The sequence below is a fragment of the Streptomyces sp. NPDC096152 genome (genome assembly GCF_044763235.1).
In the GTDB taxonomy this organism is placed as follows: Bacteria; Actinomycetota; Actinomycetes; order Streptomycetales; family Streptomycetaceae; genus Streptomyces.
The window spans coordinates 1-225624 of the sequence record NZ_JBIWFW010000009.1 but is presented as its reverse complement, the minus strand read 5'-3'; the positions used below and the strand labels follow the sequence as shown (position 1 = coordinate 225624).

Below are 225624 nucleotides of genomic sequence, written 5' to 3'. Positions count from 1 at the left end.
CGACGGCGACCGCCGTCGGCACGGCGGGGAGCGGCGGGTGCGGGCGGGGCACGCCCTACCAGCGCCGAGGGGCCGTACCGCGGAGAGGCCGCACCGCGCCGAGAGACCGGATCAGCCGACGTGGATCCGGCCGTCCTCGACGACGAAGCGCTGCGGCTCGGAGCAGCCGATCGACGGCGTGATCAGCAGGCTCACCCCGACGGGCGCAGGTTCGCTGCCGGAGGTGGAGAACCGGCAGACGGCGCCCTTGCCGGTGAGCGGATACCAGAACCAGCCGTCCACCGCGCCCACGGTCGCCCGGTCGGACTCCTTCCAGGCGCCGCCGCTCAGCGTGTCCACGCGCAGCCGCACGGAGGCGGCGTACTCGTCGTCGGTGGAGCGGATCGCGGTCAGGGTGATCCTGTAGTCGCGGCCGAGCACCGAGGACGCGATCTGCCGCGTCTGCGGCGGGACGGACCGGGCGCCGGACTGGGCGGCCGAGGCGCCGGCGGCGGTGAGTCCGGTCGCCAGCAGCGCCGTCAGGGCCGCGGCCGTGCCACGGCGGGGCAGGGTACGGGTCGTGCTCATGAGTGATCCCCCGTCGGTTGGAGCGGTAATACTCGAGAACGTCCGATTGATCCCGTGCACCGGATAAGACTCCAGGACCGGCCGGGAGGTTGTACGGCACGGTTGTACGGCACGGCAAAACGGCTTGTCCTCGGGCTCAACTTGTCTTGTGGTGCTCTGGTTCGGAGGCTTCCGGGCCGGTTATGGTCCTGAACGCAGCGCCCGCCCGAGACGAGGGAGATCCCTGGGTGAGACCCCCGCACGCAGCCCTCACCGAGACCCTGCGCCGGGTCGACGCGCTCCTCTTGAAGTCCGGCCGCACGCGGTCGGAGGTGCTCGACGCGGACCGGCTGTCGTGGGAGACGGGGGTCCCGGCGCCGGTCGTCGCGGCGCTGCTCGGCGGCCAGGACGTCCCGGAGGAGGGGTTCGGCGAGCGGATCCGGACCCGCATCCTGCATCTGCGGCGGACGCACCGCCGGCCGGACGGCTCCCGTTACTCCTACAGCGAGATCGGCGCGTCGTTCGGCGCGTCCGGCGCGGCGATCTCCGCGATCGTCAACGGCCGGAGCAAGTGCGGTCCGCTGGCGGCCACCCAGGCCGGCATCGAGAAGTTCTTCTTCGGCCAGGCCAACGGGTTCCTGTCTGCGGAGGCGGTACCGGCGCTCAACGCCGCCCTGCAGCCGGTCCTCGGCCGGCTGGAGCACGAGACGGACCCGCTGGCCGAGGCACTGTCCCGGTACGACGACGTCCGCGGCGTGGCCCTCCGGCAGGCGCGCGACCTGCCGGAGGAGCGGTGGAACGTGCTCAACGCGACCCTGAAGGCGCTGCTGGAGCTTGACGTGAAGGAAGGGACGCGGTGAGTTCGCCGGCTCGTGCCATGCGGCGGCTCACCGCCCGGCTGCTGGCCGCCCTCGAACTGCCCGACGGCGACGAGGATCTCTTACCGGCCGTCGGCAGGGCCGTCGAGCAGGTGCGCGGGCGTCCGGTCCGGCTGCACGCGGCGCCGTTCCCGCCGGACATCGCCAGCGGGCTGTGGATCCAGCGCCCCTCTCACGACGTGATCGCGTACGAGGCGCACACGGATCTGGAGCACCAGTTGGTGATCGTCGGCCACGAGGTCTGGCACATGTTCGAGGGGCACTGCCGCTCGCTCACCGCCCACGGACCGGCCGCCTCCCGCGCCGGTGACGGTGGCGCGGCGGACGCGGTGCGGGACGTGGTGGCGGCGGTCTGCGCGGCGGAGGGCGCCGGGGCTCCGCCGGAGCGGCCCCTGGACGTCAGTCTCCATGTCGCCCTGCGGGCCGACGCCAGCACCGTGCACCAGGAGGAGGAGGCCGAGTTCTTCGGCGTGCGGTTCGCCACCGCGGTCGGGGCCGCCCGGACGGAGGCCCGGTCCGGCGTGGACCTCAGGAACCTCGCCGGACGCATCCGGTTCTCCCTCGCGCACCGCATCCGGTCCTGACCCGGTTCGCGAGCCGCCACCCCGCGAGGGCCGCCCCGAGGAGACGCACCGCACCGTGAGCCACGGCCCCGGCAACACCTCCTTCTACCTCTGCGGGAGCCTGCTCCTGCTGGTCTGCCTGCTCAAGCTCCCGGCGCTCTTCCGCAGGCCCCACGACATGCTGTTGCGTGCCGTGTGCCTGCTGTTGTTCGCCGGGGCACTGGTCTTCTTCTTCGCCGCCCCGGACTCCATCGCCACGATCAACCGGCTCACCGGGATACCCAACTTCGCCGCCCCGATGGCGTATTCGGCGCTGATCGCGTTCTCCGGGGCCAGCCTGCTGCTGATCATCAACTGGCGCCCGGCGCCCCCGGAGCAGACCCGGCGGGCGTCCCGGGTGTGCGTCACCGCCTACGGTCTCGTGATCGTCGCGATCAACGTGCTGTTCTGGTGGGGCGACGCCCCGGTGGAGCAACTCACCCTCTTCGACGGCTACTACGCCCGCACCCCGTTCATCCGGGAGATGATCCTCACCTACCTGGTGGCCCACGGCGTGGCGACCATGGCCACGAGCGTGCTGTGCTGGCGCTGGTCGACGGAGGTCCACGGCTCCCTGCGGGCCGGGCTGCGCATCCTGGCCCCCGCCTATCTGCTGCACGTGTGCTACGACGTCGTCAAACTGGTGGCGATCGGCGCCCGTTGGACCGGGCACGACCTGGATTTCCTCATCGACCGGGTGGCTCCGCAGACCGCGGCTCCCTCCGCCCTGCTCGCCTGCACCGGGTTCGCGCTCCCCCTGGCGGGGCCGCGCATCGCCCATGTCGCCCATAACGTACGGCAGTTGCGCGAACTGCGCCCGCTGTGGAGGGAATTGCGGCAGGTGCCCACTCCGGGCGCCGTCCGCACCTCGCTGCCGTGGTGGTCCCCGCCCGCGGTGCGTCTGACCGGCCGGCGGACCGCCATCTACGACGCGCTGCTCGCCCTGGCCCCGTACTGCGACCTCGGGGTGCGCGAGCGGGCCCACACCGCCGCCCTGGACCGGGGCGAGGACGCGCGGTCCGCCGCCGCCACGGCCGACGCCGTCATGATCGTCCTCGCCGGTGCCCGCCGGCGCCGCACCGGCGCCGGGCCGTCACCGGACGCCCAGGTGCCCCCGTGGCGCCCCCGCGATCTGGTCCTCCTGTCCCAGGCGCTCGCCTCGCCCGTACTGTCGGACCTCCGCGCGCACCACCGTGCCCCCGCAGAAAGCAGCCCGTCATGAACGACGTCACGAGAGCCGTCACACGAGCCGTCGCACGAGCCGTCACGGAGGTCGTCCCCACGGCCGTCACCAGGGCCGCCGTGCGGGAAGCGGCACCTCGTGGCACGCACACGCGGGCCGTCGTCGTCGGAGGCAGCATCGCCGGGATGCTCGCCGCGGCCGCCGTTCGCGACCGGTTCGACGCCGTGGAGATCGTCGAGGCCCACGACCTGCCCCTCGGTCCCGAGCCCCGTCCGGGCGTGCCGCAGGCCGCGCACTTCCACACCCTCGTCTCCGGCGGGGCGGACGCGATCGACGCCCTGCTGCCCGGCACGGTCGACCAGCTCCTGGCGTGCGGCGCCCATCGGGTGCCGATGACGACGAACATGGTCTACTGCTCACCCGAGGGCTGGTACCGCCGCTGGCGGCGCGACACCCACTTCCTCGTCTCCGCCGGCCGGGACCTGACCGACTTCGCCGTCCGCCAGCAGGTCCTGAAGGACCCCCGGGTGAGCGTGCGCCGGCGCACCCGGGTCACCGCCCTCCTCGGGGACCGCCGCGCGGTCACCGGCGTGCGCCTGCGCGCCGCGGACGGCACCGAGACGGACCTGGCCGCCGACCTCGTCGTCGACGCCTCGGGCCGGTCCTCCCGCGCGCCGCACTGGCTCACCGAACTGGGCATCACCGGCCTCGCCGAGGACCGCGTCGACTCCGGGCTGGCCTACGCCAGCCGCGTCTACCGCGCCCCCGTGCCCACACGCGGCTGGCCGGTGATCAACGTGTCGGCCGACCCGCGCCGGCCCGGGCCGGCCACGGCGGGCGGCATCCTGCCGGTCGAGGGCGACCGCTGGCACGTCAGCCTGTGGGGCCCGCCCGGCGCGCACCCCACCCGCGATCCGGACGCCTTCGAGCCCTACGCCCGCACGCTGCGCCACCCCGTGGTGGCCGAGCTGCTGGCCCACGCCGAACCGCTGACCGACGTGACGGTCACCCGCAGCACGGCCAACAGGCGCCGCTACTACGAGCGCCTGCCCGGCTGGCCGGAGGGACTGGTCGCACTGGGCGACTCGGTCGCCGCCTTCAACCCCGTCTACGGCCACGGCATGTCGGTGGCCGCGCAGGGCGCCCTGGCGCTGCGCGCCTCGCTGGCCTCCGGTCCGCGCGCCGGACTGGCCCGCCGGGCCCAGCGCGCCGTCGCCCGCCCCGTCGAGGTGGCGTGGGCCCTCGCCACCGGGCAGGACATCCACTACCCGACCACCACGGGCCGCGACCCGAACCCGGCCGACCGGCTCCTCGACCGCTATGTGAGCCGTCTGTCCCGCACGGCGACCGGCTCCTACCGCGCCGCCACGGCCCTGACCGACGTCCTCACCCTCCAGGCCTCCCCCGCCTCCCTCCTGCGGCCCGGAGTGCTGCTGTCCGCCGCGGCCGGCCCCCTGCGCCCGCCGCTCGCCCACCCGCAGTTCACCCCGGCTGAACGCCGCCTGCTGCGCGAGGCGGGGATCACGCTGTCCTGCCTGCCCCGGTAGGCGCCCGGCCCGTCGGGCCCGGCCGTCCTCCGGCCGGGGCCGGGGGCCGCGACCTTTCCGGTTGTGTGACACTGCGGGCATGATCCGCACCGCGACTCCCGCAGACGTCCCCGTCATCCACGCCCTGGTCCGTGAGCTCGCCGAGTACGAGAAGGCGCTCGACGAGGCGCGGGCGACGCCGGAACAGCTCATGGAGGCACTGTTCGGCGAGCGCCCGGCCGCGTTCGCGCACGTGGCGCAGGAGGCCGACGGCGAGGTCGTGGGCTTCGCGCTGTGGTTCCTCAACTTCTCCACCTGGCGGGGCGTGCACGGCATCTACCTGGAGGACCTGTACGTCCGCCCGCAGTCCCGCGGCGGCGGTCACGGCAAGGCCCTGCTCACGGAGCTGGCCCGCGTCTGCGTGGAGCGCGGCTACGAGCGCCTGGAGTGGTCGGTCCTGAACTGGAACAGCCCGGCGATCGACTTCTACCAGGCCATGGGCGCCCGCCCGCAGGACGAGTGGACGGTGTACCGGTTGACGGACGGGGCGCTGAAGGACCTGGCCGTCCGGGCGTGACCGCGCGATGCCGGCGTCGCCGGCGCCGGCCTCTCCCGTAACGGACGGGAGGGGGGAAACGCGGGTGCGACGGCCTCGGGCCCGGAGCTACCCTCGGTGCCATGGCCAAGCCCCTCGTCGCGATACTCAGCGGAGCCGGCATCAGCACGGACTCCGGGATTCCGGACTATCGCGGACCCAACGGGCTGTGGCGGCGGGATCCGGAGGCCGAGAAGCTCGTGACGTACGAGTACTACATGGGCGATCCCGAGATCCGGCGCCGCTCCTGGCAGATGCGGCGCCGGAACCGCACCCTGCGGGCCGAGCCGAACGCCGCGCACCACGCGGTGGCCGATCTGGAGCGGTCCGGGGTGCCGGTCCGGGTCATCACGCAGAACGTGGACGGGCTGCACCAGCTCGCCGGGCTGCCCGCGCGCAAGGTGCTCGAACTGCACGGCACCGCGCGGAGCGTGGTGTGCACCCGGTGCCACGCCCGCGGACCGATGGAGGACGCCCTGGCGCGGGTGGAGGCGGGCGAGGTGGACCCGCCGTGCCGCGCGTGCGGCGGGATCATGAAGTCCGCGACGGTCATGTTCGGCGAGCGGCTCGACCCGGTGGTGCTGGGCGAGGCCGTGGCCATCACCAAGGCGTGCCAGGTGTTCATCGCCGTGGGCACCAGCCTCCAGGTGCAGCCCGCCGCCGGGCTCGCGGGCCTCGCCGCCGACCACGGCGCCCGCCTCGTCATCGTCAACGCCGAGCCGACACCGTACGACGAACAGGCCGACGAGGTCGTGCGGGAGCCGATCGGGACCGCTCTGCCGCGGCTGCTGCACCGTCTCGCGGACGGCGCGGCCGCCTGACCGGGCGGTCTCACGACCGGGGCGGAATGCCGTCGTCCGCCGGCTTCCCTGTACCGCGAGTAACATGATCAACTCTCGTGACTGGGTGCTCCCCACAGCCAAGTTGAGCGCTCCGTGTGCCTTCCAACACTCCCAGTGCGAGGTTTCCGATGCCGTCTCAAGGCGAGGCCCTGCAGCAAGCGCGTGCCGACTACGAGGAGCACATGCGCACCTGCCGTCAGTGCAACGCGGACACCGTTCCGTGCGCGGTGGCCAAGCACTTGCTCCGCCTCTACAACAACGCCCGGAGATCGGTGATGCGTTGAGACACGCGACGGCGACGGAACCCGTCCCACGGGCCCCGCCGCCGTCGCGATGTCACATGCCGGTGCGCCTGATCCGGCGCAGCAGCACGAAGCCCGCGATCACGAGCAGGGCCCCGGCCGCGGCCGGCCACAGCTGGGCGCCGGTCTCGGCGAGGCTTCCGCCGGCCGTCTGCGGTACGGTCTGCGCTCCGGGGGGCGGCGCCTGCGTGGCGCTGCCGCCGTCGCTGCCCGAGCCGGCCTGCGCGCCGGCACCCTCGGCCGTCCGGGACGCCGACGGTGTCGTGTAGGCCTTGGGCCGGACCGTGGCGGGCGGGGAGGACGCATCGCCGCCCGCGGGCTCCGCGGCCGGCGGCTGCGCGGTCTGCCCGTCCCCGGTGCCGCCGCCGTTGCCGCCCTTGTCCCCGGTGTCGCCCTTGCCGCCGCCGTCACCGCCGCCGGCCGTATCTCCGTTGCCCCCACCGGCCGTTGCGCCCGGAGCCGGCGTCGGCTGGTCCGGCGGGTTCTGCGACTGCTGCGGGTCCTGGGGCTGCTGCGACTGCTGCGGGTCCTCGCTGGGTGACGGCGAGCCCTGGCCGGCCCCGGCGCCGCACTTCCGGCCGCCGTTGATGCAGTCGACCATCTCCCGCATGAGGCTCTCGTCGAAGACGTTGATGAAGTCGCCGTGGTCCGTGACCGGCTTGTGCAGCTGCTCGGGGAAGGAGTCCACGGCGAACAGCGGGGTCGTCCGGCCGCCGTCCTGGAGGCTCGGGGCGTCGACGGCGTAGACGATGCGCTGCACCAGCTGCGGGATCGCCTGGAATCCGGCCGGGCAAGCGCCCTCGGCGTCGGCGAACGCCACGTGGGTGCGGTGGTTGGCGCTGTCGATGTTCCGGCCGTCCCAGCAGCTCTGGAACTTGAAGGTGCGCACGACGTCGCTGCCCTGGGGGCAGAGCGGGTACTTGTCCTTCAACTGCCGGTCCTCGAACCCGGTGCAGCTCCAGGACGCGTTGGCGTTGGTGGGGCCGTTGACGAAGGCCTTGGCGTCGCCGGTGATGATGCGCAGCAGCCGCGGCATGGCCGTGACCTTGCCGCGCGGGCTGCCCACGAAGGTGAGCGTCACCTGCTTGGGGGTGACGATCCGCCCCGCGTTGCCCTCGGTGCCGCCGCCCGGCGCGTCGGCGTCCCGCTCCCGCGTTCCGTTCTGCAGTCGAAGTACGGGCCAGTAGTAGGTGGACCGGTCGCCCTTGTCCTCGCAGGTCGTGTCGCCCTTGGCGAGGTCGTCGTCGCTCGCGAAGGCGTTGTTGGCCTGGTTGCCGACGTAGTCGTGGAAGTGGTGGGCGCCGTTGGTGACGCCGGGGGCGACGATGACGTTGTCCGAGTTGAACAGGCCGTTCGCGTTCACCCCGCAGGCGGAGGAGAAGGTGCCGGTGGAGGCGTCCGCCTGGTCGCGGGGGCTGGGCACGTTGGGCTGCACGGTGGTGATGTCCGCGTAGTCCGCGGCGACGGGGCCGTTGCCGGCCTGTCCGCCGTTCCCTCCCTGCTGCTGCCCGCCTCCCTGGTTCTGCCCCGGGCTCTGGCTGGGATCCTGGCTCTGCCCCTGGTTCGGGTCCTGTCCCTGGTTCTGGCCGTCGCCGCTCTGGTCCTGGCCGGGCGTCGCGCCGTCGCCCTGGCCGGAGGACGTGCGCAGGGTGCAGGCCGCGAGGCCCTCCAGCCCCTCGGGCCGGTCCCCTGAACCGGCGATGGCGTCCACGATGCGCGCGATGGTCGCCGCGCGCTCCTCCTTCAGCGGGGCCATGATCGCGCTCTGCACGGCGCTCTCGTCCTGCTGCCCGGCCTGGGCGGAGGCCTGCACCTGCTGGTAGGCCTTGGCGATCTGCCCGTCCAGCGCCGCGAGTTGCTCGTCGACCGTCTCCCGCGCGCCCTCGGGCACGTCGGTGAGGCGGGTGCCGACGTCCGGGCAGTCGATGGTGGCGCCCCCCGAGGCCCAGCTCTGCCCGGCTTGGTCGGTCCGGACCGTGGACTGTCCCGGCCAGGCGCCCTCGCTGGCCGAGGCGTAGACGTTGGCCGCGACCAGCCCACCCCCGCCCAGCATGAGCGCGACCGCCGCGAAGGTGGCACGTCTTGGGCCTGTGGGTCGTCTGCGCGTGTTGCGTCTCAAGGCACTACTCCTACGCGGTCATGGCCGGCCGGGCATGGGTTCCCCTCGGTCCCATACGGAGCGGGGCCCCGCTGTGTTCAACCGCCTCACGAATTCATGGCAATCTCATGGGTGCTGACGCCCCGGCAGGGCGGGAGCCGCTTGAGTCGCGCATGTCACTACCGGAGCGGCCGGGGCGGGCGGAACCGCCTGAGCCGGGCGTCCGTCGCGAGCGAGGGGCCCGGTCCGGCTCCCGGAGGTCGCGCGCCCGTCCAGTTTCAGGAACACGCAAAATTGCGGACCCACATCATCGGACGCGCCGCCTCAGATCTAGGACATTACGTCCCACAACGTGTGTTATTCCGTCATGCACACTTATTCGCGGCGTACCTTGCTCAGTGCCTCGCTCATGGCCGCCGGCTCGGGAGCCCTGGCCGCCTGCACCGGGACCGAGACCGAAGCGGACTCCGCTCCGCGCCCGGGCCCCCCCGCGCGTCCGAGCACCTCTGCGCGTCCGAGCACCTCTGCGCGCCCGAGGTCCTCCGCGCGCCCGACAGCCGCCCCGGCGCCCGGGAGCACCGGCCACAGCGACCGCCGCTTCGTGCCCGAGGGTCCGGGGGGATACGTGAACCCGTCGGATCCCGAGGTGCTGGCCGTGGAGAGGGAGCGCGAGGGCGGTGCGGTGCGCCGGTTCCGGCTCACCGCCACCCAGACGCTGCTCGACCTGGGCGGACGGACCGTCAGGTCATGGGCGTACGGAGACTCGGTGCCCGGTCCGGAGGTCCGCGTGACCGCGGGCGACATCCTCGACCTCACGCTCGCCAACCACCTGCCCGTGGGGACGACCCTGCACTCGCACGGGGTGCGCCTGCGCTGCGACATGGACGGCGTGCCGGACCTCACCCAGGCGGCCATCCGGCCCGGTGAGGACTTCCGCTACCGCTTCACCGTCTCCCACCCGGGCACGTACTGGCTGCACTCGCACCTCGGGATGCAGCTCGACCGCGGACTGTACGCCCCGCTGATCGTGGACGACCCCAGGGAGCGCCTGTCCTACGACAAGGAGTGGGTCGTCATCCTCGACGACTGGGTGGACGGTGTGGACGGCTCCACCCCGGACGCCGTGCTCAGGTCGCTGGGCGGCGGCATGCCGGGGATGGACATGGGCCGGACGAATGACTCGGGCGAGGACGGCGGGCGCGGCGGGGCCGGCCGGCACGGGCACGCGTCGTTCGACGGCGCCGACGGGCCCTCGCGCATCCTGCGGTACTCCCACAGCCGCCTGCTGGGCGGACCGGGCGGCCATGTGGACTTCCCCTACTACCTGATCAACGGCCGGCTGCCGCACGCTCCCTCGGTGTTCCGGGCCCGCCCCGGCGACCGCATCCGGCTGCGGATCATCAACGCCGGGGCCGAGACGGCGTTCCGCGTGGCGCTGGGCGGCCACCGGATGACGGTGACGCACACCGACGGCTACCCCGTCGAGCACCAGTCGACGGACGCGCTGCTGATCGGCATGGCCGAGCGCTACGACGTGCTGGTCACCGCCGGGGACGGGGTCTTCCCCCTCGTCGCGCTCGCCGAGGGCAAGGAGGCCAGGGCACTGGCCCTGCTGCGCACCGGCAAGGGGGGCGATGCCCCCCCGGCGTCCGTGTATCCCGGGGAGCTTGACGGGCGGCTGGTGCCCGCCCAGCGTCTCGTTCCGCACGAGTCCGTGGCCTTCAGCGTCCGCAAACCCGACCGCGAGATCCGGATCATGCTGCACGGGAGCATGAAGAGGTTCGACTGGAACTTCGACCACCGGCCCTACTCCGTGGAGCAGCGCCATCCCATCCGGGAGGACGAACGGGTGCGGCTCACCCTGATCAACGCCACGAACATGTGGCACCCCCTCCATCTGCACGGCCACACCTTCGCGATGACCGGCATCGACGCCGCCGGCGCCCGCAAGGACACGGCCGCGGTGCTGCCGCACCGCAAACTGGTGGTCGACTTCTACGCCGACAACCCCGGCCTGTGGATGCTCCACTGCCACAACCAGTACCACTCCGAGTCCGGGATGATGACCATCCTCGGCTACCGGAAGTGACGGCTCCCCCTGGATGTCCAGGACGCCGCCCCCGGACCGCGGTCGCCGGCGCGTCGTGACGCTCACGGCGCGGCGGCCTCCCCGACCGGTCACCCCTTCGGCGTGCCCCGGCGCGCGGGAGGGCGGTGGGGGCTCCGATGCTGGCGTGGGGGAGGTGACCGCCGTCCGAGGGTGCCGCGAGCGGGTGGGGGCCCACGGGCCTGGCCGCCGGAAGAGCGGAGCGTTGATGAGGCTTGTCGTCGATCTCAACAAGTGCCAGGGATACGCGCAGTGCGCGTTCCTCGCGCCGGACGTCTTCACCCTGCACGGCGAGGAGTCGCTCGTCTACAGCCCCCGGGCCGAGGCGGCACAGCGGGAGGGCGTGGCGCGCGCCGTCGCGGCCTGCCCGGTCCAGGCGATCACCGTCGAGGGGCTGGACGGCGCGGGCGGCTCGCCCGCCGAGGCCGCCCGGGGTGTGTCCGATGGCCGCTGAGGAGTTCCACGAGTGGCTCCGGCGGGAGGGCCGGATCGTGATCGTGGGCGCCTCGCTGGCGGGTCTGCGGGCCGCGGAGACGCTGCGCGACGAGGGGTTCACCGGTGCGCTCACCATGATCGGCGACGAGCCGTACGAGCCGTACGACCGGCCGCCGCTGTCCAAGGCGGTGCTGCTGGGCAGGGCGTCCCCGGACCACACCGAGCTGCCGCGGCGCCGGGACGTCGGGGCGACTTGGCGTCTGGGGGTGGCGGCGACCGGGCTGGACATGGCGGCCAAGCGGGTGCGGCTGGCCGACGGGGACGAGGTGCCATACGACCGGCTGCTGATCGCGACCGGAGTGCGTGCCCGTCCCTGGCCGAAGGAGTCGGAGGCCCAGCTGGACGGGGTCCTCGTGCTGCGCACCCGCGACGACGCGGTCCGGCTGCACCGGCGGATGAGGGCCGGGCCGCGCCGGGTGTTCGTCATCGGCGCCGGCTTCACCGGCTCGGAGATCGCCTCGGCCTGCCGGGACCGGGGCATCGCGGTCACCGTGGCGGAGCGGGCGGGCGCGCCGCTGGTGGGCGCCCTGGGCGGAGTGATCGGGGCGGTGGCCGCGGACCTGCACCGGGACAACGGGGTGGACCTGCGCACGGGGGTGATGGTGACCGGCCTGGAGGGCGACTCTGCGGGCCGGGTGCGGGCCGCCCACCTCTCCGACGGCAGTGTCGTCGAGACGGATGTCGTGGTGGTCTCGCTCGGCGCGACCCGCAACACCGACTGGCTGGCGGGCTCCGGGCTCGGGGCCGGTCCGCGCGGCATCGCCTGTGACGCCGGCTGCCGGGCCTTCGACATCCGGGGCATCGTCACCGACGACGTCTACGCCGCCGGTGACGTCGCCCGCTCCCCGAACCCGCTGTTCGGCTACCAGTTCCTGTCCCTGGAGCACTGGGGCAACGCCGTGGCACAAGCCGAGGTCGCCGCCCACAACATGATCAGCACCAGCGCGGAGCGGCGCCCGCACATGTGGGTGCCGGCCTTCTGGTCCTCGCAGTTCGGGGTGAACATCAAGTCCGTGGGCGTCCCCTCCATGGGCGACCAGGTCATGATCACGCAGGGGTCGCTCGCCGAGCGCCGGTTCATCGGGGTGTACGGCTACCAGGGCCGCGTCATCGCCGCGGTGAGCTTCGACAACACGCGGTGGCTGGACTTCTACCAGCGGCTCATCGAGACGGGTGCGCCGTTCCCGCTGGAGTTCCCGACCGTGGACCGCCGGCCGGAGGGCCGGCAGCCGGTCCCGGCCGACTTCCCCGATCCGTCGCTGCCGACCCACGGCCCGACCGTCACCCTCAGCGGTTACTCGCCGGCCGACCGCCACCTGGTGTTCACCCCGGGCCGCCACTGACCGGCGCCGACCGCGCCCCCGCCCCCCAACTTCCGCCCGCCCACCGCCACGGGCCTTCACGCCCCAAGGACCCCCGATGACGCAAGCCTCGCTCCTGGGCCGGATCACCGACTTCGCGAACCGCGCCGACCCCTACCCGCTGTACGCGGAGCTCCGCAGGACGCCGGTGCTGCACGAGGAGGAGGGCGGCCCGTACGTCGTCAGCTCGTACTACGACATCCTGGGCCTGCTCCACGATCCGCGGATCAGCTCCGACGCGACCAATCTGATCGCCGCCGGGGACGACGAGCTGTCGGGGCCGGAGGCGACGGGACTGCCGCCGAGCTTCATCCGGCTCGACCCGCCCGAGCACGACCGGCTGCGGCGGATCGCCAACAGCTCCTTCGGGCCGCCGCACTGCCCGCGACGGATCGACGCCATGCGCGGGGAGCTCGCCCGGATTGTCGCGGAGTTGATCGACGGCTTCGGCGAGGACCGGCAGATCGACCTCGTCGACCGGTTCGCCTACCCGTTCCCGGTGACCGTGATCTGCCGGCTGCTCGGGGTGCCGCGCGAGGACGAGCCGCGCTTCCGGGCCTGGGTCGACCCGCTGGTGGCGAGCCTCGACCCGGACACCCGCAGGAACGCCGACATCGATTTCCGGCACACCGCGCAGGAGGCGCGGATGCAGCTGGGCATGTACCTGGCGGGGCTGGTGGAGCAGCGCACCAGGGAGCCGCAGGACGACATGCTGTCCGACCTCGCGACCGGTCACGGCGCGGACGGCACGCTGTCGATGATGGAGGTGCTCAGCACCTCCGTGCTGCTGCTGATCGCCGGCCACGAGACGACGGTCAACCTCATCACCAACGGGATGCTCACCCTGCTGCGCCACCCGGAGGTCCTGGACCGGCTGCGCGAGGATCCCGGGCTGTCCGTCCGGGTGGTGGAGGAGCTGCTGCGCTACGAGCCGCCGGTGCAGCTCGTACCGCAGCGCACCTGCGTCGCGGACGTCGAACTGCGCGGGGTCACCATCCCGAAGGGCTCGCGGATCTGGCTCGTCCTCGGGGCGGGCAACCGGGACCCCGAGCGCTTCCAGGACCCCGACCGGTTCGACCCGGACCGCCCGGACATCCAGCACCTCGGCTTCGGCAGCGGTATCCACAGCTGCTTCGGCGCTCCCCTGGCCCGTCTGGAGGCACAGATCGCCCTGGCCGAGCTGGCCCGCCGGCTGGACGGCGCCCGCCTGGTGGAGGACCCCCCGCCCTACCGCCGGAACGCGGTGCTACGGGGCCCGCGCCACCTGCGGATCGCGGTCGACGGAGTGCGTTCCTAGCCGATTTCGGAAGCGCTGCGGAGAGTGCGCCTTCACAAAGAAGGACAACCCTCTGGACATATGCGAAAAAACCGACAAAATGGTGTGTATCCCCACCGCGACTTCAAGGAGCCGCTCCCGCATGGCGTACGGAGCCCACCACAGCCCCACCCCGCCTCCTCACCCCGAACTGAGCCTGGCCCGCGACTGCCAGCGCTGCCTGGGCTGGGGAACCGTCATCACCCGCGACGGTCACCACGAACTGTGCTGCACCTGCCAGCCGGACACCGACGAGGAGGACCCTCCGCTCGATCCGCACGCGCCACTGCACGGGCGGGACGCCCTCAGCGAGCCCCGCCCCGGCTGAGACGGCACGGCCCGCCCTCGTACGAGTGGAAGGCTCCGTACGAGTGGAAGGTCGGCCGCAACGGTCGTAGCGTCGTTACTGAGCGAGCCGTCGGCGACCGGGAGCTTTCATGCGCAGACACACAGTCAGGACGGCGATCACCCTCTGTGCCGCCACCGCTCTCGCGGCCGGCCTGGGAACGGCCTCGGCCGCCCCGAAGGCCCCGCCCGGGGGCGCACAGGAAGTGCGCCGGCCGACGCGGCCCGTGCTCGTCGACTGTCTCTGGCATCCGAAGACGCGTCCGAACGCGTTCGTCCTCGCCTGCGGCGACGGCAACAGCCGCCTGTACTCGCTGCGCTGGTCGCAGTGGGGGTCCAGGGCAGCGACGGCCCGGGGCCTCAACGCCGTCAACGACTGCAAGCCGTACTGCGCGGCCGGCCGCTTCCACTCGTACCGCGTGCTCGTGCGCCTCGACCACCCCCAGCCGTGGAAGAAGCATCCGCAGCGGCAGCACTACACCCGGATGACCCTCGTCTTCCCGGACGGCCGCCCGGACGGGTACGACCGGGTGGTGAGCTACCCCCTGTGGGACTGACACGGCTGTGGAACTGACACTGCTGTGGAACTGACGCAGCCCACCGGGCCGGTCGCGTCCACCGGCCCGGTCGGGTCCCGTGTCTACTGGCCCGGTTTCGTCCAGTCGGGATCGGTCCAGCGGCCGGGCTCCCCCGGCCCCGGCAGGTCCGGACGGTATCCGGGATCGCGCTCCCGCCTCAGCCGCACGCTCGCATGCAGCGTCGCGTCCTCGGGGACGGGACGGGAGCGGCGGCCCGCCAGCATCCACAGCCGGTCGTTGGCGTGGACGGGGGCGTAGGCGAACTCCTCGGTCACCGCGCAGGTCTCGGCGTAGGCGTCCGGGCGGAAGTCCAGCTCCCGCAGCACACCGTCGACGATCCACTTCAGGGGGATCGAGGAGAGCAGCGGAGCGTTCTCGGCGTGCGCGAAGGTGCCGCCGACATCGGAGTGCACGCCGCAGAACCAGACCTCCTGCGCCGTCTCCTTCAGGTGGCCGGGCCGGGGCGTCACCAGGAACTCGCGGTAGGGGCGGCGGGTCTCGTCGAGGGAGACGGCGTGCCGGATGCGGGCGGCGTTGGGCAGTTGGTGGGTGTAGGGCCAGCGCAGATTCCCCAGGCGCAGGATGCCCGCCGCCTTGACGGTGTCCCAGATGCCGAGGTAGGCGACCGGCAGGGCGTGGTGCGAGACCTGGCGCGGGTTGTTCTGCTTCACCGTGGCCCACAGCGGCTCGTTCTCGGTGCGCCGGCAGAAGGCGTGGGAGAACCGGGCGACTTCCCGCTCGCTCGTGTCGATGTCGTGGTTGAAGGCGTACTTGGCCACGGCGTACGGCACGAGGTTCTCCGAACCCGGCCGCATGAGCCCGGGCTTGTTCAGCATGCCGACGAGGGCGCGCGCGGTGTAGGCGCCGCGGCTGAATCCGAAGACGTGGACCGCGTCCCCCGGCTGCCAGTTCCGCATCAGGTACGTGTACGCCTCGGCGAGGTTGGCCTTCAGCCCGGTGCCGAGGGCGAGACCCGACAGCCGGGAGAGCCGGCGTCCGAGGGGTCCGCGGGCGGTGGCCGACGACATGGTCCCGACCCCGGGGTCGTAGTAGACGAGTTGCCGTGCGGGGTCGTCCGCCTCCAGCATCTCCATCAGCCTGACCACGTTGGTGGGATGGTCGGCGCCCACCTGGTTGCCTGTTCCGTCCAGGCAGATGACGATCCTGCGCGGCATGGTCGCCCCCTCACCGGGCCGGGTTCCGGCGGCCGTGCCCCCTCGCGCCGTCCGGCCGCGCGGCGCGTCCGGCGAGCGGGCCGGAGGCGGTGCGCCGGCCGGATTCTATCTGCTGGCTGAACGCCTGGAGCGCCACTGGGCTGTTGGGCGGGAGGACCGCCATCTTCCCGGTCTCCTGTGCCTCGGCCAGCGTGTCCGCGGCCGTGCTGCCCTCCGCGACGTGCAGCAGGCGTACGTGTCCGTCGCCGGAGCCCCGCCGGTCCACGGGGGCGACGGCGCCGTGGGTTCCGTCCGGCAGGTCCACCCACAGGTGGAAGTCCTCGTACCGGAAGAAGTCCGCGCCCTTGATGGGCCACGGGTAGTGGTGCTCACCGGGCACCTTCGGCAGGATTCCCTGGTGGTTGCCGTGGCTCATGGGGACGCAGGCGTTGAAGAGCGAGTCGGTCCACCGCTCCACGCCGTCGGCGTCCGTGACCGGGGTGCGCAGCAACTCCTCGGCCTCCTCGTAGCCCAGCGCCGTCAGGGCGGGCAGGGTGAGCGGGAAGGCCTCGACGAGTTCGGCCGCGTCCCGGCGCAGGCGGTCCACCTTCCCGGGCTCGGCGCAGAACTGCATGCTCCACTCGATGCCGACCCGGGCCCGGAACATCCGCCATCCACCACGCCCCTTGACCCACAGACTTCCGCCGTGGTGCATCTCCCACCGTTCGGCGCCGACGGGGCGGGGCCCGTAGGGCAGGTCGGCGTCGTCCGCCTCGGCGAGGATCTTCTTCGCCGCGGCCTTGGCCGCCCGGAAGTACGGCGACTCGTAGCGCTTGGGGTGGTCGACGAGACGGATCCGCCAGGGATGGCTCTCGGATTCCGTCCCGCCGGGCTGGGGCGCGGTCGCCGTCCGGGACGCTTTTGTGGAACCGGCAACGGTCATGGCTGGCCTCCTCGCCGACCGTGCGGGCCGGTGCCCCGCCCGCAGCCGAGCCCCCTGTCTCCATCGTGCGCCCCGGAACGGGCCGTGGCGAATCGGCGGCGGGCGGCGGCGCGGGCCTTCCGGACGGTGACGGGCGGGACGTCGATCGTGCCTGGACCGCACGGTCCTGATACCTCGTCAACCCACTTGCGCGCGGGGCGGGTTGTGGAGGCCGTGCGGCAGTGGCGCTCGGGATGCGTCCGGCCTCAGACGAGGAGTCTGCGCACCCGGATCGTCTCGACGCGCCGCCACTCGGTCCTGGACACCCGCAGCCACTCGGCCGTCGTGTCCTGGCCGCGCTTCCCGCGCCGGCCGCGCTCGGGCGGCGCGGAGCCGCCGGGCGCCGGCCGGTGCGACGGCAGGCGGGCGCCGCACGAGGCCGCCCGTCCGGCCCGGTCGCCGGTGCCCGCGGGTGGAGTCACCGTTCCCGTCCTCCCGGTCGTCCAGGGGGTGGTTCTCAGCGGTACGTCTCAGTGGTACTGGGGACCGTGGCCCCGCCGCCCGCCCGTACGGCCTCCACTATCTCTTGGTGCAAGGTGCGGCTCTCCTGTTCGGTGGGGCAGGAGACCGGGCTGCCGGTAAGGGTGAACCACTGGGAGGTGCCGCTGTACTGGACCGTCACGTCGGCCTCCCTGCCGTCCCAGGTGGTGTGCACGGTCAGATCACCGGTCAGGATGCCGGCCTCCTCCGTACGGACGCCTCCGCGTCCCGCGAAAACCCCCGTGGTGGTCCACGATGCCCAGGTCATCGCCATCAGCCGTCCTTTCGGGCGATCGAGCGGGGCACGCAGGCGTCGAGGTGCGCCTCGTCCCCGGCTCCCCGGAGTCCTGCTCCGATGGTCCCTCGGCGCGGCCCCGCGGGCCTGGGCCCAGCGGGCCCGAGGCCCAGGGCCCGTTGGTCCCGGGTCCGTTTGTCCCGGGTCATGACGGCCCGGATCACGACGTCCCGGCGGACAGGGGCACGGTCCAGCGCAGGACCGTGCCGGAGGGCTCGCGCGGGCCGATCTCCATCCCCCCGCCGAGCTCCTCCGCACGGCTGCGCAGGTTGGCCAGGCCGCTGCGGCGGGTGCCGGCCGGGTCGATGCCCCGCCCGTTGTCGGCCACGGTCAGCCGGAGCGTCCCGCCCGTCGCCTCCGCGGTGACCTCCACCGCGGAGGCGTGGGCGTGGCGGGCGGCGTTGGAGAGCGCCTCGCGCAGCACGGCCAGCAGGTGCTCGGCGTGCCCGGCGGGCACGTCGGTGTCCAGCAGGCCCGTCATGCGCAGCGAAGGGCCGAAGCCCAGGATCGTGGTGGCCTCGTCGGTGAGGGTGAGCAGCCGGGCGCGCAGCCCGGAGCCCCGGCCGGGGCGATCGCGGTGCTGGAGGCCGAAGATGGTGGTGCGGATGACCTTGATCGTGTCGTCGAGGTCGTCCACGACACGCTGGATCCGGTCCGCGACCTGGGGCTGGTCACCGACGCGGCCGAGCACGGCCTGCAGGGTCAGCCCGTCGGCGAACAGGCGCTGGATGACCAGGTCGTGCAGGTCGCGGGCGATACGGTCGCGGTCGCCGAGCAGGGTCAGCTGTTCGGCGTCCCGGCGGTGCTCGGCGACCTCCAGTGCCAGGGCGGTCTGGTCGGCGAAGGCGCGCACCATGTCCAGCACCGCGTCGGTGAACGGCGGGGCACCGGGGCCGTTGGCCACCTGGAGCACACCGCGGGTCCGCTCCCGGCCGCCGACCGGAACGAAGAACGCGGGCCCCAGGGAGACGACGGAGGCGCTGCCGCCCGAGGAACGGGGATCGCTGCTGATCGACTCGCTGCTGATGCACTCCCCCGTCGCGAACACCTTCCCGGCGAGGGTGGTGGCGGGCAGCGCCAAGCCGCGGACCCGGTCGCCGGCCATCCCTGCGGCCGCCTCCACGACCAGGTTGTCGCCGTCGTCCACGGGCAGGGCCAGGGTCACCAGATCCGCGTCGGTCATCTCCCGCACGGTGTCGGCCAGCGAGCGCAGGATCTCCGTCGGGGGCTCCCCGGACAGCAGGGCCCGGGTCAGGTCGGCGCCTGCCTCCAGCCGCCGTTCGCGGTGGCAGCTCTCGGCGTACAGCCGGGCGTTGTCGATGGCCACGCCGGCCGCGGCGGCGAGGCTGCGCAGGACCGTCTCGTCGTCCTCGTCGAACTGCTGTCCGCCCCGCTTGTCGGTCAGGTAGAGGTTGCCGAAGATCTGGTCCCGTACCTGCACCGGAGTGCCGAGGAAGCTGCGCATGGGCGGATGCCCGGCGGGAAAGCCCACCGCCTCCGGGTGGGCCCGGAGATCGTCCAGGCGCAGCGAGTGCGGCTCGCGGATCAGCAGGCCCAGGATGCCGAGGCCTTCCGGATAGTGCCCGATCCGCCGGATGGTCCGCTCGTCCATGCCGACGGTGACGAACTGCTTGATCCGGCCTTCCTCCCCGACCACCCCCAGCGCCCCGTACTCGGCGTCGACCAGTTCGACCGCGGACTGCACGAGGCGGTGCAGCAGGTCCTCCAGGTCCAGGTCCCCGCCCACGGCCATGACCGCGTCCAGCAGCGTCTGCATCCGGTCCCGGCTGCCGCGCACCCGCCGCACGTGCTCCTGCAACTCGCTGAGCAGCGCGTCCATCCTCAGGTGCGGCACAGAGCCCTCACCGTCCGTGCCCGGTCGGTCGTTCACCGCAGCCACCTTCTTCGTGGTCGCCGTGTCACAGGCCGTCGGCACTCTCGAACGGCCCCTCATCACTAGACAACACCACTGGAAGGCCACTGCGGCAACCTGTCGCCCGCCGCCCCGGCCCGGACCCCCGCTCGGAACCTGCTCGGATCCGGCCGGCGCAGGGACAGGACGGTCAGCGCGTGCGGTCGACGAGGAACCGCACCGCGTCGGCGAGGGTGGTGAGTTGGGGGTAGTCGTCCTCGTCGATGGGCAGTCCCGTCCGCTGCGACAGGAGCTCCACCAGGCTGAGGAAGTCCAGCGAATCGAGCTCCAGCACGTCGCGCAGCTTGTCGTGCGGTCCGACCCGGGTGAAGTCGGCGTCCGGGACGATCCGGGTGATCGACTCCTGCACCAGGGTCAGTGCTTCCGCGCTGTCCAGTGACTTCATACGGTTCACAACTCCTCCGGTCGCTGCAGCAGTCGGTCGACCGCCGTGAGGTAGCGGGCGCCGGCGGCACCGTCGGTGGCCCGGTGGTCGGCGGACAGGGTCGCGGTCACCACGGGACGTACGCCGAGCAGACCGCCCGTGGCCCAGGGGCGTTCGACGACCGTGCCGAAGCCGACCAGGGCCACCTGCGGCGGGTGGATGACGCCGAACACGGCCTCCACGCCCTGGTCGCCGAGGCTGGTGACGGTGAGCGTGGCGCCGGACATCTCGCTGCCGCGCAGGCGCCCGAGCCGGGCCCGCTGGACGAGGTCCCTGAGGGTGGTCATCAGGTCGGCGGGCGGCAGGGTGTCGGCGTCGTGGATCACCGGCGCGAGCAGGCCCCCGTCCCGGAGCGACACCGCGACGCCCAGGTGGACTCCGGCGCCGGGGACGAAGCCGCCGTCCCGCCAGAAGCCGTTCAGGCGGGGGACGTCGTGTGCCGCGAGCGCCGCCGCCTTCAGCAGCAGGGCCGCGGAGACGAGCCGGTCGGACGGGGGACGGCCGCGGTTGCGGCGGCGCAGCCACTCCTCGGCCGCGGCCATGTCGACGGTGGTGGACAGGTAGTAGTGGGGGATCTCCCGCTTGGAGCGGCTCATCAGGTCGCCGATGGCCCGGCGCATCGTCTCGGCGCGCTTGTCCGCGCGTTCCTCCGGGGGCGCGGCGAGCGGCTCCCGCGCGGGCCGGCGCTCCGTGGCCGCCCGCGCGGCCCGGCCCGGCGCCGGTCCGCGCCGGGCGGCCACGGCCTGGTGCACGTCCGCCGCGCGTACGGCCCCGGCGTCGCCCGTGCCGTGCAGCCCCGCCAGATCCACGCCGAGGTCGCGCGCGAGCCGCCGGGCGTACGGTGTGGCCCGCACCCGCGTCAGGCCCCCCGGCACGGCGTGCTCGACGTCGGCCCGCGTGATCCGCCCGCCCCGCCCGGTCCCGTGCACGGACGTGAGATCGACGCCGCGGTCCTCGGCCAGATGCCGTACCAGCGGCCCGGGCCCCACGACGGTCTCTTCCGGCTCCGGTTCCCGGAGGGGTGGGACGGCCTCCGACGGGAGGGGGGCGGCCTCCGGCGGGAGGGGCGCTGCCTCCGCCGGGGACGGAACCGGCTCCGGCTCGAGCGGCTCGGCCTCCGGCGCGGAAGGGGTGCCCCCCAGCGGGACCGGGATCGCTTCCGGACGGAGCGGCGCGGCCTCCGCCTCCGCCTCCGAAAGAAGCGGCGCGGCCTCCGGTGGCGGCGGGGCAGACTCCAGCGGGCCTGGAGCCTCGCGGGATGGCTTGTGGGCGGTCGGCGGTGGCGCGGCGGGGCGGCGCGCGGCCGGCCGGGCGGCGGCCGGCCGGCGGGCGGCCGGCCCGGCTGTGGGTTCAGCGGCCGGCTGGTACGCGGCCGCGGCAGGGGCCGGCTTCCCGAGCGGCGCCGGAGCGGGCTCACGGGCGGGCTCGGCCGCGGCGGGCCGCTTGGGCTTCTTGCCCGCGGCGGGCGCGGATGCGGCCCGCCGCGGCCGCTTGCGGTGGGGCGCCGCCGTGGCGGGTTCGGCCTCCGCCACGGCCGGTTCGGGCCGGACGGCAGCCGGTTCGGACGGGGCCGCCGTCGGGACCTCGGGCACGATCAGGGCGAGCGGGGTGCCCACCGGTACGCGGGTGCCGGGCTCGACGAGGAGCCGACCCACGGTGCCCGAGGCGAAGCACTCGACCTCGATGGCCGCCTTGTCGGTCTCCACGACCGCCACCACGTCGCCCTTGGTCACCCGGTCCCCCGGACCGACGAGCCATTCCTGCAGCACCCCCTCCTCCATGTCGGCGCCGAGCGAGGGCATGGCGAACTCGGCCATGTCAGTCGACCCTCCCGGTGCCCGGCCACCCCGCCCCGTCGGCACCGGCCGCCGCCGGGCCGAGCACCCGGAGCGCGGCCGCGACGATTCCGGCGGGCTGCGGCAGCGCCGCCTGCTCCAGGCGGTGCGCGTACGGCATGGGCACCTCGGCGCTGCACACCCGCTCGACGGGCGCGTCGAGGTCGTAGAAGTGCTGCTCGGTCAGGCGCGCGGAGATCTCGGCGGCGAGGCTCCCGGTGCGCCAGCCCTCGTCGACGATCACGGCCCGGTGGGTGCGCGCCACCGAGCCGCCGATGGTGGCGTCGTCCAGGGGCCGCAGCGTGCGCAGGTCGACGACCTCCGCGCTGACGCCGCCGCTCGCCAGTTCGTCGGCGGCGGCCAGCGCCTTGGGCAGCGAACCGCCGTAGGTGATCAGGGTGACGTCCGTCCCGGGCCGCCGGATCGCGGCGTGGTCCAGGTCGACCGGGCCGGCGTCGGCCGGCAGATCGTCGGAGGTGTTGTACAGCACGCCGTGCTCGAAGATGATCACCGGGTCGGGGTCGGCGAGCGCGGGGGCCAGCATGTGGCGGGCGTCGGCGATGGTCGCCGGGGCCAGCACCCGCAGGCCGGGGATGTGCGCGTACCAGCCCTCCAGGCTGTGCGAGTGCTGGGCGGCGAGCTGCCGTCCGGCCCCCGTGGTCATCCGGATGACGACGGGCACCGGCAGCTGTCCGCCCGACATGTGCAGCAGGGTCGCCGCGTTGTTCAGGATCTGGTCCAGGGCCAGCAGGCTGAAGTTGACCGTCATGATCTCGACCACGGGCCGCATCCCGGCCAGGGCCGCGCCGATGCCCGCACCGACGAACGCGGACTCCGACAGCGGGGCGTCGCGGATCCGCTCGGGCCCGAACTCCTCCAGCAGGCCGAGGCTGACGCCGAAGCAGCCGCCGTACCGGCCCACGTCCTCCCCCATCAGGAACACGCGCTCGTCGGTGCGCAGCGCCTCGCGCAGGGCCTCGCGCATCGCCTCCCGGTAGGTGGTCTTCCGCTCGGCGGGACGCGCGGGGGGACGCTCGGCGGGACCGGCGCCCGATGCCGTGCCGGAGGTCGTGCCCGGGGCCGTGCCCGCGTGCTTGCCCGGGGTGGTGGTGCCGGGGGTCCGGGTCGTGGTCATGGACGGCTCGCCTCCACGGGGCTGGTGACGTACTTCAGCAGGTCCTCGACCGGCTCCTCGGGCGCCTGTTCCGCGGCCTCGACGGCGTCCTGGATCCCGGCCGACACCCGGTGCTCCAGGTCCGCGAGCGCCCTGTCGGTCAGCTCCTCGTCCTCCCGCATCCGCCGTACGAGGGCGTCCACCGGGTCGCGTTCCTTCCAGCGCTCGATCTCGGCCTTGTCGCGGTAGCGGTCGGAGTCGTACATCGAGTGGGCGCGGAAGCGGTAGGTGCGCATCTCCAGGAAGTGCGGTCCGGTGCCGGCGCGGATGCCCTCGGCCGCCCGCCGGGCCGCCTCCTCGACGGCGAGGACGTCCATGCCGTCGACGGCCCAGGAGACCATGCCGTAGGCGGCGGCCCGCATCGCCAGGTCGGTCTGGGCCTGGTGGCGGGCCAGCGCGGTGCCCATCGCGTACAGGTTGTTCTCGCAGACGAAGAGGACCGGCAGCCGCCACAGCGCGGCGAGGTTGGCGGTCTCGTGGAACTCGCCCTCGGCGAAGGCGCCGTCGCCGAAGAAGCAGCAGGTGACCCGGGTGCGACCGGTCATGCGGTCGGCGAGGGCGAGCCCGGCGGCCGGCGGCAGCCCGCCGGCGACGATGGCGTTGCCGCCGTAGAAGCGGCGGCCGGCGTCGAAGAGGTGCATGGAGCCGCCGCGGCCCCGGCTGCAGCCGGTCACCTTCCCGAACATCTCCGCCATGATCGCGTCGGCGGGGACACCGCGGGCGAGCGCGTGCCCGTGCTCGCGGTACGTCGACACGACCGCGTCCTCGTCGGTGAGCGCCTCGTTCACGCCGACGGCGACGGCCTCCTCGCCGATGTAGAGGTGCATGAACCCCCGGATGCGGGCGGCGCTGTAGAGCTCCACGCAGCGTTCCTCGAACCGGCGGACCCGGAGCATCGACTCCAGCAGCGCCAGCCGGTGGGCCGCCCGCTCGGTCGGCCGGGACGCGGACCGGGGCCCGCGCGGGGCTCGGGTGGTGCTCATGCGGACTCCTCCGTCCTCTCCAGGGTGGAGATGTCGCCTTCCGGCAGGCCGAGTTCGCGTGCCCGCAGCAGGCGGCGCATGACCTTGCCGCTGCGGGTGTGCGGCAGGTGCTGGTCGAAGGCGATCTCGCGGGGCGCGACGGCCGGGCCGAGCCGGCGCCGGGCGAAGGCCAGCAGCTCCTGCCGGGTCTCGGGGGTCGCCTCGTGGCCGGGCCGCAGGGTGACGAAGGCCTTGACGATGTTCCCGGCGACGGGATCGGGGCGCCCGATCACTCCGGCCTCGGCGACCCCTGGATGCTCCATCAGGGCGCTCTCCACCTCGAACGGGCCGATGAGGTGGCCGGCGGACTTGATGACGTCGTCGGCGCGGCCGACGAACCAGTACCAGCCGTCCGCGTCGCGGCGCACGAGGTCGCCGGTGAGGTACCAGCCGCCCGCGAACGCCGCCGCGGTGCGCCGCTCGTCGTGCAGATAGCCGCGGAACATGGACGGCCAGCCCGGCCGCAGCGCCAGCTCGCCCTCCACGCCGGGTTCCGTCACCACGGTGACACGTCCGCCGCCGGTCTCGGCGCGGCCGTCCTCGCCGCGCCGCAGCACCGCCGCCTCCACCCCGGGCAGCGGGCGGCCCATGGAGCCGGGTCGGATGTCGCAGGCCGCGAAGTTGGCGATCATGATGGAGCCGGTCTCGGTCTGCCACCAGTTGTCGTGCACGGGCAGTCCCAGGACGTCCCGCCCCCACAGCACGGCCTCCGGGTTGAGCGGCTCGCCCACCGACGCGATGAAGCGCAGCGCGCTCAGGTCGTAGGAGGCGGGCAGGTCGTAGGGCCCGGTGCGCGGTGTGGTCCGCATCAGCATGCGCAGCGCGGTCGGCGCGGTGTACCAGACGCTCACCCGCCGGTCGGCGAGGATCCGGTACCAGCGCCGGGCGTCGTAGTCGCCCTCGTCCACCACGACCGTGACGCCGTGCATCAGGGGCGCGACGATCCCGTACGACATGCCGGTGACCCAGCCCGGGTCGGCCGTGCACCAGAACACGTCGCCCTCGTGGAGGTCGAGCGCGTACCGCGCGGTCGCGTAGTGGGCCACGGCCGCCTCGTGGACGTGGACGGCGCCCTTGGGGGTGCCCGTGGTGCCGCTGGTGAAGTGCAGCAGGGCCATGTCGTCGGGGGACGTCGGCGGGATGGTGAACTCCTCGTCCGCGTCGGCCATGAGCGCGTCGTAGGGGAGCGTGTCCGGCAGGTCGTCCGAGCCCGCGCCGACGATCAGCACATGGCGCAGCCCGGGGAGCCCGTCGCGCCTCCCGGCGACCTTCCTGCGGTACAGCTCCGCCGTGGTGACCAGCACCTGGGCGTCGCTCAGCCGCATCCGCTGCGCCACGGGGTCGGGGCCGAAGGCGGAGAACAGCGGGCAGAGCACGCTGGTGTTCTTCAGCGTGCCGAGGACCACGGTGTACAGCTCCGGGCACCGGCCGAGCAGCGTCACGACCCGGTCGCCGCGGCCGACGCCGAGCGTGCGCAGCACGTTTGCGAACCGGGCCGTGGAGCGGGCCAGTTCGGCGTACGTGACGGTGGTGACGGAGTCGTCGCGGCCCACGCAGCTCAGCGCGACGTCGGTGGCGCGGCTCGAGGCGGCGTGCCGGTCCACGGCCTCGTGGGCGATGTTCAGCCCCCGGTCGCCGGGCAGTCCCTGGAGCCTGTCGCGCGCGGCGGACCAGGAGAAGGTCGCGCACTCCTTGTCGTAGTCGTCCAGGTTGGGCGGCACCCGGGGCGGGGTGTCCTTGCGGATCGTCTCGAAGGGCATGGCGGCCCCCTTCGTACGGCTCTCTTCGACCATCCGCCGGAGCCCGGCGGCCCGCACTGGGCCGAACGTCCCCGGGCCCGTGCCGGTCGGCTCCGTCGGCCGCGCCCGGCACGACCGCGCCCGGCGTCGGTTCCTTGGGGTCCACCAGCGTCGGTTCAGGGACGTACGGCCCTATGGCGGGCGCGAGCCCGCGTCGAGCGTGGAAGGAGCGGGAGACAGACAAAACGGAAGGATGCGGCCATGCCTGCTTTGCCCACTCGTCGTCACCGTCCCCTGCCGGACATCTTCGACTGGATCGACGAATCGTGGATCCCCACCTGGCTGACCGGGCGTGTCGGGACCGGACCCCATGCCATCCGTATCGAGGAGTTCGAGCAGAGCGGCGAGCACCTGGTGCGTGCCGAACTGCCGGGGATGGATCCCGAGCAGGACATCGAGGTCTCCGTGTCGGAGGGCGTCCTGACCATTCGCGCGGAACACAGTGAGAAGATCGAGGAAAAGCAGCGCTCGGAGTTCCGTTACGGGTCCTTCGCGCGCTCGCTGGCCCTGCCCAAGGGAACCTCGGAGGACGACATCCGCGCCGCCTACAAGGACGGCATCCTCACCGTCGCCTTTCCCCTGCCGAAGGAGACGGAGGCGGTCGAGCACAAGGTTCCGATCGGGCGCGGCGAGGACTGAGCGCGCCCGGCCGACGCCGGACGGGCGGACCGCCTCCCGGGGCCCGTGCCAGGGCACCACGGCGGCGGTGCGCCCGCCCCGGCCCGCTCGTGATCGCCGCGATCACGGCCCCCTGACCGGCCGTGGCCGGGAGGTCCCGGACACCCACCCCATCCGGGGAGGCGGACATGCACCACGCGACGCTGCGAAAGCTGATGGGCCTCGGTGACGCCCCGGCTCCGCTGCGCGACTCGACACTGCTCATGATCGAGTGCCAGAACACCTACCGCACCGGGACGCTGGAGCTGCCCGGTGCGGAACCGGCACTCTCCCACGCGGCACGCCTGCTCAGCTGGGCCCGGGAGACGGCCGTGCCCGTCGTGCACCTCCTCCAGGACGGGGGCCCGGGGAGCCTGTACGACGTGCGGACGGAGACCGGCCGGATCAGCAAGGAGGTCGCGCCCATCGAGGGCGAGGACGTCGTCGTCAAGAGCCTGGCGAGCGCCTTCTCCGGAACCGGTCTGGACGACCTGCTCCGCCGGGGCTCCTGCCGCGACCTGATCATGGTCGGGTTCATGACCCACCTGGCGGTGAGCTCGACGGCCCGTGACGCCTTCCGGCTCGGCTACCGGTCCACCGTCGTGGCGGACGCGACCGCCACCCGTGACCTGACCGGGCCCGACGGGACGGTGATACCGGCCCGGACGGTGCACGACGCGAGCCTGGCGGCGCTCGGGGATCTCTTCTCGATCGTCGTCCTCGCCCCGGACGACATCCCCGTCTGATCATCCGATCACGGCCCCGCCCACGCTCCCCCGTCGTCCCCGAACTCCCGTCCCAGGAGGCAGTCATGGGCGAACCGCCGCACCAAGTCCTCGTCGGCCGGCTGTCCGTGGGAGAGCTGATGCAGCCCGCGCCGTACTCGGTGGGCGAGGCCGAGTCCGTGCTGCTGGCCTGGGAGGTCCTGGAGCGGTCCGGGCAGCGGCATCTCCCGGTGGTCCGCGCCGACGGGTGCTGCGCCGGGCTGCTGGACCGCGCCGAACTGGCCGTGGCCTGCGCGGCTCCGGCGTCGGCGCTGTCCCGCCGGACCGTGGGCGAGCTGACCCGCGGCCGCCGGACGGTGACCGTCCACGGCGAGGAGCCGGTGCGCCGGGCCGCGGCCGCGATGTGGGAGGGCGGCACCGACGCCCTGCCGGTCACCGACGCGCACGGGCACCTGGTCGGCCTGCTCACGGCCCGGGACGTCGCCGCCGCCGTCGCGGGCCTGCCGCGCCGCGAGGAGTCGGCGGCGCCCCGGTCCGTCCGCCTCCCCGGCCTCCCCCCGCGGCCGGGCCGGCCGGATCGCGGCATCACGATTCCCTGAGACGCCCGGGCGCCGCCCCGCCGTCCCGCCGTGCCGCTGTCGTCGTCACGTCGCCGTCCCGCCGTCGTCGTCCCGTCGTCGTCCCGTCGTCTTACGGAGGTGTGACGGGCCGGGCGCGTACGGACGTTGCGGCGGTGCCGCGGGCCTAGCGTGGCCGTATGCGTGTACTGGTCACCGGCGGTGCCGGATTCATCGGGTCCCATGTCGTCGAGGTGCTGGCGGAGCGCGGGCACGAGCCCCTGGTGTTCGACGTGCGCGCGGACGCGGGGGCGGACGTGCGGGACCGGGAGGCGGTGGCCCGCGCGCTGCGCGGCGTGGACGCGGTGTGCCACCAGGCGGCGATGGTCGGTCTGGGCGACGGGGTCGCCGACGCGGCGGAGTACGTCTCCCGCAACGACCTCGGCACCGCCGTCCTGCTCTCGGCGATGGCGGACGCCGACGTGCGGCACCTCGTCCTGGCCGGCTCGATGGTCGTCTACGGGGAGGGACGCTACGAGTGCCCGGCGCACGCGGTGGTCCGTCCCGGGCCCCGGGCCGTCCACGACCTGGAGGCTGGCCGGTTCGAGCCGCGGTGCCCGGAGTGCGGCCGCCCGCTGGAGCCCGGACTGGTCGGCGAGGACGCCCCTGCCGACCCCCGCAACGTGTACGCCGCCACCAAGCTCGCCCAGGAGCACCTGGCGGCCGCGTGGGCCCGCTCGACGGGAGGGTCGGCGGTGTCGCTGCGCTACCACAACGTGTACGGGCCGCGGATGCCCCGCGACACCCCGTACGCCGGGGTGGCCTCCTTCTTCCGTTCCGCGCTCGCCCGCGGCGAGGCCCCGCGCGTCTTCGAGGACGGCCGGCAGCGGCGCGACTTCGTGCATGTGCGGGACGTGGCCGCGGCCGATGTGGTGGCCCTGGAGGCCGACGCGCGCGGGGGCGTGCTGACGGCGTACAACACCGGCAGCGGCGAGCCGCGCACGGTGGGCGAGATGGCCCGGGCGCTGGCCGCCGCGTACGGCGGTCCTGAGCCCGTCGTCACCGGCGAGTACCGGCTGGGGGACGTACGCCACATCACCGCCGACTCCGGACGGCTGCGGGCCGAGCTGGGCTGGCGGCCACGGGTCGGTTTCGCGGACGGGATACGCGAGTTCGCCCGGGCGGGGCTGCGCGAGCCAGAGGCGGCGGCGAAGGCGACGGAGCCGAGCGGGCGCTGACCCGGCGGCTCCTCGGGCCCCCTGCCCCGGCGGCCGGCCCGGCGGGCAGCCTGGGCGGTCAGCCCTCGGCCGCGGGCAGCGTCACCTCGAAGCGGCAGCCGCCGGGGATGTTGCGTACGGCGGCACGCCCGTGGTGGGCCTCCACGATGCCGCGCACGATGGCGAGGCCCAGGCCCGCGCCCGCCGGGGGCGTGCGGGCGTGCGTGCCGCGCCAGCCGGTGTCGAAGACCCGGGGGAGGTCCTCCTCGGGGATGCCGCCGCAGCCGTCGCTGACGGACAGGACGACGCCTTCGGCCGCGCGTTCGGCGGTGACGGCGACCGTCCCGTCGGCGGGAGTGCGGCGGATCGCGTTGACCAGCAGATTGCCGAGCACCCGGCTCATCTCCTTGCCGTCCACCTCGACCGGTAGCGACTCGACGCGGTCGCCGACGAGACGCACGCCGAGCTCCCGGGCCAGGGGGTCCGCGCCGGCGAGGGCGTCGCCGACGAGGTCGTACAGGGAGATCCGGGAGCGGGTGAGGGCGAGGGCACCGGCGTGGATGCGGGAGAGCTCGAACAGATCGCCGACCATGTCGTTCAGCCGCTCGACCTCGGTGCGGATCTGCCTCAGGTACCGGGCCGGGTCGGCGGCCACGCCGTCCTCCAGCGCCTCGGACATCGCGCGCAGTCCGGCGAGCGGGGTGCGCAGGTCGTGGGAGATCCAGGCGACCAGTTCGCGGCGGGAGGACTCCAGGGCGCGCTCGCGTTCCCGGGAGGCGGCGAGCCTGGCGCTGGTGGCGGCCAGCTCCCGGCTCAGCGACTCCAGTTCGGCGGTGGCCGGGCCCTCGGGGGCGGCGAAGTCGCCGCCGTCCCCGAACGAGCGGGCGGCGCGGGCGAGTTCGCGGCTGCGGGCGACGACCCAGCGGCCCAGCAGCAGCGCGGTGGCCAGGGACACCACGGCCGCCATCGCCACGACCGTCGTGACGACCGACAGGTCGTGCGCGGACAGGAACATCGCCTCCGCCACGGCCAGGGTTCCGGCGAGCATCGCGAGCACGGCCACGGCGGCCACCACGGCCAGGGACGCGGTGAGCGAGCGGCGCCGGATCAGCCGCAGCACACCCGCCCCGGCCAGGCCGGTCGCGGCGGCGCCGAGAAAGGCGTACAGGGCGATCAGGAGGGCGTCGCGCACGGCCGGCTCCCCTCGGAGCGGGCGGGGTCGAAGCGGTACCCGACGCCCCAGACGGTCTGGATCAGGCGGGGCCGGGCGGGGTCGTCCTCGACCTTGCCGCGCAGCCGCCGCACGTGCACGGTGACGGTCGACAGGTCACCGAAGTCCCAGCCCCAGACCTCCCGCATCAGGTCCTCGCGGCTGAACGCGCGTCCCGGGTGCCGGAGGAAGAAGGCGAGCAGGTCGAACTCGCGCAGGGTGAGCGCGAGTTCGGTGCCGTTCTTGGTGGCGCGGCGGGCGGCCGGGTCGACGGTGAGACCGGCCGCGTCCAGCGGGGCCGCCATACCCGGCGGGTGGGCCGTGCCCGGCGGGTGGGCCGCGGTCGCGGGGCGTGTCCGGCGCAGCACCGACTCCACGCGCAGGACGAGTTCGCGCGGGCTGAACGGCTTGGTGACGTAGTCGTCGGCGCCGACCTCCAGGCCGAGGATGCGGTCGTCCTCGTCGCCGCGGGCGGTGAGCATGATGACGGCGACCGGCCCGCGGGCGCGCATCCGGCGGCAGACCTCCAGGCCGTCCATGCCCGGCAGCATCAGGTCGAGCACCACCAGGTCGGGCCGGCGCGCGGCGGCCCGGGCGAGCGCCGTCGGCCCGTCCCCGGCGCGGTCCACGACGTGGCCGGCGCGGTCCAGGTAGCCGGACACGACCTCGGCGACGGTGGGATCGTCCTCCACGACCAGGACCCGGGCGGCCCCGGCCGCGGTCCGGGGCATCAGGGGGGCGGCGTGCACGGGGGCGGCCTGCGCGACCTCGGTCTGCGTGTGGGCGTCCCGCACGGCGTCGGCCGGAGTGGGGTCGGTCCTCACGGCGTCGGCCCCGGGGGGCTCGTACGGCTGCTGCATGCGTCCAGCCTCGCACCGCGCGCCGCGCCCGTGCCGCCGAAGGGGCTCTCCGTCCCGCGACGTCCGCGTTTCGTAAGGAGCGAGGGCCCGATATGCCCGGTTCGCGTTCGTAGGGTGAACACCGTGACGACCTCTCCCCCGTCCCCGGACGTCGACGTGGTGCTCCCCTGTCTGGACGAGGCCGAGGCCCTTCCCTGGGTCCTGGCCCGCATCCCCCGCGGCTGGCGCGCCCTCGTCGTGGACAACGGATCCTCCGACGGCTCGGCCGAGTTGGCGCGCGCCCTCGGCGCGACCGTCGTGCCCGAGCCGCGCCGCGGGTTCGGCGCCGCCTGCCACGCCGGGCTGACCGCGGCCACCGCGGACGTCGTGTGCTTCTGCGACTGCGACGCCTCCCTCGATCCGGCGCTGCTGGTCCCCTTCGTCCACGAGGTGCGTGCCGGGAAGGCCGACCTGGTGCTCGGGCGGCGCCGCCCGCAGGGCCGGGGCGCGTGGCCCGCGCACGCCCGCGCCGGAAACCTCGCACTGACGCGGATGCTGCGCCGCCGCACGGGACTGCGCCTGCACGACCTCGGCCCGCTGCGCGCCGCACGCCGTGAGGCGCTGCTCGCCCTCGGCCTGACCGACCGCCGCAGCGGCTACCCGTTGCAGATGGTGGTCCGCGCCGCCGACGCCGGGTGGCGGGTCGCCGAGCACGACGTGCCGTACCTGCCCCGCACCGGCGCCTCCAAGGTCACCGGCACCTGGCGCGGGACCTGGCAGGCGGTGCGGGACATGAGCCGCGTACTGGCCGAACCGGCCCCGTCCGGCGCCGCGGGGGTGCCCCGGTGACCACCCTCCTCGTCATCGCCAAGGAACCCCGGCCGGGGAGGGTGAAGACCCGGCTGACGCCTCCGTTCACCCCGCGGGAGGCGGCGGAACTCGCCGAGGCGGCCCTCGCCGACACGCTGCACGCCGTCGCCGCCGCGCCCGCCGGCCGGCGGGTCCTGGTGCTCGACGGCACGCCCGGCCCCTGGCTTCCGCCCGGCTTCGACGTCGTACCGCAGTGCGGGGGCGGCCTGGACGAACGACTCGCGGCTGCCTTCGCGGGCTGCGCCGGTCCGGCGCTGCTCATCGGGATGGACACGCCGCAGGTGACGCCGGCGCTGCTGACCGTGGACTTCGCCGACTGCGACGCCTGCCTGGGGCCGGCCGAGGACGGCGGTTTCTGGGCGCTGGGGATGTCCGTTCCCGACCCCGCGCTGCTGCGTGGCGTGCCCATGTCGACGGCGAGCACGGGCGCCGTGCAGCGGGAGCGGCTCGTCGCCGCGGGGCTGCGCGTGCGTGACCTGCCGCGCCTGCGCGACGTCGACACGGCCGCCGACGCACGGGCCGTCGCCGCCCGCGCCCCGCACGGCCGGTTCGCCGCGCGGCTCGCCCGGCTCACGGCGGTCGGTGGCCGATGAGCACCGCACACGACCTCGCGCCGTCGGACGCCTCCGGGCGGCGCGCGCGTCCGGCGGCGCCCGCGTGGGCCGCGGACGAGCCCTACTCCGTCGCCCTGCGCACCGGCCACGGCCCGCTCTTCCTGCGCCGGACCGACGGCTGGCTGCTGCCGCTGGAGGTGGAGCGGTGGTGCGCCGACCCGGACCCGGCGGACCTGGCGGTCCTGGCCCGCTGCGAGGGCACCGTGCTCGACGTGGGCTGCGGACCGGGCCGTCTGGTCGCGGCCCTCGCGGCCGCGGGACGCCACGTGCTGGGCATCGACGTCAGCGAGGCGGCGGTCGCCCACACGCGACGGCGGGTGGGCCGTCCGCTGCGCGGGCCGGGCATGGAACGCCGGGACGCACCGGCAGCCCTCGCGCGGAAGGCAGAGGGCGGCAGCCGATCGGCGGCGGGCGAGCCGGGGGGAGACACCGGGGAGGGGTACGCGTTGCGCGCTCCGGGGCCAGGAGCCGGGGGCGAGTCCGCGCCGCACGCCCCGGCGGCGGAAACCGGGGGCGGATCGACGCCGCACGCCCCAGCGGCGGAAAGCCGGGGCGGATCGACGCCGCACGCCCCGGCGGCGGAAACCGGCGGCGGATCGGCGCCGCACGGCCGACCGGCTGCGGCCGAGGGCCGGTCCGCGCCGCCCGCCCCGGGGACACGGGCCGGCGACCGGGCGGAGCCGCATCCCCTGAAGACCGGGGACGGTGCCGCCCCGCACACCTCGGGGAGGGCAACCGGCGAACGGCCCGCGTCCCACGCGCCACGGGCCGGAGGCCGGTCCGCGCGGCACGCGCCGGGGACGAAGGCCAAGGACGGGTCCGCAGGGCACGCCCCGGCGACGGAAGCCGGGAACGCGTCAGCGCCGCCCGCCCCGGACACGGAGGCTGACGGCGCGGCCCAGCCGTACGCCACGGGAGACGAGGCGTCCCAGCCGTACCCCCCGGGAGAGGGCGTCTCCCAGCCGTACCCCCGGGGAACGGAGACCGGGGACGGGTTCGTGTTGCGTCGTTCGGTCTTCGAGGCGGTTCCCGGGGCGGGGCGCTGGGGCACCGCGCTGCTCATGGACGGCAACGTCGGCATCGGCGGTGATCCGGGCGCCCTGCTGCGCCGTCTGGCCCGCCTGGTGCGCGCGGGCGGACTGCTGATCGCCGAGACCTCGCCGATGGACGTCGACGAACGCGTCCACGTGCAGGTCGTGGGCGTCGCCGGCGCCCGCAGCGTCACGGGCGCCCCGTTCCCCTGGGCGCGGCTCGGCGCCGCGGCCATGCTCCGCCACGCGGACCGGGCCGGCTGGCGGCCCGTCGATCAGTGGACGGCCGGCGGACGGTGCTTCGTCGCCCTGCGCAGCCGCAGGACGAACAGCAGCGCCGAGCCGCCGAAGAGCACGGCCGTGATCAGCAGCCAGCGAGCGAGGAACCCCTCCACCGGCAGCCCGGCGGCCGACTGGTAGCGCCCGGCCACCTGACCGCTGATCAGCGGGAACCACACCAGGAGCAGCAGCCCGGACAGGGCCGCCGGGACCCGGACGTACAGCACCCGCTCCCGGCGGCCCACCGCGCCCGCCGCACGGACGAGGGCGCGGTCGGCCGCCGTGTACAGCGGCAGCAGCACCAGGTCGTGCAGCAGCGCGGCGCCCACGAACCACACCGCCACCGCGAACCAGTCGCCGGCGAGGAGCCGTACCCCCGCGTACGCGGCGAGCGCGAACGAGCAGGCCAGGAGCAGCAGTTGCAGTGGGCTGCCCACCACCGGGCGGCGTGGCATCACAGGTCTCCGAAGGTCATCCGGGCCACCCACTTGGTGTTGAGCACACCGGGCGCCGCGGGCACGATGACACGGGCCGGGTAGCCGTGGTCGGGGGTCAGGTCCTCGCCGTTGACGTACAGGGCGAGCAGGGATCGCGGGTCGGCGACCTGGTTGGCGCGCAGGGCGGCGTGGCGGAAGGCGCCGTGCCGCTGGAGCGACTCCACGAGTACGTCGGGCGGATCGTCGTGTCCGACGAGGGCGGCCAGGTCGCGCAACCGCACCCCGCGCCACCACTGGTCCGAGGTGGACCATCCCTCCACGCAGGCGATGGGCAGCGCCGAGCTGTGCAGCGGGAGCCGCTCCAGGTCGGCCCGGGAGAGCCGGACGGTGCCGGTGCGGCCGGCCACGGTCAGCCGCCACGCCTGAGCGCTCGTGTCCGCGGCGCGGATCCCCGCGTAGGCGGCGGTCTTGTTGATCTGGAAGCCGCCCGGACCGCTGCCCGGCTCGGCCCAGCCGTGCGGCGCGAGCAGGGCGGTCCGCCGCAGCGGCCCGTCGAAGCTGCGGCCCGCGGTCGTGCCGAACAGCAGCAGCGAGCCGCCGCCGACCAGCCAGAGCGCCCCGCGCCGCGAGACGGTGGGCGGGTCGGGCCGCGGCGCCACCAGACTCTCTTCCGGCGCCACCGGACCGTCCTCCGGCGCCGTCGCCCCGTCGTCGCGCGTCTGGCCCGTACCCCGCGCTCGGCCCACCTCCGGCTCCTGGCCGGCGCCCCGCGCACGGCCCGTCTCCCGCCCCCGAGCCGCCCCCCGCTCATGACCCGCGTCCCGCTCGCGGCCCGCGTCCCGTGCACGGCGTACGTTCCGCAGGGCCGCGGGCAGCTTCAGGACCGCGTGGGCGACGAAAGCGGCGAAGAACACCCAGGCGCCGTAGAAGTGCAGCGGGTAGAACGAGCCGGGGAAGACGTAGTCGAGCTGGACGTTGAGCACCCCGGTGGTGAACTCGAACAGGCCGCCGCCGACCAGGAGCAGGAGCGAGAGCCGCTCCAGTGCGTGGGCGAGCGACCGGGCGGGCGGCACGGCGAACAGCCGGGGCACCACCGACCACAGCTTGGCCAGCAGGACGGGGATCAGGGTGATGCCGAGGGTGACGTGGACGCCCTGGGTCACCCGGTACAGCCAGTACGGGTGGGTCGGCCAGGCGAACAGGTAGAAACCGAGGATCCCCTTGCCCGGGGTCTGGTCGTTCACCGGCGACAGGTCCGGGTTGTAGGCGGCGTAGGAGAGCAGACCGGTCACGAACAGCACGGTGATGCCGGCGAGCAGGACGAGGCCGAGCACCGAGGTGAACCAGGGGCCGCGCAGCGGACTGCGCCAGAAGCCGGGCGAGGAGGGGAGCCGTGGATCGCTCATGAGCCGACGGTAGGCCGGGAACACCCCCGAAACGGCCCGCGACCCATGACGAAACGCTGACGTCCGGCCCGCGCGCCGTCCCCGGGCCCGTCCCGCGCCCTAGCGTGCCGGTGTGACCCGCCCTCTCCCGCGCGACCTGTGCGCCGCCGTGGCCGCCACCCTGCTGGTGGTGGCGGCCGTCCTGGTCGGCCGCCACATCCAGTCCACCCGCCACACGCTGTTCCTCCACTGGCCTCCGCTGTTCGCCGACTGGGACCCCCACGTCGGGCCGGGCACACCGGCCGCCGTGCTGGTGGCGGTCGCCGTGGTGGCGTACGGGCCCGCGCTCGCGGCACGGCTGCCATGGCGGGCCCTTCTCGCCGCCACCTGGGCCACCGCCATGGCCTGGACCTGGTCGCTCGCCCTGGTCGACGGCTGGCACCGGGGCGTGGCCGTGCGGCTGACCACACCCAACGAGTACCTGCGGGTCGTCGGCCGCTTCCAGGACATCCCGGCCACGCTGCGGGACTTCACCCACCACATCGTGGCCGGGTCGCCGTCCCCCTGGCCCGCCCACATCGCCGGCCATCCGCCGGGGGCGACGCTCACCTTCGTCCTGCTCGACCGGATCGGCCTGCGCGGCGGCGGCTGGGCCGGTGCCTGGTGCATCACCGTCGGGGCTACGGCGAGCGTGGCCGTGCTGGTGGCGGTGCGGGCCCTGGCGGGGGACGGACTGGCGCGCCGGGCGGCGCCGTTCCTGGCGCTCGCGCCGGCCGCGGTGTGGGTGGGCGCCTCCGCGGACGGCTACTTCGCCGCCGTGGCCGCGTGGTCCGTGGCGCTGCTGGCCCTGGCGGTGACGGGCGGACCGGCGCCCGGTCGGCGGGCCGCCGCCTTCGGCGCGGGGCTGCTGTTCGGTCTGACCTGCTACCTCTCCTACGGCCTCACCCTGTTCGCGCTGATCGCCGCGGGTGTGCTGCTGCTCGGCGGCCGCCGTCCCGGCGCCCGGACCGGCGCTCTTCCGTTCCTGCTCGCCGGCCTCGCCGTGGTGCCCGCGCTGTTCACCGTCGCCGGGTTCGACTGGTGGGAGGCGTACCGGCTGCTGGTCACGCGCTACTACCAGGGGGTGGGCGGGACGCGGCCCTACGGCTACTGGGTGTGGGCCAATCTCGCGTGCACCGTCTTCGTCGTCGGCCTCGCCACCGTGGCCGGACTGGGCCGGGCCGGTACCGCGCTGTTCCGCCGGCGGGCCGGGGGGCGGGTTCCTCCGGCGCCGGAGGAACCGGAGAAAGGGGACGGCGGGGCCGGGGCGGCCGAGGCGCGCCTGGCCCTGCTCGTCCTCTGCGCGCTGCTCGCCCTCCTGGTTGCGGACCTGTCCGGCATGAGCAAGGCGGAGACGGAGCGCATCTGGCTGCCGTTCGCGATGTGGCTGCTTCCGGCCTGCGCGCTGCTGCCCCGCCCCCGCGTCTGGCTCGCCGTCCAGGCGCTGGTCGCCCTGCTCGTCAACCATCTGCTGCTGACGGGCTGGTGACGGGGCGGGGCGCTCACGCGGAGCGCCGTCCGGCCGGGTGGGCGTGCGGGCCCTCGTGGAGGGCGACCCTGGCCGAGATGCGCTTGCCGGAGCTTCCGCGCCGCACGGCGAATCCCTCGCTGACTGCGCGTACGATCTCCAGCCCGTGCCGGCCGATCCGCTCCGGATCCGCGGCACAGGCCACCGGCAGCCGCGGGTCACTGTCCGCGACCACCACCTCGACGTCGTCCCCCGCGATCCGCAACTCCAGCATGACGGGACCGGCCGCGTACTTGCGGGCATTGGTGACCAGCTCGCTGACCACCAGCTGGGTGACCTCCTCGGCCCGCGTCGAGACCGGCAGACCGTGACCCGCGCGTACGCCGCTCAGGAACTCCGCCGCGAGGTGACGTGCTTCGGCGATGCACGCCCCGCCGCCCCCGAGGGCCGCCGAAGTCCGCAGGCCCTCGGGGTCCGGCGGCGTGCAGCCGTCCGACGAAAAGGGTTCCATACGCACCGCCTTCACTGCCGCGAACACAGACTTCGCAGGTACCCGCAGCCACGGCGGGTACGCACTTCCGTCCGCCGATCGGCCATCCGGCCGATCGGCCGGGACGGGTCGCCGGGGCCGGATACACGGGGGCGAAGGCCGGTCGCCCCTTCCGGCCGTCACCTGGAAAATATCCGCGGGGAGGCCGGACGACACCCGTGGGAAGGCCGAAAGGCACCCGACGGGAAAGTCGGCGGGGATCTGCCGGGAAGTCGGAGGAGAATGGAATCCCCGTTCGCGGGACACTCCTAGGAGGCCCAGTAGTGTCGCACAGACGTGCGGAACGCGGGGTTCCGGCACCAACGGCGGCCAGGGAGCCTCCATCCAGGACGAGGAGGCGCGAAGTGACGGGTGCGAAGGCCACCGGGGCCGTCGACCAGCCCCACCCGGCCTCGACCGGGGCCGCGGCCGAGCCTGCCGGTCTCACGGGGCCGCTGAACGCGATCGGCGCCGGGGCGTACGTGGTCGACGAGCAGGGGTGCGTCGTCGCCGTGAACGCCCGGGCCCAGGAGCTGCTGGGGCGCCCGGCCGCCGGGCTCCTCGGCCAGGACGCGCACGACCTGCTGCACCGCAGCCGGTTCGGGGAGCAACTGCCGCGGTCCCGATGCGCGATGCGCCCGGCGTTTCTGGCCGGCCGCACCGCGCAGGCCAGGCAGGACTGGTTCGAGCGGGGCGACGGGTCGCTGCTGACGATCTCCTGGCTGATCACTCCGTACCAGTTCGGGGACGGGCGTCAGGGCACGCTGGTGATCTTCCATCCGGTGCTGGAGGAGGACCTGTTCGGGGCGGTCCCGGAGATCGGGCCGGCCACGGAGACGCTCTCGGAGCTGGAGCGGCTGGCCCTGCTCGCGGAGACCACCACGCAGCTCACCTCGACCCTGGACGTGGACGAGGCCCTGCACCGGCTGGTGCGCCTGGTGGTGCCCCGGCTGGCGGACTGGGCGATCATCGACCTGCTCGCCGAGAGCGACGAGGTCTGGCGATCCCTGGTGGTCCAGGCGGACGACGGCTCCCTGGTGACCAGGGAGGACCTCCAGGGGCCGATGCCGCCGCTGCCCGAGCAGTCGTCGATGCCGCTGTCGCGGGCGCTGCGCGGGGCGGCGTCCACGGTGGTGGGCCCGGAGACCTACGAGGGCGAAGCGGACTCCGGCATCGCGGTCGAACAGCGCCGGCTGTTCGACACCACCGGTATGCACTCGGCGGTCATCGCGCCGATCAGCAGCCTGCGCGAGGTCCTGGGCGCGCTGACGCTGGGCCGGTCGCGGCGGCCCGAGCCGTTCACCGTCGCGGATCTGCCCCTGCTGGAGGACATCACGCGCCGGGCCGGTCTCGCCCTGGAGAACGCCCGCCTCTACCAGCGTCAGCGCAAGGTCGCCGAGACGATGCAGCGCCACCTGCTGCCCCAGCTGCCGCCCGTGGAACATCTGGAGATGACCGCCCGGTACCTGCCCGCCCCGGACGCCTCGCAGGTCGGCGGGGACTGGTACGACGCGTTCGTCCTGAGCGACGGGGCCACGGCCCTGGCCATCGGCGACGTCGTCGGACACGATCTGGACGCGGCGGCCGGCATGGCCCAGCTGCGCAACATGCTGCGCGCCTACGCCTGGTCGGAGCAGCGGCTGCCGAGCATGATCGTGGAGTGGCTGGACCACGCGACCCAGCACCTCAGCGAGGTCAGCATGGCCACCATGATCTTCGCGCGGATCAGCCCGCTCACCGGCGGGCAGTGGGAGCTGTCCTGGACGAACGCCGGGCACCCGCCGCCCCTGCTGATCACTCAGGACGGCCAGAGCCGCTATCTCACCCAAGGTCACGGACTGCTCCTCGGCACCCGGGTGAACCGGCCCCGCGTGGACGCGTCGGCGGTCCTGCCGCCCGGCTCCACCCTGGTGCTCTACACGGACGGTCTGGTCGAGGCGCCGCGCCGGCTCATCGACGACGGACTCGACCGGCTGCGCCGGCACGCCGCCTCCCTCAGCCACCATCCTCTGGAGTTCTTCACCGACCAGTTGCTCGTGCGGGTGCGCCCAGTGGACAACGACGACGACGTCGCGATACTCGCGCTGCGGACCCCCGCTCAGGTGTGACCGCCCCCCTCCCCGGCGGGGCCGCTTCCGTTTCCCGCGGGCCCCGGGGGAAACCCGGAGGTCCGTAGGGCACCAGCACGCCGGCGTGCCGGCCCGGTGCACTCGACTCGATCACGGAGCGTGCCGATGAGCGAGGAACCGTCCCCGACCAGCGACCGGCCCCCGGTGGGCGGGCAGCCGCCCCCGGGAAGCGGGCAGCCGCCCCCGGCCGGTGGTGACCAGCCCTCCCCGACGACCGAGCCCCTCCCAGCGACCGGGCCCTCCGCGGCCGGGCGGCCGCCCCCTCCCTCCGACCGCCCGGTGGTCGGCTCCTATCCGACCTACGAGGGAGCCCAGCGGGCGGTGGACTTCCTGTCGGACAACGGCTTCCCGGTGGAACACACCGCGATCATCGGCTCCGACCTGCGGATGGTCGAGACCGTGCTCGGCCGCCTCACCCGGGGCCGCGCCGCCCTGGCCGGAGCGGGGTCCGGAGCCTGGTTCGGGCTGCTGATCGGCCTGCTGCTCTCCCTGTTCGCGGCGGGCACCCACAACGCCGTCGTGCTGCTGCTCAGCGGCCTCGCCTACGGTGCCGTCTTCGGCGCGGTCTTCGGCTTCATCGGCCACGCGTTCACCGGAGGCCGGCGCGACTTCACCTCCCGCAGCCAGATCGTGGCCTCCCGCTACGACGTCGTGGCCGATCCCGAGGTGGCCGCAGACGCCAGGAACCTGCTCGTCAAACTCGCCTGGCGCCAGTCCTGAGGGTGCCGCGCAGGCCGGTCCCGGGCCCGGCGACGCCGCCCGGTCGGCGTCGCTCATCTGATGCCGGTGAGTCGCCAGATGTGAGCCCGAGGCTTGTGATCGTGGCAGAAGGGCACTCGGACACTCCGGGCGCCGCGCACGTGGCCTCACCGGTCCGCGTACGCGGCCGGGCCGCTTCGCGCGCGGCGTCCGGACAGATCAAAAGGGCTAGGGGAGATCGTGACGTTGCGCATCGGGGCAGAGGAAGAGTTCCACGTACTGGATGTGGAGAGCGGCCGACTGGTCCCACGGGCACCGGCCGTACTCGACCGCCTGAACGGGCAGGGATTCACCACCGAGTTGCAGCAGTCGGTCGTGGAGAGCAACAGCGGGGTGCACGGCACGCTGGACGACCTGTACGCGGACCTGGCCGGGGCACGGCGGCGGCTCGACGCGGCGGCCTCCTCGCTGGGCCTGGCGGTGGTGGCGGCGGGCACCGTCCCGCTGGCCCGGGTGACCTCCCGGGAGATCACCGCCGATCCGCGCTACCGGCACATGGTCGAGGAGTACCGCCGGGTCGCCGACGAACAGCTCATCTGCAGCGCGCAGGTGCACGTCGACGTGCCCGACCGGGACACCGCCGTACGGGCCATGTGCCTGGTCTCGCCGTGGCTGCCGCCGCTGCTGGCGCTGTCGGCCAGTTCGCCGTTCTGGCTCGGCTCCGACACCGGGTACGCGAGCTGGCGGACCATGCTGTGGCAGCGCTGGCCCACCGCGGGCCCGGCCGGCTGCCACGCCGACGCGGACAGCTACGACGCGGCGCTGGAGGAACTGATCCGCTCGGGCGTGATCAGCGACGCCGGGATGGTCTACCACGACGTGCGCCCCTCGGCGCATCAGCACACGCTGGAGCTGCGGATCTGCGACGCCTGCCCCCGGGTGGAGACAGTCGTGCTGGTCGCCGGGCTGTTCCGCGCCCTGGTGCGCGACGCCTGCGAGCGGCTGGCCCGCACGGACGGCCCGGAGTGCGACGGGCGCCACGACTGGCTGCGCGCCGCCTCCTGGCGCGCCGCGCGCTCCGGCCTGGAGGGGCCCCTCGTGGACCCGGCCACGCGCCGCGCCGTACCGGCCCGGGTCGCCCTGCTCGGGATGCTGGCCCGGCTGCGGCCCGCGCTGGAGGCATCCGGCGACTGGGAGACCGTGCACGAGCTGCTGGACCGCGCTCTGGCCGAGGGCAGCGCGGCGCACCGGCTGCGGCGCGCCGCCGAGGCAGACGACCTGCTCGCCAGCGTGGACCTGATGGTCGCCGAGACGCGCGGCGCGCCCGGTCGCGGCGCGGCCGCGCCGCGAGCGGGCGCGCCGACGCGGAGGCCTGGTCCCGCACCGGCACGCATCCGGGCACAGGCCCAGGCGAAGCCGCAAGGACAGACACAGGCACGGACACGCCCGGTCGGCTGGGGCACGGGCGCCTGACCCTTCGCCGCCTCGCACGGGGTGCCCAGGGCACCCGACGCAGATCCAAGGAGAGTCGTCGACACCATGTCCTACCTCACCGCTCCCGCAGCCTCCGCCACTCCCGCCTCGTCCACCGCATCCGCCGATTCCGCCTCCGAGGCCTCCCCCGGGCCCGCGCCCTCGGCCGACGCACGGGCCGCCGTCCCCGGTCGCAGACGCGCCTCCCGGGGCGGAACCGTGCCGCCGACGGCGTTCGAGGAGTTCTCGGAAGGGAGGTCCGCCTGATGTGCGGGCTCAGCGGCGAGGTCCGCTTCGACGGCGACACGCCCGACCTGGCAGCGGTCGAGCGGATGACCGACCGGCTCGCTCCCCGCGGGCCCGACGGGCGCGGGCTGTGGTCACAGGGCCCGGTCGCGCTCGGCCACCGCCGACTGAAGATCATCGATCTCTCGGACAGCGGCGCGCAGCCCATGGCCGACCCGCGGGCGCGGATCGCCGGCGTCTTCAACGGCTGCGTGTACAACTACCGCGAGCTGCGCAACGAACTGACCGCCCTCGGCCACCGGTTCTTCTCCGGCTCGGACACCGAGGTGGTCCTCAAGGCGTACCAGGAGTGGGGCACGTCCTTCGTCGAGCGCTTCTACGGCATGTTCGCCATCGCGATCTTCGAGCAGGACAGCGGGCGGGTGGTCCTGGCCCGGGACCGGCTCGGCATCAAGCCGCTCTACCTGGCCGAGACGCCGGAACGGCTGCGGTTCGCCTCGTCGCTGCCCGCGCTGCTGGCCGGCGGCGGCGTGGACACCTCGCTCGACCCGGTCGCGCTGCACCAGTACCTCAGCTGGCACGCCACCGTGGCGGCCCCGCACACCATCCTCAACGGCGTGCGCAAACTGCCGCCGGCCACCGTCCGCGTCATCGAGCCGGACGGCTCCCGCACCGACCACTGCTACTGGCAGCCGGAGTACACCCGGCGCGCGGAGTACGCCGGGCTCGGCGCGGAGGACTGGACGGACGCGGTGCTGGACTCCCTACGCACGGCCGTCCGCCGCCGGATGGTCGCCGACGTGCCGGTGGGGGTGCTGCTCTCGGGCGGCCTGGACTCCAGCCTGATCGTGGCGCTGCTGGCCGACGAGGGGCAGACCGACCTGGCCACCTTCAGCGTGGGCTTCGAGTCCGAAGGGGGCGAGGAGGGCGACGAGTTCCACTACTCGGACCTGGTGGCGCGGCACTTCGGCACCGACCACCACCAGCTGATGGTCCCCTCCGACCGGGTCTCCCGGGCGCTGGACGGGGCGGTCCTCGCGATGAGCGAACCCATGATCAGCCACGACGTGGTGGCCTTCCACCTGCTGTCCGAGCAGGTGGCCAAGGAGGTCAAGGTCGTGCAGAGCGGTCAGGGCGCCGACGAGGTCTTCGCGGGCTACCACTGGTATCCGGCCATGGCGGGGGTGTCCCGGCAGCGGGCGGCCGAGGCGTACGTCGACACCTACTTCGACCGGCCGCACGCCGACCTCGCCCACATACTCGAACCCGCCGTGCTGCCCGGCCAGGACGTCTCCGGCGACTTCGTCCGCGCGCACATGGCGGCGCCGGGGGCGGAGACCGCCCTGGACGCGGATCTGCGGCTGGACACGCATGTGATGATGGTCGACGACCCGGTCAAGCGGGTCGACAACATGACGATGGACTGGGGCCTGGAGGCCCGGGTGCCGTTCCTCGACCACGAGCTCGTCGAGCTGGCCGCGGCCTGCCCGCCCGAGCTCAAGCTCGCCGACGGCGGCAAGGGCGTACTGAAGGCCGCGGGCCGCAAGGTCCTGCCGCGGGAGGTCGTCGACCGGCCCAAGGGTTACTTCCCGGTCCCGGCGATCAAGCACATGGCCGGGCCGGTGCTGCACCGGGTCCGCGAGGCGCTCACCGCCCCGGAGGCCACGGCACGGGGCGTCTTCCGCCAGGACTACGTCGCCGAACTCCTCGCCGCCCCCAACGCACACCGCACCAAGCGCGGGGCGAACACCCTGTGGCAGGTAGCTTTGCTGGAGATATGGCTTCAGACGCACGGAATCCGCTGACCGGCGCGCCGGCGCCGCACCCGTCCCCGCCCGGCCCGGAACCGGCCGACACGGGAGGCCCCCCGATCGATCCCAGGATCACCGAGCAGGGCGGCGCGACGGGCGCGGGCGCCCGCGCCGCCGACACCGACACCGACACCGACACCGACGGCAACGGCAACGGCAACGGCGACAACCACGACCACGGCCTGGACCGCGACGCGAAGGCCGCCGCGCCGGGTGCGTCACGGGAGGCCGAGGGCGCGGACCCGCCCGGGTCGGCGCCGGTCGCCGCCGTCGAGGACACGCCGGGAACGACGCACGCCCGCACCGGCTCGCCGGCCGGTGCCGCTCGGAGCGCGGACACGCCGGGAGCGGCGCGGACGGGCCCGGACGCCGACACGCTGGGGCCGACGCGGGACATGTGGGCCACGGAGCTGTCCGGTGGTGCGGCGGCGGGTGTCGCGCGGGCCGCGCCGGTGGCCGTACCGCTGCCGGACACGGCGGCGCCGCACGAGGTGCCCACGGTCCTCACGGCGCACGGCTGCTGGTATCCCTCGGTGGACCCCGGCGGCCGGCACGTCGCGTTCATCTGCGACCGGGGCGGTGTGCCGCAGCTGTGGTCCGGGCCCGTCGACGGTGACGAGGTGCACCTGCTGGACGCCAACCCGGACCCGGTGACCGAGGTCTCCTGGTCCCCCGACGGCCGGTGGATCGCCTACACCACGGCGCCGGGCGGCGGAGAGCTCACCCGGGTGCTGTGCGTACGCCCCGACGGCACCGGCCGGCGCCTCCTGGGCGGCGGTGAGCCGGGAAGCTCGGCGCATCTGGGCTGCTGGCAGCACGACGGCTCGGCCGTCGCCGTGACCGTCGCCGAGTCCCACGTTCCCGGCGAGCCGGCGGGCGAGCGGGACACCTCCGGCACGGCCCACCACGGCGCCACCGGCCCCGGCGTCCCGCACCCCGGCATCGCGCATCCCGGCGCCGGTCACCCCGGCACCACCCCTCACCCCACGCACCCCGGCATCGCGCACCCCGGCGGCACCCACCCCGGGATCGCCCACCCTCGCACCGCCCATCTCGCCGCGGACACCCCGGCCCCCACCCACCGGGGCGATCCGCAGGCCCCCGCGTACAACGAGGCGCCGACCCCGGGGCTGCTCGTCGGCGCCCTCGCCACGCCGCGCGGCCCGGCCGTCGACGGTCTCGTCTCCCCGGGGGGCGAGCGGATCGTCTCCCCCGAGACGGCGCCGCCCAAGACGCTGTCGGCCTACCTGATCGACCCGGAGGGCCTGTCCGCCCCGGTGCTGCTGGCCAGCGAACGCGGCGCCGCCACCCTGCGCGTGTGCGACCTGAGCCGGGACGGCCGGCTCGCGTTGGTGCGCCGGGGTCCGCGAGGCAACCGCGAGGCGCTCGTGGTCCGGGTCCGCGACCTGCGGGTGACCTGCACGCAGCGGGTCGCCGACGGCGATCCCTGGATCGGCGGCTTCTCGCCGGACGGCCGTACCCTCTGGCTGCGCAGCGACCACCGCCGGGAGTACGCGGCCCTCTACGCGGTCCGGCTCGACGCGCAGGGGCGGCGGGTGGACCTGGCCGTGGTGGCGCAACGCGACCACTGCGATCTGGAGTTGCTCGAGCTGGACCGCAACGGCCGGGGCGCCGTGCTGTGCTGGAACGTACGGGGCGTCAGCGAACTGGAGGTCACCGCGCTGCGCTCCCCCGGCGCTCAGGACGGGCGTAACGGGGCCCCCGAGGACACGGCGGTGGAAGCGCCCCCCTCACCGCCGCGTCCCGGCGGGAGCGCGGTGCCCGGCGCGACGGTGGGCCCGTCGCGCGCCGTGAAGCTGCCGCACGAGGTGGTCACCCGGGTGGCCGCCCTGGCCGACCCGGCCGCCCCGGTCGTGGCCCTCTCCGGTTCGCAGCGCCGTCCCGGCGTGTGGTGGCTGCCCCAGGGCGCCGCGCTGCGCACCCCGTGGTCGGCCGCCGACCGGGACACGGTCCCCGGGCACCGGCCGCCGGTGCGGCCGGTGCCGGTGCATCCGCTCGCCCGGGACGGGCTGACGCTCGGCGGCTGGTACTACCGGGCGCCGGGCCGCTCGCCCGGCGAGCCGGCGCCGTGCGTGGTGCATCTGCACGGCGGCCCCGAGGAGCAGGAGCGCCCGGAGTTCCACCCGCTCTACCACGAGTTGCTGGGCCGGGGGCTGGACATCTTCGCCCCGGACGTGCGCGGCTCCTCGGGGCACGGCCGCTCCTTCGTCGACGCGGACCTGGGCACGGGGCGGTTCGCCGCCCTCGACGACGTGGCCGACTGCGCGGCCCACGTGGTCCTGGCGGGCCTCGCCGATCCGCGCCGGCTGGCCGTGATGGGACGCTCGTACGGGGGCTACCTCACGATGGCGTCGCTGGTGTGGCATCCGGACCTGTTCCGCACCGGTGTCGCGGTCTGCGGGATCTCGGACTTCGCGACCTTCTTCGCGGGCACCGAGCCGTGGATCGCCGAGTCGGCCGCCCACAAGTACGGGCATCCGGACCGCGACCGCGACCTGCTGCGCGCCCTGTCGCCGATGAGCCGGGTGGACGCGCTGCGCGTCCCGGTGCTCGCCGTGCACGGCGAGCACGACACCAACGTGCCGCCGGGCGAGTCCGAACAGTTCGTCCGGGCGGCCTGGGAGCGCGGCCTGGAGGCGGAGATCCTGGTCCTGCGCGAGGAGGGCCACGACTTCCGGCGCGCCGACAACCGCCGTCTGTTCCGCAGGACCGCCGCCGACTGGATGGAGCGGCACATCGGCTAGCGCCGCCTCAGGCGGCGGCGTCCGAGCGGCCGGTGGCATCCGGGCGGACGGCGGGAGGGGACCGCGAGGGGAGGCCTGCCTTCTGCTCCGTCCGGGTGGCGCACGGGGCTCCGGGCCGGTCCCACGGCCGGGGTTCGCACTCCGTGCGATGACGCCGTCGGCGCCGCGGACACGCTGCGAGTCGGACCCACCACTCCCGGTCACCGACCTCGCCCGATCGTCGAACTGCCCTGAGCCCGCCCGGAAATTGGCCTCAGGGGGCAATTCCGGCCGGACGATTCCGGCCGGGGGCGCGGGTGTTGTCCGGATCGTCCGCTCGAGATGCCGACTCGTCGACGGGCGGTTAGCGTCTGTAAGTGAGAGCCGCAACGGGGGCACGCCCCGTCCGGCAGGTCCTCCAACGGGGGCCGTGGTCGCAGCGTCAGCCCACGGATCCGTCCGTGGCCGGCACGGCGGCGTCGGAAGCCGAGACGTGCTTCTTCACAACAGACATGCGGCGACGCCTACGACCGCGCCGCACTTTTCCCAGAGGGCGGTGGCGGCCATCCACCTCGCGCCCGCACTTCGCGCGAGTCGATGGACAGAAAGGTATTCCCATGCGAGCACAGCGCGTGAAGCGTCTCTTCGCGGTCTCGGCGGCCGGCGTTCTGATGGCCGGTGGCGCCGCGATCGGCACGGCCGGAACCGCTTCGGCCACCCCCCAGAGCCACAGCATCCACCACTCCAGCTACTCCAACCACTACAACCGCTACTGCGGTTACTGGAACAACTGGTGGTGGGACGACGACGACTGCTACTACTACCGCCACCACCACCACCACTACTACTACTGGTACGACTACGACCACGACTACGGGTACTACCACCACGGCGGGTACAACCACGGTGGGTACGGCCACGGCGGGTACGGCCACGGCGGGTACGGCCACGGAGGCCACGGAGGCCACTGACCCCCTCCCCCACTGAAGTCACGGTGTGCGGCTCCTCCACCGGAGCCGCACACCGCGGCACGTCAGGGCTCGACAGCTCCCGCGGCACATGGTGACAAGGTGTCAAAATCTGCCAGGCCTACAGAATCCGCCACACTCGCGGGCGTACACCTTCCGCCACCAACCGGAGCGCCCAGGTCCGGAGGGATGCCATGGAACGGCAGGCCACGACTGAGGCGGCGTCACAGAGGACCGTCGGCACGAGCAGCGTCTTCTACTCGTTCGCCCCCTGGATCATCTTCGGCGTCGTCGCCAGTCCCAGCACCTGGGAGTACGCGGCCCTGGCCGCGCTGGTCGCCGCGATCGGCCTGTCCGGCCGGGATTTCGCCAGTGGCCGCTTCTACCTCCTCGACATGACGGGCATCGCCTTCTTCGCCGTGCTGGCGGTGCTCGCGCTCGCCCTCGACCGGCAACAGCTCTACGGGCTGGAGGAGTACGCGCAGGTCATCTCCAACGGCGTGGTGGCCCTGGTCGCCCTCGCCTCGCTGTTCTTCGACCCGTTCACCGCGCAGTACGCCCGGCAGAGCACACCGCCTCACCTGTGGCAGTCCCCCATCTTCCGGCACATCAACATCGTCCTCACCGCGACCTGGGGAGCGGTGTTCGCCGCCATGGCCCTCCTGAGCTGGCTGGCCCTGCGTGTCCCGTCCGCGGACGACTGGCTCAACTGGGTCCTCCCCGTGGTCCTGCTGGTCTGGGCGATCAAGTTCACCCGGCGCTACCCGGGCGCCTACCGCACCCGGGCCCTCGCGAACCAGTCCGTCACCCCGTCCTGAGCCGGCCCCCGCGCGCCGCGGCCGCCGGGGCGGCGAAGGCTCACGGCGGCACGGAGCGCAGGGCGCGCAGCACGGCCCAGACGACCGAGACGAACGGGACGGCGACGACGGCGCCGATGACGCCCGCGACGATACTGCCCGCGATGACGGCGACGGCGACGACGAGCGGATGGAGCCGGACCGCCCAGCTCATCACCAGCGGATGCAGCACGTGCCCTTCCAGCTGGCCGATGACCACGATGAGCACGAGCACGGCCGCGGCCGTGAGCGGGCCGCGCCCGGCGAGGGCGACCACCGTGGCCACCCCGAGCGCCACCGGGGAGCCGACCAGCGGGATGAACGTGGCGAAGAACTCCAGCAGTGTCAGCGGCAGTGCGAGCGGCACCCGCAGCACGAACAGCGCGACGCCGACGAGTACGGCGTTGGTGGCGGCCACGATGATGATGCCGCGCGTGTACCCGGCGAACGTCCCCCAGGCCGCGCGCCCGGCCCGGTCCCAGGCCTGGCGGGCGGGGGCGGGCAGCAGCTGGTCGCGCCCCCAGGCCCACAGGCCCTCGCCGGAGTGGATGAAGAAGACGGAGGCGAAGAGGGCGAGCGCGCCGCCGGTGATCACTTCGACGACCCGGCCGAATCCGCTGACGGCGCTGCTGAGCAGTCTGCCCCGGTGGGTGGAGAGGTAGGACAGGAGCTGGCGCTGGAGCTCGGAGAGCGTGCCGGGGCCGAGCCGGAACGGCGGGCGCTGGAGCCACCGTTCGATCTGGCGCACGCCGCCGCGGAACTCTCCGGTCAGCCGGGCCGACTCGCCCGCCACCGCGTTGCCGACCAGGGCGAGCACGGCGAACAGGACCAGCATGCTGCCGACGAGGGCGACGGCGACGCTCAGCGATCTCGGCAGCCGGCGGTTCAGCAGGTCGGCCAGGGGGCGCAGGACCGAGGTGATGACGAGGGCGAGGAACAGGGCCACGGCGACGAGCTGGAAGCGGCCGAGGACGGTGAAGACGCCGTAGACGACGACACCGACGAGAAGGAGGCGCCAGGCGTAGGCGGCGGCGATCCGCAGCCAGGGCACCGTGAACTCTGCCGCCGAGGTGACCGGGCGGGTGCGCGGTCCGATCCGCACGGCGTGCGCGGGCCGGCTGCCCAGCACCGCTCCGCCGGGGCGGCGCGTCCGGCCCCGCCCGGCCGCCGGGCCGCCCGCATCCGTCACCACGCCTCCCGTTGCCGGCCGACAGCCACCTCACGTCACGTCACTTCTAGAGCACGGTAAGCACAAGCCGGGTGGGTGGCGCGACGCGACGCGTCCGGGTGGGCGAGCGCCGGACGGTCATCGGTAGGCGCGGGTGCCCGTGTACCGCAGGTGGGCGTCGACCAGGGCGAAGGTGGCGTCGGGCCGCTCGATCTGCGGCAGGTGCCCGGCCTCCGGGACGACCTCCAGCCGGCCGTCTCCGAAGGCGCGGGCGTACGCCGCTCCGTACGCGGGGGTCACGACGCGGTCGCTCTCCCCCCACAGCAGCAGGGCGGGCCGGTCGACCCGGCCGAGCCGGCGCAGCAGCTTGGGGTCGTGCATGTAGGGGTCGCCGGCGAGGGTGCGCAGGGTGGCCATGTTGGCCTGCCGGACGGCGACTTGACCGGCCGGGATACCGGCGGGGTCGACGTGGTACCGGTCGGGGTCGTGCCAGGAGTGCTCGGCGAGGGCGCGGGGATCGAGGGCGAAGACGTCGGTGATCGGTTCGGACGGGACGTGCACGCCGACGGCGTCGACGAGGACCAGGCCTGTGATGAGGCCCGCCGTGTCGCGCACGGCCATTTCGGCGGCGATCCAGCCGCCGAAAGAGGAGCCGACGACCAGGACGTCGGCCAGGCGGCGGTCGTGCAGCAGGTGCAGATAGGCGAGGGCGAGGTCGTCGGCGCCGGTGAGCCAGTCGGGGCGCGGGGTGCCGTCCCAGCCGGGGTGGACGGGGGTGAGGGTGTGGGCGGTCCGGGAGAGGCGGGCGGCGAGGCCGGCGACGGTGGCGCGGCCCCCGCCGCCGTGCAGGACGAGCACGGGCCGTCCCGCGCCGGCTTCGGACAGGGTGAGGGACAGGTCGGCGCAGACGTCCGCCGTGTGGTCTGTGGGCATGACGCCACCCTAACTAAACATGCTTATATAAGCTAGCTTGGTCATGACGTAGACTCCGCACATGCATGGTGACCTGCAAGCACTCGGAAGAGCGGTCAAGCTGGCCCAGTACCGGCAGCACCGGGCGCTCGACGGCGCCCTGTCGGCCGCCGGGACGACGCTCGCCCAGTGGGACGCGCTGCGGGCGATCGGCGGCAGTCCGGGGGCCTCCGCCCGCGAGCTGGCCGGGGCGACCTTCCAGAGCGAGCAGGCCTTCGGGACCCTGGCCGGCCGGCTGACGGCCCAGGGACTGGTGGAGCGCAGTCCGGGTCGCGGCCGCCGCATCGAGCACCACCTCACGCCCCAGGGCGAGAACGTCCTGGCCGCGGGTCACCGGATCGCCGACGAGGTGCTCGCCTCGTGCTTCGCCGCCCTGTCCGGACGGGAGCGCGCCGACCTGCTCGGTCTGCTGCGGCGCCTCACGGCCGACGTGGAGGGATGAGCGCCGCCACGGCGCCCGCTCCGGTGGGATGAGCGGCGCCACGGCGTCCGCTCCGGTGGGATGAGCGGCGCCACGGCGTCCGCCGCGGGGGATCGAGCGGCGCTACGGGGTCTGCTCCGCCACGAGTTCCGGGCCGTTGTTGCGCACGTTGTTGACGGCCGTGGAGACGGGCCGGGCGTCCAGGTGCCCGCCCGCCGGCGGGCCGAGCAGCTCGCGCAGCCCGGCGACGTCCTCGTGCCGCGGGTCGAGCCAGGCGTCGTAGTGGTCCGGGCTGAGGGCGAGCGGCATCCGGGGATGGACGCGGCCGGCCGCGTCGGTGGCCTCGGTGGTGATGATGGTGCAGGTCACCAACCAGGCGGCGGGGTCGTCGTCCCGCGCGACCGCCGGGTCGCGCCAGTACTCGTACAGCCCGGCGAACGCCATGAGCCCCCCGTCCTCGGGGTGGATGTAGTACGGCTGCTTGCGCACCCTGCCGGTGTCCGGAGCCTCGATCCGCTCCCACTCGTAGAAGCCGTCGGCGGGCAGCAGACAGCGGTGCCGGCGGAAGGCGCGGCGGAAGGCGGGCTTCTCGTGCACGGTCTCCACCCGCGCGTTGATCATCCGCGCGCCGGTCTTCACGTCCTTCGCCCAGGAGGGCACCAGCCCCCAGCGCAGCGGGCGCAGCTCCCGGCGGGCCCGCCCGTCGCCGTCCTCGCGCGGGGCGCGCTCCAGGACGGCCCAGACCTCGTCCGTCGGGGCCACGTTCCAGCTCGGCGCGAGCGTCTCCTCGGGGCGCCACTCGGTGACCCCGAAGTGCTGGACCAGGTCCTCGGGACGGCGGGTGGAAGCGTAGCGGCCGCACATGCCGCCAGGGTGCCACGGGAGCGCCCCCGCCGTACGGGACGCCCCGCCGGGCGGGCGTACCGGTCAGTGGGCGGCCACGCCCCGCTCGTGGAACCGACGCCGGACCCGCTCGGTCATCGCCGGGTCCGGGACCGGGTTGTCGCGCAGCGGGAAGGGGATGCCGAGGGCCTCGTACTTGGCCGCCCCGAGCTTGTGGAAGGGCAGTACGTCGACCCGTTCGACGCTGTCCAGGCCGGCCACGAAACGGGCGAGGCCGTCGACCGCCTCCGGGTCGTCCGTCCAGCCGGGGACCAGGACGTAGCGGATCCAGGTGCGGACGCCGAGCCGGTCCAGGCGGGTGGCGAAGTTCAGGGTCGGGGACAGCGCGCCGCCGGTGAGTCTGCGGTAGGTGGCCACGTCGAAGGACTTGACGTCCAGCAGCACCAGATCGGTGTCGGCGAGCATCCCGTCCGTGGCCCGCGCCCCGAGGAGTCCGGAGGTGTCGAGGGCCGTGTGCAGTCCCTCCTCCTTGCAGCGGCGCAGGACCGCCCCGGTGAAGGCCGGCTGGAGCAGCGGTTCCCCGCCGGTGAGGGTGACCCCTCCGCCCGCGGTGGTGACGAAGTCGCGGTACCCGCCGATCTCGGCCATCACCTCGTCGACCGTGGCCCGGCGCCCGTCCCGCATGTGCCAGGTGTCGGGATTGGCGCAGTACAGGCAGCGCAGCGGGCAGCCGCTGACGAAGAGCACGAACCGGGTCCCGGGACCGTCCACGCCGGTGGACAGGTCCCAGGAGTGGATCCGGCCGGTGAGCGCGCCGGGCACGGCGGTCACAGCGATCCGTGGAAGGTGCGGCTGATCACGTCGAGCTGCTGCTCCCGGGTCAGGCGGACGAAGTTGACGGCGTAGCCGGAGACCCGGATGGTCAGCTCGGGGTACCGCTCCGGGTGCTCCATCGCGTCCTCCAGGGTGGCCCGGTCCAGCACGTTGACGTTCATGTGGAAGCCGCCCGCCGACATGTAGGCGTCGAGGATGCCGGCCAGATGGCCCGCGCGCTCGGCGGGCACGTGCCCCAGTCCCTCGGGGGTGATCGTCGTGGTCAGCGAGATCCCGTCCCGGGCCTGCTCGTACGGCAGCTTCGCCACCGACAGCGCCGAGGCGGCGACCCCGTGCCGGTCGCGGCCGTTCATCGGGTTGGCGCCGGGGGCGAAGGGCTGCCCGGCGCGGCGGCCGTCGGGGGTGTTGCCGGTGTGCCTGCCGTAGACCACGTTGGAGGTGATGGTCAGCACGGACTGGGTGTGCTCGGCGTCCCGGTAGGTGGGGTGCCGGCGCACCTTCGCCATGAACGACTCGACCAGGCCGACGGCGAGCCGGTCGGCGCGGTCGTCGTTGTTGCCGTACGCCGGGTACTCCCCCTCGACGGCGTAGTCGACGGCGAGCCCGGTCTCGTCCCGGATCACCCTGACCCGGGCGTGCCGGACGGCGGACAGGCTGTCCGCGGCTACCGACAGGCCGGCGATGCCGCAGGCCATGAAGCGGTGCACCGGGTGGTCGTGCAGGGCCATCTCGATGCGCTCGTAGGCGTACTTGTCGTGCATGTAGTGGATGACGTTGAGCGCGTCGACGTAGGTCTCGGCCAGCCAGTCCAGCACGCGGTCGTACGCCGCCGAGAGTTCCTCGTAGTCCAGGTACTCCCCCGTCAACGGCGGCATGGCGGGCGCGACCTGATCCCCCGTCATCTCATCGCGGCCGCCGTTGACCGCGTAGAGCAGGGCCTTGGCGAGGTTGACCCGGGCGCCGAAGAACTGCATCTGCCGGCCGACCGCCATGGCCGAGACACAGCAGGCGATCGCGGTGTCGTCGCCGGTCCGCGGGCGCGTCAGGTCGTCCGACTCGTACTGGACGGCGCTGGTGTCGATGGAGACCCGCGCGCAGAACTCCTTGAACCCGGCGGGCAGTCGGGGCGACCACAGCACGGTCAGGTTGGGCTCGGGGGCCGGTCCCAGGTTGTACAGGGTCTGCAGGAAGCGGAAGGAGGTGCGGGTGACCAGGGTGCGGCCGTCGGCGCCGATGCAGCCGATGGACTCCGTCACCCAGGTGGGGTCGCCGGAGAACAGGGCGTCGTACTCGGGCGTGCGCAGGAACCGCACGATGCGCAGCTTGATGACGAAGTCGTCGATCAGTTCCTGGGCGCGGCTCTCGTCGAGGACGCCCTCCGCCAGGTCGCGCCGGAGGTAGACGTCGAGGAACGTCGAGGTACGGCCCAGCGACATCGCGGCGCCGTTCTGCTCCTTCACGGCGGCGAGATAGCCGAGGTACAGCCACTGCACCGCCTCGCGCGCGGTGGCGGCGGGGCGGGTGACGTCGCAGCCGTAGGAGGCCGCCATCTGCGCGAGCTCGCCCAACGCCCTTATCTGCTCGGCGAGTTCCTCGCGGTCGCGGATGACGTGCTCGGTGGAGGGGCGGGCGTCCAGCAGGGCACGTTCGGCGCGCTTGGCCTCGATCAGCCGGTCGGTGCCGTACAGCGCGACGCGCCGGTAGTCGCCGATGATCCGGCCGCGGCCGTAGGCGTCCGGCAGGCCGGTGATGATCCCCGCCTTGCGGGCGGCCCGCATCGCCGGGGTGTAGGCGTCGAAGACGCCGTCGTTGTGCGTCTTGCGGTACATGCCGAACACCTCGGTGACGAAGGGGGCGGGCTCGTACCCGTACGCCTTCAGGCTGTTCTCCACCATGCGCAGGCCGCCGTTGGGCATGATCGCCCGCTTCAGCGGGGCGTCGGTCTGCAGGCCGACGATCAGCTCCCGGTCCCGGTCGATCCAGCCGGGGGCGTGCGAGGTGATGGTCGACGGGGTGGCGGCGTCGACGTCGAGGACACCCTTGCGGCGCTCCTCGGGGAACAGCGCGCTGACCTTCCCCCAGACGGCCAGGGTGCGCTCGGTGGGGCCGGCCAGGAACTCCGGACCGCCCTCGTACGGCGTGTAGTTGGCCTGGACGAAGTCGCGGACGTCGACGCGTGCGCGCCACTCGGTCCCGGCGAAGTGCCGCCAGGCCTCGGCGGTACGGGGGCCGGCTGTCACCGTCGCGGTCATCACGGGGTCCTCTCCCTGAGCGCTTGTCTCACCGTCGATCCTCGTCGTCCGCGCCGATCACCGGGAGTGCCCAACAGCGCCGCGTGCCGCCCCCAACGGCCCCTGCCGCGGGGGACCTTCGGCCCGTACGGGGGCCCGCCCGCCGGTCAGCCGACGGCCAGGTCGGGGCGGACCAGCGTGCCCGACCTGCCGTGCACGATCTCGTAGGCGGCGTCGAGGGCGCCGATCGCGGCGAGGGCTCCGGTGGCCGCCACGAAGCGGGCCGCCGCCTCGGCCTTGGGCCCCATCGTGTCGTCGGCGTAGTGGCCGGCCCGCAACTGCCCGGGCGTGGCGTCGAGGACGGGCCGCTGGCCGGGCGTGCCGAAGTCCGCGTAGACGTTCGGCACGTCGGTGAGGATCAGCAGGAAGTCGGCCTTGAGGTCCTGGGCGAGCCGCGCGGCGGCCAGATCCTTGTCGACGACGGCGTCGGTGCCGCCCAGGACGCCCCGGTCGCCGGTCACGCAGACGCCTCCGCCGCCCGAGCAGACGACCAGGGTGCCGCTGCCGAGCAGCTCCTGGACCGTCTCCGTCTCCAGGATCCGCTCGGGGGACGGTGAGGGGACGACCCGGTGCCAGCCGCCGTGGCCGTCCTCGGCGATGTGCCAGCCGCGGAACCGGGCGAAGGCATGGGCCAGTTCGCGCGGGTAGGACGGGCCGATGGGCATGCTCGGCCGGGCGAACGCCCGGTCGTCGCCGCGCACCACGGTGTGCGTGACGAGCGCGGCGACCCGGTGTCCGGGCAGCGCGTCGTGCAGGGCACGGGCCAGCAGGGAGCCGATCATGCCCTGGGTCTGGGCGGTGAGCAGATCCAGCGGATACGGGGCGGACAGCTCGGGGTCGACCGTGCTCTCCTCGGCGAGCAGGCCGATCTGCGGCCCGTTGCCGTGGGTGACCACGAGGTCGTGCTCGTGGGCCAGGGGGGCGATCGCGGTGGCCACCCGGATGACGTTCGCCCGCTGGACGTCCCCGTCCGGACGGTCGCCGCTCAGCAGCAGGGCGTTGCCGCCGAGGGCGATGACGATGCGCATGGATCTCGGTCCTTCTGGTGCTTGGGGGGGCGGGTGGCTCAGACGTGCGGGACCACGGCCACCGGGGCGGCCACGTGGTGCAGTACCGCGTGCGCGACGGCCCCGGTGTGGGCGCCGAGGCGGCCGCCGCCGTCGCGGCGCCCCACCACCACCAGACCGGCGCCGGCGGCGGCGCGCACCAGCTCCGCTCCGGCCCGTCCTTCGACGACGGTCCGGGTCACCGGGACGCCGGGGAACTTCTCGCACCAGGGACGCAGCACCGCGGTGACGGCACGCTCCTCGGCCGCGAGCACCTCGTGCCCGGCCGCCGGGGCCTGCGCGGCGCCGGGGCCCGGGCCGGGACCGGCGGGCGGAGGCGCCCTGAAGACGTGCACGACGCGCAGGCCGGTGTCGCGCCGCCGGGCGGCGTCGAAGGCGAACTCGAGCAGTTCGTCGCAGGGGTGGGCGATGTCCAGGCCGAGGACGACCGCGCGGAACGGCGTCTGCGGGATCTCCTCCGGGGCGACCCCGTCGACGGCCGGCAGGTGCTCGGCGGCGGCGCTCTGCCCGGCCCGCACCAGCACCACCGGACAGGGGGCGCGTCCCACCACGCGATGGGAGACCGAGCCGGTCACGAAGCCCACCACGCTGCCGAGCCCGAGCGAGCCGAGCACCAGCAGCTCCGCCTCACCGGCCGCCTCGAGCAGCGCGGAGACCGGGGTGTCGCGCACCAGGCGCCGGGTGATCTCCAGCCCGGGATGCGCGGCGTGCACGCTGTGCACGGCCTCCTTCAGCACCACCTCGGCCCATCCGCGTTCGCTGGTGCCCAGGGGCACGTACGGCGCCGGGCGGGGGTGCGGGAACCAGGCGTGCACGAGGTTGAGCCCGGCGCCCCGGCGCAGGGCCTCCTGGGCCGCCCAGTGCGCGGCCGCCAGACTTTCGGGGGATCCGTCGATCCCCGCCGTGACGTTCCGAAGCATGACGCCCCTCCCGGGTCCGGGCCCGTGGGCCCTCCTGTGTACCGAGCCTGCGGCGCGAGGCGGCTCGCGCCCAAGGGCCGCACAGTCCTCCCCTGGGTCCTTTGGTCCCGGCCGGCGGGCAGCCCGCGCCCCCGGCCGGGGCCGACCGGCCCCCCGCCCGGGACACCCGGCACCTCCCCGGTCCCGGCGGCCCGGCAGACGCTGGAACGGACAGGGCCCGCAGAGCTGAGGAGCGCAGCGTCATGGTCCGTTACGTGTACGACTTCACGGAGGGCGGCCGTGACCAGGCCGGCCTGCTCGGCGGCAAGGGCTCGAACCTGGCCGAGATGACGCGGCTGGGGCTGCCCGTCCCCCCGGGTTTCACCCTCACCACCGACGCGTGCCGGGTCTTCCTCGCCACCGGGGCCGAACCCGAGGGCATGGCGCGCGAGGTCTCCGAACACCTGGCGGCCGTGGAGAGCGCGGCCGGGCGGCGGCTCGGGCAGCCGGACGACCCGCTGCTGCTGTCGGTGCGCTCCGGAGCACGGTTCTCCATGCCGGGCATGATGGAGACCATCCTCGACATCGGCCTCAACGACGACTCGGTGCTGGGCCTGGCGAAGGTCTCCGGGAACGAGCGCTTCGCCTGGGACTCCTACCGCCGTCTCGTGCAGATGTTCGGCAGCACGGTCATGGGGGTGGACGGCGCCCTGTTCGAGCAGGCCCTCGCCCTGCTGAAGGACCTGCGCGGCGCTCCCGACGACGTGCACCTCGACGCCGTCGACCTGGCCCAGCTGGTGGAGACGTACAAGAACCTGATCCACCTGGAGACGGGCGAGTACTTCCCGCAGTCCCCCGCCGAGCAGCTGCGCCGGGCGATCCTCGCCGTCTTCCGGTCCTGGAACGCCGAGCGGGCCCGGCTGTACCGGCGGCGCGAGCACATCCCCGACGACCTCGGCACCGCGGTCAACGTGCAGCGCATGGTCTTCGGCAACCTCGGCCCCGACTCCGGCAGCGGCGTCGCCTTCACCCGCGACCCGGCCACCGGACGCCCCGGCCTCTACGGCGACTACCTGCAGAACGCCCAGGGCGAGGACGTCGTCTCGGGCATCCGCAACACCGTCTCCCTGGCCGATCTGGAACGCCTGGACCCGCGGTCGTACGCACAACTGCGCGACCACATGGAGACGCTGGAGCGGCACTACCGGGACCTGTGCGACATCGAGTTCACCATCGAACGCGGCACCCTGTGGATGCTGCAGACCCGGGTGGGCAAGCGCACCGCCGAGGCCGCCTTCGCCATCGCCGCCGAGCTGACCGACGAGGGGCTCGTCAGCGCCGACGAGGCCCTGGCACGGGTGAGCGGCGAGGAACTGGCCCGGCTGATGTTCCCGCGCTTCGACTCCACCGCGACCGGTGAGCCGCTCGCCCACGGCATCGCGGCCTCGCCCGGCGCGGCGGTCGGCGCGGCCGTCTTCGACTCCGCCGAGGCGGTACGGCGGGCCGCGGCCGGTGACAGGGTGGTCCTGGTGCGGCAGGAGACCACCCCGGACGACCTGCCCGGCATGGTCGCCGCGCAGGCGGTGCTCACCAGCCGGGGCGGCAAGACCAGTCACGCGGCGGTCGTCGCCCGCGGCATGGGCAAGGTGTGCGTGTGCGGCGCGGAGGAACTCGCCGTCGACACCGGGGCCCGGCGTCTGACCACCCGGGACGGCACCGTCGTCGAGGAGGGCACGGTGCTCTCGGTGGACGGCTCCGCCGGCGCGGTGTACCTGGGCACGGTGCCCCTGGTCGACTCCGCGGTCATCCGTTACCTGGAGGACGGTGCCGTGGACGAGGCCTCGGCGCCGGTGGTCGACGCGGTCGCCCGCGCCCTGGACCGCGCCGACACCGTCAGCCGGCTGGAGGTGCGGGCCAACGCCGACACACCCGAGGACGCCGCCCGGGCGCGGCGGTTCGGGGCCCGCGGCATCGGCCTGTGCCGCACCGAGCACATGTTCCTGGGCGAGCGCCGCAAGCTGGTCGAGGAGATGATCCTGGCCGCCTCGGACGCCGAGCGGGACCGCGCGCTTCAGGCTCTGCTGCCGCTCCAGCGGCAGGACTTCGCCGGGATCCTGGAGGCGATGGACGGCCTGCCGGTCACCATCCGGCTGCTGGACCCGCCGCTGCACGAGTTCCTGCCCGACCGCACCGAGCTGGCCACCCGTATCGCGGCGGCCGAGGCGCGCGGCGACCGGCCCGACCCGCACGACGCCGAACTGCTCGACGCGGTGAACCGGATGCACGAGGAGAACCCGATGCTGGGCCTGCGGGGCGTGCGCCTGGGCCTGGTGGTGCCCGGACTGGTCGCCATGCAGGTGCGCGCCGTCGCCGAGGCCGTGGTGGCCCGCACCCGGGCCGGCGGCGACCCCCGGGCGGAGATCATGGTCCCGCTGGTCGGGGATGTCACGGAGCTGCGGCTGGTGCGCGAGGACGTGACGCGGGTGCTGGCCGAGGTCTCCGAGGAGTCCGGTGTGGCGGTCGGCTTCCCGGTCGGCACCATGATCGAACTGCCCCGGGCGGCACTCACGGCGGGCCGGATCGCCGAGGAGGCGGAGTTCTTCTCCTTCGGCACCAACGACCTGACCCAGACCACCTGGGGCTTCTCCCGCGACGACGTGGAGGCCGCGTTCTTCTCGGCCTACCTCGACAAGGGCGTCTTCCCCGCCTCGCCGTTCGAGACGATCGACCGCGACGGCGTGGGCCGCCTGGTCCGGATAGCCGTCGAGGAGGGCCGCGCCACCCGGCCGGACCTGAAGATCGGCGTCTGCGGCGAGCACGGCGGCGACCCCGAGTCCGTGCACTTCTTCCACGCCGCCGGTCTGGACTACGTCTCCTGCTCGCCGTTCCGGGTGCCGGTGGCGCGTCTGGAGGCCGGCCGGGCCGCTCTGGAGGGAACCGAGGTGAGCGACACCAGGTGAGCGGGACTCCCGGCCCCGGCCCCCGGGTCGGCCGGCCCTGGGGCCGGGGCGGGGACACGCAGCAGTCTTGAGCCGCTGCCCGAACGAGCAGAAGGAGTGGAGAACATGACTGCCAGGGACTTCGGCACCGGCGACGACACCGGCGCCGTGCGGGTGCGGGCCGAGGGCGACGTCGACGAGCAGGCACTCGCGTACCTCCGGGAGAAGGTCGGCGCCGCCCTCGACCGTCCCGGACTGCCGCCCGTCAGCGGCGAGGTGCGGATCGCGCGGGCGGCCGCGCCCCACACCGAGCAGCCCTGGTCGGCCGGGGCCGAGATCCGGGTGGGAAGCGACCTGGTGGTCGTCCGCGCCCGCGAGGCGAGCGCCCGGGAGCTGGCCGACCGGCTGCAGGACCGGCTGCGCAGCCGGACGGACCGGGCCGCCCACCGCTCGGACACCGCCCGCAGGACGGCCACGCCGCCGCCCTGGCGCGGCGGTCCGGAACGCTAGGTCGTGACCGCGACTCGGCAGGGCGGGGAGGGGCGGGTGCCCCTCCCTCTCTGCCTTCCGCTCGAGGAGAACCTGCCGTGACTTCCCAGACCGTCGGCGAAGTGATGACCAGTGAGGTGGTCCACGCCGACCGCAGAACGCCGTTCAAGGAAGTGGTCCGGCTGCTGGACGACAACCGCATCAGCGGGCTGCCCGTGGTCGACCACGACGACAAGGTGCTCGGCGTCATCTCCGGTACCGACCTCATGCGCGAGGCGGCCCGGACCGGCCGGGCGCCGGGCGCGGTCACGGCGCAGGACCTGATGTCGACGCCCGCGATCACCGTGCACCCCGAGCAGCCGGTCCCGGACGCCGCCCGGGTGATGGAGCGGCACGGCATCGAGCGGCTGCCCGTGGTGGACGAGGAGGACCGCCTCATCGGCATCGCCACCCGGCGCGACCTGCTGAGGGTATTCGTGCGGACGGACGACGACATCCGCCGGCAGGTCACCGACGACGTGGTGGCCGGGGAGCTGGGGCTGGCGTCGGAGGCGGTCGCGGTCTCCGTCCGGGACGGCGTCGTCACCCTCGACGGGCGGGTGGAGCTGCGCAGCGACATCGCGCTGGCCCTGCACCTGTCGTGGCGGGTGGACGGCGTCATCGGAGTCGTCAACGACCTGTCGTACCGGGTCGACGACTGCTGACCGGCCGGCCCGTACGCCCGTCTCCGGGGCACCGTCACGCGGGCGCCCGCCCTCCACAGGCCCAGTCCGAACGCCCGTGTCCCGGACCGCCGTGCGGGCGTACGCCCCTCTCCGGGCCCGGCCCGCGCGCACGCCTCCGGGGCCGGGCCGGACGGTCCCCCGGGACCGGGACGGACGGGCTCGGGACGGGACCTTCGGTGTCTGGGGCCGCAATGCCCCCGGCGGGACAGTGGAGTCAGGGAGTGGTACCGATCCCCCGCGGTGCCGCTCCCGTCCGTATGCCGCCGCGGATCCACGGCGACCCCCAGAGTGGAGGCACACCCCCATGACCCGACACGACGCCGGGACCGACACCGCGATCGCCGCCGAGGAGCGCTCCGACAACGCTGTCGCCACCGAGGTGCCCTCCGACACCGCGGTAGCCGTCGACCGGCTGGTCACGGCCGGTCTCAAGGCGCTCGCCGACTACGACGCCCTCACCCAGGAGCAGGTCGACCACATCGTCAGGAAGGCCTCGGTCGCCGCGCTCGACCGGCACACCGCGCTGGCGCGCCTCGCGGTGGAGGAGACCGGCCGCGGGGTGTTCGAGGACAAGGCCGCGAAGAACATGTTCGCCTGCGAGCACGTCACGCACAGCATGGGCCCCATGAGGACCGTCGGGGTCATAGCGCGGGACGACATCGAGGACATGGTCGAGATCGCGGAACCGGTCGGCGTGGTCTGCGCGGTCACACCGGTCACCAACCCGACCTCCACCACGATCTTCAAGGCGCTGCTGGCGCTGAAGACCCGCAACCCGATCGTCTTCGCCTTCCACCCCTCCGCGCAGCGGTGCAGCGCCGAGGCGGCGAGGACCGTGCGCGACGCCGCCGTCGCCGCGGGCGCTCCCGAGCACTGCGTGCAGTGGATCGAGTCCCCGTCCGTGGAGGCCACGCGCGTCCTCATGCACCACCCGGGGGTCTCGCTGATCCTGGCCACCGGCGGCAACGCGATGGTCAGGGCCGCCTACTCCGCGGGCAAGCCGGCCCTCGGCGTCGGCGCCGGGAACGTGCCGGCGTACGTCCACCGCGACGCCAGGCTCCGCCGGGCCGTCAACGACCTGGTGCTGTCCAAGTCCTTCGACAACGGCATGATCTGCGCCTCCGAACAGGCCGTCATCCTCGACTCCGGCATCTACGACGCGGCACTGGCCGAGTTCCGGGCCCTGCACGCCCATCTGGCCACCGCCGAGGAGAAGGCGAAGCTGGAAAGCTTCCTCTTCCCCGCCGCCGGTCCCGCCGGCGGCGGCTGCGAGCCACGGGTCAACTCGGCCGCCGTGGGCCGCAGTCCGGCCTGGATCGCCGAACAGGCCGGATTCTCCGTGCCGGAGGACACCTCGGTCATCCTGGTGGAGGCCGAACGGGTCGGCCCGGACGAGCCGTTGACCCGGGAGAAGCTCTGCCCCGTGCTGGCGGTGCTGCGGGCCGAGGACGAGCGGCGGGGCTTCGACCTGGCCGCCGACATGGTCGCCTTCCACGGCCAGGGCCACAGCGCCGTCATCCACACCGAGGACCCGGAGCTGGCGGAGGCGTACGGCCGGCGCATGAAGACGGTGCGGGTCATCGTCAACGCGCCGTCCTCGCAGGGCGCGATCGGCGGCATCTACAACAGCCTGCTGCCGTCGCTGACCCTGGGCTGCGGCTCCTGGGGCAGCACCTCGGTGTCCAACAACGTCTCGGCCGCCCAGCTGCTGAACGTCAAGCGGGTCGGCACCCGCCGCAACAACCTCCAGTGGTTCAAGGTGCCGCCGAAGATCTACTTCGAGCCGCAGTCCCTCCGCTACCTGGCCTCCATGCCCGACGTGCACCGCGTCACGATCGTCACCGACGCGACGATGACCCGCCTCGGCTTCGTCGACCGCGTCAACCGCGTGCTGCAACGACGGCACGAGCCGGTCACCGTCCAGGTGATCGACAACGTGGAGCCGGAGCCCAGCATCGACTCCGTACGGCGGGGCGCGCGGCTGATGGGCGACTTCCGGCCGGACACGATCATCGCGCTGGGCGGCGGCTCGCCCATGGACGCGGCGAAGGTGATGTGGCTGCTGTACGAGCAGCAGGCCGCGGGCCACGACATCGACTTCGCGGACATGCGGCACAAGTTCTCCGACATCCGCAAGCGCGCCTTCCGCTTCCCCACGCCGGGTGCGCTGGCCCGGCTGGTGTGCGTGCCCACCACCTCCGGCACCGGCGCGGAGGTCACCCCGTTCGCCGTCATCTCCGACCCCGCGAGCGGCAAGAAGTACCCGCTGGCCGACTACGCGCTCACCCCGAGCGTGGCGATCGTCGACCCGCTGCTCACCACCGCGCTGCCCCCGGCGCTGGCCGCGGACAGCGGCTTCGACGCGCTCACGCACGCCGTCGAGGCGTACGTCTCCGTCTACGCCAACGACTTCACCGACGGGCTCGCCCTGCACGCGATCCGCCTGATCTTCGGCAACATCGAGGCCGCGGTGACCGACCGGGCCGGCCGGCCCGAGGCCCGGGAGAAGATGCACAACGCGGGCACCATCGCGGGCATGGCCTTCGGCAACGCCTTCCTCGGCATCGTCCACGCCATGTCGCACACCCTCGGCGCCACCTTCCACGTCGCGCACGGCCGCACCAACGCGATCCTGCTGCCGCACGTCATCCGCTACAACGGCACGGTCCCGACGAAGCTGACGGGCTGGCCCAAGTACGAGGACTACCGTGCCCCGCAACGCTTCCAGGAGATCGCCGGAGCCCTGGGCCTGCCCGCCGCGACCCCGGAGGAGGGCGTGGAGTCCCTGGCCCGCGCGGTGGAGGAACTGCGGGACGCCGTCGGGATCGAGCCGGCGTTCCGGGACCTCGGCATCGACGAGCGGTCCTTCCTTGCGGCACTCCCCCAGCAGGCGCTCAACGCCTACGAGGACCAGTGCGCGCCCGCCAACCCGCGGATGCCGATGCTCGCCGACATGGAGGGGCTGATGCGCGCGGCCTACTACGGCTGAGGGGCGGCCGGGCGGCAGCGCCGTCCCGCTGTGGCGCCGCGATCTTCCGGATGTCCTCCCGGAGGTCTCTCGAAGCGGCGTCCTCCCCGAAGCGAAGAAGCCGGGCCAGGTCCTTCCGGCCCTGGCCCGGCTTCTTCGTGGTCTGCGTGTTCTGCGTGTTCTTCGTGCGGCGCGGCGCGGGACGGACGTCCCGGAGGACCGCCGCCTGCTGTCCGTGGCCGCGGCGGCGGCCGTCGGGGTCAGTCGTGCGGGACGACCGCGACCGGCGCCGCGGCGTGGTGGAGGACCGCGTCGGTGACGGGCCCGATGTGCGCGCCGAGCGCGGCCTGGCGCCCGGCCCGCCCGACGACGAGCAGGGCGGCGTGCCGGGAGGCGTCCACCAGGTGCGAGCCCGCCCGGCCGACCACGGCCTGCGCGGTCACCGGCACGCCGGGGAACTTCCGCTGCCAGGGGCGCAGCACGTCGGCCGGCGCCCCTTCCAGGGGTGCGGGGGCGGCGGCGAGGTCGTCCGCCCGCGGGAAGCCCTCGGCGGAGTGCTCCGCCGCCGGGGTCCGTCCGTGGATCACCCGCAGACCGGTGCCGCGCCGCGCGGCGGCGTCGAAGGCGAACGCGAGGACGGTGTCGTCGGGCCGGTCCGGATCCACCCCGACCACCACGTCGCCGTCCGGCACCGGTTCGCCGGTTACGGCGAGGGAGTCGTCCTCGGCCGGCTCGGCGGAGCCGTCGGACCGGACCAGGACGACCGGGTGCTCGGTCCGGGCGACCACGGCGCGGCTGACGGAGCCGAGCAGGAGGCCGGCGGTCCTGGTCCGGCCGCGCGATCCGAGCACGAGCAGTTCGGCCTCGGAGGCGGCGGCCACCAGCGCCGTCGCGGGGTCCCCGGAGACGCGGGCGGTGTCGATCCGCAGCTCCGGGTGACGGCGCGCGAGGGACGCCCGGGCCTCGGCCAGCAGCCGCTCGGACCAGTCCGGGTCCGGCGGCACGGCCACCCCGGCCAGGGTGGCGTACGGAGTGGGAATGTGGTCCCAGGCGTGCACGAGACGCAGGGGGACACCGCGCAGCAGGGCTTCGCGGGCGGCCCAGTCGGCCGCCGCGGAGCCGGCCCGGCTGCCGTCCAGGCCGGCGACGACGGGCAGGGCAGAGGTGGGGGACATGGAAGCTGACCTCCTTCAGGGTCTGGCTCCACTGTGGTGATCGACGGCCTGTGACAGCAGGGACCAGAGGTCCTTCCCGGGGCGCCGACCGGCCGTCGAAAGAGTGTTCGCCGTCACCGGATACGCTCCAGGGGTACCCTCGGTGCTCGGCACCGGCCCGGGACGTTCCCGGTCACCGCGGCCCCGCGACGAGTCGGAGATGGTCGACGCGGACCCGAAAGGGGACGTACAGTACCCCTCGGGGTATTTTGCGAGGAGTGGACGTGGACCTGGAACTCGAGGGCGCCGACCTGAAGGCCGTACTGAATCGGCTGCGTCGCGCGCAGGGCCAGATCTCCGGGGTGATCCGGATGATCGAGGAGGGCCGGGACTGCGAAGAGGTCGTGACGCAACTCGCCGCCGCCTCGCGGGCGCTGGACCGCGCCGGTTTCGCGATCATCGCGACCGGCCTGCAGAAGTGTGTGGCGGACATCGAGGCCGGGCGGACGAACGGCGCCGACGCCACCCAGATGCGCGCCCGGATGGAGAAGCTCTTCCTGTCGCTGGCCTGAGCCCGGACGGAGAGGCTCTTCCTGACGCCGCCCTGAGCCCGGGCGGCGCGCGCAGTGCCGCGTCGGCCGCCCGTGGCACGGGTCACGCGATCGTGCCGTCCTCGCCGCGCTGGTCCACCACGGGCAGTCCGGCCCGCACCCAGTCCCGCATCCCGCCGACGACGTCGACGGCGGCGGCGCCGCGGGCGGTCAGCAGCGCGGCGGCCTTCCGGGAGCGCTGACCGGAGCGGCAGATGACCACCAGCGGGCGGCCGCCCGTCCCGGGCGGCAGGGGCGCGCCCGCGGCGAGCGCGGACAGCGGCAGGTGCGTCGCTCCGGGGGCGTGGCCGGAGCGCCACTCGTGCCCTTCCCGCACGTCCAGGAGCACGGACCCGCCCGGCGCCGCGGGCGCGCCGCCGCGGCCGGCCGGTGTGTGACCGGTGCGCTCGGCGGCCTCGCGCGCGGTGACCCTGCCGGGGCCCCGACGGAACAGGCGCATCGGCACGTGCCTTCCCCCTTCTCCCGGTGCCTTCCGGCTCGGCACTGTACCCCCAGGGGTATTCTGGTGCAGCGGGCCGCCCCCTGGGAAGGCCGCCCCGCGAGACATTTCGGCCGTCCCGCGGAGGCCGCGACGTCACCTCTCGCCGGAGCGGACCACGGCGACGGGACGGTGGGCGTGGTGCAGGACGGCCTGGCTGACCGATCCCAGCAGCAGGCCCGCGAAGCCGCCCCGGCCGCGGGCACCGACCACGACGAGCCGGGCATCGGCGCTCGCGTCGACCAGGGTGGCGCGGATCCGGCCCCGGACCAGCCGGCGGTGCACGGTGACCTCCGGGTACCGCTCCTGGTGGCCGGAGACCGCCTCGGCCAGGACGCGCTCCTCCTCCGCGCGCAGGCGTTCCTCGTCGTACGTCATGAAGCGCCGGGACCGTCGTAGGCCCGCTCGGTCCAGGTGTTCCAGACGTGCAGGGCCACCAGGTCGGCACCGTGCAGGGAGGCCTCGGCGAAGGCGAACTCCGCGGCGCCCTCGGCCGCCGGGGAGCCGTCGACCGCCAGCAGGACGGGACCCGTGGCGTCCGGCAGGCCCCGCACCACGAGGACCGGGCAGTGGCCGTGGGCGGCCAGGTGCACGGCGGTGGAGCCGAGCAGCAGGCTGCCGAAGGCGTTCAGGCCGCGGCTGCCGACCACTGCGAGCGAGGCCGTGCGCGACTCCAGTTCCAGGACCATCAGCGGCTCGCCGACGGTCACCTCCCGCGTCAGCTCCACCCCCGGCGCCGCCCGGCGGGCCCGCTCCTCGGCGGCGCCGAGCGTGCCGTCCACCAGGTCGCGCACCCCCGCCGCGGCCGGGTTCCAGGGCGTGCCGCCCGGCGGCACATGGAGCGACGGCCAGCCGAAGGCGTGCACCACGCGCAGCCCCACACCACGCAGCGCGGCCTCCCGCACCGCCACCTCCACCGCGTCCAGGCTCGACGGCGAACCGTCCACCCCGACCACCACCGGGTCCGCCATGACGGCACCTCCTTCCCGCCCAGCGTCCGTCACAGCGCCAGGGCCCGCACGGGGAGCCGGGCGCTCTCCGCCGCGGTCACGGGGGTGCGGCCCGGGACGCCCCTCACAGGGGCCGGACGGGGACACGGCGCGTGCCATCCGGCCCTGGATCCGGCACGCGGGCCGCCGGGACCCTGGAGGAGAGACCGCCGCGAGGCCGCCCCGGACGCTCCGCACCGGAAGCCGCGTCGGACCGTCCGGCCGGTCCCCACCGCTGCCCACAGGAGGTGCGCGCCATGACCGGACCCGTCGCCGCCGCAGCCGACGGCGTTGCCGCGCGGGTGACGGCCGTCCTCCGTGCCCGGGCCGGGCGGCGGCTGCGATGAGGACCGCCGTGCGCCGCACCGAGCCGGAGCAGCAGGTCCCCCGCCCCGCCTCGGTGCTGACCCCGTCCTCCTGGCTCGAACCGGTCCTCCTGGCCGTCACGACCGCGGCCCTGGCGGCCGGCGGCGTCTTCTGGCTGCTCGGCCAGAGCAGCCGGGCCGACCTGTGCTGGGCGCTCGGCACGATCGCCGCCGTCGGACCCGCCGTGGGGTGGGTGCTGGGAGCGCTGCGGCAGGGCCGCGCCGGGGTGGATCTCATCGCGGTGCTGGCGCTCGGCGGCACGCTCGCGGTCGGCGAGTACCTGGCCGGCGCTCTGATCGCCCTGATGCTCGCCACCGGCCGCGCCCTGGAGGCCGCGGCCCAGCAGCGGGCGTCCCACGACCTGCGGGCCCTGCTGGAGCACGCCCCGCGCACCGCCCGGCGGCGCGCCGACGGCGAGGTCCGCACGGTGCCACTCGCCGAGGTCGCCGTCGGCGACCTGCTCGTCGTCGGGCCCGGAGAGGTCGTCCCGGTCGACGGCCTGGTGGTGGGCGCCACGGCGGTGCTCGACGAGTCGGTGCTCACCGGGGAGTCCGCGCCCGTGGAGCGGGTGCACGGCCAGACGGTGCGCAGCGGCGTGGTCAACGCGGGCAGCGCCTTCGAGCTGCGCGCGACGGCGACCGAGCAGGACAGCACGTACGCCGAGATCGTACGGCTGGCCCAGCAGGCGGGCGCCGAGTCGGCGCCCGTGGTGCGGCTGGCCGACCGCTACGCGGCCTGGTTCCTGCCGCTGTCCGTGGCGACCGCCGGCCTGGCCTGGCTGCTCAGCGGCTCCGCGGTGCGGGCGGTCGCGGTGCTGGTGGTCGCCACGCCGTGCCCGCTGCTGCTCGCCGCGCCGGTGGCCATCGTCTCCGGCCTGTCCCGGGCGTCCCGCCTCGGCGTGGTGGTCCGCGACGGCGGCGCCCTGGAGAACCTCGGGCGGGCCCGGACCCTGCTGCTCGACAAGACCGGCACGCTCACCGGTGGCCGCCCGCGCGTGCTCGACGTGTCCGCGGCGCCCGGCTGGAAGCCCGCCGACGTGCTGCGCCTGGCGGCGACGGTCGACCAGTACTCGCCGCACGTCCTGGCGCACGCCATCGTCGACGCGGCCCGGGAGCGCGGGCTGGAGCCGGCCGAGGTGACGGACGTGGCGGAGGAGGCGGGCCGGGGGGCCCGCGGAGTCGTCGAGGGCCGGCCGACCACCGTGGGCCGTCTGGAACCCGGCGTCCAGCCTCCGGCGTGGGCCCGGACCGTCGAGAACCGGGCCCTGCTGGACGGCGCCGCCGTCGCCTGGCTCACCGTGGACGGCGTGCCCATGGGCGCCGTCCTCCTGCGCGACCCGATCCGCCACGACGCGCCCCGGACGCTGCGCCGTCTGCGGTCCGCGGGCATGGAGCGGATCGTGATGCTCACCGGCGACCGGCCCGAGCCCGCCCGCGAGGTCGCCGCCGTCCTCGGTCTGGACGACGTACGCGCCGAACTCGCCCCGGCCGACAAGGTGGCCGCCGTCCGCGCCGAGCGGGAGCGCGCGGTCACGGTGATGGTGGGCGACGGCGTCAACGACGCGCCCGCCCTGGCCGCGGCGACCGTGGGGGTGGCGATGGGAGCACGCGGTTCCACCGCCTCCTCCGAGGCCGCCGACATCGTCCTGACCACGGACCGGGTGGACCCGCTGGCCGACGCCGTCGCCATCGCCGTCCGCGCCCGGCGCATCGCCGTGCAGAGCGCTCTCGGCGGCATGGTGATGTCCCTGGCGGCGATGGCCGCGGCGGCCGTGGGACTCCTGCCGCCCGCCGTGGGAGCCCTGCTTCAGGAGGGCATCGACGTGGCCGTCATCCTCAACGCGCTGCGGGCCCTGCGGGTCGACCAGGCGGCCCGGCCCACCCTGGAACCCGCCACGGAGGCCCTGATCCGGCGCTTCGCCGCCGAACACGACGACCTCCAGGACGTCCTGGAGGCCGTACGCGGCGCCGCGGCGCAGCTCGCCGACGGCGGCGGCGCGCAGGCGCTCGCCTCGGTCCGCGAGGTGCACCGGCTGCTCACCGAGCGGCTGCTGCCCCACGAGTACGCCGAGGAGCACCAGTTGTACCCGGCGCTGATGCCCACCCTCGGCGGGCCCGAGGCGACGGCCACCATGAGCCGCGCCCACGCGGAGATCGAACGGCTGGCCCGGCGCATCGCCACCCATCTCACGCTCGCGGACGCGGACGGCGGGCTCGCACCGGAGCAGCTGGAGGACCTGCGGGCCTGCCTGTACGGCCTGCACACCGTGCTCCGGCTGCACTTCACCCAGGAGGAGGAGAACTACTTCTCCCTCGCTCCCTGAGGGGTGACGCCCGGCCGGTCCGGCGGGATGACGCCCGGTCAACTCCCGGCGTGGTAAGGCCTGTCCGATCTGCCACAGGTGCCTCGCGCGGTGGGCCGGTCGGTCGGCGTGGCCCGCCGGACGGCCCGGCGGCAGTGCCGACCGGTCCCTGGAGGGCGGCCTCGCCCGGCGCTTCGCTGGAGGTGTGGGAGGAGGATGCCATGAACAGTGTGACTTCGGCTCCGCGCGCTCGCGGGCGGCGTCCATGGGTGTGCACCGCGGCGCTGACACTGCCGCTCCTCGTCGTCGGCGCGTGCGGTACGGGCACGGGTCCCGGCGGGCAGGACGGCGGCCGGTCGGCCGGCTCGGCCACCGGGACGCCGGGAGGGACCTCCGGGGGGACCTCGACAGATCCGTCGGCGAGCGCTTCCGGAGCGCCCGCACCGTCCGTCGGCGGCCACCCCGGAGGCACGGGACCCGGAACAGGGACATTCACCGGACCGGCCCGGCCCCCGGCCGGCGGTGGGGCGGCGGGCGGGGCGCGCGGTGTCCGCACCGGCGTGTACTTCCTGCACGGCGAGCAGGTCTCGCCCGCCCCGCGCACCGTGACCGCCCCGGCCACCGCCGCCGATGCCGTCCGGGCCCTGCTGGCCGGGCCCGGCCGCTACGAACGGGCGCACGGCCGCACCACGGCCATCCCGTCCGGGACCGCGCTGCGCTCCGTCGTGATCCGCGACCGCGTCGCCACCGTCGACCTGTCCGGCCGGTACGACGACGGCGGCGGCGGCAGCCTGTCCTTGCGGGCGCGGCTCGCGCAGGTCGTGTTCACGGTCACCCGCTTCCCCGGCGTGCGGAAGGTGCGGTTCGCGCTCGACGGCACGCCGGTGCGGCACTTCGGCGGGGAGGGCGTCGTGCTCAACGGGCCCGTGGGGCGGGCCGACTTCGAGGATCTCGCCCCGGCAGTCCTGATGGAGTCGCCGATGACCGGCGACTCCGTCGGCAGTCCGCTCCGGGTGCGGGGCAGCGCCGACACCTTCGAGGCCGTCTTCCGGCTGAGGGTCACCGACACCACCGGCCGCACCGCCGCCGACGTCATGGTGCGCGCCACGTCGGGCACCGGCACCCGCGGCACCTTCGACGTGACGTTCCCCTGCAAGGCCGTCCGCACCGGCCCCGGCCTGCTGAAGGCGTACTTCCTCTCGCCCGCGGACGGCAGGCCGGTGACCGTCGACACCGTGCCGCTGACCGTGCGGCGCTGACCGCCGGACCCGTGGCGGCGCCTCCCGGGCGGTGCCGCCGCCGTGCGCCGGCGCCTCGCCCGTGCCGTGGAGGTCACAGCACTAGCGCAGCGCCTCCGTGAGCGGGCGCCGGGGCAGCGGCCGGGCGCCGGGCGCGTAGCCGAGGCGGAGGATCATCTGCGGGAACTCGCCCGCGCTGAGCGTCTGCCGCACCTGCTCGCGCAGCCAGGGAAGTTCGAGGGGCTGGGTGTGGAAGGCCGCCATGACGTCCCGGGCGGCCGCGAACAGCATGATCCGTTCGAGGGCCTGACCGGCTCTCAGCCAGGCCGACCGGTCGTCCCGGTCCGTGCCCAGGACGGCGACCAGCCCGGTGCGGGCGGGCCACCGGCGGGGCGGGGTGGGGAACATGCGGGTGAGGCCCGCGTAGTCCCGTCCCGCGGGTCCGCCGCTGCCGGGGGCTTCGGCGCCGCTGTCACCGCCGGTGGGCCGGCCGCCGCTGCCGCCCTCGGGGGGCCGGCCGCCGGCACCGCTGTCGGGGGGCCCGCCGGCCGCGCCGGCCGGGATCCCCTCGCGCCGCGGGTGCCCCAGGCGCCAGGTCCACAGCGCCTGTTCGGGGTGGTGCGCGGGGTCGGTGCGGTGCACGTCCTGGCCGGCCCGTACCAGCTCGGCCAGGTGCCGGCGGCTCGTGCTGTCGTCGACGAGGTGCAGCCCGGCGCTCTCTCCGTGGGCCTGCACGCTCAGCGCGTCGACCAGGTGGGAGGGCAGCGGGTCGGTGAGGAACGGCCCGCGCACGGTGTGGCGCCGGCGCAGGGCGGCGTACATGCCCTGCTCCTCGGAGGTGGCCTCGGCGTAGGCCCCCCAGGTGACCCGGGCGAGGAAGGCCGGGTCCCGGGGGTCGGGGAAGGGCTGGACGACAGGCTTGAAGCCCAGGTGCCGCATGGCGAGCCGGACGTTGAACAGGGCCGCGCCACAGCTGATCACCATCTCCCGGCCGAAGGGGTCGGTGAGCAGCAGCCGCCGGTCGACGTCGGCGTGCAGCTCGATGGCCCGGTCCCCGTTCGCGACGAAGAGCCAGGGCTGGGTGTCGTGGACCGAGGGTGCGGTGACGGCCGCGCGGACGAGGTAGGTGCTGGCGTGGCTGGGGCGTGCGCTGGCGACGGACATGAGCGAAGCCGCCCTTCTGGTGCGTCCTCCTTTCATGGTCGGCCCGCGCCGGGCCCGGTGGCATGGGCCGCTCGACCCCCTCCCGGGCCGAGGGGCCTTTCGGCCCGGGAGCCCCGGCGCGGTCCGGAGGGGCCGTTCGGCTCTGGTGCCGCCGGGTGCGGGGGCGCAGGGTGAGGAAAGGGAGCGACGCTCGTACGGGAGTGATCATCATGGAAGCCAAGCAGTGGACCGTGCAGATCTTCATCACCGAGGACGGCGACGACACACACGCGCGAGCCGTGCTCACCACCCGCGACACCGCGACCGTCACCGGACGCGGGGCGGCCCGGCGCAACCCGATCGACCGGCCGATCCCCGAGATCGGCGACGAACTGGCGGTCAGCAGGGCTCTGGAGGACCTCTCCGTCCGGCTGCACGACGTGGCGGCCGACGACATCGTGGAGCTGGCCGGACCCGTGGACGCGGGCTCCGTGCAGGCATGACGGTCCCCGCCGGTCCGGGCGGGAGTCCCGTGCAGGCATGACGGAGCCCGCCGGTCCGGGCGGGAGGCGCACTCGCGTACGCGGGCACAGGACGGCGCGTCACCTCACCGGGTGACGCGCCGTCCTGTGCCGCGCTCCGCCGCGCCCCGGGGCCGTCAGTCGTGCGGCACCAGCGCGACCGGGCGGGTGACGTGATGGATCAGGGCGTGGGCGACCGGGCCGGTGTGCGAGCCGACCGCGGCGTGCCTCCTGCGCCGGCCCACCACCAGCAGCCCCGCCCCGGCCGCGGCCCGTACGAGCTCGTGGGCCGGCCGTCCCTCGTGGAGGGTCTCCTCGACGAACACGGACGGGAACTTCGGCCGCCACGGCTCGACCAGGGCCGTGAGCTCCCGCTCCGCCTCCTGCCGGATCCGGGCCCGGTGCCCGGCGTCCGGGAGGCCCTCGGTGAACGGGACGTGCCAGGCGTGGACGACGCGCAGCGGTGCCCGGCGCAGCTCGGCGGCGCGGAAGGCGAACTCCAGGACGTCGTCGCACGGTCCGCCGACGTCGACGGCGACCGCGACGTCCCGCAGGGGCGTGCGCACCGACGGATTCCCGGTGCCGTCCGGCAGGTGTTCGGACTCCGCGGTCTCCTCGGCGCGGACCAGGACGACCGGCCGGTCGGCGTGCGCCACGGTGGACATCGCGACCGACCCCGCGACGAACCCGCCGACCGAGCCGAGTCCCTGGCTGCCGAGAACCAGCAGCTCGGCGTGCTCCGCCTCGTCGAGGAGGGCGGGACCGGGCTGCCTGCGCACCTGCTCGGCCGCGATGGAGAGCTGCGGGTACAGCTCGCTCAACTGGTCGGCGGCGGCGCGCAGCACCCGGCGTGCCTGGAACTGCGGCACCCGCACCTCGGGCAGGCCCGCGGCGGCGTCCCGGTCGGGCAGCCCCTCCCAGGCGTGCACCAGCCGGAGCGGCAGTCCCCGGCGCAGGGCCTCTCTCGCCGCCCAGTGGGCCGCGGCGAGGCTCTCGCGGGAACCGTCCAGACCGGCCACGACCGGCTTCGGCATGACCGTCACCTCCCATGGTCCCTGTGGCGGCACGGGGGCCGGCGGGCTCCCGCCGGCTTTCGCCGCGGCCCGTGCGGATGCGGCTCAGAAGTGCGGTACGACGGCGACGGGGCAGCCGACGTGGTGGATCGCGGCGTGGGTGACCGGGCCGGTGCGCGGGCCCACGGGCCGCTCGACGAGGCGGTGGCCGACGACCAGGAGCCCGGCTCCGGTGGCCGCCCGCATGAGGGCGCCGGCCGGCCGGTCCTCCACCACCGTCTGCCGGACCTCCACCTCCGGGTACTTCTCCCGCCACACCTGCAGGAGGGCGGTGAGGAACCCCAGCCACTCCTCGGCCTGCTGCGGGTCGCTCATCAGGCCGACGTCGCCGGGCCCGAGGGCGATGGGGCTGGGCGCCTGCCAGGCGTACAGGGCCCTCAGCGGCGCGCGGCGCAGCCGGGCCTGCTCGAAGGCGAACTCCACGACCTCGTCGCAGGGGTCGCCGACGTCGACGCCGAGCACCACGTCCCGGTATCCGGTGCTGACGGAGGCGCTGCCGTCGTCCGCCGGAAGGTGCTCGTCCGCCGCCTCCTCCCCGGCCCGTACGAGGACGACGGGGCGCACCGACCTGGCCACCACGCCGAGGGCCACCGAGCCCACGACGAACCCGGTGAAGCCGCTCAGCCCGCGGGAGCCGAGCACCAGCAGCTCGGCCTGCTCGGCCGCCTTCAGCAGGGCCGCGGTGGCCGGGCCCTCGGCCTGCTCGGTGTACACGTGCGGCGGGCCGGGGCAGGCCCGGCGGACCTGCCGTTCGGCCTCGCGCAGGACGCGGGCCGCCAGATGCCGCTGGGCCGCGTCGGCGGTCGCCCCCTCCCCCTCGCGGGGGTGCCAGCTGCGGGCGTGGAACAGCAGCAGCGGCCGGTCGCGCCGCACGGCCTCGCGGGCCGCCCACTCCGCGGCGGACAGGCTCTCCGCGGAACCGTCGACTCCTGCGACAACGGGCGGAAGCATGACGCCCACCTCCTGAGCTCAGGTCAACTCCCGCTGTCAGCGTCCCGCCGATCCCGCCGGGCGGGCAGGGGCTGTCAGGTCCCCGCCGGGGCCCGACCGGCCCCTCCTCCTCGCGGTCGCCGCTCTCATTCCGGAAGCACCAGGTGGGAGGTCTCCCCCGGCTGGACGCAGACGTCGCGGTCGGCCAGCCGGACCTCGATCGGCGAGCGGTCCGACGGGGGCACGGCGATCTCCATGCCGCCGTGCCCCATCCGCAGCCGTACGCCCCAGTGGCCCTGGTAGCGGATGGCGAAACCGTAGGAGGACAGCTCGGGCAGCGGCACCGGGTCGAGCCACAGGGCGCCCTCGCGGGTCTCCAGGCCGGTCAGCCCGCGCTGGACGAGGTCGAGCGTGCCGGCCATGGCGCCGAGGTGGATTCCCTCGCCGGTGGTGCCGCCCTGCACGTCGGCAATGTCGGCGCGCAGCGCCTCCTGGCAGTAGGTCCACGCGCCGGAGCGCCGGACCCGGCTGAGGATCCAGCCGTGCACCAGGCCGCTGAGGGTGGAGCCGTGGCTGGTGCGGGCGAGGTAGTAGTCGACGGTGCGCAGCCAGACGTCGTCGTCGATGCGGTAGCCCAGCCGGTCGAGGACGGAACGGAGTTCGCAGGGGGAGAACAGGTAGCCGAGCATGAGCACGTCGGCCTGTTTGGAGGCCTTGTAGCGGTTGACGCTGTCGCCCTCCGCCTCCAGGATCCGGTCCAGGCGGCGGATGTCGTCGTACCGCTTGCGGTAGTCGTCCCAGTCGAGTTCGGCGAGGTCGCCGTAGCCCTCGAACTGGCTGACGACGCCGTCGTGGAAGGGGACGTACAGGGTGCGGGAGACGTCCTCCCACTGCTCCAGCTCGCCGCCGTCCAGGCCGATGCGCTCGACGAGCTCGCGCCGGCGCGGTTCGGGCAGGATCCGCATCGTCTCCAGCGCGCGGGTGAGCACCCAGGCGGCGGTGACGTTGGTGTAGGCGTTGTCGTCGAGGCCGGGCCGGACGGCGCCCGGGTAGGTGTCGTGGTACTCGTCGGGGCCCATCACGCCCAGGATCCGGTGCCGGCGCAGGCTGTCGTCCCAGGTGGCCGAGTCCGCCCAGAAGCGGGCGATCTGCAGCAGCATCTCGGCGCCCTTGGTGTGCAGGAACTCCGCGTCCCCGCTGGCCTCGCAGTACTGCCACACGTTGTACGCCACCGCCGAGCCGACGTGGTGCTGGAGCCGCGAGTTGTCCGGCAGCCAGCGCCCGGAGCGGGGGTTGAGGTGCAGCCGCTGCGTCTCCTCCCGTCCGTCGCTGCCGCTCTGCCACGGGTACATCGCGCCGCGCCGGCCGAGCGCGCGCGCCGCCGAGCGGGCCGCCTCCAGGCGCCGGTGGCGGTAGCGCAGCAACGCACGGGAGACCTCGGGGAAGTGCAGGTTCAGGTACGGCAGCACGAACAGCTCGTCCCAGAACACATGGCCGCGGTAGGCCTCCCCGTGCAGGCCCCGGGCGGGCACGCCCACGTCGAGGTCGGCGGTGTGCGGGGAGAGGGTCTGCAGGACGTGGAAGAGGTGCAGGCGCAGGATGCGGCCGGGTTCCCCGGGGACGTCGAGGTCGGCGCGGCGCCACATCAGGTCCCAGGCGGTGAGGTGGGCCTCCAGCAGCTCCTCGAAGCCGGCGGCCGCGGCCACCCGGTCGATCGCGGCGCGCAGCGGGTCGCTGATGGCGGGGTCGCGCGAGGTGTGCACGGCGACGGTCTTGTCGACGGTGACGGTGCGTCCGGGCGTCAGGCGCAGCGTCACGTCCTGCAGGGCCCGCGGGGGCTCGTGCCGGGTCGCGACGGGCGCGTCGGCGGTGAGGCGGGTGGCCATGGCGATGCGGATGTCGGAGGTGCGGGTCCGGCACCGCAGCCACACGGTGCCGGGGGCGGACGTGCCGGTGTGCACATGGGTCAGGTGGCGGCCCTCCAGGTCCCGGTAGCGCCGCACGCCGGCGTTGACGACGCCGCCGTCGAGGGCCGCCTCGACGTCGAGGCCGACGTCCTCGGTGCCGCCCTCGACCGTGAACTCGGTGCGCAGGGCCGCCAGATGGGCGTCGGCCAGGCACACCAGGCGCTGCTGGCGCACGGACAGCGCGCGGCCCCCGTCGAGCGCGAACCGGGTCCGCCGCTCCAGCAGACCCGACTCCAGGTGCAGCACCTGCCGGTGCTCCAGCACCGGCGCCGTGTCCGGGGTGAGCCAGGCGCCGCCGTCGGTCCGGAAGCGCAGCGGCAGCCAGTTGGGCAGGTTGACCAGGTCCTCGTTCTCGACGCGGCGGCCCGCGACGCGCGAGGTGAGGCGGTTGTAGCAGCCGGCCACGTAGGTACCCGGATAGTGCACGTCGTCCGCGGCGCACTCGGGGAGCGCGCCGCGGGTGGCGAAGTAGCCGTTGCCCAGCGCGCACAGCGACTCCCTGAGCCGCTCGTCCGCGGGGCGGTAGCCGTCGTACTCCCAGGTCCGGCCCGTCACTGCGGTGGTCCCCCTTCGGGCGGGGCGGGTGCGCGGGTCACACCCGTTGCGGCACGACCGCCACGGGGCACAGCGCGTGGTGCAGCAGCGTGTGGCTCACCCGGCCGAGCTGGAGGCCGAAGTGGCCCACCCGGCGCCGGGCTCCGACGATCACGAGGTCGGCGGCGGCCGAGCGGTCCACCAGGACGCGGCGGGCCGGGCCCTCGACCGTGGCGCGGCGCACCCGGACCGCCGGGTGGTCGGCCATCGGCTCGCGCAGCAGTTCGTCGAGCAGGGCCAGGGCCCGCTCCTCGTGGACGCGCGCCGGTTCCTCGGCCGCCCGGTCGGACGCCTCCTGCGCGGGGCAGCGCCAGGCGCGGACGACGTCGAGGACGCCGCCGCGGGCCTCGGCCTCGCGGAAGGCGAACCGCACGGCCTCGGTGCCCGTGTCGGGGTCTCCCAGGCCGAGCAGGATCCGCTCGTGGGTGCCGGCCAGGCCGGCCGGGTCGCCGCGGACCACGATCACCGGGCAGTGCGCCCGGCCCGCGACGGCCAGGCTCACCGAGCCGAGGAGCAGCCCCTTCAGCTCGCCGCGGCCGCGGGAGCCGGTCACCAGGGCGGAGGCGTTGTTGGCCTCGCGCAGCAGGGCGGAGACGGCTTCCTCGGGGACGATCTCGGTGGACACCTTCACGTCCGCGTCGCGCCGCTGGGCCCGCTCCGCCGCGGAGGCGACGATGTGCTCGGCCATGACCTGCTCGGAGGGCCGGTCCCGGCTGCCCGTCGGGTAGGTGCCTTCGTAGCGTTCCCAGAGGGAGGCGTACACCAGCCGCAGCGGCAGACCGTGCCGGGCGGCCTCGTCCACCGCCCAGTCGATCGCCGTCAGACTCGGATCCGATCCGTCGACGCCGACGACCAAGGGCAGATCCATCGTGCCCACCGCCTTTCGCCGGGCTGCCACGCCGTGCGGCAAAGATCCCACTGTCGACCGTCGCACCCGGTGCCGTCGGCCACGAGGGGCGGTTCGGCCCCTTCCCGGGACGTTCGGCCCATGCCGTCGCACACCGCGGCGGGACCACGCTGGTCGCGTGGCCCGTGGTGAGGGATCGCGCGGCCCGGAACGAGGGAGCGGCAGGATGCCCGTGACGCCCCGGATCGTGGTCGTCGGGGTCGGAAACTCCTTCCGCCACGACGACGGTGTCGGCTGGGCCGTGGTCGACCGCCTGGCGGAGCGTGCCGCCGGCCGTCCGCTGCCGCCGGGGACCGCCCTGGAGACCTGTGACGGCGAGCCGGCGCGGCTGCTCGGACTGTGGGAGAACGCCGGGCTCGCCGTCGTCCTCGACGCCGCGCACGCGCACCCGCCGCGTCCGGGCCGGGTCCACCGGCTGGTGCTGGACGCGGCGCGGCTGCCGCGGACCGGATCGACCAGTTCGCACGGCCTGGGCCTGGGCGAGGCGGTCGAACTGTCCCGGGCCCTGGACCGGCTGCCCGACCGCCTGGTGGTGTACGCCGTCGAGGGCGCCGACCAGTCGCTGGGGACCGGTCTGTCGGCCCCGGTCGCGGCACGGGTGGACGAGCTGGCGCGCAGCGTGGAGGAGGAGATCCTCCGGTACCGCGCCCGGGAAGCCCGCGACGACCGCGGGGACGACGGCGGCGAGGACGTGCCGGGCGCGGAGGACGGGCCGTGACCGGGCGGATCATCCGGCGCGTCGAGGTGTTCGGGCGGGTCCAGGGAGTCGGCTTCCGGCCCTACGTCCACCGGTCGGCGACCGCGCTCGGCCTGGACGGCTGGGTGCGCAACGTGGACGGCCACGTCGAGCTGGTCGCCGCCGGCGGACCCGCGGCGGTGCGCGCGCTGGTGGCGGGCATCCGGGCGCATCCGCCGCCGCTGTCCGCGGTCCGCCGCGTGGAGGTCGGGGAGAGTCCCGGCGGCGAGGCTCCGGCCCGCGGCAGCGGGTTCGCCGTGCGGGCGAGCCGGACGGACCCGGCCGCGGCGCCGCGCGAGGTGCCGCCGGACGCCGCCGTCTGCGCGGCCTGTCTGCGGGAGATGTCCGACCCGGCGGACCGGCGCTACCGCCATCCCTTCGTCAACTGCGCCGACTGCGGCCCCCGCGCCACCGTGATCGAGGACCTGCCGTACGACCGCGCGCGCACCGCCATGCGCCGCTTCGGGCTGTGTCCGGCGTGCGCGGCCGAGTACGCGGACCCCGCGGACCGGCGTTTCCACGCCGAGCCTCTGGCGTGTCCCCGCTGCGGTCCGCGGCTCGCCTGGCAGGACGCGCGGGGGGAGGACGCGCTGCGGGCGGCGGTCGGGGCGGTGGCCGACGGCCGGATCGTCGCCGTGAAGGGGCTCGGCGGCTATCAGCTGGTGTGCGACGCCGGCGACCCGGCCGCGGTGGCCGAGCTGCGGCGCCGCAAGCGGCGGCCGGCCAAGCCGTTCGCGGTCATGGTGCGCGACCTCGCGGCCGTACGGCGGCTGGCGCGGGTGGGCCGCGCGGAGGAGGAGGTGCTGACCTCGCCGCAGCGGCCCGTGGTGCTGCTCGCCGCCCGCTCCCCGCGCCGGGCCGGTCCGGGCCGCGGCCTCGCCCCGCAGGTGCACCCGGGCACGGGCCGGGTCGGTCTCTTCCTGCCCACCACCGGGCTGCACCATCTGCTGCTGCGTGAGCTGGACCGGCCGCTGGTCGTCACCAGCGGCAACCTGTCCGACGAGCCCATCGCCACGGACGAGCGGGCGGCACGGCGGGCGCTGGCGGGGGTGGCGGACGGCTTCCTCACGCACGACCGCCCGATCCGCGCCCGCTACGACGACTCGGTCGTCCACGTGGTGCGCGGCCGCACGCTGGTGCTGCGGCGGGCTCGCGGCTACGCGCCCGCGCCCCTGCCTCTCCCGATTCCGGCCGCGCCGCCCCTGGTGGCCGCCGGCGCCCAGCTCAAGCACACACTCACCCTGGCCGAGCACGGACGGGCGCACCTCGGGCCGCACACCGGGGACCTGGCGGACGCGGCGACGTTCGAGGCGTTCGAGACGTCGTACGCCGATCTCGCGCGGCTCACCCGGATCACTCCCGCCGTCGTCGCGCACGACCCGCACCCGGGCTATCTGTCCACCCGGTGGGCCCGTGAGCTGCCCGTGGAGCGCCGCGTGGCCGTGCAGCACCATCACGCGCACGTGGCGGCGGTGGCCGCAGAGCACGGGCTGACCGGGCCCTTCGTCGGGGTGGCCTACGACGGGCTCGGCCTCGGCGACGACGGCACCCTGTGGGGCGGCGAGGTCCTGGTCGCGGACCTGACCGGCTACCGCCGGGTGGGACGCTTCGCGCGGGCGCCGCTGCCCGGTGGCGAGGCCGCGGTCCGCCATCCGGCCCGGATGGCGCTCGGTTACCTGCACGGGTCGGAGCCGCTCGGCGTGCCCAGGCCGGGGCACGCGCTGGTCCGGCCGTTCACGGACCGTCTCGACCCACGGACGGTGCGCGCGGTCCGGGCCATGGTGGAGCGGGACGTGCGCTGCCCCCGGGCCTCCAGCGCCGGCCGGCTGTTCGACGCCGTGGCGAGCCTGCTCGGCCTCGGGGACACGGTGTCCTACGAGGGGCAGGCGGCCGTGGCGCTGGAGAGCGCCGCGGGTGGCCTGCGCGCCGGCGCGCTGCCGTGGCGGCTGGTGCGGGCGGACCCGCTGTGGGTGTACGACCCCTCCCCCACGCTGACCGCCCTCCTCGAAGGGCGGTCGGCCGGCGTTCCCGTGGCGCGTCTGGCCGCCGCCTTCCACGGCACCGTCGCGGCGGTCACCGACGCGCTCGTCGGGCACGCCGTCGCCGCGGGCGGCCCGCGCACGGTGTGCCTGGGCGGCGGCTGCTTCCAGAACCGGCGGCTGCTGGCCGAGGTGGGCCGGCTGCTGCGCGCCCGGGGCCTGCGGGTCCTGACCGGCCACGCCGTCCCGGTCAACGACGGCGGCATCAGCTACGGGCAGGCGGCGGTGGCGTCCGCCCTGCTCGCGCGGGAGGAGTGAACGCGATGTGCCTGGGCATCCCCGGCCGGATCACCGACGTCCGCGAGGAGGCGGGCGTACGCATGGGCACGGCCGACTTCGGCGGGGTGCGCCGAGAGGTGTGCCTCGCCTACACCCCGGAGGCGGGCGTGGGCGCGTACGTCGTCGTGCACGTCGGCTTCGCCATCACCCGGATCGACGAGGCCGAGGCCGAACGCACCCTCGAGGTGCTGCGCGCGATGGCCGACGCCGTGGAGAACGAACTGGGAGAGCCCCTGCCGGCCCGGACGCCGGAACCGCCGGGCCCCAATCACCCGGGCCCGCCCGGGTGATTCCGGTGGGCCGGTCGGCCCGGTCTCGTGCCCGGTCAGCCCCTGGGGGGCCGGGCACGCCCGCACGAGGCTGAAGCAGACGGCCCCGGAGGGAGAGTGCGATGACCGACACCCAGGAACCACCCGTCCACGCCCTGTTGACCGACGGCACCACCGTCCGGATCCGGCGGGCGGTCCCGGGCGACCACGACCAACTGCTGCGCCTGTACGAGGAGATGTCCGACACGAACCTGCGGCTGCGGTTCTTCTCCCTCAGCCGCGCCTCCGCCCGGCAGGCCGCCGACCGTGCCGCCGCGCCGCGACGCCCCGGCCACGAGGCCCTGGTGGCCGAGCACGCGGGCCGTCTGGTGGGCCTCGCCGAGTACGAGGCCGACCCGGAGGGCACCGCCGCCGAGGTCGCGCTCGCCGTCGCCGACGACTGGCACCACCGCGGTGTGGCCACCCTGCTGCTCGAACACCTCGCGGACGCCGCCCGCACCGCGGGCATCCCCGCCTTCACCGCCGACGCCCTGGCGGAGAACCACGCCATGCTGAAGGTGTTCCACGACCTCGGACTGCGCGTCACCCGCCGCTTCGACGGGCCCGAGGTGCACTGCCTGGTCGAACTGACCGAGGACGAGAGCTACTTGACGGCGGTGGACACCCGCGGGCGGGCCGCCGACCTCGTCAGCCTGCGGCCCCTGCTGCGGCCCCGGTCCGTCGCGGTGATCGGCGCGGGCCGCCGCCCCGGCTCGGTCGGCCGGGCGATCCTGCGCAACATCCGCACGGGGTCCTACACCGGCCGGTTGTTCGCCGTGCACCCCGAGGCCGGGTCCGTCGCCGGGGTGCACGCGTACCCCTCTGTCGCCGTGCTGCCGCAGGTGCCCGAACTCGCCGTCGTGGCCGTCCCCGCGGCGGCCGTGCCGCAGGTCGCCGAGGAGTGCGGCACGGCCGGCGTGGCCGCGCTGCTCGTCGTCACGGCCGGCCTCGACGTCCACCAGTCGGGCGCCCTGCTGGGGTCCTGCCGCCGGTACGGGATGCGGCTGGTGGGCCCCAACTGCCTGGGCCTGGCCGACACCGAGCAGGACGTCCGCCTGGACGCCACCTTCGCCGCCCGCCATCCCGGACCGGGCACCGCCGGGGTCGCCGTGCAGTCCGGCGGGGTCGGCATCGCCCTGCTCGCCGGGCTGGCCCGGCTCGGCATCGGCGTGTCAACCTTCGTCTCGCTCGGCGACAAGTACGACGTCAGCGGCAACGACATGCTCCAGTGGTGGGAGGCCGACGGGCACACCGATCTGGCGCTGCTGCACCTGGAGTCCTTCGGCAACCCGCGTGCCTTCTCCCGTACCGCCCGCCGGGTGGCCCGCACCATGCCGGTGCTGACCGTGGACGCCGGACGCTCGGCGGCGGGGCGCCGGGCCGCGGCGTCGCACACGGCGGCGGCCGCCACCCGCACCATGACCCGCCGGGCGCTGTTCACCCAGGCCGGGGTCACGGCCACCCGGTCGATCGGTGAACTCCTCGACGCCGCCGCCCTGTTGCACTCCCAGCCGCTGCCGGCCGGCACCCGGGTCGCCGTGGTCAGCAACGCGGGCGGGGCGGGCGTGCTCGCCGCCGACGCGTGCGCGGACGCGGGGCTCGTCGTACCGCCGCTCGCCACGGGGCTGGTGGACGAGCTCCTCGCGCTGCTGCCCGAGGGCGCCACCGCCACCAACCCCGTCGACGCCACCGCGACCGTCGGCGAGGAGCAGCTCCGCGCCTGCGTGGCCCGCCTGGCCCGGCACGGGGCCGTGGACGCCGTGCTGGTGGCCCTGGTCCCCACGGCGCTCGCCGCGGCCACCGGGGAGGACCTGGTGCGGTCCCTCACCCACCGCCCCGGCCCGCTGCCCCGTCCGGTGCTCGCGGTGCTGCCCGCGCAGGCGGCCCGGGTCGAGCTCCTCCCGGCGCACGACGACGGGACGGTGCCCGCGTACAGCGACGCCGAGGACGCCGCGCGCGCCCTGGCCCACGCGGCCGCCCGGGCCCGATGGCTCGACCAGCTCCCCGGATCCGTACCGGAACTGACGGATGTGGAGAGCGACCGGGCGCGCGAGCTCGTCGCCGCGTTCCTGGACGAGCACCCCGAGGGCGACTGGCTGGACCCGCCGGCCACCGCCGCCCTCCTGGGCTGCTACGGCATCCGGCAGATCCCATGGGCCTGGGCCCGGGACGAGGACGAGGCGGTCGACGCCGCGGAGCGGCTGGCCGGACCCGACGGGCGCGTCGTGATGAAGGCCCACTGGCCGGGGCTGCTGCACAAGAGCGAGCAGCACGCCCTCCATCTGGACCTGCGCAACGCCCCGCAGGTCAGGGCCGCCCACCGGGACCTGGTCACCCGGTTCGGCGACCGGCTCACCGGTGTGGTGGTCCAGCCCCTCGCCGAGCGCGGCACGGAGCTGTTCGCCGGGGTCGTGCAGGACGAGGTGTTCGGACCGCTGGTGGTCTTCGGCCTCGGCGGCACCGCCACCGAACTGCTCGCCGACCACGCGGGGCGGCTCGCCCCGCTCACCGACCGGGACGTGCGCGAACTGATCACGTCCCCGCGCTGCTCCCCGCTGCTCTTCGGCTACGCCGGCAGCCCGGCCGCCGACCTCGAGGGGCTGGAGCAGCTGCTGCACCGCCTGTCCCGGATGGCCTGCGACCTGCCGCAGCTCGCCGAGGCCGACCTCAACCCGGTGCTGGCCGGACCGCACGGCGTCACGGCGCTCGACGTCCGTGTGCGGCTCGTGCCGCGGCACCCGCACGACCCCTATCTGCGCCGCCTGCGCTGACCGGGTACCGACCCACTGTTCGAGGAGGAGCAGCGACGAAGGCCACGAAGATGGTGGACGTCGTCGACCGGCTGTCGTACCGGCTGGACGACACGCGTCTGCGCCCGGTGGAACAGGCCCTGCACGGCGTGGCCGACGACTGGCTGCGCAGACTGTGAGCCACGGCGCACCGGTCCCCGCGGGCCGGTGCGCCACGGACCGCCGCGGTGGCGGGATCCCGCCCGGCGGGCCGCGGGGACAGGGCCCGCCACGGCGGAGTCCAGGGACCCTCGGACGCCGGGAGGAGCCTGTCGGCCCACGCGCCCGGGGTCCGGTTCGGGGCACGGTGGAAGCTGGACGTCCTGAAGGGAGGCCGACCATGACCGCATTCGCCACCGGCAGGGACATCGTCGTGGGCGTCGACGGTTCCGAGGCGTCCGCGGCCGCCCTGCGCTGGGCCGCCGAACAGGCCCGCGCCGTGCACGCGGAGGTCGTCGCCGTACACGCCTGGGAGCCCACGGGGCCGCACATCGCTCCGTACGCCCCGGTGTCGGCCCGCCCGACGGCCGAGGCCGAACGCGACGAGGCCGCGCGGTTGCTCGCCGACACCGTGCGCTCCGCCCTCGGCCCGCGGACGGGCCCGGGCGTACGCGCCGAACTGCTCGAGGGGCCCGCCGCGCGCGTCCTCCTGGACCGGGCGCGCGGCGCGCTGCTGCTCGCCCTGGGGCGCACCCTGCACGGGCCGGGCGACCAGGGCGCCATCGGCGCGGTCGGTCGTGAGTGCCTGCGGCACGCCACGGTCCCGGTGGTCGAGGTGCCCGCCACCGGCCGGCCCACCGGACCGGCCCGGGGCAGCCGGGCCCGCCAGGTGGCCCGCACCGCCGTCTGAGGCACGTGGAGGCGTCATGGACGTCCTGGTCGGTTACGCATCCGCGCACGGCTCCACCCGCGAGATCGCCGAACGGGCCGCCGACGTGCTGCGCCGTGCAGGGCTGATGACGGAGGCCCGGCCCCTGGCGGAGGTCGACGACGCCGACGCCTACCGGGCGTTCGTCCTCGGCAGCGCCGTCCACAACCAGAGCTGGCTCGCCCCGGCCCGGGACTTCGTCCGCGACCATCACGACCTGCTCGGCTCCCGGCCCCTGTGGATCTTCAGCGTCGGGATGCCGGCCGCGCTGCGCGGGCCGATGAGGCGCTGGGTGGCGAAGGAGGTCCCGGCGATCGAGGCGGGCCTGCCCGCGGTGCCGGCGTTCCGGAGCCACCGGCTGTTCTCGGGTGTCGTCACGCCGGACCAGCTGCCGCGCTCGGGACGCGTCCTGTTCCGGCTGTTCGGCGGCCAGTACGGCGACCACCGCGACTGGGACGCCGTCGAACGGTGGGCCGCGGGCATCGCCGACGAGCTGGCACACGAACGCCGGCCCGGCTCCTGACCGGCCGCGGCGGCGTCCCGAAGTCCGCCGTCCCGCCGCTCCGGCGTCTGCCGCTGTCCGTCGGCCCGCAGGCCGACGGACGCCACCGCCTCCCGCACGCCCGTCGCCCCGGTCACCGCCGCCTCCCGCCCGGCGCCCTTGTCCCCTTGTCCCTTTGTCCCTTTGTCCCCCGAGCGGCGTATCCGCGCCGACGCCGTCCTCGTAGCCCGGCCCGGGTGCGGAGGTCGCCGTGCGAGTGGGGACGGGTCCCGCAGGTGGCGCCGGGCTGGCTGGTCGCCCCAGGGGCGGTACGTCGTGCCCGTCCCCGCCCCCGGGACGCCGGCGCGGCTGACGGACGACACCGCGGCGGCGGACGTGAAGCCCGGCGAGGCCGGCCTCGCGGACCCCCACGCCCCGCCACCGCCGAAGGGCGGCCGCCACCGACCCGCCGCCCCGCCCCCGTGGACCGGCCGCGGCTCGCACCGCTCATCCCGGCGCGCGACTCAGCGCACCAGGACGTGCTCCCCGGAGCGGGGGACGACGGCGGTCCAGCCCAGGGTCCGGTCGATGCGGTCGCGCAGTGCCTGGGACGCGTCGGGCTCGCCGTGCACCAGGTAGGTGGTGTGCGGGGCAGGCGCCCCGCGCAGCCAGTCGACGATCTGTGCGGCGTCGGCGTGGGCCGAGAAGTGCGGTACGTCGGCGACCTCGGCCCGTACGGGGACGTACTCGCCGAACATCTTGAGCACCCGGGCGCCGTCGACGAGGTCCCTGGCGCGGGTGCCCTCGGCGGCGAACCCGACCACGACGACCGCGTTGCGCGAGTCGGGCAGCAGGCGCCGCAGATGGTGCAGGACCCGGCCGCCGGTGGCCATGCCGGCCGACGAGACGATGACGGCGGGGCCGCCCGCCCGGCCGATCTCCACGGACTCCGGGACGGAGCGTACGGCGGTGAACGGCTCGGGGCTCAGCACGGCCGTCCCCGCGGCGACCACCTCCGGACGCAGTTCCGGTGCCCCGGCGAGGATGGCGTCCCGGTAGACGTCGAGGGCGGCCAGGGCCATGGGGCTGTCGACGTACACCGGGACCGCGGCGGGCAGCCGTCCCGTGCGGCGCAGTTCGGCCAGCTCGTGCAGGACGACCTCGGTGCGGTCGAGGGCGAAGGACGGGACGACCACGGTGCCGCCGCGCGCCAGGGTGCGGTGCAGTACGTCGGTGAAGTGGGCGCGCCCGGCCTCCTCCTCGTGCCGGCGGCTGCCGTACGTCGACTCCATCAGCAGCACGTCCGCCCCGCTGAACGGCTCCGGCGGGAGCAGCAGAGGATGGCCCGGGCGCCCCAGGTCGCCGCTGACGGCCATGGTGTGGCCGTCCTCCAGGGTGAGCCGGGCCCAGGCCGAGCCGAGGATGTGGCCGGCCGGGTGCAGGGTCAGCCGGGTGCCGGCCGCAACGTCGCTCGTCGTGCCGGTCGGTACCGGGCGCAGCAGCCGGACCGTGCGGTCCACGTCCGCGTCGTCGTAGAGCGGCTGTGCGGGCCGGTGCCGGGACCAGCCGTGCTCGTTGGCGTGCCGGGCGGCCTCGGTCTGCAGCCGGGCGCTGTCCCGCAGCACGATCTCGATGAGCCGGGCGCTGAACTCGGTGGTCACGACGGGGCCCCGGAATCCCTGCCGCACCAGCCGGGGGAGGTAGCCGCAGTGGTCCAGATGGGCGTGGGTGACGACCACGGCCTCGATGTCCTCGGCGTCGCAGGGCAGCCGGCGCCAGTTGCGCCGCCTCAGGTCGGCTAGGCCCTGGAAGAGGCCGCAGTCGACCAGGACGCGGGCGTGGTCGCTCTCGACGAGGAACTTGCTGCCGGTGACCGTGCCCACGCCGCCCAGGAAGGTCAGCAGGGCCGGCCGCGAACGGGCGGCCGGCGCCCGGCCGGCCCCCGCGACGGCGGTCTCCACGGCGGCGGACTCCGCGACTGTGGACTCCGCGGCAGTGGTCTCCACGGCGGAGGAATCCTCGGTGGCGGCCTCCACGGCGGAGGAATCCTCGGGTGCGAGCGGCTCCCCTGCGACGGTCATTTCGTGCTCCTCGGCGATCGGGGGCCGAACGGCCCTGGCGTACGGGCGCCGGAAGTGGTGTCCTGTAGGTGACGGGAAGGACCTGAGAGAGACGCGGAGAAGCGGCCGGCGAAACCGCGCACCGCGCAATCAGGATCCGCGAGAAGCGGGTGGTCCTTCCCGTCGACACGTGCCGTCAACGGGACTGGTTCTGGCGGGCCGCCGCCACCCGGTGCCGGACGATCTCCTCCTCCACCCGCTCGGCGAGGAGACCGACCGCCGACGCGACGGGCGCGGACAGCCCCTCGCCGGCCGAGGTGTCGGCCGCAGCGACGGCGTACGCCACCAGGTGGCCGGGCAGACGGTCCAGCGCCCGGCCCAGTTCGACGGCCTCGCCCAGACCGTGGCCGCCCATCGTGCCCGGCCGGCGCAGCTCGGCGCCGGGCAGGTCGAGCCGGTAGATACGCCCCGGGTCGCCGTCACGGGCGGGGGCGGACTCCAGCACGACGGCGAGTCCCGCCTGGTCCCACAGCCTGACGAGCCGCCCCGGGTCCGGGTCGGCGCACTCCGCCAGAACCGTGCCCGGCGGCAGCGGCCGGCCGGCGGCCCGCTCCCGCAACCGCGCCAGCACCGACCGGCCGAGACCCTCGTCGTGCCGCGCGGGGTCCCCGACGGCGACGACCGCGATACGTGTGGGGACGGTCATGGTTCCTCTCCCTCCACCCCCTCCACCTGCCGCTCCCCCGGCGCGCGGACGCCCGGCCGGTCCCTCCAGCGTGCGGGGCCGCGGGCGCCCTGCCATGGGCCGAAGGGCCCCGGCGGACGGCTGCGCGGCCCTCGCCCGAAGGGGTCCCCGCCCGGCACCGGCCCTCGCCCGAAGGGGCCCCGGGCACCGGCCCCTGGCCCGGTGCGGCGCGTGCCCGCGCCCACTCCTTGGGCCGAAGGACCCACGTTCGGGCCCGGGTGGCCCGTGGTGCGCCGTGGCGCGCGGGCAGACGCTGAACTCAGCAGGCCCACGGCAGCCCGGAGGGCGACGATGACCGACAGCCGCACGACCGCCGTCCTGGACAGGAACGGTCTGGACGCTCTGGTGCGCACCCTGCGCGCGCGGGGCCGGACGGTCGTCGGGCCGACCGTCCGGGACGGCGCCGTCGTGCTCGCCGAGCTGACGTCGGCGGACGAGCTGCCCTTCGGCTGGGGGACCGAGGTCGAGGCGGGCCACTACCGTCTGGTGCCCCGCGCCGACGGAGCCGCGTTCGCGCACACCACCGGTCCGCACTCCTGGAAGGCGTTCCTGCATCCGGAGCGGGAGAAGCTGTGGAGCGTGGACCGCGCGCCCGACGGCGGCCTGACCGTCACCGAGGAGCGTCCCGCACGGCCGTCGTACGCCTTCCTCGGCGTGCGCGCCTGCGACCTGCGGGCCATCGCGATCCAGGACCGGGTGCTGACCGGCGGCCGCTACGAGGATCCCGGCTACCGGGACCGGCGGACCGGGGCGTTCCTGGTCGCCGCCGAGTGCACCGAACCGGGCGGCACCTGCTTCTGCGCCTCCATGGGCAGCGGCCCGGCGGCCGACGCGGGCTTCGACCTGGCGCTGACCGAGCTCGTCGACGGCGGCGGGCACCGCTTCGTCGTCCGGGTCGGCAGCGAGGCCGGTGACGAGGTCCTCTCCGCCCTTCCGCACCGCCCGGCCGATCCCGACGCGGACACCGCGGCGGCCCGCACGGCGGTGGACGGCGCCCGGGAGCGCATGGGCCGGTCGATGCCGCCGGTGGACCTGCGCGCGCTGATGGCCGAGAGCCTGGAGGCCGACCGCTGGGACGATGTGGCCGCCCGCTGTCTGACCTGCGGCAACTGCACCATGGTCTGCCCCACGTGCTTCTGCACCACCACCGAGGAGGTCACCGACCTCACCGGTGACCACGCCGAGCGCTGGCAGCGCTGGGACTCCTGCTTCGACCTGGACTTCTCCCGCCTGCACGGCGGCCCGGTCCGGGCCTCGCCGCGCGCCCGCTACCGCCAGTGGCTCACCCACAAGCTCTCCACCTGGTACGAGCAGTTCGGCAGCTCCGGCTGCGTGGGCTGCGGACGCTGCATCACGTGGTGCCCGGTCGCCATCGACATCACCGAGGAAGCGACGGCACTGCACGACGAACTCGCCGACCGGCTGCGGCGGCAGGAACGAGAGGAGCGGGAGCGATGACCTCCACCACCACCCTGGCAGCGGCCCTGCCGGCCGAGCACCGCGAGCGGCTGATGCGGGTCGCCCACGAGGTCTCCTTCGACATGGGCGCCAGGCTGTTCGAGGAGGGCCGGCACGCCGACCATTTCTGGATCATCAAGACCGGCACCGTCGCCCTCGACCTGCACGTCCCCGGCCGGCGCGCCGCCGTGATCGAGTCCCTGGGACACGGCGAACTGGTCGGCTGGTCCTGGCACTTCCCGCCCTACGTCTGGCAACTGGGCGCCGAGGCCATGAGCCCGGTGCGGGCCTGGGAGTTCGACGCCGCCACGGTGCGCAGGATGTGCGAGGAGGACCCGGAGTTCGGCCGGGCCGTCGCGGTCTGGGTCGGCCGGGTGGTCGCCCACCGGCTGCACTCGTCCCGGATCCGGCTGCTCGACCTCTACGCCCCCTACGGCAGCGGGAGCAGGTGATGACCGAGGTCCCGGTGCCGTACCGGGTGACGCGGACGCGCCGGGAGACGGCCGACACGGTCAGTCTCGTGCTGGCGCCGGCCGGCCCGGCGGTGCTGCGTCCCTTCGCGCCCGGGCAGTTCTCCATGGTGTACGCCTTCGGGGTCGGGGAGATCCCGGTCTCGGTGTCGCGCATCGACGGCCGGGAACTGGGGCACACCATCCGCGCGGTGGGGGCCGTGTCCGCGGCACTGACGGCCGTCGAGCCCGGCACCCAGGTCGGGCTGCGCGGCCCCTTCGGCGCCGGCTGGGACCTCGAACAGGCGGCCGGGCAGGACCTGCTGGTCGTGGCGGGCGGCATCGGCCTCGCCCCGCTGCGCCCGGTGGTCCAGGCCGTCCGGGCCGCCCCGCGGGCCTACGGGCGGCTGAATCTCCTCGTGGGCGCGCGGACCCCCGCGGACCTGATCTACGCCCACCGGCTGCGCGCCTGGACGACGTCCCCGGGGCCGCCGCACTGCCAGGTCACCGTCGACCGCCCCCTGCCCGGCTGGCGGGGCCACGTCGGTGTGGTCACCACCCTGCTCAACGGCGCCCGGTTCGACCCCCGCAACACCACGGCCTTCGTGTGCGGTCCCGAGGTGATGATCCGCGCCACCGCCCGCGACCTGCTGCACCGCGGCCTTCCCCCGCAGCGGATCCGAGTCTCGCTGGAGCGCAACATGCGGTGCGCCACCGGGCACTGCGGCCACTGCCAGCTCGGCGGGGTGCTGCTGTGCCGCGACGGCCCGGTGATCGGCTGGGACCGGGCCGCGTCCCTCCTCTCGGTGCGGGAGTTGTGACATGACCGACGGAAGCGGCGGCACGACGTCCGGCGGCGGTGGCACGACCGCTCCCCCGACGCCGCGCCCGCCCACGCTCGCGGTGTTCAAGCTGGCCTCCTGCGACGGCTGCCAGCTCACGCTCCTGGACTGCGAGGACGAACTCCTCGCGCTCACCGGCCGGGTGCGCATCGCGCACTTCCTCGAGGCGTCCAGCGCCGTGGAGCCGGGGCCGTACGACCTGGCGCTCGTCGAGGGGTCGGTCACCACGCCCGCCGACGCGGCCCGGGTCCGGGAGATCCGCGCCCAGTCCCGCTTCCTGGTCACCATCGGCGCGTGCGCCACCGCCGGCGGCATTCAGGCGCTGCGCGACTTCGCCGACGTGGAGGAGTTCACCCGGGCCGTCTACGCCCGCCCCGACTACATCGACACCCTCGCCACCTCCACGCCGGTCGCGGCCCATGTGTACGTCGACTTCGAGTTGCGCGGCTGCCCCATCGACCGGGGCCAGCTGATCGAGGTGATCACCGCGTTCCTGGCCGGCCGCGGACCCGACGTGCCGAACCACAGCGTGTGCTTCGAGTGCAAGCGCCGCGGCACGGTCTGCGTCACGGTGGCCCACGGCACCCCCTGCCTGGGCCCGGTCACGCACGCCGGGTGCGGCGCGCTGTGCCCGGCGTACGGCCGTGGCTGCTACGGCTGCTTCGGCCCGTCGGGGTCGCCGAACCTGCGCGCGATGATCCCGCTGCTGCACCGCGACGGTCTGGACGACCGGGCCGTCGAACGGCTGCTGCGCACCTTCAACGCGACCGCCTTCGCCGAGGTGCTGCCCGGCACCCCGCCCGGCGCCGAGGAGGAGACGTGACCCACCGAGGCTCCCGCGTCCTGCGGGTCGGCGCGCTCGCCCGGGTGGAGGGCGAGGGCGCGCTGCACCTGCGTCTGGCCGGCGACCGGGTGGAGGAGGCGCGGCTGCGGATCTACGAACCGCCCCGGTTCTTCGAGGCGTTCCTGCGCGGCCGGGCGTACACCGAGCCGCCCGACATCACCGCCCGGGTGTGCGGGATCTGCCCGGTGGCCTACCAGACCAGCGCCTGCCGGGCCGTCGAGGACGCCTGTGGCATCACCGTCGAAGGGCCGATCGGCGCCCTGCGCCGACTGCTGTACTGCGGCGAGTGGATCGAGAGCCACGCCCTGCACATCCATCTGCTGCACGCGCCCGACTTCCTCGGCTGCGCCGACGCCGTCGAGCTCGCCCGCACCCAGCGTGCCGCCGTGGAGCGGGGGCTGCGCCTGAAGCAGGCGGGCAACGCGCTCATGGAACTCCTCGGGGGCCGCGCCATCCACCCGGTCAACGTCCGTATCGGCGGCTTTTACCGGGCACCCACGCGGGCCGAACTGCGCCCGCTGGCCGAGCGGTTGCGGCGGGCCGCCGACGACGCCTGGGAGACGACGCGCTGGGCGGCGTCCTTCGACTTCCCCGACGCCGCCGTCGACGCCGACCTGCTGGCCCTGGCGCTGCCGGGCACCTACGCCATCGACGCGGGCACCCCCACCGCGCTGCGCACCGACGGCACCCTGACCGCCTTCTCCGTACGGGAGTTCCCCGACCACGTCCGCGAGGAGCAGGTGCCGCACTCCACCGCGCTGCACTCGCGGCTGGACGGGCGGCGCCATCTGACCGGCCCGCTCGCGCGGTTCGCGGTCGGCGGGGCCGGGCTGTCCGCCACCGCGCGGCAGGCCGCGGTCGAGGCGGGTCTGGGGGATCCCGGCGAGGGGGCGGTGTGCCGCAACCCCTACCGCTCGATCCTGGTACGGGCCGTCGAGGTGGTGTACGCGGTCGACGAGGCCCTGCGCCTGATCGACGCCTACGAACCGCCGGACCGCCCGTACGTCGACGTACCCCCCGCGGCCGGCACCGGGCACGGCGCCTCGGAGGCGCCGCGCGGCCTGCTCTACCACCGCTACCGGCTGGACGCGGAGGGCACCGTCACCGACGCCCGCATCGTGCCGCCCACCGCGCAGAACCAGGGCGCCATCGAGGACGACCTGGTGCGGGCCGCGCAGGCGGCCCTCGCCGGGCGCGAGGTGGACGACGAGGAGCTGACGCACCTGTGCGAGCGGACCATCCGCAACCACGACCCGTGCATCTCCTGCTCCACCCACTTCCTCGACCTCACCGTCGACCGCACCTGACATCCCGAGGAGAAGACCATGCACGGCAGCCCGCACATCGTCAGCGACGTCATGACGCACACCGTCGTGGCCGTGGGCCGTGACGCCCCGTTCAAGGACGTCGTCCAGCTCATGGGGCAGTGGAAGGTCAGCGCCCTTCCCGTGCTGGAGGGCGAGGGCCGCGTGGTCGGCGTCGTCTCCGAGGCCGACCTGCTGCCCAAGGAGGAGTTCCGCGACAGCGATCCCGACCGGTTCACGCAGCTGCGCCGCCTGTCCGACCTCGCCAAGGCGGGGGCGCTGACCGCCGGTGAGCTGATGAGCGCCCCGGCGGTGACCGTCCATCCCGACGCCACCCTCGCCGAGGCCGCCCGCATCATGGCCCAGCGCAAGGTCAAGCGGCTGCCCGTCGTCAACGACGAGGGGATGCTCGAAGGCGTGGTCAGCCGGGGGGACCTGCTGAAGGTCTTCCTGCGCACCGACGACGACATCGCCGAGGAGATCCGGCGGGAGGTCGTCTCCGTCCTCTTCCCCGCCCCCGTCGAGCCGATCGACGTGCGGGTGTCCGACGGCGTGGTCACCCTCAGCGGCCGCATCCGGGACACCTCGCTGGTGCCCGTCGCCGCGCGCCTGGTGCGCGCCGTGGAGGGCGTCGTCGACGTCGAGTGCCACCTCACGAGCGGGTCGGCGCTGACCGAACCAAGGTGACCCGACGGTGAAGTACCTCGACGAGTACCGCGATCCGGCCCTGGCCCGGCAGCTCCTCGACGAGCTGGGCCGCATCGCGACACGGCCCTGGCGGATCATGGAGGTCTGCGGCGGGCAGACCCACACCCTGGTCCGGCAGGGCATCGACGCGCTGCTGCCCGCCGGGATGCGCATGATCCACGGCCCCGGCTGCCCGGTGTGCGTCACCCCGCTGGAGACCCTGGACCGGGCGATGGCCGTCGCCGCCCGGCCCGAGGTGGTCTTCACCAGCTTCGGCGACATGCTGCGGGTGCCCGGCACGGACACGGACCTGCTGTCGCTGCGGGCCCGCGGCGCGGACGTACGGGTCGTCTACACGCCGATGGACGCGGTCCGCATCGCCCGGGACCGCCCCGACCGTGAGGTGGTCTTCCTCGCGGTCGGGTTCGAGACGACCGCGCCGGCCAACGCGATGGCCGTGCTGCACGCCGCCCGGCTCGGACTGACGAACTTCTCCCTGCTGGTCAGCCATGTGCTGGTGCCGCCCGCGATGACCGCGCTGCTCGACGACCCGCACTGCGAGGTGCAGGCCTTCCTCGCCGCCGGGCACGTCTGCGCGGTCATGGGCTGGCGCGAGTACGAGCCGATCGCCGCCCGCCACCGCGTGCCCGTCGTCGTCACCGGCTTCGAGCCGCTCGACCTGCTGGAGGGCATCCTCATGGCGGTGCGCCAGCTGGAGGAGGGCCGGTACGGCGTGGAGAACCAGTACGTGCGGGCCGTACGCCGCTCGGGCAACACCGAGGCGCAGGACGCCGTCCGCACGGTGTTCCGGGTCACCGACCGGTCCTGGCGCGGCATCGGCACACTGCCCGGCAGCGGACTCGAACTGCGGCCCGCCTACGCCCGGTTCGACGCCGCCCGCCGCTTCGCGGTCGCCGGGCTGCGCCCCGCCGAGGACCCCGAGTGCATCGCGGGCGCCGTCCTGACCGGGGCCCGGCTGCCCACCGACTGCCCCGCCTACGGCACCCGGTGCACCCCCCGCCGTCCGCTCGGCGCGCCGATGGTCTCCGCCGAGGGGACCTGCGCCGCCTTCCACGCCGCCGGCCGTACGAAGGAAGTGCCCCTGCCATGACCGCCGCGTGCCCCACTCCCCACCACGAGGACGACGTCGTCCTGCTCGGACACGGCGCCGGCGGCCGGCTGTCCGCCGAGCTGCTCGACGCTCTGGTGCTGCCCGCGCTCGACGGCCCGGGCGGGCCGCTGGAGGACGCCGCGCTGCTGCCCGGCCACCCGGGCCTGGTGGTGAGCACGGACAGTTTCGTGGTCAGCCCGCTGTTCTTCCCCGGTGGCGACATCGGCTCCCTCGCGGTGCACGGCACGGTCAACGACCTGGCGATGCGGGGCGCGTGGCCGCTCGCCCTGTCCGTCGCCCTGATCGTGGAGGAGGGGCTGCCGCTGGCCGAGCTGCGTCAGGTGGTCCAGTCACTCGGCAAGGCGGCACGGGACGCCGAGGTCCCGGTCGTCACCGGCGACACCAAGGTCGTGGGCCGGGGCGCGGTGGACAAGGTCTTCGTCACCACCACCGGGGTCGGGCGGCGGCATCCGGCGCTGCGCCCGTCGGCCGGGCTCGCCCGTCCCGGCGACGCGGTGCTGCTGTCCGCCCCGATCGGGCTGCACGGCACCACGGTGCTGTCGACCCGCGAGGGCCTGGGCTTCGAGAGCGACATCGCCTCGGACAGCCGGCCCCTGCACCGCCTGGTCCGCGCCCTGGCACCGCTCGGCGCGCAGGTGCACACCCTGCGGGACCCGACCCGCGGCGGGCTCGCCGCCGCCCTCAACGAGATCGCCCGCGACTCGCTGGTGGCCGTCGAGATCGAGGAGGCCGCCGTGCCGGTGCCGGAGGCGGTCGCCGCCGCCTGCGACCTGCTCGGCCTCGACCCGCTCGTGGTCGCGAACGAGGGCTGCCTGGTCGCGTTCGTGGCGGCGGCCGCGGCCGACGAGGCGCTGGCGGCCCTCCGTTCGCTCCCGGAGGGCCGGGCCGCGGTCCGCGTCGGCGAGGTGCTCGCGGACGGTCCGGCCGGCCGGGTGACGCTGCGCACGCTGGTGGGCGCCCGGCGCGTGCTGGACCTGCCGCTCGGAGAGCTGCTGCCGCGCATCTGCTGAGCACCGCGCGCACGGGTGCGCAGGCGGGCACGGGCGGACGCGGACACACGTGTGCGCGGCCGGTGGGGTCCACCGGCCGCGCACAGCGGGTGCGGCGCACGGCGCCCTCGCGCGCTCAGCCGTGCCGCACCGGGATGGTCCTGGTGCCCGGCTTCTCCTCCGGGACCGGGACCGCGATGGTCAGCACACCGTCCTTGTACTCGGCGGTCGCCTCGTCGCCCCGGGCGCCGGCCGGGAGCCGGACGGAGCGGGCGAACGTGCCGTAGCGGAACTCGGTGCGGTGCCTCTCCTCGGTCTTCTCGCTGCGCTGGGCGCGCAGCGTCAGGACGTCCTCGGTGACGGTGATCTCGACGTCCTTCGCGGGGTCGATGCCCGGGAGCTCCGCCCGCAGCACGTACGTCCCGTCGGCCATGTGCTCCTCGATCCGGATGCCGTGCGGTCCCGCCCCGTACGTGCCCGGGAACCCCGCCTCGGCCCAGCCGAACAGGTCGGGCAGTGTCGGCCTGCCCGACGGCCACTCGATCACGCCGCTCATGTCGCCCTCCTTCTCTCCTGTCCGCGCCGGGCGCCCCGTGTGGACGCCCGGGGGACGCGCGTGGGCCGGCCGGTCCGGCCCTGGGCCGCTCGGGCCCCGGTGTGCCCGCGGCCGGCGTCAGGCGGTCGCGGCGCCCGGCGGCCGCGGGGGCGTCCGGTCACCGGCCAGGTCCGGTTCGAGGACGGGCCGCCGGCGCGGGCCCGCGAGCGCGTTGTGCACGTCCACCACGCCCTCCACCGAGCGCACCAGGCGTACGGCGAGCGGGACCAGGGACGTGTCGGGAACGCGGCCGGTGAGCGTGACCACTCCGTCGCGCACCTCCACCCGGACCGCGTCGAGCGGGACCGGGAAGCGTCCGGCGACGATCTCCCGGCGGATCTCCTCGGCGATGTCCTCGTCGCTCCGCAGGAAGATCTTGAGCAGGTCCACGCGGCTGACGATGCCCTTGAGCACGCCGTCGTCCGCGACGACCGGCAGCCGCTTCACCTGGCGGCGGGCCATGACGCGGGCGGCCTGGGTGAGGGTGGTGTCGCGGCGCACGGTCACGGCCGGGGTGCTCATCAGCTCCTCGGCGGTCACCGCCTCCGCCTTCGCCAGCTCGGACAGGCGGCGCAGTTCCGCGCGCCCCTCCGGGTCGCTGTCGCGGAACTCCTCCTTGCGCAGCAGGTCGGCCTCGGAGACGACGCCGATCACCCGGCCGTCGCCGTCCAGCACGGGCATCGCGCTGACGCCCCACTCCTCCATGGTCCGGACGATCTCCTTGAACATCGCCCCGCCGGCGAGGGCGACGACGGTGCGCGTCATCACGTCGTTCACGGTGTACCGGGCGCCCTGCATGGCGGCCTCCCGCGTGCTCGATTACCTCAGCCGACACCTTCAGAGTGGTCCACGCGGCGCCCCGGGACATGGGCCGAAGGGCCCCGGGCGGGGCGCCGGCGGGCTCTCACTCCCGCCGACCGGCGGACTCTCGCCCTCGTCGGCCGGTGGCTCTCGCCCGCGTCGACCAGCGGGCTCTGACTCGCGCCGACCGACGGGTTCGCGTCGGCCGGTGGCCGCCACCGCTCGCGGAAACCGTGGCCGGCACCGGCAACGGTCTCCGGCGGCGGTCACCGGGCCGGGATCACCGCCACGGGGCAGTGGGAGCGGTGCAGGAGGGTGTGGGCGAGCGAGTGGGGGTGCGGGCGGAACCGGCCGTCGCGGCGCTGGGCGGCGACCACGACGACGGCGGCCTCCCGGGTGGCCTCCAGCAGCGCCCGGGCCGGTGCGGTGCGGGCCCCGGCCTCCCCGTCGACAGGCCGGAGGCGGCGCTCGCGCGGACCGGCGGGGCCGGGGCGCGGCACGGCCTTCGCGGCCCGCTCCCGTCGCGCGGCCCGCCCCCGGCCGGGAGCGGACGCCGGGACCGGCGCGGGCGGTTCGGGCATGCCGTGCCGGTGGGCCGCGGCGTGCAGCACCCGCAGCCGGGCGCCCCGCCGCTCCGCCTCCTGGAAGGCGAACCCGGCGGCGTCCGTACCCGCGTCGTCCGCGTCGTCCGCGAGGCCCAGCAGGACGTCTCCGGGGCGGTCGCACGGCCGGTCCCCGCGGACGACGACCAGCGGGCCGTGCGCGTGCGCGGCCAGCCGCAGGCTCACCGAGCCCAGCAGCCGGCCGGCGATCCCGCCGAGCCCCCGGGTGCCCACGACCGTCAGGGCCGCGGCCCTGCTCGCGCCCGCCAGTGCCCGTACGGCGTCGCCCTCGGCGGCGACGGTCAGCAGGGGCAGCCGGGGCCGGCGTGCGCGCACCCGTGCCGCGGCGGAGGCCAGGACCGGCCCGGCCTCGTCCCGGTCGGGCACGGCGTACACCACGTGCAGGGCGACGCCGCGGCGGGCCGCCTCGTCCGCGGCCCAGTCCAGCGCCCGCACCGAGACCACCGAGCCGTCCACGCCGACGACCACATGACGGTGAGTCATGTCCCCTTCCCCTTCCCGGCGCCGCCCGCCCGTCCCGGGGCACCGCGGCGGCTCCCCGGACGATGCTCGTCCCGCCACGGCGTCCCGGGCAGGGGCCGCGGGAACCCGGCGGCACGCCGAACGGCCCCTTGCGGCAGCGCCGTTCGGCTCCCTCCTGGGCAGAGGGCACAGGGGGTGGCCGTCACGTGTGCGTGCGGTGTCCCGGAGGGCGGCGGGCGGGGTCTCAGAAGGTCGGGTCCAGGCCGTACAGGGTGCGGCCGCCGACGAGCGCGCGGCCGGTGACCAGTTCGGGCTCGATGCGGACGAAGACCTCCTGGGGCGAGGGCACCCAGGAGCGCGGGCCGCTGCGGGCGAGCCGCTCGTGCTCGGCCGCGTCCCTGATCACGGAGGCGGAGCCGGTGACGACGACGCTCCACCCCGCGTGGGTGGCGGCGTCCACCTCGTCGGCCTCGAAGGCGACGATCGCGCCGTCGATCGCGCGGACCAGCTCGGAGGCCGCCGACGTGCGCAGCAGGACAGCGCCGTCGCTGTCGAGGCAGAAGTTGACCGGAAGCACCGCGGGCAGGGCGTGACGCGTGTGGACGATGCGCCCCACGGGCACCGTCCCCAGCAGCTGCAGGCACTCCTGGCGCTGCAGTTCGCGGAATCCGTCGTTGAAGTACATCAGCGGGATCGTCTTTCGCCTGGTCATGCGGTACTGAGTGACTCCATGCTCGGTCGGGGCGGGGGCCGGGGAGGAGGGCCGTCGGTCCCGGCCCGGCCGGAGAAGGACCCGGTTTCGGCCGGTCCGGCCGGAGAAGGACCCCCTCCGGCGGGACCGGGCCGGAAACCGGCCCGGTGTGGTGCACAAGGAAACCGGCCCGGCTCGGACGGAGGGCGCGGCCCGCTCCGGACGGAGACCGGCCCGGCTCAGACGGTGATGCGGCGGCCGGTGACGACGAGCGGGTCGATGCGCACCCACACGTCGCGCCGCCCGCCCGCCCAGGGCTCGCTGTGCGCGCTCTCGGTGAGCCGGCGGACGTCGTCGGGATCGGCCACGACGCGGGCGTGCCCGCGCACCAGGACGCTCCAGCCCTGGCTGAAGACGTCGTCGATGCGGTCCACCTCGAAGGCCACCTGGCAGCCCGCGGCCTCGAACAGGGCCGTGCCGGGGGCGGTGCGGAACACGACGGCGCCCTCGACGACGCTGTAGTTGACGGGCACGATGACCGGCCCCGACAGGGTCGGCACGGCCACCCGGCCCACCCCGTGACTCGCGAGCAGGTCCCGGCACTCCCGCGCGCTCAGCCTGCTGAACACGGGGGCCCGGCCGGCCCGGCCCGGACCGGGCGGCAGATCGGCGCTGCCCCCGGACAGATCGGCCACCGTGGTCTCCAGGGCCGCCGCCAGTCTGCTGAGGATGCCGGGGCCCGGGGCGGCGCCCGGGTGCTCCTCCAGGTACTGGAAGTAGCTGGGCGCCATGCCCGCCCGGACGGCCGCCTCCTTGCGGGTCAGGCCGACCTCGGCGCGCCGCCGCGCGAGACGGCGCCCGAGGTCGCCCAGGGGCGGGCCCTCGACCGGGTGGGGCTTCGGCACTGCCTGTTCGGCCATGACCCGTCACTTCCTCCGTCAGGCCGCGTGCACGGCGACGACCTCGCGCTGCGGCCCGCCCAGGACGACCTTGAGGGCGCCGGTGTCGGATGCGTTGCCGAAGACCTCGTACGCCTCCTCCATGCGGTCGAGCGGGAAGGTGTGGGTGACCAACTGGGAGGTGGGCAGGCGCCCGGCGGCCGCCATCCTGAGCAGCGTGGGCGTGGAGCGGGTGTCGACCAGTCCCGTGGTGATGGTCACGTTCTTGATCCACAGGTCTTCCAGGTGCAGCGTGGCGGGCGCGCCGTGCACCCCGACGTTGGCCACGTGCCCTCCGGGCCGCACCATGCGGGTGCACAGCTCGAAGGTCTCCGGCAGGCCCACCGCCTCGATCACCACGTCCGCGCCGAGTCCCGCGGTGAGGTCGGCGATCAGCTGCTCGGGAGCCTCGCGGGCGTCCGCCACGGCCTCGGCGCCGAGCTTGCGGGCGGCCTCCAGGCGGGCGGCGGCCACGTCCACGGCGACCACGCGCTCGGGCGCGAACAGCCGGGCGGTGGCGATCGCCGCGAGCCCGATGGGCCCGGCCCCGACCACGACGACGGTGTCCCCGGGCCGCACCCGCCCGTTCAGCACGCCCACTTCGTAGGCGGTCGGGAAGATGTCGGCCAGCAGGACGGCGTCCGCGTTGGTCACGGACGCCGGCAGCGGGTGCACCGAGAGGTCGGCGTGGGGCACCCGGACGTACTCGGCCTGGGTGCCGTCGATCCGGTGGCCGAGGATCCAGCCCCCGCCGCCGAGGCACTGCCCGTACATGGCCTCGCGGCAGTAGCGGCAGCGCCCGCACGCGGTGATGCAGGAGACCAGGACCCGGTCCCCCGGCCGCACGCTGCGCACGTCGCCGCCGATCTCGACGATCTCGCCGACGGCCTCGTGCCCCAGCACCGTGCCGGGACGCACCTCGGGCACGTCGCCCTTGAGGATGTGCAGGTCCGTACCGCAGATGGTGACGGCGTCGACGCGCACGATCGCGTCGGTGGGCTCCTTGAGGTCGGGGTCGGGGACCTCTTCCCAGGCGGACTGTCCGGGGCCGTGGAAGACGTAGCCTTTCATGCCGCTCCTCACCCTCTTGCTCTCCGGCTCTCGCGCACCGGCTGTCGCTCTCCGGCTTGCTCTGCGCTGTCGCTCTCACGCTGTCGTTCTCCGGCGGGACCCGGTCCCGCGGGCCGCCGTCGGCGGACGCGCGGCCGGACACCGGCCGATGCCGGGATTGCCCCGCAGGTCCAGCTTGTCCGGCGGCCCGGGGATCCGCATGGGCCGGTCGGCCCCATGGCCCGGCCGACCGGGGCGGCTCCCCCGCGCACGGCGCGTGCGCCCCCTCGGGGCGCCGGGCAGCGGGCCGGATGGGGCCGACCGGCCCTTCCACCCGTCCGGCCGCCACCGCTTGGCTCGTGACCATGCCCGACAGTTCCCTCCACTCCCCCGCGCCGCACACGCGACGCACGGCCGGCGGTACGACCGTCGTGACCCTGAGCGGGGAGATGGACCTCGCCACGACGGTGTGCCTGCGCACGCACCTCGACGCGCTCACCGCCGCGCCCCGGCCGGACCTCGTACTGGACCTGCGTCCCGTGCCCTTCGTCGACTGCGCCGGGCTGGGCCTGCTGTGCCGGGTGCGGAGCCGGGTCGCGGCCCGCGGCGGACGGCTGCGGCTGGTCACCGGCAGCGCCGCGTTCCGGCGGCTGCTGCGGCACGCCGGGCTGTCCGGCGTCTTCGAGGTGCTGCCGGACCCGGCGGCCGTACGGATCGCCGCACCGGTGCCCCCGCAGCGTCCCATGGTCCCCACCGGGCAGGGCTGACCGGCCCGTTCGCGCGGACCAGGTGGGTCCGGTCGGACACCGCACGTCACCTGGTCGGCCCATGTCGCCGCCCGCGCCCCGCTGCCACCTTCGAAGCATGAGGACGAGGAGGTGGCGACCGATGATCGGCACGAGGGGCACACGGCGAACCGGCAGGCGGCTGTGGCGGTGGCGGCGCAATCCGCTGCGACGCCACGACGACGTGGTGGAGGCCTGGGTCCTGCTGGTGATGTGGGTCGTCATCGTGGTGGGCGGCGCGATCGCCGGCACGGTGACGGCGATGGCCGCCGACCAGGAGTTCGCCCGGCAGCGCGCCGACCGGCAGGCCGTGCGGGCGGTCCTGCTCACCGACGTCCCGCTGGGCACGTCCTCGGCGGGCAGCGAGAGTTACCGCGCTCCGGGGCAGGTCCGCTGGACCGCCCCCGACGGCACCACCCGCACGGGGCGGACCCTGGTGAGCACCGGGCTGCGGTCCGGGTCCACGGTCACGGTCTGGCAGGACCGGCACGGCGTCCTCGCCACCGAGCCGCCCGGTGCGACCGAGGCGGCCATCGAGGCCGGCCTCTTCGGCACGGCGGCCGCGCTGGGCTTCGCCGGCCTGGCGTTCGGCACCGGCGCGCTCGCGCGGTGGCGCCTGGACCGGCACCGCTACGCGCAGTGGGATGCCGAGTGGGACCTCGTGGGCCCGCGGTGGGACCAGAAGACCGGTTGAGGCGCCACGCCTCCCGGTGACCTCGCCGCCCTCCGCGCACAGGCCGAACGGCCCCTTTCCAGGGTCGGTCGCCCCTGCCCCGGCCGCTGCCGGCGCGCTGCAATGGCATGAGGTGGCCTGCCACCCCGCGCCGCCGGAGCACCACGAGGAGGTGGCGCATGCGTTTCGAGAACCGCGCGGACGCCGGGCGCCGCCTGGCCCGGCGTCTGGAGTTTCTGCGCGGCACCAGGGCGGTGGTGCTCGGGGTGCCCCGGGGCGGGGTCCCGGTGGCGTTCGAGGTCGCCCGGTGTCTCGGCGCGCCGCTGGACGTCGTCGTCGTGCGCAAGCTGCGGGTGCCGTGGCAGCCGGAGCTGGGGTTCGGGGCGATCGGCGAGCACGGGGTGCGTGCCCTCGACGCGGACGTGCTGCGCGAGAGCGGACTGAGCCGGGCCGAGCGGGAGACCGTGGAGCAGGCCGAGCGGGCCGAGCTGGAGCGGCGTACCGTCCGCTGCCGCGCCGGTCTCGCCCCGGCCTCCCTGGAGCGGAGCACCGCGGTGGTCGTTGACGACGGGCTGGCGACGGGGGCCGCCGTCGAGGCCGCCTGCCGGGTGGCCCGGACCCGCGGCGCCGTCCGGGTCGTGCTGGCCGTACCGGTCGCCCCCGAGCGGGCGCTGCCGCATCTGCGCACGGTGGCCGACCAGATCGTCTGTCTGCAGGCGCTGCGCCACGTCGGTTCGCTCGGCGCCTGGTACCGGGACTTCCCCCGGGTCACGGACGAGGACGTGGCCGCGCTGCTGAGCGAGGCCGACCGGTCCGCTCCGGCCACCCGGGGGCCGGCCGCCCCGGAGCGGCCCTCGCCCGAGCGGGAGGTGGAGGTGCCGGCCGGCCGGGCGCGGCTCGCGGCACGGCTCACGCTGCCCACCTCGGCCCGCGCGGTGGTGACCTTCGCGCAGGGCAGCGGCAGCAGCCGGCACAGCCCGGGAAACCAGTACGTCGCCGACGCCCTCCAGCGGGCGGGCCTCGGCACGCTGCTGCTCGACCTGCTCACCGAGGACGAGGAACGCAACCGGCACAACGTCTTCGACATCCTTCTGCTGGCCCGCCGACTGGACGCCGCGGCCCGCTGGCTCCGGCGCGAGACCGCCCTGCCGGTGAGCTACCTCGGCGTGAGCACGGGCGCCGGCGCGGCCCTGGAGGCCGCCGCGTCGGACGACGACATCCGCGCCGTGGTCTCCCGCGGCGGCAGGCCCGACCTGGCCAGTCCGGCGGCCCTGGCCCGGGTGCGCGCGCCGACCCTGTTCGTCGTCGGCGGTCTCGACACCCGGGTGCTGAGCCTGAACCGGCTCGCGGCGGACTGGATGCACTGCGACCACCGCGTCGCCGTCGTCCCGGACGCCACGCACCACTTCACCGAGCCCGGGGCCCTGGAGGCGGTGGCGGAGCTGGCCCGGGACTGGTTCACCGCCCATCTCGTACGGCCGTACGCGCAGGCCCCGCCGTTGAAGCCCGCGTGACGGACGCGGCGGGAGAGCACAGGACACAAGTCCGGGAGTGAGGGGTGCGGTGAACGAGACACTGTCTTTGGGGCGGATCGCCGGTGTCCGCGTGGGACTGCACTGGAGCGTGCTGGTCATCGTCGTCCTGGTGGCCCTGATGCTGGCGCGCGGCCGCTTCCCCTACGCGCATCCCGGCCACTCCGCCCTGGCGTACTGGGCGCTCGCCGTGCTGACCTCCGTGGTGTTCATGGCGTCGCTGCTCGCGCACGAACTCGCGCACGCGGTGGTCGCCCGCCGCAACGGGGTCCAGGTCGACGGCATCACGCTGTGGATGCTCGGCGGTGCCGCCCGGCTGCGCACCGAGGCCCCGACCCCCGGAGCCGAGCTGCGCATCGCCGGCGTCGGCCCGCTGACCAGCGTGGTGGCCGGCGGGGTGTTCGCGGGCCTGGCCGTATGGCTTCAGGCGCTGCACGTGTCGGGCCTGGTGGTGGAGGCGGTCGCCTGGCTCGCCGCGATCAACATCCTGCTGGCCGTGTTCAACGCGCTGCCGGCCGCCCCGCTGGACGGCGGCCGGCTGCTGCGGGCGTTCCTGTGGCACCGTACGGGAGACCGCCTGCGCGCGACCCGCGGGGCCACGGCGGCGGGGCGCGCCCTGGGCTGGTTCATGGTGGTCACCGGTTTCGCCGCGGTGCTGTTCGCGAGCAGTCTGTCCGGGCTGTGGGCCGCGCTGATCGGCTGGTTCCTGATCGCCACCGCGACCGCGGAGGCCCGCCAGGCCGAGCTGCACACGATGCTGGACGACGTCCCGGTCCGCCGGGTCATGACGCGCGACCCGGTGACCGTGCCCGCGGCGGCGACCGTGGAGCAGTTCCTCTCGGCGGGCCCCTTCGGCGCCTACCGTCACTCCACCTTCCCTGTGCTGGCCGAGGACGGCACGGTGGTGGGGCTGATCACCGTGCACCTGGTCAACCGGGCGCCGGCGCAGGACCGTGCCACGACGACGATCGCGCAGCTGATGCGTCCGCTGCCCGAGGTCCCGACGGCTGGCCCGGACGAGCCGGTCCTCGACCTGTTGCAGCGCCTGGAGTCGAGCCGGGACCGCCGGGCGCTCGTGCTGGAAGAGGACCGTCTCGTCGGGATCGTCTCGCTCGCCGACATCAGCCGGGCCCTGACCTGGCTGACCACGGCCACCGGGAGCCGTTCCTGACGGTCCCGTCACACCCGTCCGGAAGTGACACCCGTCCGGAAGCGGCACATGTCCGGAAGCGGCACACGTATGGATAACGCCCTGGTGGGTGGACGGGCCGTCCACCCACCAGGGCCCCGCCCGCGGCGGCCGCGGTCCGCTACCGCCGCCCGGCCGCCGTCAGCTCCTGGCCGACCCGGTCCGCCCAGGCCTCGATGGCGGTGAAGTCGCGGAAGTCGCCGCCCTTGCCGGAGCGGACGATCATCCGTGCCATGCGGCCCTTCGCCCCCTCCTCCAGCCGGCCCCCGAAGGTCGCGTGCCCGATGACGTCCAGCTCCGTCATCGCGCGGCGCACACCCGGCACGGGCGGGATGTCCCGCTCCGACGCCGAGGCGTCGAGCGGCCCGCTGCTGAAGAACCACAGCGGCCGGCCCGCCAGGGACCGCCGGTGGCGCCGCACGAAGCGGCGGGCGTCCTTGTGCCAGCGTCCGGCGTACAGTCCGCCGCCGACCAGCACGGCGTCGTACGGTTCCACCGCGGTCACCGACCGGGCGGGCAGCGCCTCGGCGTCGAGCCCGTCCTTGCGCAGGACCTCGGCGACCGCTTCGGCGATCTGCGCCGTCGACCCGTTCTTCGTCCCGTAGGCGACCAGCACCCTGTCCGGCATCACGCTCGCCCTCCTTCCACCGTCCGTGCCGTGCCTCCGCCGCGTCCGCCGGCGCTCACCGGCCGCGCAGCCAGTCGTCGGCCACGCCGTGCAGGGCCTGGTCCTCCGGCTGGATCCGCGAGTCGTCGAAGCGGTAGGTCAGCTTGTCGACGACGTCGACCACACCGTCGATCTGCCGGGTCATCGACACGGCGATCTCGACCTCGCTGCGGCGCTCCAGATGGCCCATCAGCGTGACGACGCCGTCCGCCACCGATACCGCGACGCTGCGCGGCGCCAGCCACAGGGCCCGCACCAGCACCTCGTCCACGACCTCGGCGCGGATCTCCGCGTCGGGCCGCAGGAAGACCTGCAGCAGGTCGCGGCGGGTGACGATGCCGACCAGCCGGTCCTCCTCGTCGAGCACCGGCAGCCGCTCGACGTGCCGCTGGGCCATGGTCCGGGCGGCCTCGGCGATGCTGTCGTCGGCGTGCACGGTGACGGGCGGCTCGGTCATCAGCCGGCCGGCCGTGCGGGCCCCGGACTTCGCCGCCCGCCGCCGGCCCGCGGCCGTCAGCGCGCCGATCCGGAGGCGCCGGTGCGGGCCGGGGGCCCCGGTCTGCCGCATCATCAGGTCCGTCTCGGAGATGACGCCGAGGACCCGGTCGTCCTCGTCCACCACCGGCAGTCCGCTGATCCGGTGATCGGCGAGCAGCCGCGCGACCTCCTTGAACGGAGTGGCGTACTCGGCCCGCACGACCTCGTCGGTCATCACGGACCCGACCTTGTTCTGCTTCATGTCCGTTCCTTCCTCGGCGGAGCCGGCGGGGCCGGAAGCCCTCCGTCCCGCGGGACCGCCGCCGGACGGACACCTCCGTCGATACGAGCATCCGGCGGCCGGGGCCCGTAACCCATGGGCTGACCGGGGGCGATCCGGGGGCCGGTCGGCCCCGGGCCCGGGCCGGTCGCCGCGACGCGGGTGCGCGGCACGCCGCCGGAAAGTACGGTGGCGTCCTGGTGTGCGACCTTGGGCAGGGGTGGCTCCGTCCGCGTCGGCGGGGCGCCGGGTGGAGGCGGCATGGCCGAGAGGAACGCGGCGGCGCTGCCGCGCAAGAAGTACGAGAAGGAACTGCTGCGCCTGCAGATCGAGTTGGCGAAGCTGCAGGAGTGGGTGCGGGCGGCCGGCGTCCGCCTGGTCGTCGTCTTCGAGGGGCGGGACGCGGCCGGGAAGGGCGGCACCATCAAGCGGGTGACCGAGAACCTCAATCCGCGCATCGCGCGGATCGTGGCGCTGCCCAAGCCGACGGAGCGCGAACGCACCCAGTGGTACTTCCAGCGGTATGTCGAGCAGTTGCCGGCCGCCGGGGAGATCGTGCTGTTCGACCGGTCCTGGTACAACCGCGCCGGCGTCGAGCACGTGATGGGCTTCTGCACCAAGGAGGAGCACCGGCGCTTCCTGCACCAGTGCCCGATCTTCGAGCGGATGCTGGTGGAGGACGGCATCCTGCTGCGCAAGTACTGGTTCTCGGTGAGCGACGCCGTGCAGCAGGAGCGCTTCCGGCGCCGTCTGGAGGATCCGCTGCGGCGCTGGAAGCTGTCCCCGATGGACCTGGAGTCCATCACCCGCTGGGAGGCGTACTCGCGGGCGAAGGACGAGATGCTGGTGCACACCGACATCCCCGAGGCGCCGTGGTACGTCGTCGAGAGCGACGACAAGCGCCGCGCCCGGCTGAACATGATCGCCCATCTGCTGGACTCCGTCCCCTACCAGGAGGTTACGCCGCCGGTCCTGGAGCTGCCGCGGCGGCCGCGGCGGACCGGGTACGAGCGCCCGCCGCGCGATCTGCAGACCTACGTCCCCGATCACGCGGCGCGCCTGTGACCCGGGGCCCCGCTCAGGCCCGTTCGGGTACCACGGCGACCGGGCAGGCCGAGTGGTGCAGCACGGTGTGAGCGACCCGCCCGAGCTGGAACCCGAGGTGACCCGGGCGGCGCCGGGCGCCGACGACCAGCAGGTCGGCCTCGTGCGAGGCGGCCAGCAGCACCTTGCGGGCCGGCCCCTCCACGGTGCGGCGCTGCACCTTCGCCTGCGGCGGGACCTCCCGCAGCGCCCCCTCCAGCGCCTCGGCCGCCCGCTCCTCGTACACCCGCTCCGGCTCCCCGGCGATCAGCGGGTGGTCGACGGTCTCGTGCGCGGGGCAGCGCCAGGCCCGTACGGCCTCCAGCGGGACTCCGCGCCGCTCGGCCTCCTGCACGGCGAAGCGCACCGCCGCCGAGGGCGTGTCGCCGACACCGACGACGATCCGGCCGTGCACCCCCGCCCTGGCCTGGTTGTCGTTGTTGCCGCGCAGCACGATCACCGGGCAGTCCGCGTGGGCGGCCACGAACAGGCTGACCGAGCCGAGCAGCAGATCGGCGATGCCGCTGCGGCCCCGGGTGCCGAGGACGAGGGCGGAGGCGTTGTGGCCCTCCTTCACCAGCGCGTACTCCGGTTCCTCGGGCAGCGCCGCGGTGGTGACCGCCAGCTCGGGGCGGCGGCCGCGGGCGCGCCGGGCCGCGGCCTCGACGATGTCCTGGGCGCGCACCTCCTCGGACGGCTTGCCGAGGTCCCGGGCCAGCGCGGCGCCCTCGTACCGCTCCCAGAGGGATGCGTAGACCAGGCGCAGCGCGACACCGCGCAGGGCGGCCTCGTCGGCCGCCCAGTCGACGGCCCGCAGGCTCGGCTCGGAGCCGTCGACACCGACGACCAGCGGAAGTTCCATCGTGCTCAGCCTCCCAAGCCGAGGTCGAAGACGATCCGGGCCTTGACCTCGCCGCGCAGCACCTCGTCCATGGCCTCGTTGACGGCGGTGAGCGGACGGGTCTCGTGGATGACCCTGGTGCGGCCCGCGGCGTGCAGCCGGAAGACCTCGGCGAGGTCCTGCCGGGTGCCGACGACGGACCCGATCACCGAGGTGCCGTTGAGGACGGTGTCGAAGATCGGGACCCGGATCGTGCCGTGGGCCGGCAGAGCCACCATGACCAGCTTGCCGCCGCGCCGCAACCCGGAGTTGACCGCCGTGAAGGCCGTCTCGTCCACCGCGAGCGCGATCGCGGCGTGGGCGCCGCCGTGCCGCTTCAGCTCCTGGGCGACGTCCTGGGTGCGGGCGTCGATCACGAGGTCGGCGCCGAGTTCCGCCGCGAGTTCCAGCTTGTCGTCGGTGACGTCGATCGCGGCGACCCGGGCTCCGGCGATCTTCGCGTACTGCACCGCCAGGTGGCCGAGCCCGCCCACGCCCGAGATCGCCACCAGCCGGGCCGGCGCGGCGCCCGCGACCTTCAGGGCCTTGTACGTGGTGACGCCGGCGCAGGTCAGCGGGGCGGCGTCGAGGGCCGAGACGCCTTCGGGGACCGGCTGGGCGAAGTCGGCCCAGGCCAGCATCCTCTCCGCGTAGCCCCCGTCGCAGCCGTAGCCGGTGTTGACCTGCTCCTCGCACAGCGTCTCCCAGCCGGCCAGGCAGTGCTCGCAGCGTCCGCAGGCGCGGCCGAGCCAGGGCACGGCCACGCGCCGCCCGACCGACAGATGGGTGACGCCCTCGCCGAGCTTCTCCACGAGGCCGACGCCCTCGTGGCCGGGCACGAAGGGCGGGTTCGGCTTCACCGGCCAGTCGCCGCGGGCGGCGTGGATGTCGGTGTGGCACAGCCCGCAGGCCTCCACGCGGACGCGGACCTGGCCGGGTCCGGGCTCGGGGTCCGGCCGTTCCTCGACGACCAGGGGGGCACCGAAGGTCCGTACGACCGCTGCCTTCATGGTTGCGCTCCTCGGGGGTCAGTGGTGTGCGACGACCGCGACGGGCGCGACGGCGTGGTGCAGGACGGCGTGGGTGATGTGGCCGATGTGGGTGCCGATCGGGCTACGGCGGACGCGCCGGCCCACGACGACCAGCGAGGCGTCCCGGGAGGCGCCGATCAGCTGCTCCACGGCGCTGCCGAGGTGGGACTCCTCGGTGACCTCGACGTCCGGGAACTTCGTGCGCCAGGGGGCGACCAGCTCGGTCAGGGCGGCGGCCTCGGTCCGCTCCAGGGTCCGCACGTCGGGCTCGGGGGCCAGGCTGACGCCGTAGTACGGGGGCAGGCTCCAGCCGTGCACGATCCGCAGGGACGTGCCGCGGCGCGCGGCCGCGTCGAAGGCGAAGGCGAGCAGCGCCTCGCTGGTGTTCGCGGGGTCCAGGCCGAGCACGACGGGCCGGAAGGGGGCCGCCGCGGACGGTATCCCGGCGGGGTCCGGCCGGTGCTCGTCCGCCGCCTGCTCCCCGGCGCGGACCAGGACCACGGGACGCTCGACGTGCGCCACGACGGCCAGGCCGACGGAGCCGACCATGAAGCCGCCGAAGCCGCTCAGGCCGCGCGAGCCGAGGACGAGCAGTTCGGCGTCGCCGGCCGCCGCGCACAGCGCCTCGGCGGGACGGCCGGTCATCTGCTCGGTGAGCACCTCGACTCCGGGGTGCCGCAGCCGCAGTCCTTCGGCGGCCTCGCGGGGGACCCGCTCGCTCCAGTGCTGGAGCGTCTCCGCGCCGGGCAGCGGCGCCTGAGCCATGGGGTCGGGGACCGGTTCCCAGACGTGGACGAGCTTCACGGGCAGTCCCCGCAGCTTCGCCTCGCGGGCCGCCCATTCGGCGGCGGCCCGGCTCTCGGCGGAGCCGTCGAGACCTACGGTGACGGTGGACGGCATGGTCTGCACCTCCTGGCAGCGAGTGATCCACCAAGAGCATCGTGGGCGGCGGTCGCGGCGGGCAGGGGCCGCTGGTCCCGCCTCCGGGCCGACCGACCCCATCGCCGGGCCGCGCGGCGGGGCCGTGGGACCCTCGGGCGGACGGCCGCTCCCCGCCGGGCCGCGGGGCGGTGGCCATGGGGGCCGAACAGCCCCTGCGGCAGGGCCCGTTCGGGGGGTGCGCGGACCGCGGCGGACGGGTCAAGGTGCGGCTCTCGCGGTCCGTCGGGCCCGGGAGGATCCTGGGACCGGAGGGTGGAGGCGGCGCATGACGGAGCACGCGGGCGGGCGCGGGGCGTGGTGGGGCCGGCCACTGCCCGGCCTCCGCACCCTGCTGGGCTACCGGCGTTCCTGGCTGCGGGGCGATCTGCTGGCGGGGGTCACGGTGGCCGCGTACCTGGTGCCGCAGGTGATGGCGTACGCGGGCGTGGCGGGCCTGCCGCCGGTCGCCGGGCTGTGGGCGATCCTGCCCGCCCTGGGGCTGTACGCGCTGCTGGGTTCCTCGCGTCTGCTGTCGGTGGGCCCCGAGTCGACGACCGCGCTGATGACGGCGACCGTCGTCGCCCCGCTCGCCGCCGGCGACCCCGCGCGGTACGCCGCGCTGGCGGCGGCGCTCGCGGCCACCGTCGGGCTGCTGTGCGTGGTGGCGCGGCTGGTACGGCTGGGCTTCCTGGCGGACCTGCTGTCGCGTCCGGTGCTGATCGGCTATCTGGCGGGCGTGGCGCTGATCATGGCCGTGGACCAGCTGCCCAGGCTGACCGGGGTGCCGGTGACGGGGGCGGACTTCTTCACGCAGCTGTGGTCGTTCCTGCGGCACCTCGGGCAGGCGCAGGGGCCCACGGTGCTCCTCGCCGCCGCGGCGCTGGCGTTCCTCTTCGCGGCGGCGCGGTACGGGCGTGCCGTGCCCGGACCGCTGCTCGCCGTGGTCCTCGGCACGGCGGCCGTGGCCGCCTTCGACCTGGACGGCCGGTACGGCGTCGCGGTGATCGGCGAGGTGCCGGCCGGGCTGCCGGGCCTCGCCCTGCCGCGGCCGGGCGACCTCGCGCACCTGGTGCTGCCCGCGCTCGGCGTGCTCATCGTGGCGTACACCGACTTCGTGCTCACCGCGCGGGCGTTCGCGGGGCGCGACGACCGGCCCGGCCTCGACGCCGACCGGGAGTTCCTCGCCCTGGGCGCGGCCAACCTGGGCGCAGGCGTCCTGCACGGGTTTCCGGTGAGCAGCAGTGCCAGCCGCACCGCCCTGGCCGCCACGACGGGCGCCCGGTCCCAGGCCTACGCCCTGTTCGCCGGGGCGGCGGTGCTGGCCGTGCTGCTCTTCCTCAGCCCGCTGCTGGCCCGCACGCCCTCCGCCGTGCTCGGCGCGCTGGTCGTCTACGCCGCCACCCGCATGGTCGACCTGGCGGGCTTCCGCCGGCTGGCGTCCTTCCGGCGCCGGGAGCTGCTGCTGGCCCTCGGCTGCCTGGCCGGCGTCCTCGCCCTGGACATCCTCTACGGCGTGCTGGTGGCCGTCGGCCTGTCGGTGGCGGAGCTGCTGACCAGGGTGGCCCGTCCGCACGACGCGGTGGAAGGGCTGGTGCCCGGCCTGGCGGGGATGCACGACGTCGACGACTACCCCGAGGCCCGCGCGGTCCCGGGCCTGCTCGTCTACCGCTACGACTCGCCGCTGTTCTTCGCCAACGCCGAGGACTTCCACCGCCGTGCCCTGGCGGCCGTCGACACGCAGCCCACGCCGGTGCGCTGGTTCCTGCTCAACACCGAGGCCAATGTCGAGGTCGACATCACCGCGCTCGACGCGGTCGACGCGCTGCGCCGCGAACTCGCCGAGCGCGGCATCGTCTTCGCCCTGGCCCGGGTCAAGCAGGACCTGCTCGACGACCTGTCGGCCTACGGGCTGACCGCCTCGGTCGGCACGGACCTGATCTTCCCGACCCTGCCCACCGCCGTCGCCGCATACCAGCGCTGGGCCGCCGGCCGGCCGGACCGGCCGGAGTGAGCCGGGCCCGTCGGCACCGCGACGGCAGGACGGGGCGGGACGGGTGGGGACCGGTTGGGGCCGCACGGCCCCTCGTGGGCCGGTCCCGGGCGCTGCCAGGCTGGCACGGTCACCGACCGGCCGCGCGGACGGCAGGTCCGAGGCGGGAGGAGATCCCGATGAGCACCGCCATTCTCGACGTGCCCACCCTGGAGCGGCTGATCGCCGCCGCCGTGGCCGCGCCCTCCGTCCACAACACCCAGCCCTGGCGCTTCCGGCTCGATCCGGACACCGGCACGCTGGAGATCCGCGCCGCCGCGGAGCGGGGGCTGCGCCACATCGACCCGACCGGGCGGGCGCTGCACCTGTCCGTGGGCTGCGCCGTCCTCAACCTGCGGGTGGCGGTCGCCCACTTCGGCTGGGAGCCGGTCACCCGGCTGCTGCCGCGCCCCGACCGGCCCGACCTCCTCGCCACCGTACGACTGGCCGGCTCCGCCCCGACGGCCGCCGTGCCGGGCCTGTACGAGGCGCTGTGGCGCCGGCACAGCAGCCGGTTCCCCTTCTCCGGCCGGCCGCTGCCCCCGGCCCTGCGCGCCGAGCTGGCGGAGGCCGCCCTGGCGGAGGGGGCGGTCCTGGACCTGCTCGAGCCGGACGACACCGAGCGGGTGCTGCGGGTCACCCGGGAGGCGGAGCAGCGCAACACCGCCGACGCCGACCGGGCGGCCGAGAGCCGCCACTGGGTGCGCGAGCCGCGGCCCGCGGCCCTCGGTGTGCCGCCGGCGGCCCTGGGCCCGCAGGACTTCCGCGACCGGGTCCCGATGCGGGACTTCGGCGCCCACCGGCATCCGGCCGTGCTGGCGGCCCGCCCGTACGAGACCCGGCCGCTGATCGCCCTGCTGTCCACCGCGCACGACCGGCGCACCGACTGGCTGCGGGCCGGTCAGGCGCTGGAGCGCGTCCTGCTGGTGGCCACCGCCCACGGCGTACGGACCTCGCTGCTGCACCAGGCGCTGGAATGGCCCGACCTGCGCGAGCGGCTGGAGTGGTCCCGCACGGGCGGCGGGCGCGGCCACGCGCAGATGGTGCTCCGGCTGGGCTACGGCCCCGACGGCCCCCCGTCGCCGCGCCGCACGGCCCGGGAGGTGCTCGCGGAGGAGGAGTGAGCCGCCCCCGCCACGTCCCCCGCTCCCCCTCCGCCACCGTCCTCCCGCCCACGTGACGCGCCATCGGTGCCGGGTCCGCCGAGTGATCGCAGCGGTCCGCGGCCGGTCGCGCCCGGTGCCGGTTGCATAAGGCAACTGCCACCGCGCGGACAGTAGGGGACATGTCGGTGCGGGCCTCCCAGGGGTGCGTTGAGATGGCCGGAATTCACCTCAAGAGGCAGGCGGGACGGACTTGAGCACATCTGTTGACGGGACGACACGGCCGGCGCACTCCGCGGCCGTCGACGGATGCCCCTGCGGCACGCGACTCCCGGACGTCGGACCGTCGGCCGCCGAGAAAAGGTTCCGCGGGCTGCTGGAGGCAGCGCCGGACGCGATGGTCATCGTCGACGACACCGGCACCATCAGACTGGTCAACGCCCAGACCGAGGCCCTGTTCGGCTACCGCCGCGAGGAACTGCTCGGCCGCCCGGTCGAGTTGCTCGTGCCCCACCGCTTCCGCGCCCAGCACACCCGCCACCGCGACGGATACGCCGCCAACCGGCAGGTGCGCCCCATGGGAGCCGGCCTGGAACTGCACGGGCTGCGCAAGAACGGCACCGAGTTCCCCGTCGAGATCAGTCTCAGCCCCATGGAGACCACCGACGGACTGCTGGTGTCCGCGGCGGTCCGGGACGTCAGCGACCGCAAGGCGGCCGAGGCCCGCATCAACGAACTCGCCGCGCTGGTCGAGTCGTCGCAGGACGCCATTCTCGCCAAGACGCTCGACGGGTTCATCACCTACTGGAACGCCGCCGCCGCGCGACTGTACGGATACACCGCCGAGGAGGCGATCGGCCGGCACGTGTCGCTGCTCGCACCGACCGAACTGCAGGACGAGGTCAACGCGTTGCTGCAACGGCTGCGGCACGGCGAGAAGGTGGAGCACTTCGAGACCCTGCGGGTGTGCAAGAACGGCTCCTTCCTGGACGTCGACGTCACCCTGTGGCCGACCCGGGACGCCCGCGGCCGGGTCGTCGGCGCGTGCGCCATCGTCCGGGACATCAGCGACCGCAAGCGCGCGGAGGCCGAGCTCACGGCCCTGCTGGAGCAGCAGCGCCACATCGCACTCACCCTGCAGCGCAGCCTGATGGGGACACCGCCCGCGCTGCCCGGCCTGGCCACCGCCAGCCGCTACCGGCCCGCCACCCAGGGCGCGGGCGTCGGCGGCGACTGGTTCGACCTGATCCCGCTGGGCGCCGGACGGGTCGGCGTCCTCATAGGAGACGTCATGGGCCGCGGCCTGGAGGCGGCCGCCGTCATGGGCCAGTTGCGCTCGGCCGCGCACGCGCTCGCCAAGACCGGGATGCAGCCCCGTCAGCTGATGCAGGCGCTGGACACGGTGGTCGCCGACCTGGACGTGCCGGACCAGCTCGTCACGTGCTGCTACCTGGTCATCGCCCCGGACGCCGGGAACGTGACCGTCTGCTCGGCCGGCCACCTGCCGACCCTGGTCGTCGGCCCGCACCTGGGCGTCGGCACGCTGCCCGCGCCGGTCAACGCCCCGCTCGGGGTGGGCAACGTCCTCTACGAGCAGTCCTGCACCGACATCGTGCCCGGTGCCACGCTCGTGCTCTACACCGACGGCCTGATCGAGACCCCGGGCAGCGACATCGAGGTCCGGCTCGCCGAACTCACCGCCGTCCTGGAGAAGTTCTTCACCGATTCCACCGAGCTGGAGGCCGCGGCCGACCACGTCCTCAGTACCCTGCTGCCGGACAGCGAGAGCCACAACGACGACGTGACCCTCCTGCTGGCCCAGCTCCCGGCCGCTCCGCTGGCCGCCCTCACCGCGGACCTGACCGCCACCCCGGCCTCCGTGCGCGAGGGACGGGCCTTCCTCGACCGGGCGCTCACCTCCTGGGACTGCGGCGCCACCGCCGACGACGCCCGGCTGCTGCTCTCGGAGACGCTCACCAACGCCGTCCAGCACGCCGAGGGGCCCATCGGCCTGCGCCTGTGCCGGACCACGACGGACCTGACGGTCGAGGTCAGCGACCACAGCCCGCACCTGCCCCAGCCCCGCCTCGCCGCCCAGGACGAGGAGTCCGGCCGCGGGCTGCTCCTGGTGCGCACCCTGGCCGAGAGCTGGGGCGTGCGGCCGACCGACGAGGGCAAGACCACGTGGTTCACGCTGAAGCTGTGAGCGCGGCTCGGGAGCGCCCGCGGGGCCCGTGAACGGACCCGTCATGTCGCCGTGTCGACGAATCGTCACGCCGCACGGACTCCCGCTCGCGGCGGCGGGCGCCGCCGGCGCCCGTCCACGCGCCGGGCCCGCGCGGCCGGCCCCCTGCGACGCCCGCCGCGTCGCCACCGGCCGTACGCGGGCCCGGCACCGGGGCGGGCACGACCGCACTCCGCCCCTTCCCGAGGAGCCGCCGTGGCGGCGGGCGCCGGCCCCCACACCGGCACCCGCCCGTGGGACGCGCCCCGCCGCCTCCGGGCCCGGGCGGCAGCGGGGACGGCGGCACGGCGCGACCGCCCGCAGGCGGACCGCGCCGCCCGGCGTCTCACGGGCTCGGCTCCCATGCTCGTGCCGCACACCGACGAGAAGCAGGGGCCGAACGGCTCCCCGCCCGGACCGACCGTCCCGCACCCCGGCCACATCCCCCGCGGGCCGGCGCACACCACGCGTGCCTCCCCCCACCACCGCCGTGGACCGATCGGCCCTTCCCCCGCGCGAGCGGGACCGTGAGGCTGGGAGGGATCCGGGAGCACGGTGCGCCCCTCCGGACGGGCACGGGCAGGTGAGCGGCATGTCGGACGTGACGACCACGGACCTGTACGAGGTGACGATGGCCCTGTCCTACCTGCGCGAGGGCATGGACCGGCCCGCCACGTTCAGCCTCTTCGCCCGTGCCCTCCCGCCCGAGCGGGGCTTCCTGGTGAGCGCGGGCCTGGAACCGGCCCTGGACTACCTGTCGGCCTTCCGCGTCACCGACGACGACGTCCGCGACTTCGCGACCGCCCTGCACCGCCCGGAAAGCGACCTCGCCGCCCTGCGCGACCTGCGGTTCTCCGGGCAGGTGCGCGCCGTGCCCGAGGGCCGGGCGGTGTTCGCGGGCGAGCCGCTGATGGAGGTCACGGCCCCCATCGCCGAGGCGCAACTGGTGGAGACCTTCCTGCTCAACCAGGTCAGCCACCAGACGAGCATCGCCTCCAAGGCCGTGCGCTGCGTCCGGGCCGCCGCCGGACACCCCGTCATCGACTTCTCCCTGCGCCGCACCCACGGCACCTCCGCCGGAATGCAGGCCGCCCGGGTCGGCGCCCTGACCGGGTTCGCCGGCACCAGCAACGTCGCCGCCGCGGTCCGCTGGGGCCTGCGCGCCTCCGGCACGATGGCCCACTCCTACGTAGAGGCGTTCCCGGACGAGGAGAGCGCCTTCCGCGCGTTCGCCCGCGCCCATCCGGGCCCCGTCACCTTCCTGGTCGACACCTACGACACGGTGCACGGCGTCCGGACGGCGGCGCGGGTGCTGCGGGACCTCGCCAGGGGGCCCGGCTGTGCCATCCGCCTGGACAGCGGCGACCTCGGGGACCTCGCCCGGCGCTCCCGGCGGGTGCTGGACGACGCGGGACTGCCGGAGGTACGCGTCATCGCCAGCGGCGGCCTGGACGAGTACGCCGTGGACGACCTGGTGCGCTCCGGGGCACCCATCGACGTGTACGCGGTCGGCACCCGCGTCGGCACCTCGGCGGACGCGCCCTACCTGGACTCCGCGTACAAACTCGTGGAGTACGACGGGCACCCGGTGATGAAGCTGTCCTCGGCCAAGGTCACCGCGCCCGGCCGCAAGCAGATCCACCGCCGCCCCGGGCGGCCCGATGTGATCGCCCTGCTGGACGAGCCGGCTCCCGACGGTGCGGAGGCCCTGCTGCGCACGGTCATGCGGGACGGACGCCGCACCGGCCCGCCCGACACCCTCGACGCGGCACACGGGCGGCTGGCGGCCGACCTGGCCGCGCTGCCCGAGGACGCGCTGAAGGTCCGCGCCCCGCGCGCTCCCCGGCCGGAGGCCTCCGCCCGGCTGGCCCGCACCACCGCGGAACTCCGCGCGCGCCTGGCGGCCGGGCACGGCGTCTCCCCTCCGCTGGCCGGATCCGCCCGCTGACCGGGCGGCGGCAGGACGTCCCGGCTGGCACAGTCCGGCGCGGCCGGGCAGCGTGGACGTAGCGACGCGGACGTGGAGACGTGGACGTAGCGACAGGGACTGCTGAGTGAGGTGGCCATGGAACCCTCTGAACCGCGACTGCGGGTGATCGTGGGTGTGGACGGCTCGCCGTCGTCGTACGCGGCACTGCGCTGGGCGGCCCGGTACGCGGGCATGGTCGGCGGTCTCGTCGAGGCGATCCATGTCTGGGACACACCCTCCTCGGTCGGCTGGAGCGGACCGGCGATCGACCCCGACTTCGACCTGGAGCAGGCGCGGGAGCGCTTCACGGAGGAGATCCGCAGCGTCTTCCCCGACGAGCACCCGGCCGGGTTGAAGGAGCACCTCGTCGAGGGCGACCCGTCGGAGGTGCTGGTCCGGGCCTCGGAGGGGGCGGAACTCCTGGTGGTGGGCAACCGCGGGCACGGGCGCTTCCACCGCGCGATGCTGGGCTCGGTCAGCCAGCGCTGCGCGCAGCACGCGGCCTGCCCGGTCGTCGTGGTCCACCGGGAGCACGAGGAGAAGCGCTGATCCGGCGGTCACCCGGACGGCGGATCACTGGAAGGCCGCGTGGATCTCGTGCTCGTCGGCGCTGTGCGAGACGAGCAGGAGCTCGTCGCCCGGCTCCAGCCGCATCGACGGGCTGGGCGCGGTCGGGTTGCCGCCGCGCACGACGGTCGCCACGAGTGTGCCCTCCGGCAGGGCGATGTCGCCCAGGGTGCGGCCGGCCGCCTTCGACCGGGTGGTGATCGCGGTCTCGATGATCCCGACGCCCGCGGTGCTCAGCCGCAGCAGGGCGACGGTGTCCGCGGCACCCGTCGCCTCCTCGATCAGGGAGACGAGCGGCGTGGCCGCCGGGACGGCGATGTCCACACCCCAGCGGTGGTCGAACAGCCAGGCGTTCTCGTCGTCGTTGACCCGCGCGACCACCCGCGGCGCGGCGAACCGCCGCTTGGCGAGCAGGCTGATGACGAGGTTGTCCTCGTCGCGTCCGGTGGCGACGACCACCAGGTCGGCGCGCGCCACGCCGGCCCGCTCCTGGACGGCCGCCTCCCCTGCGTCCCCGACGAGGAGGTGGGCGTCGCACTGCCCGCGCAGCGCCTCGACGCGGTCCTCGTCGGCGTCGACCAGAGTCACGTGGTTGCCCGCCGCCGAGAGGACCTGGGCGACCCGGGTGCCCAGCCGGCCGGCGCCGGCGATGAGTACGTTCAAGTGCCCAGCTCCTTGTCCAGGAAGCCGCGCAGCCGGCGCAGGGCCCGCGCGGCGACGGCGAAGGTGACCACGTCCTGGGGGGCGGCGGTGGTGACCAGGTGGGGGATGTGGGACCGCCCGTCGCGGGTCACCTCCACCACCCGGATCTCCCCGTCGACCTCGAACTCCGTGAGCTTCCGCCCGGCGAGGTAGCCGGGGAGGGTGGAGCGGACGAGGAGGGTCTCGCCGTTGCCGAAGGTGATGTCGGGGACGAGGTGGCGGTGGAGCAGCATCTGGTGGATGCGGTTGACCGACCAGGTGACGTCGCAGACGGTCGGGATGCCGAAGCCGTCGTAGAGACCGGCGTGTCGGGGCTCGTGCACCCGGGCGAGGACGATGGGGACGCGGAAGGTCTCCTTGGCGGTCCGGGCGACGACCAGGTTGCTGTAGTCGCCGGAGGTGACGGCCACGAGCGCGTCGCTGTGGCCGATGCCCGCCTCCTCCAGCACGCTGCGGCTGAAGCCGTTGCCGACGTGGAACCGGCCCGGGAAGCCGGGCGGGAGACGGCGGCCGGCGGTCCGGTCGCGGTCGATCACTCGGATGTCGTGGTTCTCCCTGACCAGCTGGGCGGCCAGGACGGATCCCACGCGTCCGCATCCGGCGACGACGATTCTCATCGCGGGTCTCCTTCCGGTTTCATCGCGCGTCCGTGCCCCGCCTCGTCGCGCACGTCGCCTTCCGGCCTCATCGCGATTCTCCTTCCGGTCGCGGCGCGCGCCTGCGCAGCCGCGCCTTGCGCACCTCGTCGGCGAGCAGGGGCAGGACACCGACGGCGGCGAGGAGGGCCCAGTCGCCGGCCGTCAGCGCGGCGGTGTGGAACACGGCCTGCAGCAGGGGCAGATAGCTGATCGCGGCCATGATCCCGAGCCCGAGGAGGCCGGCGGCGATCAGCCACGGGTTGCCGAGCAGGCCCGCGCGGAAGACGCTCTCGCGCTCGGTGCGGACGGCCAGCGCGTTGAAGAACTGGCTGACGACGATGCCCGCCTGGACCATGGTGATCGCCTCACGGTAGACGGGGTTGTCGGCGGTGAAGTCGGCGTAGGGGATGCCGGAGTCGTGGATGTGCCAGAAGAACACCGCGCAGACGCCGAGCGCCTGGATGCCGCCGAGGAACAGGATGCGGCGCACGACGGCCCGGGAGAACAGCGGTTCGGTCCGCGGCCGCGGCGGCTGGTCCATCACGTCGGACTCGGGCGGTTCGGCGCCGAGGGCGAGGGCGGGCATCACGTCCGAGCCCAGGTCGATCGCGAGGACCTGCACCGCGGTGATCGGCACCAGCGGGAAGCCGGCGAAGGTGGCGGCGAGGATGGGCGCCAGCTCGCCGATGTTGTGGCTGAAGAGGTAGACGAGGAACTTCCGGATGTTCTGGTAGACGGAGCGGCCCAGGCGCACGGCGACGGCGATGGAGCCGAAGGAGTCGTCCAGGAGCACCATCTCCGCGGCCTCGCGGGCGACGTCGGTGCCGGAGGCGCCCATCGCCACGCCGATGTCGGCGTGCTTGAGGGCCGGGGCGTCGTTGGCACCGTCGCCGGTGACGGCGACGACCTCGCCGCGCCGCTGGAAGGCGGTGACCACCCGCATCTTGTGCTCGGGGCTCACCCGGCACAGCAGCAGTTCGCCGGCGCCCGCCAGCAGCCGGTCCAGCGCCGTGTCGTCCAGGGCGTCCAGTTCCGCGCCGGTGGCCACGGTGGGCGCGGCGGACCGGACGATGCCGACGCGGCGGGCCACCGCCTCGGCCGTCAGGGGGTGGTCGCCGGTGACCATCACGATCCGGATGCCCGCCCGGTGGCAGGCGTCGACGGCCTCGTACACCTCCGGCCGGGGCGGGTCCTGCATTCCGGCCAGCCCGAGCAGGGTGAGGTCCGACTCGTCCTCGTCGCGTGTCCCGGGCGGGCCGGTGACCTCGCGTGCGGCGACGGCGAGGACCCGCAGGCCCTGCGCGGCCAGTGCGTCGGCCTCGGCCGTGACGCGCCGGCGCTCGGGGTCCGTGAGGGTCACGGCCGTACCGGTGCGGTCCAGCCGGGTGCAGCGGGCGAGGACCTCGGACGGGGCGCCCTTGACCCGCACCCGCCGGGTGCCGTCCTCGTCGTGCACGGTGCTCATCAGCTTGCGCACGGAGTCGAAGGGGTGTTCGGCGATGCGCGGTGCCTTCGCCTCCTCGGCCGCCGGGTCCAGTCCGGCCTTGGCGGCGGCCACCAGCAGCGCGCCCTCGGTGGTGTCGCCGAGGACCCGCCAGTGGCCCGCGCCGGTGGGCGCCACGAGGCGGGCGTCGCAGCACAGGGCGGCCGAACGGAGCAGTTCCCGCACCCCGTCGGGGTCGTCGACCCGCCCGTTCGGCTCGTAGCCCACCCCGGTGACGGTGTGCTCGCCGTCCGCGGCCCAGATCCGTACGACGGTCATCTCCGCCTGGGTGAGCGTGCCGGTCTTGTCGGTGCACACCACGGTGGTCGAGCCCAGCGCCTCCACGGCGAGCAGTTTCTTGACCAGGGCGTGGTGGCGGGCCATGCGCCGCACGCCGAGGGCCAGGGAGACCGAGAGGGTCGCGGGCAGGCCCTCCGGCACCAGCGCGACCATCACACCGAGCGCGAAGACGAACGAGGGAACCAGGCCCTGGCCGGTGGGCAGCCGGATCGCGAACAGGGCCGCGCCGATCGCAAGGGCGGTGCCCGCGACCCGGCGGGCCATGACCGCCACCTGCCGCTGCAGCGGTGTCTTCTGGCGGGGTGCCGCCGCGGTGAGCCGGAAGATCCGGCCGAACTCGGTGGCCTGGCCGGTGGCGAAGACGACCGCGCGGGCGGTGCCGGTGATGACGTCGGTGCCCATGAACACGCAGTCGCGGGCCCGCAGGACCTCCTCGGCCGTGTCGGGTCCCGCCGTGCGGCGTACGGGGTCGCTCTCGCCGGTGATGGCCGCGTTGCTGACCGTGAGGTCGTGGGCCTCGACCACCCGGCAATCGGCCGCCACGGTGTCCCCCGCCTCCAGCGCCACCAGATCGCCCGGTACGAGGTCGCGGACCGGCACCTCCTGCAGGGCGCCGTCCCGCAGCACCCGGCACCGGTGCGGCACCATCGCCTGAAGCGTCTGGGCGGTGCGCTCCGCGGAGTACTCCTGGGCGAACCCGATCGCGGCGTTGAGCACCACCACGCACAGGATCGCCACGGCGAGCTGCAGGGTGCCCGGCGCGCGCGGGTCCTGCAGGGCGTAGGCGAGGAAGGTGATCCCGGAGGCGACGATCAGCACGACCGCGAACAGATCGGTGAACTGGGCCGCCAGCTGCCGCCAGACGGCGGGGCCGTGGGCGGCGGGCAGCTCGTTGGGTCCCTGGTCCAGCAGCCGTTGCCGCGCCGTCGCCGAGGCCAGTCCGCGGGGCGAGGCGTCCAGCGCGGCGAAGACGTCGGCGACGGCGAGGGTGTGGACGGGCCGCCGGGGGGACGGCGGCGGTGCGGCGGGAGCCAGGGCCCCGCCGGCCGGACCGCCCTCCCCGGTGGGTGCCGACCGGTCCGCTCGGGCGCGCAGCGCCTTCACGGGGTCTCGCCGGGTTCGGCACCGCCCTGGTCGAGCCGGAACGGCGGGTAGGCGTCGGTCATCAGGCCGGCGTAGACGGCGACGCGCAGCACCCACCGGTTCATGCCGACGACGAGGTCGAACAGGCCGCGCGGGTAGATTCCTGCGAACAGCAGGCAGAAGCCCGCGAAGACGGCGAGCAGGGCGATCAGCCCGCCGTCCCACCAGCCCAGGCGCAGGCCGCCCAGGAAGAAGGCGACGACCACGTAGTGGGGCAGCGCCAGCAGCCACCACTTCACCAGCACCAGGCCGCGCGAGAGCCGTTCCGGGTACGCGATGGTCAGGCGGGCCGGGTAGGAGGGCTCCTCGCCGAGGCTGAACGGCGGATAGCGGTCGGTGGCCAGGGCGCCGTAGGAGTAGTACGTCACCCGCCAAGACCAGCGCAGCACACCGGCGTTGAAGTCGAACAGCGGCCGGGGAAAGCGCTCGGTGAACAGGATCGCGAGGCCTGCGACGACGCTGACGAGGACGAAGGCGATCCACAGGAAGGCCAGCACGATGTAGTGCGGGAGGGCCAGCAGCCACTTCACCAGCCACAGCCGGCGCGACAGCGGCGCGTCGAGTTCCGCGTGCACGCGGACCGGGCGACCCGCCGGGAAAGCCGCCGGGTGGCCGCTCACGCCCGGCTCCGCTCCGGGGCCGGAGCCGGGGCCGTCGCCGTCTCGTCCGCGCCGCGCGCGATCTCCAGGCTGGTCTCCGGGACCTGCGCGAGCGTGTTGCTCACCGTGCAGTGGGAGACCACCGCGCGGAACGCGGGCAACCGGTCCTCGGGCAGGGCCGGAGCGTGCACGGTCAGCGTGAGGCCGGCGACGCGGGCCGGCCGGTCGTCGGCCATGCGGAAGCGGGCGTCCACGCGCAGCCCCTCACGGCTGATGCCGTGCCGGTCCAGGAAGCGTCCGGCGTAGTGGGCGACGCAGGAGGCGACGGACGCCACGAACAGTTCGACGGGGGTGGGCGCGGTGTCCTTGCCGCCGTCCGGCTGCGGCTGGTCGACCGTGAGGACGTGGCCGCGGACGCCGATCTCGTACGCGTCGCCCGCCACGGGCCGCACCTCGACCTGCCCGGGCGGGCCGCCGGGCGCGGGCTCCACGGCGGCGGCCTGGTAGAGCAGCATGCCCGCCAGGCGCCTGGCCTCCTCCGGCGTCAGCGACGCCCACAGCTCGCCCTTGTCCTGCGGGGTGCAGGAGGTCTCCAGGACGACCCGGTCCATGGAGGCGGGCAGTCCGGGCGGGACGAAGCGGGTCACGTCGATGGTGCGGCCGCAGCGCGTTCGGATGGTCATCTCGGCTCCCTGCCGGTCGAGCCGGCCGTCGTGGCCGGCTGGTGCCGCCGGGCGCCCCGGTCGGGGGCGGCCCGTGCGGTACGGGTACGGGGTGGCTCGACGTCGAGGTCGGCGCCGCCGTAGGCGAAGGTGAGGGCCGGGTGGACCGCCACCACTCCGGGGACCGACCGGCACAGGCGTACGACGACGGGCAGGTCGGTGGCGGCGTCGAGCCGGCCGGTCAGGGTGACGACGCCCTCGTCGACCCGGACCCGGACGCGTCCGGGGTCGAGGCGCAGGGTGTGCTCCAGGACGTCGTGGCGGATCTCGTCGGCGAGGGCGGCGTCGCCGCGCAGGTAGGGCCGCAGCAGGTCGCGGCCGCTGACGAGGCCGGCGAGCCGCCCGTCGGGCCCGACGACGGGCAGCCGTCGCACCCCGTGGCGCTCCATCGTCCGGGCCGCCTCGGCAATGCTCCACCCGGGGCGTGCCGTGACGGCGGGCGAGGTCATGAGGGCGGCGGCGGTCTCGGCGCCCACCCGCTCCGGGTCGGGCACGACGAGACCGCGGCCCGCCTCGTGGCGCAGCAGGTCCGACGCGGAGACCACGCCGAGGGGGCGCCCCTCGGGGTCGACGACGGGCAGCGCCGTCACCCGGTGGCGGTCCAGGGTCCGCGCGACCTCCTTGAAGGTGCAGCCTGGCCGCACGCCGACCACCTCGCGGGTCATGACGTCGCCGACCGTGGAGTACCGCATGAAGTCCTCGGTTTCGCCGGTGGCAGGACCGGACGCCCCACCACCCCCAGTCGACCGCCGGCCGCCGGGCGCCGTCTGGGGCCGAACAGTCCACCCGCCCCCGCGAAGGTCCCTCGGGCCCGGCCCGGGGCGCCGGTGGCGTTCACCGCCGCTGCGGGGACTCCGTGGCGGCCCAGCGGCGGCGGACCGACTCCTCGTGCTCGGCCTGCTCCAGCGCCTGGTCGGCGGCGGCCAGTTCGGCGGTGAGCCGGGGAATCCAGTGGCGGCGCAGGGCGCGCACCCGCTGCCGGGTCCGGGTGGCCTCCTCGGTCAGCAGCGCGGCGGCGGTTCGGGCCACGGCGTACTCCGCTCCGGCGCCGACGGCGTCACGGTAGGCGGCCTCGGCGTGCACCAGTGCGGTGGTGCGCGCCAGGGCCTCGCCGGGATCCCTGGCCGGGGGCGTCCAGTGGCTGCCGTCGGGGTGGCGGACGCCCATCAGGGCCGCCCACCGGACGTCGAGCGTCCCCGGTGCGGCCGGCGCCGCCTCGGCCACGGCACCCTCGCCGGCGATCACCACTCCCTTCAGCAGCCACTCCTCCGCCTCGGCGGTCAGCGCGCGCCACCGTTCCTCGGCGGCCCGCGCCGTGTCCTCCAGCGCGCGCAGGCGGTCCAGGAGCAGGCGCAGCTTCCGCTCCAGCAGGTCCGCGCCGCGCTGAGCGGCGTCCAGCCGCCTGCGCAGCCTCAGCCGCCCGGCCCGCCCGGGAGGCTGCCGCGACCGGGCGCTCACGCCCCGGCCTCCGCACCGCCCGAACGGTCTTCTCCTGAGCCGGTCCCGGGGCCGTCCGAACGACCCGCCTGCCGCCCGGCATTCGCACCGCCCCAACGGTCCTCGCGCGGCCCGGCCTGCGCCCCGGCCTCCGCCCCGCCCGAACGGCCCGCCCGCCGCTCGGCGTCCGCACCGCCCGAACGGCCCGCTCGCGAGCCGGTCTCAGGGCCGTCCGAACGGCCCGCCCGCGACCGGGCATCCATGCCCTCCGCGCCCTCCGCGCCGTCCGCCCCCGGTCCCGCCGAGCCCGTCGCCGTGCCGCCCGCGACCGCGCCCCCGGGCGGGTTCGCGGGCGCGGCCGGGTCCGTCGCGTCGGGTCGCGGAGCCGTCCCCGCCGGGTGCTGGGCCGTACCGGCCGGTGGCGGGGCCGTGCCGTGCAGGCGCTGGTGGAGCAGGTCCGCGGGGAGCATGGCGAGCTGGCCCGGGGGGAGGCGGAGCAGGACCTGCCAGGCGCGTTCGAGTGCTTCGGTGAACGGGCGGTTCTCGTCGGAGCGCTGGGCGACGAAGTCCCGCAGGAAGGCGTCCTCCATGTCGAGGTGGCGGCGGTCCGTCGCGCTGAGCGCGGACTGCCCGATCAGGTCGGCCAGTTCGCGGACCTGCCGGGCGCGCGCCAGCGCGGCGATCAGCTGGGCGGCGACCGCCGGGTGGTCCGCCCGGGTGCGGCCCGCCCCGGCGCCCGAGCGCAGCAGCCGGGACAGCGACGACAGGGGGTCCACGGGCGGGAAGACCCCCTGGGCGTGGACGGCGGGCGACAGCACGATCTGGCCCTCCGTGATGTAGCCGGTGAGGTCGGGCACCGGGTGGGTGATGTCCCCGGCCGGCATGGTCAGCACCGGCAGCACGGTCACGGATCCGGGGCGGCCGCGGATCCTGCCGCAGCGCTCGTAGAGGGAGGCGAAGTCGCTGTAGAGGTAGCCCGGGTAGGCCCGCCGGGCGGGGATCTCGCCGCGGGAGGCGGAGACCTCGCGCAGCGCCTCCGCGTAGGCGGTCATGTCGCCCATCACCACCAGGACGTGACGGCCCTCGCCGAAGGCCAGGTACTCGGCCACCGTCAGCGCGATCCGGGGGGTCAGCAGCCGCTCGATCACCGGGTCGTCCGCGGTGTTGAGGAACAGCGCCAGCTCACCCGCTGCGGCACGCTCGCCGAGCCCCTCGCGCACCGCCAGGGCCTCGGCGTGGGTGAGCCCCATGCCGGCGAAGACGACGCTGAACGGCTCGCCCGCGCACGAGGCCTGCGCGGCGATCTGCACGGCCAGGTCCAGATGCGGCAGACCCGCCGACGAGAACACCGGGAGCTTCTGGCCGCGCACCAGCGTGGTGAGTACGTCGATGGCGCCGATCCCGGTCAGCACGGGCTCGGCGGGCGGCTCGCGCCGTACCGGGTTGATCGGCGCGCCCGCGACCTCGGCGGTGCGTGGGCCGAAGACGGGCGGCCCGCCGTCGACCGGCTCCCCGCGCCCGTTGCACGTCCGCCCGAGCCAGCCGGGCCCGACGGGGACGCGCAGCGGCGCGCCGGTGAACGCCACCCGGGTGCGGCGGGGGTCCATCCCGGCGGTGCCCTCCAGTGCCTGTACGACGGCCAGGTCCCGGTCGACCTCCAGCACGAGCCCGTGGCGCAGCTCGCCGTCCGCCAGGCGGATCAGGGCGAACTCGTCCCAGCCGACGCCCGCCACGCCGTCGACCAGGACCAGCGGCCCGCGCAGCTCGCGTACGGCGGTGTACTCGACCTCTGTCACGGCACCTCCTCCAGCCGGGCCAGCACGGTGTCCCGGGCGGCGCCGATGCCCGCGGTGTCTCTCGGGCCGGCCTCCTCGCGCACCCGCAGCAGCGGTGTGAAGTCGACCTCCTCCACGGCGCCGGCGCGGGCCGCGGTGTCCGCCGTCCGCGCGCAGCTCTCGGCCACCGCCAGTACCGCGTCGGCGAGGGCGGCCGTCCGGGCGGGCGAGCAGTAGGCGTCCGCCGGGGACAGCGCGCTCTGCTGGAGCAGCCCCTCGCGCACCAGGCGCCCGGCGAGCACGCTCATCCGTTCGGCCGGGGGCAGGGCCGTGATGCCGACGAGTTCGACGAGGTCGGCGAGCCGGTCCGCCTCCGCCAGCAGGCGGGCCACGCGTTTTCGGCGCTCGGCCCAGTCGGGGTCGGCCTCCCCGGCGGGGCCGCGGGCGAGGGTGGCCGTGTCCCGGGAGAAGGAGTCCGCCCAGGAGACCGCCGGGTAGTGCCGGGCGTAGGCGAGGTCGCGGTCCAGGGCCCACAGGCAGCGCACGAAGCGTTCGGTGTGGGCGGTGACGGGCTCGGTGAAGTCCCCGCCGGGCGGCGAGACGGCGCCGAGCAGGGTGACCGACCCGGTGGTGCCGCCGAGGGTCCGCACCGCCGCGGCCCGCTCGTAGAAGGCCGCCAGCCGGGAGGCGAGGCCGGCCGGGTAGCCCTCCTCGGCCGGGAGCTCCCCCATGCGGGCGGCGAACTCGCGCAGCGCCTCGGCCCAGCGGGAGGTGGAGTCGGCGATCACCACCACGTCGAGTCCCATGTCGCGGAAGTACTCGGCGACGGTGGCGGCGGTGTGCACGCCGGCCTCGCGGGCCATCATCGGCATGTCGGAGGTGTTGGCGAGGATGACGGTGCGGTCGGCCAGCCGGCCGCCGGTGCGCGGGTCCTCCAGCCGGGACAGCTCGGCGATCACCTCGGCCATCTCGTTGCCGCGTTCGCCGCATCCGACGTAGACGATCACGTCCGCGTCGCACCACTTGGCGATCTGCTGGAGCAGCATCGTCTTGCCGGTGCCGAAGCCGCCGGGGACGGCGACGGTGCTGCCGCGCGCCACGGGGAAGAGCAGGTCGATGACGCGCTGGCCGGTGATCAGCGCGGTGGTCGCCGCGAGGCGCTCCCGCACGGGCCGCGGCGCGCGCACGCCGCAGGGTTCGGCGAGCCGTACGGGGGTGCCGCCGACGACGGCCAGCACGTCCTCCTCGCCGTACCGCCCGGCGGGCGCGAGGTCCGCGACGGTGCCGGAGCAGCCCGCGGGGACCAGGATCCGCAGGCCGCGGCCGGGACCGCCCGGCACGTCGCCGAGGACGTCGCCGGGAGCCACCCGCCGTCCTTCGGCCGCGCGGGGGGTGAAGGGCCAGGTGCGGCCGGCGTCGGCGGTCCGGGCGGCCGGAGCGGCGAGCAGCCGGTCGCCGGCGGCGGAGAGCGGGCGCAACAGGCCGTCGAAGACGCCGCCGAGCAGGCCGGGCCCGAGCCGTACGGTGAGCGGGCGGCCCTGCGGCCGGGCGGGGTGACCGGGGGCCAGTCCGCCGGTGTAGGCGTAGGCCTGGGCGGTGGCGAGGTCTTCCTTGATGGCGACGACCTCGGCGGGCAGCCGGGCCTCGCCCAGGAGGACCAGGTCGTGCATGGCGATCCCGGGGACGTAGCCGAACTGGACCAGCGGTCCGGCCACCCGGACCACCGAGGACGCTGGAGCGGGTCCCTCCGTCACGGCGTCCACAGCTCCTGGACCCGGGAGCCGAAGCGGTCGAGCGCGCGTCCGGCGAGGGCGGCCGGGGTCAGGTCGAGCCGGCGTCCGGGCACCTCGGCGACGATCCCGCCGTCCGCGCCGGGGCGGACGACTGCGTCGGCGCCGAGCGTGTCGCGGGCCCGCCGGGTGAGCGCGTCGAGCAGGTCGTCGCGGTCCCCCGCCGCCGTCCGTACGCCGTCGGCGACCTGCCGCCGGAACTCCTCGTACGCCTCGCGGCGGGCGGCCAGTCGGGCCCGCGCGGCGTCGTGGCGGGCGTGGACGAGTTCCCGGGCCGCGGCGGCGACGCCGTCCCGGCGGCCGTCCGCGCGGGCCCGGGTCAGGATGGCGTCGGCCCGCGCGCGGGCGGCCTCCAGGGTGGCCTGCGCCTCGGTCCGAGCGCGGGCCAGCGCGACCTCGCGGGCCTCGCGGGCCTCGGCGAGCAGGGCCTCGCGGACCGGTTCCAGGCCGTCGTCGGCGCGGGCGCGCGGCGCGGTCATACCGGCAGCACCACCGTCAGCGGGGTCTGCGTGTCGATCCGGGCGCCCAGCGCCTCGGCCGCCCGGGGGGTGAGGACGACCAGGGCGACCTCCGGGGACAGTCCCTGCCAGGCCTCTCTCGCCGCCTCGGGCCCCTCGGCCGCGTGCACGGCCACTCCGGCGAGGGCCAGCCCGCAGACGCGGTCCCGCTCTCCGATGGCGGCCACCGTCGACATCGTTCAGGCCTTTCCGATGAGCAGGATCGCGACGACCAGGCCGTAGACGGCGATCCCCTCGGCCAGGCCGACGATCACCATGGCCCGGCCGAACAGCTCGGGCCGCTCGCTGAGGGCCGCGAGGGCCGCGGCCCCGGTGTAGGCGACGGCGGCGGCCGCCCCGATCGACGCTCCTCCCACCGCGATGGCGGCCGCGATCAGGGCGGTGCCGTTGGAGCCGTCCGCGCCCGCGGTGCCGGCGGCCTGGGCGGCCGAGGACAGCGTGGTCAGCACCAGCAGGAGGGCGCCGCCGAGGAGCACGGCGTCGGCGGCGAGGATCCACCTCAGGGCCTGCCGGGGCCGCCGTCGCGCGAGGGTGCGCACGGCGGCGAGGACCGCGCCGACGAGGGGCAGGACGATCATCCAGGTGAGCATGCGGCCACCTCCGGATCGGTGCCGGCCGGCACCGGGCCGGCCGGCTGGACGTACCAGGGACGGAACGGCCGGCCCTGGAAGTCGAAGAGCCGGGAGAAGAGTTCGTAGTACTCCAGCCTCAGCGCCTGCACGCCGGCCACCAGGGCCTCCAGTGCGAAGGTGACGGCGGTTCCCACCACGAGGACGGCGGCGGCGCCGGCGAGCGCGGCGCCGCCGTGCCGGGCCAGTCCGGCGGTGCCCCGCCAGACGACGTCGGCCAGGGCGGCGTGCGTGAGCCCGAAGGCGGCCAGCCGGGCGAAGGAGAGCGTGTTGGTGCCGACACGGACGACCACGTCGAGCAGGCGTACGGCCGTCTCGGTGCCGCCTTCCAGGCCGCCCGCCGTGGTGCGGAAGATGCCGACCGCGGTGAGTCCGAGCCCCAGCACGGCGACCGACGCGCCCGCGGTGGCGGGCGCCGTGCGGTGCGTGGCGAGCGCCAGTACGGCGAGCGCGAGCCCGAGGTGGACGGCGAGCCCGGCGCAGCCCGTCGACGCGTACACGGCCCGGCCCGGCCCCTGTTCGCGCCACCGGTTGACGGCGCCCGCCCCGTGGGCCAGTGCCAGCAGCAGGGCGCCGAACCCCACGGCGGCGATCAGCAGCCGCTCCGGGTCCTCCAGCGGGTTCAGCCACAGCACCGGCAGGAGGTGGGTGGGGCCGAAGAACTCCCCGTAGGCGAAGCCCGCCAGGATGCCGCACACCCCGGCGCCCACGAGGAACGGCCAGGCCGCGCGGACACCGGCCAGGCGCCGGGGCGCCCGGCGCCACAGCAGCAGGCCCGTCAGCACCAGGAGGGCCCCGTGGCCGACGTCGCCGAACATGATCCCGAACATCACCACGTACGCGATCCCGGCCGGCCAGGACGGGTCGAGGTCGGCGTACGGGACGGTGCCGTACGCCGACACCAGCGGGGTGAAGGACGCGCTGCGGGGCGTTCGCGCGCCGCGCAGCAGGGTGGGCGGCTCCACACCCCGGGGGCGGCGCAGGCGTACGAGGGCGGCGCCGGTGCCCCGCAGCCGGTCGGCCGTCCCTGCCACGGCGCCGGACGGGCACCAGCCGGGCAGCGCCGTGACCTCGCCCTGCCGGACGGCGCTGCGGGCACGTTCCTCCAGTTCGGCCTCGCCCTTGAGCAGGGCCGGGGCGGTCACCGATACGGGCTCGTCCGGGCCGGGAGGTTCCGGGGCCAGCAGCGGCGGGCCGGGATGGCCGCCGGCCGCCTGGAGGCGGCGCGCGGCCGGCCCGGGTTCCAGCCCCTCCGCCACGTCCAGTTCCACGCAGCCCGCCTCGGCCACCCGCAGCAGGGCGTCGCGCAGCCCGGCGCGCGGGACCACGACGGCCACGCGGCGCATCCGGACCGGCAGCAGGGTCTCAGACCAGGGCATCGAGCACCTCCGGCCGTGCGCCGCCGCGCGCCGCCAGCGCGAGCGCGGCCCGTACCGCCCAGGCGTCCGCGGAGAGCACGGCGATCGCGCCGACGACGGCCGTGGCGTCGTGCCGCACCGTGTGCGCCATGCTCCGGCCGTCCGCCTCCAGCGTGTGCCACCAGCGCAGTTCGGCCCGCCAGAGGTCCGCCGGGGTGTCGACGCCGGCCACGACCCAGGCGGCCGCGGGCGGCAGGGCGTGGCGGAAGTCGGCCCAGGTGGCCGCGTTCACGGCCCGTGCGCCCAGGACGGCCGTGGCGCCGCGGCGGGCGCCGGCGCCCGGTGCACGCCCGTGCACGAAGCGTTCCCGGGCGGTGAGCAGGGCGGCCCGGCCGGCCGCCCAGCGGCGGGCGCCGGGGACGGCCGCGGCGGTGTGCAGCGCGGCCGTCAGCCGCATCGAGGTCAGGATCGCGGCGGGTGTCTCGTCCCCGGGGTCGCCCCAGGAGGAGGCCGTGAGCGCGGCCCGCAGCGCGCCCGGCGTGCCCGCCTGCGACAGACCGCGCCACGCGGTGGCCAGGGCGCCCAGGTCGTAGGGCGGCGCGACGGGGGTCACCGCGTACGCCGGCCGGGTGGTGCCCGGCTCCTGGGGCGCGGTGCCCGCACCATCGGCCGGTTCCGCGTACGGGGGTTCCACGGAGGCCGGTTCGCCACTCGCCGGTTCGCCGCTCGCCGGTTCGCCGCTCGCCGGTTCGCCGCTCGCCGGACGGCCGGTCGCCGGACGGCGGGCCGCCGGTTCGCCGTCGGTCGCTTTTCCGCGTGCCGGACCCGCGCGCGGCGCTTTCGCGTGCGGTGGCTCGGTGGGGGGTGGCGTGGTGGGCGCCGGAGCGGGGGCCGCCGGAGGTGGGCGCAGGCGGGCCGCGACGTTGGCGATCTCGAAGCCCGCGGCGAGCGGACGCAGCATCGTCACCCCGCCACGGGGCAGCCACCCGGCGAGCACCCGCAGATGCCACAGCAGGGTGGCCGCCACGGCCCGCTGGGCCGCGGGCAGCGAGGTGGCGGCCCGCACTCGGGAGTGGTAGGGAGTGCCCGCCAGCAGCCGCAGCGCCTCGTCGAGGCCGGACGTGCCGGCGAGCTCCCGGGCGCCGTCCAGGCCGGCGCAGCGGGAGGCGAGGGCTCGGGCCCTGATCGCTGCCGCCACCCACCCGGCGCTCATCCGGGTCCCCCGCCGTCGGCCGGTACGCGCAGGGCGTCGCGGACGACCCGCGCCACCAGCGCGGGCGTCCTGTCCTCGGCCCGGCGCCGCAGCGCGTCCGCCGCCGCGGCGCCGTCCCGGCGGATGCGGTCCGCCTCCTCGGTGACGGCGCCGCGTCCGGCGGCGAACCCGGCCGCGCGGGCCCCGGCCCGTCCGTCGAGGGCACCGGTCACGATCTCCTCGGCCCGCTCCCGGGCCTGACGGCGCACCGCGTCGGCGTCCCGCCGTCCCGCGCGGCGGATCTCGTCCGCCTCCTCCTGCGCGGCGGCGAGCAGCGCGAACAGCGGCCGCACCTCCGTCGCACGTTCCGCGGCGCGGTCGGCGGGCACACCGACGGCCGCCGCTCCGGCCGTGCCGACGCGACGGAAGCGTGTGAGGAAGTCGAGGAAGTCACGGAATCGCAGCACCATGTTCTCCGGGCCTCTCCGGACCCTCTCCGGATCCTCTCCGGGCCTCTCCGGACCCTCTCCGGCTTCTCCGGATCCTCTCCGGGGGGCTTCATGCTTCAGTCTCAGCCTCCACCCGCCCCCTGTCCTGCGTTGAGGGCTGGCGTGCCTCCATCGGTGGACCGTCCGGCCCTAGGCGGCCGGCACCCGGCGGCCCGACTTTGGTGAGGGGGACACGACGAGTGCGGGGGGACGGAGAAGACTGCGGGAGGCTGGAGTGAACGAGCACGAGGCGTACTCCACCGGAGCCGAGGCGCGTCACGGTGTGCCCGGCAGGCCGCCCGGGCCGGCGGAGGCCGTCCACGAGGAGATGCTGCTGCGCTACCTGGGCGCGATGGCGGCCGTGTCGTCGAAGCAGGCCGCCCACCACGGTCCCCCGGGATACGGAGGGGCGGAGCGACCCGAGCCCCCCGCCGCGGCTCCCGCCCGGGAGGCGGCCGGAGCCGGGACCGACGCACCGTCACCGGTCACGGCCGGGGCCGGACCGACGCGCGCCGCGACGACCGCGCCGTTGCAGGTGCGCGACGTGATGCAGGTGCCCGCCCCGTCCGTGCCCTGGGACCTGCCGTTCTCGGACGTCGCGCGGATCCTCGCGCGCGAGGGCGTCGGTTCCGTGGCCGTCGTGGACGCGCACGACCGGGTCGTCGGGGTGGTGTCCGAGTCCGATCTGCTGGCGAAGGTCGCCGTCGAGGCGCAGGGGCACCGTCCCGGGCCGCTGCGCCGCATCAGGGAGCGCAGGCTCCTGGAGAAGGCGCGCGGCGACACCGCCGAGGTGCTGATGACGAGCCCGGCGATCACCGTCCTGCCGGGTGCGTCCGTCGCGGAGGCGGCGTGGCTGGCGGCGCTGTCGCGGCTGAAGCGGGTGCCCGTCACCGACCACGAAGGACGCCTGGTGGGGACGGTCCACCGCAACGCCCTGCTGCACGCCCTCATTCGGGACGACGCGGGCATCCAGAAGGACGTCCGGCATCTGGTGACCGTGGTGGCCGGGCCGGGCGCGGCCGACGCCGTGCAGGTGGGCGTCCGCGGCGGTGTGGTCGATCTCCAGGGACGGATGCCCGAGTCCGCCGCGGAGCGGCTGGTCGCGGAGGTCGAGGACATGGACGACGTGGTGGAGGTCCGCAACCATCTCGCCCCGGCCTGAGTCTCACGGGACTTGACGGGACTTGACGGACGGGGCCTGGTGGGTGGGGTCGGAACGAAACCGTTCCGACCCCACCCACCAGGCCCCGTGGCGCTCAAGCCCCGTGGCGCCCGGGCCCCTTGGACTCAGGGCCCTCGGGCTCAGGCCTCTCGAGCACCGGCGCCGGTGCTCACCGGTCGGCCGGCGTGATCCGTCGTCCCGTCAGCCGCGTGGGGCGGATCTCCACCCACAGGGTGCGCCCGCCGCCGGCCCAGGGGTCGGAGTGGGCCCGCTGCTCCAGCCGTCGTACCGCCTCGGGGTCCGTGACGGCCTGGGCCGGACCGACGGCCAGCACGCTCCAGCCCTGGCTCATGGTGTCGTCGACGTGGTCGACCTCGAAGGCGACCTCCGCGCCGACCACCGAGGCGGGGGCCGTGCCGGGGGCGGTGCGGAACACCACACCGTCGTCGACCACGTCGTAGTTGACCGGGACCACGACGGGTCCCTCCAGGGTGGTGAACGCGACGCGGCCGACCCCGTGCGACGACAGCAGGGCCCGGCACTCCCCCTCGTCGAGATCGCGCAGGCTGGGGTGGAGCAAGGCGTGTCCCTGGCCCGGTGGCCGTTCCTGGTCCCCGCCCTGGAGTTCGATCAGTGTGGTGCCCAGGGCGTCGGCCAGGCGGATGAGGGTCGCCACGTTCGGGTCCGACGGATGTGCCTCCAGGTACGCCAGGTACTGGGGCGACATCCGGGCCCGGCGGGCGGTCTCGTCCAGACTGAGCCCCTGTCGCCGGCGGGCCGCCGCCACCCGGCGGCCCACGTCCCCCGGTTGCAGGGCGTGGCCCGCGGGCTGCTCGGCGGGCGCGGCGCCCGTGTCCGGGCGGGCCGCCCCGCTCGGTGCCGGCTGTGGCTCCGGCGCCGGCGCCTCGTGTCCGAGGTGCTGGACGCGGGCGTCCGGGCCGGGGAACACCAGCGTGACCTCCCCGGTGTCCGACCAGCGCACGTCGTACGGCGGTGTCCCGTCGTCGTGGTGGAGGCCGACGATCTCGCCGTCGCGCCGGGCGGAGCCGGTGACCGCGCTTTCGACGACGAGCCGGTCGCCTAGCTGAGCATGCATGACCGGGCCTTTCTCGAGGGATCCGCTCCCCAGGATCGCGCCTGGCCGCCTCCCGCACCAACGGGGCTCGAGGTCCCGCGCGGCGGGGACGAACGGCCCCGTCCCGGGTGCCCAGGTCCCCAGGCGGCGGGGGTCCGGGGCTGCCACGCTGGAGTGAGGCGGGCCGCGGTCGAACCGCCGCCTCGGCACGCCGTTCCGGTCCGAGGACCGGAGGACCGGAGGGAGAGGCTCGATGCAACACCGCATGGTCGAGGATCTGATGACCCGCGGCGTGGTCCGGGTGGGCCGGGACACGCCGTTCAAGAAGATCGCCCAGCTTCTGTCCGACAACGGTGTGGCCGCCGTGCCGGTGGTGGACGACCTGGGGCGCCCCGTCGGCATCGTCTCGGAGGCCGACCTGCTGAGCAAGGTGGCCGCGCAGCCCGACCCGGCCGGTCTGCTTCCGCTGCCCGAACTCACGGGCCGGGGGCCGGCCAGGGCCGACGCCGCCACCGCCGAGGAGCTGATGACCGCTCCCCCGGTGACCGCGCGTCCGGAGTGGACCGTCGTCGAGGCCGCGCGTCTGATGGACGCCCACCGGATCAAGCGCCTGCCCGTGGTCGACGAGGCGGGTGTCCTCGTGGGCATCGTCAGCCGCAGCGACCTGCTGCGGATCTTCCTGCGCCGGGACGAGGCGATCCACGAGGAGGTAGCCGGCGAGGTGCTGAACCGGACCCTCGGCCTGACCCCGGCCGACGTGACGGCCACGGTGACCGACGGCCGGGTCGTGCTCAAGGGGTCCGTCGCGGCCAGGAGCCTGATCCCGGTCGTCGAGCGCCTGTGCCGCGGCGTCGACGGCGTCGTCTCCGTGGAGACGGACCTCATCTACCGCTCGGACGACACCAGCGGTGCTCCCGGCACCCGGTGAGGTCGCGGCGCGAAGACCGCCGCGGCGGCGGCACTGGGGCCGGATGGCCTTCCGCCCATGTGCAGCAATGACCCGGAAGGCCCTGCCCCGCGGCCGGCTGCGGCGTGAGGCTGGAGGGGACAGCCGGAGGTGAGCACGATGGCGGCGAACACACACGACCGGCGGTCGCTGTGGCGCTGGCGGCGCAACCCGCTGCGCCGCCGCGAAGACCTGGTCGAAGCCTGGATCCTCCTGGCCGCCTGGACCGCCGTCGCGGTGGGCGGGCCGCTCGCCGGGGTGATGAGCGCGCAGGCGACATCGGACACCCTCGCGCGGCAGCGCGCGGAGCGGCATCCGGCCACCGCCACCCTCGTCACCGACGCGGAGCGCGGCGGCGGCCGCTTCAACACGTCGGGCGACCGCGTCCTCGCCACGGTCCGCTGGACGGACCCGGGCGGTACCCGGCACTCCGACAGGACGCTGGTCGACAGCGGGCTGAAGGCGGGCGACCGGATCGTCGTCTGGACCGACGACCACAACCGCGTCACGATCCAGCCCACCACGCCGGCGCAGGCCACCACCCAGGCGGCGGCCACGGGCGTGACGGCGGCGCTCGCCGTCAGCGGGGCCGCGGCCGGCACCTACTACGCGATCCACGCCGCCCTGGACCGGCGCCGCGGCCGCGCCTGGGACGCCGAGTGGGAGAAGTTCGGCCCGCAGTGGGGCCGTACGGCGCCCTGACCCGAGCGGGCGTGCTCCCCGGCCGACGGGCCAGGGGCCGGCGGCGGGCGCAGTCCGCGCCCGTGGCGAGAACCCTGGGACGGCCCGCGGCGGGAACACCGAACGCCGGGACGGCCCGCGGAGACGCCGAACGCCGGACAGCCCGCGGAAACGCCGAACGCCGGACAGCCTGTGGGAGGAGGAGTCATGAGCGACGTCGTGGTCGTCGGGGTGGACGGTTCCGACTCGGCTCTGGACGCCGTGGTGTGGGCGGCGCTCGAAGCCGAGTCGCGCAAGGCCTCCCTGCGGGTGGTGCACGCCTTCTCCTGGCCGGTGGCGCACGCGTCCCTGGACAAGCTGCTCTCCCAGCCGATGCGGGCCCGGCTGCGGGACGCGGCTGACCGGCTGGTGGACGAGGGCATGGAGCGGGCGCGCGCGGCCGCGCCGGATGTGGACGTCTCCGGTTCGGTCCTGCCGGGTGATCCGTCGGCGGTGCTGGAGGCACGGTCGCGGGAGGCGGCTCTGGTGGTGGTGGGCAGCCGGGGGCTGGGCGGCTTCGGCGGGCTGCTGCTCGGCTCCACCGCCGCATCCCTCGCCGCCCACGGGCGGTGCCCCGTCCTGGTGGTACGGCAGCTCGCCGATCCCACGGGTCCGGTCCTGGTCGGCGTGGACGGCTCCCCGGCGGGCGCCGAGGCCCTCCGCTTCGCCCTGGCGGAGGCCGCCCGGCGCCGCGTCCCGGTCGTGGCGCTTCACGCCTGGACCACCTGGAACGCGCCGATGCCGCCTCCCCCCGACGCCGCCCAGCCCTACGCGAACGAGCCCGGCGTGCTGGCCGCCGCCGAGGAACGGCTGCTGGCCGAGGCGATCGCGGGGCACCGCGAGCGGTACCCGGACGTGAAGGTGGAGCCACGACTGGTGCACGGCCCCACCCGTCAGACGCTGATCGAGGCGAGCCGCACCGCCCAGCTCACCGTCCTCGGCTCGCGCGGACGCGGCGGGTTCTCGGGGCTGCTGCTGGGCTCGGTCAGCCAGGCCCTGCTGCACCACGCCCACGGCCCGGTGGCGGTCGTACGGGCCTGAAAGGGCCGAACGACCCATGCGCCGCCTCCGGCACGCCGCCACCATGGAAGACGGACGCCGGGAAGGCGCCGCACGTTCCGCCGCACGGGCCGGGACCGGGCCCGCAGCGCGCCCCGCCGCGTGGTTCCGTACGCCGGTGACCGCGTGCTCGACTTCGGGAGGCGTGGATGACGCACACCGATGGCCGCAGGCCGATCGTGGTCGGTGTCGACCCGGATCCTCAGAAGCGCATGGCGCTCGCCTGGGCCGCCGACGAGGCGGACCGGCACGGGCTGCCGCTGCTGCTGGTGCACGCGCAGGGCGTGCCGACCCCCGGCTACCGGCCGCAGGGCGGGCACCCGTCCTGGGAGAGCTGGAAGGACGAACTGCACGCGGCCGGCGACGCCACGCTCAAGGAGGCGGTGGCCTTCGTCGAGGCCCGGCACCCGCGGCTGGAGGCGTCGGCGCTGCTGGCGGAGGGGCAGCCGGCCTACGTGCTCGCCGAGCAGGCCCGCGGGGCCGCGCAGGTCGTGGTGGGTTCCTGGCATCTGAGCGCGACCCAGGAGCGGTTCGGCTCGGCCGCGGTCGCCCTGCCGCTCGTCGCCCACGCCGGCTGCCCGGTCGTGGTGGTGCCCGAGCCCGAGCACACCACCCAGGAGCCGCCCTACTTCGTGGTGGGCGTGGACGGCAGCCCGCACTCCGCGGCGGCCGTGGACTTCGCCTTCGAGGAGGCCTCCCTGCGCGGCGCGGTGGTGCGGGCCCTGTACGTCTGGCGTCCTCCGTTGCTGGGCGCCTACGACGAGTACGCGGCCCTCCAGGAGTGCCGCCGGATGCTGTCGGAGATTGTCGCGGGGCGCGGCGCCGCCCGTCCCGAGGTCGAACTGCACCACGAGGTCGTCAAGGGGCACCCGGTCCAGGTGCTCACCGAGGCCGCCGAGCACGCCCTGGGCCTGGTGGTGGGTACCCGGGGACTGGGCGGCTTCAGCGGGATGGTGCTGGGGTCGGTCAGTCAGGGCGTGCTGATCCACGCGCGGTGCCCGGTCGTCGCGATACCGCACCGGCACGCCGAATGACCACCCCGGGGGCGCCCGCGGTACGGCCTTCCACGCGGACGCGCCGACGCCGGGGCGACCTTCCGGGGCGGCAGTGGCGATGCGGTCGCCCGGGCGGCCGCATCGCTCAAGTCGCCTTCTGCTCCTGGGGACCGCCGACCGGCGCGTGCCACATCAGGCGGGTGCCGCCGCCGTCCGGGCTGCCGAGTTCCATGTCCCCGCCGAGCTTGCGGGCCCGCTCCGCCATGTTGCCGAGGCCGCTGCGGCGGCCCCCGGCCGGTATGCCGACGCCGTTGTCGGTGACGGTGAGCCGGACCTCCCGGCCGTCGGTCTCCAGCACCACCTCGGCCCGGTCGGCGCGCGCGTGCCGGGCGATGTTGGTGAGGGACTCGGAGAGCACGGCCACCACGTGGTCGGCGATCTCCTTCGGCACGTGCGTGTCGAGCAGACCCTCCATGCGCACGCCGGGCGCGAAGCCGAGGACGGGCGCCGCCTCGCCGACCACGCGGACCGCGCGGGTGCGCAGCCCGGGGGCGACGTCGTCGTTGCGGGTGCGCAGGCCGAAGATGGTCGACCGGATGATCTTGATGGTCTCGTCGAGGTCGTCCACGGCGCGCAGGACGCGTTCCTTCGCCTCGGTGTGCTCGATGAAGCGGCCGGCGCTCTGCAGCGTCATCCCGGTCGCGAACAGCCGCTGGATGGCGAGGTCGTGCAGGTCCCGGGCGATCCGGTCGCGGTCCTCCAGCAGGATGATCTGCTCGGCGTCCTGACGGCGTTCGGCGAGCTCCATGGCGACGGCGGCCTGCGCGGCGAAGACCTGCAACTGGTCCATCTCCGGCTCGGAGAACTCGTTCGCGCCCGTCTCGCGGACCAGCAGCACGACACCGCGCACCCGGTCCCCGGACCCGATGGGCACGGCCCCGGCCGGTCCCAGGCCGGTGAAGCGCTGGAGGCCGCCCGAGACGCGTTCGTCCTGCGCGACGTCCGGGGTGGTCACCGCCACACCACCGTCGTAGGCCTGCCCGAGCAGCGTGCCGGTCACCGGCATCACCAGTCCGCGCAGCACCTCGGCCTCCTGGCCGATGGCCAGTTCGACGGTGAGGGCGTCGGTGTCGGACATGGGCACCGCCACCACGGCGAGGGCGGCGCCGGTGATGTCCCGGGCGCGCTCGGCGATCAGTCCGAGGACCCCGCCCTGCGCGGTGCCGGACATGAGGCTGTGGGTGATCTCCGCGTTCGCCTGCAGCCAGCGTTCACGCAGCCGCGACTCCTCGTAGAGGCGGGCGTTGTCGATCGCCACGCCGGCCGCCACGGCCAGGGTGGACAGGACCGACTCGTCGTCCTCGTCGAACTGGAGGCCGCCGCGCTTCTCGGTCAGGTACAGATTGCCGAAGACCTGGTCCCGGACCCGGATGGGGACGCCGAGGAAGGTGTTCATCGGCGGGTGGTGCTCCGGGAACCCGTACGACGCCTCGTGTTCGGAGAGCTTGGCCAGCCGCAGCGGGGCGGGGTGGCGGATCAGCTCGCCCAGAATGCCGTGGCCCTCCGGGTAGGGGCCGATGCGGGCGATCTGCTCCCCGGAGACCCCGATCGTGTGGAAGGCCGACAGCCGCCTGCCGTCGGGGCCGATCACGCCGAGTGCGGCGTACTCGGCGTCGACCAGCGTCGCCGCGGCCTCCACGATGCTGAAAAGGGCCTGCTCCAGATCGAGTTCCCGCCCGACCGAGAGCACCGCCTCCAGCAGGCTGTGCACCCGGTCCCGGGTGCCGCGTGCCGCGTCGAGGCGGGCCTGCAGCTCCTCCAGCAGCTCGTCGAGCCTGAGCTGGGGCAGCCGTACGCGGGCCTCCTGAGCGTCCCCGGAGCTTCCCACGCTGTTCCTCCAAGCCCCACAAAGTACCGAACGCCGTTCCGCTCCCGTCACACATTAGCGGCTCCGGCACGGCGACGATACGTGATCACCCAGGGGCGGGCGGCAAGCGGGGCGCCGCCGCGGCCAGTTGCGCGGCAGCCGGGCGGCGGGAGGTGCGACCGGGCGCGGGGCGGGGCCGGCGGCCGGTGTCAGCGCCCTTCGCCGCGCAGCCGGTCCTGCGCCTGGGTGGCGATGACGGCGGCCTGGATGCGCCGCTCCACGCCGAGCTTGGCGAGCAGCCGGGAGATGTGGTTCTTCACCGTCTTCTCGGCGAGGTACAGCCGCTGGCCGATCTGACGGTTGGTCAGGCCCTCTCCGATCAGGGCCAGGATCTCCCGCTCCCGCTCGGTGAGTCCGGGCAGCGCGTCCGGTTCGGGCTCCTGCTGCTGGCCGCCCCGCAGCCGGGCCATCAGCTTGGTGGTGGCGCTGGGGTCGAGCAGCGACTGGCCGCGGGCCACGGTGCGCACGGCAGAGACCAGGTCCGAGCCCTGGATCTGCTTCAGGACGTACCCGGAGGCACCGGCCATGATGGAGTCGAGGAGCGCCTCCTCGTCGTCGAACGAGGTCAGCATCAGGCAGGCCAGGTCGGGCAGGCGGGAACGCAGTTCGCGGCAGACGGTCACGCCGTCGCCGTCGGGCAGGCGGACGTCGAGGACCGCCACGTCCGGACGCAGGGCGGGGACGCGGACCAGGGCCTGTTCCACGGTGGCCGCCTCACCGACCACGGTGATGTCCGGTTCGTCGTCCAGCAGGTCGTGCACCCCACGCCGTACCACCTCGTGGTCGTCCAGGAGAAAGACCCGGATCGGGGTGCCGGGGCCGGCCTGGTCACGCTCCGCCATCGGTTGCTCCTCGCGATGTGTTCGTTTTCCAATGGGAACCATCCCCCAACCCGGGACCAAAGGCCAGGGCCGGTCGGCCCTCTTTCCCGGGCCGCGGGCTCAGCCTTTCACGCGTCCGGACGTGCCGCGCCGGACCCCGCGGGCGTGGGCACGTCTCGGCGGCGCCGCACGGAATGCGGGATACCGGGACACCGGACACGCGGGGCCGTCGTGGACGCGCCGGCAGGTCGTGCCGGGCGAGCGTGCCGGGCGGCCGTGCCGCGCGGCCGCGTTCAGGACGGTTCCGCCTCCAGGCGGTAGCCGCTGACGAGTTCCGGCACGATGCGGACCACGTGCGCCATTTCCGTACCGACCCAGGGGTGCAGCAGGCCCTGGTAGCGGGCCAGGTCGTCGGGGTCGGTGACCCGGGTGGCCAGTCCGGTCACCACGACGCTCCATCCGGTGTGCGTGTCCGGGTCGATCTCGTCCGCCTCGTACGCCACCACCTCGGCGGTCAGCGAGTGTCTGAGCAGGGCGGATCCCGTGTGGGTGCGGATCACGACGTCCCCGTCGTGCACGAGGTGGTTGACCGGCCGGATCGCGGGCAGCGCCTGCTGGGTGAAACCGACCCGGCCCAGGGGCACGCTCGCCAGCAGCCGCAGCGCCTCCTCGCGGCCCAGTTCGACCATGCGCCGGGTGGCGACCCCGGCGGCCGGGGCCGGGTCGGCCGTCATGCCGCCTCCTCGCACGGCACCGCGCACATCGGCGCGGTGAGGCCGGGACACCTCACGACAGCGTTCACCTTCGGCCGTCCTCTCTCCCTCGCGCGGTCCGTGTGCAGGGTTCTGCGGACGGCCCGTACGAGGGAGGGGCACGGGTCGCCCGCGAACTGTTCCGACAAGAGATCGTCTCTCCCCGGATGCGCCGGGCCCCAGGGCCGTTGGCCCCCGGCACAGGGCCGAACGGCCCTTCTCGCACAGGGCCGGGGCACCACCGCTGCGCTGCGGCGGTGCCCCGGCCCCGCGGTGCGGTCCGGCCTGCCCGGACCCGGTCCGGCTACTGGAGCCAGCGGTTGCGGCCGACGAACGGCAGCCTGGCCCAGAGGCGGCCGAGGCCCCAGGTGGCGCCGGCGCCCGTGGCCGCGAGGGCGATCAGGGCGAGGGCGTACACCAGGTGGTAGTCGGCGAACGGGTTCGTCGACATGCTCGGCGAACCGTCGGAGAGGTGCTGGGCCGGCGGCCACTCCGCCATCCACATCAGCGCCATCATCACGGTGCCGGCCACCGCGGCCAGCCGCAGCCCGATCCCCGCGATCAGCGCGACACCGATGCCGAGCAGACCGAGCATGAACAGCCAGTCGGCCCAGGCGGCGCCGGCCCAGTCGTGGAAGGTGGACTCCATCGGACCGGCGGCCACCGAGCCGAGGAAGCCCTTCGTCGGCGATCCGCCGTCGATCCAGCCCTTGCCGGAGGGGGTCGCGTAGCCGAAGCCGAACGTCTTGTCCAGGAACGCCCACAGGAAGACGAACCCGAGCAGCACCCGCAGCCCCGCCAGAGCGTACGCGCCGGTCGCGGTGGCCGCGGACGTCGCGGTGTCGGACCCGGTGGCCCCCGCGTTCCTGCGCCGGAGCGACAGGTGAAGGCCCATGTGCCGGTGGCCGTGGTCGTGCACTGCCATGATGTCCATCCCCCTTCAGGGAGTGCCGCGGGATATCGGTCGTTCGCTTTGTTGCGCTCTCAATGTCCCGCCGCCGCAGCCGGGTTCGCAGGGGCTGCGCGGCCCGGTCACCCGGGCCGAACGTCCTTGTCCTGCGGGCCCGTTCAGCCGTCCCAGGCCCAGTCGGCGACCTCGGGAAGGTCGGTGCCGTGCTCCCGGATCCAGGTGTGGTGCCGCAGCCGGGCGTCCTCCATGCGCTGGCGCACGGCCGCGCCGCGCACCGACAGCCCGGGGACGCGGTCGACGACGTCCATGACCAGCCGGTAGCGGTCCATGTCGTTGCTGACCACCATGTCGAACGGCGTGGTGGTGGTGCCGATCTCCTTGTAGCCGCGCACGTGCAGGTGCGGGTGGCCGGTGCGCCGGTAGGCGAGGCGGTGGATCAGCCACGGGTAGCCGTGGTAGGCGAAGATGACCGGCCGGTCCGTGGTGAACAGCCCGTCGTACTCGAAGTCGCTCATGCCGTGCGGGTGTTCCTCGCTGGGCAGCAGCCGGGCGATGTCCACGACGTTCACCACCCGCACGGCCAGCTCGGGCAGGTGCCGGCGCAGCAACTGGGCGGCGGCCAGCACCTCCTGGGTGGGCACGTCGCCCGCGCAGGCGAGCACGACGTCCGGGTCGCGCGTGCCGTCCTCGGTGCCGGCCCAGTCCCAGATGCCCGCACCGCGGGCGCAGTGGACCTTCGCCTGCTCCATGGAGAGCCAGTCGAAGCAGGGCTGCTTCCCGGCGACGACCACGTTCACGTAGTCACGGCTGCGCAGCACGTGGTCGGCGACCGACAGCAGGGTGTTGGCGTCCGGCGGCAGGTAGACGCGCACCACCTCCGGGCTCTTGTTGAGGATGTGGTCGACGAAGCCGGGGTCCTGGTGGGAGAAGCCGTTGTGGTCCTGCCGCCACACGTGCGAGGTCAGCAGGTAGTTGAGGGAGGCGATGGGGGCGCGCCAGGGCAGCCGCCGGGTGGTGCGCAGCCACTTGATGTGCTGGTTGACCATCGAGTCGACGATGTGCACGAAGGCCTCGTAGCAGGAGAACAGCCCGTGCCGGCCGGTGAGGAGGTAGCCCTCCAGCCAGCCCTGGCAGGTGTGTTCGGACAGGATCTCCATCACCCGGCCGTGCCGGTCGAGGTGTTCGTCCACGTCGAGGGTCTCGGCCTGCCATGCCTTGCCGCTGGCCGCGTAGACGGCCTGGAGGCGGTTGGAGGCGGTCTCGTCCGGTCCCACGAGGCGGAAGTCGCGCCGGGAGGCGGTGGCGCGCATGACGTCCTGGAGCAGGTCGCCGAGGACGCGGGTGGGTTCGTGCAGGGTGGCGCCGGGCTTGTCCACGGCGACCGCGTGGCGCTCCAGCGGTGGCAGGGGCAGTGCGCGCAGCAGGAGCCCGCCGTTGGCGTGCGGGGTGGCGCCGAGCCTGCGGGGGCCGTGCGGGACGCACTCCAGCACGTCCGCGCGGGGCGCGCCGTGCTCGTCGAACAGCTCCTCGGGCCGGTACGAGCGCAGCCACCGCTCCAGCTGCCGCAGATGCTCGGGGTTGTCCCGTACGGCGGACAGCGGGACCTGGTGGGAGCGCCAGGTGCCTTCCACGGGCAGGCCGTCGACCTCGGCCGGGCCGGTCCAGCCCTTGGGGGTGCGCAGCACGATCACGGGCCAGCGCGGCCGGTCGGTGACGCCCTCCGCGCGGGCGGCGCGCTGGATCGCGGCGATGCGGTCCAGGGCGGTGTCCATGGCCCCGGCCATGGCCCGGTGGACGGCCGCCGGGTCGTCGCCGGTGACGTGGATCGGGTCGTGGCCGTACCCCTTCAGGAGGTCGTCGAGTTCGTCCTCGGGAAGCCGGGCGAGCACCGTCGGGTTGGCGATCTTGTAGCCGTTGACGTGCAGGATCGGCAGCACGGCGCCGTCCTCGACCGGGTCGAGGAACTTGTTGGAGTGCCAGGAGGCGGCCAGCGGGCCGGTCTCCGCCTCGCCGTCGCCGATCACGCAGGCGACCAGCATCCCCGGGTTGTCGAGGGCGGCGCCGTAGGCGTGCGACAGGGAGTAGCCGAGCTCACCGCCCTCGTGGATCGAGCCGGGCGTCTCCGGGGCGACATGGCTCGGTACGCCGCCGGGGAAGGAGAACTGCCGGAACAGCCGGGCCATGCCGGCCGCGTCCCGGGTGACGTCCGGATAGGTCTCGCTGTAGGTGCCTTCCAGCCAGGAGTTGGCCAGCACCGCGGGCCCGCCGTGGCCGGGGCCCCAGATGCACAGCGCGTCCAGACCGCGGGCGGAGACGACGCGGTTGAGGTGGGTGTGGACCAGGTTGAGGCCGGGTGAGGTGCCCCAGTGGCCGAGCAGGCGGGGCTTGACGTGCTCGGGGCGCAGCGGTTCGGTCAGCAGGGGGTTGGCCATCAGGTAGATCTGGCCCACGGAGAGGTAGTTCGCGGCGCGCCAGTGGGCGTCCAGCCCGGCGAGCTCCTCCTCCGTGAGCCCGGCGGGCGCCTGCTGCGGATCGACGGACATGGGGGGCCTTTCCGGTTCGGTGCGGCGGTCGGGCGGTGCCGCGTGCCGGGCACACGTCCTCACCCTCCGGCGCGGCGCCGGGTACCCGACAGGGCCGTTCGGGCCACCTCCGCCGCGCGCGCCGTTCCGGCCACGCCGACGGGGGCGGAGTCCGGCCACCGCGCCTCGGGTCCACTCCGCCATCCTGGTGCCGGCGGGGCCCGCGCGCCCGCCGGCACGGCCGGGCGGGGATCTCCCGGGCTCTCAGGTCACGACAAGGTATCGGACATTTCGCACTTCAATCTTCACACGAGGCACACGCGTTCGCTAAGTTGACGCCCGGGCCGCATGACCACCTCCGGCGAACCCCGCCGGATCGTACGGCCTCCGCCCGGCCCGGGAGACTGACCGGCACGGGGTGAATCGGCCCGACCGCCCGTCAGGGCAGGGCCGTGGGGCACGCCTTCCGGACCTCCGCCCGACCCCGGCAGCCGCCCCGGTGGGCGGCCTGCGGAAGGAGCGCGTCTTCCTTGGCGCCGGAACGACCCTCGCGCGCGGAAGGCCCCGGCCTCCCCGACCTGCGCGACTCCGCCCCGGAGGCGGCCATGAGCGACTACGCACCCAGCCGCGCCGAGGTCCGGCGGCGGGTCAGCAGCCTCTACGACCGGGCCGAGACGGTCACCGGCAACTACAACGCCACGCGGGCGATGAGCAAGGGCGGACGCACCCGCGCCGGCTCCTCGCCCGGCAGGTCCGGCGCGGCCGCCGACCCGAGCCTCGAAAGCATCACCAGGCAGTGGTTCGACGCGGCCCGCGCGCAGGTGGGCCCCACGGTCCCCGCCGTCCTGCCCGCCGACCGGCTGCCGAACCCGGCCGACTCCCGCCGCACGACGCCGTCGAGGCGGCCCGCGGACGGCCCCGGCGGCCTGGCGCGTGAACTGACCGCGCGCTCCTTGCCGGAACTTCCCCCCGGCCCGTCCGCCACGACCACAGCCGTCCCGGAACTGCCCGCGGGCCCCACCGCCAGGCTGCCCGCCACTGGTCCGGTGGCGGAACTGCCCGCCGGGCCCTCGGGCGGGCTGACCGCCGCGGCTGCAAGCCAGTTGACCGCTGGGGTCGGAGGCGGGCCGACCGCCGGGACCGTGAGCGAGTTGACTGTCGGCACTGGGGGGCGGCCGCCTTCCGGGCTCATGGGCGACTCGACCGCCGGGGCCACGAGCGGGCTGACCGCAGGGCCTGTCGGCGGGCTGAGGGCCGCAGCCACCGGGCCCTTGAGCCGGCTTGAGGCGGGACCTGTGGGCGGGTGGACCGCCGGCCCCGTGGACGACTTGAACACCGCCCCCACGGGCGGACTCGGCACAGGACCGCTGGGCGGGCCGACCGCCGGACCCAACGGCGGTCAACGGGCCGGATACGTAGGCAACTTGATCACCGCGCCAATGGAGGGACCCGACGCAAGGCCGCCGGGCGGCCTCGGCGCCGGACCTGCGGGCGGGCTCAGCGCCGGGCCGCTGAGCGGGCTGACCGCCGGACCCATGGGCAGCCCAAATGCCCGACCGGTGGGCGACTTGACCACCACCCCCACGGGCGGACTCGGCACAGGACCGCTGGGCGGCCCGACCGCCGGACCCATGGGCGGCCCAAGTGCCGGACTCGTAGGCGACTTGACCACGGCACCCACGGACGGATTCGGCGCCGGACCCGTGGGCGGGCCGACCGCCGGACCCATGGACGGATTCGGCGCCGGACCCGTGGGCGGGCCCGCCGCCGGGACCGGGGACGGAGTCGCCGGGGGGCTCGGCGGGGTGCCGGACGGCGTACCGTTCGGTTGGCCGGTCACCGGGCCCCTGAGCGGGACGGCCGTGCGGCCGTCGGGGGCGTTCGCCGGGGACCTGACCGCCGTACCGGCGGCAGGGTCGCCCGCCGCGCCCGCGCCCGTGCCCTTCACCGCGTCGCCGGCCGCGGCGCCGCACACGTTGTCCGGGGCAGCGGGCGCCATGGACACCATGGGTGCCCTCGGCCCCTCCCCCGCGTCGGTCGCGCGGCCCGGCCAGCGGGCGATGCGGTCCTCCAAGGACCGGCTCCGCCGCCAACTCGCGCAGGCACAGGAGATGTTGGCCCGCCGGTCCGCGCCGGGCGGCGCATTGCCCCCGGCCGGGGTGGAGACCCCCGGCACACCTCCGGCCGACGCGCCGGGCCCGGCGTCCGACCGGCGTGCCGACCGAGCGCTCGCCTTCGCCCGTGCGCAGATCGGCAAGCCGTGCGTCTGGGGCGCCACCGGACCGGACTCCTACGACGGCGCGGGCCTCACCCAGGCCGCCTGGCGGGTCGCCGGAGTCGCCCTGCCGCGGACCGCGTCCGAGCAGTCCGGGTCCGGCACGCCGATCCCCCTCGCCGACCTCCAGCCCGGTGACCTGGTCTTCTTCTACGCCGAGGTCAGCCACGTGGGCCTCTACGCGGGCAACGGCACGATGGTGCACGCCCCGACCCCGGGAGCGCCCCTGCGGGAGGAGTCGGTCTTCTTCGCCGGCGCGCAGGCCATCCACAGCGCGGTGCGCCCGGCCTGACCGGCCGGCCGGGCACCGCAGGCACGTCCGGCGAGGGGCCGCGGGCCGCGCTACGCGGCCTTGCGGCCCACCCCGGCGTACACCCAGTACCGCTCCGGGTCCTCCGGGATCTCCTCCGCGGACTCCGGACGCCACAGCGGCACGTGCACCAGTCCGGGCTCCACCAACTCGTAGCCCTCGAAGAGGGAGTTGATCTCCTGGTACGAGCGAGGGGTGACCGGCGAGGTGGCCCGGGACCGGTACAGCCGGCCCACGGCGGCGGCGGTGTCCGGGCGGTCCTCGTCCGTGGCGTGGGTCAGCGCCAGCCAGCTCCCGGCAGGCACCGCGTCCCGGAAGGCGGCCACGATCCCGGCCGGGTCCTCCTCCGGCGTCACGAAGTGCAGGATCGTGATCATGAGGACGGCGACGGGCTGCTCGAAGTCGATGAGCCCGGCGACCTGCGGTGAGGACAGCACCACCTCCGGGTCCCGGATGTCCCCGGCCACGATCGTGGCATTCGGGTTGCCGGCGAGGAGGGCTTCGCTGTGCGCCACCGCCACCGGATCGTTGTCGACGTACACCACACGGGCATCCGGGCTGGCGGCCTGGGCGACCTCGTGGACGTTGCCCTGGGTGGGAATGCCGGAGCCGAGGTCGATGAACTGGCGCACCCCGGCGTCCACCAGGAACCGCACCGCACGGCCCAGGAAGGCCCGGTTGGCGCGGGCCAGCGTACGCACCTGGGGATCGATGGCCGTGAAGGCGGCCACCGCCTCCCGGTCTATGGCGAAATTGTGCTCGCCGCCCAGCATGACGTCGTACATCCGCGCCACGCTCGCCTTGTCCGGGTCCACGCCCTCCGGCAGACCGCTCTCGTCCGGCATGACCAACTCCCCTGCTGCCTAACCGCCTTGACTGTGCATCATATAGTTGCCTCTGGCATTAGCCGACGGTCCGCCCGACCACCCGCGCCGCTACCGGCCCCACCCGGAAGGCCACGACCCTGCGGAACACAGAACGCAGTGATCCCGACGACGCTCCCCCTTCCGCGCCGCTCCGCGGTCGTGCCCGCTTCTCCCCCGCGGCCGACGCCATCGGGTCCGAACTAGACCTCCACGTGACCGGCCGCCATGTGGTCCACGCCCTCGCCCCCGGCTTCTGCGACGCGGCCTCGGTCTACCTGCTCCAGCGCTGGCTCCTCGAGGAGCAGGGCCGGGTCATGGCCGATCCACCGCAGATCGAGGCCCGCCGGCTGGCCCTGCGCATAGGCGCGGACACCGCGGAGGACTGGGAGCACCTGCTGCCGGTGGGCGAGGTCCTGGTCTTCCCGCGCGAGACCCCGTACGCGCGGGCCGTCGCCACCGGGCAGACCCAGCTGCTCGACGGCGTCGACCGGCACACCGCCGACCGGCTCCGCAGGGCCGGCCCGGGCGACGCCGGTGTGGACGCCCTGCTGCGCTCCGCCTCCTTCCTCATCGTCCCGCTCCGGCTGCGCGGCCGGGCGGTCGGCTTCGTCGCATGCACTCGCGGACCGGACAGGGAGCCGTTCACCCGCGGCGAGGCGGTGGCCGTGGAGTCGCTGGGCGGGCGGGCCTGCGTCGCGCTCGACAACGCCCGGCGCTACGAACGGGAGCGCCGCACCGCGCTGGCGATCCGCCGCAGCCTGCTCCCGGACACCGGGCAGGCCTTCCCCAGCTGCCGGGTCGCGCACGGCTACCGGCCCGCCGGGCAGGACAACGTCATCGGCGGGGACTGGTACGACGTGCTGCCGCGGGCGGGCCGCCGGCTGGCCATGGTCGTCGGTGACGCGATGGGGCACGGCCCGGAGTCCGCAGTCGCGATGATCCAGCTGCGCACCGCCGTCCGCACTCTGGCCGCGCTCGACATCGACCCGGCCGAGCTCATGGGCCGGCTCGACACCGTCGCCAGCGACACTCCCGGCGCCTCCTTCGCCACCTGCATGTACGTGGAGTGGGACGCGAACCTCCACACCTGCACCTTCGTCGGGGCCGGGCACCCGCCGCCCCTGATCCGGGGGCCGGGCGGTCCGGCGGTGCGGGTCGCCCTCGCCTCCGCCGGTCTGCCCCTCGGGCTGGGCTCGGGCCGCTACGAGCCGACCGTACTGCGGCTGTCCGAGCCGACACTGCTGCTGCTCTACAGCGACGGGCTGGTCGAGTCGCGCACCGCCGACATCGACCAGGGCATCAGCCGCCTCGCCCACGCGCTCGACGCCGGGTCCGCGGCGGCGGACACCGACCGTCCGGACGCCCTGCCGTCGGTGTGCCGGCAACTGCTCGACGGCTCCCCGTCCGGCCGGGCGACCACGGAGGCCGACGACGACCGGACCCTGCTGCTGGCCGAGCTGACCCCGGGCAAGAACTGAGCGGGGACCGGGACCGCCCCACCCTCCGGGCCGCTTGTCGCATGAGCTGACACGCCCGTTCGAGGGAGCGGCTCACCTGATGCGGTGAGCGGACGGGGCCGACGCGTACGGACGGCGCGGGAACGCCGTTGCTCCGGCATGGACAGCACTTCTCGGGCCGTGCCACGCCCACCGGGCCACCGGCCCGCGGACCGGCCCTACGCGGAACTGACCAGCGGGACCTGGAGCCGGCCGGCGGTTCACGAGCCCCAGCCGGCGGTTCACGAACCCCAGCCGGCGGTTCACGAACCCCGGCCGGATGTTCACGAACCCCCGCAGCCCGTTCACGCGCTCAGGCCGCCGACGTACGAACTCCGGCCGTCCGCGCGCGGACCGTGGACCCGGGAGCGGCAGGCCCCCGCCGGACGGGGCGTGCCCGAACCGTCCTCCGTCCAGTGGGCGTCGTTCGCCGACATCGGCTCGCCCGGGCCCCCGGTCTCCGCACAGCGGACGCCCGCGCCCGCGACCCCGCCGGCCGTCCTGCCACGGAGCCTCGGGACGGACGGGGGCGTACGGGGGTTGTGCGGTCTCGATGTACGGGACGTCCGAGAAGAGCGGGACGAGCGGAACACCCTGGACGTAGGAGAGGTGTTCAGGGTGCCCGCGGTGCCCGTGCCGCGTGGGATCCCGGGCCTGTGATCCGCGCCGACGAAGCGGCCGGCCCCTTCCGCGTGGGCCACGGGGGCCGGCTCGAGTGGTGGGTCCGGTCGTGGGCACTGCACGCTCATGACCTGGTGACGGGGGCGTCACGATGGCTGGCGGAGGCGTTGCCCCACCCCGGACGTGTCGTTGAGCGCGACATGGACACGTGGGAGGACGGCGACTGCCCCTGGTGCCGGTCGCTGCTCGGCACCGGCCGGGCGGCCGCCGGGCCGGACCCCGGCCACCGGGACGACGCCCCCCGGGCTCCCTGGGTGGCGCGGGCCCGCCTGGTCATGGTCCCCGTGGCCGCTCTCACCGTGGTGGCAGCCCTCGTGGTGGCGCTGGCCTGAGCCGGCGGGCGGCGCGGGCCACGCCTGCGGCCGGGACGCCGGATCGCGGTCGCCCCGTATGAGGCGCAGGGTCGGGGTAGGAGTGACATATGCCCCACACGGCACGGTCACCGCGCCCGTGCCCCGTCTGACGGGCCGCCCGCCCGTCGTGACGCCGGAGCGGAGGATGCCATGTCCGGGACGACCCCACCGCCGGCCCCCGTCGGACCACCGGACCCCGTCGGCTCGCCGGGCCGCATCGGGTCGCTGGAGGACGATCTGTGCGCGGCCCTGGCGGAGACCGTGCGCGGCACCGGCGCCTCGATCGGCGGTCTGTTCCTGATCGACCGGGCGCAACCGCTGCTGAGGTTGTTCGCCGAGTGCGGTATGCCGATCGAGTTCACCGCCCCGTGGCGACGGCTGCCGTTGAGCGCGCCGGTCCCGCTGACCGACGCGATCGCCGAGGACCGGCTCGTCTGGGTCGGCGGCCAGGCCGAGATGGCCTGCCGCTACCCCCGGGTGGCCGCCGTCCTGCCCTACCGGGTCGCGCTGGCCGCCGTCCCGCTCAGCGGGGTGCGGCGCTGCTGGGGCGGGCTCGTCCTGATGTGGCCCGCCGACCGGCTCCGGGAGGCATCGGCCCGCGAGCGCGTCCATATGACTTCCAGCGCCCGGCGGCTGGCCCGTCTGCTGGAGGAGGCCCCCCGGCCGCCCGAACTCTCCGACGAGCCCCGGGTCGTGCCGGTCGAGACCCCGCGGGTCGCCGCGCGGACCGGGCCGGCCGCCGCAGACTGGGCCGAGCGCCTGCCCGAGGGCGCGGTGGGGCTCGACCTCGAAGGCCGGATCACCTTCCTGAGCTCCACGGCCGCCCGTCTGCTCGGCCGCGACGCCGAGCGCCTGCTGGGCACCCGCCCCTGGCATTCGCTGAGCTGGCTGGACGATCCGGTCTACGAGGACCACTACCGTACGGCGGTGGTCGGCCGCGCCCCCGTGTCCTTCACCGCGCTGCGCCCGCCCGACCACTGGCTGACCTTCGAGCTCCATCCCGACGCCAGCGGCATCAGCGTCCGCGTCCTGCCCCGACCTGAGCAGCACACCGGGGGCCCGGCGCGCCCGGCGGGACGGCGTCCCGCGGTCGCGCCGACCGGCCGTCTCTACCAGCTGGTGCATCTGGCGACCGCGCTCACCGAGGCGGTGGGCGTGACCGATCTGGTGGGCCTGATCGCCGACCAGATCCTGCCCGCGTTCGGCGCCCAGGGCCTGATGCTGTACGCCGCAGACGCGGGCCGTCTGAAGATAATCGGCCACCACGGTTATCCGGCCGACGTGATCGAGCGTCTCGACGGGCTGCCGCTGGACACCGAGCGCACCCCGGCCGGCCAGGTGCTCGCCGGCGGCACCCCGTCCTTCTTCGGCGACCCCGCCGAGCTGGCCCGAAGCCACCCGGACGTCCCCCGGATCAGCGGCAAACAGGCCTGGGCCTACCTCCCCCTGGTCGTCAGCGGCCGCCCGGTGGGCTGCTGCATCCTGTCCTACGAAGATCCGCACGCCTTCACGGCCGACGAGCGGGCCGTCCTGACCTCGCTTGCCGGCCTGATCGCCCAGGCCCTGGACCGGGCCCGGCTCTACGACAGCAAGCACGACCTGGCCCACCAGCTCCAGCAGGCACTGCTGCCGCCCACCCTGCCGACCCTGACCGGCCTGGACGTCGTCGCCCGCTACCGTCCCGCCAGCCACGGCCTCCAGGTCGGCGGGGACTTCTACGACCTGCTGCGGCTCGACGACACCACCGCGGCCGCGGTCATCGGCGACGTCGAGGGCCACAGCATCGCCGCGGCCGCTCTGATGGGCCAGGTGCGCACCGCCATCCACGCGCACGCGGCCGCGGGGGCCTCCCCCGACAAGGTGCTGGCCTGCACCAACCGGCTGCTGAGCGATCTGAACACCGACCTGCTCGTCTCCTGCCTGTACGTCCAGCTCGACCTCGCGCGCCACCGCCTCGCCCTCGCCAGCGCCGGTCATGTGCCGCCGCTGCTGCGCGGCGGCCCCGGCCGCGCCCACGTGCTGGGCCTGGAACCCGGTCCGCTGCTCGGCGTCGACACCGGTGCCCGCTACCCCGTCACCAGCGCCGACCTGAACCCGGGCGCGACACTGGCCCTGTACACCGACGGCCTCGTGGAGGTGCCCGGCACCGATGTCGGGGTGACCATCGCCGCCCTCGCCCGGCATCTGGCCGACGCCGGCGAACAGGATCTGGAGAAGCAGATCGACGGCCTCGTCCACCGCGTCTGGCCCGCGGGCCGGCACACCGACGACATCGCCGTCCTGCTGCTGCGCGCGAGCGGCACGCCCGCCTGACCCGACCGAGCGCGCGCCGGCGGGGCCGGCCGCCCCTCGGTCCCGGACGCCCCTCGATCCCGGCGGCTCGGGAGGTCCGGGGGTGCCGCTCCGGGCGGGCGCCCCCGTGTGAGGCGGGCCACGCGGCGGTGGACGGGCTTGTTATGACAGCCGTCATGGAACATGCTGCTGCTCGACCGCCGCCACGGCCGTAGTCACCGCCCCGGGACGGGGACGGACGAGGCCGGGCGGGCGGACTCGGGCGATCGGCTGGGGAGGTTCCGACGTGGGTGACGGCCTTGCACGGGCGCTGTGGGAGCGGTACGAACCGGTCCACGACCTGGTCTACTTCGCGCCCGAGGCGCGACGGGCGGCGGACGGGCTCGGGATGCGCGGCTTCTGGATGGGCTACTTCGCGCTGCGCGCGGCCCCACTGGGCCCGGTGCCCGCGCCGGTGGTCACCAGTTGCTTCTACGTCTTCCATCCGGACCGGGTGGCCCGGGCCCTGCCGGACGCCTGGGCGTACGCCGACCCGGCGGATGTCCTCGCGGCCCGTGCGGAGGCGATGGACGCCGCGCTGACCCGCGTGCTCGGCCCGGACGCCGTCAGGGGTGGCCTGATGGCCGAAGCGGCGGACCTGGCCTGGGAGGCGGCGGCCGCCGCCGACACCGCGGGCCGCGTGCTCGGCGCCGCCAACCAGGCCCTGGCCCGCCCCCGGCAGGCGCATGTGCGGCTCTGGCAGGCGCTGACCACGCTGCGCGAGCACCGGGGCGACGGGCATGTGGCGGTCCTCGTCGCGCACGGTCTGGGACCGGTGGCCGCGATGGTGCTGAAGTCCGCCGCCGGGGAGTCGGACGCCACGCTGCTGCGGGAGACCCGCAAGTGGGACGAGACGGCGTGGCGGGCGGCCGAGGACCGGCTGCGCACCCGTGGCTGGCTGGAGGAGGACGGCACCCTCACCGCCACCGGAGCGGCCGGGCACGCGGAGGTGGAGGCGCTGACCGACGCGGCCGCCGAGCAGCCGTGGGCCGCTCTCGGCGCCGACCGTTCCGCGCGCCTGGCCGATCTGCTGGACCCGCTGGTCGCCGCCGTCGTGGGCACCGGGCTGCTGCCGTCCGGCAATCCCGTGGGACTGACCGGCACCCGGCGGTCCTCCTCTCCCGCGGGCACGGCGGGCGGCCCGGGCACGGGCCGGGAGTGAGCGGAGCCACCGCGACCGAGCACCCGCCCACCCCGGGGGTGAGCAGAACCACCGCTACTGGCGGAGCCCGGTGCCGGGGCGGCGGTCGTCCAGGAGCGCGATCCTGGCGGTGACGCGTTTGCCGGCCGGTTCGGGATGCACGTCGAAGCTCCGGGCCACGGCCATGACGATCTCCAGGCCGTGCTGGCCCACCCTGCCGGGGTCGGCGCGGCGCGCCACCGGCAGCAGGGGCCCGCCGTCCCGGACCGTGACCGCCACGGCGTCGTCGTCGACCCCCAGGTCCAGCCGGACCGGGCCGGGCGCGTACTTCAGGGAGTTGGTGACCAGTTCGCTGACCACGAGCTGGGTGAGGTCCAGCGCGCGGGCGGAGACGGGCAGGCCCCGCTCGGCCCGCAGCCGCTCCAGGAACAGGACCGCGGCGTGACGGGCCGTGGCGATGGAGCCCGGCTCCGCGACCAGGGTCACACTGGTGTGCGGTACGGCGGCATCGAGCCCCGACCGCTCTTCCCCCTCGGGAGCACCTTCCATCCGGTCCGCCTTCACTGCCTGCTCACACGCCTGCGTCTACCCGTGTATACGCCCATGAAGCTCTCCGCACTCGACAAGCGGCCACTCTCGGCTTCACCAAGCCCTAACATCATGGCCAACAAACCACTGGCCATGGCCAGACATTCACGAGAAGTGAGGGAAGTGTGGCAGAGACCGAGGGAGCGGCGGTGCCCGACCGGCTGCTGATCACCCGTACCACGGCCGGCGACGGCGCGTGTGTCGTCACCCTCGCGGGAGAGGTCGACCTCGACGGGAGCGCGCACCTGCGCGAGACGCTGCTGTCCTGCCTCCACACCGCGCGGGTCACGGTCGTCGACTTCGGCGGCGTGACCTTCATGGACTCCAGCGGCATCAACGCCCTCATCACCGCTCACCAGACCGCGGAGGAACGCGGCTGCCGGCTGAGTGTCGCCGCCCCCCAGGAGCCGGTCCTCAGGGTGCTGGAACTGGTGGGCGTCGACACGCTCATCCCCTGCTACCCCACCCTGGAGCAGGCCCTGACCGGCTGACGGCCGGCGGCCTCACCCCGCGCCGTACAGTTCGTCCGCGTTGGGGCGGGGCGCCGGCCGGTGCCGGGCCGCGGGGCCCTCGGCGAAGGCGCGCAGCAGGTTCTCCGTGGTCCGGGTCACGAAGGCGCGGGTGCGGACGTCCATGCCGTGGTCGCGCCCCCGCTCCCCGGTCCCGGCCGTCAGGGCCTCGACCCAGCGCAGGGTGCCCGTGGCGTAGACGCCCGCCCCGCCGGCCACCGTGTAGTACGCCGAGTCGGCGTGGCTGCGGTGGCCGGCGCGGACCAGCGGTGAGTGCGCGGTGATCTCCAGCGGTTCGGGGACCGGCGCGCCCGGGGTGACCCGGTCGTACTCCACTCCGACCAGGTGGGCGAATCCCTCGCCGGGACGGACTCCGGTCCCTCGGTGGAGCCAGTGGTCCGCCGCGTGCACGACGTACGGCGCGTCCACCGGATAGCCCTCGTAGAGCACTCCGGTGAGCGACGACTCCGGGTCGGCGGCCGGGCCGCGGCGGAAGTCGGTGGTCACCAGCGCCGGGCGGGACGGGTAGCAGGGGTCGCTCCGGTAGGCGGACTTGTAGCAGACCACCGTGCGGTCCGGGCCCGTGGCACCCGGCTCCAGGCGGATCCGGCGGAAGCAGGTGTTGGCGCCGAGGAAGGCCACGTTGGCGCCGGCGTCGCGGGCGTCGGTGACGTGGTGCCGCTGCTCCGGCGTCCAGTACTCGTCGTGTCCCAGGCACACGACGGCGGCGGCGCCGCGCAGCACCGCGGGGTCGCGGTGCACGTCGACGCCGGTGCTGTACGCCAGGGGCAGGCCCAGGCGCTCCGCCAGGACGACGGCCGCCCACTCGTACACCAGGAACTTCCCGGCACCGTTGCCGTCGTAGGGCCGGTCGAAGCTGACGGCGAGGGAGCGGTCGGCGTACGCGCCGAGGGCACCGCCGTAGAGGCTGTGGCCGCCCCACCGGTTGTACGCCTGCCAGGTGGCCGGGGCGTGCACGAGGACGGTGCGGCCCGTGCCCTCGGCCGAGCGCACGACGAGCGGGACGTAGTGCCGGTGGCCGCTGTCGGCGTCGAGGCGCAGGAGGTAGGCCCCCTCCGGCCAGCCGTCCGTGGCGAGGGTGAGGCTGCGGGGCCAGTCGGCGCGGACGGTGCGGGTCGCGGGCAGCAGGCGCGGGGCCGGACGGACGCGCCCAGGCACCGGCCCGGACCGCCAGACCAGCCGGGCGTGCGCCCCGCCGTACCAGCCGACCCGGAAGACCGAGACGCGGAACGACGCGGCGGTGGTCGACACGTGCAGACCGCACTCCTCGCCCGGCGTCACGCTCACCCGGTCGGCGTAGCCGGTCACCGCGTCCGGCGGTCCGGCGGAGCCGATCCGCCAGTCCGAGGTTCCCGGCCGGTCCCGTTCCGTCTCGGCCCGGTGGAGCTCCGGCGCCACGGGCGGGCGGCCGGGGAGCGGGGGCGCGGACGCGGCCGCCGCCGCGCCCAGACCGGCCCCGGCGCACAGCCCGAGGAACCGCCGGCGCGCGATGACGTGCCGGTCACCGCGTCCGGCCCGCGGCTCGTTCCCCGGCGCCGGCGGCACGCTCTCAGTCGGTCCTGCCGCGGCCCGTCAGCACGTCCCGGACCCGGTCGACCAGTCCGGCGCCGGGTGCCAGGAGCTTGTTGGCGGGCGGCGTCTGCGGAGCGGAGGGGTGGGGCCGGGTCGGCGCCGTCTTCTTCGCGGAGCGCACCTTCTCCCCGAGCTTTGCCAGGTCCTCGGGGGCGGCGGCCTCCCGGAACCGCGGGAAGAGGTTCTGCTCCTCGTCCGTCACGTGCTCGCGGATCTCCCGCATCAGCCGGCCGATGAACTCGTCGAACCGCGGGTCGTCGGCCGAGCAGCCCTCCAGTTCCTTCATCGTGCGTTCGGCCTCCGCGTGGTCCTGGATCTCCCGGTCGGCGATCTCGTCGCCGTCCGGCAGGAACCGCCGCACCGCCGGGTACAGGTGCATCTCCTCGGCCACGGAGTGACGGACCAGTTCGATGACGGCCTGGTCGGCCAGGTCCTTGCGCCGCTTGTCCCCCATCGGAAGGGCCTCGATCTGCGCGAAGATCTCGTCCACCTCGCGGTGGTCGGTGGTCAGTTCCTGGATGACGTCTCCGCCGTGTCCCATGGCAGGGCTCCTTGTTTCTCGTCCGTCGCGGCTGGTCGTACGGTTCGACCCGCCCGCCGGGTTCCCGCGGCGGCCCGAGGCACACCGCGGACCCGAATGCATTCGTCCTGGCCGGGAACCCGGCGACAGCCGGAGTCACCCATACCCCTGGAGAGGACCATGAGTCTGCTGCGCGTGGTCGGCCGTCCCCTGCTGGCCTCGATGTTCGTCGTCGGAGGCTGGAACTCCGTCCGCAACCCCAAGGCCGTGGCCCCGGCCGCCGAGCCCGTCGTACGGCCGATCACGGAGCGCGTGGCGGCCCTGCCCGACGGGACCGAGCAGCTCGTACGCCTGAGCGGCGGCGTCCAGATGGCGGCGGGCGTCCTCCTGGCGACGGGCCGGCTGCCCCGGCTCTCCGCCCTGGCCCTCGCCGCCACCCTCGTGCCGACCACGGTGGCCGGCCACCGCTTCTGGGAGGCGGAGGACCCCTCCGACCGCGCCCAGCAGCGCATCCAGTTCCTCAAGAACCTCTCCATGCTGGGCGGCCTGCTGATCACGGCCGACGACACCGCCGGCGCGCCGTCGGTGCTCTGGCGGAGCCGTCACGCCGCCCGAGAACTGCGCCGCGAGGGACGCCTGGTGCGCCGCTCGGTCCGCGCCACGGCGCGTCCGGCCGCCGCGGTCGGCGGCGTCAGGGCCAGGCTGCACGCCTGAACCACGCACCCGGCCCGGCTCCTCCTCCCCCCTTCCACCCCGGACGACGAAGGACCTGCGATGAACCACCACGCACGCTCCGGACCCTTCCTGCCGGGGTTCACCGGACAGAGCGGTCACGATCTGCTGGGCATCTACCTGAACGACCATCTGGCGGGCGCGACCGCGGGGACCGAGCGCGCCCACCACCTCGCCGTGGCCTGCCGGGGTTCCGAGATCGGCGACACGATGGGCCCGATCGCCGCCGAGATCGGCGAGGACCGCAGGACCCTGCTGGAGATCATGCGCAAGCTGGAGGTGCCGATCCGGCGGTACAAGGTGTACGCGGGGCGGCTGGGCGAGCGGGCCGGGCGGCTGAAGAGCAACGGCAGCCTGGTACGGCGCTCTCCCCTGAGCACCCTGCTGGAGCTGGAACTCCTGCACATCGGGGTGGAGGGCAAGATCTGCGGCTGGCACGCGCTGCGGCAGCTCGCCGACCGCGACGACCGCCTGGACCCGGAGCAGCTCGACCGGCTGCTGGAGCGGGCCGCGAGTCAGCTCCGCACGATCGAGGACCTGCGCCGTCGCCAGGTCCTGGACACCTTCCCCGAGACCTGAGGCCGGGGCGTGGACCGGCGCTCTTCGCGCGACCCGGCCGGTCGTGATCTGTGACATGGCCGGTCGCTACCCGCGCCCCGGCCTGTCCTGACCCGCGACCCGGCGGTCGCTACCTGCGACCCGGCCTGTCCTGACCCGCGACTCGCCCTGTCCCGACCCGTGAGGCCCGTCCGTCCGTCCGGCGGCATCCGTATCCGCATCCGGGCCTCCCCGCGCCGTCCGGCACCTGGCCGGCCGACGCTTTCGCATCCGGGCCGCCCGGCGTCACCTCACCCGGGCCACGGCCGGCCGCCGGCACCCGGGGCCGGGCCCGGCGGCGTCAGCCGTGAACGGCCCGGCGGCCTCAGCCGTGGCCGGCGTGGGTGCGGCGCCGGCACGAGTCCGGCGGGCGCCGCCCGCTCCCGCCCTCCCGGTCGCGGCGCCAGTCGAGGACCGCCACCGCCAGAGCGCCCAGCAGGGCCACGATCGCGGAGCCGACGGAGACCGCCACCGCCGTGCGGAAGTCGTGCCGGGTCGCACCGAGCACCAGGTAGAACAGCCCCGGCAGCGCCGCCGTACCCACGGCACCGCCCAGCCGCTGCCCGGTCTGCAGGGCGCCCCCGGCGGCTCCCGCCATCCGCACCGGCACCTCCCGCAGCGTCATGGTGACGTTCGGGGAGATCACGCAGCCGCTGCCCACTCCCCCGAGCAACAGCGCCGGCGCCGCGAACCAGGCCGCGCCGCCCGGCGGACCGAATTTGAGCACAAGCGCCGCGGCTCCCAGCCCGGCGATCACCGCCAGCAGCCCCCACACGGTCAGCCGCCGTCCCAGCCGCTCGACCAGCCGCCCCGCCACCACCGCGGCGGCGGCCGACCCGATCGCGAACGGCGTCACCGCCAGCCCGGACCGCAACGGCGTGTACCCGAGGCCGTTCTGGAAGAACAGGGCGAACACCAGCCACACCCCGCTGAACCCCACGAAGTACAGGGTGGCCAGGGCCGCGCCGGGGGCGTAGCCGCGCGTGCTCGTCACCAGGCGCGGATCCAGCAGCGGCTGCCCCTCGCGCGCCACGACGCGCCGCTCCCAGCGGACGAAGCCGGCCAGCAGCGCGAGGCCGACGAGGAACAGCCACCACAGCCGGCCCAGCCCTCCCGACTCGGCGAACACCAGGGGCAGCATCAGGGACAGCACCCCGGCCCCCAGCAGCGCCACGCCCGGAAGGTCGAGCCGCTCCCGCCGGCCGGGGGCGACACGGGGCAGCAGCCGCAGCCCGAGCAGGAGCGCCAGGGCGCCGACCGGCACATTGACGTAGAAGATCCAGCGCCAGCCCTGCGCACCGTGCGCCATGGCGAGGATCACGCCGCCGGTGACGGGCCCAACGGCGCTGGAGACGCCGACCGTGGCGCCGAACAGACCGAAGGCGCGGCCGCGCTCGGCGCCCCGGAACATCTGCTGGATGAGGGCGGAGTTCTGCGGGGCGAGGCATCCGGCGCAGACGCCCTGCGCGAGCCGGGCCACGACGAGCCAGGCGACCGTGGGCGCGGCGCCCGCTCCGGCGCTGCAGGCCACGAAGCCGCCCAGCGCCCACAGGAAGATCCGGCGCCTGCCCAGGGCGTCGCCCAGCCGGCCGGCCGGCACCAGGGCGAGCGCGAACGCCAGGGCGTATCCCGACACGACCCACTGCACGGAGGCCGCGGAGGCGCCCAGGCCGCGCTGCATGGAGGGCAGGGCGACTGCCACGATGGTGACGTCGAGCAGGCTCATGAAGCCGGTCACCAGCGTGACCCACAGGGCCTTCCAGCGCCGGGGGTCGGGTCCGGCCGCCGCGCGCGCCGGGTCGCCGCCGCGCGCGCCCGCCGGCGTGTCCAGTTCCACGCAGGCTCCCTCCGGTCGCCGCCGGCTCACGGCGGGCGTAGCTCACACGGCCTCTCCCGTCCCATCTGCTTCAGCGCGCGGACAGCGGGTAGCCGTGCTCACGGCAAAGAGCACACAAAGTCACCACCGAGCAGCGACGGTACTTCTCATGGTCATTCCGCTTAGGAAGCAGGCGGTACGTGAGCAGGAACCGGACCAGCGCGCCGCAGCGCTGCGCTACGGGGCCACCTATGACACCGGTGCGGCCCGTATCGCCGACGCGCGCCGCGCGGTCCGTGTCCTGCTCACCCGGGCGTCCCGAACCGCCGACACACCGGTGCCCACGCGCGCCGAAGGGGACGCACAGCTCGTCGTGAGCGAGCTGGTCACCAACGCCCTACGACACGCGCCGGGCCCGTGCGGCCTGGTGCTGGAGCTGTCCGCCGGTCACGAACGGCTGGCCATCACGGTCTGGGACACCTCCTCCACACTGCCGCGAATCCACGAACGTGACCAGTCACGGGTGGGCGGCCACGGCCTGTACCTGGTCCGCGCGTGCAGCAGCGCGCTGACCGTGACCACCCTGCCCGGCGGCAAGCGCGTCACCGCCGAGATCGATCTGCGGGAGGGGTGATCCGCGGCCGGTACCCGGGCCGGCCGGAAGGCCGGTGGGAACACCGGTCGGACAACCCGAAAGGAAGCCGGTCGGGAAACAGTCGAAAATGATGGGTGTGTAAGGCGCGGACGGGGGTACACGCGGTGGAAGCCGCTCATGATCAGCAGAGCGGTGGCCGCACGATCGAGCAACACCGCAGAGAGGGAGGGACGCGCCATGGCGCCGACCACGGAGATCCAGGCAGCAGTTCCGACACGGACGGAGCTGCCCGTGGTGACCGACCCCTCACAGGTGGCGCCGGCGGACGCGCGCGCCCTGTCGAAGCTGTTCTTCGACCGGCTCGCGACCCTGGAGGAGGGCACGCCCGAGCACCAGTACGCGCGGAACACCCTGATCGAGATGAACATGTCCCTGGTGCGCTACGCGGCCGGCCGCTTCCGCAGCCGGGGGCCCCAGGAGATGGAGGACATCGTCCAGGTCGGCATGATCGGGCTGATCAAGGCGATCGACCGGTTCGAGCTGGCCCGCGAGGTGGAGTTCACCTCCTTCGCCGTGCCGTACATCGTCGGCGAGATCAAGCGGTTCTTCCGCGACACCTCCTGGGCGGTGCACGTGCCGCGGCGCCTGCAGGAGGCCCGGGTGGAGCTGGCCAAGGCGACCGAGGAGCTGAGCAGCCGCCTGGGGCGCAAGCCCACCACCAAGGAGCTGGCGGAGCTGATGAACCTCCCCGAGCAGGAGGTCGTCAACGCGATGGTGGCCTCCAACGGCTACACCTCCTCCTCTCTGGACGCCGCGGTGGGCGGCAGCGAGGACGGGGAGAGCGTGCTCGCCGACTTCATCGGCGCCGAGGACACCGACCTGGAGCTGGTGGAGGACCTGCACAGCCTGGCGCCCCTGCTCGCCGGGCTCGAGGAGCGGGACCGCCGCATCATCCATCTGCGGTTCGTGGAGGAGCTCACCCAGGCCCAGATCGGAGAGCAGCTCGGGATCTCCCAGATGCATGTCTCCCGGCTGCTGCAGCGGGTGCTGACCCGGCTGCGTCAGGGCATGCTCACCGCACACTGAGCGATGCGTGGCCGGCCGCGGGAATGATCGCGTCCGCGGCGGGCACACGAACGCTTGCATGACACGGAAGGGCCGGACGCCGTCGTCCTGGGGAGGTGGACGGCGTCCGGCCCTTCCGTCGTGCCCCGGCCCGGCGGCGCGCGGGGCGTGCCGGTCCCGGAGGCCCGTCGAATTCGCCCGCCCCGGCGGAACGCCGTATTCCACGCCAGGAGGATCCGTCATTCCACGCCAGGAGGATCTGTCGAACACTTGGCCGGTCGGGCGGCGGAGCGGGCGCGGGTACCGTTGCAGCCAGGGCGCTTGCATTGACCGGCCGGGTGCGAGACGGTTGTCATCAGACAACCTTTTCCCCAGCAGAGAGGTGGTGGGGTACGCGGCTCGCGTTCCCCCTCTCGTGGCTCCTTCCTCCAGTTCTCCCGTCAGCCCACGCAGCGCAGGCTCCAGCGTCGGCGCCGTGTGGGGCGACGCGCCGTATCCCGTCCTGGTCGTCGACCGGGACGGCGGCGTCGTCGACCTCAATGGCATCGCGAGGACACTCCTGCCCGATCTCGCGTGCGGCGACTGGCTGCACGCCGCGGCGCCGGCCTGGCTGGCCGAGGCACACCGCCTCATGATCCTCGCTCCCGGCGAGTCCGCTGCCGCGCTGCGGTCGGGCAGCATCGGGGGGCGCCTCTTCGACGCCCACCCCACGCCGAGCGGCGACGGCGACGTGGTGTGGTGGCTGGTCGACGACACCGACCGCCGGCTGGCCCAGGAGGCGCTGCGCAGCGAGCAGGAGCGCACCGGCATCCTGGCCGAGGTGTCCAGCACGCTGCTGTCCTCGCTCAACGTGTCCCGGTGCATGGAGCTGACCGCGCGCATGGCGGCCGACCACCTGGCGGACGCCGCCGTGGTCATCGCGCCCGCCCAGGGGCGCCGCCACCCGCTCACCCACGCCCGGGCCGGTGGGCCCGTCACACAGACCACGCAGGTGATCGACCCGGCGATCGTGCCCGGTCTCGCCGAGGCGCTGCGGGGCTTTCCGCCGGTGCCGACGCGCTGGATCAACCCCGACGAAATTCCGCAGTGGGCGATTCCGGACGGCTTCGACGGCCCGCTGGGGTCGGTCATCGTCACTCCCCTGCCGGGCCACGGCGTGCCGGCGGGCGCCCTGATGCTGCTGCGCTCCACCACCGAAAGCGCCTTCAGCGAGGGCGAGGAGGTCTTCGCGCGGCTGTTCGCCGCCCGTGCGGGCGCGGCACTGTCGGCGGCCCGCATGTACGCCGAGCAGTCGGACATCACGGCGACGCTGATGCGGGAGCTGCTCCCGCCGACCCTGACGCAGGTGCACGGCATCGAGTACGCGGGCAGCTACCGGCCCGCCAAGGACTCCGAGCGTGTCGGCGGCGACTTCTACGACGTCCACCCGGGCACGGACTCCACGCACGAGTCCCTGGTGGTGCTCGGGGACGTGGCCGGCAAGGGCCTGGAGGCGGCCGTCCTCACCGGCAAGATCCGCAACACCCTGCACGCGCTGCTGCCGCTGGCCGGCGACCACCAGCAGATGCTGAACCTGCTGAACAGCGCCCTGCTGACGTCGCACCACACCCGCTTCGCCACACTCGTACTGGCCTCCGCCCGGCGTCGCGCCGGACGGGTGAGTCTCCGCATGACCAGCGCCGGGCATCCGCCGCCCCTGGTCATCCGCAGGAACGGTACGGTCGAGGTGGCGGCCACACACGGGACGCTGGTCGGAGCGATGCCGACGGTGGTGGCCGAGAGCGCCGAGACGGTCCTGGCCCCGGGCGAGACCTGTCTGCTCTACACGGACGGCATCACCGAGGCGCGCGGAGGGCCGCTCGGCGGCGAACTCTTCGGTGAGCGGCGGCTCAGGCAGGTCCTGTCGGAGTGCGGAGGCCTGCCGGCCGAAGCGATCGTGGAGCGGGTGCAGATGGTGGCCGCCCAGTGGCTCGGCTCGGGCCGGCACGACGACATGGCGGTCGTCGCCGTCGGTGCCCCGAAGTCGGGACCACTGCACGTCGTCAACGGCCATGTTCCCGTGGACGGGACGGAGACACGGCACAGGAGGAAGGGATGACCGCAGCCCCACCGGCACCGCGGATCCAGCCGGAGGACGGGCAGCAGCTCACTTCCGTGCGGGAGCGACTGTGGGCGGCAGTGATCGACGGTGACGAGTACGCGGCCGTGGAGGTGATCCGGACCGGCCTCGACAGCGGACTCGACGAGGAGACCGTGCTGCTCGACGTGATCGGCGGCGTGCAGCGGCGCGTCGGCGTGGAGTGGGCCGCCGACCGGATCTCCGTCGCCCAGGAGCACGCCGCCACCGCGATCAACGAACGAGCCGTCGCCGCCTTGATCGGCCACGACCGCCCGCGCGCCTCCCGGCCCGTGGGGCGGGTGACCGTCACCTGCGTCGACGGCGAATGGCACGCGCTGCCCGCACGGCTCGTCGCCGAGGTTCTGCGGCTGCGCGGCTGGCAGGTCGACTATCTCGGCGCCCAGACGCCGACCCCGCACCTGATCGCGCACCTGCACCGCACCAACCCGGCGGCGGTGCTGCTGTCGTCCTCGCTGCCCACCCGCCTGCCGACCGCGCACGCGGCCATCACCGCCTGCCAGGCCGTCGGCGTCCCCGTCATGGTCGGCGGGGCGGCCTTCGGCCCCGGCGGCCGCTACGCCCGCCTGCTCGGCGCGGACAGCTGGGCACCCGACGCCCGCGCCGCCGCGGCCGATCTGGAGGCCGGCGCGTCCCACCCGCAGCCCTCGGTCGCGCGGCAGGCCGTCGACGACCTGCCGCACCTGGCCGACCAGGAGTACACGATGGTCGTCCGATCCCGCCCCCAACTGGTCAAGCAGACCCTGGTGGACCTGGAGGAGCGGTTCCCCGCGATGGCGTCGTACGACGACGCCCGGCGGGAGCGCACGGCGGAGGATCTCGCCCACATCGTCGACTTCCTGGCCACGGCCCTGTACGTCGACGACGCGGCTCTGTTCGCGGACTTCCTCACCTGGACCGCGGACATACTCACCGCGCGGAAGGTCCCGGCGCACTCCCTCACCCTGGGGCTGGACGTCCTGGGCCGGCAACTGCGCGACTTCCCGCGGTCCTCGTCCCTGCTGGAGCAGGGCGCCGCCGCACTCGCCGGTCACCGCCCCACCGCCCCCGCCCCGGCGCCCGGGAGCGACGCATGACCGCTCTGCAGCCCGGACCGTTCGACATCGCGGTCGTGGCGGCCGCACCCGCCGTCCTGACCGTACGGGTGGTGGGCGACCTGGACTACGACACCGGCGACGAACTGGTCGACACCGTCACCGAGGAACTGGCGCGGTCCGGCCCGGGGGACGCCCCCTGGCAGGATCTGCGGCTCGACTTCGCGCAGCTGACCTGGGTGGACTCCATGGGTCTGGCCGCGCTGCTGATGATCCGCAGACGCACCGGGGCCGCCGGCGTGACCCTCCACCTGGACAACCGGCCCGAGTTCCTGGACCGGATGCTCGACGTCACGAACACCTACGACCACCTCACCGAGGAAGTCCAGGAGCAGGACGAGGACGTCTCCGAGGCGGGCGCCAACTAGGACCGGCCGGCGCCTGGACTCCCCGGGCCGCGACGGACCCCTCGTGCGGAGAACGTGTGCGCAGGTCGTGGGCGTGTGACGCGACCACGGGGGAAGCAGTATGGGCGACCCGTCGACGCGCTGAGGGGAGTCCATGGCGTTCTTCCTGATATCCAAACGCCGGCCGCTGCGCCTGCTGTCCGCCACCGACCTGGCCGTCGAGCACGACCGGCTGCGGGAGGAGAACCAGCAGCTGCACCGCGCCGTGACCTCGCACGCGGTGATCGACCAGGCCATCGGTGCCGTGGTGGCCCTGGGCCGGGTCACGCCCGAGGAGGCGTGGCTGGCCCTGCGGGACGTCTCCCAGCACCTCAACATCAAGCTGCGGACCGTCGCCGAGCGCGTCCTGGCGTTCGCCCAGGGCGAGGAGTTGCCGGAGGGGCAGCTGAACGAGCTGAAGCGGGCCCTCGACCGCCACCGCCAGTGCTCCGGCGGGCGGCCGGCCGGCAGCCCGCCGACGGCCTGACGCCCGGGGGCCGCGTCGCCCGCTCCCCCGTCACCACCGCGCCCCCGCTTCCCCTCACGACCGCGCTCCCGCTCCCCCGTCACCACCGCGCCGCCCCGCGCAGCGGGGCGCGTCCGCGGTCGGGCACGGTCCACAGGGTCTGGCCGCGCACCCCCCACCGTTCCAGCAGGGCGTTGGCCGCCAGGAAGCCGCTGGTGGCGGCCCGTTCCATCAGCGCCACCGGCAGCTCCGTGCGCACCAGGTCACCGGCCACGACGAGCCCCGGGTCGTCGGTGCGCACGGTGGGCCGGTCGGCGTAGCCGCCCACCGGGAAGAGGGGGCAGTCGGCCCGCCACTCGTGGCGCGCGTCGACGATCCGCGCCCGACGGGTCTCGGGATACACGCGGTGCAGCTGCTCGATCAGTCGCTTCTGCTCCACGTCCCGGACCGCGTCGTCGGCACACGCGTACGCGTGCAGCTCCACCACCGAGCCACCGGTGCGCGCGGCCCAGCGGGCCGCTTCGCCCTCCCAGCGCTCGAGCACGCTGACGTTGTCGAGGGAGCCGTATCCGCTGGTGCCGAGGAATCCGGGGCGGTCGGGGGCCACGGGACGGTCCAGCCACAGGCGGGAGACCAGGAACGGCGGTGCCGTGCGCAGCCGCTGGATCCGCTCGCGCCAGCGGCTGCCGCCCAGCCAGGGGGAGCGCTGGGCCAGCGACCGCAGTCCGGCGGTGTCCAGCGCGAGGACGACCGTGTCGTGCTGTCGCTCGCCGTCGGCGACGGCCACCGTGAAGCCGCCGTCGCGGGTCGGTGTGACGCTCTCGACCGGTGTCGACGTGCGCAGCCGGACGCCGTGCCCGCGCAGGTAGGCGGCCAGCGGCTCCCACAGCGCCGCGGGGGACGGCTCGTCGGGCACGTCGAACAGCAGTCCCTCGGCGGAGCCCAGGAAGTAGATGTGGAACATCAGGACCATCTCGGCGGCCGACAGCCGCCGGGGGTCGGCGAAGAAGCTGCGGGAGAAGACCTCGAAGGCCAGATGGCGGGCGGCCTCGGGGAAACGGATCGAGTCCAGGAAGTCGTGGGCGCTGACGTGGTCCAGGCGTGTGTAGACCTCGGGGACCCGCACGTCCAGCAAGGGCAGCGCGGCGGCCGGGCGCATCCGGGCCAGGTCGCGGATCCCGAAGGACGGGCTGAGGGCCACGAAGCCGAGCGCGCTCCACGGCGGCGTCCGGGGGACGTGCCGGAAGCCGTCGCGCAGGCCGCTGCCGTGCCACAGCGGGTAGTCGGGCAGGCCGGTGAGGCGCTTCAGGCCCGGATCGGTACGGCGGAGCAGCCCGCGCAGGTTGTAGTACTGGCGGAAGAATGCGTGGAAGCCCCGGCTCATCGTCACGGAGGTGCCGTCGCTCAGGGTGGTGGGCCACCCGGCCAGGCGCCCGCCGAGGGACGGCTCCCGCTCGTACAGGGTGACCCGTACGCCGCGTTCGGCGAGGGCGGTCGCCGCGGCCAGCCCCGCGATGCCGCCCCCGACGACGGCGGTGCTCGGCCGGTCGGTCCCGCGCAGCCGCGGGGCTCCGGGGGCCGGGAGCAGGACCCGGGCGCGCCGGTCGCGGCCGCGGCGGGCCGCGCCCGTCCGCCGGTGCCCGCTCATAGCGCGTCCTCCGTACGGCCGTCCGCGGGAGTGTCCGTGCCGCCGCGCGCGGCGCCGTCCGCGCGGGCCGCGACGACGGTGTGCGTGATGCCCGTCTGCCAGCCCGGCAGCGGCAGCACCCGGACCCGGGCGAAACCCGCCGCGCGGAGCCGGGCCGCGAACCGGTCGGCGGTGTCGAACTCGACCACGCTGCGGTACAGGTGGCGGTAGAGGGGACCGTCGCCGAGGACGGTAGCCGCGGGGAGCACGATGCCGCGGCAGACCGCCGCCCACACCGCGTGGTCCACCCGCCGGCCGCTGAGGGTGTACTCGTGCACCGCCAGCCGGCCGCCCGGCCGCAGCAGGTCGCGCACGGCGGCGAGCACCCGGTCGGGGTCGGCCGCGTTGCGCAGGAGGTAGGCGGCGAAGACCGCGTCGTACGGGCCGCGCACCCCGGCCTCCGTCAGACGTTCCGCCGGCGCGTGCACGAACTCGACGCCCTTCGGCCAGGGCTTCGCCGCGGCTCGGCGCAGCATGCCCGCGGAGGCGTCCACGGCGGTGATCTCGGCGTGGGGCAGCACGGCGGCCAGCGCGGCCGTCGAGGCGCCCGTGCCGCAGCCGAGGTCCAGCACGCGCAGTCCGGCGCCGCCGTGCGGGAGCCCGAGGCGGCGGGCCGAGCGCCGCAGATGGGCGTGGTAGCCGGGGTTGGCCGCCACGAGTGTGTCGTAGCTGCGGGCGGCGTGGTCGAAGGCGACGGCCAGGTCCTGGTCGCGCAGCAGGGTCATACGGTCTCCTCGTGCGGATGCCGGGCGGTGCCGGTGGCGGCGGTCGGGCCTCGGGAAGGGCGGCGGTCGCGCCGGGGGGAAGGGACGGCGGTCATGCCTCGAAGGGGCGGCGGGGCAGGCGGGGCAGTTCGAGGGCGGTGCGCAGCATGGGCAGCACCGGGGTGCGCAGGCCGATGGACAGCTCCTCGTGCAGGCGGGTCCGTCCGTCGAGGAAGCGCAGCAGCCGCCGGGCCGGGACCCGGGCGAAGAGCCGGGTGAAGAAGGCGGCCCCGTCGACCCGGCCGCTGGCGAGGGCGCGCAGCAGCACGGCGTCCATGGCGAGGGAGCGGGCCGGGTGGGCGGGCGGCGGCAGCGGGCGGTGGCCCGCCCGCAGCGCGGCGGCGACGGCCCGCGTCTGACGCTGGACGGCGGCGAAGGTGTAGCCCGTCGACGGCCGGGTGGCACCCGAGGCGGCGCCGATACGGAAGACCGACGGCCCGGTCTGCCGGGCGAAGGGGGCGTCGGTCATCGGGATCACTCCCGTCTCGGTGGCGGTGACCTCGAAGTCGCCCAGGCCGAGCACGTCCCCGGTGTAGTGCCGCAGCGCGGCCTCGTAGCGCTGCCGCGACAGGGGCCGGGCCGAGAACTCGGTGTACTCGACCAGGGCCTGCCGGCGCCCGGTCGGCAGCACGTATCCGAAGGACAGCCCGTGCGCCGGCTGGGGGGTGCGGAAGTCCATGAGCTCCACGGTGCCGGTGTCGAAGACGGGCCGGTCGTGGCGGACGAACCAGCCGTGGAAGTGCTGCAGCAGGGTGGTGCGCGCGGCGGGCAGGCCGGCCAGGGGCAGGGGCCGGGAGTCGAACACCCAGCGCGCCCGCACCCGGACGGGGCGCCCGTCGGCGGCGCGGCCGCGTACCTCGGCGCCGTCCGCCAGGCCCTCGACCGTGTCGACGGAGGCTTCCAGCCGTGTCGTCTCGGGGCTGCGGGACATGACGCCGTCGACGAGCGACTCGAAGTCGTCGGACCGCAGCATCTTGTAGCGCAGCGGGCTGATGTCGTCCTCCATGCGGGCGCCGTGCGGCGCGTGGACGCGCAGCCGGCGCCAGGACGCGGTGAGGGCCGCGTCGTACGGGCCGGGGCCGGCCTCCCAGTAGCACCAGGTGCGGTCCGGCGGGCGCAGCGGGCCCGCCGGGGCCGTCACGAGGACCACCGAAAGCGGGCGGGCGCCGGGCGGGCGCAGGGCCAGCCGGTGGGCCAGGGAGAGGCCGGCGGCCCCCGCCCCGACGATGGCCACGTCGGCCTCGATCACGATCTGCCGCCTCCCTCCGCGCCGCCGGTACCGCGCCGCGGGTACCGCCCCGGACCTCACCCGAAGCATTCCGGGTACCTGGCCCGTCCGGATGCAGCCCGCCGGGGCGTGTCGGCCGCCGTACGCCCGTCGGTGCGTCAGGAACCGCTCGCGGGGGCCGAATCGGCTCCGTCTGTCGCACGTTCGGCGCATCCGTGACCTCGACGGGCGCGGAATGACTGGAGATGACGATGTCGCGAGCACGCGGGAGGAACCGGATATGCGCTCCATTCGGGCGGACGATCACCTGACGGGCGAACCGTCCCCGGCGCACCGCGTCGTCCGGCTGCTGCCGGCCGCGTCCTCGCCCCGGGAGGGCCGGGCGGGGGACTTGACGGAGGACCCTGCCGGGGAACGGCGGCGTCCCGGCGCCGAGGGGGCGACACCGCCGTACGACGACGCACCCGGTGCCGGAGGGCCGCACGCCGACGCGCCGTACACCGACGCGCCGCACGCGGGCGCGGGCGGTCGGCGTGCCGTGGACGACGACGTCGCGGGCGCCGTCGGCCGCCTGCTCGGCACGCTGACCGCCGAGCGGGTGGCGCAGGCGGCCGGCCTCGATCCGGCGTTCGGCGAGGATCTGGCCGGGCGGGTGGCCCGGTTCACGCTCGGGGGCGGCCGGCGCATCCGTCCCCGGTTCCTCTGGTGGGCCCTGCGCGGCTGCGGCGCCGGTGACGGCGCGGAGGTGGAGGCGGCGCTCCGGCTCGGGGCCGCCCTCGAACTCGTGCAGACCTGCGCGCTGGTGCACGACGACGTGATGGACGGCGCCCGGGTGCGCCGGGGCCGGCCGGCGCTGCACGTCGACGTCGCCACCGATCTCCTCGCCGCGGATCCCGTTCCGATCGGGCGCCCCGGCACCGGCCGGGTGAGCGCAGAACGGCGGGAGCGGGCCCACGACTTCGGCACCGCCGTCGCGATCCTCGCCGGTGACCTGGCGCTGGCCTGGGCGGACGACCTGGTCGCCGACACGACGCTCCCGCCGGCCGTCGCCGGCCGGGTGCGCGGCATCTGGCGGGCCATGCGGACGGAGATGGTCGCCGGTCAGTACCTGGAGCTGCGCGGCCAGGCCGACGTCTCGCGGTCGCCGGACCGGGCGATCCGCGCGGCCTGCCTGAAGAGCGCCCTGTACTCGGTGGAGCGCCCGCTCGCGCTCGGCGCGGCGCTGGCCGGCGCGGACGAGGCCACGACCCGGGCACTGTGCTCGGCCGGCCGCTGCGTCGGCATGGCCTTCCAGCTCCGCGACGACCTCGACGACCTGTTCGCCGATCCGGACCGCACCGGCAAGCCGCTCGGCGGCGACATCCGCGAGGGCAAGCCCACCTACCTGGTCGCCGTCGCGCACGCGAGGGCGGAGGCGGCCGGTGACCACCACGCCCTGGACGTCCTCGACACGTGCGTCGGCCGCGCCGATCTGTCCGGCGCGGACCTCGCCCGGGTGCGGAAGGCCATGGTCGCCACCGGCGCCAAGGACGCCGTCGAGGCGAAGATCGACCAGTTGACGGCGCAGGGGCTGCGCCATCTGGACTCGGCCGCGCTGGAGCCGTACGCGGCGGGGCGCCTGCGTGAGCTCATGTGCGTGGTGACCAGGACGCGTTCGGAAACCGGAACCGCGGCCGGAACCGGCCCGGCGCGCGCCGACGGCAACGGCTCCGCCCGCGCCGACGGCGCCGGCCCGGCCCGTGCCCTGCGGCTCGCCGACGGCTGCGGGGTGACGGGCCGATGACGCGCACCCTCCCCGGGCGCACCGACCACGTGGTGGTCGTCGGCGCCGGACTCGCCGGTCTGTCGGCCGCGCTCCATCTGCTCGGCGCGGGCCGCCGGGTCACCGTCGTGGAACGGGACCCGCTGCCCGGGGGCCGCGCGGGCCGGCTGGTCCGCGGCGGCTACCGCATCGACACCGGGCCGACCGTGCTGACCATGCCCGACATCGCCGACGAGGCCTTCGCGGCGGTCGGCGAACGCCTCGCGGACCGGGTGGAACTGATCCCGCTGCATCCCGCGTACCGCGCCCGGTTCGCCGACGGCTCCGCACTGGACGTGCACACCGGGGCCGAGGCGATGGAGGCCGAGGTCCGCCGTTTCGCCGGGCCCGCGGAAGCGGCCGGCTACCGGCGGCTGCGGACCTGGCTGGAACAGCTCTACCGGGCGCAGATGCGGCGCTTCGTCGACGCCAATTTCGACTCGCCGCTGGCCCTGCTCCATCCGGATCTGGCCCGGCTGGCCGCACTGGGCGGCTTCGGGCGCCTGGACGCGCGCATCGGCCGGTTCCTGAAGGACGAGCGGCTGCGCCGGGTGTTCTCCTTCCAGGCCCTGTACGCCGGGGTCCCGCCGGAGCGGGCGCTGGCGGCCTACGCGGTGATCGCCTACATGGACACCGTCGCCGGCGTCTACTTCCCGCGCGGCGGCATGCACGCGCTGCCGCAGGCCATGGCGGACGCCGCCGCGAAGGCGGGCGCCGAGCTGCGGTTCGGGCAGAGCGTCACCCGGCTGGAGCGGACGGGCGAGCGCGTCACCGCGGTCGTGACCGAGGACGACCGTGTCCCGTGCGACGCCGTCGTCCTCACGCCCGACCTGCCCGTCGCCTACCGCCTGCTGGGCCGCGCACCGCGCCGCCCGGTACGGCTCACCCACGCGCCGTCCGCGGTGATCCTGCACGCGGGCTGCGACCGCACCTGGCCCGAACTCGGCCACCACACCCTGTCCTTCGGGCGGGCGTGGCAGCGCACCTTCCACGAACTCACCCGGACCGGCGAGCTGATGAGCGACCCCTCCCTGCTGATCACCAGGCCCACGGCCACCGACCCCGGCCTGGCTCCCCCGGGCCGCCATCTGCACTACATCCTGGCCCCCTGCCCCAACACCGACATCGGGCCGAGCGCCGCCGACTGGGGCGACCTGGCACCGCGCTACCGGGACTCCCTGCTGCGGGAGCTGGAGCGGAGGGGCCTGGCCGGCATCGGCTCCGGCATCGAACAGCAGTGCCTGGTCACGCCCGCCGACTGGCAGGCCCTCGGACACGCGGCGGGCACCCCGTTCTCCGCCGCGCACACCTTCCCGCAGACCGGCCCCTTCCGGCCGCGCAACCTGGTGCGGGGCACCGCGAACGCGGTCCTGGCCGGCTGCGGCACCACCCCCGGGGTGGGCGTGCCGACCGTGCTGCTGTCGGGGAAGCTGGCGGCGGCCCGGATCACCGGCGGCGCGGACCGCCCCGGCCCGCGCCGCCGGTCGCCGGGCCGGACGACGGAAGGGGCGGCGTCGTGACCGCCCGCGAACTGGACGCCGCGGGCGTCACCGATCCGTCGCTGCGCGAGGCGTACACGCGGTGCCGCGGGCTGAACGCCCGGCACGGCAAGACGTATTTCCTCGCCACCCGGCTGCTGACCGTGGAGCGCCGCCCCGCCGTGCACGCCCTGTACGGCTTCGCCCGCTGGGCCGACGACATCGTCGACTCGCTCGACTCCTCGGTGACCCCCGACCTGCGGGCGCGGGCGCTCGACCGGCTCCAGGAGGAGCTCGCCACCGGGCTGCGCGAGGGCCGCAGCGGCGAGCCGACGGTGCGGGCCCTCGCCGACACCGCGCGCCGCTACGCGATCGACCACCGCCACTTCCACGACTTCATGGCCTCCATGCGCAGCGACCTGGAGGTCACCGGCTACGCCACCTACGCCGACCTCGACGCGTACATGCACGGGTCGGCCGCGGTGATCGGCCTGCAGATGCTGCCCGTGCTCGGGACGGTCGTACCGCGCGAGGAGGCCGCCCCGCACGCCGCCGCCCTGGGAGTGGCCTTCCAGCTCACCAACTTCCTGCGGGACGTGGGCGAGGACCTGGACCGGGGCCGCGTCTACCTGCCCGCCGACCTGCTCGCGGCGCACGGCGTCGACCGGGAGCTGCTGCGCTGGAGCCGGGACACCGGCCGCCCCGACCCGCGCATCACGCGGGCGCTGCGCGCCTTCGAGGACCTGACCCGGGACGTCTACCGCCGGGCGGCCCCCGGCATCGCGATGCTCGACCCGGTGTCCCGCCCCTGCATCCGCACCGCCTTCGTGCTGTACGGCGGCATCCTCGACGCCGTCGCCGACTCCGGGTACGCCGTGGTGCGCAGGCGGGCCGTGGTGCCGCGCAGGCGCCGCGCCGCCGTCGCCCTGGACGGGCTGGTCCGGGTGACCGCGGCCCGCCTGGCCGCCGACCGCGGCCCCGGGCGGCCCGCGACGCCCGGGGCGGCGGTCCGCCCGGCCGCGAAGACGGCGGTTCCCACGTCCGCCCCGGTCGGCCAGGAGGTCGCGTGAAGCCCGAACCGTCCGCCCGGCGGGGGCGCTACCCGCTGCGGCTGCGCAGGCGCCCGGTGCCCTGGGACCGCCAGCGGCCCAGCTGGCGCGAGGCGCGGCCCGCCGTCATCACCGCGGCCCTTAAGCGGGCCCAGGCCCGGCCGTCGGGCAACTGGTACGTCGTCGGCGCCACCCGTGACGTCGGCGGCGGCCGGCCCCTGTCCCGGACCGTGGCCGGCCGGGAGGTCGTGGTCTGGCGGAACGCCGAGGGAGGGCTGGTCGCCGGGCCCGGCGTCTGCCCGCACCTGGGGGCACCGCTCGCGGACAGCCCGGTGCGGTGCGGCACGCTGGTCTGCCACTGGCACGGACTCGCCCTGGACGGCGCGCCGTTCGTCGGGTGGGAGCCGCTGCCGGTGCACGACGACGGGGTGCTCGTCTGGGTGCGTCTGGACGACGTCGGCGGCGAGGAGCCCACGCCCGCTCCGCTGGTCCCCGTCCGGCCGGCCGTGTCCGACGCGGTGTCGGCCGTGTACGTCGGCGTCGGTGTCTGCGAACCCGAGGACGTGGTCGCCAACCGGCTCGACCCGTGGCACGGCGCCTGGTTCCACCCGTACTCGTTCGTGGACCTGACGGTGGTCGGGGCGCCGGGGCGGGCCGACGCGGACGGTGACGGGCGCGCCTCGGGGCCGGGCGGGGACGTGCGCGCCTCGGGGCCGGGCGGGGACGACGGCGCGTCGGACGACGGCTTCGCCGTGGACGTCTCCTTCAAGGTCGCGGGGCGTCTGGTGGTGCCGGTGCGGGCCGTGTTCACCGCGCCCGAACCGCGCACGGTGGTCATGCACATCACCAAGGGGGAAGGGCGGGGCTCCGTCGTCGAGACCCATGCCACACCCCTCGGCCCGGACGAGCTGGGCCGGCCGCGGACGGCGGTCGTCGAGGCGGTCGTGGCCGCGTCCGACCGTCCGGGCTTCGCCGTGGCCCGCCGGGCGGCGCCGCTGCTCCGGCCGCTGATGCGCGCCGCGGCGGGCAGGCTCTGGCGAGACGATCTGGCCTACGCCGAACGGCGCTGGGCGTTGCGTTCGACGGGGCGCTTCCCGGGCTGAGACTGTCCGAGCGCCGAGGTCCGGCGACGGGCCTCAGCGCTCGGGCCGGGCCGCCTCGGGCTTCACGCCCGTCCACAGCTGCCAGGCCGACCACAGCCACATCAGCGCGAAGGCGGCGAGCAGGGCGAGCAGGACGAGGATTTGCCGGACGTCGGCGTCGTGGCCGAGGAGGGCCACGAACAGGGAGAGGATCCACAGGGCCGTGCCCACCGCATAGATGCCGCGCATCAGCCGAAGCTGCCGCACACCGGGCGAGTGGGACGCGGGGGAAACCGCCTCAGGAGTCATGGCCATGCGGTACCCCGCGACGCCGAGGGTATGACCCCGGATCCGGCCCTTTCCCGTACGGCCGGTTCCGGCTCAAAGCCTGGCGCGCCGGGGTCCGTTCGGCTTTCGGGGCCTTTCGGCCAACCGGTGCGTCGCCGATGGCCGGGAGCCCGCAGGCGGGCCGGCCCGCGAAACGGGCGGCCAACAGGGGCACGGGTCCCGCCATACCCACCGGGCCCGTTCCCACCCTCCCGATCCCTCTCCCAGTCATAAGGTGCGCTTATGACCTCATAGACCGGACCCGGATACCAACTTAGGTTTGCCTCAGTTTAGGGTTGCCGTCGAGTCGCCTGTCCTCGCTCGAAGGGAACCTCGCACATGTCCCGCCCCCTGCGGGTAGCCATCGTCGGAGCCGGCCCCGCCGGGATCTACGCCGCCGACGCCCTGCTCAAGTCCGACGTCGCCGCCGAGCCGGGCGTGTCCATCGACCTCTTCGAGCGGATGCCGGCCCCGTTCGGGCTGATCCGGTACGGCGTGGCGCCCGACCACCCCCGGATCAAGGGCATCATCACGGCGCTGCACCAGGTGCTCGACAAGCCGCAGATCCGCCTCTTCGGCAACGTCGACTACCCGACCGACGTCAGCCTGGACGACCTGCGCGCCTTCTACGACGCGGTGATCTTCTCCACCGGTGCCACGGCCGACCGCGCGCTGCCGATACCCGGCATCGGCCTCGACGGCTCCTACGGCGCCGCGGACTTCGTCTCCTGGTACGACGGGCACCCGGACGTGCCCCGCACCTGGCCGCTGACGGCCGAGAAGGTCGCGGTCCTCGGCGTCGGCAACGTCGCCCTCGACGTGGCGCGCGTCCTGGCCAAGACCGCGGACGAGCTGCTGCCGACCGAGATCCCGCCGAACGTGTACGACGGCCTCAAGGCGAACAAGGCGCTGGAGATCCACGTCTTCGGCCGCCGAGGCCCGGCGCAGGCGAAGTTCAGCCCGATGGAGCTGCGGGAGCTGGACCACTCCCCCAGCATCGAGGTCGTCGTCGACCCCGAGGACATCGACTATGACGCGGGCTCCGTCGAGACCCGGCGCGGCAACAAGCAGGCCGACATGGTCGCCAAGACCCTGGAGAAGTGGGCCATCCGCGACGTCGGCGACCGGCCCCACAAGCTGTTCCTGCACTTCTTCGAGTCGCCCACCGAGATCCTGGGCGAGGACGGGAAGGTGGTCGGGCTGCGCACCGAGCGCACCGCGCTCGACGGCACCGGCAACGTCAAGGGCACGGGCACCTTCAAGGACTGGGACGTCTCCGCGGTGTACCGCGCGGTGGGCTACCTGTCCGACGAGCTGCCCAAGCTGCCCTGGGACGCCGAGTCGGGCACGGTCCCGGACCGTGGCGGCCGGGTCGTCGAGGAGAGCGGGGAGCACCTGCGGTCGACGTACGTGACCGGCTGGATCCGGCGCGGTCCGGTGGGGCTGATCGGCCACACCAAGGGCGACGCCAACGAGACGGTCGCCAACCTCCTGGACGACTTCGCGGGCGGGCGCCTCCACACGCCCGCGTCGCCCGCGCCCGAGGCGGTCGAGGCCTTTCTCACCGAGCGCGGCGTCCGCTTCACCACCTGGGAGGGCTGGTACCGCCTCGACGGCGCAGAGAAGGCGCTGGGCGAGCCGCAGGGCCGGGAGCGCGTGAAGATCGTCGAGCGCGAGGACATGCTCCGCGCGAGCGGCGCGTAGCGGCGAGCCCGCGCACAGGGGTGCGCCCGGCGTGGAGAGCGGCGCCCGGCGCGCATGCTCCGCGCGATCGGCGCCCGGCCGGGCCGGCGCGGTGGCGCTGGTGAACGGGGCGCGCCCCCGTGCGGATGGTGGGCGGCCCCGTTCGGCGACCATTGTGGAAGCTGCGGCCGGAGCGCGACACGTGTGTGCGGGCCCGGGCTCGGGCACCGGCCGCACACCCCGTGTGCGCGCCGCGCGCGGCGTACGAGCGCGCCGGCGGGCACCCGGGGCGAAACCCGTGCCCGCCCGCCACGCGTGTTCGCGTGCTGCCGGGACACCCGCACTCCATGGGACTGCACCTTCCCGGACACCGGGACCACCTCAAAGGCAAGGACACCGCGCCCCGGGGCGAGGCCGACGGGCGAGAGCGCGACGAGGAGCGGGAGACGGAGCCCGCCGGGTTCGGGCCGGACGTCTCCGCGGAGCGCGACGCCCCCGACTCGCCGGTCGAGCTGCCCGGCCGCTCCTGGCTGGCGGTGCTGCGCCGGGTCGTGCGTGAGTTCCAGGACGACGAGCTGAGCGACCGTGCCGCGGCCCTGACCTACTACGGGGTGCTGTCCCTGTTCCCGGCCCTGCTCGTGCTGGTCTCCCTGCTCGGCGTCGCCGGCAAGTCGGCCACCCATCAGGTGCTCGACAACCTGCAGAAGCTCGCGCCGGGCTCGGCACGGGACATCATCGCGCGCGCGGTGGAGCAGTTGCAGAGCAACGCCGGCGTCGGCTCCGTGCTGGCGGTGGTGGGTCTGCTGGGCGCGGTGTGGTCGGCCTCCGGGTACGTCGCGGCCTTCATCCGCGCCGCGAACGTGGTCTACGACGTCCCGGAGGGGCGGCCGGTGTGGAAGGTGCTGCCGCTGCGGGTGGCCCTGACGGTGACCCTGATGGTGCTCGCCGTGGCCAGTTCCCTGATCGTCGTCTTCACGGGCACCCTCGCCCGGCAGGTCGGCTCCGCGCTCGGCATGGGGGACGCGGCGCTGACCGCGTGGTCCATCGCGAAGTGGCCGGTCCTGGTCGTCCTGGTCACGGTCATGATCGGGATCCTGTACTGGGCCACGCCCAACGCCAAGGTCCGCGGCCTGAAGTGGATCACGCCGGGCAGCCTGCTCGCCCTGCTGATCTGGCTGGTCGCGTCGGCGGGCTTCGCCTTCTACGTGGCGAACTTCAGCTCGTACAACAAGACGTACGGCACCCTGGCCGGTGTCATCGTCTTCCTCGTGTGGCTGTGGGTCACCAACCTCGCCGTCCTGCTCGGCCTGGAGTTCGACGCGGAGATGGCGCGTCAGCGCGTGATCGACGGAGGCCATCCGGCGGACAGCGAGCCCTACGTGGAGCCGCGCGACACCCGCGCCTGGGACGAGCAGGACCAGCGGCGCATGGACGGGGGCTGCTGAGCCCGCCCGGACCGCCCGGGGGCCCGTCGCCGGACGGGGCGCGGTCCCCGCGGGGTGCGCCGACCCGGGTACGCGAACGAGCCGCGCCTCCTCCGAACGGAGGGTGCACGGCTCGTTCCTGTGCACGGCGGTCCGGTGCCAGGCGCGCACCGGACCGCCGCGGTCGGGCCTCAGCCGTTCGTGCAGGCGTTGCCCACGGCGGGGTTGAGCAGGCCGATCACGTCGATGGTGTTGCCGCACAGGTTCAGGCCGAGGTCGATGGGGACCTGGATGACGTTGCCGGAGAGGAACCCGGGGCTGTTGGTGGCGGTCCCCGTCGCGTCGGCGTCCGCCGCCGCGGTGCCCGCGCAGGTCATCAGGGCCGCACCCGCCAGAACCGCGGCGGCCGTCATTCTGATCCTCATGGAGAACTCCTGTCGTTCGAAGGAACACGTGGTTTCACCCTGTGGGCGTCCGGCGCGCTGCGACATCGCTCAGGGCCGAACGGAGTAGCGCCGTCAGCCGCGCCTGGCGCGACCCACACCGTTCGGGAATCCAGATGGGGTCAAATGCGAACAAACCAACCCGTTTCGAGAACCGCACCGTATCGCGAGCGCCGGTCGGTACGGCCCGCGCCACGCGGGCCGCGTCACCGGGTCGGCCGAGCGGCCGCGGCCGCGCGCCGCGGGGAGGCCGTCCGGGCCGGACCGGCGGGAGCGGCCGGACCGGCCACGAACGTGTGACCCGCCCGGCCCCGCCCGACCCGCACCGACGTGTCTTCGCAATACTGGACACCGCACTCCGCCCCCTCCGCAGATTGACTCATGCCGAACTCTCCCTCCCCCCGTCCCGCCGCCCCCTCCACGGTCTGGCTGGCCCGCGGCCGTCATGCCGGACCGGCCGCGGAGGACGCCGTAGGACGGCGTCTGGAGAAGCTGAAGGCCGACGGCGTCCTCCAGGACCGCCTCGTTCCGGATGACTCCGGGGCCTCCGGCGAGCTGGTCTTCGAGGCCCGTTGGCAGGCGCCCCCGCGGGTGACCGTGCGGGCCCGGCTCACCCTCGCGCCCCCCGCCCTCTCGGGCGGGGACCGGGAGTGGGTGCTCGTCGCGGAGGCCGAGCGTTCCTGGGACCCGCGCTGGCCGTCCCCCGCGGCCATGTTCTGGCCGCAGGGCGGCGACGCGGCCTGGGACCACGAGGCCGTCGTCACGGGACTGCGGCTCGGGACCGTCAATCCCCTCCCGGACGACGACAAGGAACTGCGGCGCCTCCTGCGGCACGCCGTGCGGGACACCTGGAGCATCCACGTCGTCGTCCACGAGGCCATGACCCCCGACGAGCGCGGGCGTCTTTCCCTGGTGCGGCTGCTGCCCGAGGGCCTGCGCCACCGCGTCGTGGAGCACCGCGCCGCCCCGCACCGGCTCAGGGCGGTCAACTGGGCGCTGGAGGAGTTCGGGGCCGAGGTGCCGCGAGGCGGTGCCGTCGTCCTGCCCGGCAGCCCGGCGGCCTCCGGCTACGACCCGGGGGAGTTCTCCGTGCGCAGCGTCTTCCTGGACGGCACGGAGCCGGCGGACCTGCTCGACGCGGTGACGCGGTTCGCCGCGCTGCCGCGGCCGCTGCCGGACGGCGGGGAGGCGGCGCTCACCGCGCTGCGGGAGCAGTGGCGCCTGACGACCGTCGAGGAGGAGCTCGCCCGGGCGCGCGAGCTCGTGGCCATGTACGAGGAGGCCCTGGACGCCATGACGCGGTCCCGGGACCTGTACCGGGAGGCCGCCGAGCGGGCCAACGAGGCGCTCGCCATATACCGCGAGGCCGAGTCCGCGGGCGTCCTGTCACCGGCGCGGAAGCAGGCCCGCCCGCCCGCGGCCTCGCCCTTCCAGCAGCTGGCGCGCGGCTTCGAACGCCTCAAGGACACCGCCCTGTCCCTGCGCCCGCCCGGCACCACACCGACTCCGGACACGGAACCGGGCGGAGCCGGTCCGGCCGGGGACGACTCCCCCGAGGCCTCCTCCGACGTGCCCGGCTTCCCCGCCCCTTCCGCGCCGGAGGGCTCCGGCTCCCCCGAGGCAGCCTCCTCTTCCGGCTCCCCCGAGGCAGCCTCCTCGGCGGGCGCCACCGCCCGGCGCGCGGCGGACTGAGCCGGGCGGTCCGCGCTCAGGGCGCGCTCTCAGTCGGCCGGCCCGCGGGACGGCTCCTTGGCCCTCCCGCGGGGCGGCTTCTTGACCCGCTGGCGGGGCGGCTCCGCCGCCGGACGGGCCGGCGGGGTCAGTCTGTGGGCCGTGGCGTGGGATGTCGCTCCGCCAGCTGCACCATCAGCAGCAGGGAGAGGGCGGCCAGGGAGGCGAGACAGGCGCACACCGCGGTGAGGCCCGCGCTCCAGGGCGGCGCCACCGTGATCGCCAGGGCCCGGCTCAACTCCGCCGAAGCGAACCGGCCTTCGAAGTACCCGGCCCCCGCCAGCACCGCCGGGACCACCGCCCCCGCCACCAGCGCGGCCACCCCGGCGCGCAGCGCCAGCAGCACCGCCAGACACCCGCACAGGCCCGACGCGGCGAGGGTGACGCCGTAGACGAGGAAGGGCGCGCCCTCTCGGTGCAGCGGGAAGTAGGCGGCCCCGCAGACCACCAGGGCCGCCGCGGCCAGCCAACTGGGCCAGAAGACCAGCCGCCCGGCCCGCCCACCGGGCGGCCCGTCCTCCGCGCTCCCGACACCGCCCACGGAGCGGGCGTCGTCAGCGGGGACCCGCACGGCACCTGACCCCGGCATCACCGGGACGCCGGGATCCGGGCGCCCGGGGACGGAGGGCGGCGACTCCGGCATCGCGGGGATGGCGACGTACGAGGGCGTGCACGTCCGCGTGGCGCCGGTGACCGGCATCATTCGGACTTCGAGCTCCGGGCGCTCCGGGACGGGGGGCGGCGTCTGCGGCATCGCGGGGATGCCGGCATACGACGTCCACGTCCGCAGGGTGCCGGGATCCGGCATCACCGGGACGTGGGGATCCGGGCTCCCCGGAACGAGGGGGCTCGGCGTCTCCGGCGCGTAGGGGGCCGACGTCTCCGGTGCCGCGGCGCTGCCGGGATCCGGCGTCCCCGGGGCTTCGGCGCGCCACGTGTACTCGTGCCGGTCCCGGGTCAGCCGGCCGATGAGGTCGACCAGTTCTTCGACGGGCCGGCCGGTGGCGGCCGCCCGGACCGCCTCCCGGCCGCAGTGCGGCCGCAGGGGTGCCCGGTGCAGCAGGGCCATCAGCCGTGTCACGTCCTCGACGCCCCGCCCCGCGACCGCCGCGCGGATCGCGTCGTCCGCGCTGTCGGCCGAGCGCGGCGGCCGGGTCAGCTCGGCGACCAGCCGGGCGACGTCCTCCACCGGCCGGTCCACCGCGGCCGCACGCAGGACGTGTACGGCCGCGTCCGCGTACTCGGGGGACTCCTCCAGCAGAGTGACGAGCCGGACGACCTCCTCGACGGGCCGGTCGCCGACGGCGGCCCGCACCAGACCGAGGACCGGGTCGCCGGCGGCGGCCTCCGTCCCGGCCTCGCCGCAGCCGACGCTGCCGGAGGGCGACGGTGCCGGGTGGATCTCGTCGGTGAAGGCGATGACGGAAGGGTTCGCCTGGGGTGGGGAAGAACGGGTGGTCATCCTGGTCTCCATGGCAGGGGTGCGGCCGCCCCTGCGCCCCCGAAGGCGACACGCGTTCTACCCTGACCATTACTAAGGCCCCTGCGGACACCGCGCCACCCGGGTGTGGCGCGGGAGTGATCGCCCGGCCGGCGCACGGGTCGCACAGCTGTTCCCCCGTCAGGCGGTCATGGAGACGCGGCGAGCGGGAATCAGGAGAAGGGCAGGGATCGTCCCACCGCACGGAAGGAGAGGGAGCGAACTGTGGACTCCACCACGAAGGTGCTCCTCGTCGCAGCGGTCCTCGCCGCGGCCGTGCTCGCCGTTGCCGTGATCCTCTTCGTCCGGCTGGTCCGCGCCCGGCGCGACCTGCGGCGTGCCGGGCTTCCCACGGGACCGCGCTGGGTGTTCTGGGGCGCCGTCCTCTACTTCCTGCTGCCGACCGACCTGTTGCCCGACCCGGTCTACCTGGACGACATCGGCGTCCTGCTGCTCGCCCTGCGCACGCTGCGCGGCCCGGCCGGCGGGGGGATGCCCGTACCGGTGCCGCAGCCGTGGCGCCGGACGGAGCATCGCGCGGGGCGCCGACCGGGGCTTTCGGACCGTCAGAAGGACCCGGACGCCACCGATTACGCTCCGTAAGGAAACCAATCACCCGTTCGATTCGTATAAGTCTGGGAAAACCGAATCGAAGTCAGCGGGCCAAGCGACGCCGCAAGGGTGACCACCGCTTGATCGCGGCTGCACCGACCAGGGAGAGACGATGCAACCGTTCGCGCTCAACTACGCACGTCCGGCAGTGGAATCGGAGACGAGCACTGCGTACGTCTACGACTCCGGACTGCAGTTGAACGTGCTTGCCGACGGTCGGATCGCCGCGTCCGACCACGCCCTCCTGAGGGAACTGGGCACCACGACGTCCACGGCGGGCTCCAAGACGCACTTCGACGACTGAACACGGCCGGCGACCATGACCGTACTGATCCTCACCGGCGAGGAGGACGTGACGGCCGACATGGTGGTGGTGCACCTGAACGCCGCCTCGGTCCCGGTGGTCCGGCTCGATCCGGCCGATCTGACCGCGGGCGTCGCCCTCTCGGGCGAGTTCGTGCACGGCTCCTTCCGCGGCCATCTGTCGTCCGGGGGACGGCTGGTGAGCGTGAACGGCCTGCGCTCCGTCTGGATCCGCAGACCCGGAACGCCCGCCGCGCGGGCGGCCCAGCCCTCCGCCTGGCTCACCGAGGAGTCCGCACAGGCCCTCTACGGCCTGCTCCGCGGCTGCGGCGCGCGCTGGATGAACCATCCCGACGCCGCCCAGCGGGCCCGCCACAAGCCGTGGCAGCTGCGGCACGCCCAGCACAGCGGCCTGCCCGTGCCCGCGACCCTCATCACGACCTTCCCGCAGGCAGCGCGGGCCTTCGCGGAGCGCTTCCCGGACCTGGTGGTCAAGCCGGTCTCCGGCGCCCATCCGCAGGAGCCGCCCCGGGCGGTGCCGACCAGCCGCGTCGCGCCGGACACGGACTTCGGCGCCGTGGCCTACGGCCCCACCCTGCTGCAACGGCGGATCGCCAAGCGCGCCGACATCCGTTTGACCGTCGTCGGCGACACGCTGCTGGCCGCCCGGAAGGCCATGCCGGCGGACGCGGACCCCGACGAGGTGGACGTCCGTTTCGCCTCGTCCGCCGCGCCGTGGAAGCCGGCCGAGGTCCCGCCCCGGCTGGCCCCGGCCGTGCACGCCTATGTGCGTGGGGCCGAACTGGCGTACGGCGCCTTCGACTTCGCCGAGGACGCGGACGGGACCTGGTGGTTCCTGGAGTGCAACCAGTCCGGCCAGTTCGGCTTCGTCGAGGTGGAGACGGGCCAGCCGATCGCCCGCACCATCGCCGAGTGGCTGGCCCGCCCCGCTCCCCAGGAGCCCGAACACGTCAACGACAGGCGGACCGTGGCTCCTTGACGTGACCGACTGCGCCTCCTGGACGTGCCCGACCGCGACGGGGGCCCGTGGCCGGTTCGTGACCGGCGCTCGTCGGCCGGGTCGGCACGCCGTGCCACGGAGAAGCCCTGTCTGTCTCCCTCAAGGGGTCACACGGCCAGCGAAAGGCCGTCCCCCTCCGCGTCCGTCACGACGTCCGCGATGTCCCGCGGGGCGAGCAGCAGGGCGTCCGCCCTGTCGATGGCCTCGTCGATGCCGGTGGTGCCCATCATGACGCACAGGGTGTAACTGACGTCCTCCAGCTCCCGGGCCGTCTCGGCCCGCTCCCTCTCCGCCTGCGCGATCTTCAGCGATGCGTACCGAGTCAGCAACGTCCTGACGACCTTAGGGTCCGGAACCAGCACGGAGCGCCCCTCTCTCGATTTTTGCTCCGTATGCCCCAGGCACGCCGTGCCATGCACGGCGGCGGCCTCGCGGCACACGATTGACCAAATTCAGTCGTTTTCCGGTCGATCAGCCACCGATCGACCCCAGGGGCCCGTCGGTTCTCACCGACCGCGGTCCTCGGCCCTCCGCCGCGCCACCGCGCGGCGCTCCCCCGCGGTCATGCCGCCCCAGACACCGTCGTACTCGCTGTTGCGCAGGGCCCACGCCCTGCACTCGCGCAGCACCGGGCATCGGTGGCACACCGCGCGGGCCCGTTCTATCTGCCGCAGCGACAAACCGTTTTCCCCTAGCGGGAAGAACAGTTCGGGGTCCTCGAAGCGGCAGGCTCCGCGGTCCCGCCAGTTCATGGCCGGATCCCGGTCATGCCGGGGCCGGCGGTCAGCCGGATCCCGGTCATGGGGGGTCTGGCGGTCACCGCACGACGGGGCCACCCGCCGTGCTCGCTCCATCGGGTCACACTCACCGGGTCCTCCGCAGAAAATTCGGCCCGTGTCCGGGCAGCTCCCGTCGGCGGCGGCAGACCGCCGCACGACCCGGCAGAGGTATCCGCAATATAGGTGGTTTTCGGGCGATGAGCCAAGATTGGGGTGAGCGGCACGCAAGACGAGCACGGGAGGACAGAGCACGCATGAGACTCATCCCGACCGAAGACCTCACGCTGCGGTAGCGGCTCGGCAAGAAGATCTTCGCCCGGGTGGCGGGGCCGGAGGGCCCTGCCCGGCGGTCCCGCATCCACGGCAGCCCCGGCCCTCGCTGATTCGGGCCCGATCGGCCCGTGCGGAGGGTGCACGGCGACGGCTCGATGTTCATCCGAGGTTTGTCGGCGCTGCTGCTCCAGTCCCTGCACCCGCCGGCCATGGCGGCCGTGGCCGCGCACTCGGGCTACCGGGGCGACCCCTGGGGCCGGCTGCAGCGCACCAGCGCCTTCCTGGCGGAAAACCACCTACGGCCCCGCCGACCGCGCCCGGGAGGCCTGCGCGCGGGTCCGCGCCGTCCACGACCCGTGCGGGGGACGACCGCGGAGGGACGGCCGTATCACGCCGCCGACCCCCACCTGCTGTGCCGGGTGCACATCGCGGAGGCCGACAGCTTCCTGCGGGCCCACCAGCGCTACGGGGCCCGTCCACTGGACGACGCGGGCTGCGACGCGTACGTGGCGGACATGGCGCACATCGCCGCCGCGCTCGGCGTGCCCGACCCTCCGACGGACCGCGCGGAGCCGGCCGGGCGGATGGCCGCCTACCGGGGCGAGCTGCGGGCGACCGGCGAGGCCCGCGGCGCGGCAGGCTTCCTGCTGCTGAACCCGCCCGTGCCGCTCCTGGCCCGCGTGCCGTACGGGTTGATCGCCGCCAACGCCGTCTCGCTCCTGCCCGTCCGGGCCTCGCGCGCGCTGTGGCTGCCCCGGGTGCCTCCTGCCGAGAGCCTGTGCGTCAGGCCGCTCGGCACCGCCGTGACCCGCGGCATCCGCTGGGCCCTGACGCCTCCGGCCCCGACCTCGTAGTCCCGGGGCCGTGGAGCACGCCGGGCGGGCCGCCCGGCGTGCTCCACGGCCGGCGTGCGCGGTGGTGGGCGCCCCGCCCGGAGCGATCGCCGCGGGCCGGGCCCGGGGTTCACTCCGCGAGGGCGTCGGCCAGCTCCGTCGTGGCCCGGGCGATCTCCGCGTCCTCCTCGGCCCGTAGGGAAGCCAGCGCACCGCTGCGGGCCCGTACGGCCTGGCGCGCCCGCCGCTCCCACACCACGGGGTTCTCCGAGTGGTTGAGCAACTTGGGGTAGACGGCGGCGACGCTCTCCCACTGCCGGGCACCGGCGATGCTCCGGAGCAGGCGGATGATCTGCGCCCGGCAGGTCACGCGGGGCAGCTGGGCCAGCTCCCAAAGGAACGGCACCGTGGCGGCGGTGGCCTGTTCCACGACGAAGCCGTACTGGCAGATGCGTTTTTTCAGATCGTCCAGCGCGGCCCGGGCGGTCTCCGCGTCGCCCCAGGCCACGCTGGTGAGCAGCAGGGGTACGGCGGCTGCCGAGCCGGTGGAGTCCTTGATGTCGCGCCAGGGCACCTGGCCCAGCGCCGCGAGGGGGGCCGTCCTGGCCACCCCGCCGGACGGCGTGGCGTGGTCGGTGCGCTGTGTACTCGGCTGCTCCGTCGGTGCGGTGCGCATGGCGTAGGGCCTTTCCGCGGCGGTCATGAGGGGGCGGGGAAGGTGGGCAGCTTCGCCCAGACGGTCTTGCCGGTCGGAGGGTGCGGGGCCCAGCCCCATTCCTCCGCCAGGGCGTCGACTATGCACAGTCCTCGCCCGTGTTCCTCGAGGTCGGAGCCGGAGACGGGCGCGGCGACGGGACGGCTGTCGCAGGGGTCGTGGACGCTGAGCACCAGATGAGCGTCTTCGAGCGCGAGACGGAGCCACACGTCCGCCTCGCCCGCCGGGGTCCAGGGCACCGCGTGGGTCGCGGCGTTGGCGGCGAGTTCGGTCACGACGAGGGTGGCGTCGTCCGCGCGGTGCTCGAGCGACCAGCTCCGCAGCGTGGCGCGGGTGAACTCCCGAACCCGGGCGAACCCCTCCCGGCCGCACTCGATCCGCAGCGTGGCGGACTCGAGTGCGGCCTCGACGCCGCTCGACTCCCCCGAGGACGTCGCGCTCAGGGTGGCGGCCGCCCCGCCTCGGGCGCGGCGGTCGGGCACGGCCGGCTCGCCGGTCCACGACGCGACTGCGCTCCACGTTCCGAGCTCCTGGCTCGCAGGTGAGGGCACGGCATCTCCCTGATGCGACGTCACCGAACGGCGCCAGCACGGGGGTTGACGCCACGGCTATTATCCACGCTGACAGCGCTCGCGTGCAATTGCACGAGAAATTTCTCGCGAAAGTGCGCGGGAGGAGAGGGCCCGCCGAGCGGCGGCCGCGCCCCTTCCGACGCGGCGAGCACGTCGCACGAACGAACGGGAACAGCAAGGAGACTGCGGTGGTGCCACCAGTGCGGAACGGAGTGCGGGCCAGTTCGCTGGACGCCCGCTGGATCAAGAGCCGGCACAGCAACGCCGAGGGCAACTGCGTGGAGGTGGCCACTCTGGTCGACGGAGGCATAGCCGTGCGCAATTCCCGTGACCCGGACGGCCCCGCACTGGTCTACACCCCGGCGGAGGTGCGCGCCTTCCTGGCGGGCGCCAAGGAGGGCGAGTTCGACCATCTGCTGTGAAGCGGAGGGGAGATGCCGACTTGCGAGCGGATGCGGTCCGTGGCGGACCGGTGCGATAGTGTAACCCTCAAGTCTGCCGGTCTACTGGGAGTCAGGATGTCCGCCGAGTCGCATCGCCTCTCCCGTCTCGAACCTTATCTGGACCGGTCCGAGCCGGCTCCGACTCTGCTGAAGCTGCTGGTCGGAGTCCAGCTGGCGGGCTTTCGCGAGGATGCCGCCCTGTCCCAGGACCAGGCGGCGCGCGCCCTGGGGTTCAGCGCGGCCAAGCTCTCGCGCATCGAATCGGGCAAGGGCCGCCGCCCGCCGGCGGAGACCGACGTCCGCGCGCTGCTGGAGCTGTACGGCACGGACGAGTACGAGTCCTCGGTCCTCCTCAAGCTGCTGCAGCGGGCCGGCGAGCCGGGCTGGTGGCAGCGCTACGACAAGCGGCTGATGCCCGAGTGGTTCGACCGTCTGGTCGGCCTGCAGGAAGCGGCCGCGGCGATCCGCACCTTCGAGATCCAGTACGTTCCCGGCCTGCTGCAGACCGCCGACTACACCCGGGCGGTGGTGGAGCGCGGCCTGCCGACGGCGTCCGCCGGCGAGGTGCAGCGCCGGGTCGAACTGCGCATGCGCCGGGCGCAGTTGCTGATGCGCTCCGACGCCCCGCAACTGTGGGCGGTCATCGACGAGTCCGTCCTGCTGCGGGTCCTGGGCAGTCGTGACGTGATGCGGGGGCAGCTCGCGCACCTCGTCGAGATGGCGCAGCGGCCCAACGTGACCGTGCAGATCATCCCCTTGGACGTGACCAACGCCTCCGCGCCCGCCATCCCGATCACGTATCTCCGCTTCGGCGGTCTCGACCTCCCGGACGTCGTCTATCTGGAGCACATCAGGAGCGCCAACTTCCTGGAGGACCGCGACGAGACGGAGGAGTACCGGATCGCGCTGGACCGGCTGGCCGACGAGGCGCTGACGCCGCAGGAGTCGGTGGCGTTGCTCCGCAGGACGATCGAGGAGCGCTACCCCGCTTCGTGAGTACGGGGACGTCCCTCGGCTCGAAGACGCCCCTCGCGGGAGCACCGTCGGTGCTCAGGAGGGGCGTCTCACTGTCGCCGTACCGCTGTCCGGTCCGCTAGCGAACCAGGCCGATGCCGCCGAACTCGACCCATTCATGGGTGAGCTGACGGGGCGCCACCTCGGTGTCGGGACGCCAGGTGGACACCTCCACCAGCCCCGGCTCGAGGACTTCCAGGCCGTCGAACCACTCGGCGACGTCCTTCTCCTGCCGCACCCGGCCCCAGTGGCCCTGGGTGGCCTGGTCCATGAAGTTGGTGACGAACTCGCGCACCTCGGGGTCCTCGCTGACCAGTTGGCACATCAGCATCACACTGCCGGGCACGAGTCGTTCGCGGACACGCTCGACGACCGCGAGGGGCCCGTCGGTGTCACTGTCCGGGATGCAGTGGAAGACCGAGTTGAACAGCACGGCCACCGGCTGGTCGAAGTCGATCAGGCGCTCGGTGTCCGGGTGCGAGAGGATCTCGTCGGTCTGCCGCAGGTCGGCGTGGATGACGGTGGTGCGCTCGTCCTGCTGAAGCAGGGCGCGGCCGTGCACCAGGACCATCGGGTCGTTGTCCACGTAGACCACATGGGTCGTGGGGTCGATGCGCTGCGCGACCTGGTGGACGTTGTCCTGGGTGGGCAGCCCCGACCCGTGGTCGAGGAACTGCCGGATCCCGTACTCCTGCGACAGGGTGCGCACGGCCCGCTGCAGGAAGCGCCGGTTGTTCAGGGCGAGCCGGCGGGTGCTGGGAACGACCTGGTCGAGCTGCTCGCACGCCGCGCGGTCGGCGGCGTAGTTGTCCTTCCCGCCCAGGTAGTGGTCGTACATACGCGCAGCCGTCGGCACGTTCTCGTCGATCTTCGTGGACAGCCGGTTCTCCGTGTGCATCGATCCCCCAGAATCGCCGATTCGAGCGCGCCAACTGGGCTGGCATGACTGAGAGTACATCCTAGGGAGCCCTCATTCGGCCGAACCAGTCCACGGACGAAGGACACTTCGACGAGGGATGCCGGCCCCCTCACGACAGCCGGAACAGAACCACAACCCTCACGCCGGCACCCCTGTCATCACAGTTTCTTCACGTCCGGGGACCCATCAACGGCCCCGTACGGAGCACCCGATTCGTGTTCCGGCCGAGGGGTTGTCGTGCTCGTCTGCATCGCTTGTCTGCTGCTTCCGTTCCTGTCCGTTCTGCTGCTGGTCATGGACCGCATCGAGGAGCGCGTGTTCGCTTCCGCTCCGGTGCGTCGCCGTCATGCCGCCCACCGCAGGCATCTGCGTCTGATCCCGGGCGGACGCGGGAGCGACGGGGGCGACGAGGCCCCCGCCGCGACCGGGACGGACGACGCCTCCGCGGCGCGGGAGCCCCGCGCCGCCTGAGCCCGGGCGCCGGCCGTCGCCTTCGGCGGCGGCCCTGCCCGTCGCCTCCCGGGTGTGCCACGCTCGGTCACGACCGGCCCTCATGGGGCGGTCGTGACCTTGTTCGGCACAGCGGAGAGGCAGCGGCATGCGCATCGGACTGCTCGGTACCGGCCCCTGGGCACGGATGGTCCACGCCCCGGCCCTGAGCGGGCACGGCGAAGTGGAGTTCGCCGGTGTATGGGGGCGCCGCACGGCCGCCGCCAAGGAACTCGCCGGACAGCACGGCACTCGGGCCTACGACGATGTCGACGCGCTGCTGGCCGAGGTGGACGCCGTCGCCGTCGCGCTCCCGCCGGACGTGCAGGCCGGCCTGGCGGTGCGGGCCGCCCGGGCCGGACGCCATCTGCTGCTCGACAAGCCCCTGGCCGCGACCGTGCCGAGGGCGCGCGCCGTCGTCGAGGCCGTCCGGGAGGCCGGGGTCGCGTCGGTGGTCTTCTTCACCGCCCGTTTTCAGCCCGGGCCGGAGGCCTGGATCGCCGAACAGGCGGACCGCGACGGCTGGTTCACGGCGCGGGCGCAGTGGCTCGGCGCGGTGTTCACCGGGGACAGCCCGTTCGCGGACTCGCCGTGGCGGCGGGAGAAGGGCGCCCTGTGGGACGTGGGTCCGCACGCCCTGTCGGTGCTGCTGCCGGTGCTGGGCGACGTGCGGCGCGTGACGGCAGCCGCCTACGGCCCCGGGGACACGGTGCATGTGGTGCTCGACCACGTCGGCGACGCGTCGAGCACCCTGACCCTGAGCCTCACCGCTCCCCCGGCGGCGGCCGGCGCCACCGTGGAACTGCGGGGCGAGGCCGGGGTGGCACTCCTGCCCGAGAGCTCCACGGGCGCGCTCCCCGCCTTCCGGCGGGCGACGGACGCCCTGCTGGCCGCCGCCCGTACCGGGCGTCCCCACCCGTGCGACGCGGCGTTCGGCCTGCGGGTCACCGAGATACTCGCGGCGGCCGAGGCCCTGCTGGCGGACCGCACCGACTGAGGACGTCCGCCGCCCCACGGGCCGGCGGCGGTCCCGCGGACGGCCGGGGCGGAGGGCGGACACGCGTGTGGCCGGGCTGACGAGTGCAGCCCGGCCACAGGAGCCCGGTCGCCCGGTGCCCGATGCGGGCGGCGGGCGCGGTCACGCACCTCAGGCGTGCCGGTGGGAGCTTCGGTTGCCGGTGAGCATCCGGTACAGCACGAGGAGGATCAGCGAGCCGACGATCGCGGCGATCCAGGTCGACAGGTCGAAGAAGCCGTCGATCGAGTCGACGCCGAAGATGACCTTGCCGAGCCAACCGCCGAGCAGGCCGCCCGCGATGCCGATCAGCATGGTGATGATGATGCCGCCCGGGTCCTTGCCCGGAAGGAGCAGCTTGGCGATGGCACCGGCCAGCAGGCCGATCAGTATCCAGGCGATGATGCCCACTTCTCCTCCATGGTTCGTCGAAAGTGCGTGCGCTTTCGTTGCGCGCCTTTATCGGATGCACACAACGGACGAAGACAAACCTGCGAGACGGATTTACGTCGACCGACGCCCATGCCGAGCCGGTGGCCCGGGGCCACGGCCGCCCGGGCCCGGGACGGGAGGCCGAGCGGGGCTCGGCGTGCGGAAGGCGTTCCGGCGTAGCAGCGTGGTGGTGTGCGAAAGGCTTCCGGGGTGCTGCCCCGCCGGGCCCCCGATCCGGCCCGGCGGGGCTGGCTGCGGGGCGCGCCGCCGCCGCGCTGGGTCCGGGCGCTGCCCGTCGCGCTGGTCGTGGCGGTGTGCGCGGCCACGCTCGTCAGTCCCGATCCGCTCGACATCGGCTTCCTGCTGGGCGCGATCCCGCCCCTGGCGGTGCTGTCGTACGGGCCGCTGGGTACCGCGTTGCTGGGCGGCCTGGTGATCGTCGTGTTCAACGTGCCGCCGCTGCACCTGAACCACCCCGGCAACACCGACCTGGAGACCATCGGTTTCGTCGCCGTCCTGAGCATCTTCGTGTCGTACGTCCGCAGTCGCAGGGACGCACAGCTGGACCTGGAGCGCACGGTGGCCGAGGCGGCGCAGCGCGCCGTGGTCCCGCCGGTGCCGGAGCGGGTCGGACCGGTGCGCTGCGCGGGGCTGTACCGGGCCGCGCAGCGCGGGACGCTGGTGGGCGGCGACTTCTTCGACGTGCGGCGCGGTTCCCGGGGCGTGCGGGCGGTCATGGGCGACGTGCAGGGGCACGGCCTGGCGGCGGTGTCCACCGTCGCCTCGCTGCTGGGGGCCTTCCGGGAGGCGGTCCTCGACCGGCCGGACCTCTCGGCGGTCGCGGCCGCCCTGGACCGCCGGCTGGTGGCGGACGTGGAGGAGGACCGGCACCCGGAGCTGTTCGCGACCGCCGTACTGCTGGAGTTCTCCGGCGACGGGCAGGCGGTGCGGGTGGTGAGCTGCGGGCATCCGCCGCCCGTACTGCTGCGCGACGGGAAGGCCACCGAGATCCAGGTCGCGCCGTGGACCCCGCTCGGTCTCGGCCTGTCCGACGGCGTCCCGCGGCAGGACGGCCACACCGTGCTGCTGCGTCCGGGGGACGTCCTGTTCCTGTCGTCGGACGGGGTCACCGAGGCGCGGGACGCGCGGGGCACGTTCTATCCCCTGCTCGACCGGCTGCCCCGGCTGGCGGACGCCGACCCGGCGGTGCTGGCCGACCGTGTGCTGGCCGACGTTCTCGCGCACTGCGGCACGGTCCGCGACGACGTGACGATGCTCGTCCTCGCACCCCGGCCGCCGGACGGCGGAGGGCCGGGGGTGTGACGGCCTGCGGCCCGCCCGGGGCCGCCCCCCTGAGGACGGCGGCGGGTCAGCCGACGTCCCAGAGGAACCGGTGGGTGTGGATGCCGAAGTAGGGGAACGACTGGACCTGCCGGACGCCCTCGATGGGGCGCACCACGTCGTTGAGGAAGTCCAGCAGGTCCCGCGGTCCCGGGGTGACCACCTCGACGAACAGGTCGAAGCCGCCGGAGGTCAGGACCGAGTAGACGACCTCGGCGCGCCGGGCGAGTTCGTCGGCGACCTCGCGCGGGTCGCCGTCCACGGCGATGCCGAGCAGCGCCATCGCCTGCCCGCCCATGGCCATGGGGTCCGTCACCCCGACCACCTGCACGGTCCGGCTGTCGAGCAGGCGCTGGAGCCGCTGGCGGGCCGCGGACGCGGACAGGCCGACCCTGGGTCCGAGGTCCGCGTACGCGATGCGCCCGTCGGTCTGCAGTTCGCGCAGGATGGCCCGGTCGATCTCGTCCACGTGTGTCGTTCTCCCTCTGCGGCGGCTGCCCGTCAGCCTAGGTCCTGTCGTCGGACTCCCGTCGTCCGCCCGCACGGCGGGCGGGAGTTCGGCGACAGGACCTGACGGCGCCGCTCAGCCGTTCAGTTCGGCCAGGGCGGCGGCGAAGAGCCCGGTGTGCGCGTCGACGTCCTGCTCGGTGGTGTCGGGGCACATCAGGGCCATGTTGTGGAACGGGGTGAGCAGGATGCCCCGGTTGGCCAGGTAGAGGTGGAGGAAGTCCTCCAGCGCGGCGTCCGCGGCGGCCTCCGACTCGGTGCCGGTGCGCGGCGCCGGGTCGGCGAAGCGGTACTCGGTCCGGGCGCCGAGCCGGCTCACCGACCACGGCAGCGCTTGGGCGTCGACGCCCGCCCGCACTCCGGCCTCGAACCGCTCGGACAGTTTCGCCATGCGGGCGAACGCCTCGTCGGTGAGCACGTGCTCCAGCGTGGCCCGCATCGCGGCCACCGAGAGCGCGTTGCCCGCCAGGGTGCCGCCGACACCGCCCATGTCGACCAGGTCCAGGTCGGCGCGGCCGAGGAGGCGGTCCGCGAGGTCGGCGGACAGGCCGTAGGCGCCCGCCGGGATGCCGCCGCCGATCGCCTTGCCGATGGTCAGCAGGTCGGGCTCCAGGTCCCAGGCCGCGGTGCAGCCGCCCGGTCCGGCGGAGAAGGTGTGCGTCTCGTCGTTGACGAGGAGGGTCCCGTACCGCCGCGTCAGCTCGCGCACGCCGGCCAGGTAGCCCGGCTCGGGCAGCACGATGCCGATGTTGGTCAGCGCCGGTTCCATCAGTACGGCGGCGACGTCCCCGTGGGCGAGTTCGCGCTCCAGCTGCTCCAGGTCGTTGAACTCCGCGACCCGGCTGGTCAGGGTGACGTCGCAGGGTGCGCCGACGTTGCCGGGACGGGCGGTGCCGTGACCGTCCGGGCCGACGACGATGAGCGACTCGTCGACGCTGCCGTGGTAGCAGTAGCTGTTGACCAGGATCTTCGGGCGGCCGGTGACCGCGCGCGCGAGGCGGATCGCCCAGCGGTTGGCGTCCGTCGCCGTGAGCGAGAAGCTCCAGCGCGCGAGCCCGAACCGCCTGGTCAGTTCGGCGCCGACCCACTCGGCGTCCTCGGTGGGCAGCATCGCGGTCGCTCCCCCGGCCTCGGCGTACCGGTGCCGTACGGCGTCGGCCACGGCCGCGGGCGAGTGGCCCGCCATGGCGCCGGTGTCCCCGAGGCAGAAGTCGATGTACTCGTGCCCGTCGATGTCGGTGATCCGGGCCCCCCGGGCGCTGTCCAGGTAGCGCGGGAAGGCGCCGGCGGTCTTGTTCATCCAGGTCATGGGCACCCGGCCGAAGAGGTGCTCGGCCCGGTCATATGCGGCCTTCGACCGCGGGTTGCGCCGCTCGGCCTCGGCGGCCTCGCGGGCGAGCAGCTGGTGCAGGCGGGTGCGGTCCATGGGGTGTCCCGGAAGGGTCGACAGCAGGGGGATGCCCTCGATCGTACGATCGAAATCGTCGACTGAGCAAGGCTCAGCTTCAGATTCGATCGCCGCGACAATCGATTCACGTGTCACTGCTCGGGGGGACGGTCGCGCCCCTCCCTCTCGGCTGTCGAACGCGGTGCCGGATCTCGAACAACCTGGACGGAAGCGCCAGGCCGCGCCACCCCTTCCGGCGCATAGAAATATCTACCAACATGCATATGCCGGGTCGGTGTGCGGCCGAGAGGCGCACGCCCGCCCGGTCCATTCCCGCCCTCACCGAACGCCGGACCGACGAACCGCCGAACCGACCGACGGACCGACGAACCGACGAACCGACCGACGGACCGACGGACCGACGGACCGACGGACCGACGAACCGACGAACCGACCGACGGACCGACGGACTGGCGGACTGGCGGACTGGCGGACGGACATCGGACGGCCCGGCGGAACCGACGGACCACATAGGAGCGGACATGACCCGTGCGGGCTGGAAGGACGGCGTGGAGTGGCTGGCGGCGGCCGCACTGGATCCCCGGGCGTGCAAACGGGCGTGGGACCAGGGAGACGGCATCGCGCTGCTGGAGGCCGGCCGCTTCTGGGACGTGCTGAGCGTGCCGGACCGGCTGGGGCTGCTGACCCTGGACCTACTCTGGCGCTTCGCCCTGCCCGCCCCCGGGCCGACGCTGGTGGACACGGCCGCCCACCGGGTCGGCTTCCTGCTGCCTCCGGACCCGGCGGACCGGTGGATCGGATCCGGGGTGCGCCATGCGACCAGGGGCTCCTGGGTCGCCATGCCCCCGCCCTACCGGCCCGCCCGCTCCCTGGAGTGGCTGATCCCGCCCGACGGCAGCGGCTCCCTGCATCAGCCCCTGGCCCTGGAGATGGCGCTGCGCCAGGCGAGCGAAACCCTCTCCACCCTGACGCCCCTGTGCGGCGAGTGACGCGACGGCGGCCCGTGGGGCGGGTCGGCGGCCCGGACGGCCTTTCTGTCGTGACATCAACTCTGCCTGTCAGTACGGCAATTCAGACAGTCGGCACAGAAGGAAAGATCAACCAGCGCTTCACACAAGGAAGTTCGCATCGGCCGCGCGATACGGGCCAACGGCTGCGTGTACTGTGCTGCGAGCGCCTCACCCGAAGAGCCGCGGACTCAGCCCCGACCGATGCCTTGTGGGACCTATTCCATGATCCAATTACCGGACCTGGTGGCCGGTGGTCTCGCCGCCGGAACGCTGTCCGCGCTCGCGCTCGGCGCCGCCCTGCTGAGCTCCCGCCGCCGGCAGGCGTCCCACCGGGAGCGGGCCGGCGTACTGCGCGCCCGACTCGACGACGTCGAGGGGGCGTTGACCGCCGAGGTCGCGCACCTCGCGGCCCAGCGGATCCCGGCCGCCGCCCGGCAGTCGGCGCATCCGCACGTCACCGTGCCCGGTCCGCTGCGGCCGCAGCTCGCCGGAACGCCGTTCGGCACCGCGCTGGCCGACGCGCTGGACGCGCTGGACGCCGAGCTGGCCGCCCAGCGCCTCCGGATCGACGCCGCCGCACAGGCCGGGATGCGGGGTGCGACCCGGGAGATCCAGGCCGCCCTGTACCGGCTGCAGGACGCCCTGCGCGGGCTGCAGCAGCGCTACGACGAACCGGAGTTGGCACAGACCCTGTTCGCGCTGGACCACGAGAACGAGCAGTCGCTGCGCCGGGCGCAGGTCGCTGCGGTGGTGTGCGGGGCGTGGGTCGGCCTGGCCCGTGAGGAGTCGCACCTGGTGGACGCGGTGACCGGTGGCCAGGCACGGCTGGCCGGTTACCACCGGGTGCGGGTCAACAACCACCTCGCGGCGGGCACCGCTCTCGTCTCCCACGCCGTCGAGCCCGTCGCCATCATCGTCGCCGAACTCCTGGACAACGCCCTGCGGCACTCGTCGCCCGACACCGACGTCGTCGTCGATCTCGAACACGTCCACCACGGCGTCTGCGTCACGGTCGACGACGCCGGGCTCGGCATGACGCAGGAGGAACGGGCCCGTGCCCAGCGGCTGGTGGCCGGAACCGACCCGATCCTGCTGACCGAGCTGGGCGATCCGCCGCGCATGGGGTTCGCCGCGATCGGTCAGCTGACCCGGCAGTTCGACCTCGGCGTCGACGTCTCCTCGCCCTCTCCCTACGGGGGCGTGCGGGCGGTCCTGCGGATCGACAGCCATCTGCTCAGCCGTATCGACCCCGGCCGGCGGCCGCCGGCGGCGAGCGCGCCGCGTTCCACCCGCCGGACCGGGGCACCGGACGGCACCACCGACGCGGGCGCCGCCCGTGCCGTGCACTCCCGCGGCACGGAGCAGGAGGACGAGGCGCGGTCCGGCACGCCGGAACAGCACACACCGCCCGAGGCCGCGGGCGGCCTGCCGCAACGGCGCCGCCGGACCCGGGCCGCCTCCCCGGCGGCCGGGACCGCCCGGCCCGCGGGCCCGGCGACCGCCTCCGCCGCTCCGCGGCCCGCGGCCCGCCGACCGGAGGTGGCCGCGGCCGCGCTCGGCGCCCTGCAGTCGGGTACCGCCGCCGCGCGCTCCGGCGCCGCCGTCGCCGAACCCGGGCCCCGCACCGGGCCGCGGCCCGGCCCCGTACCGGAGCGGGGACAGGACGGCGAAGCGGCGCCCGCCACCGGTCCGGCCGGCCGGAGCCCTCACACCGAGCGGCCCGGCCGTACCGATCGCACAGAAGACACCGAAGACACCGAACACGCCGATCAGACGATCGGGCACACGACCGACCACGAAGGGGGAGCGGCTCGATGACCAGCCGCGAGGCAGGCGACACGGCATGGGTGCTGGACCCGATCCTGCAGGTGCCGCATGTCGTGGCCGCCGTCCTGCTCACCCGGGACGGACTCGCCACCGGGTACACCGACGCGCTCTCGCAGCCCTCGGCCGAGCGGGTGGCCGCGATCACCAGCACCGTGCAGGGCGCGTGCCGTACGGCCGCGGCCGCGTTCGCCGACCGGGACCGGGCCGAGGTGCGGCAGGTGGTGATCGAGTCGGACCACGGCTACGTCCTGATCGTCCCGACCGACCACGGCACCTGTGTCGCCGCTTACGGGGACCCGGAGGTGCGCCTGGACCTGCTGGCGCACCGCGTCCACTCCCAGGTGGCGCGGCTGGGCGAGAAGGCGATGGCGGCCGCGCCCCGAGAGGCCGACGGCGGCGCGCCGGCATGACCGGCCGCCGCGGCGGCCGGCCTCTCGTCCCCGCGTACCTGTCCACCGGGGGTGTGGCCCGGCCCAGCCGGCCGCACCTGGAACGGCTGTCGGTGCTCACCCGGGCCGGCGGGCCCCCGCCCGCCGGTCTGCCGGCCGCCCAGCTCGCCCTGCTCGACGTCCTGGACGGCGGCTCGCTCACGGTGGTGGAGGCGGCGGCCCTGCTCGAGTTGCCGGTCTGTGCCGTCCGTGTCCTGGCCGGCGACCTGATCGACCGTGATCTGGTGCTGGCCCGCGAGCCGGTCCCGCCCGCCGAACGGTTCGCCCCCGACCTGCTGAAGAGAGTCGCCGATGGCCTCCGCGCCCTCAAGCACTAGCGGCATCCACCTGCCCGACACCGCCCGCGACCTGGTGAAGATCCTTGTCACGGGTCCCTTCGGGGTGGGCAAGACGACGCTCATCGACTCCGTCTCCGAGATCCGCCCGCTGCACACCGAGGAGCAGCTCTCCGAGGCGTCCGCCGGGGTGGACGACCTCGCCGGGGTGCGGGAGAAGTCGACGACGACGGTGGCGATCGACTTCGGGCGGATAAGCCTGCCGGGCGGGATCGTCCTCTATCTGTTCGGCACGCCCGGGCAGGAGCGGTTCCGCTCCCTGTGGGACGACATCGCCTACGGGGCGCTCGGCGCCCTCGTCCTGGTCGACGGCCGGCGCGTGGACGCGTCGTTCGACGTGCTCGGCCTGGTGGAGGAGAGCGGTCTGCCGTACGCGGTGGCCTTCAACGCCTTCCCCGACGCGCCGCGCCACCACACCGAGGAGCAGTTGCGGGCGGCCCTGGACCTGGAGCCGGGCACCCCCCTGGTGACCTGTGACGCCCGGGACACCAACTCCTCGATCGAGGCGCTGCTCGCCCTCGTCCAGCACCTGATCGAACGCCACCCCGCGGAGCGCCGGTGACCACCTCCTCCCCCGCCGAGCGGGCCTTCTCCCTCTCCGCGCCGGTGCGGCTGTGGGAGGACGGCTTCGCGCTGGACCCGTACCGCTACTACGCGGCGCTGCGCGCCCAGGGCCCCGTCGGCTGGGGCGAGTTGGCGCCGGGCGTGCCCGCGTACGTGGTCACCGACCGGCGGGCCGCGCTGGACCTGCTGCACGACACGGAGACGTTCTCGCACGATTCCCGGACGTGGGAGGCCACGGTCGCGGACGACTCCCCGATCCTCGGCATGATGCGCTGGCGGCCCAACACCCTGTGGGCGGACGGGGCCGCCCACGTCCGCTACCGCACCTCGCTGATCGACACCTTCGACCGGGTCGAGCCGCACGACCTGCGGGCCCGGGTGCACCGGGCGGTGCACCTGCTGGTGGGGCGGATCGGTCCGCGGGGCGAGGCCGATCTGGTGACCGACTTCGCCCGGCCGCTGATGGCGCTGGTGTTCAACAGCCTGTTCGGGCTGCCGGACAGCCAGAGCGACCGGCTGAACGCGGCGCTGGGCAAGATGATGGAGGGCGGCGCCCAGGCGGCCGAGGGCGAGGAGGAGTTCGGCGGGTACGTGCTGGGGCTGATCGCCGCCAAGGCGGAGCGGCGCGGCGACGACCTGCCGAGCTGGCTGCTGGACCACCCGGCGCGGCTCAGCCCCGAGGAGGTGACCTGGCAGGTGTTCCTCACGCTCGGCGCGGGCCACGAGCCCACCGCCAACCTGGTGTCCAACGCGCTGTCCCGCGTCCTCGGCAACCCGGAGTACTACTCCACCCTCACCAGCGGCGCCCGTCCGGTGATGGACGCCGTGGTGGAGGTGCTGCACCACGAGACGCCGCTGGCGAACTACGGCGTCCACTTCGCGCGCCGGGCGCTGACCTTCCACGGCGTGTGGATCAGGGCCGCGGTCCCGATGGTCGTCTCCTACGGGGCCCTCGGCCACTTCGCCGAGGAGGAGGTCACCGGGGGCCGCCACCCGAACGACGCCTCGCACCTGTCGTGGTCGGCGGGCCCGCACGCCTGCCCGGTCAAGCAGCACACGCTGCTCATCGCCACGGAGGCCGTCGAGCGGCTCACCCAGTGGCTGCCCGACCTGGAGCCGGTGCTGCCCCGCGAGCGGCTGACCTGGCGGCCGGGCCCCTTCCACCGCTCCCTGACGTCCCTGCCCGTCCGGTTCAGCCCCCGCTCCCCCGACCAGCCAGGAGAGTCGCCGTGACCGTGACCGACCGAATCGCCCTCGACCCGTTCGGCGCCGACATCCCCGCCGAGTGCGCCCGGCTGCGCGCCCTCGGCCCGGTGGTGCCCGTGGAGCTGCCCGGCGGCATCCCGGCCTGGGCGCCCACCGACTACGCCACCCTCAAGGACCTGATCCTCGACCCGCGGGTCAGCAGGGACCCGCGGCGGCACTGGAAGCTGTGGCCGGAGGTGGGCGCGCACCCGTCGTGGGGCTGGATCCTCGGCTGGGTGGGCGTGGTGAACATGCTCTCCACCTACGGATCCGACCACGCGCGGCTGCGCAAGCTGGTCGCGCCGAGCTTCACCCACCGGCGCACCGAGGCGATGCGGCCCCGGGTGGAGGCGATCACGGCGGAGCTGCTGGACTCCGTGGCGGCCGCCGGGGCCGGCGGGCAGGTGGTGGACCTGCGGGCCCGTTTCGCGCATCCGCTGCCGATGCGGATGATCTGCGAGCTGTTCGGGGTGCCGGACGCGCTGCGGGAGGACACCGCGCGGCTGGTCGCCGCCATCATGGACACCTCCGACCCGACCCCGGAGCACGCCGCGTTCGTGCAGCGGCAGATCGGCACCGTGCTGGGGGCGCTGATCGCCCACAAGCGGGAGCACCCCGGTGACGACATGACGACCGAGCTGATCCGGGTGCGGGACGAGGACGGCGACCGGCTCGGCGACGAGGAGCTGCTGTACACGCTGCTGCTGGTGATCGGCGCCGGCTTCGAGACCACGGTCAACCTCATCGGCAACGCGGTCGTCGCCCTGCTGCGCGACCCGGAGCAGCTGGCGAGGGTGCGCGGCGGGGAGACCGGCTGGGACGCCGTCGTGGAGGAGACGCTGCGCGTGCACCCCTCGCTCGCCTCCCTGCCGCTGCGGTTCGCGGTGAGCGACCTGACCGTCGGGGACGTGACGATCCCGGCGGGCGACGCCATCATCACGACGTACGCGGCGGCGGGCCTCGATCCCGCGCACTACGGACCGGACGCCGACGTGTTCGACGCCGGGCGGGGGGCCGACGACCATCTCGCGTTCGGGATCGGCGTGCACCGGTGCATCGGCTCTCCGCTCGCCCGGATGGAGGCCCTGACCGCGCTGCCCGCCCTCTTCGACCGCTTCCCGGACCTCCGGCTGGCCGCCGGGGCGGACGGGTTGCGGCAGGTGCCGTCCTTCATCGCCTTCGGCTGGCAGGAGGTGCCGGTGCGGCCGGGGGGCTGAGCACCGCGCGGACCACGGGCGCCGGGCGCGGTGCCGCGCGGCCCGGTGGGCCGTCGGACGCGGGCGGCGGCTCGGGGGGTGTCCGGCGCTCCGGCGGAGGCCGGACCGGTCCCCCGTTCCGGTCCTGCCTCCGCTCGCGCGGGCCGGCCGCGCTGGGCGCGGCGGCGCGTCGAACCTACGGGGCTCCTTCGGCCGTTGGGTACCGCGCCGGTGCCCTTTCGGACGCGCGGAGGGCTCACCCGTGCACAAGTGAGTCCGGATTGCCCTTATTCGGGCCGGTCGAGGGCGGGTGGATCCAGGTCACCCACCGTCAGATGGGCCAGGACGACCTCGTACAGGTCGCTGCCGGCGGCGAGGAGCTGGCGTTCGAGGACGGGTTCGGCGCCTCGCACGTGCTCGCGGACGGTCTGGGCGTGGACGCCGAGGAGCTGTGCGGCGCGCTCGGCGTTGCCTCCGGCGGCGATCCAGGCGCGCAGCGTGCCGCGCAGGTCGCGGGCGTCCGCCGTCAGACGGCCGAGGAGGTCGTCCGCCCAGGAGCGCAGCGCCGTCCCGGCCAGCAGGTCCCCGAAACGGACCGCGCCCGGCCGCGGCGCCGGATCGCCGGCGCGGTGGTGCCCGAGGGCGGCCTGGGTGTTCAGGGCGAGGTGCACGGCGGCCCGCGCGGTGAGGTGGGAGAAGTCCGTGCCGAGCAGCCCCTCCACCCGCTCCATCCGGGCCCGGACGGTGTTGCGGCTCACGCCGAGCACCTTGGCCGTGTTGACGGCGGTGAACTCAAGGCCCAGGCGGGTGGTGGCGAGCAGTTCGGCGCGGGTGTGGTGGGGCAGGGCGTCCAGCGGACGCAGCAGCCGTACCGACCAGGCGTGCAGCGCGCCCGGGTCCATCAGGCGCTCGGGGTGGGTGCGCTCGGCGTAGACGGCCGCGCCGTCCGGGCGGAACCGGGCGACCGCGAGCGCGCTCACGGCCTGACCGTACGCCGTGGCGGTCCGGGCGAGGCTGTGCCGGGCGCTGCCGCCGAGGTACGTGCGCGGGCGTTCGCCGGCCAGGCAGCGCAGCTCCCCTCCGACGGTCTCGACCGGCGCGACCACGATCACGTGCTCGTCGACCGCCGGGCAGAGCACGACCAGGGCCCGGCCGTCCGTCGCGTCCAGGCAGTCGGCGGCGAGCCGGTCGCGTTCGCCGCGGTGGGTCTCCATGACGTAGACGCAGGCTGTGTCCGTGTCGAGGAGGCCGGGCCACAGGCCCGCGGCGACCCGGCGGGCGGAGACGGTGTCCTCCACCATGAGCAGTTGCAGGATCGCCAGCCGCAGGGCGGCCGTCGCCTGTGCGAGCCGGCGCCCGGCCACGGCCGTCTCGTGTGCCCGCAGCAGCAGTTCGACCACAGCGGCCGTGTGGGTGACCATCTCGGCGCTCCGGCGGTCGAACGGGACCGGACGCGAGACGGCCAGCACACTCGCCGCGGACGGCTGCGGGGGCCCGGTCCGCACCAGGCGCACATGACGGCCGCCGTCCTCCAGTGCGGCGGAGGCGATGCGGCCGGCGACGACGTCCGCGACCAGGCTCTCGTCCAGGCCGTGATCCAGGGGCACCGGCTGTCCGGCGAGGAGGGCGCCCGTGCCGTCCAGCAGGCAGGCGGTCCCGTGCACGGCCCCGGCGAGCCAGGCCACGACCTTGCGCACGTCGCGCCCGGTCGGCCGCAGCTGGTCGAGAAGCTCCTGCGCCCATGGCGTGTCGTGGCTCTCCCGACCGGATGCCCCGACGGCTCCGTCCCCTCCGCCGGCCATGTCGGCCCTCTCCTCGTCCGTCGCGTCGACCTCGGCTGATCCGGTCGGGGACGTTACCAGGGGGCCTCGCGGGGCGCCGGTCTTGGGCGCGCCGGGCACGCGGGCACGGAGGGTGGGTACGGCGGCTTCGCCGGCGGGTCACGGGGGGAGGTGACGGCCGGCGAAGCCGCACGCCCGGGGATCGGGGGGCGAGTACCCGGGCGGTACAGAGGTCTGATGCCCCGAAGTCCGCCGCATACGCACCTGTGGGTGAAGATCATGTGCGTCGACCTGATCGAAGGCCGTTCCGGGCCGGGTGCGCCCCGCGGAACCGGCGCCGCGCGGCGGGCGCGGTGGCCGCTCGGCACCCTCCTGCGTGGCAACCGCCGCCGTACGGCATAAGCTCGGTGAATGGCGAAGTACTTCGACGTGCACCCCGACAATCCCCAGCCCCGGGCCATCGGCCAAGTGGCCGACAGTGTGCGGGAGGGCGCGCTGATCGCGTACCCGACCGACTCCTGCTACGCCCTGGGCTGCCGCCTGGGCAGCCGGGACGGCATCGAGCGGATCCGCGCGATCCGCCACCTGGACGACCGTCACCACTTCACTCTGGTGTGCCAGGACTTCGCGCAGCTCGGCCAGTTCGTACGGATCGACAACGACGTCTTCCGCGCCATCAAGGCGTGCACGCCCGGCAGTTACACCTTCATCCTGCCGGCGACCCGGGAGGTGCCGCGCAAGATGCTGCACCCGAAGAAGAAGACGGTCGGGGTGCGCATCCCCGACCACGTCGTCACCCAGGCCCTGCTCGCCGAACTCGGGGAGCCGCTGCTGTCGAGCACGCTGCTGCTGCCGGACGAGGACGAGCCGATGACCCAGGGCTGGGAGATCAAGGACCGGCTCGACCATGTGCTGGACGCGGTGGTCGACTGCGGCGAGTGCGGCACCGAGCCGACCACGGTCATCGACTTCTCCGGCGGCGAGGCCGAGATCGTACGGCGGGGCGCGGGCGACACCTCGCTGTTCGAGTAAGGGCCCGCCGGCGCAACGGACTTGAGCGGACGGGGTCCGCTCGCGCACCGCCGCGCCCTCCATTGACATGTGCGCGTCCTGCCGGGACGCTGAGAGCGCTCTCACTTCAGGTACGGACCAACTCCGTATCCCAACCCCCACGGAGGTGGAGCGTGCTCAACGGACTCAAGGCTCTGGCGGCGACCGGGGCGGCCGTGCTGCTCGGCGCCCTGGCGGGACTCGCGGCACCGGCCCCGGCGGACGCCGCGGTGCCCGCCACCATCCCCCTGACGATCACCAACGGCTCCGGCCGCGGCGACCCGCTCTTCCTCTACGACCTGGGCACGTCCCTGACGACGGGTCAGCAGGGCTGGGCGGACGAGGGCGGCGTGTTCCACGCGTGGCCGGCCGGCGGAAACCCGCCGACCCCCGCTCCCGACGCGTCGATCCCGGGGCCTGCCACCGGGCAGTCCAGGACCATCCGGATCCCCAGATTCTCCGGCCGGATCTACTTCTCCTACGGGCAGAAGCTCGTGTTCGGACTGACGACCGGCGGTCTGGTGCAGCCGGCCGTGCAGAACCCGGGCGACCCCAACCGCGACATCCTCTTCAACTGGTCCGAGTACACGCTCGACGACTCCGGGCTGTGGCTCAACAGCACCCAGGTCGACATGTTCTCCGCGCCCTACGCGGTGGGCGTCCGGCGTGCCGACGGAACCACCGTCAGCACCGGCCACCTGAAGGCGGGCGGCTACCACGCCGTGTTCGACTCCCTGCGCGCGCAGGGCGGCGGCTGGGGCGGCCTGATCCAGACGCGGTCCGACGGCACGGTGCTGCGCGCGCTCTCCCCGGGGCACGGCCTGGAGTCCGGGTCCCTGCCGGCCGGTGTGATGGACGACTACGTCAACCGCGTCTGGCAGAAGTACGCCGGTACCACGCTCACCGTCACCCCCTTCGCCGACCGGCCGGGAACGCGCTACTTCGGGCGGGTCTCGGGCGACGTCATGAACTTCACCGACGGCTCCGGCGCCGTCGTCACCAGCTTCCACAAGCCGGACGCCGACAGCGTCTTCGGCTGCCACAAGCTGCTGGACGCGCCCAACGACGCGGTGCGGGGGCCCATTTCGCGCACCCTGTGCGCGGGCTTCAACCGCTCCACGCTCCTGGTGAACCCGAATCAGCCGGACGGCTCGGCCGCGAACTTCTACCAGGACGCGGTGACCAACCACTACGCCCGCCTCATCCACGGGCAGATGGCCGACGGGAAGGCCTATGCCTTCGCCTTCGACGACGTCGGCAACCAGGAGTCGCTGGTCCACGACGGCGCCCCGCAGCAGGCGTACCTGACCCTGGATCCGCTGAGCTGACATGCGGAGGTCCCGCACCCGAACGGCTTCCGGGTGCGGGACCTCGATGCGTCGATCAGCTGGTCGTCAGGGCGGTGTCGTCCACGACGAAGCTGGTCTGCAGGGAGGAGTCCTCGACTCCGTTGAACTTCAGCGTGACCGTCGAGCCCGCCAGCGAGGACAGGTCGAAGGACTTCTGGACGTAGCCGGAGGCCGCGTTCAGGTTCGAGTAGGTGGCGAGGGTCGTCGAACCGGCGGTCACCGTCAGCTTGTCGTACTGGCTGCTGGTGGTGGTCTCCGCGGTGTCGATGTGCAGGTAGAAGGTGAACGTCGCCTTGCAGCCCGCGGGGATCGTCACCGACTGGGACACGGTGTCGGTGTGCGAGGAGCCGTAGCCGTCGAGCCAGGCCTTGTAGGAGCCGCTGTGGGCGGCCTCACCGGTGTCGGTGGTGATGACACCGCTGGTCGACGTCCAGCCGGTGGCGCCGGACTCGAAGCCCGGGTTGCTGAGCAGCTGGGTGCTGGTGCAGGTGCCGCCTCCGCCGCCCGGCGGGGTGATGTGGCTGCCGACGTTGATGCCGGCGAAGGCGTTGCCCACGCCCGCGTACTGGGTGGAGCTGGTGCCGTAGAGCGCGGCGGCCGCGTTGAGCGCCGCGGTGCGGGCACCGGCGTAGTTGGTGCTCGACGTCATGTACGTCGTCAGCGCCTTGTACCAGATCTGCAGCGCGGCTGCGCGGCCGATGCCGGCGACGGCGACGCCGTCCGACGTCGGGCTGTTGTAGGTGACGCCGTTGATGGTCTTGGTGCCGCTGCCCTCGGAGAGCAGGTAGAACATGTGGTTCGCCGGACCCGAGGAGTTGTGCACGTCCAGGTTGCCGACACCGGAGTACCAGCTGTCGGCCGAGGAGCCGTCCTTGCTGGGCTTGTCCATGTAGCGCAACGGGGTGCCGTTGCCGTTGATGTCGATCTTCTCGCCGATGAGGTAGTCGCCGACGTCGGAGCTGTTGTTGGCGTAGAACTCCACGCCGGTGCCGAAGATGTCGGAGGTGGCCTCGTTCAGGCCGCCGGACTCACCGGAGTAGGTCAGGCCCGCGGTGTTGGAGGTGACACCGTGGCTCATCTCGTGGCCGGCCACGTCCAGCGAGGTCAGCGGGTCGGCGTTGTTCGAGCCGTCGCCGTAGGTCATGCAGAAGCAGGTGTCGTCCCAGAACGCGTTGACGTACGCGTTGCCGTAGTGCGTCCGCGAGTAGGCGGCCACGCCGTCGTTGCGGATGCCGCTGCGGCCGAAGGTGTTCTTGTAGAAGTCCCAGGTGACCGCCGCGCCGTAGTGCGCGTCCGCGCCCGCGGTAGCCGCGTTCGACGTGGTGCCGTCGCCCCAGGTGTCGGAGGACTGCGAGAACAGCGTGCCCGTGCCCGAGGTGCCGTGGTTCAGGTTGTACGTCTTGTGGCCGCCGCGCGCGCCGTCGTTCAGCGTGTACGTCGAACCGGACAGCGTCGTCGTCAGGTTCACCTGGCCGCTGTACCGGGTGTTGCCGATACCGGTGTTGACCGCCTGGTACCGGTACAGCTCCTTGCCCGTGGTGGCATCGGTGACGACGTGCAGCTCGCTGGGCGTGCCGTCGTCCTGGAGACCGCCGACCACCGTCTCCCAGGCGAGCTTCGGGGTGCCGTTGCCGGCCCAGATCACCTTGCGCGCGCCGTCCGTGGCGGGCTTCTTCGCGTCGAGGGCCTTCGCGGCCTTCAGCGCCTTGGACTCCGCGGCGGACTTGGCGAAGACGGCCGTGGTGGAGGCGACCTTGATGGCGTGCTTGTTGTTGAAGGTCGTGCTCACCGCGCCCTTGGCGACGGAGGCGGGCGGGGTGTGCACGACGAGGTCACCGCCGAGCACGGGCAGGCCCGCGTAGGTGCGCTCGTAACGGGTGTGCAGGGTGCCGTCGTTGTCCTTGACGACGTCCCTGACGACCAGCTTCTCCTTGGCGCCGAGCCCGAGGGTGCGGGCGGTGGCGGCGGTCTTGCCCTTGGCGCTCTCCATGAGCGCGGAGTGCTCGGCGGGGCTGAGCTTGGCCTCCAGACCCCCGGTGCGGAGCGGGCTGGGGTGCGCGCCGGAGGCCTGGGCGGCCTGGGCGGCCGCGGGGACCGACTGGATTCCGACGGCAAGAAGGGCCGCGGTGGAAGCCAGCGCGGCTCCGACCATGCCCCGTCTGTGGGGAAGACGTCTCACTCGTACTCCTACTGCTGCGGCCGCGGGGAGAGCGGCCGGTGACAGACCGGACAGACGGATGTGCCGTCCGGGAAGAGCTCAGCGGTGCGGGTGCGGTGCGTGACCACGTGGCGCCCCTCGGGGACCGCGTGCGGACGGAGGATTTCAGCCTTGACCAGCGCATGTCAGCCAGCGCACGGGCATTCGAGGGTTTTCCCTATGCCCCCGGCCCACGGGCGGGGTGCCCTCGCCGTGAGGCGTGACCTGGTTCGACGGCCCGTCAACTCGCCTGTGAGGCGGTGCTTGTGACCCGGACGCCCGCCCCGCCGGCAGGCCGGCGAGGGGCTCGTTGTTACGGTGCTCCGCGTGGCTGAATCCTCGCGCGACACCGTCGAAGGCGCCGGCTGGGGAACCGCCGAGCGCGGTACCTACCGGCAACTGATGCCCCCGAAGACGCAGAAGCTCTCGTGGCTCGATCCGCGGACGCTGTGGGCCGCGCGCAACGGGGTGCTCGCGTCCTGGTTCGGGGACCCCACCGGCCCCACCCGCGGCCGCTGGGTGGCGCAGCGGGAGGCGGCCGGGGCGCCCGCGGACAAGGTGATCCGGCGGGACGATCCGGACCGCTTCTCCTTCATGGTGCTCGGGGACACCGGCGAGGGCGACGACCCCCAGTACGCCGTGGTGCCGGGGTTCCTCGAGACGGCGCGGGGCACCGCGTTCTCCGTCATCGCCAGCGACGTGATCTACCCGGTCGGCAGCACGGACGACTACGGCACGAAGTTCTTCCGCCCGTACCGGGACTACCCGGCGCCGATCTACGCGGTCCCCGGCAACCACGACTGGTACGAGGGTCTCGGCGGCTTCATGCGCGTGTTCTGCGGCGACGCCCCGCCCCTGCCGCCGGAGCCGGCGCCCCGCCCGCTGAGCCGCGCCTGGTGGCGGGCGCTGCTGTGGCACCGGCCGCGCCCGGCGGACGGGCAACACCTGCGAGCAGCGGAGGAGTTGCGCGCCGCTCCGTCCCAGCAGGCCGTCCAGCCGGGGCCGTACTGGGCGATCGACGCCGGGCCGGTGCGGATCATCGGCATCGACACGGGCCTGCTCGGCACCCTGGACGCCGAGCAGGGCGCCTGGCTGCGCGAGGCGGCGCGCGGGCCGCGCCCGAAGATCCTCGTCACCGGCTCGCCCCTGTACGTGGACGGCGAGCACCACCCGTGCGCCATCGAGGGCGGCGGCACCGTCGACGACATCGTGCGCGACCCGGCCCACCGCTTCGTGGCGGCGATAGGCGGGGACATCCACAACTACCAGCGCTACCCGGTGGACGTGGGCGGCCGGACCATCCAGTACGTCGTCTCCGGCGGCGGCGGTGCGTTCATGCACGCCACCCACACCATCCCGCGCGTGACGATCGCGAACGTCACCGAGCGGGACTTCCGCTGCTACCCGCTGCGCGGCGACTCCCTCGCCTTCTACAGCAGGCTCTACGGCCGCCGGTTGCGGCTGCCCCGCTTCTTCGCGCTCACCGAGGCCGAGGCGACGGCCGTCGTCGCCGAGCGGCTCGGCGTGCCGCCCGTGCGCGCCCAGGGCCCGACGCCCCGGATCACCAGGCGGATCCGCCTGGTCGCCAGCCTCCTGGGCGCCGGGCGCCGCCCGGACCGCGCCGCCCGGCTGCGCCTGCCGGTGCGCAAGATCTACACGCAGCTGTTCTCCCCCGGTTCGGCCACCTACAGCCCGCCGTTCTTCAAGTCGTTCCTGCGCCTGGACGTGACCCCCGAGGCGGTCCGGCTGCGCTGTTTCGCGGCGACCGGCAACCGCGCCCAGGAGGCCGATCCGCCGGTCGAGGACGAGGTGACGATTCCCCTGGGCTGACCGCCGGCGGGGCGGCGGCCGCGGGCGGGGTACCCGTACCGGCCGAACCGGCCTTACCGGCAGGCAGGTCTCCGGACCGCGGGTCCCCGGACCGCGGGTCCCCGGACCGCGTGGGTCGCGGTGGCCCGGGTACCCGGGCGGCCCGGTCGGGTGCCGCGGACGCGTGCGGCCCGTGGGAAGGAGACTCGTGTGGGTGGTGACGAGCGGCTGCGGGAGTACCGCGGCAAGCGTGACTTCGCCCGGACCCGGGAGCCGTCGGGACACGCGGCGGCCGGCGGCCCGGAGCCCCGGTTCGTGGTGCAGATCCACGACGCGCGCCGGATGCACTTCGACTTCCGGTTGCAGGTCGACGACGTGCTGAAGTCCTGGTCGGTACCCAAGGGCCCCTCCGACGACCCACACGACAAGCGGCTCGCCGTGCCCACGGAGGATCACCCGCTGGAGTACGAGGACTTCGAGGGCGTGATCGCGAAGGGCGAGTACGGCGGCGGCACCGTGATCGTCTGGGACCGCGGCACGTACGAGCCGCTGAGCCACGACCGGAAGGGACGTCCCGTGGACTTCGCGGCGTCGCTGGAGCACGGGCACGCCACGTTCCGGCTGCACGGCTCCAAGCTCCGGGGCGAGTACGCCCTCACCCGCTTCCGCGGGGGCCGGGACGGCGGCGAGGAGGAGGCCTGGCTGCTGGTGCGGAAGAGCGGCGGGCGGTCGAAGGGACACGGCACCCCCGATCCGCGCCGGGCCCGTTCGGTCCGCACCGGCCGCACCCTCGCCCAGGTGGCCGCGGAGGACGGCTAGGGCCTTTCTCTCGGATCTGGCCGGCTCCGGGCGACGGTGCCTTCCGAGGCGCGGCCCACGGCAAGATCGAAAGAGGCCCCGGGCTCGACGCTCCCGCCCTTCGGGTGCTCGTCAGGGCAGCGGCTGCTCCGCCCAGATCGTCTTGCCGGTTCCGGTCGGCCGGCTGCCCCAGCGCCGGGTGAGCTGGGCGACGAGCAGCAGTCCGCGGCCGCCCTCGTCGAAGGCGTGGGCCCGGCGCAGGTGCGGCGAGGTGGAACTGGCGTCGGACACCTCGCAGATGAGCGCCCGGTCGCGGATCAGCCGTAGCTGGATGGGGGGTTCGCCGTACCGGATGGCGTTGGTGACCAGTTCGCTGACGACCAGTTCGGTGACGAACGCGATCTCCTGCAGGCCCCACGCGGCCAGTTGCTCGGTGGCGGCCTGCCGGGCCACGCCCACCTGCGCGGGATCGGCGACGACGTCCCAGGTGGCGACGCGGTCCGCGCCCAGCGCGCGGGTGCGGGCCAGCAGCAGCGCCACGTCGTCGTCGGCCTGTTCGGGCAGCACGGACTTCAGCACGGTGTCGCAGACGGCCTCCAGAGAGGCCTCGGGCGAACTCAGGGCCCGGCACAGCGCGGCGGTGCCCCGGTCGGCGTCCTGTTCCTGGCCCTCCAGCAGCCCGTCGGTGTAGAGGGCGATCAGGGAGCCCGGCGGCAACGGGAACTCGGTCGCCTCGAAGGGGAACCCGCCGACCCCGAGGGGCGGCCCCACGGTCATGTCGACCAGCCGGGCCGGACCGCCGGGGGGCACGACGGCCGGCGGCAGATGGCCGGCGGCGGCCAAGCTGAGGCAGCACGAGACGGGGTCGTAGACGGCGTACAGGCAGGTCGCGCCCAACTCCGGCACGTCCTCGCCACCGTGACTTGGCGTCAGGTGGGTGACCAGGTCGTCGAGGTGGGTGAGGAGTTCGTCCGGCGGCAGGTCCACGTCGGCCAGGGTGCGCACCGCCGTGCGCAGCCGCCCCATGGTGGCCGAGGACCGGATGCCGTGTCCGACGACGTCCCCGACGACCAGGGCGATCCGGCTGCCGGCGAGCGGGATCACGTCGAACCAGTCCCCGCCGACGCCCGCCAGCGATCCGGACGGCAGATAGCGATGGGCCACCTCGACGGCCGCCTGGCCGCGCGGCCGGCGCGGCAGCAGGCTGCGCTGCAGGGCCATCGCGGTCTCGCGCTCCCGGGCGAAGCGGCGGGCGTTGTCCACGCACACGGCGGACCGGCTGGCCAGCTCCTCGGCGAGGACCGCGTCGTCGCCGGCGTACGGGGCGGGATGGGCGGCGCGGACGAAGACCGCGACACCCAGCGTGGTGCCGCGGGCGCGCATCGGCACCGCGAGCATGGAATGCGCGCCCCGGCGGTGGAAGCCTCCCGCCGGGGCCTTCACGTTGCGGTCCTCGGCCCACCGCTCGAAGTCCGGTTCGCCCGCCCGGCTGAGCACGGCCCGGCCCAGGCCGAGGGCGCGGGCGGGCGGCGAGAAGGAGGGGTAGACGTCCCGCGCACCCAGCGCGACGGAGGCTTCCGGTGTGTGCTCGAAGACCGAGCCGTGCGCCACCCTGCGCAGTACGACGTCGCCCGCCGGCCCCGGGGGCGGTTCCTCCGTGCCCAGGACCCAGTCGAGGAGGTCCACGGCCACGAAGTCGGCGAACCGGGGTACCGCGAGTTCCACCAGCTCCTCGGCGGTGCGGGTGACGTCCAGGGTGGTGCCGATGGCGGTCGCGGCCTCGTTCAGCAGGGCGAGGCGCCGGCGGGCCCAGTGCTCCTGGCTGCTGTCGAACGCCGCCATGGCCACCGCGATCACCTCGCGGCGGTGGTCGCGCACCGGCCACATCTCGATGGTCCAGGCGTGCTCGCGGCCCTCGGAGGGTGCCCGGCCGTACGTCTCGTAGCGCACGGGGTTCCCGGTGTCCGCCACCTGGCGCAGCTTCTCGGCGAAGCCCCGGACGGGCTCGTCGTCCGGCAGGGTGTCCAGGACCCGCCGGCCGACCAGATCGCCCGCCCTGGCGCCGAGCACCTCGCAGGCCACGTCGTTCGCGTGCAGATAGCGTAGGCGGGTGTCGAACGTGCACATCACGACCGGCGCTTGCTCGAACACACGTCCGGAGAGCGTGGGCTCCGACTCCGCGGGCCGCCCGGCCGTGAGGACGTAGGCGTCGGGGTCGCCGTCCGGGCCCAGGACGGGCGCGGCCGTGAGGCCGAGGGGGACGAGGTGCCCGTCGCGGTGGCGCACCACGACGGTGCCGGTCAGCGCCCGCGGCACGGCGGCCGGCAGCTCCCCGGCGAGCAGGTCGACCGCCGCACGGCCCACGGTCTCCTCGGCCGGGTATCCGGTCAGGCGCCGGGCACCCTCCGTCCAGGCCGTGACGATGCCGCGGGCGTCGACGATCGCCGCGGCGGCGACATGCTCCATACGCCCCAGGATGATCCCTGGACGGCACCCCCTCAACCGCGCCGCGGTGAAGAGGGCGCTCAGCCGCGGTGCGCGCGCAGGGCCGCCAGGGCCCGGTCGGCGTGGGTGTTCATGCGCAGCTCGCTCCGGACGACCTCGAGAACCGTGCGGTCCCGCGCGATCACGAAGGTGACCCGCCGGGTGGGCGCGAGCGAGAAGCCGCGCTGCACGCCGAACCGCTCGCGGACGGTGCCGTCGGCGTCGGACAGCAGCGGCATCCCGAGCCCGTGCCGTCCGGCGAACTCCTGCTGCCGGTCGACCGAGTCGCCGCTGATCCCGACGGGCCGTGCCCCGACGGCGGCGAACTCGGCGGCCAGGTCGCGGAAATGGCACGCCTCGGCGGTGCAGCCGGGGGTGAGGGCGGCGGGGTAGAAGAAGAGCACGACGGGCCCCTGAGCGAGCAGCTCCGACAGGGTCCGGACGGTGCCGGTCACGTCGGGCAGCTCGAAGTCCTCGACCTTGTCGCCGGCCTGCGGGCGCCCCGTCACGACCGGCCCTCCGCGTTCCTCGCGACGCCGCGCGCCCACAGCACCAGGGGCACCTGCAGGGGCAGCCGCCCGAGGGCCGCCGCCTTCTGCGGGGTGGGGCGGTGCCGCCAGTCCACGGCCATCTTCACATTGGCGGGGAAGACGCCCACGAAGAAGGCCGCCGCGGCCAGCGCGGCGGTCCGCCGGGTCCGGGGCAGCGCGAGACCGGCGGCCAGCGCCAGCTCGGCGACGCCGCTGGCCCGGGTCCACGTGCGGGGCGAGCCCGGCAGGGAGCGCGGCACCAGGGCGTCGAACTGCCGCGGAGAGACGAAGTGGGCGACGCCCGCCGTGGCCAGCAGGCCGGCGAGCAGCAGGGGTGAGCGTTCGGACCGTGACACGGTTCCTCCTCTGATGACCTGCCGCGCGATATTACTCGACGGTAGGGACCACGGAGCGCGAACCCCCGCCTCGCCGGAACGCGAACCCCGGCCCCGGCCCCGGCCCCGGCCGAGCCCGACCGCCGCCACGGCGCGCGCCCGATCAGCGGGAGCCCGACGAGGCGGGGGCCCGATCAGGGGAAACCGCGCCCGCGGGCGCGTGGCGGCCCGCCGGCCCGTCGAGAACTGAGCCGTGACCCTGCCGCTGATCCCGCCCATGCTCGCCACGCCCGGCACCCTGCCGCCCGCCGCCCAGGACGCGCGCTGGGCGTACGAGACGAAGCAGGACGGCCAGCGCGCGGTGGCCTACCTGCCCGGTGACGGCAGCCTGGTCCTGCGGGCCCGCTCCGGCGAGGACATCACCGCCGCCTATCCCGAGCTGAGCGCGCTCGGCGGCGTCCTCGGCGGCACACCCGTGGTCCTGGACGGGGAGATCCTGGCGCTGGACGCTCAGGGGCGGGCGGACTTCCAGCTCCTGCAGGGCCGCATGGGCCTGGCCCACGCCCCGGCACGCGCGGCCCGCAGGGCCGCGCGGGTCCCCGTCCATCTGGTGCTGTTCGACGTGATGCACCTGGGCGGGCGCTCCCTGGTGCCGCTCGCGTACATGCGGCGGCGGGCACGGCTGGAGGAACTCGGGCTGGAGGGGCCGTACTGGTCGACGCCCGCGGCCGTCGTCGGCCACGGCGCGCGGGCGCTGGCCGCCACCCGCGAGCACGGACTGGAGGGCCTGGTCTGCAAGCGGCTGGACTCGGTGTACGAGCCCGGAGTGCGCTCCCGGGCCTGGATCAAGATCCGCAACACACGCAGTGAGGACGTCCTCGTGGGCGGCTGGCTGCCGGGCAGGGGACGGCTGACGGGCCTGCCGGGCGCGCTGCTGGTCGGCCAGCGCGCGGCCGGGCGGCTGCGCTACGTCGGCAGCGTGGGCACCGGCTGGAGCGAGGCGGAGCGGGCCGGACTGGCCGGGCTGCTGCGGGCCCTGGCGACCGACGTGTGCCCCTTCGACCCGCGGCCGGCGGTCTCCGGGGCGCACTGGGTGCTGCCCCGGCTGGTCGGCGAGGTCCGCTACAGCGTCCGCACCCGGGCCGGGATGCTGCGCCAGCCGTCCTGGCTGCGGCTGCGTCCCGACCTCGCGCCCGAGGAGGCGGCGGCGGACCTGCCGGACCTGCCGGACGGGACCGGCAACGACGGTTGACGCCGCGTCAAGTCGCGTGGAACGCCTCCCCGGCGGACGCGGACGCGCGGCGCCCGCGGTCCCGGGGCACGGATGCGGGTTACGGCCCCGGCGGACCCTGGCGACGGTCTATCGTGTCCCGCATGTCCGTTCCCGAACTCATCCGGATCGTCTCCCGCGACTCGCCCATGGCTCTCGCCCAAGTGGACCGGGTCCGCGCCGAGTTGACCGCCGCGCACCCGGGCGTGCGCACCGAGGTGGTGCCGGTGCGCACCACCGGCGACAAGTGGCTGGGCGACCTGTCCAAGGTCGAGGGCAAGGGCGCCTTCACCAAGGAGGTCGACGCGGCGCTGCTGGCGGGTGAGGCGGACCTCGCGGTGCACTGCCTGAAGGACGTGCCCGCCGACCGGCCGCTGCCCGCGGGCACGACGTTCGCCGCGTTCCTGAAGCGGGACGACATCCGCGACGCCCTCGTGCATCCCGGCGGGCTGGCCCTCGACGAGCTCCCGGCCGGCACCAGGATCGGCACGTCCTCGGTGCGCCGGGTCGCCCAGCTGGCCGCGACCCATCCGCAGCTGCGGTGCGTGCCGTTCCGGGGCAACGCCAACCGCCGGCTGGAGAAGCTGGCGGCGGGCGAGGCGGACGCCCTGCTGCTGGCCGTGTCCGGGCTGGAGCGCATCGGCCGGCAGGACGTGATCAGCGAGATCCTCTCCCCCGAGGCGATGATGCCGCCGATCGGCGCGGGCGTCCTCGCGCTGCAGTGCCGCGAGGGGGACGCCGAACTCATCGAGGCGGTCGGCGCGCTCGGCGACCGCGACACCTACCGCGCGGCCACCGCGGAGCGCATGTTCCTGCACGTCCTGCAGGGCCACTGCAACAGCCCGATCGCGGGCTACGCGCAGGTCGACCGCAGCGGTGAACTCTCGCTGCGGGCCTGTGTGTTCACCCCGGACGGCAAGACGCGGCTGAACGCGCACGAGTGGGCGGGCCCGCTGGACGCGGCCACGCTCGGCACCTCGGTCGCCGTGGCACTGCTGCGTCAGGGCGCCCGCGAGATCATCGACGGCATCGCGCACTGACGTGCATGCCCGGCGCGACCGCCCAGGGGCGCACAGGGGGCACGCGGGCCGGCCGCGCGGCGCGCGTGCGGGCGCCGTCAGCCGGTGGCGCCCGGCTCCGCCTGGTCGCGCAGGAAGTTGCTCACCTGGTGCGCCAGCCCGCCCGGTCCGCAGGCGGCGGGTGCGCCGGCCTGGACGGCCTCCTCGCCGATGCCGCCGGCCCACAGCCGGCGGTCGGCCCACTCCTCGTCGACCCGCAGCTGGATCTGGACGTCCACCAGGGACAGGGCGGCCTCGGGTCCGGCGGCGTACAGCACCGCGGTGACCCGGCGCAGCGGATAGACGTCGTAGCCCTCGATGAACTGCGAGTTGCGCCAGTCGACGAAGGCGCCCTCCCCGTCGGGGCCGATCCGCACGTCGATCTGCCCGTCCTCCAGGTGGATGCCGAAGGTCCGGTCGCCGCGGTTCTCGACGGTGACCCGGAGGCGGAAGTACGTCAGCCCCTCGGCGGCGTCGTCGCGTCCGCGCGGCGGCTCGGCCTGCTCCAGGCGGTGGACGCGGACCCGCAGACCGGCATGCCCGTCGTACTCCTGCCAGTCCCCGACCACGTTCGGCTCGTACACAGTGCACCTTTCGACTTCCAGAAGCAGCTTCCTATCTGTGCGTCCGAGCCACTGTCAAATGCGCGGAAAGCGCTGTGGCCAGGGAATTCGCCCTCATTGATCGACGATCAAGCGTTGCGCAGGAAGAATCCGCTCCAGGACGGCGCCGGCGGCCCCCGGAGGCGTGCCGCACATCACGTCCACCGGCTCCGGGGACGGGTCGGCCGACCGGTTCCGCCGGCGGGCCGGACACCGGGCGGCCGCACGTCGTGATCGCCCGACGCGCCCCGGCGGAGGTGCCGTCCGCGCACACCCAGCCGGTGATTCCAAGGAAGATCGCGAGGCACATCGCGGATTACGCGACCCCGCCGTACGATATGCAGGCGATGTACGGGAGACCGTCGGCGGGAACGACCCGGACCGGCTGAGGATCTGATCGGAGATCAGCGGCCACGGGGAGGGCCCCGCGGTGCCCGCACGCGGCTCGGCGCAGGTCAAAGCAGGACTCCGCACGGGCGTCCAGTTGAAATGCGCCGGAGTAATTGAAATGCGCAGCATTTTCGACGTGATTCCACGACAGAGAATTTCGTGACCCCTGTTCGACAATTCAGAATCGGCCGGTCGCACACCGTGACCGCATTCCCGAAACCGTTTCGAATTCGCCGGAATCGGGAATCCCCCTTTCAGTGCTTCGGACAGGAGGCACGTCCGTGGGAGCCGGCGCGCCGGGCCCCGGTGTCTCTCCGCCCGGGCCGAGCCGCGTCTCCCGTGATGTCCCTGCTGAGGGAGGCGCAGCGCCATGCGTACCACCGGCAGCACGAAAACCCATCCGCACGACGACGCTCCCGACACCGCCGAGGCCTTCGAACGGCTCGCGCGGCTGCCCGACGGGCCGGACCGCAAGGCCCTCAGGGACGAGCTGGTCCACCTCTGGCTGCCGATGGCGGAGCGGATCGCCGTCCGGTTCCGCGGCCGCGGGGAGTCCCTGGAGGATCTGTACCAGGTGGCCGCTCTCGGCCTGGTCAAGGCCGTCGACCACTACGATCCGGCGCGCGGCTACGCCTTCGAGGCATACGCCGTGCCGACCATCACCGGCGAGATCAAGCGGCACTTCCGCGACCACATGTGGACGCTGCACGTCCCGCGCCGGGTCCAGGACCTGCGCAACCGCGTCCGGCGGGCCGTGAAGGAGCTGGCCCAGACGACACCGGGCCGGGCGCCGACCGTGGCCGAGATCGCCGAGCACGCGCAGCTGAGCGTCGACGACGTGCGCACCGGCATGGAGGCCCTGGACTGCTTCGCCGCGCTGTCCCTGGAGGCGGAGGTCCCCGGTACCGAGGGCTACGCGCTCGGTGACGCGCTCGGCGAGGCCGACGCGCGCTACGACCTCGTGGTGGACCGGGTCGCCGTGAGGCCCTGTCTGGAGGCGCTCCCCGAGCGCGAGCGGACCATCCTCTACCTGAGGTTCTTCCGGGGCATGACGCAGAGCCGGATCGCCCAGCAGCTCGGCATCTCGCAGATGCACGTGTCACGTCTGCTGAGCGGCTGCTTCGCCCAACTGCGTGAGGAACTGCTGACCGAGACCGTGAGCGAGAGCGACTGAGCAGCAGGGCCGCGACGACCGTGGACGCCGTTTCGGAGCGGCCGGACGGGTACTCGGCAGGCGCCCCGCAAGGGCCGGCCGGACACTGGTGGGAGACCGGTGGTCCGCCGGTCGACGAGACCAGGACGTGCGATGAACGACGATGCGACACCCTCCGGTCCCACGGACGTCGTGGACACCCACTCGGTGTGCGGCGCCCCCTGCTGGGTCAGTCTGACCAGCCGCGACCTGGAGGCCACGGAGGACTTCTACCGGGCGGTGCTGGGCTGGGAGTGGCGCTCGGCGAAGCTCGGTGACCGCTTCCGGATCGCGTTGGCGGACGGGGCGCCCGTCGCCGGGATAGCCGCGGTGGCCACCATGTGGCAGATGGCGGTCGCCTGGACCCCGTACTTCGCGGTGCACAGCGCCGACGACGCGGTGTCCCGGGTGCAGGAGCGCGGAGGGACGGCCGCGGTCGGCCCGATCTCCTTCCCGCCGGGACGCGCCGCCCTGCTGGCGGACCGGGACGGTGCGACCTTCGGGATCTGGGAGGGCGACCTGTTCACCGACTGGGAGACCTGGCGCAAGGCCGCGCCCGCCTTCATCCGGCTGCACACGCGCGACGCCTTCGACTCCGCCATCTTCTACGGCGAGGTCCTGGACTGGGCCTCGGCGCGGCCCGACTGCTGCGAGGTCCGCTACGAGGGCGACGAGGTGGTGCTGCGCAGCCACGGCGAGGTGGTGGCGCGGATCGAGTCCGGGGCACTGGAGGCGGCACCCGACCCGACGATCCGGCCGCACTGGCAGATCCACTTCAAGGTGGCCGACGTGGCCGCCTGTGTCCGGGCGGCGGAGAAGCACGGCGGCAGCGTGCTGCGGGAGGGGGCCGACGAGGCGGTGCTGCGCGACCCGGACGGCGCCCAGTTCACGGTGACGTCACGCCGCGAGCGCGAGCGCTGAGCTCGTCGGCCGGCCGGCGAGCGGACGCAGAACCCGGCACGGTGCCGGTGCCCGGCCCCCCCCAGGGGGCGGGCACCGGCACTTTCGCGTCAGCGGCGGGTCGCGCGGGGCGCTCCGGGCGGCCGGGTCAGCAGCACCAGGCTGCGCGACTCCAGGCGGAGGTGCCCGCCCGGCTTGTGCTCCGCCTCGTCCGGCGGGCCCTGCGGCTCGGCGGTGTCGATGAGCGTCGTCCAGCGGTCGCCGTAGGCGGACCCCGGCAGGCGGAAGTCGACCGGCTCCCAGAAGCCGTTGAGCAGCAGCAGGAACGAGTCGTCGACCACGGGCCGGCCCTGCGGGTCGGGTTCGGCGATCGCGTCCCCGTTGAGGAACACGGTGACCGAGTGCGCGTCGGCGCGCTGCCAGTCCTCCTCGGCCATCTTCCGTCCGTCCGGCCGCAGCCACACCAGGTCGGGCAGCGGCCGGCCGCTCCGGGCGGCCGCCTCGCCCTGGAAGAAGCGGCGGCGGCGCAGCACGGGATGGGCGGCCCGCAGGCCGATCACCCGGCGGGTGAAGTCGGCGAGTTCGCGCTGCTCTTCGGTCAGGTGCCAGTCGACCCAGGACAGTTCGTCGTCCTGGCAGTAGGCGTTGTTGTTGCCCCCCTGGGTGCGGCCGAGTTCGTCGCCGTGGCAGAGCATCGGGATGCCCTGCGACAGCAGGAGCGTGGCCAGGAAGTTGCGCTGCTGACGGGCGCGCAGGTCGAGGACGGCCGGGTCGTCGGTGTCCCCCTCGGCCCCGCAGTTCCAGGACCGGTTGTCGCTCTCGCCGTCCCGGTTCCCCTCGCCGTTGGCCTCGTTGTGCTTGTCGTTGTACGACACGAGGTCGCGCAGGGTGAAACCGTCGTGCGCGGTCACGAAGTTGACGCTGGCGCGCGGGCGGCGCCGGTTGTGCGCGTACAGGTCCGCCGAACCGGTCAGCCGGGAGGCGAAGTCGCCGAGCGTGTGGTCCTCCCCGCGCCAGAAGTCCCGTACCGCGTCCCGGTACAGGCCGTTCCACTCCGACCACAGCGGCGGGAAGTTGCCGACCTGGTAGCCGCCCTCGCCGACGTCCCACGGCTCGGCGATCAGCTTGACCCGGCTGATCACCGGGTCCTGCTGGATCAGGTCGAAGAACGCCGACAGCCGGTCCACCTCGTGGAACTGGCGTGCCAGGGTCGCCGCCAGGTCGAAGCGGAAACCGTCCACGTGCATCTCGGTGACCCAGTACCGCAGCGAGTCCATGATCAGCTGGAGTACGTAGGGGTGCCGCATCAGCAGGCTGTTGCCGGTGCCGGTGGTGTCGTAGTAGTGGGCCCAGTCGCCGTCGACCAGGCGGTAGTACGAGGCGTTGTCGATGCCCCGGAAGGACAGCGTCGGGCCCTTCTCGTTGCCCTCGGCGGTGTGGTTGTAGACCACGTCCAGGATGACCTCGAGCCCGGCCGCGTGCAGCGCCTTGACCATGGTCTTGAACTCGTCGACCTGCTGCCCGCGGGTGCCGTGGGCGGCGTAGCCGTTGTGCGGCGCGAAGAAGCCGATGGTGTTGTAGCCCCAGTAGTTGGCCAGGCCGCGGCCCTGCAGCACGCCGTCGTGCACGAACTGGTGGACCGGCATCAGCTCGACGGCCGTCACCCCCAGGGTGGTGAGGTGCTCGATCACCGCGGGGTGGCCCAGCCCCGCGTAGGTGCCGCGCAGTTCGGGCGGGACGTCGGGGTGGGTGCGGGTCAGGCCGCGGACGTGGGCCTCGTAGATCACGGTCTCCGCGTACGAGCGTCGCGGGGGGCGGTCGTCGCCCCAGTCGAAGGCCGGGTCGGTGACCACGCCGAGCATGGTGTGCCCGGCGCTGTCGGCGGGGTCCGGACCGTGCGCGGCGCGCTCGTAGAGCGAGGGGTGGTCGTCGATCTGCCCGTCCACCGCCCTGGCGTAGGGGTCGAGGAGCAGCTTCCTCGGGTTGCACCGGTGGCCGGCGGCCGGGTGCCACGGGCCGTGCACCCGGTAGCCGTAGCGCCGGCCCGGCCCGATGCCGGGCAGGTAGCCGTGCCACACGAAGCCGTCGGCCTCCGCGAGCGGCACCGCGCGATAGGCGCCGCGGTCGTCCACGAGGACGAGTTCGACGTGTTCGGCGACCTCGCTGAACAGCGCGAAGTTGGTGCCTTCCCCGTCGTACACGGCGCCCAGCGGGTAGGGGTACCCGCTCCACACGGGCACCCCTTTCCGGCGCGGGCGCGCGGTCACCGGGCGGCCTCCAGGACGCCCTCCGGCGCACTCGCCGGGGAGGCGAGGGCGGCGACCGGCAGTGCGCGGGGCGGCGTCAGGCCCTCGCGCAGGCTCGGGGCCGGCGGCTTGGGGACCAGCGGGGCGCGCACACCGGCACGGGCGCGCTGCGAGAACCAGATCACCTTGCTGCCGGTCTGGGAGGCGCAGCAGCCCCAGCCGTCGCTCGTGGCCGCGATCCGGGCCAGGCAGGCGCGCAGGTCCTGGTCGGGGCGCAGGTCGTGGTTGTTCTCCGCCACGGCGGTGATCAGGTGCTGGCCGGTCCACCACATCTCGATGGACGTGTGCTTGTCCCTCGCGTGTTCGTCGATGGCCTTCAGCAGCAGCTCGGCGCCGCCGCAGACGGGCTCGACGAGGTCCTCCAGATCCCAGAACCGGAGGTGGGCGGCCAGGATGCGCCTGACCTGCCCGACGCGTTCCGGACTGACTTCCACGTCGAGGTGGTAATAGCAGGGCACTGCGGTCTTCATCGTCGTTGGCTCCTCACCGGCGAGGCTCGCGCTCCCTCCCGCCCTACGCGGGCCCGGCCCCGAGAGCGGAGCGTGAGCACTGATTGCCTCTGAGTCATCTCCACCCTGAGCGCGCTACGCCATTCGTGCAACACGAGCAGGTGGGAGGGGGTCGACGCGCTGGTTGAAGATCCAACAGGACGCTGAGTCGTTGAACGTGCACCATGAGTGAAAGTCTCGAGCGCCGTAAACGGGACCGTGCCTCTGCGTGCGCGGTCACCGCCCCGACCGTCGGGGAGACGTGCCCATCGAGCGCTCCGAAAGGTGAACGGCGCCATGCTGCTACCCGCCAAAGCCGAAGTCGCCCGGCATCTGCGGCGCTACCGGGCGTGGGAACGCGCGATGCTCGCGTCGCCCGACGACCGCAACGTGCGGGCCACCTTCGAGGATTCGGGCTACACCCTGTGCGTGCTGATGGGGAAGCGCTGCGCACGGGAGGCCGCGGACGCCGCGGAGCGGTATCTGCGCACCAGCCTCGTGGTCTACCTGCGCGAGCAGGGCGGCCGCCCGCACGTGGGCGCGGTCGCCGGGCGGAGCCGCCGGAAGGCGAAGGGCAGGCCGTCTCCCGCCGGGAGATAGCGCCCCGGGCGGGAGTCGGGCCTCCCCGGGGAAGTCAGGGCTCCCGCCCTTCGCAACAGAACCGCAGTTCCCGGCCGGGCGAGAGCCCGGCCTCAAGCACGATGGAGGTGACACCCATGAGTTCGACCCCGGTCATCGGCCGCATTCCGGTGCGGGACGTCCGTCCGGCCGTGGAGTGCGGCAGGCGCCCGGCCAAGGCGGTCGTGGGCGAGACGTTCCAGGTCACCGCCACCGTGTTCCGGGAAGGCCACGACGCCGTGGCGGCGAACGTCGTGCTGACGGATCCTCGGGGCCGCCCGGGCCCCTGGACCCCGATGCGCGAGCTGACGCCCGGCAGCGACCGGTGGGGCGCCGAGGTGACGCCCGGGGCGCCGGGGCGCTGGACGTACCACGTGGAGGCCTGGGGCGACGCGGTAGCCACCTGGCGGCACACCGCGTGCGTCAAGGTCCCGGCCGGACTGGACGCCGGACTGGTCCTGGAGGAGGGCGTCGAGCTCCACACCAGGGCGGCGGCCGGGGCACCCGAGGGGCCGGAGCGCGAGACCCTGCGCGCGGCGGCGGAGGTGATGTGCGACGACTCGCTGCCGGTCATGACCCGGCTGTCGGCGGGGTTGACGCCGGAGGTGGACGCGGCGCTGGCCCGGTATCCGCTGCGGGAGCTGGTCACCGTCTCCGACACCCGCGAGCTG

The 225624-nt window shown here is 74.7% G+C and carries 202 protein-coding genes and 3 pseudogenes; 112 read left to right on the top strand and 93 right to left on the bottom strand.

What is annotated here, in order from left to right; all coding sequences use genetic code 11:
* Window positions 1-111 precede the first annotated feature (111 nt).
* Window positions 112-567: a hypothetical protein gene (locus ACIQ9G_RS29175; RefSeq protein WP_403615340.1), complete on the bottom strand. Its 456-nt coding sequence runs from the start codon at window positions 565-567 to the stop codon at window positions 112-114.
* Window positions 568-794: 227 nt separating this feature from the next.
* On the opposite strand from ACIQ9G_RS29175, the gene ACIQ9G_RS29170 reads away from it, so the two are divergent.
* From ACIQ9G_RS29170 to ACIQ9G_RS29145, 6 genes are all read left to right on the top strand, one after another.
* A complete protein-coding gene (locus ACIQ9G_RS29170; protein WP_403615337.1) occupies window positions 795-1406 on the top strand; it encodes an XRE family transcriptional regulator in 612 nt (203 codons plus the stop codon).
* Window positions 1403-2008: a hypothetical protein gene (locus ACIQ9G_RS29165; protein WP_403615335.1), complete on the top strand. Its 606-nt coding sequence runs from the start codon at window positions 1403-1405 to the stop codon at window positions 2006-2008. The genes ACIQ9G_RS29170 and ACIQ9G_RS29165 overlap by 4 nt, the downstream gene beginning before the upstream one ends.
* Before the next feature lie 55 nt (window positions 2009-2063).
* Window positions 2064-3248 carry an MAB_1171c family putative transporter gene (locus tag ACIQ9G_RS29160; RefSeq protein ID WP_403615332.1) on the top strand — a complete coding sequence of 395 codons (1185 nt, stop codon included), beginning with the start codon at window positions 2064-2066 and terminating at the stop codon, window positions 3246-3248.
* Window positions 3249-3394: 146 nt separating this feature from the next.
* Window positions 3395-4756 carry an FAD-dependent monooxygenase gene (locus ACIQ9G_RS29155; RefSeq protein WP_403615872.1) on the top strand — a complete coding sequence of 454 codons (1362 nt, stop codon included), beginning with the start codon at window positions 3395-3397 and terminating at the stop codon, window positions 4754-4756.
* A 61-nt stretch (window positions 4757-4817) separates the two neighbouring features.
* Complete coding sequence (locus tag ACIQ9G_RS29150; RefSeq protein ID WP_403615329.1) at window positions 4818-5312, top strand: GNAT family N-acetyltransferase; 495 nt, start codon at window positions 4818-4820, stop codon at window positions 5310-5312.
* A 101-nt stretch (window positions 5313-5413) separates the two neighbouring features.
* Complete coding sequence (locus ACIQ9G_RS29145) at window positions 5414-6151, top strand: SIR2 family NAD-dependent protein deacylase (RefSeq protein WP_403615327.1); 738 nt, start codon at window positions 5414-5416, stop codon at window positions 6149-6151.
* A gap of 357 nt (window positions 6152-6508) precedes the next feature.
* On the opposite strand, the gene ACIQ9G_RS29140 is transcribed toward ACIQ9G_RS29145, so the two are convergent.
* Entirely contained in the window at window positions 6509-8527 is a 2019-nt protein-coding gene (locus ACIQ9G_RS29140; protein ID WP_403615869.1) for a DUF1996 domain-containing protein, read from the bottom strand.
* Window positions 8528-8939: 412 nt separating this feature from the next.
* Here ACIQ9G_RS29140 and ACIQ9G_RS29135 point away from each other — a divergent pair, with 412 nt between their 5' ends.
* The 6 genes from ACIQ9G_RS29135 (at window position 8940) to ACIQ9G_RS29110 (ending at window position 14752) form a co-directional block, all read left to right on the top strand.
* On the top strand, window positions 8940-10661 hold the full coding sequence (locus tag ACIQ9G_RS29135) for a multicopper oxidase family protein (RefSeq protein WP_403615324.1): 1722 nt from the start codon (window positions 8940-8942) through the stop codon (window positions 10659-10661).
* Between the two features lie 226 nt (window positions 10662-10887).
* Window positions 10888-11133, top strand: a complete 246-nt coding sequence (locus ACIQ9G_RS29130) for a ferredoxin (protein ID WP_403615322.1) — start codon at window positions 10888-10890, stop codon at window positions 11131-11133.
* Window positions 11123-12517 carry an NAD(P)/FAD-dependent oxidoreductase gene (locus ACIQ9G_RS29125; RefSeq protein ID WP_403615319.1) on the top strand — a complete coding sequence of 465 codons (1395 nt, stop codon included), beginning with the start codon at window positions 11123-11125 and terminating at the stop codon, window positions 12515-12517. The genes ACIQ9G_RS29130 and ACIQ9G_RS29125 overlap by 11 nt, the downstream gene beginning before the upstream one ends.
* A 76-nt stretch (window positions 12518-12593) precedes the next feature.
* Entirely contained in the window at window positions 12594-13832 is a 1239-nt protein-coding gene (locus ACIQ9G_RS29120; protein WP_403615316.1) for a cytochrome P450, read from the top strand.
* Between the two features lie 121 nt (window positions 13833-13953).
* Window positions 13954-14178, top strand: a complete 225-nt coding sequence (locus tag ACIQ9G_RS29115) for a hypothetical protein (RefSeq protein WP_403615313.1) — start codon at window positions 13954-13956, stop codon at window positions 14176-14178.
* 109 nt (window positions 14179-14287) lie between these two features.
* Complete coding sequence (locus tag ACIQ9G_RS29110) at window positions 14288-14752, top strand: hypothetical protein (protein WP_403615310.1); 465 nt, start codon at window positions 14288-14290, stop codon at window positions 14750-14752.
* An 83-nt stretch (window positions 14753-14835) separates the two neighbouring features.
* On the opposite strand, the gene ACIQ9G_RS29105 is transcribed toward ACIQ9G_RS29110, so the two are convergent.
* The 10 genes from ACIQ9G_RS29105 to acsA form a co-directional block, all read right to left on the bottom strand.
* Window positions 14836-15948 (bottom strand): DUF2235 domain-containing protein, encoded by a 1113-nt coding sequence (locus tag ACIQ9G_RS29105; RefSeq protein WP_403615308.1) that lies wholly within the window; start codon window positions 15946-15948, stop codon window positions 14836-14838.
* A 10-nt stretch (window positions 15949-15958) separates the two neighbouring features.
* Complete coding sequence (locus ACIQ9G_RS29100; RefSeq protein WP_403615306.1) at window positions 15959-16870, bottom strand: DUF6424 family protein; 912 nt, start codon at window positions 16868-16870, stop codon at window positions 15959-15961.
* Between the two features lie 245 nt (window positions 16871-17115).
* Window positions 17116-17331 carry a hypothetical protein gene (locus ACIQ9G_RS29095; RefSeq protein WP_403615303.1) on the bottom strand — a complete coding sequence of 72 codons (216 nt, stop codon included), beginning with the start codon at window positions 17329-17331 and terminating at the stop codon, window positions 17116-17118.
* Window positions 17332-17366: 35 nt separating this feature from the next.
* On the bottom strand, window positions 17367-17657 hold the full coding sequence (locus ACIQ9G_RS29090) for a hypothetical protein (RefSeq protein ID WP_403615302.1): 291 nt from the start codon (window positions 17655-17657) through the stop codon (window positions 17367-17369).
* 187 nt (window positions 17658-17844) lie between these two features.
* Window positions 17845-19524 carry a GAF domain-containing protein gene (locus ACIQ9G_RS29085; protein WP_403615867.1) on the bottom strand — a complete coding sequence of 560 codons (1680 nt, stop codon included), beginning with the start codon at window positions 19522-19524 and terminating at the stop codon, window positions 17845-17847.
* A 223-nt stretch (window positions 19525-19747) separates the two neighbouring features.
* On the bottom strand, window positions 19748-20002 hold the full coding sequence (locus ACIQ9G_RS29080; RefSeq protein WP_403615299.1) for an acyl carrier protein: 255 nt from the start codon (window positions 20000-20002) through the stop codon (window positions 19748-19750).
* A gap of 5 nt (window positions 20003-20007) precedes the next feature.
* Entirely contained in the window at window positions 20008-21858 is a 1851-nt protein-coding gene (locus ACIQ9G_RS29075; RefSeq protein WP_403615296.1) for a 2-oxo acid dehydrogenase subunit E2, read from the bottom strand.
* Window position 21859: 1 nt separating this feature from the next.
* Window positions 21860-23011, bottom strand: coding sequence for an alpha-ketoacid dehydrogenase subunit beta (locus tag ACIQ9G_RS29070; RefSeq protein WP_403615293.1), 1152 nt, complete (start codon window positions 23009-23011; stop codon window positions 21860-21862).
* Window positions 23008-24033 (bottom strand): pyruvate dehydrogenase (acetyl-transferring) E1 component subunit alpha, encoded by a 1026-nt coding sequence (gene pdhA / locus ACIQ9G_RS29065; RefSeq protein WP_403615290.1) that lies wholly within the window; start codon window positions 24031-24033, stop codon window positions 23008-23010. Before pdhA ends, ACIQ9G_RS29070 begins: the two co-directional genes overlap by 4 nt.
* Window positions 24030-25832 (bottom strand): acetate--CoA ligase, encoded by a 1803-nt coding sequence (gene acsA, locus ACIQ9G_RS29060; RefSeq protein ID WP_403615288.1) that lies wholly within the window; start codon window positions 25830-25832, stop codon window positions 24030-24032. The genes pdhA and acsA overlap by 4 nt, the downstream gene beginning before the upstream one ends.
* A gap of 240 nt (window positions 25833-26072) precedes the next feature.
* Between acsA and ACIQ9G_RS29055 the strand changes: the two genes are divergently transcribed.
* The 4 genes from ACIQ9G_RS29055 (at window position 26073) to ACIQ9G_RS29040 (ending at window position 29048) form a co-directional block, all read left to right on the top strand.
* Window positions 26073-26510 carry an Hsp20/alpha crystallin family protein gene (locus tag ACIQ9G_RS29055; protein ID WP_403615285.1) on the top strand — a complete coding sequence of 146 codons (438 nt, stop codon included), beginning with the start codon at window positions 26073-26075 and terminating at the stop codon, window positions 26508-26510.
* A 167-nt stretch (window positions 26511-26677) separates the two neighbouring features.
* Window positions 26678-27274, top strand: a complete 597-nt coding sequence (locus ACIQ9G_RS29050; RefSeq protein ID WP_403615282.1) for an isochorismatase family protein — start codon at window positions 26678-26680, stop codon at window positions 27272-27274.
* 65 nt (window positions 27275-27339) lie between these two features.
* Entirely contained in the window at window positions 27340-27852 is a 513-nt protein-coding gene (locus ACIQ9G_RS29045) for an HPP family protein (RefSeq protein WP_403615279.1), read from the top strand.
* Between the two features lie 158 nt (window positions 27853-28010).
* Window positions 28011-29048 carry an NAD-dependent epimerase/dehydratase family protein gene (locus tag ACIQ9G_RS29040; RefSeq protein WP_403615276.1) on the top strand — a complete coding sequence of 346 codons (1038 nt, stop codon included), beginning with the start codon at window positions 28011-28013 and terminating at the stop codon, window positions 29046-29048.
* A gap of 58 nt (window positions 29049-29106) precedes the next feature.
* Here the strand turns inward: ACIQ9G_RS29040 and ACIQ9G_RS29035 are convergent, their stop codons facing one another.
* Window positions 29107-30219 (bottom strand): sensor histidine kinase, encoded by a 1113-nt coding sequence (locus ACIQ9G_RS29035; protein ID WP_403615273.1) that lies wholly within the window; start codon window positions 30217-30219, stop codon window positions 29107-29109.
* Window positions 30201-31097 carry a response regulator transcription factor gene (locus ACIQ9G_RS29030; RefSeq protein ID WP_403615270.1) on the bottom strand — a complete coding sequence of 299 codons (897 nt, stop codon included), beginning with the start codon at window positions 31095-31097 and terminating at the stop codon, window positions 30201-30203. Before ACIQ9G_RS29030 ends, ACIQ9G_RS29035 begins: the two co-directional genes overlap by 19 nt.
* A gap of 114 nt (window positions 31098-31211) precedes the next feature.
* Between ACIQ9G_RS29030 and ACIQ9G_RS29025 the strand changes: the two genes are divergently transcribed.
* The 3 genes and pseudogenes from ACIQ9G_RS29025 to ACIQ9G_RS29015 all read left to right on the top strand — a co-directional run.
* On the top strand, window positions 31212-31925 hold the full coding sequence (locus tag ACIQ9G_RS29025; protein WP_403615267.1) for a glycosyltransferase family 2 protein: 714 nt from the start codon (window positions 31212-31214) through the stop codon (window positions 31923-31925).
* A complete protein-coding gene (locus ACIQ9G_RS29020; protein WP_403615263.1) occupies window positions 31922-32539 on the top strand; it encodes a DUF2064 domain-containing protein in 618 nt (205 codons plus the stop codon). The genes ACIQ9G_RS29025 and ACIQ9G_RS29020 overlap by 4 nt, the downstream gene beginning before the upstream one ends.
* Window positions 32536-32895: pseudogene (locus tag ACIQ9G_RS29015) on the top strand (class I SAM-dependent methyltransferase); the annotation flags it as partial. The gene ACIQ9G_RS29020 and the pseudogene ACIQ9G_RS29015, both read left to right, overlap by 4 nt.
* 971 nt (window positions 32896-33866) lie before the next feature.
* Here ACIQ9G_RS29015 and ACIQ9G_RS29010 read toward each other — a convergent pair.
* A complete protein-coding gene (locus ACIQ9G_RS29010) occupies window positions 33867-34325 on the bottom strand; it encodes a hypothetical protein (RefSeq protein WP_403615260.1) in 459 nt (152 codons plus the stop codon).
* Window positions 34325-35713, bottom strand: a complete 1389-nt coding sequence (locus tag ACIQ9G_RS29005; protein WP_403615257.1) for a molybdopterin-dependent oxidoreductase — start codon at window positions 35711-35713, stop codon at window positions 34325-34327. The genes ACIQ9G_RS29010 and ACIQ9G_RS29005 overlap by 1 nt, the downstream gene beginning before the upstream one ends.
* Window positions 35714-35825: 112 nt before the next feature.
* Here ACIQ9G_RS29005 and ACIQ9G_RS29000 point away from each other — a divergent pair, with 112 nt between their 5' ends.
* Entirely contained in the window at window positions 35826-37220 is a 1395-nt protein-coding gene (locus ACIQ9G_RS29000) for a hypothetical protein (protein WP_403615254.1), read from the top strand.
* 13 nt (window positions 37221-37233) lie between these two features.
* Here ACIQ9G_RS29000 and ACIQ9G_RS28995 read toward each other — a convergent pair whose 3' ends face one another.
* The gene (locus ACIQ9G_RS28995; protein WP_403615251.1) at window positions 37234-37710 is read right to left on the bottom strand and encodes an ATP-binding protein; all 477 of its coding nucleotides are present in this window, start codon (window positions 37708-37710) and stop codon (window positions 37234-37236) included.
* Between the two features lie 383 nt (window positions 37711-38093).
* Here ACIQ9G_RS28995 and ACIQ9G_RS28990 point away from each other — a divergent pair, with 383 nt between their 5' ends.
* From ACIQ9G_RS28990 to ACIQ9G_RS28960, 7 genes are all read left to right on the top strand, one after another.
* Complete coding sequence (locus tag ACIQ9G_RS28990; protein WP_403615249.1) at window positions 38094-39836, top strand: SpoIIE family protein phosphatase; 1743 nt, start codon at window positions 38094-38096, stop codon at window positions 39834-39836.
* A gap of 300 nt (window positions 39837-40136) precedes the next feature.
* Window positions 40137-40577, top strand: a complete 441-nt coding sequence (locus tag ACIQ9G_RS28985) for a general stress protein (protein WP_403615865.1) — start codon at window positions 40137-40139, stop codon at window positions 40575-40577.
* Window positions 40578-40796: 219 nt separating this feature from the next.
* Window positions 40797-42029, top strand: coding sequence for a YbdK family carboxylate-amine ligase (locus ACIQ9G_RS28980; protein WP_403615246.1), 1233 nt, complete (start codon window positions 40797-40799; stop codon window positions 42027-42029).
* A 266-nt stretch (window positions 42030-42295) separates the two neighbouring features.
* Window positions 42296-44080, top strand: a complete 1785-nt coding sequence (locus tag ACIQ9G_RS28975) for an N-acetylglutaminylglutamine amidotransferase (protein WP_403615244.1) — start codon at window positions 42296-42298, stop codon at window positions 44078-44080.
* 401 nt (window positions 44081-44481) lie between these two features.
* Window positions 44482-46851: a S9 family peptidase gene (locus ACIQ9G_RS28970; RefSeq protein WP_403615863.1), complete on the top strand. Its 2370-nt coding sequence runs from the start codon at window positions 44482-44484 to the stop codon at window positions 46849-46851.
* 596 nt (window positions 46852-47447) lie between these two features.
* Window positions 47448-47801, top strand: a complete 354-nt coding sequence (locus ACIQ9G_RS28965) for a hypothetical protein (RefSeq protein ID WP_403615241.1) — start codon at window positions 47448-47450, stop codon at window positions 47799-47801.
* Between the two features lie 191 nt (window positions 47802-47992).
* Complete coding sequence (locus tag ACIQ9G_RS28960; RefSeq protein WP_403615238.1) at window positions 47993-48616, top strand: hypothetical protein; 624 nt, start codon at window positions 47993-47995, stop codon at window positions 48614-48616.
* Between the two features lie 40 nt (window positions 48617-48656).
* Here ACIQ9G_RS28960 and ACIQ9G_RS28955 read toward each other — a convergent pair whose 3' ends face one another.
* Entirely contained in the window at window positions 48657-49823 is a 1167-nt protein-coding gene (locus ACIQ9G_RS28955) for an AI-2E family transporter (RefSeq protein ID WP_403615235.1), read from the bottom strand.
* 117 nt (window positions 49824-49940) lie between these two features.
* Window positions 49941-50735: an alpha/beta fold hydrolase gene (locus ACIQ9G_RS28950; RefSeq protein WP_403615233.1), complete on the bottom strand. Its 795-nt coding sequence runs from the start codon at window positions 50733-50735 to the stop codon at window positions 49941-49943.
* 61 nt (window positions 50736-50796) lie between these two features.
* Between ACIQ9G_RS28950 and ACIQ9G_RS28945 the strand changes: the two genes are divergently transcribed.
* On the top strand, window positions 50797-51216 hold the full coding sequence (locus tag ACIQ9G_RS28945; RefSeq protein ID WP_403615230.1) for a MarR family winged helix-turn-helix transcriptional regulator: 420 nt from the start codon (window positions 50797-50799) through the stop codon (window positions 51214-51216).
* Window positions 51217-51318: 102 nt separating this feature from the next.
* Here ACIQ9G_RS28945 and ACIQ9G_RS28940 read toward each other — a convergent pair whose 3' ends face one another.
* From ACIQ9G_RS28940 to ACIQ9G_RS28920, 5 genes are all read right to left on the bottom strand, one after another.
* A complete protein-coding gene (locus ACIQ9G_RS28940) occupies window positions 51319-52059 on the bottom strand; it encodes an SOS response-associated peptidase (RefSeq protein WP_403615227.1) in 741 nt (246 codons plus the stop codon).
* Window positions 52060-52122: 63 nt separating this feature from the next.
* On the bottom strand, window positions 52123-52869 hold the full coding sequence (pflA, locus tag ACIQ9G_RS28935; RefSeq protein ID WP_403615224.1) for a pyruvate formate-lyase-activating protein: 747 nt from the start codon (window positions 52867-52869) through the stop codon (window positions 52123-52125).
* The gene (gene pflB, locus ACIQ9G_RS28930) at window positions 52866-55124 is read right to left on the bottom strand and encodes a formate C-acetyltransferase (RefSeq protein ID WP_403615222.1); all 2259 of its coding nucleotides are present in this window, start codon (window positions 55122-55124) and stop codon (window positions 52866-52868) included. Before pflB ends, pflA begins: the two co-directional genes overlap by 4 nt.
* 146 nt (window positions 55125-55270) lie before the next feature.
* A complete protein-coding gene (locus ACIQ9G_RS28925) occupies window positions 55271-56191 on the bottom strand; it encodes a carbamate kinase (RefSeq protein ID WP_403615220.1) in 921 nt (306 codons plus the stop codon).
* Window positions 56192-56229: 38 nt separating this feature from the next.
* Complete coding sequence (locus ACIQ9G_RS28920; RefSeq protein ID WP_403615217.1) at window positions 56230-57150, bottom strand: universal stress protein; 921 nt, start codon at window positions 57148-57150, stop codon at window positions 56230-56232.
* Window positions 57151-57392: 242 nt separating this feature from the next.
* On the opposite strand from ACIQ9G_RS28920, the gene ppdK reads away from it, so the two are divergent.
* The 4 genes from ppdK to adhE all read left to right on the top strand — a co-directional run bounded on the left by ppdK (window position 57393) and on the right by adhE (window position 64271).
* On the top strand, window positions 57393-60089 hold the full coding sequence (ppdK, locus tag ACIQ9G_RS28915; protein WP_403615214.1) for a pyruvate, phosphate dikinase: 2697 nt from the start codon (window positions 57393-57395) through the stop codon (window positions 60087-60089).
* 105 nt (window positions 60090-60194) lie between these two features.
* Complete coding sequence (locus tag ACIQ9G_RS28910; RefSeq protein WP_403615212.1) at window positions 60195-60578, top strand: hypothetical protein; 384 nt, start codon at window positions 60195-60197, stop codon at window positions 60576-60578.
* A 77-nt stretch (window positions 60579-60655) separates the two neighbouring features.
* The gene (locus tag ACIQ9G_RS28905) at window positions 60656-61261 is read left to right on the top strand and encodes a CBS domain-containing protein (RefSeq protein ID WP_403615209.1); all 606 of its coding nucleotides are present in this window, start codon (window positions 60656-60658) and stop codon (window positions 61259-61261) included.
* A gap of 325 nt (window positions 61262-61586) precedes the next feature.
* Entirely contained in the window at window positions 61587-64271 is a 2685-nt protein-coding gene (adhE, locus tag ACIQ9G_RS28900; RefSeq protein ID WP_403615207.1) for a bifunctional acetaldehyde-CoA/alcohol dehydrogenase, read from the top strand.
* Window positions 64272-64510: 239 nt separating this feature from the next.
* Here the strand turns inward: adhE and ACIQ9G_RS28895 are convergent, their stop codons facing one another.
* Window positions 64511-65425: a universal stress protein gene (locus ACIQ9G_RS28895; protein WP_403615204.1), complete on the bottom strand. Its 915-nt coding sequence runs from the start codon at window positions 65423-65425 to the stop codon at window positions 64511-64513.
* A 263-nt stretch (window positions 65426-65688) separates the two neighbouring features.
* On the opposite strand from ACIQ9G_RS28895, the gene ACIQ9G_RS28890 reads away from it, so the two are divergent.
* Window positions 65689-65976 (top strand): metal-sensitive transcriptional regulator, encoded by a 288-nt coding sequence (locus ACIQ9G_RS28890; RefSeq protein WP_392191354.1) that lies wholly within the window; start codon window positions 65689-65691, stop codon window positions 65974-65976.
* A gap of 82 nt (window positions 65977-66058) precedes the next feature.
* Here ACIQ9G_RS28890 and ACIQ9G_RS28885 read toward each other — a convergent pair whose 3' ends face one another.
* Together ACIQ9G_RS28885 and ACIQ9G_RS28880 are read right to left on the bottom strand one after the other, a co-directional pair.
* A complete protein-coding gene (locus ACIQ9G_RS28885; protein ID WP_403615201.1) occupies window positions 66059-66454 on the bottom strand; it encodes a rhodanese-like domain-containing protein in 396 nt (131 codons plus the stop codon).
* Between the two features lie 135 nt (window positions 66455-66589).
* A pseudogene (locus ACIQ9G_RS28880) lies at window positions 66590-67464 on the bottom strand (universal stress protein).
* A gap of 418 nt (window positions 67465-67882) precedes the next feature.
* Between ACIQ9G_RS28880 and ACIQ9G_RS28875 the strand changes: the two are divergent.
* Window positions 67883-70171: a heavy metal translocating P-type ATPase gene (locus ACIQ9G_RS28875; protein WP_403615861.1), complete on the top strand. Its 2289-nt coding sequence runs from the start codon at window positions 67883-67885 to the stop codon at window positions 70169-70171.
* A 539-nt stretch (window positions 70172-70710) separates the two neighbouring features.
* On the top strand, window positions 70711-71409 hold the full coding sequence (locus tag ACIQ9G_RS28870) for a GerMN domain-containing protein (protein WP_403615199.1): 699 nt from the start codon (window positions 70711-70713) through the stop codon (window positions 71407-71409).
* Between the two features lie 81 nt (window positions 71410-71490).
* Here the strand turns inward: ACIQ9G_RS28870 and ACIQ9G_RS28865 are convergent, their stop codons facing one another.
* Window positions 71491-72552: an Acg family FMN-binding oxidoreductase gene (locus ACIQ9G_RS28865; protein WP_403615197.1), complete on the bottom strand. Its 1062-nt coding sequence runs from the start codon at window positions 72550-72552 to the stop codon at window positions 71491-71493.
* A gap of 209 nt (window positions 72553-72761) precedes the next feature.
* On the opposite strand from ACIQ9G_RS28865, the gene ACIQ9G_RS28860 reads away from it, so the two are divergent.
* Window positions 72762-73034: a DUF1876 domain-containing protein gene (locus tag ACIQ9G_RS28860; RefSeq protein WP_403615195.1), complete on the top strand. Its 273-nt coding sequence runs from the start codon at window positions 72762-72764 to the stop codon at window positions 73032-73034.
* A 155-nt stretch (window positions 73035-73189) separates the two neighbouring features.
* Here the strand turns inward: ACIQ9G_RS28860 and ACIQ9G_RS28855 are convergent, their stop codons facing one another.
* The 4 genes from ACIQ9G_RS28855 to ACIQ9G_RS28840 all read right to left on the bottom strand — a co-directional run bounded on the left by ACIQ9G_RS28855 (window position 73190) and on the right by ACIQ9G_RS28840 (window position 78484).
* A complete protein-coding gene (locus tag ACIQ9G_RS28855) occupies window positions 73190-74086 on the bottom strand; it encodes a universal stress protein (protein WP_403615192.1) in 897 nt (298 codons plus the stop codon).
* A gap of 84 nt (window positions 74087-74170) precedes the next feature.
* Window positions 74171-75076 (bottom strand): universal stress protein, encoded by a 906-nt coding sequence (locus tag ACIQ9G_RS28850; RefSeq protein ID WP_403615190.1) that lies wholly within the window; start codon window positions 75074-75076, stop codon window positions 74171-74173.
* Window positions 75077-75201: 125 nt separating this feature from the next.
* Window positions 75202-77577, bottom strand: coding sequence for a glycoside hydrolase family 65 protein (locus ACIQ9G_RS28845; RefSeq protein ID WP_403615187.1), 2376 nt, complete (start codon window positions 77575-77577; stop codon window positions 75202-75204).
* A 37-nt stretch (window positions 77578-77614) separates the two neighbouring features.
* On the bottom strand, window positions 77615-78484 hold the full coding sequence (locus tag ACIQ9G_RS28840; protein ID WP_403615185.1) for a universal stress protein: 870 nt from the start codon (window positions 78482-78484) through the stop codon (window positions 77615-77617).
* A gap of 205 nt (window positions 78485-78689) precedes the next feature.
* Here ACIQ9G_RS28840 and ACIQ9G_RS28835 point away from each other — a divergent pair, with 205 nt between their 5' ends.
* The 6 genes from ACIQ9G_RS28835 to ACIQ9G_RS28810 all read left to right on the top strand — a co-directional run bounded on the left by ACIQ9G_RS28835 (window position 78690) and on the right by ACIQ9G_RS28810 (window position 86065).
* The gene (locus tag ACIQ9G_RS28835) at window positions 78690-79241 is read left to right on the top strand and encodes a hydrogenase maturation protease (RefSeq protein ID WP_403615182.1); all 552 of its coding nucleotides are present in this window, start codon (window positions 78690-78692) and stop codon (window positions 79239-79241) included.
* Window positions 79238-81556, top strand: a complete 2319-nt coding sequence (gene hypF, locus ACIQ9G_RS28830; protein WP_403615180.1) for a carbamoyltransferase HypF — start codon at window positions 79238-79240, stop codon at window positions 81554-81556. Before ACIQ9G_RS28835 ends, hypF begins: the two co-directional genes overlap by 4 nt.
* A 5-nt stretch (window positions 81557-81561) precedes the next feature.
* Entirely contained in the window at window positions 81562-81867 is a 306-nt protein-coding gene (locus ACIQ9G_RS28825; protein WP_403615177.1) for a HypC/HybG/HupF family hydrogenase formation chaperone, read from the top strand.
* A gap of 101 nt (window positions 81868-81968) precedes the next feature.
* Window positions 81969-84656 carry a GNAT family N-acetyltransferase gene (locus ACIQ9G_RS28820; protein ID WP_403615175.1) on the top strand — a complete coding sequence of 896 codons (2688 nt, stop codon included), beginning with the start codon at window positions 81969-81971 and terminating at the stop codon, window positions 84654-84656.
* Between the two features lie 358 nt (window positions 84657-85014).
* Window positions 85015-85524 (top strand): universal stress protein, encoded by a 510-nt coding sequence (locus ACIQ9G_RS28815; protein WP_403615173.1) that lies wholly within the window; start codon window positions 85015-85017, stop codon window positions 85522-85524.
* 16 nt (window positions 85525-85540) lie between these two features.
* On the top strand, window positions 85541-86065 hold the full coding sequence (locus ACIQ9G_RS28810) for a flavodoxin domain-containing protein (RefSeq protein WP_403615170.1): 525 nt from the start codon (window positions 85541-85543) through the stop codon (window positions 86063-86065).
* Window positions 86066-86547: 482 nt separating this feature from the next.
* On the opposite strand, the gene ACIQ9G_RS28805 is transcribed toward ACIQ9G_RS28810, so the two are convergent.
* Entirely contained in the window at window positions 86548-88104 is a 1557-nt protein-coding gene (locus ACIQ9G_RS28805) for an MBL fold metallo-hydrolase RNA specificity domain-containing protein (protein ID WP_403615167.1), read from the bottom strand.
* Window positions 88105-88279: 175 nt separating this feature from the next.
* Window positions 88280-88789, bottom strand: a complete 510-nt coding sequence (locus ACIQ9G_RS28800; protein WP_403615164.1) for a hydrogenase maturation protease — start codon at window positions 88787-88789, stop codon at window positions 88280-88282.
* Between the two features lie 330 nt (window positions 88790-89119).
* Between ACIQ9G_RS28800 and ACIQ9G_RS28795 the strand changes: the two genes are divergently transcribed.
* The 8 genes from ACIQ9G_RS28795 to hypE are packed head-to-tail and all read left to right on the top strand — an operon-like array spanning window position 89120 to window position 96554.
* A complete protein-coding gene (locus tag ACIQ9G_RS28795; RefSeq protein WP_403615161.1) occupies window positions 89120-90286 on the top strand; it encodes a 4Fe-4S dicluster domain-containing protein in 1167 nt (388 codons plus the stop codon).
* Complete coding sequence (locus tag ACIQ9G_RS28790; RefSeq protein ID WP_356188717.1) at window positions 90283-90738, top strand: cyclic nucleotide-binding domain-containing protein; 456 nt, start codon at window positions 90283-90285, stop codon at window positions 90736-90738. Before ACIQ9G_RS28795 ends, ACIQ9G_RS28790 begins: the two co-directional genes overlap by 4 nt.
* The gene (locus ACIQ9G_RS28785) at window positions 90738-91556 is read left to right on the top strand and encodes an FAD/NAD(P)-binding protein (protein ID WP_403615158.1); all 819 of its coding nucleotides are present in this window, start codon (window positions 90738-90740) and stop codon (window positions 91554-91556) included. Before ACIQ9G_RS28790 ends, ACIQ9G_RS28785 begins: the two co-directional genes overlap by 1 nt.
* A 1-nt stretch (window position 91557) precedes the next feature.
* On the top strand, window positions 91558-92400 hold the full coding sequence (locus tag ACIQ9G_RS28780) for an oxidoreductase (protein ID WP_403615156.1): 843 nt from the start codon (window positions 91558-91560) through the stop codon (window positions 92398-92400).
* Window positions 92397-93728 carry a Ni/Fe hydrogenase subunit alpha gene (locus tag ACIQ9G_RS28775; protein ID WP_403615154.1) on the top strand — a complete coding sequence of 444 codons (1332 nt, stop codon included), beginning with the start codon at window positions 92397-92399 and terminating at the stop codon, window positions 93726-93728. Before ACIQ9G_RS28780 ends, ACIQ9G_RS28775 begins: the two co-directional genes overlap by 4 nt.
* 18 nt (window positions 93729-93746) lie before the next feature.
* Window positions 93747-94412 (top strand): CBS domain-containing protein, encoded by a 666-nt coding sequence (locus tag ACIQ9G_RS28770; RefSeq protein ID WP_403615152.1) that lies wholly within the window; start codon window positions 93747-93749, stop codon window positions 94410-94412.
* 7 nt (window positions 94413-94419) lie between these two features.
* Entirely contained in the window at window positions 94420-95523 is a 1104-nt protein-coding gene (hypD, locus tag ACIQ9G_RS28765; RefSeq protein WP_403615150.1) for a hydrogenase formation protein HypD, read from the top strand.
* Window positions 95520-96554, top strand: a complete 1035-nt coding sequence (gene hypE / locus ACIQ9G_RS28760) for a hydrogenase expression/formation protein HypE (RefSeq protein WP_403615148.1) — start codon at window positions 95520-95522, stop codon at window positions 96552-96554. Before hypD ends, hypE begins: the two co-directional genes overlap by 4 nt.
* Window positions 96555-96669: 115 nt before the next feature.
* Here hypE and ACIQ9G_RS28755 read toward each other — a convergent pair whose 3' ends face one another.
* From ACIQ9G_RS28755 to ACIQ9G_RS28730, 6 genes are all read right to left on the bottom strand, one after another.
* Window positions 96670-97089 (bottom strand): Hsp20/alpha crystallin family protein, encoded by a 420-nt coding sequence (locus ACIQ9G_RS28755; RefSeq protein ID WP_403615146.1) that lies wholly within the window; start codon window positions 97087-97089, stop codon window positions 96670-96672.
* Window positions 97090-97206: 117 nt separating this feature from the next.
* Window positions 97207-97926 (bottom strand): CBS domain-containing protein, encoded by a 720-nt coding sequence (locus ACIQ9G_RS28750; protein ID WP_403615144.1) that lies wholly within the window; start codon window positions 97924-97926, stop codon window positions 97207-97209.
* A gap of 269 nt (window positions 97927-98195) precedes the next feature.
* Window positions 98196-99035, bottom strand: coding sequence for a universal stress protein (locus ACIQ9G_RS28745; RefSeq protein ID WP_403615141.1), 840 nt, complete (start codon window positions 99033-99035; stop codon window positions 98196-98198).
* A 223-nt stretch (window positions 99036-99258) separates the two neighbouring features.
* Window positions 99259-99699 (bottom strand): pyridoxamine 5'-phosphate oxidase family protein, encoded by a 441-nt coding sequence (locus ACIQ9G_RS28740; RefSeq protein ID WP_356188876.1) that lies wholly within the window; start codon window positions 99697-99699, stop codon window positions 99259-99261.
* 245 nt (window positions 99700-99944) lie between these two features.
* A complete protein-coding gene (locus ACIQ9G_RS28735; protein ID WP_403615139.1) occupies window positions 99945-100625 on the bottom strand; it encodes a pyridoxamine 5'-phosphate oxidase family protein in 681 nt (226 codons plus the stop codon).
* 18 nt (window positions 100626-100643) lie between these two features.
* Window positions 100644-101714, bottom strand: coding sequence for a zinc-dependent alcohol dehydrogenase family protein (locus tag ACIQ9G_RS28730; RefSeq protein ID WP_403615136.1), 1071 nt, complete (start codon window positions 101712-101714; stop codon window positions 100644-100646).
* A 344-nt stretch (window positions 101715-102058) separates the two neighbouring features.
* Here ACIQ9G_RS28730 and ACIQ9G_RS28725 point away from each other — a divergent pair, with 344 nt between their 5' ends.
* From ACIQ9G_RS28725 to ACIQ9G_RS28710, 4 genes are all read left to right on the top strand, one after another.
* Entirely contained in the window at window positions 102059-102460 is a 402-nt protein-coding gene (locus tag ACIQ9G_RS28725) for an STAS domain-containing protein (protein ID WP_403615134.1), read from the top strand.
* A gap of 121 nt (window positions 102461-102581) precedes the next feature.
* Window positions 102582-103172 (top strand): hypothetical protein, encoded by a 591-nt coding sequence (locus ACIQ9G_RS28720; RefSeq protein ID WP_403615132.1) that lies wholly within the window; start codon window positions 102582-102584, stop codon window positions 103170-103172.
* Window positions 103173-103330: 158 nt separating this feature from the next.
* Window positions 103331-104665 carry a phosphoribosyltransferase family protein gene (locus ACIQ9G_RS28715; RefSeq protein WP_403615129.1) on the top strand — a complete coding sequence of 445 codons (1335 nt, stop codon included), beginning with the start codon at window positions 103331-103333 and terminating at the stop codon, window positions 104663-104665.
* A 49-nt stretch (window positions 104666-104714) separates the two neighbouring features.
* A complete protein-coding gene (locus ACIQ9G_RS28710; RefSeq protein ID WP_403615127.1) occupies window positions 104715-105854 on the top strand; it encodes a site-2 protease family protein in 1140 nt (379 codons plus the stop codon).
* 139 nt (window positions 105855-105993) lie between these two features.
* Here ACIQ9G_RS28710 and ACIQ9G_RS28705 read toward each other — a convergent pair whose 3' ends face one another.
* Both ACIQ9G_RS28705 and ACIQ9G_RS28700 read right to left on the bottom strand, forming a co-directional pair.
* The gene (locus tag ACIQ9G_RS28705) at window positions 105994-106500 is read right to left on the bottom strand and encodes a flavodoxin domain-containing protein (protein WP_403615858.1); all 507 of its coding nucleotides are present in this window, start codon (window positions 106498-106500) and stop codon (window positions 105994-105996) included.
* Between the two features lie 55 nt (window positions 106501-106555).
* On the bottom strand, window positions 106556-107278 hold the full coding sequence (locus tag ACIQ9G_RS28700; protein WP_403615124.1) for a CBS domain-containing protein: 723 nt from the start codon (window positions 107276-107278) through the stop codon (window positions 106556-106558).
* 279 nt (window positions 107279-107557) lie between these two features.
* Between ACIQ9G_RS28700 and ppk2 the strand changes: the two genes are divergently transcribed.
* Complete coding sequence (ppk2, locus tag ACIQ9G_RS28695) at window positions 107558-108361, top strand: polyphosphate kinase 2 (protein WP_392191319.1); 804 nt, start codon at window positions 107558-107560, stop codon at window positions 108359-108361.
* Between the two features lie 13 nt (window positions 108362-108374).
* Here ppk2 and ACIQ9G_RS28690 read toward each other — a convergent pair whose 3' ends face one another.
* From ACIQ9G_RS28690 to ACIQ9G_RS28680, 3 genes are read right to left on the bottom strand one after another with little or no spacing between them, the layout of a single operon-like run.
* A complete protein-coding gene (locus tag ACIQ9G_RS28690) occupies window positions 108375-109241 on the bottom strand; it encodes a universal stress protein (RefSeq protein WP_403615119.1) in 867 nt (288 codons plus the stop codon).
* Between the two features lie 5 nt (window positions 109242-109246).
* Entirely contained in the window at window positions 109247-110269 is a 1023-nt protein-coding gene (locus tag ACIQ9G_RS28685; protein ID WP_403615117.1) for a zinc-dependent alcohol dehydrogenase, read from the bottom strand.
* A gap of 18 nt (window positions 110270-110287) precedes the next feature.
* The gene (locus ACIQ9G_RS28680) at window positions 110288-111190 is read right to left on the bottom strand and encodes a universal stress protein (RefSeq protein ID WP_403615115.1); all 903 of its coding nucleotides are present in this window, start codon (window positions 111188-111190) and stop codon (window positions 110288-110290) included.
* A gap of 307 nt (window positions 111191-111497) precedes the next feature.
* Between ACIQ9G_RS28680 and ACIQ9G_RS28675 the strand changes: the two genes are divergently transcribed.
* The 5 genes from ACIQ9G_RS28675 (at window position 111498) to ACIQ9G_RS28655 (ending at window position 119085) form a co-directional block, all read left to right on the top strand.
* On the top strand, window positions 111498-113222 hold the full coding sequence (locus ACIQ9G_RS28675) for a SulP family inorganic anion transporter (protein ID WP_403615112.1): 1725 nt from the start codon (window positions 111498-111500) through the stop codon (window positions 113220-113222).
* A 158-nt stretch (window positions 113223-113380) separates the two neighbouring features.
* Window positions 113381-114364 carry an Acg family FMN-binding oxidoreductase gene (locus ACIQ9G_RS28670; protein WP_403615110.1) on the top strand — a complete coding sequence of 328 codons (984 nt, stop codon included), beginning with the start codon at window positions 113381-113383 and terminating at the stop codon, window positions 114362-114364.
* Window positions 114365-114596: 232 nt separating this feature from the next.
* Window positions 114597-116549: a PAS domain S-box protein gene (locus ACIQ9G_RS28665; RefSeq protein WP_403615108.1), complete on the top strand. Its 1953-nt coding sequence runs from the start codon at window positions 114597-114599 to the stop codon at window positions 116547-116549.
* A 610-nt stretch (window positions 116550-117159) separates the two neighbouring features.
* Window positions 117160-118515, top strand: coding sequence for a nicotinate phosphoribosyltransferase (locus ACIQ9G_RS28660; RefSeq protein WP_403615106.1), 1356 nt, complete (start codon window positions 117160-117162; stop codon window positions 118513-118515).
* Window positions 118516-118632: 117 nt separating this feature from the next.
* Window positions 118633-119085, top strand: coding sequence for a universal stress protein (locus ACIQ9G_RS28655; protein ID WP_403615103.1), 453 nt, complete (start codon window positions 118633-118635; stop codon window positions 119083-119085).
* A gap of 24 nt (window positions 119086-119109) precedes the next feature.
* On the opposite strand, the gene ACIQ9G_RS28650 is transcribed toward ACIQ9G_RS28655, so the two are convergent.
* From ACIQ9G_RS28650 to ACIQ9G_RS28580, 15 genes are all read right to left on the bottom strand, one after another.
* Window positions 119110-119766: a TrkA family potassium uptake protein gene (locus ACIQ9G_RS28650; RefSeq protein ID WP_356188764.1), complete on the bottom strand. Its 657-nt coding sequence runs from the start codon at window positions 119764-119766 to the stop codon at window positions 119110-119112.
* The gene (locus ACIQ9G_RS28645) at window positions 119763-120422 is read right to left on the bottom strand and encodes a potassium channel family protein (RefSeq protein ID WP_403615100.1); all 660 of its coding nucleotides are present in this window, start codon (window positions 120420-120422) and stop codon (window positions 119763-119765) included. Before ACIQ9G_RS28645 ends, ACIQ9G_RS28650 begins: the two co-directional genes overlap by 4 nt.
* A gap of 67 nt (window positions 120423-120489) precedes the next feature.
* Window positions 120490-123330 (bottom strand): cation-translocating P-type ATPase, encoded by a 2841-nt coding sequence (locus ACIQ9G_RS28640; RefSeq protein WP_403615097.1) that lies wholly within the window; start codon window positions 123328-123330, stop codon window positions 120490-120492.
* Window positions 123327-123989 carry a DUF4389 domain-containing protein gene (locus ACIQ9G_RS28635; RefSeq protein ID WP_403615094.1) on the bottom strand — a complete coding sequence of 221 codons (663 nt, stop codon included), beginning with the start codon at window positions 123987-123989 and terminating at the stop codon, window positions 123327-123329. The genes ACIQ9G_RS28640 and ACIQ9G_RS28635 overlap by 4 nt, the downstream gene beginning before the upstream one ends.
* A complete protein-coding gene (locus tag ACIQ9G_RS28630) occupies window positions 123986-124651 on the bottom strand; it encodes an OsmC family protein (protein ID WP_403615091.1) in 666 nt (221 codons plus the stop codon). The genes ACIQ9G_RS28635 and ACIQ9G_RS28630 overlap by 4 nt, the downstream gene beginning before the upstream one ends.
* Entirely contained in the window at window positions 124648-125382 is a 735-nt protein-coding gene (locus ACIQ9G_RS28625; RefSeq protein WP_403615089.1) for a CBS domain-containing protein, read from the bottom strand. Before ACIQ9G_RS28625 ends, ACIQ9G_RS28630 begins: the two co-directional genes overlap by 4 nt.
* 142 nt (window positions 125383-125524) lie before the next feature.
* Window positions 125525-126148, bottom strand: coding sequence for a V-type ATP synthase subunit D (locus tag ACIQ9G_RS28620; protein ID WP_403615087.1), 624 nt, complete (start codon window positions 126146-126148; stop codon window positions 125525-125527).
* A complete protein-coding gene (locus tag ACIQ9G_RS28615) occupies window positions 126145-127923 on the bottom strand; it encodes a V-type ATP synthase subunit B (protein ID WP_403615084.1) in 1779 nt (592 codons plus the stop codon). Before ACIQ9G_RS28615 ends, ACIQ9G_RS28620 begins: the two co-directional genes overlap by 4 nt.
* Window positions 127920-129656, bottom strand: a complete 1737-nt coding sequence (locus tag ACIQ9G_RS28610) for a V-type ATP synthase subunit A (RefSeq protein WP_403615081.1) — start codon at window positions 129654-129656, stop codon at window positions 127920-127922. Before ACIQ9G_RS28610 ends, ACIQ9G_RS28615 begins: the two co-directional genes overlap by 4 nt.
* On the bottom strand, window positions 129653-130171 hold the full coding sequence (locus tag ACIQ9G_RS28605) for a hypothetical protein (protein ID WP_403615079.1): 519 nt from the start codon (window positions 130169-130171) through the stop codon (window positions 129653-129655). Before ACIQ9G_RS28605 ends, ACIQ9G_RS28610 begins: the two co-directional genes overlap by 4 nt.
* Window positions 130168-130386, bottom strand: a complete 219-nt coding sequence (locus ACIQ9G_RS28600; protein WP_403615077.1) for a V-type ATP synthase subunit F — start codon at window positions 130384-130386, stop codon at window positions 130168-130170. Before ACIQ9G_RS28600 ends, ACIQ9G_RS28605 begins: the two co-directional genes overlap by 4 nt.
* A gap of 3 nt (window positions 130387-130389) precedes the next feature.
* Window positions 130390-130800: an ATP synthase subunit C gene (locus ACIQ9G_RS28595; protein ID WP_392191300.1), complete on the bottom strand. Its 411-nt coding sequence runs from the start codon at window positions 130798-130800 to the stop codon at window positions 130390-130392.
* Window positions 130785-132218: a V-type ATPase 116kDa subunit family protein gene (locus ACIQ9G_RS28590; RefSeq protein WP_403615074.1), complete on the bottom strand. Its 1434-nt coding sequence runs from the start codon at window positions 132216-132218 to the stop codon at window positions 130785-130787. The genes ACIQ9G_RS28595 and ACIQ9G_RS28590 overlap by 16 nt, the downstream gene beginning before the upstream one ends.
* The gene (locus ACIQ9G_RS28585; protein ID WP_403615072.1) at window positions 132205-133395 is read right to left on the bottom strand and encodes a hypothetical protein; all 1191 of its coding nucleotides are present in this window, start codon (window positions 133393-133395) and stop codon (window positions 132205-132207) included. The genes ACIQ9G_RS28590 and ACIQ9G_RS28585 overlap by 14 nt, the downstream gene beginning before the upstream one ends.
* Window positions 133396-133406: 11 nt before the next feature.
* Window positions 133407-133859 carry a hypothetical protein gene (locus ACIQ9G_RS28580; protein WP_403615069.1) on the bottom strand — a complete coding sequence of 151 codons (453 nt, stop codon included), beginning with the start codon at window positions 133857-133859 and terminating at the stop codon, window positions 133407-133409.
* Window positions 133860-134112: 253 nt separating this feature from the next.
* On the opposite strand from ACIQ9G_RS28580, the gene ACIQ9G_RS28575 reads away from it, so the two are divergent.
* Entirely contained in the window at window positions 134113-135039 is a 927-nt protein-coding gene (locus tag ACIQ9G_RS28575) for a CBS domain-containing protein (RefSeq protein ID WP_403615067.1), read from the top strand.
* A 169-nt stretch (window positions 135040-135208) separates the two neighbouring features.
* Here ACIQ9G_RS28575 and ACIQ9G_RS28570 read toward each other — a convergent pair whose 3' ends face one another.
* Complete coding sequence (locus tag ACIQ9G_RS28570; RefSeq protein ID WP_403615064.1) at window positions 135209-136135, bottom strand: pyridoxamine 5'-phosphate oxidase family protein; 927 nt, start codon at window positions 136133-136135, stop codon at window positions 135209-135211.
* Window positions 136136-136367: 232 nt separating this feature from the next.
* Between ACIQ9G_RS28570 and ACIQ9G_RS28565 the strand changes: the two genes are divergently transcribed.
* The 4 genes from ACIQ9G_RS28565 to ACIQ9G_RS28550 all read left to right on the top strand — a co-directional run bounded on the left by ACIQ9G_RS28565 (window position 136368) and on the right by ACIQ9G_RS28550 (window position 139873).
* Window positions 136368-137042 (top strand): CBS domain-containing protein, encoded by a 675-nt coding sequence (locus tag ACIQ9G_RS28565; protein WP_403615062.1) that lies wholly within the window; start codon window positions 136368-136370, stop codon window positions 137040-137042.
* A gap of 138 nt (window positions 137043-137180) precedes the next feature.
* Window positions 137181-137762, top strand: a complete 582-nt coding sequence (locus ACIQ9G_RS28560) for a hypothetical protein (protein ID WP_403615059.1) — start codon at window positions 137181-137183, stop codon at window positions 137760-137762.
* Between the two features lie 186 nt (window positions 137763-137948).
* Complete coding sequence (locus ACIQ9G_RS28555; protein WP_403615056.1) at window positions 137949-138821, top strand: universal stress protein; 873 nt, start codon at window positions 137949-137951, stop codon at window positions 138819-138821.
* Between the two features lie 167 nt (window positions 138822-138988).
* Window positions 138989-139873: a universal stress protein gene (locus tag ACIQ9G_RS28550; RefSeq protein ID WP_403615054.1), complete on the top strand. Its 885-nt coding sequence runs from the start codon at window positions 138989-138991 to the stop codon at window positions 139871-139873.
* A gap of 106 nt (window positions 139874-139979) precedes the next feature.
* Here ACIQ9G_RS28550 and ACIQ9G_RS28545 read toward each other — a convergent pair whose 3' ends face one another.
* From ACIQ9G_RS28545 to ACIQ9G_RS28525, 5 genes are all read right to left on the bottom strand, one after another.
* Window positions 139980-141722 (bottom strand): GAF domain-containing protein, encoded by a 1743-nt coding sequence (locus ACIQ9G_RS28545; RefSeq protein WP_403615051.1) that lies wholly within the window; start codon window positions 141720-141722, stop codon window positions 139980-139982.
* A gap of 188 nt (window positions 141723-141910) precedes the next feature.
* Entirely contained in the window at window positions 141911-142603 is a 693-nt protein-coding gene (locus ACIQ9G_RS28540; RefSeq protein WP_403615048.1) for a response regulator, read from the bottom strand.
* Window positions 142604-142875: 272 nt separating this feature from the next.
* Window positions 142876-143316: a pyridoxamine 5'-phosphate oxidase family protein gene (locus ACIQ9G_RS28535; protein WP_403615045.1), complete on the bottom strand. Its 441-nt coding sequence runs from the start codon at window positions 143314-143316 to the stop codon at window positions 142876-142878.
* A gap of 322 nt (window positions 143317-143638) precedes the next feature.
* A complete protein-coding gene (locus tag ACIQ9G_RS28530; RefSeq protein WP_403615042.1) occupies window positions 143639-144259 on the bottom strand; it encodes a hypothetical protein in 621 nt (206 codons plus the stop codon).
* 143 nt (window positions 144260-144402) lie between these two features.
* On the bottom strand, window positions 144403-146787 hold the full coding sequence (locus ACIQ9G_RS28525; protein ID WP_403615040.1) for a phosphoketolase: 2385 nt from the start codon (window positions 146785-146787) through the stop codon (window positions 144403-144405).
* Between the two features lie 509 nt (window positions 146788-147296).
* Here ACIQ9G_RS28525 and ACIQ9G_RS28520 point away from each other — a divergent pair.
* A complete protein-coding gene (locus ACIQ9G_RS28520) occupies window positions 147297-149333 on the top strand; it encodes an NlpC/P60 family protein (protein ID WP_403615037.1) in 2037 nt (678 codons plus the stop codon).
* A 50-nt stretch (window positions 149334-149383) separates the two neighbouring features.
* Here ACIQ9G_RS28520 and ACIQ9G_RS28515 read toward each other — a convergent pair whose 3' ends face one another.
* Entirely contained in the window at window positions 149384-150196 is an 813-nt protein-coding gene (locus ACIQ9G_RS28515; protein WP_403615034.1) for an SAM-dependent methyltransferase, read from the bottom strand.
* Between the two features lie 233 nt (window positions 150197-150429).
* Between ACIQ9G_RS28515 and ACIQ9G_RS28510 the strand changes: the two genes are divergently transcribed.
* The 4 genes from ACIQ9G_RS28510 (at window position 150430) to ACIQ9G_RS28495 (ending at window position 156240) form a co-directional block, all read left to right on the top strand.
* Window positions 150430-151695, top strand: a complete 1266-nt coding sequence (locus ACIQ9G_RS28510) for a PP2C family protein-serine/threonine phosphatase (RefSeq protein WP_403615032.1) — start codon at window positions 150430-150432, stop codon at window positions 151693-151695.
* Between the two features lie 839 nt (window positions 151696-152534).
* Window positions 152535-152726: a hypothetical protein gene (locus ACIQ9G_RS28505; protein ID WP_403615029.1), complete on the top strand. Its 192-nt coding sequence runs from the start codon at window positions 152535-152537 to the stop codon at window positions 152724-152726.
* 171 nt (window positions 152727-152897) lie between these two features.
* Window positions 152898-155060, top strand: a complete 2163-nt coding sequence (locus ACIQ9G_RS28500; RefSeq protein WP_403615026.1) for a SpoIIE family protein phosphatase — start codon at window positions 152898-152900, stop codon at window positions 155058-155060.
* A 265-nt stretch (window positions 155061-155325) separates the two neighbouring features.
* Window positions 155326-156240: a hypothetical protein gene (locus ACIQ9G_RS28495; RefSeq protein ID WP_403615024.1), complete on the top strand. Its 915-nt coding sequence runs from the start codon at window positions 155326-155328 to the stop codon at window positions 156238-156240.
* Between the two features lie 54 nt (window positions 156241-156294).
* Here the strand turns inward: ACIQ9G_RS28495 and ACIQ9G_RS28490 are convergent, their stop codons facing one another.
* On the bottom strand, window positions 156295-156768 hold the full coding sequence (locus ACIQ9G_RS28490; protein ID WP_403615022.1) for an ATP-binding protein: 474 nt from the start codon (window positions 156766-156768) through the stop codon (window positions 156295-156297).
* A gap of 164 nt (window positions 156769-156932) precedes the next feature.
* On the opposite strand from ACIQ9G_RS28490, the gene ACIQ9G_RS28485 reads away from it, so the two are divergent.
* A complete protein-coding gene (locus ACIQ9G_RS28485) occupies window positions 156933-157298 on the top strand; it encodes an STAS domain-containing protein (protein ID WP_403615020.1) in 366 nt (121 codons plus the stop codon).
* Window positions 157299-157310: 12 nt separating this feature from the next.
* Here ACIQ9G_RS28485 and ACIQ9G_RS28480 read toward each other — a convergent pair whose 3' ends face one another.
* The gene (locus ACIQ9G_RS28480; protein ID WP_403615017.1) at window positions 157311-158882 is read right to left on the bottom strand and encodes a N,N-dimethylformamidase beta subunit family domain-containing protein; all 1572 of its coding nucleotides are present in this window, start codon (window positions 158880-158882) and stop codon (window positions 157311-157313) included.
* A 4-nt stretch (window positions 158883-158886) separates the two neighbouring features.
* Complete coding sequence (locus ACIQ9G_RS28475; RefSeq protein WP_403615015.1) at window positions 158887-159450, bottom strand: hemerythrin domain-containing protein; 564 nt, start codon at window positions 159448-159450, stop codon at window positions 158887-158889.
* Between the two features lie 159 nt (window positions 159451-159609).
* Here ACIQ9G_RS28475 and ACIQ9G_RS28470 point away from each other — a divergent pair, with 159 nt between their 5' ends.
* Window positions 159610-160143, top strand: a complete 534-nt coding sequence (locus ACIQ9G_RS28470; protein ID WP_403615013.1) for a DoxX family protein — start codon at window positions 159610-159612, stop codon at window positions 160141-160143.
* 60 nt (window positions 160144-160203) lie between these two features.
* Window positions 160204-160740, top strand: coding sequence for a hypothetical protein (locus tag ACIQ9G_RS28465; RefSeq protein ID WP_403615010.1), 537 nt, complete (start codon window positions 160204-160206; stop codon window positions 160738-160740).
* Window positions 160741-161083: 343 nt separating this feature from the next.
* Here ACIQ9G_RS28465 and ACIQ9G_RS28460 read toward each other — a convergent pair whose 3' ends face one another.
* On the bottom strand, window positions 161084-162595 hold the full coding sequence (locus ACIQ9G_RS28460) for an MFS transporter (protein WP_403615007.1): 1512 nt from the start codon (window positions 162593-162595) through the stop codon (window positions 161084-161086).
* A 148-nt stretch (window positions 162596-162743) separates the two neighbouring features.
* On the opposite strand from ACIQ9G_RS28460, the gene ACIQ9G_RS28455 reads away from it, so the two are divergent.
* The 6 genes from ACIQ9G_RS28455 (at window position 162744) to ACIQ9G_RS28430 (ending at window position 168338) form a co-directional block, all read left to right on the top strand.
* A complete protein-coding gene (locus ACIQ9G_RS28455; RefSeq protein ID WP_403615004.1) occupies window positions 162744-163208 on the top strand; it encodes an ATP-binding protein in 465 nt (154 codons plus the stop codon).
* A gap of 198 nt (window positions 163209-163406) precedes the next feature.
* Complete coding sequence (locus ACIQ9G_RS28450; protein ID WP_403615001.1) at window positions 163407-164255, top strand: RNA polymerase sigma factor SigF; 849 nt, start codon at window positions 163407-163409, stop codon at window positions 164253-164255.
* Window positions 164256-164709: 454 nt separating this feature from the next.
* Window positions 164710-166332 (top strand): PP2C family protein-serine/threonine phosphatase, encoded by a 1623-nt coding sequence (locus ACIQ9G_RS28445; protein ID WP_403614999.1) that lies wholly within the window; start codon window positions 164710-164712, stop codon window positions 166330-166332.
* On the top strand, window positions 166329-167447 hold the full coding sequence (locus ACIQ9G_RS28440) for a B12-binding domain-containing protein (RefSeq protein WP_403614996.1): 1119 nt from the start codon (window positions 166329-166331) through the stop codon (window positions 167445-167447). The genes ACIQ9G_RS28445 and ACIQ9G_RS28440 overlap by 4 nt, the downstream gene beginning before the upstream one ends.
* Window positions 167444-167833: an STAS domain-containing protein gene (locus ACIQ9G_RS28435; RefSeq protein WP_403614993.1), complete on the top strand. Its 390-nt coding sequence runs from the start codon at window positions 167444-167446 to the stop codon at window positions 167831-167833. The genes ACIQ9G_RS28440 and ACIQ9G_RS28435 overlap by 4 nt, the downstream gene beginning before the upstream one ends.
* Before the next feature lie 133 nt (window positions 167834-167966).
* Entirely contained in the window at window positions 167967-168338 is a 372-nt protein-coding gene (locus ACIQ9G_RS28430; RefSeq protein WP_403614991.1) for an ANTAR domain-containing protein, read from the top strand.
* A gap of 79 nt (window positions 168339-168417) precedes the next feature.
* Here the strand turns inward: ACIQ9G_RS28430 and ACIQ9G_RS28425 are convergent, their stop codons facing one another.
* From ACIQ9G_RS28425 to ACIQ9G_RS28415, 3 genes are all read right to left on the bottom strand, one after another.
* Window positions 168418-169965, bottom strand: a complete 1548-nt coding sequence (locus tag ACIQ9G_RS28425; protein ID WP_403614988.1) for an FAD-dependent oxidoreductase — start codon at window positions 169963-169965, stop codon at window positions 168418-168420.
* The gene (locus ACIQ9G_RS28420; RefSeq protein ID WP_403614986.1) at window positions 169962-170729 is read right to left on the bottom strand and encodes a class I SAM-dependent methyltransferase; all 768 of its coding nucleotides are present in this window, start codon (window positions 170727-170729) and stop codon (window positions 169962-169964) included. The genes ACIQ9G_RS28425 and ACIQ9G_RS28420 overlap by 4 nt, the downstream gene beginning before the upstream one ends.
* A 91-nt stretch (window positions 170730-170820) precedes the next feature.
* Window positions 170821-172017, bottom strand: coding sequence for a lycopene cyclase family protein (locus ACIQ9G_RS28415; protein WP_403614984.1), 1197 nt, complete (start codon window positions 172015-172017; stop codon window positions 170821-170823).
* 259 nt (window positions 172018-172276) lie between these two features.
* On the opposite strand from ACIQ9G_RS28415, the gene ACIQ9G_RS28410 reads away from it, so the two are divergent.
* The 4 genes from ACIQ9G_RS28410 to ACIQ9G_RS28395 are packed head-to-tail and all read left to right on the top strand — an operon-like array spanning window position 172277 to window position 177427.
* Window positions 172277-173779 (top strand): polyprenyl synthetase family protein, encoded by a 1503-nt coding sequence (locus ACIQ9G_RS28410; RefSeq protein WP_403614982.1) that lies wholly within the window; start codon window positions 172277-172279, stop codon window positions 173777-173779.
* Window positions 173776-175317 carry a phytoene desaturase gene (locus ACIQ9G_RS28405; protein ID WP_403614980.1) on the top strand — a complete coding sequence of 514 codons (1542 nt, stop codon included), beginning with the start codon at window positions 173776-173778 and terminating at the stop codon, window positions 175315-175317. The genes ACIQ9G_RS28410 and ACIQ9G_RS28405 overlap by 4 nt, the downstream gene beginning before the upstream one ends.
* Window positions 175314-176345, top strand: a complete 1032-nt coding sequence (locus ACIQ9G_RS28400) for a phytoene/squalene synthase family protein (protein WP_403614977.1) — start codon at window positions 175314-175316, stop codon at window positions 176343-176345. The genes ACIQ9G_RS28405 and ACIQ9G_RS28400 overlap by 4 nt, the downstream gene beginning before the upstream one ends.
* Window positions 176342-177427 (top strand): DUF5914 domain-containing protein, encoded by a 1086-nt coding sequence (locus ACIQ9G_RS28395; RefSeq protein ID WP_403614974.1) that lies wholly within the window; start codon window positions 176342-176344, stop codon window positions 177425-177427. The genes ACIQ9G_RS28400 and ACIQ9G_RS28395 overlap by 4 nt, the downstream gene beginning before the upstream one ends.
* A gap of 33 nt (window positions 177428-177460) precedes the next feature.
* Here the strand turns inward: ACIQ9G_RS28395 and ACIQ9G_RS28390 are convergent, their stop codons facing one another.
* On the bottom strand, window positions 177461-177655 hold the full coding sequence (locus tag ACIQ9G_RS28390; protein WP_403614972.1) for a hypothetical protein: 195 nt from the start codon (window positions 177653-177655) through the stop codon (window positions 177461-177463).
* A gap of 417 nt (window positions 177656-178072) precedes the next feature.
* Between ACIQ9G_RS28390 and ACIQ9G_RS28385 the strand changes: the two genes are divergently transcribed.
* Both ACIQ9G_RS28385 and ACIQ9G_RS28380 read left to right on the top strand, forming a co-directional pair.
* Window positions 178073-179437: an FAD-dependent oxidoreductase gene (locus ACIQ9G_RS28385; RefSeq protein ID WP_403614970.1), complete on the top strand. Its 1365-nt coding sequence runs from the start codon at window positions 178073-178075 to the stop codon at window positions 179435-179437.
* Between the two features lie 326 nt (window positions 179438-179763).
* Window positions 179764-180861, top strand: a complete 1098-nt coding sequence (locus ACIQ9G_RS28380; RefSeq protein ID WP_403614968.1) for a YihY/virulence factor BrkB family protein — start codon at window positions 179764-179766, stop codon at window positions 180859-180861.
* A 170-nt stretch (window positions 180862-181031) separates the two neighbouring features.
* Here ACIQ9G_RS28380 and ACIQ9G_RS28375 read toward each other — a convergent pair whose 3' ends face one another.
* Window positions 181032-181265, bottom strand: coding sequence for a chaplin (locus tag ACIQ9G_RS28375; RefSeq protein WP_403614965.1), 234 nt, complete (start codon window positions 181263-181265; stop codon window positions 181032-181034).
* Window positions 181266-181664: 399 nt separating this feature from the next.
* Between ACIQ9G_RS28375 and ACIQ9G_RS28370 the strand changes: the two genes are divergently transcribed.
* On the top strand, window positions 181665-182975 hold the full coding sequence (locus tag ACIQ9G_RS28370; RefSeq protein WP_403614963.1) for a hypothetical protein: 1311 nt from the start codon (window positions 181665-181667) through the stop codon (window positions 182973-182975).
* 127 nt (window positions 182976-183102) lie between these two features.
* Here ACIQ9G_RS28370 and ACIQ9G_RS28365 read toward each other — a convergent pair whose 3' ends face one another.
* Complete coding sequence (locus ACIQ9G_RS28365; protein ID WP_403614961.1) at window positions 183103-184476, bottom strand: hypothetical protein; 1374 nt, start codon at window positions 184474-184476, stop codon at window positions 183103-183105.
* 243 nt (window positions 184477-184719) lie between these two features.
* Here ACIQ9G_RS28365 and ACIQ9G_RS28360 point away from each other — a divergent pair, with 243 nt between their 5' ends.
* From ACIQ9G_RS28360 to tgmB, 3 genes are all read left to right on the top strand, one after another.
* Window positions 184720-185097 (top strand): YkvA family protein, encoded by a 378-nt coding sequence (locus ACIQ9G_RS28360; RefSeq protein WP_403614958.1) that lies wholly within the window; start codon window positions 184720-184722, stop codon window positions 185095-185097.
* Window positions 185098-185218: 121 nt separating this feature from the next.
* Complete coding sequence (tgmA, locus tag ACIQ9G_RS28355; protein ID WP_403614956.1) at window positions 185219-185410, top strand: putative ATP-grasp-modified RiPP; 192 nt, start codon at window positions 185219-185221, stop codon at window positions 185408-185410.
* Window positions 185411-185425: 15 nt separating this feature from the next.
* Complete coding sequence (gene tgmB, locus ACIQ9G_RS28350; protein ID WP_403614953.1) at window positions 185426-186409, top strand: ATP-grasp ribosomal peptide maturase; 984 nt, start codon at window positions 185426-185428, stop codon at window positions 186407-186409.
* A gap of 128 nt (window positions 186410-186537) precedes the next feature.
* Here the strand turns inward: tgmB and ACIQ9G_RS28345 are convergent, their stop codons facing one another.
* A complete protein-coding gene (locus ACIQ9G_RS28345; protein WP_403614950.1) occupies window positions 186538-186792 on the bottom strand; it encodes a DUF5133 domain-containing protein in 255 nt (84 codons plus the stop codon).
* Between the two features lie 144 nt (window positions 186793-186936).
* Window positions 186937-187182 carry a WhiB family transcriptional regulator gene (locus ACIQ9G_RS28340; protein WP_356193508.1) on the bottom strand — a complete coding sequence of 82 codons (246 nt, stop codon included), beginning with the start codon at window positions 187180-187182 and terminating at the stop codon, window positions 186937-186939.
* Window positions 187183-187610: 428 nt separating this feature from the next.
* On the opposite strand from ACIQ9G_RS28340, the gene ACIQ9G_RS28335 reads away from it, so the two are divergent.
* Window positions 187611-188336, top strand: a complete 726-nt coding sequence (locus ACIQ9G_RS28335; protein WP_403614947.1) for an oxygenase MpaB family protein — start codon at window positions 187611-187613, stop codon at window positions 188334-188336.
* Window positions 188337-188445: 109 nt separating this feature from the next.
* On the opposite strand, the gene ACIQ9G_RS28330 is transcribed toward ACIQ9G_RS28335, so the two are convergent.
* Together ACIQ9G_RS28330 and ACIQ9G_RS28325 are read right to left on the bottom strand one after the other, a co-directional pair.
* Complete coding sequence (locus ACIQ9G_RS28330) at window positions 188446-188991, bottom strand: hypothetical protein (protein ID WP_403614945.1); 546 nt, start codon at window positions 188989-188991, stop codon at window positions 188446-188448.
* Window positions 188992-189014: 23 nt separating this feature from the next.
* A complete protein-coding gene (locus ACIQ9G_RS28325) occupies window positions 189015-189581 on the bottom strand; it encodes an ATP-binding protein (RefSeq protein WP_403614943.1) in 567 nt (188 codons plus the stop codon).
* A 212-nt stretch (window positions 189582-189793) separates the two neighbouring features.
* Here ACIQ9G_RS28325 and ACIQ9G_RS28320 point away from each other — a divergent pair, with 212 nt between their 5' ends.
* Entirely contained in the window at window positions 189794-190024 is a 231-nt protein-coding gene (locus tag ACIQ9G_RS28320) for a DUF397 domain-containing protein (protein WP_356193584.1), read from the top strand.
* Window positions 190025-190120: 96 nt separating this feature from the next.
* A complete protein-coding gene (locus tag ACIQ9G_RS28315; protein WP_403614940.1) occupies window positions 190121-191041 on the top strand; it encodes a helix-turn-helix domain-containing protein in 921 nt (306 codons plus the stop codon).
* A 97-nt stretch (window positions 191042-191138) separates the two neighbouring features.
* On the opposite strand, the gene ACIQ9G_RS28310 is transcribed toward ACIQ9G_RS28315, so the two are convergent.
* Window positions 191139-191957, bottom strand: a complete 819-nt coding sequence (locus ACIQ9G_RS28310) for an SAM-dependent methyltransferase (RefSeq protein WP_403614938.1) — start codon at window positions 191955-191957, stop codon at window positions 191139-191141.
* A 258-nt stretch (window positions 191958-192215) separates the two neighbouring features.
* On the opposite strand from ACIQ9G_RS28310, the gene ACIQ9G_RS28305 reads away from it, so the two are divergent.
* Window positions 192216-192449 (top strand): hypothetical protein, encoded by a 234-nt coding sequence (locus tag ACIQ9G_RS28305; protein WP_403614935.1) that lies wholly within the window; start codon window positions 192216-192218, stop codon window positions 192447-192449.
* A 127-nt stretch (window positions 192450-192576) separates the two neighbouring features.
* The gene (locus ACIQ9G_RS28300) at window positions 192577-193464 is read left to right on the top strand and encodes a Gfo/Idh/MocA family protein (protein ID WP_403614932.1); all 888 of its coding nucleotides are present in this window, start codon (window positions 192577-192579) and stop codon (window positions 193462-193464) included.
* Between the two features lie 150 nt (window positions 193465-193614).
* Here ACIQ9G_RS28300 and ACIQ9G_RS28295 read toward each other — a convergent pair whose 3' ends face one another.
* Entirely contained in the window at window positions 193615-193893 is a 279-nt protein-coding gene (locus ACIQ9G_RS28295) for a GlsB/YeaQ/YmgE family stress response membrane protein (protein WP_403614929.1), read from the bottom strand.
* 213 nt (window positions 193894-194106) lie between these two features.
* Between ACIQ9G_RS28295 and ACIQ9G_RS28290 the strand changes: the two genes are divergently transcribed.
* The gene (locus ACIQ9G_RS28290) at window positions 194107-195237 is read left to right on the top strand and encodes a PP2C family protein-serine/threonine phosphatase (protein WP_403614927.1); all 1131 of its coding nucleotides are present in this window, start codon (window positions 194107-194109) and stop codon (window positions 195235-195237) included.
* A 46-nt stretch (window positions 195238-195283) separates the two neighbouring features.
* Here ACIQ9G_RS28290 and ACIQ9G_RS28285 read toward each other — a convergent pair whose 3' ends face one another.
* Window positions 195284-195724, bottom strand: coding sequence for an Lrp/AsnC family transcriptional regulator (locus ACIQ9G_RS28285; protein WP_403614924.1), 441 nt, complete (start codon window positions 195722-195724; stop codon window positions 195284-195286).
* A gap of 114 nt (window positions 195725-195838) precedes the next feature.
* Complete coding sequence (locus tag ACIQ9G_RS28280; RefSeq protein WP_403614921.1) at window positions 195839-197188, bottom strand: transaminase; 1350 nt, start codon at window positions 197186-197188, stop codon at window positions 195839-195841.
* A 503-nt stretch (window positions 197189-197691) separates the two neighbouring features.
* Between ACIQ9G_RS28280 and ACIQ9G_RS28275 the strand changes: the two genes are divergently transcribed.
* From ACIQ9G_RS28275 to ACIQ9G_RS28245, 7 genes are all read left to right on the top strand, one after another.
* The gene (locus ACIQ9G_RS28275) at window positions 197692-198159 is read left to right on the top strand and encodes a hypothetical protein (protein ID WP_403614919.1); all 468 of its coding nucleotides are present in this window, start codon (window positions 197692-197694) and stop codon (window positions 198157-198159) included.
* 243 nt (window positions 198160-198402) lie between these two features.
* Window positions 198403-199998, top strand: coding sequence for an ATP-binding protein (locus tag ACIQ9G_RS28270; protein WP_403614916.1), 1596 nt, complete (start codon window positions 198403-198405; stop codon window positions 199996-199998).
* Window positions 199995-200417: a roadblock/LC7 domain-containing protein gene (locus tag ACIQ9G_RS28265; RefSeq protein ID WP_403614914.1), complete on the top strand. Its 423-nt coding sequence runs from the start codon at window positions 199995-199997 to the stop codon at window positions 200415-200417. The genes ACIQ9G_RS28270 and ACIQ9G_RS28265 overlap by 4 nt, the downstream gene beginning before the upstream one ends.
* Window positions 200414-200773, top strand: a complete 360-nt coding sequence (locus tag ACIQ9G_RS28260; protein WP_392191239.1) for a DUF742 domain-containing protein — start codon at window positions 200414-200416, stop codon at window positions 200771-200773. The genes ACIQ9G_RS28265 and ACIQ9G_RS28260 overlap by 4 nt, the downstream gene beginning before the upstream one ends.
* Window positions 200748-201353 carry a GTP-binding protein gene (locus ACIQ9G_RS28255; RefSeq protein WP_403614912.1) on the top strand — a complete coding sequence of 202 codons (606 nt, stop codon included), beginning with the start codon at window positions 200748-200750 and terminating at the stop codon, window positions 201351-201353. The genes ACIQ9G_RS28260 and ACIQ9G_RS28255 overlap by 26 nt, the downstream gene beginning before the upstream one ends.
* Window positions 201350-202588, top strand: a complete 1239-nt coding sequence (locus tag ACIQ9G_RS28250) for a cytochrome P450 (RefSeq protein ID WP_403614910.1) — start codon at window positions 201350-201352, stop codon at window positions 202586-202588. The genes ACIQ9G_RS28255 and ACIQ9G_RS28250 overlap by 4 nt, the downstream gene beginning before the upstream one ends.
* Window positions 202585-203817 carry a cytochrome P450 gene (locus ACIQ9G_RS28245; protein ID WP_403614907.1) on the top strand — a complete coding sequence of 411 codons (1233 nt, stop codon included), beginning with the start codon at window positions 202585-202587 and terminating at the stop codon, window positions 203815-203817. Before ACIQ9G_RS28250 ends, ACIQ9G_RS28245 begins: the two co-directional genes overlap by 4 nt.
* A gap of 235 nt (window positions 203818-204052) precedes the next feature.
* Here ACIQ9G_RS28245 and ACIQ9G_RS28240 read toward each other — a convergent pair.
* Window positions 204053-205598, bottom strand: a pseudogene (locus tag ACIQ9G_RS28240) (helix-turn-helix domain-containing protein).
* A gap of 390 nt (window positions 205599-205988) precedes the next feature.
* Here ACIQ9G_RS28240 and ACIQ9G_RS28235 point away from each other — a divergent pair.
* Both ACIQ9G_RS28235 and ACIQ9G_RS28230 read left to right on the top strand, forming a co-directional pair.
* Window positions 205989-206609 carry an L-threonylcarbamoyladenylate synthase gene (locus ACIQ9G_RS28235; RefSeq protein ID WP_403614904.1) on the top strand — a complete coding sequence of 207 codons (621 nt, stop codon included), beginning with the start codon at window positions 205989-205991 and terminating at the stop codon, window positions 206607-206609.
* A 152-nt stretch (window positions 206610-206761) separates the two neighbouring features.
* Complete coding sequence (locus ACIQ9G_RS28230) at window positions 206762-207955, top strand: glycoside hydrolase family 64 protein (RefSeq protein ID WP_403614902.1); 1194 nt, start codon at window positions 206762-206764, stop codon at window positions 207953-207955.
* 55 nt (window positions 207956-208010) lie between these two features.
* Here ACIQ9G_RS28230 and ACIQ9G_RS28225 read toward each other — a convergent pair whose 3' ends face one another.
* Window positions 208011-210128 carry a M4 family metallopeptidase gene (locus ACIQ9G_RS28225; RefSeq protein WP_403614899.1) on the bottom strand — a complete coding sequence of 706 codons (2118 nt, stop codon included), beginning with the start codon at window positions 210126-210128 and terminating at the stop codon, window positions 208011-208013.
* 372 nt (window positions 210129-210500) lie between these two features.
* Here ACIQ9G_RS28225 and ACIQ9G_RS28220 point away from each other — a divergent pair, with 372 nt between their 5' ends.
* Window positions 210501-212003, top strand: coding sequence for a metallophosphoesterase family protein (locus ACIQ9G_RS28220; protein WP_403614897.1), 1503 nt, complete (start codon window positions 210501-210503; stop codon window positions 212001-212003).
* Window positions 212004-212192: 189 nt separating this feature from the next.
* Entirely contained in the window at window positions 212193-212801 is a 609-nt protein-coding gene (locus ACIQ9G_RS28215; protein ID WP_403614894.1) for a DNA polymerase ligase N-terminal domain-containing protein, read from the top strand.
* Between the two features lie 111 nt (window positions 212802-212912).
* Here ACIQ9G_RS28215 and ACIQ9G_RS28210 read toward each other — a convergent pair whose 3' ends face one another.
* The 3 genes from ACIQ9G_RS28210 to ACIQ9G_RS28200 are packed head-to-tail and all read right to left on the bottom strand — an operon-like array spanning window position 212913 to window position 216150.
* Entirely contained in the window at window positions 212913-215246 is a 2334-nt protein-coding gene (locus ACIQ9G_RS28210; protein WP_403614892.1) for a SpoIIE family protein phosphatase, read from the bottom strand.
* A 59-nt stretch (window positions 215247-215305) separates the two neighbouring features.
* Window positions 215306-215773: a peroxiredoxin gene (locus tag ACIQ9G_RS28205; protein WP_403614889.1), complete on the bottom strand. Its 468-nt coding sequence runs from the start codon at window positions 215771-215773 to the stop codon at window positions 215306-215308.
* Complete coding sequence (locus ACIQ9G_RS28200; protein ID WP_403614886.1) at window positions 215770-216150, bottom strand: DoxX family protein; 381 nt, start codon at window positions 216148-216150, stop codon at window positions 215770-215772. The genes ACIQ9G_RS28205 and ACIQ9G_RS28200 overlap by 4 nt, the downstream gene beginning before the upstream one ends.
* A gap of 232 nt (window positions 216151-216382) precedes the next feature.
* Here ACIQ9G_RS28200 and ACIQ9G_RS28195 point away from each other — a divergent pair, with 232 nt between their 5' ends.
* Both ACIQ9G_RS28195 and hemC read left to right on the top strand, forming a co-directional pair.
* On the top strand, window positions 216383-217381 hold the full coding sequence (locus ACIQ9G_RS28195) for an ATP-dependent DNA ligase (protein ID WP_403614883.1): 999 nt from the start codon (window positions 216383-216385) through the stop codon (window positions 217379-217381).
* A 122-nt stretch (window positions 217382-217503) separates the two neighbouring features.
* Window positions 217504-218439, top strand: a complete 936-nt coding sequence (gene hemC / locus ACIQ9G_RS28190) for a hydroxymethylbilane synthase (protein WP_403614880.1) — start codon at window positions 217504-217506, stop codon at window positions 218437-218439.
* Window positions 218440-218516: 77 nt separating this feature from the next.
* Here hemC and ACIQ9G_RS28185 read toward each other — a convergent pair whose 3' ends face one another.
* The gene (locus ACIQ9G_RS28185) at window positions 218517-219041 is read right to left on the bottom strand and encodes a hypothetical protein (RefSeq protein WP_403614878.1); all 525 of its coding nucleotides are present in this window, start codon (window positions 219039-219041) and stop codon (window positions 218517-218519) included.
* Window positions 219042-219819: 778 nt separating this feature from the next.
* Here ACIQ9G_RS28185 and ACIQ9G_RS28180 point away from each other — a divergent pair.
* Both ACIQ9G_RS28180 and ACIQ9G_RS28175 read left to right on the top strand, forming a co-directional pair.
* A complete protein-coding gene (locus ACIQ9G_RS28180; protein ID WP_403614875.1) occupies window positions 219820-220623 on the top strand; it encodes an RNA polymerase sigma factor SigF in 804 nt (267 codons plus the stop codon).
* Window positions 220624-220755: 132 nt separating this feature from the next.
* Window positions 220756-221562 carry a VOC family protein gene (locus ACIQ9G_RS28175; protein ID WP_403614873.1) on the top strand — a complete coding sequence of 269 codons (807 nt, stop codon included), beginning with the start codon at window positions 220756-220758 and terminating at the stop codon, window positions 221560-221562.
* Between the two features lie 89 nt (window positions 221563-221651).
* Here ACIQ9G_RS28175 and glgX read toward each other — a convergent pair whose 3' ends face one another.
* Together glgX and ACIQ9G_RS28165 are read right to left on the bottom strand one after the other, a co-directional pair.
* Window positions 221652-223808, bottom strand: a complete 2157-nt coding sequence (glgX, locus tag ACIQ9G_RS28170) for a glycogen debranching protein GlgX (RefSeq protein ID WP_403614870.1) — start codon at window positions 223806-223808, stop codon at window positions 221652-221654.
* Window positions 223805-224317, bottom strand: a complete 513-nt coding sequence (locus ACIQ9G_RS28165; RefSeq protein ID WP_403614867.1) for a pep a2 — start codon at window positions 224315-224317, stop codon at window positions 223805-223807. Before ACIQ9G_RS28165 ends, glgX begins: the two co-directional genes overlap by 4 nt.
* 315 nt (window positions 224318-224632) lie before the next feature.
* On the opposite strand from ACIQ9G_RS28165, the gene ACIQ9G_RS28160 reads away from it, so the two are divergent.
* Together ACIQ9G_RS28160 and ACIQ9G_RS28155 are read left to right on the top strand one after the other, a co-directional pair.
* A complete protein-coding gene (locus ACIQ9G_RS28160; RefSeq protein ID WP_403614864.1) occupies window positions 224633-224935 on the top strand; it encodes a DUF5133 domain-containing protein in 303 nt (100 codons plus the stop codon).
* 116 nt (window positions 224936-225051) lie between these two features.
* Window positions 225052-225624 (top strand): maltotransferase domain-containing protein (locus ACIQ9G_RS28155; protein WP_403614862.1); only part of this gene is annotated, 573 nt, incomplete at its 3' end.

Bases quoted from the DNA above. Each gene is read 5' to 3' on its own strand.
- ACIQ9G_RS29175 (WP_403615340.1), bottom strand. From the start codon at position 567: ATGAGCACGACCCGTACCCTGCCCCGCCGTGGCACGGCCGCGGCCCTG.
- ACIQ9G_RS29155 (WP_403615872.1), top strand. From the start codon at position 3,395: ATGCTCGCCGCGGCCGCCGTTCGCGACCGGTTCGACGCCGTGGAGATC.
- ACIQ9G_RS29145 (WP_403615327.1), top strand. From the start codon at position 5,414: ATGGCCAAGCCCCTCGTCGCGATACTCAGCGGAGCCGGCATCAGCACG.
- ACIQ9G_RS29140 (WP_403615869.1), bottom strand. From the start codon at position 8,527: ATGCTGGGCGGGGGTGGGCTGGTCGCGGCCAACGTCTACGCCTCGGCC.
- ACIQ9G_RS29135 (WP_403615324.1), top strand. From the start codon at position 8,940: ATGCACACTTATTCGCGGCGTACCTTGCTCAGTGCCTCGCTCATGGCC.
- ACIQ9G_RS29130 (WP_403615322.1), top strand. From the start codon at position 10,888: ATGAGGCTTGTCGTCGATCTCAACAAGTGCCAGGGATACGCGCAGTGC.
- ACIQ9G_RS29125 (WP_403615319.1), top strand. From the start codon at position 11,123: ATGGCCGCTGAGGAGTTCCACGAGTGGCTCCGGCGGGAGGGCCGGATC.
- ACIQ9G_RS29120 (WP_403615316.1), top strand. From the start codon at position 12,594: ATGACGCAAGCCTCGCTCCTGGGCCGGATCACCGACTTCGCGAACCGC.
- ACIQ9G_RS29115 (WP_403615313.1), top strand. From the start codon at position 13,954: ATGGCGTACGGAGCCCACCACAGCCCCACCCCGCCTCCTCACCCCGAA.
- ACIQ9G_RS29110 (WP_403615310.1), top strand. From the start codon at position 14,288: ATGCGCAGACACACAGTCAGGACGGCGATCACCCTCTGTGCCGCCACC.
- ACIQ9G_RS29105 (WP_403615308.1), bottom strand. From the start codon at position 15,948: ATGCCGCGCAGGATCGTCATCTGCCTGGACGGAACAGGCAACCAGGTG.
- ACIQ9G_RS29100 (WP_403615306.1), bottom strand. From the start codon at position 16,870: ATGACCGTTGCCGGTTCCACAAAAGCGTCCCGGACGGCGACCGCGCCC.
- ACIQ9G_RS29090 (WP_403615302.1), bottom strand. From the start codon at position 17,657: ATGACCTGGGCATCGTGGACCACCACGGGGGTTTTCGCGGGACGCGGA.
- ACIQ9G_RS29085 (WP_403615867.1), bottom strand. From the start codon at position 19,524: ATGGACGCGCTGCTCAGCGAGTTGCAGGAGCACGTGCGGCGGGTGCGC.
- ACIQ9G_RS29080 (WP_403615299.1), bottom strand. From the start codon at position 20,002: ATGAAGTCACTGGACAGCGCGGAAGCACTGACCCTGGTGCAGGAGTCG.
- ACIQ9G_RS29075 (WP_403615296.1), bottom strand. From the start codon at position 21,858: ATGGCCGAGTTCGCCATGCCCTCGCTCGGCGCCGACATGGAGGAGGGG.
- ACIQ9G_RS29070 (WP_403615293.1), bottom strand. From the start codon at position 23,011: ATGACCACGACCCGGACCCCCGGCACCACCACCCCGGGCAAGCACGCG.
- pdhA (WP_403615290.1), bottom strand. From the start codon at position 24,033: ATGAGCACCACCCGAGCCCCGCGCGGGCCCCGGTCCGCGTCCCGGCCG.
- acsA (WP_403615288.1), bottom strand. From the start codon at position 25,832: ATGCCCTTCGAGACGATCCGCAAGGACACCCCGCCCCGGGTGCCGCCC.
- ACIQ9G_RS29055 (WP_403615285.1), top strand. From the start codon at position 26,073: ATGCCTGCTTTGCCCACTCGTCGTCACCGTCCCCTGCCGGACATCTTC.
- ACIQ9G_RS29050 (WP_403615282.1), top strand. From the start codon at position 26,678: ATGCACCACGCGACGCTGCGAAAGCTGATGGGCCTCGGTGACGCCCCG.
- ACIQ9G_RS29045 (WP_403615279.1), top strand. From the start codon at position 27,340: ATGGGCGAACCGCCGCACCAAGTCCTCGTCGGCCGGCTGTCCGTGGGA.
- ACIQ9G_RS29040 (WP_403615276.1), top strand. From the start codon at position 28,011: ATGCGTGTACTGGTCACCGGCGGTGCCGGATTCATCGGGTCCCATGTC.
- ACIQ9G_RS29030 (WP_403615270.1), bottom strand. From the start codon at position 31,097: ATGCAGCAGCCGTACGAGCCCCCCGGGGCCGACGCCGTGAGGACCGAC.
- ACIQ9G_RS29010 (WP_403615260.1), bottom strand. From the start codon at position 34,325: ATGCCACGCCGCCCGGTGGTGGGCAGCCCACTGCAACTGCTGCTCCTG.
- ACIQ9G_RS29005 (WP_403615257.1), bottom strand. From the start codon at position 35,713: ATGAGCGATCCACGGCTCCCCTCCTCGCCCGGCTTCTGGCGCAGTCCG.
- ACIQ9G_RS28995 (WP_403615251.1), bottom strand. From the start codon at position 37,710: ATGGAACCCTTTTCGTCGGACGGCTGCACGCCGCCGGACCCCGAGGGC.
- ACIQ9G_RS28975 (WP_403615244.1), top strand. From the start codon at position 42,296: ATGTGCGGGCTCAGCGGCGAGGTCCGCTTCGACGGCGACACGCCCGAC.
- ACIQ9G_RS28970 (WP_403615863.1), top strand. From the start codon at position 44,482: ATGTGGGCCACGGAGCTGTCCGGTGGTGCGGCGGCGGGTGTCGCGCGG.
- ACIQ9G_RS28965 (WP_403615241.1), top strand. From the start codon at position 47,448: ATGCGAGCACAGCGCGTGAAGCGTCTCTTCGCGGTCTCGGCGGCCGGC.
- ACIQ9G_RS28960 (WP_403615238.1), top strand. From the start codon at position 47,993: ATGGAACGGCAGGCCACGACTGAGGCGGCGTCACAGAGGACCGTCGGC.
- ACIQ9G_RS28950 (WP_403615233.1), bottom strand. From the start codon at position 50,735: ATGCCCACAGACCACACGGCGGACGTCTGCGCCGACCTGTCCCTCACC.
- ACIQ9G_RS28945 (WP_403615230.1), top strand. From the start codon at position 50,797: ATGCATGGTGACCTGCAAGCACTCGGAAGAGCGGTCAAGCTGGCCCAG.
- ACIQ9G_RS28940 (WP_403615227.1), bottom strand. From the start codon at position 52,059: ATGTGCGGCCGCTACGCTTCCACCCGCCGTCCCGAGGACCTGGTCCAG.
- pflB (WP_403615222.1), bottom strand. From the start codon at position 55,124: ATGACCGCGACGGTGACAGCCGGCCCCCGTACCGCCGAGGCCTGGCGG.
- ACIQ9G_RS28925 (WP_403615220.1), bottom strand. From the start codon at position 56,191: ATGCGCATCGTCATCGCCCTCGGCGGCAACGCCCTGCTGCTGAGCGGC.
- ACIQ9G_RS28920 (WP_403615217.1), bottom strand. From the start codon at position 57,150: ATGCTTCGGAACGTCACGGCGGGGATCGACGGATCCCCCGAAAGTCTG.
- ppdK (WP_403615214.1), top strand. From the start codon at position 57,393: ATGGTCCGTTACGTGTACGACTTCACGGAGGGCGGCCGTGACCAGGCC.
- ACIQ9G_RS28910 (WP_403615212.1), top strand. From the start codon at position 60,195: ATGACTGCCAGGGACTTCGGCACCGGCGACGACACCGGCGCCGTGCGG.
- adhE (WP_403615207.1), top strand. From the start codon at position 61,587: ATGACCCGACACGACGCCGGGACCGACACCGCGATCGCCGCCGAGGAG.
- ACIQ9G_RS28895 (WP_403615204.1), bottom strand. From the start codon at position 65,425: ATGTCCCCCACCTCTGCCCTGCCCGTCGTCGCCGGCCTGGACGGCAGC.
- ACIQ9G_RS28885 (WP_403615201.1), bottom strand. From the start codon at position 66,454: ATGCGCCTGTTCCGTCGGGGCCCCGGCAGGGTCACCGCGCGCGAGGCC.
- ACIQ9G_RS28865 (WP_403615197.1), bottom strand. From the start codon at position 72,552: ATGTCCGTCGCCAGCGCACGCCCCAGCCACGCCAGCACCTACCTCGTC.
- ACIQ9G_RS28860 (WP_403615195.1), top strand. From the start codon at position 72,762: ATGGAAGCCAAGCAGTGGACCGTGCAGATCTTCATCACCGAGGACGGC.
- ACIQ9G_RS28855 (WP_403615192.1), bottom strand. From the start codon at position 74,086: ATGCCGAAGCCGGTCGTGGCCGGTCTGGACGGTTCCCGCGAGAGCCTC.
- ACIQ9G_RS28850 (WP_403615190.1), bottom strand. From the start codon at position 75,076: ATGCTTCCGCCCGTTGTCGCAGGAGTCGACGGTTCCGCGGAGAGCCTG.
- ACIQ9G_RS28840 (WP_403615185.1), bottom strand. From the start codon at position 78,484: ATGGATCTGCCCTTGGTCGTCGGCGTCGACGGATCGGATCCGAGTCTG.
- ACIQ9G_RS28835 (WP_403615182.1), top strand. From the start codon at position 78,690: ATGCCCGTGACGCCCCGGATCGTGGTCGTCGGGGTCGGAAACTCCTTC.
- ACIQ9G_RS28825 (WP_403615177.1), top strand. From the start codon at position 81,562: ATGTGCCTGGGCATCCCCGGCCGGATCACCGACGTCCGCGAGGAGGCG.
- ACIQ9G_RS28820 (WP_403615175.1), top strand. From the start codon at position 81,969: ATGACCGACACCCAGGAACCACCCGTCCACGCCCTGTTGACCGACGGC.
- ACIQ9G_RS28815 (WP_403615173.1), top strand. From the start codon at position 85,015: ATGACCGCATTCGCCACCGGCAGGGACATCGTCGTGGGCGTCGACGGT.
- ACIQ9G_RS28810 (WP_403615170.1), top strand. From the start codon at position 85,541: ATGGACGTCCTGGTCGGTTACGCATCCGCGCACGGCTCCACCCGCGAG.
- ACIQ9G_RS28805 (WP_403615167.1), bottom strand. From the start codon at position 88,104: ATGACCGTCGCAGGGGAGCCGCTCGCACCCGAGGATTCCTCCGCCGTG.
- ACIQ9G_RS28800 (WP_403615164.1), bottom strand. From the start codon at position 88,789: ATGACCGTCCCCACACGTATCGCGGTCGTCGCCGTCGGGGACCCCGCG.
- ACIQ9G_RS28795 (WP_403615161.1), top strand. From the start codon at position 89,120: ATGACCGACAGCCGCACGACCGCCGTCCTGGACAGGAACGGTCTGGAC.
- ACIQ9G_RS28790 (WP_356188717.1), top strand. From the start codon at position 90,283: ATGACCTCCACCACCACCCTGGCAGCGGCCCTGCCGGCCGAGCACCGC.
- ACIQ9G_RS28785 (WP_403615158.1), top strand. From the start codon at position 90,738: ATGACCGAGGTCCCGGTGCCGTACCGGGTGACGCGGACGCGCCGGGAG.
- ACIQ9G_RS28780 (WP_403615156.1), top strand. From the start codon at position 91,558: ATGACCGACGGAAGCGGCGGCACGACGTCCGGCGGCGGTGGCACGACC.
- ACIQ9G_RS28770 (WP_403615152.1), top strand. From the start codon at position 93,747: ATGCACGGCAGCCCGCACATCGTCAGCGACGTCATGACGCACACCGTC.
- hypE (WP_403615148.1), top strand. From the start codon at position 95,520: ATGACCGCCGCGTGCCCCACTCCCCACCACGAGGACGACGTCGTCCTG.
- ACIQ9G_RS28755 (WP_403615146.1), bottom strand. From the start codon at position 97,089: ATGAGCGGCGTGATCGAGTGGCCGTCGGGCAGGCCGACACTGCCCGAC.
- ACIQ9G_RS28750 (WP_403615144.1), bottom strand. From the start codon at position 97,926: ATGCAGGGCGCCCGGTACACCGTGAACGACGTGATGACGCGCACCGTC.
- ACIQ9G_RS28745 (WP_403615141.1), bottom strand. From the start codon at position 99,035: ATGACTCACCGTCATGTGGTCGTCGGCGTGGACGGCTCGGTGGTCTCG.
- ACIQ9G_RS28740 (WP_356188876.1), bottom strand. From the start codon at position 99,699: ATGTACTTCAACGACGGATTCCGCGAACTGCAGCGCCAGGAGTGCCTG.
- ACIQ9G_RS28735 (WP_403615139.1), bottom strand. From the start codon at position 100,625: ATGGCCGAACAGGCAGTGCCGAAGCCCCACCCGGTCGAGGGCCCGCCC.
- ACIQ9G_RS28730 (WP_403615136.1), bottom strand. From the start codon at position 101,714: ATGAAAGGCTACGTCTTCCACGGCCCCGGACAGTCCGCCTGGGAAGAG.
- ACIQ9G_RS28725 (WP_403615134.1), top strand. From the start codon at position 102,059: ATGCCCGACAGTTCCCTCCACTCCCCCGCGCCGCACACGCGACGCACG.
- ACIQ9G_RS28720 (WP_403615132.1), top strand. From the start codon at position 102,582: ATGATCGGCACGAGGGGCACACGGCGAACCGGCAGGCGGCTGTGGCGG.
- ACIQ9G_RS28715 (WP_403615129.1), top strand. From the start codon at position 103,331: ATGCGTTTCGAGAACCGCGCGGACGCCGGGCGCCGCCTGGCCCGGCGT.
- ACIQ9G_RS28705 (WP_403615858.1), bottom strand. From the start codon at position 106,500: ATGCCGGACAGGGTGCTGGTCGCCTACGGGACGAAGAACGGGTCGACG.
- ACIQ9G_RS28700 (WP_403615124.1), bottom strand. From the start codon at position 107,278: ATGAAGCAGAACAAGGTCGGGTCCGTGATGACCGACGAGGTCGTGCGG.
- ppk2 (WP_392191319.1), top strand. From the start codon at position 107,558: ATGGCCGAGAGGAACGCGGCGGCGCTGCCGCGCAAGAAGTACGAGAAG.
- ACIQ9G_RS28690 (WP_403615119.1), bottom strand. From the start codon at position 109,241: ATGGAACTTCCGCTGGTCGTCGGTGTCGACGGCTCCGAGCCGAGCCTG.
- ACIQ9G_RS28685 (WP_403615117.1), bottom strand. From the start codon at position 110,269: ATGAAGGCAGCGGTCGTACGGACCTTCGGTGCCCCCCTGGTCGTCGAG.
- ACIQ9G_RS28680 (WP_403615115.1), bottom strand. From the start codon at position 111,190: ATGCCGTCCACCGTCACCGTAGGTCTCGACGGCTCCGCCGAGAGCCGG.
- ACIQ9G_RS28675 (WP_403615112.1), top strand. From the start codon at position 111,498: ATGACGGAGCACGCGGGCGGGCGCGGGGCGTGGTGGGGCCGGCCACTG.
- ACIQ9G_RS28670 (WP_403615110.1), top strand. From the start codon at position 113,381: ATGAGCACCGCCATTCTCGACGTGCCCACCCTGGAGCGGCTGATCGCC.
- ACIQ9G_RS28660 (WP_403615106.1), top strand. From the start codon at position 117,160: ATGTCGGACGTGACGACCACGGACCTGTACGAGGTGACGATGGCCCTG.
- ACIQ9G_RS28655 (WP_403615103.1), top strand. From the start codon at position 118,633: ATGGAACCCTCTGAACCGCGACTGCGGGTGATCGTGGGTGTGGACGGC.
- ACIQ9G_RS28645 (WP_403615100.1), bottom strand. From the start codon at position 120,422: ATGAGAATCGTCGTCGCCGGATGCGGACGCGTGGGATCCGTCCTGGCC.
- ACIQ9G_RS28630 (WP_403615091.1), bottom strand. From the start codon at position 124,651: ATGACCATCCGAACGCGCTGCGGCCGCACCATCGACGTGACCCGCTTC.
- ACIQ9G_RS28625 (WP_403615089.1), bottom strand. From the start codon at position 125,382: ATGCGGTACTCCACGGTCGGCGACGTCATGACCCGCGAGGTGGTCGGC.
- ACIQ9G_RS28605 (WP_403615079.1), bottom strand. From the start codon at position 130,171: ATGACCGCGCCGCGCGCCCGCGCCGACGACGGCCTGGAACCGGTCCGC.
- ACIQ9G_RS28600 (WP_403615077.1), bottom strand. From the start codon at position 130,386: ATGTCGACGGTGGCCGCCATCGGAGAGCGGGACCGCGTCTGCGGGCTG.
- ACIQ9G_RS28595 (WP_392191300.1), bottom strand. From the start codon at position 130,800: ATGCTCACCTGGATGATCGTCCTGCCCCTCGTCGGCGCGGTCCTCGCC.
- ACIQ9G_RS28590 (WP_403615074.1), bottom strand. From the start codon at position 132,218: ATGCCCTGGTCTGAGACCCTGCTGCCGGTCCGGATGCGCCGCGTGGCC.
- ACIQ9G_RS28580 (WP_403615069.1), bottom strand. From the start codon at position 133,859: ATGGTGCTGCGATTCCGTGACTTCCTCGACTTCCTCACACGCTTCCGT.
- ACIQ9G_RS28570 (WP_403615064.1), bottom strand. From the start codon at position 136,135: ATGCATGCTCAGCTAGGCGACCGGCTCGTCGTCGAAAGCGCGGTCACC.
- ACIQ9G_RS28565 (WP_403615062.1), top strand. From the start codon at position 136,368: ATGCAACACCGCATGGTCGAGGATCTGATGACCCGCGGCGTGGTCCGG.
- ACIQ9G_RS28560 (WP_403615059.1), top strand. From the start codon at position 137,181: ATGGCGGCGAACACACACGACCGGCGGTCGCTGTGGCGCTGGCGGCGC.
- ACIQ9G_RS28555 (WP_403615056.1), top strand. From the start codon at position 137,949: ATGAGCGACGTCGTGGTCGTCGGGGTGGACGGTTCCGACTCGGCTCTG.
- ACIQ9G_RS28550 (WP_403615054.1), top strand. From the start codon at position 138,989: ATGACGCACACCGATGGCCGCAGGCCGATCGTGGTCGGTGTCGACCCG.
- ACIQ9G_RS28540 (WP_403615048.1), bottom strand. From the start codon at position 142,603: ATGGCGGAGCGTGACCAGGCCGGCCCCGGCACCCCGATCCGGGTCTTT.
- ACIQ9G_RS28535 (WP_403615045.1), bottom strand. From the start codon at position 143,316: ATGACGGCCGACCCGGCCCCGGCCGCCGGGGTCGCCACCCGGCGCATG.
- ACIQ9G_RS28530 (WP_403615042.1), bottom strand. From the start codon at position 144,259: ATGGCAGTGCACGACCACGGCCACCGGCACATGGGCCTTCACCTGTCG.
- ACIQ9G_RS28525 (WP_403615040.1), bottom strand. From the start codon at position 146,787: ATGTCCGTCGATCCGCAGCAGGCGCCCGCCGGGCTCACGGAGGAGGAG.
- ACIQ9G_RS28515 (WP_403615034.1), bottom strand. From the start codon at position 150,196: ATGCCGGACGAGAGCGGTCTGCCGGAGGGCGTGGACCCGGACAAGGCG.
- ACIQ9G_RS28505 (WP_403615029.1), top strand. From the start codon at position 152,535: ATGGACACGTGGGAGGACGGCGACTGCCCCTGGTGCCGGTCGCTGCTC.
- ACIQ9G_RS28500 (WP_403615026.1), top strand. From the start codon at position 152,898: ATGTCCGGGACGACCCCACCGCCGGCCCCCGTCGGACCACCGGACCCC.
- ACIQ9G_RS28490 (WP_403615022.1), bottom strand. From the start codon at position 156,768: ATGGAAGGTGCTCCCGAGGGGGAAGAGCGGTCGGGGCTCGATGCCGCC.
- ACIQ9G_RS28475 (WP_403615015.1), bottom strand. From the start codon at position 159,450: ATGGGACACGGCGGAGACGTCATCCAGGAACTGACCACCGACCACCGC.
- ACIQ9G_RS28470 (WP_403615013.1), top strand. From the start codon at position 159,610: ATGAGTCTGCTGCGCGTGGTCGGCCGTCCCCTGCTGGCCTCGATGTTC.
- ACIQ9G_RS28465 (WP_403615010.1), top strand. From the start codon at position 160,204: ATGAACCACCACGCACGCTCCGGACCCTTCCTGCCGGGGTTCACCGGA.
- ACIQ9G_RS28455 (WP_403615004.1), top strand. From the start codon at position 162,744: ATGGTCATTCCGCTTAGGAAGCAGGCGGTACGTGAGCAGGAACCGGAC.
- ACIQ9G_RS28450 (WP_403615001.1), top strand. From the start codon at position 163,407: ATGGCGCCGACCACGGAGATCCAGGCAGCAGTTCCGACACGGACGGAG.
- ACIQ9G_RS28440 (WP_403614996.1), top strand. From the start codon at position 166,329: ATGACCGCAGCCCCACCGGCACCGCGGATCCAGCCGGAGGACGGGCAG.
- ACIQ9G_RS28435 (WP_403614993.1), top strand. From the start codon at position 167,444: ATGACCGCTCTGCAGCCCGGACCGTTCGACATCGCGGTCGTGGCGGCC.
- ACIQ9G_RS28430 (WP_403614991.1), top strand. From the start codon at position 167,967: ATGGCGTTCTTCCTGATATCCAAACGCCGGCCGCTGCGCCTGCTGTCC.
- ACIQ9G_RS28425 (WP_403614988.1), bottom strand. From the start codon at position 169,965: ATGAGCGGGCACCGGCGGACGGGCGCGGCCCGCCGCGGCCGCGACCGG.
- ACIQ9G_RS28420 (WP_403614986.1), bottom strand. From the start codon at position 170,729: ATGACCCTGCTGCGCGACCAGGACCTGGCCGTCGCCTTCGACCACGCC.
- ACIQ9G_RS28410 (WP_403614982.1), top strand. From the start codon at position 172,277: ATGCGCTCCATTCGGGCGGACGATCACCTGACGGGCGAACCGTCCCCG.
- ACIQ9G_RS28405 (WP_403614980.1), top strand. From the start codon at position 173,776: ATGACGCGCACCCTCCCCGGGCGCACCGACCACGTGGTGGTCGTCGGC.
- ACIQ9G_RS28390 (WP_403614972.1), bottom strand. From the start codon at position 177,655: ATGCGCGGCATCTATGCGGTGGGCACGGCCCTGTGGATCCTCTCCCTG.
- ACIQ9G_RS28385 (WP_403614970.1), top strand. From the start codon at position 178,073: ATGTCCCGCCCCCTGCGGGTAGCCATCGTCGGAGCCGGCCCCGCCGGG.
- ACIQ9G_RS28380 (WP_403614968.1), top strand. From the start codon at position 179,764: ATGGGACTGCACCTTCCCGGACACCGGGACCACCTCAAAGGCAAGGAC.
- ACIQ9G_RS28375 (WP_403614965.1), bottom strand. From the start codon at position 181,265: ATGAGGATCAGAATGACGGCCGCCGCGGTTCTGGCGGGTGCGGCCCTG.
- ACIQ9G_RS28370 (WP_403614963.1), top strand. From the start codon at position 181,665: ATGCCGAACTCTCCCTCCCCCCGTCCCGCCGCCCCCTCCACGGTCTGG.
- ACIQ9G_RS28365 (WP_403614961.1), bottom strand. From the start codon at position 184,476: ATGACCACCCGTTCTTCCCCACCCCAGGCGAACCCTTCCGTCATCGCC.
- tgmA (WP_403614956.1), top strand. From the start codon at position 185,219: ATGCAACCGTTCGCGCTCAACTACGCACGTCCGGCAGTGGAATCGGAG.
- tgmB (WP_403614953.1), top strand. From the start codon at position 185,426: ATGACCGTACTGATCCTCACCGGCGAGGAGGACGTGACGGCCGACATG.
- ACIQ9G_RS28340 (WP_356193508.1), bottom strand. From the start codon at position 187,182: ATGAACTGGCGGGACCGCGGAGCCTGCCGCTTCGAGGACCCCGAACTG.
- ACIQ9G_RS28330 (WP_403614945.1), bottom strand. From the start codon at position 188,991: ATGCGCACCGCACCGACGGAGCAGCCGAGTACACAGCGCACCGACCAC.
- ACIQ9G_RS28315 (WP_403614940.1), top strand. From the start codon at position 190,121: ATGTCCGCCGAGTCGCATCGCCTCTCCCGTCTCGAACCTTATCTGGAC.
- ACIQ9G_RS28310 (WP_403614938.1), bottom strand. From the start codon at position 191,957: ATGCACACGGAGAACCGGCTGTCCACGAAGATCGACGAGAACGTGCCG.
- ACIQ9G_RS28300 (WP_403614932.1), top strand. From the start codon at position 192,577: ATGCGCATCGGACTGCTCGGTACCGGCCCCTGGGCACGGATGGTCCAC.
- ACIQ9G_RS28280 (WP_403614921.1), bottom strand. From the start codon at position 197,188: ATGGACCGCACCCGCCTGCACCAGCTGCTCGCCCGCGAGGCCGCCGAG.
- ACIQ9G_RS28275 (WP_403614919.1), top strand. From the start codon at position 197,692: ATGACCCGTGCGGGCTGGAAGGACGGCGTGGAGTGGCTGGCGGCGGCC.
- ACIQ9G_RS28270 (WP_403614916.1), top strand. From the start codon at position 198,403: ATGATCCAATTACCGGACCTGGTGGCCGGTGGTCTCGCCGCCGGAACG.
- ACIQ9G_RS28265 (WP_403614914.1), top strand. From the start codon at position 199,995: ATGACCAGCCGCGAGGCAGGCGACACGGCATGGGTGCTGGACCCGATC.
- ACIQ9G_RS28260 (WP_392191239.1), top strand. From the start codon at position 200,414: ATGACCGGCCGCCGCGGCGGCCGGCCTCTCGTCCCCGCGTACCTGTCC.
- ACIQ9G_RS28255 (WP_403614912.1), top strand. From the start codon at position 200,748: ATGGCCTCCGCGCCCTCAAGCACTAGCGGCATCCACCTGCCCGACACC.
- ACIQ9G_RS28235 (WP_403614904.1), top strand. From the start codon at position 205,989: ATGGCGAAGTACTTCGACGTGCACCCCGACAATCCCCAGCCCCGGGCC.
- ACIQ9G_RS28225 (WP_403614899.1), bottom strand. From the start codon at position 210,128: ATGGTCGGAGCCGCGCTGGCTTCCACCGCGGCCCTTCTTGCCGTCGGA.
- ACIQ9G_RS28210 (WP_403614892.1), bottom strand. From the start codon at position 215,246: ATGGAGCATGTCGCCGCCGCGGCGATCGTCGACGCCCGCGGCATCGTC.
- hemC (WP_403614880.1), top strand. From the start codon at position 217,504: ATGTCCGTTCCCGAACTCATCCGGATCGTCTCCCGCGACTCGCCCATG.
- ACIQ9G_RS28180 (WP_403614875.1), top strand. From the start codon at position 219,820: ATGCGTACCACCGGCAGCACGAAAACCCATCCGCACGACGACGCTCCC.
- ACIQ9G_RS28175 (WP_403614873.1), top strand. From the start codon at position 220,756: ATGAACGACGATGCGACACCCTCCGGTCCCACGGACGTCGTGGACACC.
- ACIQ9G_RS28165 (WP_403614867.1), bottom strand. From the start codon at position 224,317: ATGAAGACCGCAGTGCCCTGCTATTACCACCTCGACGTGGAAGTCAGT.
- ACIQ9G_RS28160 (WP_403614864.1), top strand. From the start codon at position 224,633: ATGCTGCTACCCGCCAAAGCCGAAGTCGCCCGGCATCTGCGGCGCTAC.